This window comes from Varibaculum cambriense DSM 15806 (assembly GCF_000420065.1).
Classification (GTDB): Bacteria; Actinomycetota; Actinomycetes; order Actinomycetales; family Actinomycetaceae; genus Varibaculum; species Varibaculum cambriense.
Genome location: NZ_ATUF01000002.1, coordinates 632,537 through 863,222, shown reverse-complemented (window position 1 = coordinate 863,222; position 230,686 = coordinate 632,537). Strand labels below are relative to the sequence as shown.

Genomic DNA, 230,686 nt, shown 5'->3' with positions numbered 1-230,686 from the left:
GCCCGTGGCCGGCGGGATTCACTCCGCCAGCACCGACCGCTTAAACGTCGATACCGTGTTGCGCGGTTTGCGCCCGGCACTAAAAGAACATGGCTCCCTGGTGCAGGCAGTTGCCAGTTTGCGGGGACTGAAACCGGGTAAACCGGCAGTGCTTGCCCCCGAGGGAGGAATGTTCCGCCTGGTGGAAACCCTTGCGCAGCGCATTGAAGAGGGCGGGGGGCTGATTTTGTCCCATGTGCGCGCCCTCGACCTGGAGCCAGTTGATAAGAAATCTGACGCCGAAGCCGACGGCGCTGCGGAGTCGAATCAGCCCGGCTCAGCAGGCTGGAAGGTCATCGTTTCTAACACCAAATCGGGGGCGACTCCCGGGGCAAGCCCGATTAATATTGGCGAGACCGTCACGGTCACCGTGCCGCAGGTAGTAGTGGCTTTACCAGGTTATTTAGCTGCGCCGATGCTGCGCAAAGTACCAGGTATTGAAGTCGGTCAGCTCCCGCAGGGCGGGCCGATCGCGCACGTAACCCTATTTGTTGATTGCCCGGCCTTAGATGCCCATCCACGTGGTTCGGGAATGTTAGTCCAGCGCCCGAGCAGTGAAGATATTGAAAATGGCTGCGTGGGAGCAAAAGCTATCACCCACTACACTTCCAAATGGCCCTGGGCGGAGGAAGCTGCTGGTAAAGGCCACCATCTGCTCCGAGTATCTTATGGTTGGGCGAATGGGCCGCAGATTCCGGTATCGGTCGAGGGGGCATTGCAGGATGCTTCCCGGCTGCTGGGGGTGGAGATTTCCCCCGATCAGCTGCTGGGATCGATGATTATTCACTGGGATGGCTCCCTGCCGCCCTTCACTCCCAAGCATCGGAAAATGACCGCCAAGCTGCTGGAAGAGGTGCAGGCTTATCCCGGTCTGGAACTGGCAGGATCCTGGGTTGCCGGTTCCGGGATTGCCGCAGTAGTCCGCCAGGCGCAAACCATTAAATTGCGCGGTACCGGCTGGATTAGCGAAGCGGAGGAAGACGCCTTGGTTTTGGGAACTCGTGCCTCCCGCCTGGCAGTTACCCAATCGGAAACTGTGGCTAGCGCTTTGCGTGACCAGGGACTAAATGTGCAGCTACGGCAAGTGCGCACGGCAGGCGATATTTCTCGCGCCTCTTTACAAAAACTAGGAGGAGTGGGCGTATTTGCCGCGCAACTACGCCTGGCGCTTTTGGAGGGAAACTGCCATTTAGCAGTGCATTCTTTTAAAGATTTACCTACCCAGCCGGTTTCGGGGCTAAAAGTTGCGGCGATTCCGAGCCGCGCGGATGCCCGGGACGCCCTGTGCGCCGCTCCCGGTTTAACTTTGGAAACTTTGCCACCAGGCGCCAGCGTGGGGACAGGCTCTCCGCGCCGCGCCGCCCAGATTTTAGCTTTACGTCCTGACCTGAAGATAGTGGATATTCGCGGAAATGTTCCTACCCGCCTGGGCAGAGTGAAAGGTATTAGCGCTCCACAGGCCGATTTCACTGATGGCCGGGAGACACGCGAGAAAATTTCGCAGGGCGCACACGACCTGGATGCGGTGATTTTAGCGGCGGCCGGTTTGGATCGAATCGGGCTCGGCGCTTACGCCAGTGAGCGTTTCGATCCCGAACAGGTGCTGCCAGCTCCAGCGCAAGGCGCGCTCGCGGTGGAGGTATCGGAGGTGGCGCTTAAAGCCCACCCCGATTTAGCAGCTGCCCTGGAAGAGCTTAATGACCTGGCAACTGCGCTTACTGCTACTGCGGAACGGGCGGTGTTAGCGGAGCTAAACGCCGGGTGTGCCGCGCCGGTGGGGGCGTTTGCACAGATGGAGCGGGGGATACTCACTCTGACTGCCGCGATTATTTCCCTGGATGGTGCCCGCGAGGTGCGCATCAGTGATTCCTTGCAGGCGGATCCGGAGAAAACTTTTGCCGAGATGCTTGACCAGGCGCACCAGCTCGGTGAAAGTGTGGCTCGCGCCCTCTTGGAGGCAGGTGGCGGCGAGCTCGCTGACCTGGGCGCTGCTAAGGCGCGCGGCTAAGAACCGGCAACGGGTAACTATTTTCGGAGGGCGACAATGGCGTTTACAGTGGCACTGACCGCCGCGGCAACGCGCCCACTTACGAAAAAGCTGCAGGTGGAATTGCCTGACTTCCGGGTAGTTGGCGCTCCGGTTACCCGTTCTCTCCCGGTTTCACCCCCGCAACTTCCCGTCTGCCTGCAGCGTTTAAAGCGCGGGGAATATAGCTGGGTGGTTATTACTTCTGCCCGCACTGTCACCTATTTACAAGAACTGTTAGCTACCGAACCGCCTCTAACCACCTTTCCCCAGGTAGCAGCGGTAGGTAAGGCTAGTGCCCAGGCCGCGAGCAAGGCCGGTTGGAATGTCGCCTTGCAGGCGGGCGGCAATGCTACCGATTTAGCACGCCGCTTTGCGGACTTATCCCCCAGCACTTCCTCCCCTGGTCGGATATTTTTACCGGGATCGGCGCTAAGCAAACCCGATTTAACAGCAGCTTTAAGTGAGCAGGGCTACCAGATCGATGTTTGCCCCCTCTACACCATGACGCCGGTTTCCGCGTGTCCGGAAGTATATTTCCAAGCCGATGCGGTGGCGGTTACTTCTGGCTCTAACCTGCGCGCCCTCACTGACTTTGGGGTGTTTAGTTCCGATGCCACTGACCCTGCCCGCGCCCTCCCTCACCTAGTTTGTATCGGGGAGCCTTCTGCCCAGGTGGCCAAGGATTTAGGGCTAGCAGTTACCGCGGTAGCTAAGACTCCGGATGCAGGCGGGCTGGCTGCGGCGCTACGTTCCTGCCTCGAACGATAACTGCGGATTGAAGCAGCTGACAGTTTAGGTGTGAAATTTTGGTTAACGTTTATAAACCGTTGGGTAACGTATGCAGAAAACACCTTAACTAGCGGCATTAGCTAGACCACAACTGTTAAAATAAAGCATGAGTTATACACCCCAGCCTAATAGTGAAAACCCCGTTCCCCAAGGTTCCCCGATACCGCAAAGCCCCCAATTTTCACCGGTAAACCCGCAAATACCCGCCTCACCCCTGCCGCCGGCTGTACCTCCCAAGAAGAACAAGACTGGTTTGATTGTCACCATCGTGATTGTGGCGGTACTAGTTGTCACGTTGGTCGGGTTATTTGTCGCTAATGCGGTAGTTGCCAAAACCCAAGAAGATAATCTCAAATCCAGTTTCACCAGTGAAGGCTTTTCTAAGGTGCAGACGGAGATAGATTCCTCCCCCATGCTGATTAGCTACTTTAAAGACTATTACCGGCACGCGAAGGTTACTGCTGCTGAAGGAGAATTTAAGCAAGGATCTTTCGGTAAGCAGAATGCCGGTAAAAAGGACAAGCTGAAGATAAAAGATTTTAAGCTCGATGCTTACGGTCTCAAGGGTGGGGACGATCCCCTGATTGAGAAGGGGAATATATCTTTTAGTATGCCTGGGGAAGAGCTAGACAAAATGATGACTGACCCCAACTTAACCATGAAACGGGAAGGGAATAAGATCACCGCCGAAGGCACCGAGGATGGACTAAGGTTCCAGGTCGTGATGCGTATGCAGTTTGAACCCGGAAAGTCGGGAGAATCTGGAAAACTTTTCCTAGTCCCCGACAAGTTCATGATCAACGGTAGTGACGAGTTCATGGGGCAAAAGCTAAATCCTGCTGATATGGGAATGAAAAAGGAAGAAATCCCGATGGATTTGAATAAAGCTTTCGTCCTCAAGAACGTAGATTTTTCGGGTAAAGACATCAAGTTCGACATTGATTTCAAGAACGTCAAACTGAAAGATATCGGCAACTAGGTATTGCTGATGACCTGTTCCTGCAGGTAGCGGCTGGTGATTTCTGTAGTTACCTGCAGCTACCTCCTCGGCAACTGCTCCACATAAAAAACGTGCGCACTAGTTTCCGATGAGGGCATGGGTGATTTCTCTTCCGCGCTGCCCTGACGCTATCTTGAATATCGCGGCAGCGGGGATTCGCGTCAGTTCCAGGAAAACTCCGCCGCGCCCTCGGGAAATATTTGCGAAACTGCCCACGGTTTTGGGCGAGAATCTCGCTGCAGCGCCTCGGCGCGGTATGCTTTTTTTAGTTTTCTTATCCGCACGCCGCACGGCTAAGCCAAGGAGGAACGATTGTTTAACTCCCACGAAGAAGCCCTAAAATTTGTTGCCGACCAGGGTATCGAACTGATTGATATCCGTTTTTGCGACCTGATTGGCACCAGTCAGCATTTTACGATCCCCGCCGACCAGTTTGCGGACGCCCTGGAAAACGGGTTGATGTTCGATGGTTCCTCGATTCGCGGTTTCACCTCGATCGATAAGTCGGATATGAAGCTGATAACCGATGTGTCTGATGCCTATGTGGATCCGTTCCGCGCTTGCCCCACTTTGGTGGTGAACTGTTCCATCGTGGATCCTTTCACCGATGCGCCTTTCCCGCGCGATCCTCGTCAGGTGGCTGCTAAAGCGGAAGCCTATCTTCGTTCTACGGGAATCGCCGATACCTGCTTTATTGGGGCTGAAGCCGAGTTTTATCTTTTTGATTCGGTGCGTTACCAAACCCAGCCTTATGACACTTTCGTGAAACTGGATTCTGTTGAAGGCTACTGGAACACCGGCCGGGAGGAAGAGGGCGGAAACCTCGCCTATAAGACTCCTTTGAAGGGCGGCTATTTCCCGGTAGCGCCTTCCGATAAGTTCTGTGACCTGCGCGATTACATGGTGAAGCTACTCAGTGACTCCGGGTTAAAGGTAGAGCGCTCCCACCACGAGGTCGGCTCCGGGGGGCAACACGAGATTAACTATCGTTTCAACTCGCTGATGGCGGCGGGTGACGACATGATGAAGTTCAAGTACCTGATTAAAAACGCTGCGCAGGAGGCGGGAGTTACCGCCACCTTTATGCCCAAGCCGATGGCGGGCGATAACGGCTCCGGGATGCACTCCCATTTTTCGCTTTGGAAAGAGGGCGAGCCGCTGTTCTATGACGAAACCGGTTACGGTTCCCTCTCTGACCTAGCTCGTTACTTTATTGGGGGCTTGCTGCAGCACGCGCCCGCCCTGCTGGCGTTCACTAACCCTTCGGTTAACTCTTATCGGCGGCTGGTTCCCGGTTTTGAGGCTCCAATTAACCTGGTGTATTCGGCGCGTAACCGTTCTGCCTGTATCCGGATTCCGGTGACTGGCACTTCCCCGAAAGCTAAACGGGTGGAATACCGGGTTCCTGACCCCAGCGCGAACCCTTACCTGTCCTTCGCGGCTTGCCTGATGGCGGGGATTGACGGGATTCAAAATCGCCTAGAGCCGCCAGCTCCCATCGATAAGGATCTCTATGAGCTGCCGCCAGCCGAATATCATGACATTCCGAAACTGCCTTGTTCTCTGGATGCAGCTTTAGAGGCACTCCGCGCTGACCAGGACTTCTTGACTGAAGGTGAGGTATTTACCCCGGACTTGATTGACACTTGGATTGCCTACAAGGAACAAAATGAGGTGGCCCCGCTGCGGCAGGTGGTGCATCCTTATGAATTCCAGCTTTACTACGACATTTAGGTCTGTTTGCTAAATAAATCCCGCCCCCGCGGCCTCGGAAAATTGTAGGCAAAAGCCATTATTTTTTCTGAGGCCGCGGGGGCGGATTATTACTATTACAACCTTTACTTTTCGTCGCGATTAGTTTTAGTGATTTCCACTCCCCACAATACGCAGCCAATCACCCCGAAAACTGGGGCGGCCAGCACCATGATTCCGCCGCCAAAGGGGAAACTGCTGTCGGTGTCGATCACATAAAGAATCAGCGCCCCTACAGCCAGCAACACTACACATAGGATAGTGAATATCCAGGCAAAAACTTTCAGCATGCTGTGCCTTCCTTTCTGGTTGCGGCGGTTAACTGTACTAACATACACCTAGCATCATGAGTGGGTTAAAATCATTGCAGATACCTAGGAGAAAAAATGACTGATGATTTTTTGCTGAAACCAACTATTCGTCCTCGCCGCCTGCGGGCTTTCCCCGCAATGCGCAACCTAATCGCGGAAACTCGGGTCAGTCCCTCCCAGCTGATGCTGCCCGCGTTTGTACGAGACGGCATTGAGGAAGCGGTAGAGATACCTTCTCTACCGGGGGTTTTCCAGCATACAGTCGAGTCGATTCGCGAACTGGCCGCCGAGTGCGTACAAGCCGGAGTAGGCGGGATCATGCTGTTTGGGATTCCCAATACCGCCGATAAGGACGCGCAAGGCAGCCCCGCCTGGGATCCGAACGGAATTTTGAATCGCGGTATTCGCGCGGTGCGCGAAGAAGTAGGAAATGACCTGGTGGTGGGGGCAGACACCTGCCTGGATGAGTTCACCAGCCACGGACATTGCGGGGTAGTCACCGCCGACGGTCAAGTCGATAACGATGCCACTTTGCCGCTGTACGCAAAAATGGCGCTCAGTCAGGCACGCGCCGGAGCCCATATGGTGGCACCTTCCGGGATGATGGACGGCCAGATCGCAGTGATTCGCGCGGCTCTTGACGATGCTGGATTCACCGACACCGTAATATTGGCTTACTCCGCGAAATACGCCTCCGCTTTCTTTGGTCCGTTCCGGGATGCGGTTGCCTGCTCTCTAGAGGGCGATCGGCGCTCTTACCAGCAAGATCCCCGTAACCGCCGGGAGGGCGTATTTGAAACCCAGCTAGATTTAACCGAGGGCGCCGATATGGTGATGGTGAAACCTGCCGGTTACTATCTGGATGTACTGGCCGATGTGGCGGAAATGTCCCCGGTTCCAGTCGCGGCCTACCAGGTCAGCGGGGAATATGCCATGTTAGAGGCAGCAGCAGCTAATGGGTGGATTGACCGCGAGCGCGCCATTGACGAATCCTTGCACGCGATTGTGCGTGCCGGAGCCGATATGGTCTTAACCTATTGGGCGCTAGAGTACGCGCAGCGAGACAACTAGCCTAGTCAATGCCTGATTCTTCCCGCCTGCTTGCAGTTTCCGAGGTGGCACACGCCGCCAACTGTCAGTGGCGGCTTTGGTGCTACCTCACCGACAATACTCAGCTGGAATCCCCCGATGTTTTTCACCGCTATATCGGGGATTTAACTAGCGGCGAGGATGAAAAACTAGCGGCGAAATATCGGGCGGCCGGGAGAGTTTTCCAAACTGACTTGGAATTAACCGCCGAAGATCTGAACGGAACGCTCCCTTTCTTGGTTTACGAGGACGATTCCTGGGTGCTGCAGATGGCGCGCTTTTCTGCCCATGCCCGGCAAGACTCGGTGAACCTCTTAGCTGGTTATGCGCATCTAGCTCGGCATAATCAGGAGTTATTAAACGCAGATTTTCCCGCTTTAGCGGCAAAACTTGCCCCTTACGCCCAGATCTTACTGGCTGATGGCAAGACCGTAGATTTTCCTCTGGATGAACTGGAAGAGCTGTGGGAACCCATCGCTGACCAGGCACGGGAATTAGCAGGTGACCAGGTTTTATTGTCTGCTACCCCCGAGGAGGCTTGGCGCGCCCTCGCCACGGTTTGCGGTAGCTGTACGCACTGCCGTTGGGCACTGGAGCGTTATGATGATCCCCTGCTGATCAGCGGGGTAGGTCCGGGCCTGCGCCGGGAGCTGCGTCACGAAAATATTTTTACTGCCAGCGCTTTCGCCGCCAATCCCCCTAGTGGATATAGCCCGGAACTAATCCGACAAGCCCAGTTGCAGGTGGCGCAGCATCCAGGAGAACTACTGCTAGAAACTAACCCCCTGTCCCCAGCGCTAATGGCTCTTCCTGAGCCTCACCCGGGGGATGTGTATTTAGATTTTGAGAACGACTCCCTGTGGGGCTGGACCCTAAAAGATCACACCGGGCTGATTTACCTGGGCGGGCTGGTCTGCTGCGATCAAGATTCTTGGGGCGAACAAAAAACTTTAACCCCGGCGCTACCGATTCGCGGCCAAGAATCGCTACCGGCAGCAGACACCCTAAACATGGCGGAGGAAGTGGGGGAACTGTCAACGCGCATCGGCGGAAAATATCGAAGGTTTTGGGCGCATAACCGCGCTCAGGAACGCCAGCTGCTGATTGACCTACTGGATTTCTTGCGCCAACGTTTCCAGCGCTTCCCGCAGATGCATATCTACCATTATTCTCCACAAGAACGTCTCTACCTGCAGCGTTTATCCTCCCGGCACGGATTACTACAAGGCGAGGTGCGTGATCTACTGGCCGGAGACGGCCCCCTGCGGGACCTGCAGCAAGTGGTACAGTCAGCTATTCGCACTGGTCAAGGCGGCTATTCCCTTAAAGAGATGGAACCGTTCTATATGGGGTCTTGGATGCGTTCAGAGGATCTGGATAACGGCGCGGATTCGGTAATTGTCTATGACGGACTGTCGCGAGCAGGCGCCCTCGATCCGGGAGCCGAGCTTAGCGTTGATGCTGCCGAGCAGCTGCGCCTTCTCGCCCTCTATAACGAGTACGACTGCTGTTCAACGGCACTTTTGCACCACTGGTTAATCGCTCAACGCCGCCGCCCCCGCCTGAGGGCAAAGCTGGATCCCGCCGCCCTAACCACCAAATAAACTACGCTCTGGCTCCACCCGCTCCGCTTTAAGCTGTGCTTTTCGCTGAAGAAAAATTACAGCTAGCACTACTTCCGTCGAACCTATCCCCATGGGAAAATAGAGGTATGAGTGATAATCAACCCCAATCCGGTAACTTCGAAAATCAGCAGCTTCCCGGGATCCAGACTGGATCCCCCAACCCCTCTTACCCGCAATCTGCTTCCCAAGAGAGCTTCCCGTCCTCTTCCGCCCCACTGCCTACCCCACCCCGGTCTAATAATGGCGGCGGGAACATCAGTGCCGATGAACGTACGGTGGCGATTCTGGCTCATTTAGCAGCACTAATCGCCATGGTTGTTTCTGCCGGTTGGCTTACCTTTGTAGGCCCCCTCATCGTTTGGTTTATTTATAAAGATAAAAGTCCTTTCGTGCGTAACGCGGCGGCCGGTGCCTTTAACTTTAACTTGGCGATGACCATCGCCACCGTGGTGGCTTGGGTACTCTGCTTCACCATCATTTTGATACCCCTGTCCATCATCGCGTTTATCGTTATTTTCGTGATGACCCTGGTGTGCTCGATTAAAGGCGCCGTTAAAGCCTCCGATAAAGAGTTTTACCACTACCCCTTCGGGATTAACCTGCTGGACTAACCTTTTCTGAGTCGCCAACATTTTGTGACCCAAGGCACTTTCAAGACTATTCCCTGGTGAAAGGTTTTTTCCTTTTCCCAGTTCTAGAATTTCCAGATTCTTACTGTCCTAGACCCAGGCTTCTTTCAGCCCGGATAGAAAAGCTAACATTTGTTTATTTGGGTTACCTAAGTTGTGCTTGGGTTGTTTTGAAAGGATCTGGATTTGTCCTTTGCAGGAAGAGCTTGGCGATACGTCGTCAGAAAACCAGTTAGAACTATTGTTGTCTTCGCAGTGCTCACTTTAGTGGCCACCGTTTTGATGTCGGCGGATGCCATCGAGAGGGCGAGTGCGCGCGAGGGCGCGAAGGTAGAGGCCAAGGCGGGAGCCGGCTTCGTCCTCGGGAATAACCCCCAGTTCAACCAGGGAACCCCGCGGGGAGCCGGAACCGTTAAACCTGCAGATATCGCCCAAATCGCGAAGCTACCTGAGGTTAAAAACTATGTAGCCCGGCAAAACGTGACCGCTGATTTAGTTGGGGCTCAAACCCAAAAACTGGGAACCAATGACTATGACGAAAAGAAGGAAGCCCAGTTTGGTAATGCGGTGAACGTGTGGGGAGTCAACCGCACCGATATCGACAATAACTTTCGTTCCGGGGCGTTAACCCTGGTGGCGGGAAGGCATTTGCGACCTGGTGATCACCATAAGGCGATTATCCATGAAGATTTAGCGAAAGCTAATGGCCTGAAACTCGGTAGCAAGCTGAAACTTAAAGGCAACCCCTATGACGTCGATAATATGCGACAATCTACTGCGGAAACCGAAATGGAGATCGTAGGGCTAGTGCGGGGCTCCAACACCCGACAGGCAGCTCAGCGCAGCGAACTGTTTGCAAATACCGTTTACACGGATTTGGACACCACCCGCGCCCTCTACCAGATGAACAAGGATAATGAGATTTATCAGGATGCCAACTTCTTCGTGGCTTCCGAAAAAGACTTAGAGCAGGTAGAAAAGAAGGCCGGCTCCCTCAAGATTGATTGGCGTAACTACCAACTATCGCCCGCCACCCAGTATTTAGCAGGAATCACCGGGGCGCTGAGCGGGATAAATTCCCTGATGAGCACCACTAAGATGGTGGCCTTCGGGTTTGCGTTACTGATTTTAACCTTGGTGTTGTTCCTGTGGATGAATGAACGCAAGAAGGAAACCGGGGTGCTGCTCTCGGTCGGTACCTCCAAGGCCAGTATTTTCGCGCAATACCTGTGTGAACTGATGATTACCGCGATCCCTGCGTTTGTGCTGGCGTTCTTTATTTCTGGAGCAGTCGCGCAATGGCTGGGCAATTCCGCATTGGCCTCGGTCAATAGTTCACTAATGCAAGAATTGGCTCAGGCCGGGCAGGCAGGCGCCGATATGGAATCTTCGGCGGCGACTAAAACCCTGGATGCTCTAGCGGTGTCCCTATCTACGCCCTCGGTGGTTACTGCCGTGTTACTAACTTTGCTGGTAGGCGTACTTTGTCTATTGGCGGCATCGTTCCCGATGCTGCGCCGCCCGCCGCGTGCCCTCTTGGTGGATATCAAATGAAATCTCTTAGCATTTGGCGACGCGCCTGGTATTCGCTGAGCCGCCGCCCCCGCCGCGCCTTGCTGCTCACCCTAATCATGGCTGTAGTTTTTACCGCGCTGATTTCCCAGTCAGGAGTGCGCGCGCAGGTGGCCGGGATTTCCGGGGCGCTTAACTCCGGGGTGAACGCGGGATTCACTGCTCACAGCAATAGTGGCAATGTCTCTCTAGCGCAAGCCGAAAAGCTGAACCGCTTACCACAGGTAAAACGCTCGGCTTTCGAAAAAGAAACTTTAGCTAAACCCGAGGGCGCGCAGCTGGTAACTACCGCTTCCGGGGTGCAACTTGACGCCGAGTTTGCCGGGGATGCCGGGATTATCGGGACAACTAATAGTCATTTGCATCCGTCTTTTATGGGTAGGCTGTACCGGCTAGAAAGTGGCACACATTTGACAGCCAGCAAACGAGGCGCCCTGATTCACCGCGAGTTCGCCCAGCGTAATGGTTTACGTGTTGGCAGCCATCTACGCCTGAACGCCAAGGGAAATGCAGTAAAAGTGCCGGTAGTAGGGGTTTTCAGCGGAAAAACTGAGAATCCGGGAGGACTACCCGCCGGGGCTTCCGAGAATCAGATTTTTACGGACCTAAAAAGCAGTCAGCGCCTGGGCGGAAAAGAACTGACCACCGCTAGGTACTTTACCGGGGACGCCACCGAGTTACCGGCGGCTTTGCGCGGGGCTAAACAGACGGATTCGGAGCTGAATTTCGAATCTAATGCCGCCCAATTTGCGGGGGTGCTGGCTACCCTTTCGGGGGTAAATAAGCTGCTCACCGGGCTGGCTGTGGGAGTCGGTGGAGCCGGGCTCGCCGCCCTCGCCCTGATAATGATCTTTTGGATCCGCGGACGCACCCGCGAGATCGGGGTGCTACTGGCTGTAGGAAAAACCAAAGCGAATATCTTGGGGCAACTCGCCGTAGAGGCCGCTTTCTTGGCGCTAATAGGCAGCGCTATCGGAGCGGTCCTGGGATTTCTGCTGTCAGGGAAGGTATCTGCCCTGGTCTTTGCCAAGTCCGCCAGCCCGTCTTTATCCGCCCTGTCAGCTAGCGGGAGCGCCGGGAGTATCCTGGCCGCCCTCGTCCTCGGATATGTGATTACTTTTGTGGCGCTACTTTTAGCGACCGTTCCCCTGCTTCGTCAAACCCCGCGAGCTATTCTCGCCAAAATTAGTTAGGAAAGATTATGAGTATTTTGCAGTTAGACCACCTTGAATATGTGTATCCGGGAACCAGCACCCAGATCCTGTCGGACGTGTGCACCGACTTCGAAATCGGGAAGTTTTATGCGATTGTAGGCGCCTCGGGAGCTGGAAAATCCACCCTGCTGAACCTGCTGGCTGGATTGGATAAACCCACCTCCGGGGCAGTGCGCTTTGATGGTACCGATATTGCGGAAACTGGCTATGCCCAGCACCGCAAAAAGCAGATTTCGCTGGTTTTCCAAAACTATAACCTGATTGATTATTTGACGCCGCTGGAGAATCTGCGGCTGGTGAACGGGAAAGCCGGGATCAATACTTTGACCCAGCTGGGGCTGTCTGAAAAGGAGACACGGCGCAGCGTAATGGCGCTTTCTGGAGGTCAGCAGCAGCGGGTAGCGATTGGGAGAGCGCTAGTGTCGGGGGCTCCGATTATTTTGGCGGATGAACCTACCGGGAATCTGGATGAGGATACCGCCCGCGAAGTAATCGAGATTTTGCAGCGGGCCGCACATGAACAAGATAAATGCGTGATCGTGGTGACTCATTCGCGCCAACTTGCCCGCAGCGCCGACGTTACGTTACGCCTAAATCGCCGCAAGCTAGTGGTGGCGTGACCTGCCAGTAGTCAAGTGTTTACGTTCAGAGCAATGTAAAGAAATTCTCACTAGCACCTTGCTGCGACTATAGGCAGACCTTGATAAATGCTAACTACTAGCTCGCCTATTTACTGATTTATGCGGTAACTAAGCTATCTGTTGCCCTAAAAGCGTTCTATAAATCGGCTGATCTTTAAGCTCCTGATGAGTCCCTTCCGCGACCACGCGCCCACCATCAAGAACTACGATATGGTCCGCGATACGAATAGAAGCCAACCGATGGGCAATGACGATAGTAGTACGGTCAGCCCTCGCGCTACGAATATTTTTGGCAATGGAGGCTTCGAGGAACGGATCAATATTAGCGAGCGGCTCATCGAGGATAAGCATGTCGGGACGCCGAAGAAAAGCACGAGCAATCCCGATACGTTGACGTTCCCCACCCGAGAGCGTGGTTCCCCGATCCCCGACTTTCGCGTCTAATCCTCCTAAAGAAGTAATCAGCTCACTGATATCAGCTTCGGCAAGAGCTGCCCAAATATCATCATCACAGGCCTGCCGATTAGCTAAAACAAGATTGTCTCGCACAGTTCCGGCAAAAATATGGCAGTCCTGGGGAACAAGAGCCAGTCTTTCGCGATATTGGTTTGGTTGATAGGAGCGAAGATTTCTCCCATCGAAACGCAGTTCGCCTTCCTGAGGATCAAGATAACGCATAGCCAGATTGGCTAGGGTAGTTTTCCCCGCCCCTGATTTTCCGACAATAGCGATTGAGCGTTTAGGAGTTGCGGTTAAGTTAACTTGGTTAATAACTGGCGTACCTGCCTGATAGGAAAAAACCGTATTGTCGCTAACTAAATGATTTGTTTCTGCCTCGTATTCTACATGATTGGTTTCCGGGATGGAGGGGATGGGATCCTTAGCGTTAAGAATGGTATTAATCCGGTGTGCGCATGCCCCAATTTCTCCTACTCTTCCCAGCATGCCCACTAGCGTTGTCGCGGGGGTTGGTACGAGACCCGCTAGCACCACCGCAACTGGTAACAAAGCTGAATCCAAATGTCCGGTCAGTACCCATCCAGTTAGAATGACTAGCAAAATCGTGGATCCGACTGTGGTTGCAATCGTAGAAAAAGCTGATTCCCAGGCTTTTCTTATCGTTTGCGAATTCTTAGTTACCTGCACTTTTCGTGTTAGATCCAAGATCTGCGCATTTTGTTTATCCACCATCCCCAAGGATCGCAGTTCCCTTTGCCCTTGAATAGAATCCAGAACTGCAATACGCAACTGGGCTAGTTGATAACGTAATTTTTTACCTTGCCGGCGTTGTATGGACATAAGGGCGAAAGGGAATGCAATCATAGCTGCAGTTGGTAGCAGCATTATCAGTCCAATCGGACCAATAAAACTCACCAGCACCCCGGTGAATAAAGTTGGAGTGAGAATGGCGCAGATGGCAGTGGAGGCCGTATGCGCATAAAACCATTCCAGCTGTTCCGCATCATTCATGGCAGCCGATGCCACATCACCGGTACGTTTCCCTTGCAACCCTAAGGGCGCGATTCGTTCGATAGCGTTATAAATATGCACCCGTAAGGTGTGTAGAATCCGGTAAGCAACTTCATGTGACCACCAAACCTCAAAGAGGGTACTCACGGCATGCACGACCACCAGGGTAAACATCATAACGAACAGCAGGTTCAGATTATTCGTACGGTTTAATATGAATTGCGTAGATATCCATACTGAACTGACCGCAACCCCAACAACACTAATTTGGGCAAGTGCAGTCACAATAGTGGCGGCTACGAAAAGGGGAACACATTCGCGTAGCCGCTTCATCAGTGCAAGGAAATTACTGAAAACTAAGGTCATAGTCGACTAGGCTCCTATCTGTGCACTAATCAATCTTGACCAGGCATTATCTTCCTGGCTTAACGTACAGGGATTCCCGCTACAAAGCACTTTCCCATGTCCCATTACCACTACATGATCTGTTTGCTCAGCAGCGTCAATACGGTGGGTAACCAGCAATAAAGTGAGATTCGGGTACGCTTTGCGAATATTCGTCAGAACCGTTGTTTCTGTTTGGGTGTCCAGACCAGAAGTAGATTCATCGAGTACGAGGAGCGGGCATTTGCGAACCAGAGCCCGAGCAATCGCCAGCCGCTGTTTTTGTCCTCCCGAAAGGTTCTGAGCATGTTCTTCAATTTCTAAATCAAGAATATTGTCACCAGAATCAGGATTGTTATCGGGATGCAGGTTTGTAGCACAGGCTAGCTTGAGAGCCGTCATCATCTCTGCTTCATCCGCCTTGGGATTAGCTTCGGCCAAAATTGACCTTACTGTTCCTGGAAAAATAATCGGGTCTTGCGGAACCAGGGTGACGGTACGCGCAATCTCCAAACTATCCGCTGAAACCCCTCCCACTGTGATACTTCCACTATCAGGGTGATCGAAACCCATTAATAACCCGAGCGCAGTGGATTTTCCGGAACCTGACAGCCCCACCAAAGCGGTTGTTTTACCTGCAGGTGCAACGAAAGTGACTTGCTCAAGAGCCGGCTCGGCAGCTCCCGGATAAGTGTAGGAGATATCCACGAAAGATACTTCGTTACTGCGAGGCATGTTTTGCGGAGATTTGCGGGTAGTGGCAGAAGTTTGCTCCTGTTCAAATAACTCGCTCATAGCTGGCAGCGCGGAAATACCGAAAAACGCTTCATGCCAACATGCCGATAAGGCAGTAAACGGGCGGAAAAGTTCGATAGCTAGCAGCGTAACCACAAATAGCGAGCTAATCGGCATCGACTTGGAAGTAATCAAAGAAATTGCGATCACGAGCCCGAGAGCAGGACCGAGCACTTTCATCATTCCTGATAGGCCCGTTTCTCCCAAGGAAAGCCGTAGCTGCCCCATAGTAGTGTTCAGCAGCTGGCTGGACTGTTTTTCTAATTGGCTGCCATGATCTTTAGCCGCCTCAAAAGATTTCAAAGTGGACATTCCCATCATAGAATCCACGAAATCGGCATTGAGATTTTCGTACGCCACCCAATGCGATTGTCCGCGATCAGCAAGAGCTCTATCCCATAATCGGGGAATAGCAATAATCGCGACTCCACAGACTAAAAGAACTCCCGCAATCAGGGGAGAAATGCTGGCAATAGCAATTGTTAAACCAATCGCGGTTAGAGCAGTGACCGCCAGTTGGGTGAAATACTTGACGAAATAGGGTTCGATCGCCTCAACCCCATCAGTGAGAACCGACTGTATTTGTCCAGAACGCCCCAGTCCTCCCCGCATCGGTCCGCGCGCATCTAGTTGCTCTAGAAGTGCCTGCCGTAAGCGGCTTTTCACCACTAGTCCCGCTCGATTTTGTAGAAGCTGTCCCCTGACCTCAAGTAACGGACGGATTAAGAGCAAACCGGCTATAGCTATAATTAGTCCCACCACTGTGGAGACCCGGCGAGAGCTCAATAGCTCATTGAAAAGCATGGCGTTGCACACCGCGGTTGCAATATATAAGCAAGACACCAGGACACCCAACATCATGGCGGGGGCCAGTAGCCACACGGAGACTCCGGCGGCGCGCATAACTAAACGCTGCTTTGCGAACACAATCGCCTTTCCTTTCTCAACAACGGTATCGGTTCTACGCGTGCGGCATTGGGAAGGGGTTCATGCTACCTTCAGGTCTTGGCGAATCCACCCATCCTAACCGTACTGCTTCCTCTGCCACCATATTGCGCCCCAGGTAGGGAAATGCGGCAGGAGTATTGCCGATCGTGCCGGGAATTAATGTGCGGATCACATGCAGTCCGCAAGAAGCGACATCGCGAGAGGTGATATCAACGGTAATTACCCGCATACCCCGGGCGTGGATACGCTCTATATAACTAGCTAGTTGGCTATCTTTCAGCTGTGGCACAGATGAAATACTGCGGGTTGCTGGTATGTCCAGCAGTGGTTTCACCCTGTCTACCGCGCGAGGATCTAGAAAGACTTCTTGCTGAATTAGGAGGTCATCTACATCTTTGAGATCCTCACGGAAGTCATCCAGATAGCGGCGGTCACGGCGCCATTTCTTATATGAACGTCCAGGAAGTAGACCTTTACGGATTGCTGTCCAATGTGCCCCTTCGGGGTTTGCGAGGTCGTGAGCTCCCTCTTGTAAGGTTAGCGCTTCGCTCCAGGCTTTTAAGGCGCCTTGTTCAACGCTCGAGCGACAAGAAAAACCAACGTGGACCAGTTTAGAGACATCATTGTGAACTACCCCGGCTAGCACCGGAATATTGAATGTGTTGTCTAGATTGATCAAAGCGGGGCGGAGTGGCTCTTTCGTCCCGCTAAAAAGATCTAAATATTTCTGTGGTAATTTCAGGTGCGGAAGCGGCTGGGTATTCAACCACCACACCATGGTGGCATGCCGTTCAATAATTTCACTGATACCCGATAATATTGCCTGTTCACTGCTGGTTCCTGCAGCTACTCCAGCAAACGCTGGAAAGTTAACTTTCGGTTCTTGCCGATACTGGTTGGTATACCAGTTGACATACACCAAGGAGGCGGGAACGAAAACTGGCTCTTCATTCTCATAATAGGTACCTTCCACCCACCCTACGGGCAGGTCAGGGGTCAAAGGAACAAAAGGAAATCCGGGGTGCTGGTATTGGTTTGCAGAGAATAGCACCAGTTCTTCCGGATGAAGAAGCGGGTATCCTTTTCTCGTTAATTCCCGATAAGAACCATGCAATACCGGTTTGAGATCGATTAGGTTAGAGCAATAACGCTCGACCGATTCACCAATAGCCGCTAGTTCAGTGTCGTGGATCTGCGCTTCTTTTTCTGCTTCTCCAAGCTCATTGGGGATTAACGTTGAGCCTTGGCAAAATACAGTGTTGATATAAGTTGATGTTCTGCGTAAATCACATGTTCGCGCCTGGGTAGTATGCAATGTAGGCGGCATATAGGCACTGTGATGTACCCGAGTGAGCTCTTTTACGATTCCATAGCATTTATCAACCACAAAGGTGGGAGGGTGAATCGGGGATTTAGGCTGAGGGCCCATCATAAAATTCGTGGGAAGCACCGCGTGAACTTCGAGCTCCCCGTCCAAGGAAATTGCCCAAATAGTGTCAAGGGGGGTTGATTTCTGGTTATCGATTTCATTGCGAGTAATAGCTTTAATTAATTCCGCTGCTTTGTGCCCCATATTTGTGGCTGCACCTAAGCGCGGTAAGAAACTTCCCCATACGGGGCTACCCATTTTTGCTTGAAATACTGCACTATTGACTGCATTTCCGGCGAGACGAGCAAGACTGTCGCTATAAGTTGCACCTTGCCCTTTAAGTACTGCTGGGCCAACCAATAGTTGGTCGGGGGTGTGATCCACCGTGATCACTGAAATATTTAGTCCGAGATTGTCTTCAATAGTTTGCGCAAATACGGGAGCAGGCTCATCTCCGCGGCACACCACCAGGGCGCCGCGATTGAAGACTTGGTATGCACATTCGCGAACTGACTGGGAAGACAGGCGCGCCGTGACATCAATCTTTTGGAGCTCTGAAGTTATTAAACGCGCAATTGTGGGGTCACCGCAGACAATTACCTCTGCATTGGCCTTAGATTGAGGATCAGGGGTCTGGGAGACTAGGTCATGCGTGTTGATAAAACAACTGTGTTTTTCTAATGCTTTTTTCAACGGAGTGCCCAAAGGGTGAGTGGACTGGACATCCTGCGCCGCATCTAAGACGCGCACGATGCTATTGACATCCGTTGAGAGCACCAGATCACGACCATCTGCACATGTAAGAACGCATCTATTCGTATCCAAAGGCCTTACTTGCGCACAAATCTTCCACATAACCCCTGATCCTCTTACCTATATGAAATATTGGGTAAAGTGCGTCTTAGCACTATCTTTTACCCGATGCCTATCTACTTACCTCCATGCAAAGCTCTGCTGGGTGGCACCGTGATGGCAGTGAGGAACAGTGATTTGATCGGTGTTCACTTCCTCAATCTCTACGATTTCGAGTGTGTTCATTTCCCCTCCTTTCAAGCGATAGAAACTTCAGAGGCTAGCCTTTAACTTATTACTTAGGTTATGCTAACCTAAGCACAGTTTACATGGTTTCTTCTTTTACACAAGAGGGAAATAAAACTACGGAACAAATGAAGGAGGTTAGGTGAAACAGATATCGCAACTATCCCCGCCTAAGTGCGAAAACATCATCAAAGTGCGCGGTGAGATCCGGTTACCCGAAGGCAGTGTCTTCTACCCACAGTGGAAAACCTCTGGATCTAACCCGGTATATGGCGGTTACCAAGATGCTTGCGAAACTCTGGTTTATGACACCAAAACTTTTGATGTCATCACCCATAAATCTGGAAAATCATTCCCCTTAGGACAGCACATTAAACCGATAAAAGTGCTCGACCAGGAGCTCTATTTACAAGGCTCCTCCTTTATTAACGCTCCCCGCCTTTACCGACTTGACCGGAAAACTGGAGAACTAACTTTCGCCACGAATGACATCTCCCAAAATGACAACGCATTTACCTGCAGACAGATTTGGGCCCCTAGTGAGGACGGAACCCGAATCCCTATAGACTGCTTCGGAACGTTAACGGAGAAACAACCGACAATCGTATTTATTTACGGAGGATTCGGAAGAAACAATCACAGTTTTTATAGTCCAGACATTTACTCAAAATGGTTAACCCGTGGTTACAGCATTGCCGTTATTCACTCCCGAGGAGGCGCTGAATATGGGAAAGCTTGGCACCAAGCCGGGGTTAAAGCAGGAAGACGCAAAGTCAGGGAGGATATAGCCTCCTCTATTCGTGAATTGCATCGTCAAGATATTTGTACCCCCGAGACTACATTTGTACACGGTATGTCTCATGGAGCATTGCTGGCAGCGATTACCACTATCTCCCACCCAGAACTCGTATCCCAAGTAATATGCCGCGTCCCGATCAGCAGCACTAAAGACCTGCCGAAAACAACCTTAGGCCGTCAATGGTTAGACGAGTACGGGGATCCTCAAACCTCTGATTGGGATAACTTTATGAAAGAAGAAGATCCCTTAGCCTGTGATGCCACACCCCAAAGTTTAAGCAACACATCTTGGCTGATTATTGGCTACTGTCACGATGCAGTCACCGCTATTTCTCACGCAGATTCCCTAGTCGAACGGGTAAATAATTTGGGAGGAAAAGTAACATACTGGCGTTATTCCAGCAAAGGCGGCCATGAAGGGGCATGTGATCCCAGCGAGCGGATAGCCCATGAACGCAAACTGTGGAGCTATCTCAGCCAAAAAGCATCTGAAACAAAAATGAAAGCAACGCATTCACCATGTTGACGAATAGAAAGCAACGCCTGGTTCTCGGAATTATCTTAGCGTTAGCACTAGTCTGCTCAATAATAGTGGCTGTAATTGTGGGTGCTACGGATATTTCATTATCGGCAGCACTTGAAGGCATCGCTGCCGCGCTGAGAAGAACTACTGACACTAACGTTGACACTCAGATTATCGGGGAGGTCAGATTTCCCCGCGCTGTTCTGGGAGCAATCGTTGGTGCGGGACTGGGAACATGCGGCCTCATAACCCAATCGTTACTGCGAAACCCCTTGGGCGATCCCTATATTCTAGGTATTTCCTCCGGGGCTTCCACCGGCGCCGCAGCAGTCATAGTTTTCGGAACAACTAGCAATATTTTATCTGCATTGGGAATCACCTTCGGTGCCTTCCTGGGAGCAGTAGCCTCCATCCTGCTCGTTACCCTGCTAGCTTCTGCCGGAGGAAAAATCACTCCCACACGCATCATTTTTGCAGGTATGGCGGTAACTTACTTTTTCTCAGCAGTAACCAGCCTGATAACTCTCATGGCTAAAAACGCGGCCGGAACCAAATCGGTAATGTTTTGGATGCTCGGGTCAATATCTAACGCCACCTGGCATGACACTATTATCGCCGGCAGCGTGGTAACTATTGCAATAATCTGCTTCACCATCTGGGGAAGAAGGGTTGACATCCTTAACCTGGGAGACGATGCCGCAATCTCACTGGGTACCAGTCCCCGCCTCTATCGAAACCTCCTATTCCTCATAGTGGCGCTCACTATAGCGGTGCTTGTCTCCCTTACCGGCGCCATCGGATTCGTGGGTCTAGTCGTTCCTCATGCTGCGAAGCAACTAGTCGGTTCCACCACCCGAGCTGCGTTACCTATCTCTGCCCTGGGTGGCGCACTGCTTGTCGTCATCGCCGACACCTGCACCCGCGTGGCTATCAGGCCAGCGGAACTACCTATCGGCATACTAACAGCCCTGGTAGGAACCCCTATGCTAATGGCTCTCATCAAGAAATATTCCAAATAGAAAGGAAGAAAAGAATGATCAAGAAACGAATTGCGGCTGGCGTACTGGGGGTAAGCCTGGTAGCTGCCGCCCTCACTGGCTGCTCCGGGACAAAAGAATCGTCCAGCGCCGCTGCTGACCAACCTATCACGGTTAAAAACTGTGGGGTGGAAACGAAGTTTACGACTCACCCTAAGAAAGTAGTCTCGATGGGAGTCACCGGTCTGGCATACCTCTTTGCTGCCGGAGCGGAAAAATCCATTGTTGGCCGCGCTAACGAATGGGGTGAAGAACCGCCAGCTTGGATAGGTAAAAAAGCAGACGGCATCAAAGTATTATCAACGGAATCCATTTCTATGGAAGCCCTCATGAAGCTGAAGCCTGATCTTGCTTATGGAGGTGGATTCAGTTCCGAAACCACCGCTCCGAAAGCGGTAGCAGAAAAAGGAATCCCTGCCGTTGTGGATGCTACCGAGTGTAACTACTTCTATCCGGATCAAAAATCCGATGAATCGTTCAATACTACTTTGGCGGAGATTACTCAGCTAGGCAAAATCATGGGCACCTCCGAAAAAGCGGATGCCACAGTCAAGGATCTTAAAGAGAAACTCGAGCAAGTTAGTAATCAGAAAATCGGTAAAGACCGCAAAGTTTCCTACGCCTACTACTACGGAGAAGATCCTGAACTATTTAGTTACGGAAACAAAGGCGTGATGGGGGAAATAAATAAGACCCTTAATCTCGTTAGTGCTATTGACCCGAACTATCATCCGCACCAAGGCCCTATTGCACCAGAAGCATTTGTTAAGTCAGACCCTGATGTAATCATTTTGCTCACTGGAATGGGCGGAGCCACCAAAGAAAGTTCAATGCAACGACTTGAAAAGATTCCTGGCTTCAAGGACATGAAAGCGGTTAAAAATGGCAACATTATCTATGCGGAATCCGCAGTAGCCTATGCCTCCCCCACCGCGATTTATGGAACATTTGAACTGGCTGATCAGCTCAAGAAACTAGGAAAGTAAACGGATGAATGATTCTCCCCTCACGATAGACAAAGCTAGCGTCCATTTCGGTGACACCAAAGTTCTTGACGGGGTCTCCTTCGAGGTACCTCAAGGCAAAATTTTAGGTATCGCCGGCCCTAATGGTTCCGGGAAAACTACCCTCATGAGGGCTATGTTCGCTGCGCAAAAACTATCGGAGGGGAGAATCCTCCTCAGCGGGCAGCCTTTAGAACAAATGCGTCCCGGTCAAGTTGCCCGGCGTATCGCAGTAGTTTCCCAATTCGAGCATGACATGGAAAGAACCCGCGTAATCGACATTGTTCTTCTGGGACGATCCCCGCATCGTAAGGATATTCAAGGATATAGCGAAGCTGATCATAAAATCTGTCAAGAGGCTCTCGACGCTGTTGGAATGAGCTACGCACAAGACCGCTATGTGGATACGCTTTCCGGTGGGGAACGTCAACGGGTTCTTATTGCCCGCGCCCTCGCCCAACAATGTAAATGTATCCTGCTAGATGAACCCACAAATCATCTAGATATCAAGTACCAACATCAAATTCTTAGTATCATCAAGAAAGTTAGCGACACAGCTGTCATAATCTTGCATGATCTTAACCTGGTAACCCGTTACTGCGACCAGGCAATTATCCTTAAAAACGGCCGGGTACACACTCAAGGTATCCCGGACACGATTCTCACTTCTGAACTCATCCACGATGTTTATGGCGTAAGCGCAAAAGAAGTTCAAGACGGAAACGTCAAACAATTTATTTTCAAACCATTGCCATCCACCACCTGACAGGTGAGCTAATGCCGCAGGCTCTAACGGTGTACTGTAACCAGGGAAACACGCCTGTTAGAGTTACGAAAGGTAAAGATTTTATTGTTGGGCTAAGGGCGATGGCCTGCGATTAAAACGCGCTGTCCGCGAGGAAGTGGTGAAAAGGTGACGAAGGGGTTATTTGTAGGGCTGGCAACCTTAGATGTTATCCAGTTAGTGGAAAAACTCCCGGCTGAAAATGAAAAAATCAGAGCCCTTGATTTCACATTCGCCGCGGGGGGACCTGCCAGCAATGCCGCAGTGGCCTTCGCACACGGATATTCAAAACTAGGTGCGGGACTAGAAGATAGGGGCGATGCAGTTCTGGTAACCCGGATATCCGATGACAGAATCGGCGAGCTGATTCGCGAAGACCTCGAAAAAAATCATGTTCGCCTTAAGGCATCCACTCTGCCTGGAAACACGTCCTCGACCGTGGCCACGATCTTAGTAACCCAATCAACCGGGAACAGAGCGGTAGTTTCTGCTACTGACCAGCGAAAACTTGCCCCTGCCTATAGCGCCCTAGATATCGAGGTCGAAAATTTCGACATTGTGGAAACCGATGGTTACGAAACTGATCTCACTTTAGAGGTGTTGAAGCGGGCTCGCAGTTCGGGAATAACTACGGTTTTAGATGGAGGGAGCGTAAAGAGCTACACCGAGGAACTGTTACCTTACATTGATGTTGCTATCGTCTCGGAATCATTTGCCAGTGGCCACAGCTCCGCAGAACTTTTTGACTATCTGGCGAACTTCGGGGTCAAATATTCAGCGATTACTCGAGGTAGCAAAGAAATCCTATATTCGGCGGATGGAATTACCGGAACCCTAAAAACCTGTAAGACTACCGTGGTAGATACTCTTGGTGCCGGGGATTTCTTCCACGGAGGTTTCGTGAAAGCCCTGGGCAAGCAAGCGCTTACCGCAGAAACTTTCTTAAATGCGCTTGCCAAAGCGAGCCGGATCGCAGCCTTATCAATCCAATCCTTCGGCACTCGGAAGTGGCTGGCAGAAAACTAGCTATTTTCTACCGAAATATCGAAAAGTAATCTGATTAGGGCGTCGGCCTCGAGCTTGGTTTTTTCCACAATATCTTTATTGGGGGAATCAACTTCCTCTACCCATTTAACCGCAAGTTTTCGAGACCGTCCCCCAGCCATTTGCCTTTCAATAAGCCTATCTTTAAGTAAAGAAGTATCAGTATCCAAATACCACAGGATGTCCAGCATTTCCTTAACATGTTCCCAACCGCCGTTATTTGCGGCCAGATAATTCCCTTCAGTGACAATAACCTGAGTGTCTGGCTTGATTTCGATAGCAGCCGCAATCGGCTCGTGTAGCGTGCGCGAATAGTTAGGGACGAAAACAGGGTAATCTACTATTTCCCGCAACCGTTGCAGTACATTAAGGTATCCATTTACATCAAAGGTTTCCGGAGCGCCTTTCCGATCTAGTAGCTGCCTTTGCCGCAATACCGCATTCGAAAAATGAAATCCATCCATTGGCAGGTACGCACTATGAATGTCTAAAACATCAGTTAAATAAGCAACAAGTTTCTGCGCTAACGTAGACTTTCCAGCGCCAGGAGCTCCGGCAAGACCCACAATACTGCGACCAGGGCGCAACTGCCGGCAGAGATCTCGTGCAAGATATTCCAAGCATCCAAATTCATAAATCTTCACTGGCAATCCCCCTAAAGAAACTTTACTTCTTTGATATTACTGGCATCGGAAGGGACACGACCGGTAAGAGCTGTACGAACGACTGTAAGAGAGCGCGAGGGCTAGGTTTTATCCGAGCAGGTGCGGTGGGCATAAGAATTTGGGAAACGTCGCTACGTTTCCCAAATTCTTGGGCAGGAGGAAAAACCTAGCCCCCGCGCCAGCCCTCCCGGGTTCGAGTCCCTAAGCTCATAAAATGTTGAAGCCCCAGGATAAACCTGGGGCTTCAATATTTTAGTGGAGCTAGCGGGACTCGAACCCGCGACCCTCTGCTTGCAAAGCAGATGCGCTACCAGCTGCGCCATAGCCCCTTCGAGCTGGAAAACCGTTTACAGGTACTTCCAAACTCCAGAATCATTGCGAAGATCATTTGCTGCATTTAGCAACCAGGCGAAAAACACCCCGATAAACAACAGTTTTAAGGTCTTTTTCAAATCTACCTACCTGGTCGATTACTAGAAACAAACTTCCCTCGCAGTGGGCCTAGCTGGGCTCGAACCAGCGACCTCAGTCTTATCAGGACTGCGCTCTAACCAACTGAGCTATAGGCCCATCGTGTCCATCCGTGAACACCATTGCAGATTACAACATTCCTAACCCGGCTTTCAAACCCGTCCCGGGTGCGTTCCGTCACGCCGCCCTCGAGCCTTAGCACCCGGCAAGGAATGCGGTAATACTACTCGTCAGTCAACGCTAGCCGGATCCCGCCAACCAGCGAAGTTACCAAGTTATATATAAATGCTCCCACGGTAGAGAACGCAGTCGTTAAAATCACGTTTGAAACTGCCACAATAGTGCTCATCGCCATTACTCGCGGCAGCCGCAAGTAATCAATAATCGAAGCAATCGAACCGGTGGGATCAATATCGTTAATAAAGCTCTCCACCGAACTAAACACGCTCATCGAATTTAGCAGCAACCAGACCAGCAACCCCGCCAGCACCATGGCGATCCCGAGCGCCACTGAGAGCAGGAAGGAAACTTTCATTACCGACCAGGGGTCAATCCGGGAAACCACCAACGAGATTTGGCGCGGCTGATACTCGGCAATCTTCTTTGCCGAGGACGCACCCGCGGCCTCGGTCTCTCCCTTCTTCTGAACAGAGGAGGATACTTCCGGAACCTGTGGAATCGCAGAGCTGTTACCACCCTTAGAACCAGACTTAACGGCAGCTTTCTTTCCCGCGGCCTGAGGTGATTTTTCGTTCTTTTTCACTTGGCTGTCCCCATCCTTATTTTGTATTTCCTCAGTTTGCGGGGTTTCATCCCACAATGACTGGGGGGCGCGATTATCTTCACTCAGACTAGGCGATTCGTTCTCGCGGGAAACATTATCCGCTGTTTGCTCTGAGCGAGCCTTATCTTGATCTTTGCCATCAGTTGTCATTGGTCAGCCTCTCACTAGAGCTCAGTTTTTTCGGTTTCTAACGCGGCCACTTCTTGGTCGAGATCCTCATCCGTAGCCTCCGACGATTCATCATCATCTGATTTCTCATTATTTAACGCTACCGCCAAAACCGCATCCCCCGGAGCCGGACGAGTGAAAATCACTCCCTGCGTGTTGCGTCCCGTGCGGGGAACCTCGTCCACCCGCGAGCGCTGCACTTTACCAGAGTGCATAATCACCATGACTTCATCATCGTCATTAACAATCAAGGCGCCCACCAGGCCGCCGCGCTCAGCCACCAGGTTTGCAACCTTAATCCCCAGGCCGCCGCGACCTTGTACCCGGTATTCCTCAACCGAAGTCCGTTTCGCGTATCCGCCCTCGGTCACTACCAAAAGGTCACTATCAGGACGGATTACCGTCATCGCCAACAGATGATCCCCTTCGCGGAACTTCATGCCTCGCACCCCGGAGGTGGCGCGACCAGTAGGACGCAAGGCTTCGTCAGAAGCTAAGAAGCGCAGCGACTGTCCCTTGTGGGAAACCAATAGCAGTTCATCATCGCCATTTACCAGTTCCGCAGACACCACTTCATCAGCGGCACCATCAGGCATTTCTCGCAGGTTAATCGCGATTAGCCCGCCGGTACGATTGGAATCATATTCAGTAAAGCGAGTCTTTTTCACCAGTCCCGAGCGGGTAGCTAGTGCCAAATACTCGGCCTCATCGTAAGAACTGAACGCCAACACTTGCGCGATTTTTTCTTCCGGTTGGAACGCCAAGAGGTTAGCTACGTGCTGCCCTTTAGAGTCACGTCCTCCCTCGGGCAGCTCATAGGCTTTCGCTCGGTAAACTCGACCCTTATTAGTAAAGAACGCCAACCAGTGATGGGTGGTGGTAGTAAAGAAGTGATCCACCACGTCATCTTCACGCAGCTGCGCTCCTTTAATGCCTTTACCACCGCGTTTTTGACTGCGGTATTGATCCAGACGGGTGCGTTTTACGTACCCTGAACGGGTAATGGTGACCACCACATCCTGTTCTTCAATGAGGTCTTCCATCGACATTTCTCCGGCGAAGGGCATTATCTTAGTGCGCCGTTCATCGCCATATTTGTCGACAATCTCGCCCAGCTCGGTGGAAATAATTCCCCGCTGCCGCTCCGGACGAGCCAAGATATCTTGTAAATCCTTTACCCGCGCCTCTAACTCAGTGTGCTCATCGAGGATCTTTTGCCGCTCGAGGGCGGCTAGGCGGCGCAGCTGCAAAGCCAAAATCGCATCCGCTTGGACTTCATCTACCCCGAGCAGCTCCATCAGGGCGCTGCGCGCCTCATCAACTGTGGGAGATTTACGGATAGTAGCAATCACCGCATCCAAGGCATCCAGCGCCATCAGGTAGCCTTGCAAAATATGGAGGCGATCTTGTGCCCTCTTCAGGCGGAAATTGGTGCGGCGCACGATTACTTCTAACTGGTGATTGATCCAGTTAGAGATAAACCCGTCGATAGACAGCGTCCGCGGAACCCCATCTACCAGCGCCAACATATTGGCAGGGAAAGAATCCTGCAGCTGGGTGCGCTTATAGAGGTTGTTCAAAACCACCTTGGGAACCGCGTCCCGCTTGAGCACAATCACGAGACGCTGCCCGGAGCGGTCCGAGGATTCGTCGCGAATATCTGCGATTCCCTCGATCTGCCCATCTTTCACCAGTCCGGCGATTTTTGCCGCCAGATTATCCGGATTGACCTGGTAGGGAAGTTCGGTAACCACCAGGCAGACCCGGGAGTTGATTTCCTCTACGTTGACTATGGCTCGCTGCACAATGGAACCGCGACCGGTGCGGTATGCCTGTTCAATCCCTTTGCGCCCCAAAATAGTGGCGCCCGTGGGGAAATCCGGTCCCTTAATCCGTTCGATCAGGGCTTCCATTAATTCTTCGCGCGAAGCCTCGGGATGCGCTAGAGCCCACTGCACCCCGTCGGCAACTTCCCGCATATTGTGGGGAGGAATCCGGGTAGCCATCCCCACTGCGATTCCCTCTGAGCCGTTAAGCAGCAGGTAGGGGAGTCGCGCAGGCAAAACCGTGGGTTCTTGGGTGCGCCCATCATAGTTGTCCATAAAATCGACAGTGTCTTCATCGATATCGCGCACCATTTCCATCGACAAAGGCGCCATTTTACATTCCGTATAACGCGGAGCTGCCGGCCCCAAGTTCCCCGGAGACCCAAAGTTACCTTGACCAGCCACCATCGGGTAACGCATCGACCAGGGCTGCACTAGGCGCGCCAAGGCATCATAAACCGCGGCGTCACCATGAGGGTGGAAATGGCCCATCACGTCGCCGACTACGCGCATACATTTGGAGAACCCGGCATTGGGGCGGTAACCACCGTCATACATGGCATACAGAATCCGCCGGTGTACCGGCTTCAAACCATCCCGCACTTCAGGCAGGGCACGCCCTACGATCACACTCATCGCATAATCCAGGTAGGAGCGTTGCATCTCGGTTTCTAGGTCAACCTGATTAATATGTCCCTTTGCCTGGAAAAGACCGGAATTATTTTCGAGGGCGTCTGCCGAAGCGGTGTCCCCGCCCCCGAAAGCCGCGCCGGAGTGCTGGGGGGTTTCCGGGGAATCCGCTTGCTGATTTTGATCCTGGTTGTCTATTTCACTCATTTTTCCCGTCCCTTAAATATCCAAGAACCGCACGTCAGTGGCATTGCGCTGAATGAAAGCGCGCCGCGACTCCACGTCCTCACCCATTAGCATGGAGAAAACTTCATCCGCGCTGGCCGCCTCGGATAAGGTCACTTGTTTGAGCATCCGATCTTCGGGGTTCATAGTGGTTTCCCACAGTTCCTGGGGATTCATTTCCCCGAGCCCCTTATAACGCTGCACCCCGCCCTCTTTTGGCAGGCGCTTACCATCGGTTTTGCCGTCCTCTAAATATTCGTCGCGTTGGCGATCCGAGAACACGAACTGGTGGGGCGCGTTCGACCATTTCAGCCGGTAAAGCGGGGGGCAGGCGATAAATACGTGCCCTTTTTCAATCAGGGGACGCATATAGCGGAACAGCAAAGTCAGTAGCAAAGTCGCGATATGCTGGCCGTCCACATCGGCGTCCGCCATAATCACGATGGCGTTATAGCGCAGCTTGGAGATATCAAAGTCTTCGCCAATACCGGTACCAAAGGCGGTAATCAAAGACTGGATTTCTTGACTGGATAGGGCGCGGTCTAGCCGCGCTTTCTCTACGTTTAGGATCTTGCCGCGAATCGGCAAGATTGCCTGGTGAGCCGGGTCGCGCCCCTGCACCGCCGAGCCACCTGCCGAGTCGCCCTCTACGATATAGATTTCGCATTGGGAGGCATCGCGGGAAGAGCAATCCCGCAATTTGCCGGGCATAGACACGGACTCGAGGGCGGATTTGCGCCGGGTAGCTTCCCGAGCTTTGCGCGCAGCCACCCGCGCGGTTGCCGCCTGCTGTGCCTTTACCAGAATCGCTTTCGCGTCCATGGGGTGGGCATCTAACCAGTCACCCAGTTTGGAGTAAACCTGCTGTTGGACAAAGGTGCGCGCCTCGGTATTGCCCAGTTTGGTTTTGGTTTGCCCCTCGAACTGCGGCTCGGTGAGTTTAACCGAGATCACGGCGGTTAAACCTTCCCGAATATCGTCACCGGTCAGGTTATGATCCTTGTCTTTCAGGATCCCTTTGTCCCGGGCGTATTTATTCATCAAGCTGGTCAAGGCCGAGCGGAAACCTTCCTCGTGGGTACCGCCCTCGGTGGTGTTAATCGTGTTCGCGTAGGTATGAACCGACTCGGAGTAAGCGGTGGTCCACTGCAAGGCGATTTCGAGGCTGATGGAGGCATCCTCGTTAACTGACTCAAAATCGATAATCTCCGGGTTGATGACCTCGGATTTCTTGGAGTGGTTAATGAACTCTACATAGTCGCGCAGACCGTTTTCGTACATGAACGATACTTGCCGGAAACCGGGAACCGGATCATCGGCGGTGCCTTGCGCATCGCCAGTAACCAGATCGCCGGCATCGGTGGCCTCCGGGCGTTCATCGGTTAGAGTGATGCGCAGCCCCTTGTTCAGAAAAGCCATCTGCTGGAAACGCTGCCGCAAAATTTCGAAACTAAAAGTAGTGGTCTCGAAGATTTCCGGATCCGGGTAAAAGGTCTGCTGAGTACCGGTTTCTTCGGTTTCTTCTCCGCGCTCCAGTTCGGTGAGGGGATGCCCGCCGTTACCGAAGGATTGCCGCCATACGTAACCCTGCCGTTTTACCACGGTGTCCATCCGCACCGAGAGGGCATTTACTACCGAAACGCCAACCCCGTGCAAGCCGCCGGAAACCGCGTAACCGCCAGACCCGAATTTGCCGCCCGCATGCAAGATGGTCATTACTACTTCGACCGTGGGGCGTTTTTCGGTGGGATGCATATCTACCGGGATTCCGCGGCCGTTATCGCTGACCCGCAGACCCCCATCTGCCTGGATGGCAACTTCGATATGGTCGCAATAGCCGGCCAGAGCCTCGTCGACGGAGTTGTCGACTACCTCGTATACCAGGTGGTGCAGACCGCGCTCCCCGGTAGAACCGATATACATACCGGGGCGTTTGCGTACTGCCTCTAGCCCCTCTAAAACTGTGATGTCGCCCGCGCCGTATTCGTGCTGGACTTGTTGGTCACCCAGATCAGCCACCTGCTGGATCTCCTTGATCTAGTTCGTTGACCCCGAGCCGGATATTCCCAGCCACTGAGCACTGTACGCCCCGGGGCATTCACGCCGAAAATCCGGCGCTCACTAGCTCTATTCTACCGTGAAAGCCTCAAAAACCCACATTTTACGGCCTCACCCCACTTTTCGGGGGAAAGTCACTTTTTTTCTTCCGGCGCGTCAGACGCAAATTTTTTCCGAGGACGCGCGCGGACTTAGAAAAGATAGGTACCGTCACGAAAGGATCTGGGATAGCTTTGCTACAGCCGAGGGTGACTTGGCACCAATACCGGCTAGCTTTACCGGAAAGGCAGGTGCTATTTAGGATCCATAATCCGGTAGCCCAGCCCGCGCACGGTCACGATAATCTTCGGTGAGTGCGGGTCGTCCTCAATCTTGGAACGCAGCCGTTTGACGTGCACGTCTAGGGTCTTAGGATCCCCGAACCAGTTTTCGCCCCACACCCGATCCATAACCTGTCCGCGAGTAAGTACCCGTTCGGGGTTACGTAAGAAGTACTCCAGCAGTTCAAACTCCCGCAGCGGCAACTCTTTAAGTTCCCCGTGTACCCGCACTTCGTGGCGGTCAACATCCATCGTTACCGGGCCGACCTCCAAGACGTTTCCAATTTCAGGTAGCTCTTGGGTACGGCGCAAAACCGCAGTAATTCGGGCTAAAAGTTCGCGGAACCGATAGGGCTTAGTAACGTAATCGTCGGCGCCCAGTTCCAAACCGATTACCACATCCACCACGTCATCTTTAGCGGTAACCATGATGATGGGAGTATCGAAATTCTCGCGCACCTGACGGCAAACCTCGGTACCGGGGATCCCCGGGAGCATCAAATCTAGCAAAATCAGGTCGATACGGTTGGATTTAACCGCTGAAAGTGCCCGGTCACCGTCTTCTACCCCAATGACTTCGTAACCCTCACGTTTTAGGGAGTATTCGAGAGGCTTGCGGTAGGCTTCCTCGTCCTCCACTACTAATATGGTGGTCATTATTTTTCCTTTGTCAGCGCTATTTGGTCAGTTTGCTTAGTGTTTGGGATGTGGCGCGGCAAAATAATGGTGAAAGTTGCGCCCTCCCCCGGTTTCGAGTTCACGTGGATGGAGCCATTAAGATCCGAGACCACGTGTTTTACAATCGAGAGCCCCAACCCGGTTCCGCCAGTGGAGCGGGAACGAGCTGGATCAACCCGATAAAAGCGTTCAAAAATTCGTTTTTGGTCTTCCTCAGAAATGCCGATCCCATTATCAGCAACTTCGATAACCACATTGTCGTTTTCTCGCAAGGTGATATCTACCTGCCCCCCGGAATCAGAATAACGAATCGCGTTTTCCAATAGGTTCTGCAGGGCGGAAGTCAGCAGTTCCAAATCGGCATGCACCAGAACATCTTCACCCTGTGGGAAATGGGTATTTATCGTAATATTTGCGTCTTCAGCAGCGGTAGCCACCTGGTCGAGCGCATCATTAATAGCTTCGATTACCAACATCGAACGCGGCTTGGCTGGCAAGCGCCCATCTTGCAGACGCGCTAAGGAAATAATTTCGTAAACCAGTTTGGTTAGTCGCCGCGATTCTTTAACTAGCTGAGTGGAAAAACTTTCCACCGCCTGCACATCATCAGCATTATCGTGGATAGTTTCTGCCAGCAAAGAAATTGCTCCCACCGGGGTTTTCAGTTCATGGGAGGCGTTAACCACAAATTCCCGCCGGGTGGCATCGGCCTGGAGGACGCGGGTACGATCCTCCAGTAACACCAGGGTGTGCCGCGAGGAGATGGGAGCAACCCGCACCCTAACCGACCAGGGAACGGCAGCATCGGGATGCACCAAATCGTATTCTTCCTCTACGATTCGCCCCGTACTGCGTGCCTTTTCAATCTGCTCTAAAACTTGTGGGTACTCAATTTTCCCGTTATGGAATAGGGGAACTAGCCGCGCCATCTGCGAAACGTAGGCAAAGGAGTTATCCGGCTCCAGCACTACTGAGGCTTCGGGTAGGGCATCGAGGATTGTAGAAAGATCCTCTACCTGCCAGCCTGAACCATCCCAACTCACCTGGTCGCTTGTGCCCTCCATACCTCATATTTTAGAGGTGTAAATATCTGAGAAACTAATTAGATTGACTCCGTTAACCAAACGTTTACCGTAGGTAACAGTTTTTTTATTTGTCACTGTGGGCTCCGAACCCCTGCCGATTGCCGCCGCGCGGGCGCCCTATCCAAAACGCCCCGCAATGTAGTTTTCGGTGACCTTTTCGTGGGGGGTGAGGAAGACGGATTCGGTAGGACCAATCTCAACTAGTTTCCCGGGTTTACGCGGCCCAGCAATGTTAAAGAATGCGGTCTGATCCGAGATTCGCGCCGCCTGCTGCATATTGTGGGTGACGATCACAATCGTGTAGGTCTCTTTTAACTGGGCAATCAGATCTTCAATCGCCAAGGTAGAGATGGGGTCAAGCGCGGAGCACGGCTCATCCATCAGCAGCACCTCGGGCTTTACTGCTATCGCGCGCGCAATACACAGACGTTGCTGCTGGCCACCTGAGAGGGAAGCGCCCGGTTTATCTAGCCGGTCTTTAACTTCTTCCCATAGGTTCGCGCCTTTGAGGGATTCTTCTACGATCTGCTCGCCCTCGGATTTGCTGATTTTGACCCGATTCAGATGCAAGCCCGCCAATACATTGTTCTTAATCGACATGGTGGGGAAGGGATTCGGACGCTGGAATACCATCCCAATCATCCGCCGCACCTCCACCGGATCAACATCTTTGCCGTAAAGGTTATCCCCGTTGAGCAGAACTTCTCCCCCAATGCGCCCTCCGGGAGTAACTTCATGCATCCGGTTCAAAGTACGCAGCACCGTGGATTTTCCACACCCCGACGGCCCAATCAGGGAAGTTACCGTTTGGGTTTCAATCGTCATATTTACGTCCTCTACGGCTTTGAAATCTCCGTAGTAAACGTCTAAGTGTTTAGTTTCTAAACAGATTGCCATTTTCTTTTCCTATCTGCTTTGCTTCTTGGAGCCCTACTCGCGGCGAGGGCGAGTTATTTATTTACCAATCGAGAGTTTCTTGGCTACGAACCTGGCTCCCAGATTCAAAACCAAAACCGCGAATACCAGCACTAAGGCCGCGCCCCAGGCGCGATCCACATTGATAGTGGGGTTACAGTTCACCGCGTGGGCGGCACAGGAAACCGTGGACGTGTACTGCTGATAGATATAGACCGGCAGGGTTTCCATGCGACCAGAAAACACATTGTTGTTAATCGCGTCGAACATGCCGGCCGTGATCAACAAAGGCGCGGTTTCACCCACGATACGGGCGATCGCTACCACCACCGAGGTCACTAGACCAGCCGCCGAGGTGCGCAGCACAACCGAGACTACGGTGCGCCATTTAGGAACCCCCAAGGCGTAGGAGGCTTCCCGTAAATCGTTAGGTACTAGCCGTAACATTTCGGCAGATGAGCGCACTACCAGGGGAATCATTAATACCGAAAGGGCAACTGCTCCCATCAGACCGGAGCGGTAGGCTGGGCCAATCACTATGGTGAATAGCGCCGCCGCGAACAGGCCGGCAACTATGGAAGGAATACCGGTCATCACATCTACCAAGGTGGTAGTGAGTTTGGCGAACTTAGTGTTACCCGCGTATTCGGTTAAGTAGATGGCTACCGCAAGCCCTAGGGGAACAGAAATAACCGCTGCTACCAGAGTAATCAGCAAGGTGCCCACCATCGCGTGATAGATCCCACCAGCTTGCATCCCCCCATAAACGCCTTTCATAGACACGCTGAGGAAGTAGGGGGAAATAATCCCCATGCCCCGGCTGATCAGTTCGTATCCGATAGAGATTAAAATCGCTAGCACCAGCAGACCGCACAGCCACATAGAAGCCCCGATCGCGTTATTGGTGAACCGGCGGCGAAAACTCAGCTTTTTATCTCCACCCAGCCGGGCGTGCTTTACCTCGGTTTTTGGCTCTGCATTTTCTGGTTTATCCTGATACTTCAGCTTTCTCTCTAGGATTACCGCCTGCAAAGCAGAGGTATTATCCGAGGAAGATAAAGCCGCAAGCTTTTCGCTTTTACCGCGGCTAACTGCTCCGGTGCTGGCGGAATCTTTGCCGATGCCTATAGATTGTTGCTTTAACTTCAGGTCGCCCTGATTCTGATTTTCTTCCCTCATTTATTTCCCCGCACTTTCTTTACGGGCTACCAACCAACGTGCACCCGAATTGACCAGTAATGTCAGCACGAACAGCACTAGACCGGTGAAGATTAGCGCTGCCGCCATATTGGAATCAGCCTCTGGGAACTGCAGGGCGATATTGGAGGCAATCGTAGAGTGCGCTCCCGCCCGGAACAACGACCATACGTAGGAGGCACCGGGAGAAAGTACCATCGCCACTGCCATAGTTTCTCCCAGAGCCCGGCCGAGTCCGATCATCGCCGCCGATACCGTACCGGAACGTCCGAACGGTAAGACCACGGTTTTTATCATTTCCCACTTGGTGGCGCCCAACGCCAGCGCCGCCTCCATTTCCAGGCTGGGGGCGCGCGCATAAACCTCTCGGCACAGCGCGGTAATAATCGGAATCACCATAATCGCCAACACTACCGAGGCCGAGAAAATTACCCGTCCAATCGGAGAAACCGGTCCAGAAAACAACGGGAACCAGCCGAAATAGGTGGCGAGAAACTCCATAATCGGCTGCAAGATTGGTAATAACACCAACCCGCCCCACAGGCCGTAAACAACCGAAGGAATCGCTACCATTACGTCAATCAATCCCGCGATGATTGCCGAGATTTTCTTAGGAGCATAGAAGTTAATAAATACTGCCAGCGCCATAGATAACGGCAAGGCAATCGCCAGGGCGACCGTCGCTGCCAGCACGGTTCCAAATAGCTGCGGCGCTACATACTCCCAGATGCTAACCATTTCGGTACGTCCCCGCATCCGCAGCCGCAGATCCGGGTTAGAGATTGCCGGCCAGGCCTGCAAAGTTAGGAACATTGCTACCAGGGCTAACACGGCGGCAATGACTACCGCTGAACCTTTAGTAGCTAGGTAAAACAGTCCATCCCAATTGAAAATTCCCTTTCGGGAGGGAGTTTGCAGGGATTGTCGTTTATCGGGGAGGGTTTTGGTACTCACATTTCCTCCAGGTGGTTAAGGCCAGGGGTACCGGTTATAGCCGGTACCCCTGGCCACCATTGCCCAAATTTGGGGGATCTTACTTGATTGCGTCGAGCGCAGTAGTGATCTTCTTGGTGATTTCGCCACCCAAGGGAGCAGATCCGGCTGCCTCGGCAGCTTTCTGCTGTCCGTCAGCGGATACCACGTAGTTAACCCAGGCTTTCACCAGTTTGGCAGTATTGGCATCTTTGTACTGCGGGCAAACCGCGTAGTAAGAAACCAGTACCAGCGGGTAGGCTTCGGGATCATCCGGGGTGCGGTTCAGGTTCAACGCCAGGTCGTTCTTTTCCCGGCCGTCCTCAACTTTGGCACTTTCAACGATCTTGGCAGCTGCCTCGGCTGAGTATTCCACGAAACCGTCTCCGGCCTGGAGTGCGGCAGTTCCAAAGTCACCGGCTTGCGAGGCATCGATATAACCGATCGCACCTTGAGTCTTCTTCAGATTGTCTACTACCCCAGCGGTTTTGTCTCCGGATTCGCCCCCAGCTACCGGCCAATCCTTAGAAGGATCATCCGGCCAGGCGGTTGGCGCTGCCGAGTGCAGGTAATCGGTAAAGTTCTCAGTGGTACCAGACTGGTCAGCGCGGTGAATAGCCACAATCTTGGAGTCAGGCAGTTTCGCATCCTTGTTATCGGCGACGATAGCCGGATCATTCCATTTGGTGATTTCCCCGCGGAAAATCTTGGCGATGGTTTCCGGTTTCATATTCAGCGTCTTGATTCCCTCCAGGTTGAAAGCAACCACCACTGGAGATACATAAACCGGCAGGTTAATTGCCTTGGAGTCTTTACAAACCGCAGCAGATTTATCGATTTCTTCACTGGAAAGCGCCTCGTCAGTACCCGCGAAGGCTACGCCTCCCTGTAAAAAGGTAGTAACCCCCGCCCCGGAACCAGTCGGGTCATAGGTAACTTCCACATTTTTAGCTACATCCGCAAATCCGGCTTTCCAAGCCTCAACTGCACTCTTTTGGGAGGATGCGCCCGCGCCTGCAAGTTTGCCAGAAATATCGGTGGTCTCAACTTTCTTGGTGTTTTCAGCTGTCCCCGTGGCGTTATCGGAGCCACAGGCGGCCAAGCTGGTTGCCGAAAGGGCAAGACCAGCGATAACAGCTAAAGATTTAATGCTCTTGCGCATGTCTTTCCTTCAATTCTTTTAGATCTTTCATTGACACTTGCAAGCTAAGACAAGAAGTTAACGCTTCCCTGACGCCAGCGTTAATTCTTGGTGAACATTATTTCCAAGCCCCGAAACTAGTCAGCTAAAGTGTATCTACCTGCGATAAAGCAGGTATCTAGTTAGCCACCGGGGCGATCCATACCAGAGTGTAATAAGGCAAAGTTACGCTTTGCTCAGGGTTTAAACCCAAATCATCGCATAAATAAGATCGCAGATTAGTCTGCAAATGCCGCTTTCCGCTGGCACTGGCTCGCAGATACGATGACCGGGTTTTCGCCAAGGTAAAAAGCGCAGCTACCGGCAACGATATTCCCCATTGGAAAAGGCTTAGCTCCGGCTTTGCGAATCCCTTTCCCAACTGGGGTATGCGGTCAGGATGGTGTACATCCCCCGAACGCATCACCCGCGAAAGCCGCTTTACCCAGGGGAAAGACACATTCATCTGGTTATAGATAATCACTAGCCGCCCACCGGGCTGCAATACCTTAAGAGCCGCTGCGCAGGCCGCCTCCTTATCAACCCAATGCCAGGATTGCGCAAAACAGAGCGCATCAAAGGTTTTAGGCGCAAATAACTCGGCCACGTCCTCGGCTTTGCCCTCATATAGAGGGATTTGAGGAAGGGATTCGCGGAACATTTCCCGCATCGCTGCCGCGGGCTCCAGGGCGCTAACCGTTACTCCCCGCGCCGCTAACGCCCGAGTAAATTTGCCGCTACCAGCCCCAACATCTAGTGTTTTCGGGTTTTTTAGCCCAGAAAGCGCCGCGTCTACTGCCAACGGCGGATAGGTGGGACGGTAGCGTTCATAATCGGTTCCGGCCAAAGTGTAGGGGTTCCCCCCGCTCGCTGTGCCCCCTACCTGCTGCCGATCGGTAATACTGCCGGGAGGTGGACCTAAATCAACCATAGGTATCGCGCGGACCGCGCCCTTTCACCGAACGCGGCCCGTATTTCCACGAGGGCGCCTTCGGACCCAACACAATCAAGCGTTTGATCACTACTGTCCCCGCATGCTCTTCGATTAGCCCCATTAGTTGGGGAATCAGGTTGCGCAACTCGCTGGCCCAGCGGGTAGAGTCACAACGCAAAATCACATCTCCATCTTTAATGGATTCAATCTGGGCGTGTTGGGCTACTTGACTGCCCACTATTTGCTCCCAATTGGCCTTTAGTTTGCCTTCATCAAGGAGTTTTCCGAGCCCAAAATTTCGCACATATTTTTTCCAAACCGCCCCTAAACTGCGCGGTTCCCGGCGTGACCATCTGCCGCCATTCCCCGCCCCCGCAAGTCCGGGAGAGGGCTGCAATTGAGCTAATCCTGGCACCTGATCACGAGCATAGTTATCATTGATGCCTTTGACTTTCCCTAAAGAAATTTCCCCAAACTCGCTGGCAGATGCGTCCTCGGCAATAGCGGGAGCCGCCACCCCATCCCAGTTTCGTCTTCCCCGAAAACGCCGCAGCTCACTAGCAGACATGCGGATTAGACCCTGCGAAAAAGCGTGCTCTTGGGCGGCGCGCAGCATCCGCTGGGTATAGGTGGGGGTTTGCTCTGGCTGCTCACTCACGAAGCTTCCCCCCGGTCATTTTCCGAGGCCGCGTTTCCGGCCTCCTGCTCAAGCCGGCTGGCGGGTTGAATCCGAGTTCCCTGCGCTCCGCGTAGGACTTCAAAGAATTGTCCTGTGATTTCGGCAGGCAAGTCTTTACGGTTGGTAGCGGTAATTAGTACCTGATCAGCGCGATCCATGAAATCCAGGAGGGCGGCGCGCCGGGAAGGGTCTAGCTCCGCGAACACGTCATCTAAAATCAGAATTGGAGTTTCCCCCACCTGCCTTAACAGCTCGAACTGTCCCAGGCGTAAAGCCAGGGCAGCGCTCCAGGTTTCCCCGTGAGAAGCAAACCCTTTTACCGGGAGGGCATCCAGCATCACCGCCATATCGTCCCGGTGTGCGCCCGCCAAATTAACTCCGCGAGTAAGTTCTTCTTCGCGTCGCGCCGCGAAAGTCTCCCGCAAGGCACCAGCTACCGCCTGGGGATCTGCCAGGTCAGCGGGAGGATTAAAAGATGGCAGGTAGGACAGTCCCAAAGTTTGCGAGGAGTTCGCCAAGTGTTCTTCCCCTAGCACCAGCAAATAGGCCTGCGCCGCATGCGAGGTAAGCGCTTGCAAAGCCCTCACTCTCCCCGCGATCAGGCGTGCCCCCACCTGGGATAACTGATTATTCCAAACATCAAGGGTCGACAGCTCTAAAGACAGATCTGCCCCGCGGCGCTTCTTTCTCGCCGCCTGTTTTAACAGGGCGCCGCGCTGGCGCAAAATCTTTTGATGCTGAGTGATCGTACCGGCCTCTACCGGCCAGAGTTGCACTAGCAAATCATCCAGGAAACGGCGCCTAGCTGCGGGGTCACCCTGCAAAATATCTAAATCTTCCGGAGCGAACATGGTAGTAGGTACCAGGCCGCGTACCTGTTTTAGAGGTACCGGGCTACGCGCTAGGCGCGCGCGATTTGCCCTCCCAGAACCTATCTCCAGGTCAAGCTGCACTTCGCGCTCTCGAAAATGCGCTTTCACCCGAATCACTGCCGCGGCGGAAGCCCCACTATCAGCAGTATTACCCGCCGCAGTCTCCGGGACTTCTAAATCTTCCTCCTGACCGGCCGCAGGTTCTAACCTTTCGCGCTGCGCCAACGCCGCCGACTGCGGCGCAAACCGTACCAACGCGCTGTCTGTGCTCGCGCGATGGGAATGGAAGTTTGTTAAATATCCTATGGCCTCTACAAAATTGGTTTTACCTTGGCCGTTTGGGCCAACCAGGATATTTACCCCCGGCGATAACTGCACCACACACTGATGAAAACTGCGGTAATCATCAAGGGCAATACTGGAAATATACATAGCCGGGGGTACGTTCTACCCTGCCCTTTAAGATGAGTAGCGAATCGGCATCAACAGGTACCGGAAGTCTTGGGAGTCATCCCCGTCTAGTTCTTCCTGCCCCGTGATGACCGCCGGTTTGGTGGGATGGGTAAAGGACATGCGTACATAGTCGGAATCTAAAGCCCCTAATCCATCCAATAGATACTGGGAGTCGAATACGATCATCATCGGTTCATCAGCAATAAAGGTGCAGGTCATCTCTTCATGAGCCTGTGCGTCATTCCCCTGACCGGCCTCTAAGGTGAGGGTGCCTTCCGCAAAATTCATGCGGATCTGGGCGCTGCGATCGGTAACCAAAGAAACGCGTTTAATAGCCTGTTCTAGTTCTTCGCGGCGAATAACTGCTTTAATCGGTGCTTCCTTAGGGAAGAGGCTGGTCACTGGGGGATAATCGCCTTCGGTTAGCTGGGAGGTAATCTTGCGTCCTCCGGCCTCGAGAGCAATAATCGCGCCCCCTTCGGAAGAATTTTCCAAACCGAGGTGAATCTCCCCGGAACCGGAGAGCGCCTTGGCCATTTCGGAAAGAATCCGCGACTTCACCAGGGCATCGGCAGAAAAATCAGTTTGTTTCGGTTGCCAATCCATCTGCCGTACTGCCAAGCGATAACGGTCAGTCGCCATCAAGGTCAGGTGGGAATCTGATAGTTCCATCCGGACGGTTGCTAGCAAAGGTAGCGCTTCATCGGAAGAGGCCGCGCGAGAGACCTGCGCAACCGCCCGCGCGAACTCGCCGGATTCAATCTCTCCGACCGCTTCGGGGACTTGCGGCAGCGCCGGATAGTCATCTAGCGGCATTACTGCCAGCTGGAAACTGGAGGCGCCGCAAGAAATACTGACTTTGCCGCCCTCCATCTCTACTGTTACTGGTTTTTTGGGGAGCTGCTTACAAATATTGGCAACCATTTTTCCAGAAACCAGCACTTCGCCCTCTGATTCGACCTCGGCTTCAAATTGGTTTCGGGAAGAAACTTCATAGTCGAAACTGGACAAGGTGACAATCCCGGCCTTGGCGCTCATCCACACCCCACCTAATACGGCCACTGCGGGACGTGCCGGCAAAGTGCGGGCGGTCCAACTGATCGCGTCCTCGAAAATGTCACGCTCGACTACGAACTTCATGCGCTGCCCCTTTTATCGTCTTTACCATGGTTTATGGCGCGGAATCTGCAAAATTCAGCCGGAAAAATTAGGCTGAATCATTTGTTCAGTCTCCCATTATAAGGTTTCGTATCCCGATTAGCACCAAAGTGCTCAAAACTGGGGATAACGCGCCGATTCTAGCTGCAGATCAAAATTTTTTATAAGTCTTCCGCGCTGCCTAGCGGAACGGTTTCACGGTAACTGGGGGGAAGCCGCAATGAGTTCGCGAGTGTAGTCCTGCTGCGGATCAGAAAATACCTGCGCAACCGGGCCGGTCTCCACGATTTTCCCTTTTCGCATTACCACTACCCGCTGACACAGGTGGCGCACCACCGCCAGGTCATGGCTAACAAACAATAAGGTCAAGTTATCTCGCTGCGCCACCTGCATAATCAGATTCAAAACTTGGGCACGCACCGAAACATCCAAGGCAGAAACCGCTTCATCAGCTATTAGCACGTCAGGACGGGCAGAAAGAGCACGAGCCAGGGCGATCCGTTGCCGCTGTCCCCCCGAGAATTGATGCGGATATTTATCGGCGTCCTCGCTGCTTAAACCTACTTCTGCCAGCACTTCTTCTAGGCGCGCCGGGATATCGGTAGGTACCCCTTCTCGCCCGCGCACCCAGGGCGAACGCAGCGGTTCCGTAATAATCTTTCCCGCCCGCATCCTAGGATCTAGGGAACTGAGCGGGTCTTGGAACACGATTTGTACCCGGGAACGCAGATTTCCCAACTGTTTTTCTTTTAGTCCGGTAATCTTTTGCCCCGCAAACCTGATTTCCCCACTGGTAGGGCGAGATAGGCCGCAAAGCATCCGCACCAGGGTGGATTTTCCAGAGCCGGATTCGCCTACGATTCCCAGGCGCTCCCCGGCGTTAATCTCCAGGTTTACTCCCGCTACCGCCCGCACCTGTCCGCTAGAGCGGGGATAAATTTTCACTAAATCTTGGGCGCGAAAAATCGGTGGCTCACTCATCGCTCCCCCTAAAGAAATCACTGAGGACGGGTAGAGGCTGTCCGGGTGCTACTGCCGTGATATTAGCGGTTGCCAGCAGCCCGCGAGTATACGGGTGCTGAGGCTGATCCAAGACTTGCCGGAGGGGACCGCGTTCAACAATCTGTCCCTGATACATAACTAATAGGTATTCACAGATTTGGTTGACTACCGCTAAATCATGGCTGATAAACAGGCAGGCCGAACCACCCTGCGCCAGTTCTTTATCTAAAAGCCGCAGCACTTTCGCCTGCACCGTAACGTCCAAGGCGGTAGTGGGCTCATCGCAAATCAACAGCTGGGGGGCATTTATTAGCGCCATCGCCATCATCACTCGTTGACGCTGTCCTCCAGACAGCTGATGGGGGAAAGCACTCGCACTTTGCTCCGGATCAGGCAGCCCCACCCTCTCCAGCATTTTTATTACTTCCTCGTGTTTGCCCCGCTTGCCGCGTTGGTGCAGCCCTAACACCTCGGCTACCTGTTTTCCTACCCGCATTGTGGGGTCGAGGGCGGTCATGGGTTCTTGAAAAATCATCCCAATTTTCGCGCCCCGCAACTGCGCCAGCTGCCGATCTGCCAGTGATAATAGTTCTTGCCCGTCAAGAGAGATGGATCCGGAGACCTGCGCGCCCTCATCGAGTAAACCCATCAGAGATAGCGCAGTTACGGATTTACCGGAACCGGATTCGCCGATCAGTCCCACGCGTGCCCCGGGCGGAATTTCGAAACTTATTCCTTTAACTACTGCGCGCCCTCCGAAGGAAACCTGCAGTTCATCTACTTTTAATCCTTTCATGGCCGCTCCCGAAGTTTCGGATCGAGCACCTCGCGCAGTCCATCCCCTAATAGGTTGAACCCGAGAACGGTCAGGGCGATCCCCAGTGCTGGCCACAGCGCCAGCTGCGGACTGACCAACAGCGATTTTTGGGCTTCAAATAGCATCAACCCCCAGGTGGGAGTGTCTGGGCGGGTTCCTAATCCCAGATAGGATAGGGCGGCCTCCGCCAAAATCGCGAGGGCGAAACTCACCGAGGCCTGCACGATTATTGTCGGCATAATATTGGGTAAGACGTGGGTAAAGGTTGAGCGGTAGCGGGGAGTTCCTGCTGCCCTGGCCGCCACCATATAGTCCTGCGACATTACCCCCAAAGTAGCGGCGCGAATATTGCGGGCAAATGCGGGCACCGAAGCAATCCCAATCGCCACCATAGCGGTCCAAGTAGACCCAGATCCGCGCGCTGCCGCCAGTAAAATCGCCAGGAGTAGGGCGGGGAAAGCATAGAGAATATCCAGGCCGCGTTCAATAATCTTTGCTGGCCAACCTCCACGCTGAGCAGCATAAATACCCAGGGGAACCCCGATAAGAGCGCCGATACTCACCGACACTATCCCCACCAACAGACAGATTCCCGCTCCCGAGAGCATCCGAGAAAATACGTCGCGGCCAAAATCATCAGTACCGAAAATATGGATTGCGGAGGGCGCGCTTAAACGCTGCTCACTAACTTCGGTCGGATCGAACGGCAAGTAAAAGAAAGAAACTATTCCCATCAGCACTATTAGGCTGACCAGCGCGATCCCCATCCACAGGCTGGGGTGGCGTCGTAGCGATATTTTCTGATCGGTCTTCACCGTTCCACCCCCTGCCGAATTCTAGGATCCAATAGCTGATAAACCACGTCCACCAGGGCATTAATCACCAATACTGCCGCCACTAGCAGCATTACCACCGCTTGCACCACGGTTAAGTCTCGCTGTCCAACCGCGGCGATTAGGTAGGTACCCAAACCGGGAATCGCAAACACCTGTTCTACCACGATTGCTCCCACCAGCAGGGTGGAAAGTTGCAGCCCCAAAACCGTGATTACTTGTAAGGAAGCATTCCGTACTCCGTGATGCACTAGCGCCGCGGGAAACCGCCAACCAATCGCCCTCGCCGTGCGGAAATAATCCTGTTTAATCACTTCAATAAAAGCGGAACGGGTATAGCGGGTCAGCACCGATCCTTGCACGATCGCTATCGACAGCACCGGCAGGAATAGGTAGCGTGCCCACTGGAGCGGATCTTCCTGGAAAGAAACATAGCCGTTGGCCGGCAAAACCTGCAGTTTCACCGCAAAAATTATGGTTAGTAGCATTCCCGCTAAGAATGCGGGGATGGCCATTCCCAGCTGACTGAGGGCGGAAACCACGATCCCGCGCTTACGGTTACGCCACAGCGCCCCCGCCATTCCCAGAGGAATCGCCAGCAATAAAGCCAGAATCATCCCTCCGAAGACCAGCGAAAATGTGGCTTCTAACCGGTGCGGAAGTTGCTCGGCGATTGCTTGCCCGGTGAAAATCGAATTACCGGGATCCAGGCGAATCATCCCTGATAGCCAGCTAAAATAGCGCAAAATTAGGGGCTGATCTAGTCCCATAGTTGCCCGGAGCTGCGCCACCGCCTCCGGGTCGGCATTCGCCCCTAAAATTACCCCGGTAACATCCCCCGGTAGCAGATTTATCAGCAAAAACACCACCAGGGAGGCCACTATCAGGCTAACTAATAGGGTGGCAATCCGTTTAAGGATGGCTTTTGCTGGCGCTTTCATTTCAGCTTTGATAGCTAATCGAGGACAAATCGAAGGATAGTCCGGTTACGTTCGCGGCCAAACCGCTAATATCCGCCTTGGTTACGATCAGGTTCGGCAGCAGCCACAAGAACCCGGCGGCGGCATCATCGGAAAGCACCTTCGCCGCCTGCTTCATGTATTTAACTTGGTCCTCCGGGGTGCCCTCATCGGCTTTTTGATACAAATCCCGGAACTGCTGCGAATCGTAATGCCAGTAATAGTCGGTGTTGGTGAAGCGGGAAATATCGCGCGGCTCCATATGGGCAACAATCGTGAGGTCATAGTTAGATTTGACCATCACTTCGTCTATCCAGCGCGCCGGGAACTCTAACTGTTCAATCTCTAAGGTAATCCCCACTTTAGAAAGCTGACTCTTGATATGGGTAGCGGCTCCCGCCGCATAGGGCAAAGTAGGAATCCGCATTTTTAGGGTCAACCCGTCGCCGTATCCCGCCTCTGCCAGCAGTTTCTTGGCTTTTTCCCGATCCAAGGGATAGGCAGTCGACAAATCCTCATACCAGGGATCAGTGGGAGGCACCATCGATCCGATCATCAGGCCTTTGCCTGCCCAAACCGCGTCCCGCACCGCTTTACGGTCCAGAGCATAATTTATGGCTTGACGCACCCGTTTGTCTTTGAGGGCTGCGCGCTGCTGGTTCATCCCCATCACTACTTCGCCGTTAGTGTGGCCTTCCAGTACTTTAAACCGGGAATCATCACTGAACTTATCGAGTGCCTGCGGGGCTGCCAGGTTAGAAATAATATCCAGCGAGCCGGACAGCATCGCAGTATTCATCGCATTTGGGTCAGAGAAGTAGCGGAAAGTCGCTCCCTTAACCTTGGGTTTTTCTCCCCAATATTTTTGGTTAGTGGCTAACTGAATTTCTTCGCCCTGCCGCCACTCTTTCAGGGTGTAAGGGCCAGAACCAGCCGGTTTAGTCGCCAAATCGCCCTTATCGAGTGCCTGCGGGTCGTAGATAATCCCGGCAGTGGAACTCAGGTAATACAGCCAAGCATTAGAGGGATGAGACAGCTCAAATTGGACTTTGTTACCCCCGAGATCTTTCACCGCTTTCAGGGCTTCCATTTCTTGTTTACGGGTAGGGCTCACGGTCTTATCGTTGAGCAGATAGTTAAAAGATTTCGCGACTGCCGCCCCATTAACCGGCGCACCCGAAGCGAACTTCGCGTCCCGCAAAGTAAAGGTGTAGGTCTTGCGATCAGCAGACACCTGGTAATCCTTTGCCAGTAGCGGCACCAGCTTGCCTTTGCCGTCCACTCGCAGCAGGGTTTCATACACGTTATAGAGCAGCGCATAGGTGATCGCCGCCGCATCGTTATGCGACGGATCCAAAGTCGAGGGCGTAGCATGCACCCCAATTGTGAGCACGCGCTCCGATTTATTACTAGAAGAGTTAGTGCTGGAACAGCCAGCTAACACCAAACCGGCTACCGCCAGTACGGCCAAAAGACGCTTACGCAAGGATCTCCCCTTTATCGGCAATGGGTCATGATCGCTTCAATCATAGTCGCTAACCCGCCTTGCTATAATTTTCCGCCAGATAGCAGCCCTCACGGGTTCGACCCCGGGGCTCAAAATTGGTGGAGCCCGGCGCGAGGCCGGGCTCACAAATTAGTGTTAGTAATCCCTGGCGGGCTCCTCGCTGTGTTAGTAATCCCTTTCGGGATTACACACAACTTCGTCCTCCTCACTAATGAAAAAAGCCCGAAGGCTTTTTTCACCGTTCGGACTCCTCGTTGTACGCCCGCAGGGGATCGAACCCTGGACCCACGGATTAAAAGTCCGTTGCTCTACCAACTGAGCTACAGGCGCCTGCCTTAAAGGCACGTTTTATTGTACAAGGGCATAGGGCATTTCCCCAACTTACTTTTTGGTTGCTTCCATCACTAAAGAACCCGTAAAGTAGTATTCAAATCCCTACATACCAGGCGGAATTTATATTAGGAAAGGCTTTTTATGCTAACGCCAACTACCTTCGGAACTCCCCTATCAAAATCTTCACTCCGGGTTCTCCTGCTTGGTTCCGGAGAATTAGGTAAAGAATTGGCGATTGCATTTACCCGCCTGGGAGTAGAAGTCCACGCCGCTGACCGCTATCAAAACGCGCCGGCACAGCAGGTAGCGCACTATTCCTACGTCCTAGATATGACCGATGGTAAACAGGTTGATTTCCTGGTGAAAAAGGTACGCCCTCATTTCATTATTCCGGAAATAGAGGCGATCGCGACCGATACTTTAGAAGAAATCGCCGCTTCTCGTCAGGTGACGGTAATCCCCACTGCCCACGCCACTCGCCTGACGATGGATCGCGAGGGGATCCGCCGCCTCGCCGCCGAAGAATTAAATATTCCTACCTCTCGTTACGTATTTGCCTCAGGGGAAGCAGAAATGCGCCAAGCGGTAGACCAAATCGGGCTACCCTGCATCGTAAAACCAGTAATGTCTTCTTCCGGCAAAGGACAGTCTCTGCTGAAAACCGCGGAGGATATCGCGCCTGCCTGGCACTATGCCCTGGAAGGAGGGCGCGGCGCCAGTCAGGGACGAGTAATCGTCGAGGGGCTGGTGGATTTCGATTATGAAATCACCCTCTTGACGGTGCGTTCGCGTGATCCCCAAACGGGAGAAACCATCACCAGTTTTTGCGAACCGATTGGCCACCTGCAGGTAAATGGGGACTACCACGAGTCCTGGCAACCAGCTCCGATGGACAGCGCGGTGCTAGAAAAGGCGCAAGCTATTGCCGCCAAAGTTACTTCCGCACTGGGCGGACGCGGCCTATTCGGGGTGGAACTGTTTATTTGCGGGGACGAGGTCCTCTTTTCTGAGGTGTCGCCGCGTCCTCACGACACCGGGATGGTGACTATGGCTTCTGGTTACCTGTCCGAGTTTGAGCTCCATGCCCGCGCTATTTTAGGTTTGCCGGTCGATACCCGCCTGCGCACCCCGGCGGCCTCGGCAGTTATTTGCGCGAACTTGCAAAGCGAAGGCCCGGTATATCGGGGTTTGGCGGAGGCCTTAGCGGTGCCAGAAGTGGATTTACGGCTTTTTGGTAAACCTGATTCCCGGGTAGGACGGCGAATGGGGGTAGCGCTCGCGCGCGGAAATAATAGCGACCAGGCGCGACAGCGGGCAAAGAAAGCCGCGGCATTAATTACGGTAGCGGACGCCTAAATCGGCCGCGAAAAAAGCTAATCTCTTAAAGAACCGGAGTTTCTCTCTGGATTTTATAAACTGAATTTACCCACTACTCGCAGGTAGCCGCGATATTTGTGCGCTAAAAAGCTATATTTATTGCCGATATTGCACCACCAAGTATTTATTGAGTTGGCGTTTAACTATATATAGAAATGTCTCTTTAATAGCGTTAATATAAAAAGTAGAATTAACTTTTTAAAAGTGGAAAGGCAAAATAATGGCCAGGAAAACCAGAATTGTTCTTATTGACGATATTAATGGCGAACTCGGGGATGAAACCATTAAGTTTGGCCTTGACGGTATTGATTACGAAATTGATTTATCTGCGGAAAATGCCGCTAAGTTACGCGAGGTCATCGATCCGTGGATTCAGGCGGGACGCCGGGTAGGAGGACGCCGGGTGGCCGGCACTGACACCCGCAGGGTTTCCGATGCTTCCAAGATTCGCGCCTGGGCTCGGGAACAGAATATGCAGGTATCGGAGAAAGGACGTATCTCCGCGAAAATACGTTCTGCCTATTACCGCACCCATTTGAAGTAATTTCGGGACTTATACCCCGTGCAGCTACGACTAGAAAATGAGACACTTAAACCATGACTTACAAACTTATATTGCTCCGTCACGGGCAAAGCGAATGGAATGCTAAGAATCTTTTCACCGGTTGGGTGGATGTTCCGCTCTCCGATCAGGGTCGCCAGGAGGCCACCCACGGCGGTGAACTAATGAAGCAAGAGAACATCTTGCCGGATATTGTTTTCACTTCTCTGCTACGCCGGGCGATTATGACCGCTAATCTGTCTTTGGATGCGGCTGATCGCCACTGGATTCCGGTTAAGCGCAGTTGGCGCCTGAATGAACGCCATTACGGCGCTTTGCAGGGCAAAGACAAGAAAGCTATCCGCGACGAGTACGGCGATGAACAGTTCATGTTGTGGCGCCGTTCTTACAGCACTCCTCCCCCAGAAATTGAATTGGGTTCCGAGTTCTCGCAGGATACCGATCCGCGTTATAGCGGGGAGCCGATTCCACGCACCGAATGCCTAGAGCAGGTGCTAGAGCGGCTGCTGCCCTATTGGGATCAGGAAATCGTCCCCGAACTCAAGAGCGGCAAGACGGTTATGGTGGCAGCGCACGGTAACTCTTTGCGCGCGATTGTAAAGCACCTTGACCAGATCAGTGACGAGGATATTTCCGGTTTGAATATTCCTACCGGTGTTCCCTTGTACTACGAGCTGGATGAAAATCTACAGCCGGTCAAGAAGGGCGGAACCTACCTGGATCCGGATGCTGAAGCCAAGATTGCGGCAGTAGCCAACCAGGGTAAGTAGTTTCTTTTCCTAGGGAAGTCCCCGAGGTTTTCCTCGGGGACTTCCGCAATTCTCCCTAGCATTTTGCTAGGAGCTCCCCCGGAAACCTAAAAATCCCGAGTGAGGACGAGCTAGCGCTCCCGGATCCCGCCTCTGAAGAAACAATTTTTAGTGGAATTGACGGCACTATGAGGGATTACACTTCCTAGGAGGCTATAAATATGGCAAACTGAGTTTAGGCGCTAACTGCGCCTGTGTCGCAGGTGACACGTGGGGAAGGGATTTCCCGCAGTTACAAAAAGACACTCCACTCGGATCGTCGGGCACGTACCTGCCCGTGGAGGAGATATATAAATATGGGAAAAGTTGTATTTGATTCGGTAACTCGAATCTATCCGGGTTCAGATCACCCGGCTGTTGATAAGTTGAATCTGGAAATCGAAGATGGCGAGTTCCTGGTTTTGGTGGGGCCTTCGGGCTGCGGTAAAACTACTTCGCTGCGGATGCTAGCCGGTCTGGAAGACATTAACTCCGGCAAGATTTTCATTGGGGATAAAGATGTCACCAATGTGCAGCCGAAAGACCGCGATATCGCGATGGTTTTCCAGAACTATGCGCTTTACCCGCACATGACGGTGCGGCAGAACATGGGCTTCGCCCTCAAGATCGCGAAGGTTCCGCAAGAGGAAATCGACAAGCGGGTTGAGCAGGCTGCCGAAACTTTGGATCTGACCGAATATTTGGATCGTAAGCCGAAGGCTCTGTCTGGTGGTCAGCGTCAGCGTGTGGCTATGGGGCGCGCGATTGTGCGTAAACCCCAGGTGTTCTTGATGGACGAGCCGCTGTCGAACTTGGATGCGAAGCTGCGGGTGCAGACCCGTACCCAGATCGCCCAGTTGCAGCGCACTTTGGGGGTCACTACTTTGTACGTGACTCACGACCAGACAGAGGCGCTAACCATGGGCGACCGCATCGCGGTGATCGCGGGCGGTATTTTGCAGCAGGTGGGCACCCCACGGGAGCTTTATGATCGCCCCGCAAATGCGTTCGTGGCTGCCTTCATTGGTTCGCCGGCGATGAACATCGGTACCTTCAAGGTACAGGATGGTTCCGCGGTACTTGGCGGAGCCAAGATACCTTTGGCTAAGGCTACTTTGGATGCGCTCAAGCCCGAGGATAACGGGGAAGTCATTATTGGTTTCCGTCCGGAGGCACTCGAGGTTCAAGAGGACGCGGTGGATCCGGAACACACCATTCCGATCAAAGTGACCCATGTAGAGGAACTGGGCTCTGACGCCTATGTTTACGGCACTTTGGATGGTCATGAGGCCAAAGAACATCGCAAAGATGGTCGTCCTTCTTTGAACCAGGTAACTATCCGGGTGGCTCCGCATTCTGCGCCGCCAGCAGGATCGGTGATGCCGGTACGGATTAAAGAGGGCGGACGGCATATTTTTGCGGCCGCTACCCAAGAACGGCTACCGGAATAAGCTAATCGAATAGCAACCATTATTGTGGGGGCAGGCGAAACGCCTGCCCCCACTGCTATATAAAAATAATCTGGCTCCTAGACTGGGAACGTCCTAGGAGCCAGATTTTTCTTTTCACTTATTGAAGCCAATCAGCCAGGTAACGACTGGATTCTTTTATTTTTCGAGGAGCCGCGTCCTCGTCCCTAAGGACGCGACCCTCTTTGGGACCGTCAGGTTTAGAAAACGCAAGTTACCCAACGGAGTATGCGGGCAGCTTCAGCTCGTAGAGAGAAGCTGACATGAACGAGGTAAGCCAGAACTGCACGGTGGGGCGGATCTGCTTGCCCTTCATATCGGGGGTCAGAGTCAAAGTGTCACCGGTTCCGACCTGCTTACCGTTTTGGTCTTTCCAGATCACGTCGCTGAAACGCTCCACCGAATCGGAGTTACCCTGCAAGGTAACCTTCGCGATCAGCTTGTCGCCCTGGCGAACTACCTTGTCCTGATCGAATCCGTAGTATTCCAGTTTCATCGGTTCCGAGATCGAGGTACCCACCGGGTTGGTGACCTTCAAGCGGAAGCGCAAGGACTCGGCCTCGGCGCGGCTAGCGATCGGAGCCGACCGCAGCAGACCCCATTTATCTTCGGTGCGAGCACCGGGGGCGTAGTCCAGATCGTTCGCGGTTCCGTAGAAGCTGTGATCAGCGGGAATCCGGAACTTGTCTTTGACGTCCTCCCAAGTCTTACCAGCATCCTTGGAGCGCTGCCACTGGTATTTCATCCCGGTGGAGCCCTGCACGGTCAGCTTGGCAGGTTCGGCGTATCCGCCCTGGGCTACGCGAGGAGCAGCATTCACCTTGATCTGGGGAGCCATCTGGCTGGAGGAGATCATGGGATCGAACAGTTTCACGGTGTAGGTGTAGGAGGAACGAGCCGCACCCTTAATCCCGGAAACGCTAACCGTGTAGTCACGGGAGCCATCGGTGCCCACCGGAAGATCGGTAATCTTCGGCATCTTGATTAACAGGGTGCTGTAGTAGTTCCAGGTTCCCGGACCTTTGCCATTGAGCTTGTTGTTCAAAATAGTGGTGGGAACTTCCGCGCCAGTCGGGCCGGTCACGCGTACCTTGGCACCTGAGAGGTCGGGACGCTGCGACTTGCTGTCTCCCCGGAAGGAGATGCTCCAGCGTTCTACATCGTCGCGGTCATCGCGGTTGGCGGTTAGCAGCTGGTAGGGGAAGTAGCCAGCCGAAGGCCAGGTCATAACTTCCGGCTTGTAAGCCGCCTCATTGGTAATCTGCTTGTTGTTGAAATCCGGGGTGCTGACTAGCTGGTCTCCGGTGACCGCAATCGCGTTGTAGCCATTTACGTTTCCGTAAGAAGTGGTGGACAAGGTGGGATCCATCAATGCGATCCGGTGTCCCAAGCGGTCATTAGCACCCACCTTGGTCATGGTGGAAGCACCCAGGCTGGAAGGATCGATGAAGTACCACAGAATCTGTTCTGCTGGAGTCTGCCCCGCGCTATCAGAAAGGTTGGAGATGGCTGCTCCCTGCTGAGCTTTAAAGCTAAAGCATTTGGAGCCTTTTTCAATCGTGTGGGAAAGGCGGCCATTGGCAGCCATATTGAGGGCGGCCTGTTGCGTGTAATCTTGCAGCGGAGAAGTGGTGTCCATTTTTACCGCTTCAGCTCCGTTGAGGCCGCGGAAGTAGTTAAGCGCCCGAGCCACCGAGTTAGCAGTGGTGGGGTTGACCACGCCGGCGCGGCAGTTCTTATGATCCGCACCGTTGTTAGGGCTTTCGGGGTAACCAGTATCGGCAATATCGCTCAGGTAACGGGTACGAACCTCTTCACGGTTATCAGTGTTGATCGCGTTTGCAGTCACTGCGCTCGAACCAGCGGAGGAGGTGCTGGTGAAAAAGGTAGCTGCGTCGGCCAGGTTCACCCCTGCGGCGACAACACCGGCTACTAGAACACCTACAGCCAGAGTCTTGGCGTGTTCTTTCCACGTTTTCATCGTAGTTCCCGTTCCTTGCGTTTTCTTCTGGTGGAAACCAAATCCTTTGATTCCCGTGAACTTCACGATCCTTCGCTCCGTTCATTAACTATTATCCACTAAACCGAACATGAAGAAAGCGGATAATGTTTGAAAATGAAAGTTTTACACCTGGTAGGTCACTTTTGCGAATACTTACCAACCATAAAGTAGTACTGACCTGGGCTATTAGAATGTTTTCAGAATTTTTTAACGATAGTAGCACCCTGAATCTAAATTATGACTTCCCTCACTCCTAATTTTGACCATTTAAATGATTTAATGTTTACTTTCATCTAGAAACTGTACGTACCTGCGTAGATAGTCTTAAATAGTCGGTTTTCTCATAAAAACTTAGAAAAATACCGGGATTCGGTAGCAGGTAATTTTTGCGCCTAAGTTTCCACTCAGTTGATGCCAAATTTTTACTGGGCCAGAAAACTAACACGCACCATGAGCCACATTTGAGTTCACTCATGTTCAAGCAATCATTAAGCAAGGTTTCTAAGTCTCGTATTGGTTTTTCCTAACTGTTGGTATCTCAAAACAGTTACGCCTGAGAGTTGCTCCGCATGACCTGGCCAACAAACCTCATTTGTTAGCCTTCCAAGTTTGCAAGGTATATATAAGGTATAAAGGTAGATCATTAACCCAAGGGAAGAGGACGTCTTGAGTGCTAAGAAACTGGTAATCGTCGAATCTCCAGCTAAGGCTCGCACAATCAGCGGGTACCTGGGCGCTGACTTCCAGGTAGAAGCCTCGGTAGGGCATATCCGGGATTTGCCGCAACCATCTGCCTTACCTGACAAGCTCAAACAGTCCGGATATAAGAAGTTCGCGGTAGATGTGGACAATAACTTTAAGCCCTACTATGTAGTTAACCCCGATAAGAAAAAAACTGTAGCGGGACTGCGTAAGGATTTGGCACAAGCCGAAGAGCTCTACCTCGCCACTGATGAGGACCGCGAGGGCGAGGCGATTGCTTGGCACCTGCTGGAAGTACTAAAACCCAAGGTTCCCGTAAAACGGATGGTATTCCACGAGATTACCCGGGAAGCCATCGATCGCGCCCTGGAAAATACCCGCGATATTGACACTGATCTGGTAGAAGCCCAGGAAACCCGGCGGATTCTCGATCGCCTCTACGGGTACGAAGTTTCCCCGATTTTATGGCGCAAGGTAGCTCGCCACCTGTCAGCTGGGCGGGTACAGTCGGTGGCCACTCGCCTGGTGGTGCAGCGCGAGCGGGAGCGGATCGCTTTCATTCCCGCCAGCTACTTTGATTTGAACGCCACCTTTAGCGCTGATGGCGAGGATTTTAATGCCCGCGCCCTAGAAATGGATGGGGTGCGTTTTGCCGTTGGCCGGGACTTTGATGACCACGGTCAATTAAAACGCCAAGCCACGGTGATGGATGAAAAGCTGTGGGAAAAACTGGCGGCAGCCTTAGAGAACCAGCCCCGCTGCCAGGTGACTTCGGTAGAATCCAAACCCTATACTCGCCGTCCTGCCCCGCCTTTTACTACCTCTACCCTGCAGCAAGAGGCAGGAAGAAAACTACGCATGTCTTCGCGGCAAACTATGGCGCTCGCGCAGTATTTGTACGAAAACGGCTACATCACCTATATGCGTACCGACTCGACTGCGCTTTCTAGTCAGGCGATCTCGGCGGCGCGGCGTCAAGCTACGGATTTATATGGGGCAGATGCTGTCCCCGAAAAACCCCGTTTTTATGCGAAGAAAGCCAAAGGGGCACAAGAAGCCCACGAAGCTATCCGCCCCGCAGGAGACAACTTCCGCACCCCCAATCAGGTACGCTCCGCCCTCAGCGCGCAACAGGCCGCTCTTTATGAACTGATTTGGAAACGCACCCTGGCCTCACAAATGAATGATGCCCGCGGAACCACCGACACCGTGCGGGTAAGCGCTCAAATCAAGACCGAGGGCGAGGCTCACGAACTGGTATTCACCGCCTCGGGAACCGTGATCACCTTCCGCGGCTTCCTGGCCGCCTACGAAGAAGGGAAAGACAAATCTCGGTACGCTAGCACCGACAGTTCCACAGCCTTACCCAAGCTAAGCGAAGGACAAACAGTCGCGTTTAGCGAGGTAGACCGGGAAAAAGCAGCGCATGTAACCAGCCCGCCTCCGCGTTATACCGAGGCCTCGCTGGTGAAAACCTTAGAAGAAAAGGGAGTCGGGCGCCCCTCTACCTATGCCTCCACTATCGGAGTGATTATTGAGCGCGGCTACGTCCATCGCGCCGGGCAAGCGCTAGTGCCCTCCTGGCAGGCTTTTTCCGTGGTTCGGCTACTGGAAGAAAATCTCGCCTCCCTGGTGGACTATGATTTCACCGCCACCATGGAAGGTGACCTAGACCAGATCGCCGCCGGGGAACGGGACGGCAAAGAACTTTTGGCGCACTTTTATTTTGGGGGCGGGACTGGCGGAGAGTTTTGGGCTCGCGGCCTCAAAGATACGGTGGAAGGTCTGGGGGATATTGATGCCCGCGCCCTGAACTCCATCGAGGTGCTACCGGGAGTAAACGTGCGGGTAGGACGGTATGGCCCCTATCTAGAGGACGCAGAAGGAAAACGCGCCTCGGTACCCGAGGAGCTAGCGCCCGATGAACTAGACGCTGAAAAGGTAAAAGAACTGTTCACCATTTCGGCCGATACTGGTCGCGAACTGGGTAAAGACCCCGATAATGGGAATGTAATTTTAGTAAAGAACGGCCGTTATGGCCCCTACTTTACCGAGGTACTACCCGAGGACGCCCCTAAGGGTACCAAGCCGCGCACGGCCTCCCTGTTTAAGACTATGTCGATCGAAACCGCCAGCCTCGATGATGCCTTGAAACTGCTTTCTCTGCCGCGAGTAGTGGGTAAGGATCCCGAGTCCGGTACCGAGATAACCGCGCAAAACGGCAGGTACGGTCCATATTTGAAGAAAGGGACAGATTCGCGCTCCCTAGAAACGGAAGACCAGATTTTCTCCATCACTTTGGAGCAGGCCTTAGCGATTTACGCCCAACCGAAAACCCGGCGCGGGCGCACCGCGAAACCGCCGCTGAAGGAACTGGGAACCGATCCTAACTCCGGGAAACCGGTAGTCATTAAGGACGGGCGTTTTGGCCCCTATATTACCGATGGCACTACCAATGTGACGGTACCCCGTGCTAGCACTATAGAGGATATTGACGCTGATCAAGCCTATACTTTACTGGCGGAGAAGCGAGCGAAAGGACCGGCGAAGAAACGCGGAACCCGTAAAACTGCTAAGAAGACCACCACGAAGAAGACTACGAAGAAAACTGCAGCCAAGAAGACTACCACCAAGCGGACAATCGCCAAGAAAACCACTGCTAAAACCCCTAAGCAGTCCGCAGCGAAAAAGTAGGTAATATCCTTGCTGCTAGTGCAGTACCTCTCTGGTTGCTAGTTAGGCCTTTGCGCAGGGCGCAATCCGACCGGAGACTGGTTCACCACCGGGATCGCTAGCCGTTCCCAGGCTTTAAATAGCCACCGGGGTATGCGTGCAGGAGGATGCGAAGATCCTCCCCAAAAGGGGCTTACTGAAGTCTAGTAGGTGGTGTGATCGGCCTGGCGCATCGTAAAGCCGCGACCCGTCTTAGAGTTCCAACAATTCACGCCGGTGTATTGCCCCACTTCACAGGCATAGTCACCGTTGTAGTAGACAGTGTCATAGGTGGCTTGGGTCTGGGGGTCAGCGGCACCGTCATAATCGCAATTTTCCGTTACTCCAGATGAGTCAAGCTGTACTCCCCATAAGCCGTCACAACCCCGTTCCCATTGCCGCTGATCAATCTGGCAAATTACTTGGCCTGAGGACATCAAGCAAGCAATATTACCGGTGGGGGTATAAAATCCACGCTCAAGATAGACCGCTCCGGCCGGAATCGGCTTTGCTGCTTGGGTGGGAGCTTGAGTACTGGTCACCGTGGTTTCCATTACCGTAGCCGTCCGGGTGGTGTCGCTTGCGGACTCACTGGCGCTAGCTTGCCCTTTATTGTTTCCGCGCGAGGAAACAATCCAGGTTCCCACAATTGCCAATCCGATTAACGCCACTACCAGCAGTACCGTCAGCACAATAATTCCCCAGCTGCGCCGGGATTTTTCCGGTTGGGGGACACTCTCCCCTGCCGGATTTTGGTAACCCGTGAAAGGAGAATAGGCCGCCGGTGGCGGACTCATTATTGGTTGCCGGGATGGCTCCGGACAAGCGGGCTCCGCATATACCGGAGATGCATATGCCGGAGGCATGGCCGCGGGGGCCGCCATCGGACTCGCCATCACTGTCGGATAATCCTCAACCGTTTGCGCAGAAGACCCAGGATTTGCTACCGGCAGGCTTCCCAGGCGAGTAGCATCATCATCATCACTTTGCTGATCGCTACCCGCGGCTTCCGCGTCTGCCACCGGATTTTCCTTTAGCTCTTCGGTTTTGGCTTCTGCGCCCTCAGCAGTCGGATCTGTTTCCGCTAGCTGCGCTGTTTCCTCTGCTTGGCCGGTAGTTTCGATTTTCTCGGTAGCTGCCGCTTCGCTTTCGGGATGGGTGGGGGGCGCAAAAGCTAGGGGTGACGAGTCAGCGGAGCCGGCTTCCTGCTCTGCCTGGTCACCTTCGGAAGCGCTAGCTTTTTCTGCGGAAGTAGCCTCCGGAGCCTCCTGGCTGCCTTTTTCTAAGGCTTCGTTGCCAGAAAGACCGTCTCTCCGCGCGGCTACCACCGCTTTTACCTGGTCATCGCCCACATTTTCCAACCAATCAAGCAGGTCTGGATAGGCATTCGGGTTCGCCGCGACCTCTGCATACACTTCCGGATGGTGCGCAGATATTTCGAACAGCTGATTTGCATCTGTCTCCGGCGCCAACGCGCGCTCGCGCAATTTCTTTAAATCATCACTATCAGTCATGGCTTACCTTTAGGTTGGGAAAATACTGCTCCTATTCTAACCGGCAGGGCGCGGGAGCGATGTAGATTGCTAACCCAACTTTGACGGGGAAACTCCGGCTCTCAATATTTTCTGCTGATGGCAGCATGGCAAACCGCAGCCAAATCCCCAGACACTTAGGCGGGCCGGAAAGAAAACTTTTCCCACCCCGACTCCTCGATTTCCTGAGCCCAGGCTTTTACTTGGCTATCCCAACCTTGAGCCTCGGCCTTAAAATCTGGGGACGCTCCCAGATCGCGTGCCTGCTGCAGGGCGAAGTTTTTCACTCCTCGCGCCTTCAGATCCCGCGCCAACTCCACTATTTTTCCGGGGTGACCTGGGTAAACAGTTAACCTTATCTCGTAATCGACACCACTGGCCAACACGGCATCTAGGCAGGCGAAAGCCTTATCCGCGCCGGCTACTCCGGTGACTTGCCGGTAGTCGGCGGGCAAGGCTTTAATATCTAGCCCCACCCAATCGAGCAAACCATCCGCCAACATTTCTTGCAGCCGCGAGGGATAGGCGCCCGCCGCATGCAGCCCCACCTGGAAACCCTGAGCCTTCACCCAACGCGCCGCCGGAATTAGTGCCGCTTGCGCCAGCACCTCCCCGCCGGAGAACACCACCCCGTCAAGCAGTCCTTTTCGGCGTCCTAGTAACTCTTCTAGCTCCGCAAACGGGACTGCGCCGGGCACTTTGAAATCTAAGATTTCATAGTTTTGGCAATAGGCGCAGCGCCAGGGACACCCCTGGCAAAACACGCTGGCCACGATCTTCCCTGGCCAGTCCACGGTGGAAAACGGGACTAGCCCCGCGATGTTAAGCTGCCTCGCCTGCCCGAGCAGGCTCGGTTCCCCGTTAGCTGCCGAAAAATCAGACACCGGCTAACTCTTGCGAGAAAGTAGTGCGCTCGGCGTACTCGCTCTGCTTACCGGTATTGAAAGAGGTAACCGGACGGAAGTAGCCCATTACCCGCGTCCAGACTTCACAGGGCTGCTCGTGGTTACCTTCGGCGGCACACTTGGGACAATCGAAATGTTCACCCGATAAATACCCGTGGACTGGGCAGATGGAGAAGGTGGGGGTGATTGTAATATAGGGCAGCTTGAAGTTCGCGAGCGCCCGGTGCACCAGGGTCTTGCAGGACTCCGCAGAGTTCATCGCCTCCCCCATATACAGGTGCAATACGGTACCACCAGTGTATTTACCTTGCAGTTCTACCTGTTCTTCTAAGGCCTGGAAAGCGTCTTGGGTGTAACCTACCGGCAGCTGCGAAGAGTTGGTGTAGTAGGGGGCGTCCGCGGTTCCCGCCTGAATAATCCCGGGGAAGCGTTTAGCGTCCTCTTTCGCAAAACGGTAGGTGGTACCTTCGGCAGGGGTGGCCTCTAGGTTATAGAGGTGACCAGTTTCTTCCTGCAGCTGCACCATCCGTTCCCGAATATGATCTAGCAGGTCGGCACACAGCTTATGCCCCATTTCGCCGGTAATATCTTCCGCGTCATCGGTAAAGTTACGCACCATCTCGTTCATCCCGTTAACTCCGATAGTGGAGAAATGGTTATCGAGAGTGCCCAGGTAACGGCGAGTATAGGGGAAGAGCCCAGAATCCATATGCCAGGAAATAACTTCCCGTTTCTTCTCTAGGGACTGGCTGGCCAGGTCAATCAGGTGATCCAGCTGGCGGGTGAGCCCGTCCAGATCACCCTTGTAGAGATAGCCAAGGCGCGCCATGTTAATGGTTACTACCCCCAGAGAGCCAGTTTGTTCTGCCGAACCGAACAGACCGTTGCCTCGTTTTAGCAGTTCCCGCAGGTCTAGCTGCAAGCGGCAGCACATGGAGCGAATCATATGAGGATCCAGATCCGAGTTCAGGAAGTTCTGGAAGTAGGGAAGACCGTATTTCGCGGTCATCGCAAATAGGCGTTCGGTGTTGGGGGAATCCCAATCGAAGTCGGGAGTGATGTTGTAGGTGGGGATGGGGAAGGTGAAAACCCGGCCATCAGCATCCCCGGCGGTCATCACTTCGATGAACGCCCGGTTAATCATCTCCATTTCTTCGGTCAGATCCCCGTAGGTGAAGTCCATCAGTTCATCCCCAATCAAGGGGTATTCATCCACCAGGTCATCGGGGCAGGTCCAATCGAACGTGAGGTTAGTGAAGGGACACTGGCTACCCCAACGGCTGGGCACGTTCAGGTTGTAAATCAGTTCTTGCATGCACTGGTGAACCTGCTCGTAATCCAGGTTATCTTTACGAATAAACGGCGCCATATAGGTGTCGAAACTAGAAAAAGCTTGCGCCCCTGCCCACTCGTTTTGCAAGGTTCCCAGGAAGTTCACGATTTGCCCGCAGGCAGAGGAAAAATGGCGCGGCGGATTGGAGGCAATCGCACCCGGAACCCCATTAAAACCTTCCTGCAACAGCTGCTTTAGGGACCAGCCGGCGCAGTAACCGGCAAACATATCCAAGTCGTGAATATGATAGTCACCCTCGCGGTGCGCCTGCCCGATTTCGGGAGTGTAGACCTCGTTTAGCCAATAGTTGGCAATCAGCTTGCCCGAAGCGTTAAGGATCAGTCCCCCCAGCGAATACCCCTGGTTTGCATTAGCGTTTACCCGCCAATCAGCCTTGGATAGATACTCATTTACGGTCTGAGCGGGATCAACCAAATGCTTCATTTTCGTTTGGGGTGCCATTTTTATCCTCTTCTAGTTCCTTCAAGTTCTTCTTGTTTGTCTACGGCTGTGTAGCCACCGCTATCGACTATAGGCATACCCGCGTAGAAAAAGGTAAAGACACACGAGATATAGTAGGTTTCCCAAATGTTAACCACTAGATATTGTGTTTGCGCTGATTCTTCTCATATTTGCTGGCGAGGGCGGAAATACCCCCAGCGTAAGCTGTCGAGAGCGCGCGAAACCCCAAAAACCTTTTGGGGCAAAGGGCCTAGGCGGGAACAGAGGAAAATTTTCGAGTACGCATTCCGGCTCGCGCTACCTCGAAAACGAAAATCCAACAAGCTCCGGCGAGGGTAAGGACAGTTCCTCCTGCCAGCAAGAGGGCGAGTCGGTGACGCGAAGCCGCGAGCTGCCGCAAGTCACTACTGGCGCTACCGACAGAAAAATAAGGGGTGCCGGCACCTAGTTGAAAATAGCCGTAGGAGACCATCATTATTCCTACCAGAACCATGATCGCCGCCAGGAAGGTGACAATCCGTCCTCGTCTCAAAGCCCGTTGCCCCCGTTCTCCCCCCAGCTCCAGGGGCGAAAGTAACAGGGAGAATACGGCGACTACGCAGATGGCGGCAAATACATCCGAGGGTCGATGCCAACGCGCTACGATTACTGCTAAAGCCACCAACCAGAGCACTAGCGCCGACAGATAGGTGGCTACTTCCCGCCAGCGATCAGCCGCTACCATCACCAGCGCCACCGCGGCCGCTCCGGCGGTAGTAGTGTGACCGGAGGGGAAGGAATTCGTCATATAGTAGGTAATTCCGAGCGCGGGACGAGACAGCAAAAAGTGCTTGAGAAGCTGGGTGGTTACCGTGGCTGCCACCACCATCACCAACATCCGGGCGCCCAGAGCAAAGCGCCGTCTTACCAGAGCAACTATCACTGCCGCCGCGATTAGCGGAACCAAAATGAATAAATACCATTCCCGCAGCAATACTTGATCCCAAGGCGCAAATGCGCCATTGAGTTCCGATAGCGCAAACATGGCCAACGTATCGGTAGCTTGACCCGCACGGGTACCCACAAAAATCAGGTAACAGGATACAAACAACCAGACCGCAAATAGCGCCACCGAAAAACGCCGCACGTAACCGGCAGTCAGTCCCCTTCTCAGCGCGCTAGTCATGCTTTAACCTTATTTTGTCACCCCTGTGGTTTCCACAACCAGAAGGGTTTTGGGCGCAGACTCTAAATTAATAATATTTTCACGTCAACAAGGGAGACCCCGGTGAGTATCGCTGACCTGGCGAACGGATTGCGTTCCTTTAGCAGCGACCAGTTGCTCTACGAAACCGTTTTACCTGCCCGGCGCGCCAGTTTTACGCCCTGGCCAAGCTGGGTAGAAAAAGATTTACAGACAGCACTTAAAGCCGACGGAATTAAACGCCTCTGGGAACATCAAGTTAGCTGTGCAAATGCTTTGCATGGTGGGCGGGACGTGATTCTGACTTCCGGAACCGGATCCGGCAAATCTTTGGCGGCATGGCTGGCGTTCTTGGCACGGCGCCAAAAATCTATGGTGGGTACCCGCCCTACCGCCCTCTACTTAGCGCCTACCAAGGCCTTAGCTCGTGACCAGGCGACAGCTTTAACCCACTGGTCCAACCTGGCCGCATTGGATCTGCAGGTCGCCCCGGTAGATGGCGACAGCCCTACCGAAATTAAAAAATGGGCACGCGCGGGCGCCGACGTAGTGCTGACTAACCCCGATTTCCTACATTTTGCACTGTTGCCTCATAACGAGCTCTGGCGCCCTTTTTTGCGGGGATTGTCGCTGGTGATTGTGGATGAGGCGCACTATTACCGCGGAGTATTGGGGGCAAATGTGGCCTTGATATTACGCCGCCTGCGCCGTCTCGCCCGTAAATACCAAGCTGATCCGGTCTTTGCTTTACTCTCGGCTACTACCGCTAATCCGGCAGCTCACGGCGCTAATCTATTGGGGCGCGGACGGGAACTAGAGGTTATTGACCGCGACACTTCCGCCTGCGGGGCACGCACGGTTTTTGTGTGGCGCCCGCCGCTAATCGAAGCTAGTGATCCCGCTTCCTGGGAAGAAGAAAATCCGTGGGAAACCAGTGAGGAGGGCGCCGGGGAAAGTATCTCTGTAGAGAAGGGGCCAAAAGTAACTGGAAAAGCCGCCGACCACAGTGAGGCTGCGGCGGCAGAGGCGCCGCGCTACCCCGCTATTTGGGAAGGTGGGCGCCTGCTGGCGCAGCTAGTAAATAGCGGAGGGCGAGTTTTGACCTTCGCCCCCTCCCGGCAGGGAGTGGAAACTATTGCCCAGATCGCCCGGGATCAGTTAAGCACCCGTAACCCGCAGTTAATGTCCCGGGTGGCCGCCTATCGCGGCGGTTACCTGCCCGAAGAGCGCCGAAAGTTAGAAAAAGAGCTACGCGCAGGTACGCTGCAAGGCCTGTCAGCGACCTCCGCTTTAGAATTGGGAATCGATATTTCCGGGCTGGATGCCACCATCACCTGTTCTTGGCCGGGAACCCGCGCCAGTTTCTTCCAACAACTTGGTCGTTCTGGTCGCTCTGGGCAAGATGGCTTGGGCATCTTAGTGATTTCCGATAATCCCCTAGATGATTTTCTCGCTCACCACCCAGAAGAGATTTTTCGTTCTGCCGAGCAAATAGTTTTCGACACCGAAAATCCCTTTGTGTTGGCTCCCCAACTGCTGTGTGCCGCAGCAGAACTTCCTTTAACCAGTGAAGATACTGTTTTATTCGGGGAGGCTAGCGCCCAGATCATGTCTCAGCTTCGCCAGCAAGGCTTGCTGGTAGATCGGCCGGGGGGACTATGTTTCGATATCACTAAACGATTTTCGCCCTGGCAGGCAGTAAAACTTCGCGGAGATAGTGCCCAAGTACAAATTATTGAATCGGAAAGCGCCCAGGTAATAGGCACGGTTGATAGTTCCCGGGCGGACAGCGTGCTGCACCCCGATGCGATTTATGTGCATCAAGGCCATGTCTGGCAGGTTTCTCGCCGAGAAGACGACATCGCAGAAGTGGTTCCCGGTCCCAAGAAGCTACGTACCCGCCCCAACACGGATACCAGTATTTCGATTTTGTCAGAAGAAGTAACCCCGCTGACCCCTTCGCCGGGAGTCAGCTGGCATTACGGGCGGATCGAGGTGCAAACCGCGGTTACTTCTTTTGATCTATTACGCCTGCCGGGTCATGTTTATCAAGCTACTTTCCAATTGGATTGCCCCACCCGCACCCTGCAAACTACCGGCACCTGGTTCACGCTTGCAGAAAAGGTAGTTAAACAGTTGCAGCTAAACGAAGAACAACTGTTGGGCGGAGGTTTGCACGCAGCCGAACATGCCCTGATTGGCTTGCTTCCCTTAGTGGCCACCTGTGACCGTTGGGATCTGGGGGGACTATCTTTAACCCAGCATCCGCAAACCGGCCTGCCCACGGTGTTTATTTATGATGGCACCCCCGGAGGTGCCGGTTTTTCGCGGCATGGCTTTCGCCAGCTAGCAACCTGGCTAGAGTTAACCTATCGGCAAGTAAATGAGTGTCCTTGCAAACAGGGCTGTCCGCGCTGTATCCACTCCCCCAAGTGCGGGAATAGAAACGAAATGCTCTCTAAATCTGCAGGACGTGATCTTTTAGAATTTTTACTGAGCAGTTTTGGGCGGGAAGACACTGCCGGTTAATGCGGCCGTTTTAAGGGGGATTAATGGCGGGACCGGCTCGGGCGTGGGCTTTAAGTTGCCAGTTAAAAACCGTTTTTACCCGCACCGATACTTCCGCGTCCCTAGCACGCAAAATACAGGAATCTAAGGACGCCGCATTTTCCTGAGCAACTTGGGACGCTAAGGCACAAGGAGCATTCGCGGTGCCATAAAAATGAGCCTGAGCGGCGGCTAAAGCTGCAAAGTCTGCCCCGTTTTGTGCCCGTGCCTTCGCACTTAAGGCTCCCCCTAATAATCCAATCCCCACCGCCAAAGCCACTAACAAACTAATAAATGCCACCGCCCAAATAGTTGCCGACCCGGCCTCCGGTGCGGTGGGGGATAACTGGGCGTGGCTCCTCCCGGTTTTCACGGCTCTATCCCCATCGCTAACTCTGGTTCTTTCAGCGTGCTAGCTTTGCAGGTCACCGCGGGTAAAAGTTTTGCTTTCCCCACCAGGTTTTTACTGGCCGTGGCGCGCACCCACTGCCCACTGCTGTCTACAGTCACCCCAACAAAGCCGCCGCCTTGCCAAGATTTTCCGATACTTACCGCACGCGCAGCCGTGCGGGCCGCGTCACAGGTTTGCACCTTGGCGGCGCCAGCTGCCCCGGCCCCTAAACCCATCGCCGCTACTGCTACTAGGGCAGGAAGAGTCAGGGCAGTTTCTACAGTGGCGTAACCGTCCTGACTATCTCGACGCATTTGCCACAATCGGCGCAGCCATCTAAAGAACTGCGCCGACTGCGGATGTTTCCCAAATATTATTGTCACTTTAAATCGAAAGTGCTTGTTTAATAATTGCAGTTAAGGCGCTTTTTATCCCTCCTCCCTTAATGACTGCCATCAACAGACCAGCGAAGGCGGCGGCCGCTAAAGTTCCGATTGCGTATTCGGCGGTGGTCATCCCGTCCTCTTCGCTTCTTAACCGCGCAATTGCCTGCCGAGTTTGCACCCAAACCAAGGCGCGCAATCCGAAATCTTTCATCCCTTACCCTTTCCTGTCCCCCCAGCCGGTTCGAACTGAGGTGATATCAGCTTCGCGGAGGCAGAGAAAAATGGAAAAAGCTAAATAATGTTCTGTGTAAAGGCCGCAATTATCGCCTCTTGGGGACTTGTGGGCGATAATGGGCGCATGAGTGAGCAAGCACCCCAATCCGATAAAGAACTATTCGCCCAAGCCAAAAAAGCGATCCCCGGAGGAGTTAACTCGCCGGTTCGCGCCTATGGAAGTGTGGGCGGCACTCCGCACTTTATTAAAGAGGCGTTCGGAGCGTATGTACGTGACGAGGAAGACCACACGTTTGTGGATTTGGTGGGGTCTTGGGGACCGGCGCTACTGGGACACTCTTGCCCCCCGGTAGTACGCGCTGTGCAAGAAACTGCCACAAAAGGACTTTCTTTTGGGGCGCCCACGGTAAACGAAACCAAGTTGGCGCAGGCGATTACTGCCCGCATGCCCGCTTGTGAACAGGTGCGCATGGTTTCTACCGGTACCGAAGCCACCATGACCGCGATTCGTTTGGCACGCGGGGTAACCGGACGTGACCTAATCATTAAGTTTGCCGGTTGCTACCACGGTCACTCCGATGGCCTGCTAGCTGCGGCTGGTTCGGGGGTGGCCACCCAGGGGCTACCGGGCTCTGCCGGCGTAACCGCCGCCGTCGCTGCGGAAACTATCGTGCTTCCCTATAACGACTTTGACGCCCTCACCGAAACCTTCGAGTGCAAAGGGGAACAGATCGCGGCAGTTATTTGTGAATCCTGCCCCGCCAATATGGGGGTCGTGCCTCCCCTCCCCGGTTTTAATCAACATATTCGCGCACTTACCAGCAAGTATGGGGCGTTGATGATTACCGATGAGGTGCTAACTGGTTTCCGGGTCGGTCCTTCCGGATACTGGGGACTGCAAAATAATTACTGGGTAGACCTCCCCGCTAAGCTTCCCGCTTTTTCCGACGAGGACGAGCTAGCTAGCTGGAGGGCAAACGAGCTCGAAAAAGCCGAGTTCGTGCCGGATCTCTTTACTTTCGGCAAGGTTATCGGAGGAGGAATGCCGCTAGCAGCCCTGGGAGGCTCCCGCGAAATTATGGAGCAGCTTTCACCGCTCGGTCCGGTTTACCAGGCAGGTACTCTTTCGGGGAACCCTTTGGCTACTGCTGCCGGGCTAAAAACTTTAGAACTGGCAGATCACACGGTGTATGCCCGCACTACGGCAGTTGCCGATGCTCTCATCGGAGCAATTGAGCACGAGGCCGCAGAAGCGGGGGTTGCCCTGAAAGTAAACCGGGCAGGTAGTTTGTTCTCCGTGTTCTTCGGGCAGGCGCCAGCAGAAAACGGGGTAACCAATTTTGAGGAGGCAAACGCGCAAGAAACTTTCCGTTACCGGGCTTTCTTCCATGCGATGGAAGAGGAAAACATTGCCCTGCCCCCCTCAGGTTTTGAGGCTTGGTTCGTATCTTCGGCTCACGATGATCGGGCAGTCGGACGGATTCTAGAGGCCTTACCTTCCGCGATGCGTGCCGCTGCCGAAGCTGAAAGCAATGATAACTAAGTTAAAATTGTTCACATTGTTGTTCTCATCGAGACCTCATCACCCCAGGACTTTAGTCGCTTTTGATGGAATTCGATTAAAAGTCGATCGCTAAACTTTAATGTTGTGATACACTAGCCGTAAGAATATTGGTTGGGTTGGAAAGTTGCGATCAATTATGAGCATTCTGCGCAAGATCAGCAGTTTTGCTGCCACTACCCTAGTGGCAGCAGCGCCGCTGTGCATTGGCTTTTGCTCTGCTCCTCTAGCCCAAGCCGCTCCTTCCGACACGCCGGCCACCAGCATTTCCACTCCCAACCCAGCTGGCCAGCCCCCGGATCTTACTGATTGGGCAAAGAACAATTGTCCCGGTGGGGAGCAGTTTGTTAATGACGCCGATGAAAATACCCCGATTTATTTAGGGTATGCCGACGGGAAAACCTACCTGGGATATACCAATACCACCTGGCAGTCCCGGGTAGATCCCAGCAATCAGTTTATTGATGCCCGAACCCTTAAAACCGTAAATGAACAGGGTAAAGAAGTCACGACTTACAAGTCCAAATTTGGCACCTGCGTGCGGGTTGCTTCCGATAAAAACGGGCAGGCTGTCGCCCCAGTCTATTACGGAACGATATTTGCCTCAGATGAGTCAGCCCTGTCCTCCTCTGGTTTTAGTGATAAAACTCAGACCGTTTTTCAGGTGACCAAAGTGAAGACTTGGGATCCGGGAACGACAATAGAGTCATGGTCCACGCAGTCTGGGGGCGCCTACCAAGAAATGCCTTATTCCCAGGCTAAGAACAGTTCGGACAGTGGATTTAAAAACCTGCTATTAAGCAAAGAAGACTCGATTAGTCTGCGTTTTAGCCAAGCCGGCTTTTATACCATCTACCTAAAAGCCCTCACTACCGATCCGCAGAATCCCGATAAGTCTTACCAGGCCGAAATGGCCTACACCTTTATCGTCGGTAAAGAAGCCCGTGTTCCTGAAGATTTACAGGACATTGTCGATGGAAAAGACGGGGATGGATCTGATAATCCCCCCACTCCTGATCCGGGAGAGACCACCCCGGTTACTCCTACACCCCACACGGGGGATAAGGACGGAAACTCTCATCCGGGAACCAATCCCCCCTCGAAACCTGCCGCCGGACATACTGGTGCGGCGCTTAACCCCAACCAGTCTTCCTCTTCGCGACTACAAGCAAGTTCGCAGCTAGGCGGGACTAATTCTGCGGGAATTAGAGGCTCGCTAAGTCGTCCGCGGCTAGCCCAACCGCCGGCAAATACCTTCCCCACCCTGCCCGACCCGGCAACTGGTTCTTCCCCGGCAGAAAATCCCGCGGGAACTAACCCGGGTTCTAACGCTGCCACTTCCGACTCTGCCGCCACAAACGGCTCCAATTCCGATAGCCAGGCAGCTAACGGAGATCCCTTAAAGTTCCAGGCAGATAGCACTTCTACCGATCTGGCTTCCAAGCAGTGGGTGCGTTCTTCCTCTTTAGCTGTATTTGCCTTCGGTTTGGGAGCTGCCGGGCTGACCGGTATCGGATTACTTATTTTTTCCCGGCTACACCCCTAAATGAAAAAAGCAATACGTAACCGGGTGCGAGATTTTCGGTTAAAAAGAGAAAAAGATGGGCCCCTGGATCAAGCCATTTATATGACGAGAGCTACCGGCCGACTGGAACCACTGCTGCGCGCCCTCGCGATCTACCCCGTCTATAGCAGCGGTGAACTCTGCTCCCAGGGAGACTCCCAATTTTTAATTGCCTACGCTACCCGCCTGCGCTCCCCTGCATCTGGAAAGGTTAACGCCGCCCTCCTAACTGAACATCTCGAGGCGATCCGCGAGGACGCCGAACACCCCCAGCCGATAGGTGCCCTCCTTAACCCGGGGGGACAGTTTGAAATCACGGTGGAAGCCCATAATCTGCCGCGTTTAACACCCCTGGTAGCGGGGATTCCTACCGCAGACGCCCTGACTCCGATTGCTTCGGAATCCTTAGAGGTCACCCCAGCAAGTAATGAACACACCGAGCTACTGGTTTCTTTAGCGCCCGACCTCCCGATACCAACCGGACAAACACTGCGGGCTTTAACCGCCAGCTTTCAAGGATTTAAACCCGGAACTTGGCCCGTAGTTTTTCTACTTGATAGTGCCGGTACTCCCCAGGCGATGCCGGTGGACCTTAGCGAACAGCTCACCCAGCAGCTCCCCTCAGCGATACCAGTAGATCCGGCCGTGGCCGATTGGCGGCGCGACCTATTTTGGGGCTACCGCGATTTACTGGTTTAAAAAATTATCGGGCCCATACCCACAAAACAGTGATTTAGCGGGGTTTTATGCTGCTAATAGCCGCCAGGAACTGGTCATTTTCTGCCCGGCTACCGATAGTTACCCGCACGCCCTCGGGCAATCCGCGCGTTTGTACCCCCTGGGAAAGCGCCGCTGCCTGAACTTGCTCCCCTACCGGAGCGCCAAACCAGATAAAGTTGCCTCCTGCTTGCGGGATTGTCCAACCAAGATTACGCAATTCGCTGAGTACTCGCTCTCGCTCTTTACAGATCTGGGACACCTGAGAGAGCATCGCCGCATTATCGGCCAGTGCCTCCAGGGCGCAAGCTTCCGCCACCGCAGACAGTCCAAAAGGAGTAGCTACTTTCCGGATCGCTGCCGCCAGGTAGGAACTGGTCAAACCGTAACCACAACGCAGGCCAGCCAATCCGTAGGCTTTCGAAAAAGTACGCAGCACCAAAAGGTTAGGGAAATCCGCGAGTAAAGTCGCACCGTCAACGTGACCGGGGGAAGTATCAAATTCGAAATAGGCTTCATCCAAAACCGCCAGCACCTGCGAAGGTAAAGCCGCCAAAAATTCGCGAACCTGAGTCTGGGTCAAAGAAGTCCCGGTAGGATTATTCGGGCTACACAGGATAACCGCGGCGGTATTTTGGTCTACCGCGCTTAAAAGCGCATCCAGGTCGTGGCCGCCGTGACTGTTAAGCGGGATCTGCCGGGAAGAGGCGCCGGTGATTCCCACTAGAATCGGGTAAGCCTCAAATGAACGCCAGGCATAGACCACGTTATTTCCCGCCTGCGCCACGGCGCTTAATGCATTCGCTAGTACCTGAATCGATCCCGGGCCGACCACCACTTGCTCGGGGTTTAACCAGTAATGCGCCGCCAATTTCGCTACCAGGGTGCTTCCAATAGCATCCGGGTAGCGGTTGATACTGGCCAGAGCACGCTCGCCGGCCTCGATAATCGGCTTTGCGGGTGGGAAAGGCAGCTCATTACTAGATAGCTTAACTACTTTGCCGGCATCGCCTTTCCCGGCCACATAGGCGGGCAGGTCGGAAAGCACCTGCCGTAATCTAACCTGACTCATAGCTTAAGTTTGCCCTTTTTCTGCTCGCCAAGCTTTCGGGTTTCATAATCTACCACGGATCGCTGCTCTCGCCCTACCCACCAGTTTCTAACTTTTTCCGGACACCCGCTGAAGCTTTGCCGCGCGACCTCGTGCCATAATGGGAGTTATGCAAACCCTTTTTGATGACTGCTTTGATTTCGCCAAGACCGATATTGCTTTAGGCCCCTTGGATGGCCGCTACCGCGCGCAGGTTAGTGCGCTCACCAATTACCTATCAGAACCGGCTTTGAACCGCTCCCGGTTATTAGTCGAGGTAGAGTGGCTAATTTTCTTGGCCGAGAACCGAGTATTGAAAGGGTTAAGCCCCTTTAGCGAGGACGAAAAACGCTATTTGCGCTCCCTGATCACTAATTTTGGCGAAGCTGAAGTGGCGGAGCTAAAAGAAATCGAAGCCGAAACTAAGCATGACGTGAAAGCAGTGGAATATTTCCTGCAGGCCCGGCTACGTGGCGCCTCGGAAGTCCTGGATAAAACTTCCCTGCCTAACTACCTGGCTGCGGTACATATTTTTTGTACCTCTGAGGATATTAATAACCTGGCCTACGGCATTGGGATTAAAGCCGCGGTGCAGCAGGTGTGGCTACCGCAGGCGCGCCAGCTAGTTGACCAGCTAACCGAGTTAGCTAACCAGGCCGCGACAGTTCCTATGCTGGCACATACTCATGGTCAACCCGCCACCCCGGTGACTTTAGGCAAAGAGATGGCAGTGTTTGCTTTCCGTTTGCGCCGCCAACTTTCCCGGATCGAAAAGACCGACTACCTAGGCAAGATCAACGGTGCTACCGGCACTTGGGCAGCACATAAAGTGGCAGTGCCCGGCGCTAACTGGCCGCAGCTATCTAAGTCGTTTGTGGAACATTTGGGTCTTGCTTGGAATCCGCTTACTACCCAGATTGAATCGCATGACTGGCAAAGTGAGCTTTATAGCGACTTGGCGCGTACCAACCGGATCCTGCATAACCTGGCCACCGATTGCTGGAGTTACATTTCGATGGGTTACTTCCACCAGAATCTGGCAGCGCAAGGTTCTACTGGGTCTTCCACTATGCCACATAAGGTGAATCCGATTCGTTTTGAAAATGCGGAGGCTAACCTAGAGATTTCCTGTGCACTGCTAGAAACTTTGGCGCAGACTTTAGTTACTTCGCGTCTGCAGCGTGATTTAACCGATTCTTCTACCCAACGCAATATTGGGGTAGCTGTCGGGCACTCGCTGCTCGCCCTATCCAATCTTCAGGGAGGTTTGCGGGGATTGGATGTGGCGAGCCAGGTAATGGCGCGTGACCTTGACCAGAACTGGGAAGTACTGGGCGAGGCAGTGCAACAGGTGATGCGGGTAGAGGGACTAGCCGGAACCCCGGGTATGGATAACCCATATGAAAGGCTGAAAGAGCTGACTCGGGATAGCAAAGTTGACGAGGCAACGATGAAAGACTTCCTGCTTTCCTTGGGGCTATCTGGGGACGCCGAGTCCCGATTGTTGGCGCTTACCCCCCAAACCTACTTCGGATATGCTGACGAACTCGCCACCGGGGAAGCATTAAAAAACTAATACTTACCGGGTGGTAAGTATTGCAAATAGGATTTCTTCGGGGACTTTCGCAATTTTTATCCCTGAAGGAGGTGCTCTTTAATATGGTCAGAGCAGTTTGTGTCTCATATCATCTAGATTAGATAATTATCAGCTGGCAATTTATTAACCAAGCGGTAAGATTAGAACTGGTACCAGATAAATGGAGCGTTCCCAACAACGGCTCCGCAGTAGATGAGGGATTTGATCATGAGGCTTAAGAACTTCGCCAAGACCCTAGTTTCCGGGGTTTGCGCAACGGCATTGATACCTGCCGGTCTCTTAGCAGTCGCGGCGGCCGGTAACCTGGCAGATGAATCGCCAGCCGGTAACCTAGCGGTATCTACCTCAGTTGCGAACACCCCCAAGTTTTTAGCCGGATGCATCGGCTCGGATCAGTTGGGCTATGAAAAGGTACGGATTAATAAACTCCCTGCCGGTAAAGATTGGTTTCTAACCGTTTCTGACTCTGATCAAAACCCCTTCCCCAGCCGCGACAGCTACACCAACCCCAACGGTGGCGGCTATATGTACAGTTTTGAACCTGGCGCTGAAGAAAGCTCGCGGTGGTTGGAAGGCTCGGTAGGGAACTCGGGTCTTGGACTGGCAGGCAGCTACCACTTTGACAGCTCGGTAAAGGATCTCCATCCCTGGGTGTTTGTCCAGCTAGAGGACGAGATCTACGGCGCTTTGAGAGTAAACACAGGCTGCGAATACGATTTCAGCACGGTTTTGGAAAACAATACTTTTGATAAGTACCTGGAAATCAAAAAGTTCCTAGTGAATCCGCAGGCTGTGAAGCAGGATTGGAATCCCCTATTAACCTTGCACCAGTTCCGCGCCCCGGAAGTGGCCGACTTGAAAGTACTGGATACTCGTCCCGCCCCGCAACCGGAAACTGACCCGGAAACTGAACCCAGCCATCCTGATGTTCCCGAAGTTCCGGATACCCCGGAAGCCCCGACAGTAGAACGCCCGGCACCTACTCTTGACCCTGCAGAAAAGAAAACGACCCCTCGAGCAGCAAATCCCAGCAGTTCGTCCGCAGCAGCATCTAAGGCTGCAACTAGTCAGCGACAGGCTGCCAACCCTGCTCCCGCGCAGCCTGCTCCGGTACGCACCATTATTCAGAATCGGGAAAACACTCGCACCGTGACGGTTCCCGGTCCGGTTCGTTACCGCGAAGCTCCCACCACTTCCTCTAATAACGCAAGTAATAATAATTCTTCTAATACCTCGGACAACTCCGTGAAACCGGCTCAGGAAGGGTCCGGTAATGCGCAGGAAAGCACTGGCAATGGGACCGCCAGTCAAGTTCAGGGTGTAGAAGAACCCAAGGCGGCGCCCTCGGCGCCCGCCGCGGCTAGAGCCGCCAATGCCAACCCCAGTGTGGTTGACCGCATGGGTGGGCTCGGTACCATTGCCGCGATTGCAGTTCTTGGGTTGATTGGCGCAGGTGGCGCCATAGCCCTGACCAGATCGTTGATGAACGGTTAAGTCCACTGGGAACTGGCCTTAACGGTTTCTAGATCGGTCAGGTACGGGACAGGAGATTCCCTCAATCTCCTGTCCCGTCTTGCTATCTCTAGGCTTTATTGACACTTGGCATTGCAAAGCTAGCATAAGAGATTAAACTTTAGGCTAGGTAGAACTATTAGAGAAGAGGATGTATCATGCGGTTTTTCCCAGCAAAACGACCCGGTAAGAAAGCCAATGACCGCACCATAGATATTTCAGTTACCGGGATGACTTGCCAAAAGTGCGTAGAACATATCACTGAAGCTCTGGAAAGTTTAGAAACCGTCAAACGGGTGTCCGTGTTGTTACGCAGTAACGAACCCAGCCAAGTCACTATCCTCACGGATTATGAAATCGAGGATCAGACTATCCGCGACACCATTAAAGAGGCCGGTTACGAAGTAGTAGCTATTAAGCGCGACAACTAATCGCTATCGCAAACCAGGAATTTAATCCGTCCTATTTAGCAGCTTTTTGCTTGCTGGATCGAGTTTTAAAATAGCTAACTACCATCGGTAGTACCGAGATGGCCACGATTGCAATCGCGATTATCTCTACGTTATTAGCTACTACTGGGATATCTCCTAGTAGTACCCCTGCCAGCATGAAAACTCCGATCCAGAGGGCGGCTCCCACCATGTTCCAGATCAGGAATAGGCGGTAATTTTGTTTACCGATGCCGGCAATGATGGGTACAAAAGTACGTACAAAGGGTACAAAACGCGCCAGTACTAGCGCCACCCCACCATAGCGGCGGAAAAAGTCCTCAGATTTGTGCATGTTTTCGATTGATAAATAGCGGGCATCATCTTTGAAAAGCCGCCGCCCGAACTTACGTCCTAACCAGTACCCCACCATATTTCCACAGATAGCGGCCACAAATAGTACTAGAAAAGTTAACCATTCTGGGACTCCCGGTATCCGGTTATGCAAGATACCGAGGGCAAAGATCATAGAGTCACCTGGTAGCACCGGAAATAACACCCCAGACTCGATGAAGACTATCAGGGCGACCGCAGCCACCATCCAGCCCCCAAGTTCTGCCAATAGTGTGTTAAGTAGAAGATTAGGGTCGGTTAGATAATCCAAAGCTCCTGCGGGTACTACAGACGCAAGCATTCGTCCTCCTGATGCTAATTCATGATCCTTTCTCATCCTAGATGAGCATGCCTAGAGACGGACAGGGCACCAGGCCGGCTGGGCGCAAGCTCACATCTAGGTATGCGCCTAGATTGCACATAGAATCAAGACATGAGTTTTTCGGGGGAGACGGCTAGTCCACTGTTAGATAAGCACCTCGCCGAAATTGTTGACGCGAAGAATTCCCGTTTGCGGCGCATTGACGACCTGGCTCGTGCCGGGATGTACCTAGCAGCCATATTTTTGATAGTGCTAATGGCTATCTACGCTCATGCCACGACCCAAGCAGTCGCCCAGGATCTGACCAAAGTATTCGTAAATACCACTTTGGCTCAGATTCTGCTCCTTCCGCTTTCAATGTTGCAAAACCTATTTATTTTGGCAGCTCCGATAGCTTTAATCTCCATGTTAGCGTTGCGCCGCCAATGGGTACGCACCTTTCAAGCTGCTTTCACTGCCGTCGTCGGGGGCATAGTAGCTTTAGGGGCTGCTACTTTAATCTCCGCATTGCCCTACGTATTTTCCAATGCTTTGAAAGTTTGGTCAGTCGAGGGATCAATAGTCGCAATCTCTATTCCCTTCACTTCGGTAGTGGCCATGATGACCATGGCCGGTGAACGCCGGCGCGACCAGTTAGTGCGGGTACTCTGGGCAATAACCTGGGCAATTTTACTCTTAGCGGTCTTACAGGGACGGATGACCTTACCTTCCGCGCTAATCACGGTATTTTTAGGAACTTTAACCGGTTGCCTAGGACGTTACCTCTGGGGGGTACGCAATTACCGGCCGACGGGACGGGCGCTGATTACTGCCCTGATACAAGTGGGAATCACTCCCCGGATGATTTTACGTCTCGATCCTCCTACGGAAGGTGATCTGCTTAGCGTAGAGGAGGTTACCTTCACTACCGAGAGCGGTTCTGTGGCACCAGTCGGGGAAATGGAAAGGAAAAACCTCGATGTAGATCCAGTTTTAGAACTAGCCACCTTTGCCGGTAGCGACCTAAAAGCTTTTACGGAAACAGTAAGACCCGGTGAAAGGGTTTATTGCGTTATTGCTGAGAACAATCGTCGCTATCGCATGATAGCTACCGATGGAGATTCCCGCCTCTCTACCTGGATCACTGGAATCTGGACCAATCTGCGGCTACGTTCTTTTTCAAAATCAACCGCTGCGACCGTGCGGCAAAATGGAGAATACACGGCGCTTATGGGAGCTATGACTACCCGGGCACAGCTTAAAACTCGTCCCTATCATGGTCTGGCTCACTATGGAAGCACCATGCTAAATATCTTCGAAGACGATGTTTCTTTACGTGCTGTTTCTAGCCTCTCTCCTTCTGATATCTCCGATGAACAATTACGTGCTGCCTGGTCCCAGCTAGTAAAAGCCCATCAAAATGGCCTGGCTCACCGTAATATTAATGCCGACAATCTATGTTTAGGAGCAGATGGATCCCTATACTTTCTTAACTGGTCCGATGGGGAAGTCGCCGCCTCCAAAATGTCGATATTAATTGACCAGGTTCAGTTACTGGTCTTAACTAGTCTTTACCTCGGAAAAGACCGGGCAGTTGCGGCCATGAGAGCAGTAGTTCCCGCTTCTCAAATCGAAGCGATGGTGCCAGTACTGCAAACCTTGGCGCTACCTTCCGCAACTAGACAAAAACTCCGTAAGAGCCCGCTGCTAGCGACGCTACGCCAGGAACTCTTCTCTCAAGCCAAGAGTGATCCCAGCCCAGTTCCGCGGGCTCAACTACGCCGCTTCTCCTACTCCTCTTTGCTATTCACTGCCCTGGGAGTTATGGCAGTACTGATTATTTTGGGTTCTTTAAACTTCAAAGAAATCTATGCCACGATTTCTACCGCTAACATCTGGTGGATTCTCATCGGGGCTTTCTTTGCCATAGCTATGAGTAGCGGCCAGGCGCTTTCTCTACAGGCAGTAACCCCCAACCGCTTAGGCTACGGCGAGCTATTCTTACTGCAATTGGCGGGTTCGGTGACCTCATTAGTAGTACCCGCAGGAGTGGGAGTGGGCGCCCTTAACCTGCGGTATTTAACTAAGAAGCAGATGACCGGCGCTCTCGCCCTCGCAACCGTTTCTCTAATGCAACTATTCCAATTTGTTATTACGGTAGCGCTACTAGCCGTCATGGTTATGTTTACCGGAACCTCCATGAACGTGCGTTTACCCTCCTCGACAGTATTGGCGACCGTCTTGTCGATAGTGGCACTACTGGTGGCGGCTATGGCGGTTCCGCAGGTACGTAAATGGATTTGGGCAAAAGTGCAACCCACTTTTCACCAAGTTTGGCCACGCCTAATTTGGATTACTTCCAGTCCCCGCAGAATGGCACTCACCACTGTGGGATGTTTAATGCAAACCGGTCTGCAGGTAGCAGCGTTCTATTGTGCCCTGGCAGCATTTGGTTACCATTTACCAATAGCTACTATTACGGTTACTTTCCTAGTATCAAACACTTTGGGCTCGCTGATTCCCACTCCGGGGGGACTCGGGCCGGTGGAAGCAGCCCTAACTGCTGGTTTGCAAGTAGCGGGGGTACCGGGCGCCATTGCCTTATCCGGAGCCTTGCTGTACCGGTTACTCACTTTTTGGATGCGCGCCCCCATTGGCTGGTTGGCGATGCACTACCTGCAGCGACGTGACGTGCTATAACTAACTAGCTAGCTTCACCTAATCTCCCTTAGGCTAGAAGTGAGGAAAGGTAATAAGTTTATGAGTGACTCCGTTAACCCGGCGCCGATAAAGAAGAAACCAGCAGCCATAGTGATACTGACGCTGCTGGCGATCTCGGTACTAGTGTTAGTTTTTTCCATTGCCTACTATCTGGGATCGGACAAATCTACTGCTAGTAGCAGCACCGATACTCCTGTAGCCAGTCAAAGCGATCGCGGCGCCGATTCGAGTGAGCGCCAAAGCGATCAGCTCCCGCAAGGAGTTACCGCGGTAACCGAAGAACAGGGAAAAAAGGCAATTAAATCTTTTTATCGGAATGATGAAGCGGATCCGCGGGCAATCGGAGACCCCAAAGCCCCGGTAACTATGGTTCAGTTCTCTGATTTTTCCTGTCCCATGTGTTACCAGTATGAATCAGCGGTTTTCCCAAAGCTAAAACCCTATATTGATAATGGGACTTTGCGTATCGAGTTCAATAACCTGTCAATTTTTGCGTCGCAATACCATTCTGACCTAGGAGCGGCCGGCTCGATCGCGGCATCTAAACAAGGAAAGTTTTGGGAGTACCTGCTTAACGCCACCAAACTAGCTGCTCAGGATGGTAATGGTCACATTAGTTGGAATAAAGAGCTAGTTACCCAAGTAGCCCAAGCTAGCGGCGTTAGTGACTTGGCACGTTTTAACCAAGATTTTGCGGCTACCGAAACTGCCGCCACTATTGAAAATGAAAGTTCGCATGCACATGCAGTCGGACTTAGTGGCACTCCCGCATTTTTCATAAACAACTATGTAATTACTGGCGCTCTCCCTGCCGACAGCTTTATTCAAACCATTGAAATAGCAGCTAAAACAGCTAAGACTCGCTAATGTCTATTAACTTTACTATCGCCTACCTAGGGGGATTAGTTACCTTCCTAGCTCCCTGTGGTGCTTTTTTACTACCGGCCTTTTTCGCTTGCGCTTTCGAGGATCGCTCGCGACTACTGCAGCGAATTTTAATATTCCTAGGCGGGCTGGTGATCGCCTTAGTACCCTTAGGTTTTGCCGCCGGAGGGCTGGGGGGCTGGTTGCTTTCCCACTCCCATATGCTGACCCTAATAGTCGGGGTGGTAATCACTCTTTTAGGTATCACCCAAGTTCTTGCGCTTCCGTTACCTAAACTGCCGTTACCTCGAGCTTTGGGAGGTGCGACTCGACCTAGCGTCATTGGTATTTTTCTTTTTGGTATTTCTTATGGGTTAGCTGGATCCGGTTGTACCGGTCCGATCTTGGGTGCGGTGCTTTCAGCCGCTACCTTAACGGGTTCCAGTTTACGCGGCGCCGCGCTGATGTTTTGGTACGCCCTGGGAATGTTCACCCCGGTTGCTTTACTTTCTCTAATCTGGGGTTCCTTAACTGCCCGCCAGCAGCGCCTATTCCACCCGCGTCCGCTAAAGTTTTTAGGGCGGCAAACTACGTGGGGTTCTTTGATATCGGGATTAGTGTTCACGGTCGTGGGCGTGCTGTTAATAATTACGGGGGGTACTAACTTAGGCTCCCTACTTACCCCTGCCCAACAAGTGGCTTTGGAAACCCGGATTACCAGTGCAGCTAGTGTACTTCCGGATTTACTTTTGCCTTTACTTTTAGTGTTATTGGTAGTGTTTTTAGGAACCTTGATCTGGTATCTACGTGCTCGAAAACGTCAGTCCCCTGAGGACAACGCGCCGAAATCAACTCTCCAGTAAAGCCGTTTTACTCCACTTTTGCGCTTTTTATGGCTTCGGCTTTGGTCACCTGGGTTCTTCATGCGAAAATAGCAATTAATCTAGTAAAGGAGACGTAAATGAGCGCGCAAAAGCATGGAACCCATCTCGATCTTTGGCAGGATTCCTACGCCGCGCGAGCTCATAACCTTCGCGAATCTGAAATTCGGGCCTTATTTTCAGTGGTATCCCGTCCCGAAGTAGTATCCCTAGCGGGCGGAATGCCCAATATTCATGACCTTCCGCTCGCAAAATTAGCTAATAGTGCCCAGCAATTGGTGCTCGAGCATGGCGAGCAGGCAATGCAATATGGAGGGGGTCAAGGTTGGGCACCTTTACGCGAATCTATTACCGAAGTCATGGCGGCCGAAGGCATCCATGCCAACCCGGATAACGTGGTGGTAACCACCGGATCCCAGCAGGCATTAGACCTGGTAACACAGCTTTTTATTGAGCCAGGAGACGTAATATTAGCGGAATCGCCCTCTTACGTAGGAGCCTTAGGTGTCTTTAAGGCCTACCAAGCTGATGTCCGTCATATTCCCCTAGATGACGAAGGTTTGATTCCCGAAGAGTTTGCCCGCACCGTAGAGCAGATTCGGGCGGAAGGAAAACGGATTAAATACCTTTACACCATCCCCAATTTCCATAATCCTGCTGGGGTTTCCATGTCTCTTTCTCGGCGCAAAGAGTTAGTTAATCTGTGCCGCAAATATGGGGTTCTGGTTCTAGAGGATAACCCTTATGGCCTGCTCGGCTTTGAAGGACAGACCTTAACTCCCTTAGTAGAACTAGCACCTGATCTGGTAGTTTACTTAGGTTCTTTTTCTAAGATATTCGCGCCGGGCTTCAGGATTGGCTGGGCCTACGCACCGCCAGCGGTACGAGACAAACTAGTGGTGGCTTCGGAATCAGCCATTTTATCGCCCTCTATGGTCGGGCAGATGGCGATTCATGCCTACCTGCGGGATTATGATTGGCGCGGACAGATTGATTCCTACCGGCAAATGTACCGAGGTCGTCGCGATACCATGCTAACTGCTTTACATGATTATCTACCTGAATGCAGCTGGACGGTGCCCGATGGTGGCTTCTATACTTGGCTAACTCTCCCGGAAGGTCTAGATTCCAAAGCTATGCTAAATAGAGCAGTCAGTGAGCTGGTTGCCTATACTCCAGGAACCGCTTTTTATGCCTCTGACCAGGGACATCAAAATATTAGACTCTCATTCTGTTATCCCACCCCAGATGAGATTCGTGAAGGGGTACGCCGTTTAGCGAAGGTGGTGCATCGGGAAATGGAACTGGTTAAGTTATTTGCTTCCCAGCAGAAAGGTAAGAGCAATGAATAGTGACGCTGCCTTAAAAATTGCGATTATTACCGGGGGACAGCTACATGAACGGGAGGTTTCTTTACGTTCTGCGAATCGAGTAGCGACCCAGTTACGCAGATTTGGTCATGAACTCAAAAGTTTAGAACTTGACCGGGATTTACTTAATTCTTTAAGAGATTTTGAACCCGACGTGGTGTGGCCGATTATTCACGGCCGCGAGGGCGAGGATGGCTCCCTACAAGATTTATTAGAGTTGAGCGGATTGCCATATGTAGGTTCCGGTCCTAAGGGCTGCCGGATTTCTCTTTCTAAACCGGTTGCCAAATCAGTGGTGGAAAAAAATTGCTTGCCTACTCCGCAGTCAGTTGCACTTCCCCAGATTCTATTTCGCCAGGTAGGGGCAGATACCCTACTCAAGGAAGTCTCTAGGCATTTGGGATATCCGTTGATGGTGAAACCTTCTCGCGGCGGATCAGCAATGGGGATTACCTACGTTGAGGACGAGGGTGCCTTGCGAACCGCGATGGTAAACGCTTTTGCATATGATGATGAAGTACTGATTGAACGGTTCATCAAGGGTCGTGAAATTTCGGTATCGATTGTGGAAGAACAGGGAACGGCGCGGGCGCTTCCGCCGGTGGAAATCCGTACCGATGTGGGTAGGTACGATTTTGACGCGCGTTATCTAACCGGACGTACCGAATTTTTTGCTCCGGCACCTTTAGCGTCCGAGCTTGATAAATCAGTTAGAACCCTAGCTTTAGAATGTCATCGCGTTTTAGAATTAGAAGATTTTTCACGCATCGATCTCATCGTTGATGGTGACGGTACTCCCTGGTTTATAGATGCAAATGTGGTTCCGGGAATGACAGATACTTCTTTGTGGCCACTAGCAGCTGAGGCTGATACCGGCTTCGGAAAATTAATCGAGATCATCACTCTCCAAGCCGCTGGTAGGGGACAACGCAGCTAGACAAATTAGGAGGGATGCTAGTTGGTACCTTTTAAGGCTACTGCCTAGCTTGTTCTAGTAAGCTGGTCAGACGTTCCAAATCAGCTTCATCAGCATACTCAATGACCAACTTGCTAATTTTTTTTCCGGGCTTAAGTGATACTCGGGTATCAAGAATTTCTGTCCACCGTTCCTGAGTAGCCGTCTGAGTCGGTGAAAGCTGAATTTCGCGCCTTGGCCCATTCTTACGAGTACGAACAGGTGCTCCCCGAACATTTCCCAGCGCCACAATTTCTTCGGTAGAGCGTACCGATAGTCCCTCAGCTATAATGCGCTCCGCCAAGTATTCCTGATCTTGCGGATCACTAACCGCCAGCAAAGCTCGCGCATGCCCCGCCGAAAGCACTCCCGCAGCGACCTTTGGTTGTACGCTGGCGGGCAGGCGTAATAATCGCAAGGCGTTGGTAATGGCGGGACGAGACTTCGCAACCCGCCTAGATAGCTCCTGTTGAGTACACCCAAAATCTTCCATCAATTGCTGGTAGGCGGCAGCTTCCTCTAAAGGATTTAGCTGTACCCGATGCAGGTTTTCAATTAGCGCATCCAACAACATTTTATTGTCGCTAGTTTCGCGAACAATAGCTGGAACCTGCGGTACCTTCGCTAGTTGGCAAGCCCGCAGACGCCGTTCTCCCATTATAAGTTCGTACGCGTTTTTATCAGTCGGATCTGTGCGTACTACGATCGGCTGGAGTAAGCCGACTTCTTTTATCGAGGCAGCGAGCTCAGCAATTTCGTCCTCATCAAAGGTTTGTCGCGGCTGTGACCGGTTCGGATGTACCTTAGCAACCTCAATTAATTCTAGTTTTGCACCTGGCACTGGCACCAGTGATGTTTCACGTGAAACATCATCCGCTGCAGGTTTTTGTTTCGCATCAGATTTGAGATTTTTCTTCGTCAATCCAGACGTGCTAGTTTTTCGATTTACTTTTTTACTAGAAACACTCGATGTTTCACGTGAAACATTTTTTCGGGGTTCCAATAAATCTTTTGCCGAACCACCCTTAGGGGAATGTCCGTGTCCTCCAAAAAAAATATCTGCCGGTCGGGTATTAGCATCTTTCGCAATTTCATTTGTTCTAGTTTCAACCGGCTCGGTAGGGATCAGTGCCGACAGTCCTCTCCCTAAATGACTTTTTCGCGTCATTACGATTTCACCTCACGACTAACTAACTCATATGCAGCATCCAAATAACATTTTGCACCTTTAGAAGCCGGTTGGTAAGTCAAAATTGACTCTTCATGAGAGGGCGCTTCCGCCAAGGCAATGTTACGAGGAATAATAGTTTGCATCACGATGTCACCATAATAAGCTTTTACCTCTTCTAATACTCCTTTGCTGAGCAAGGTATTAGTCGTAACCATCGTGGGTAAAATGGCAGTGAAACGCAGAGTGGGATTAAGCCGAATAACCAACATATCTATGGTTTTCGTCAATTGCGTGAGCCCTTCCAAAGCAAGATATTCCGCCTGCAAGGGTACCAATACTTCCTTTGCAGCCACGAGGGCATTAACCGTCATAATTCCCAACGAAGGGGGTGAATCAATAAAGATGTAATCAAATTGCTCACCGCTAGAAAGTAACTCACCCAGGGCTTCAGCTAGAATTTGTTGAAAATTCGTTCGCTCATTAAGTTCCAGTTCAATCCCGGCCATATTCATAGAGGCCGGTACCACCCACAAATTCGGTAGTTGCTCATTCTGTAACAAGGCTTCCCGCAAGGGAATTCCCTGCGTCATCACCTCATAGAGAGAATTCTGATCTTCCTCTAGATGCCGAAATCCCAGCGAAGAAGAAGCATTACCTTGCTGGTCAGCATCAATTACCAGTACTTTAAGGCCCCCTAAAGCCAGAGCCGCTGCGATATTTACGACGGTGGTGGTTTTACCGACCCCACCTTTTTGATTAGCTACTGCAATTACCCGGGTACTTTGCGGATGCGGTAAAGCGCCCAACTGAAGCTTAGAGCTACCGCGTTCCCTTCTGGAAAACTCTTCATCGGTATCTGCTTGTTCCACCATAGCGGCATCAGCTAAACGATGCTTGCTCATTATGCCTCCAAAAATGCAAAAAATAGGTAGCCACTAGGGGCGTTTGGTTGCCATAATAATCCGAGTAATCGAATCGTCCATTAGAGAAGGAACTTCTTCTATGTGTGCGTTATCAAGCTTAGCTGCCCGCAACTCCGCCTCAGCCGCCGACAATTCTAAAGGAGCACGCTCACCCTTAATTGCTAGCATCCGTCCTCGAGGAGCCACCAACTTCCCGGAGATCCGGATCAGCTTTTTTAAATTCGCCACTGCCCGCGAGGTAACCGCGGAAAATTTCTGCTCGGAAGGGAGATCCTGACTGCGAGATCGTAAAATCTCCACATTATCCAATCCTAACTCTTGTTTTACTTCCTCTAGCCACACTACCCGCCTAGCCAAAGGTTCAATCAAGAAGAATTTAAGATCAGGTCGCATAATTGCCAAAACAATCCCTGGAAGTCCAGCTCCAGAGCCTACATCGGCAATGGTTACGTCACGGCCCAACGGTAAAAACTTTTCTGCCGACGCACAATTTAAGATGTGTCGCGGCCAGATCCGCGGTAATTCCCGCGGACCGATCAGGCCCCGCAGTTCCCCCTGCTCCGCCAACATCTGGGCATAAGCCTGCATCTTTCCATAGGAGGACCCAAAAAACGCCTCCACCTCAGCTCCGGGTTGAGCTACTTCAAGGTGCAGTTCTGGTTGCATAGCCACAATCTATTAGTACCAATCAGACAAAATCCACGAGATATTGTCGACATCGCGAGAACTATTCTTCTTCTGCTTCCGGACCAGAAGCATCCGGATAAATAACCACTGCCCGGTTGGGAGCCTGCCCCTGCGAACCCGAATACACGCCTTCTTCGGCGGCCACGTCGTGACAAACCTTGCGCTCAAACGGATTCATCGGCTCCAACCGCACCGGCTCACCCGTGGTTTTAGCCTTGGTGATGGCCTCTTCCGCAATAGAGCGTAACTCTTGTTTACGTTCTTGCCGATAACCGGCAATATCCAACATCAACCGAGAATGTTCTCCCGTTTTTTGAGAAACTGCCAGGCGAGTTAAATCCTGTAAGGACTCTAAAACTTCGCCCTCTTTGCCCACTAGACGTTGCAGATCATTTAGATCTTGCGCATCAGCCACAATATCGACACTGGCGCGATCATGTTCTACATCAATTTCGAGATCTCCACCTAGATCCGCAATATCGAGCAGCTCTTCTAAATAATCAGCGGCGATATCGCCCTCTTCTTCCAATGCGGCAACTCGTTCCGCAGATGCTTCTTCACTCATGGCACCTATTCCTCTCTTAGCTATCTGCAATGATCCTATCGGTTCTTACCCCGATTTTTATTCGCATTATTCTTCCTGCGTGCCTGCCGGCGTTTCGCTTTTTCTTGCTCACTTAGCTGGCCGGCTTGCCGACGCCGTTTAGCTTGGGCATCACGCTGAGCCCGAGTTAACCTCTTCGGTTGCGCCTGGGCATTACGGGTACTTGGTTTGATGGCAGCTTGCTGCTCTTCAGCTTTCTTCTGTAGTGCTGCCATCATCCGCGATTGTTTTAGGGGCTTCTTTGGTTTTTCTTCTAGCTCGAGATCTTGAGCTTTCTTATGCAGCCGATCCTGGGTTTCCTTGTGGAGCGCCACTCCTTCACGCAGTTGCTCTCCATTTTCTAATCCTGAGAAGGGATCCTCGTCGCCCTTGCGATTGGCTTTAACCTCAAGACGCATTCCTTTAGCTACGTCGTCGCCACTTAGCCCCATTTCGGAAAGCTTCTGATTGTACTCCGCTAGCGTTTCCTCTTTAAACTTGTCATATTTTTCCTGGTGACGTCGCATTTGGGCATCGTGCGCGGGAGAACCAGGGGTGGGCAGATAGTGCATTACGAACAGCTGTTGAATAAAGCTGACCACCATGGTCACTACTAAATAAACCAACACCCCAATCTGCACAATGAAACCAAACCAGGCGGTCATCAGGGGCATTACGTAGACCATCATCTTCATCATCCGCATTTGCTGCGGATTGGAGGCATTCATATTTCGCCGCATATTGATGAACTGTTGGAAGAACATCAATCCGGCATAGAGTACTACCGCCACAATGATCAGAATTTTTGTGGTCGTGGGATTAGAAGCACTGTTGTTGAAAGTGTCCGATAGATAAACTCCGAAAACTGTGGATTTATCCATTTCCGAAGCTAACTGGGAATCAAAACCGCCAATATGGGCTCCCGGATTCTTAGCGATTAACGGCATTTGCCACAGCACCCGATACAGGGCCGCCAAAATCGGCAATTGAATCAGCAAGGGGAAACATGAGGCCATGGGATTAACGCCGTACTCTTTGTACAAGGCCATAGTTTCTTGGCTCATCTGCTGCTTAGAGACCTGGTCATTGCGACCTTTATATTTTTCTTGGATCTTTTTGATCTGCGGTTGGATCGCGCTCATGCCCCGCGTCGACTTAATCTGCTTAATAAACAGCGGAATAATAAGCAGCCGCACAAAGATGGTCAACACCACGATGGATAGTACCCAGGTAACCCCGGGACCTTCCGGTAACCCCAGAACCGTTAAGCCTTTATGAATCCCTACCAGTACCCAGGCGGTGACCCATTTGAAAGGGTATAAAACCGTGTCATACCATCCGCCGGAAGTGGGTTGATTAGCTGCTGCCGCTAACAGCTGCGTACTTAGCATCATCAATATGCTCCTTTACTTATTATCCCCTAGTAGACATGGTGGCGTTATCTATCTTTGCCCAATGTGCTTGGAGTTCACTTAAAGTCATCTGGTGATAGGGCGCGCTCTTCCAGTTACCTTTTTCTGGTGGATAATCCACCCCACCATCGGAAAAAGGATTACAACGCACCAGTCTCCAAGCCGAAAGGAGGCTCCCTTTCAGGGCACCGTGCGTTTTTAAGGCTGTAAGCGCGTAGGTGCTACAAGTGGGATAGTACTTGCAGCGAGCCGGGAACAGGGGAGAGATATAGCGCCGATAAAGGCGAACTAAAAAAACTAAACTCGCCTGCCCCAGATTTTTGCTCACTTTTTCCCTTTCGCCTGCGCCCGAGCCAAAGCTTGATCCAAAGCTGCCCCTAGTTGCGGGTAGGAAGCATTTTTAGCTTTCCCGAGGGCGCGCACCACCGTGATACTACCGCTACCAAACTTCTGTATCCGCCCAGCACTTAGAGCACGCAATTGCCGCTTGATGCGATTTCTATCTACTGCCCGCGGTAGGTTTCTTTTTGGTACAACGAAACCGACCAGCGGCTCCGCAGTGCCTAACTGGTCGGGTAGGTGGTGCACCACCATTAGTTGGTTTCCAGCGCTATTGCCACGCCGAAAAACTTGGGAAAAATCGGCTGATTTCTTCAGGCGATTGGCCTGGGGCAACATGTTTTAGGCCGAAAGATCCTTGCGCCCCTTACGCCGGCGATTAGCGATAATAGCGCGGCCTGCGCGGGTACGCATTCTTGCCCGGAATCCGTGTTTCTTGGCTCGGCGACGGTTATTCGGCTGAAAAGTCCGCTTTGTCACTTTAGTTCTCCTGAATGTTATGCACTCACCGGATAAGACTCCGGCATCTTAGTTTCATTTAGCCTAGATTAGACAACATATGCAAGCCTACGCATAGCGCTTTGCCAGGTCAAATAGTTATTGAGTGGTTATGAACACTATTTTTTTCTCAATAGATTCTAAGCTGTGGAACTTAGAAAAACTACAAAGCTGTAAGATGTTAATTTTTTATTTTTAAAAATTTCAATTTCTCTAGTTTTTGCACGCGGGAAGGGATTCGGAGTTAAAACTACAACCACGTAAGTTATCCACAATCTTTTCCCCAGATTGGGGATAACCTGTTTTTATCCTAGAATCATTACTATCCCCATCGTGGGGGTGGCCTGTCACATTGATGTTTAGAAATTTTGGAGAAACTGATGTCAAGTTCGCTACAGTCAGTCTGGCAAGACGCGATCCGACAGTTAAAACAAAATCCACAGGTAGGTCAAGCCGATCTGGCCTTCGTAAGAATGTCAAAACCCTTAACTACCTACGAAAACACCATTATTATTGCCACTCCCAATAACTATTCGAAGTCAATTATTGAAACCCGCTTAGCTCCTTTTTTACGAGAATCACTATCGGTTGCTACCTCTCGCGACGTAATTTTGGCGGTCTCGGTAGATCCTTCCCTGGATACTGGACAAAGCATTAATCCTTCCGAGCAACAAACGGTTGCTCCTCTTCCCCAAAAGACTGAAACTACCGTCGCTAAATCTACTCCCGCTTCCTCGGTAAAAAAACCTTTTGAAAGTCGTCTAAACTCGAAATATACTTTTGAGTCCTTCGTAATTGGCGCTTCTAATCGCTTCGCTCATGCCGCTGCGATCGCGGTAGCGGAGGCTCCGGCCAAAGCCTACAATCCCCTGTTTGTTTACGGTGGTTCCGGGCTGGGTAAAACTCATTTACTCCACGCCATCGGTAACTATGCACTTAACCTTTATCCCCATATCAAGGTGCGTTATGTAAACTCTGAGGAATTCACTAACGACTTCATCAATTCCGTCTCCGAAGGCAGCGCCCACGAATTCCAAAGGCGCTATCGCAATATCGATATTTTGATGATTGACGATATTCAGTTCCTGCAGGGAAAAGAACAAACTATTGAGGAGTTTTTCCATACTTTTAACTCCTTACATAATGACAACAAGCAGGTAGTTATTACTTCCGATGTTCCTCCCAAAAAATTAGAAGGATTCGAGGAGCGACTACGTTCTCGTTTTGAGTGGGGTCTTTTAACCGATGTGCAGCCTCCTGATTTAGAAACTCGCATCGCTATTTTGCGTAACAAAATTCGTCAGGAAAAAGTGGAAGCTCCCTCGGAAGTCTTGGCCTATATCGCCTCGCGTTTTACTATCAATATCCGCGAACTAGAGGGCGCCCTCCTTAGGGTTACTGCTTTCGCTTCCCTTACTAAACAACCCTTGACGCTACAGCTAGCAGAAATGGTGCTTAAAGATATTGTTTCTGATCCCAATGATCAAGAAATCACCCCTGCTCTGATTAAGGCACAAACAGCTGGATATTTTGAAACCACCGTTAACGATTTATGCTCTCCTTCGCGTTCACGTTCTCTAACCGAGGCGCGCCAGATCGCCATGTACTTATGCCGGGAACTTACCGAGCTATCATTACCGCAGATCGGTAAGGAATTCGGAGGACGCGACCACACTACGGTAATGCACGCCAATAAGAAGATCACCCAACTTATGAAGTCCAAACCCCAAATTTTTGATCACGTTAATGAATTAACCAACCAAATTCGCCAAGCCGCCCGCCACTCAAAGTGATTTAGTCAATAGATTTACTCAACCACCCCATTACCTAAGGAAACTTTTGAGTGATTTTTTACCTTTATTTTTAAATACATCTACCAGCAAAACTACAAAAATGTAGTTCTCATGACTACAGGTTAGAGCTGGTTTCTCCACACCTGTGAATAACCCTGTGTATATCTGGGGATCGTGACTACAAAATTGTTCATAAACCGGGAATAACTTGCTAGATATTTCTCTGTCCCCAAAACCATCCCCAGAAATCTAACTACCAATTCACAAGTTCAAAACCTTTATATGCTGCATCTTTAGATAATAATCCCGAGAATTCTAGGTAGTGATGACTGCTAGAAAAATAAAAAATAAAAATTTTTAAATAATTCACCATGGCCGGGAAGCAACCTCAAATAAAAGTTGCTATTACCTATGAAATTTGAGTAGCGCAACCCTTTTACTAAGCTAACCTGTACTTATGACCGAAAAGCACTCATCGCGTGGCAACAAAGCCGGAGAGCAGAAGTTTTCCTCTCGAGCTGAGCGCCGCAAACATGAAAAAGAGCAACTCCAGGCACGGGCACAAGCAGGGGATCAACGTATTTTCGCGCCTATAAACCCGGATCAATATCGGCACCCTACTAAACCAGGTGCCAGTGCTGCCCGTAAAGTGCCAAGTATCCCGCAGAGTGCTGGAAAGCCCCGTTCCACTTCCGCAAAAAATGCAAAATCTCCGGTAAAGTCTCCTCAGACTAAAAATAGGGTTAAAAGTCAGGCGGCTGTCAAAGGAATAAACAATAAAAAGACTAAGCCAGCTACCAGCAATAAAACTTCAAGACAAAAGCACCCTAAGGTTAAAAACAATCCCGTTCGCAGCAGAGTTGGTCTGTGGGTAAAGAGAATCCTGGGCCTAGTAACCGGGCTAATTTTGGTGGCGATTATTGCCGGATGTATTACCTTTTTGATTGCCTACTATCGCCTGGAAGTACCCGAGGCTCAAAAATTTGCTAATGCCCAGGTCACCACCGTCTACTGGGGAGATAGTAATAAGATGATGGGAAAGTTTGCGGAACGCAACCGTACCATCGTAGATACTAAGTCTTTTGAAAAAACCTATATTCGTGATGCCGTAGTAGCCAGCGAAGACCGCACTTTCTATGAAAATAGTGGGATTGATATTAAAGGTATTGCCCGCGCCCTCTGGAATAACGTGCGAGGACGGCCCACCCAGGGAGCTTCTACCCTCACCCAACAATATGTAGAGAACTATTACACCGGGAAAAATACGGGATATACCGGAAAATTTAAAGAGACCATATTGGCATTGAAGATAAATAGGCAGGTACCTAAAGAAAAAATTCTTAATGATTACCTGAATACCATCTATTTTGGTAGGGGTGCCTACGGGATAGAGGCAGCAGCTAATGCCTATTTTGGTAAAAGTGCTAAAGATCTGAATCTATCAGAATCAGCGCTACTTGCCGGGATTATTCCCGCCCCTAATGCTTGGGATCCGCTAGTTAGTCCGGAAAAAGCCCAGCAACGTTGGCAGCGGGTATTAAATCTCATGGCTACTGACCATATGATCAAAAAGAGCGACAAGGACGCCGCTGTATTCCCGCAAGTGCAGGAAAAGAAACAAGAAGGTAGCTATTTTAAGGGAACTACCGGGTATCTTTTGCAGCATGTAAGACAGGAATTGGTAAAACAAATCGGCTATAACGAAGATGAGATTGATCGGGCGGGGATCAAAATTTATACCACTATTGATCCCGAGAAACAGAAAATGTTGGAGGAGGCAATAAATACCCTCCCGGAACAAAAACCCGCAGGATTAAGAGTGGCCGCAACCTCTATAGATACCGCTACTGGGGCGGTAATAGCCGAATATGGGGGAGAAGATTATCAAAAAGTTCAGCGGAATGCGGCAACTCAGGATGTAGCTCAAGCCGGGTCAACCTTTAAACCATTTGCGCTGTTAGCTGCCTTAGAACATGGGCACAAATTATCTGAGCGTATCAATGGTTCGGGACCAATGAAAGTAGAGGATGCCTGGGTAGGTAACTACGGAGGCGCCTCCTATGGGGAAGTAGACCTTTTGAAGGCTACTAAATATTCGATTAACACTGCCTATGTCCGGTTAAATAGCGAAATCGGAATGGACACTACCCGGCAGGTGGCGATTGCCGCTGGTTATTCCAAGGACACTGTGGGTTTGGATAAAAACTCGATTTTGGGAGTGTTGGGAACTAGTTCTCCCCATAATATAGAGATTGCAGAGGCCTATACTACTTTCGCTACCGGGGGGATCCGACGAACAGCTCATATTATTGAAAAAGTTACTGATTCGTCAGGCAATATTCTTTACGAAGCTGATACTGCTGGTAATAGGCAGTTTGAGGAAGAAAATATTTCCGAGTTAACCAAGGCCCTCGCGGCAGTAACTGAAAGTGGGGGGACCGGCGATACCGCCGGAAGGCTAGGTAGGCCCGTAGCAGCGAAAACTGGATCTTCAAATGATAACCGCTCCGCCCAGTTCGTAGGTTATGTACCGCAGATGGTCACCGCAGTGTCCATGTATCAGGTAGGGAAAAATGGAGCAGAAGAATCGATTACCCCCTTCGGTGGGGTGAGAGAAGTAACCGGTAGTACTTGGCCAGCAAAGTTATGGTTGGCTTATATGAAGAAGGCAGTAAAAGATTTGGCGCCGGAACCCTTATTTTCCGCCGAAAACAGTAAATATCAGGTGAAACCGAGCGAAAAGAATACGCCCTATAAAACTGCGGAAGTCCCTTCAGCTCCCCCTCCAGAAACCGTAGGTAACCCGCTTACAGTTCCAAGTACTTCTCGGAGTGCAAGTTCCCCTCCGCCGGTTTCACCGTCTCCTTCCCAGCCGGTTCCTAGCCCGTAGGGTAGCGGGGTGCTGGGAATAATCGTAAAGTCACCATAAACGGTTAATTTCACCGCTGGTGGCTTAAAACGAGCGTTTCCTAACAATGTTAGATAACGGCTAGAAATAGCACTTCGAACTAAGTTATCCTGTAGTGCGACCTTCGGGTCGTATGCATAAGCCCTCCTGCCACGGAAGGACCGTGGCCGTTAGACCAAAGGAGGTGGGTTGAGATGCGTAAATATGAGATGATGGTGATCCTGAATCCCGAAATCGATGAGCGCACCGTAGCCCCGGCATTAGAGAAACTACTAAACGTGATTTCTGCTAATGGGGGAAGCGTAGACGCGACCGATATTTGGGGCAAACGTCGCCTCGCATATCCGATTGAAAAATACTCTGAAGGGATCTATGCGGTTATTGAAATGACCACTACCCCGCAGATTGCTGAAGAGCTAACCCGGCAGCTGTCGCTAAACGAATCAGTTTTGCGTACCAAGTTGTTGCGGCGCGATTAAGGTCGCGGAGAGGAAAAAAGATGGCTGGAGAAACCCAGATAACGGTTATTGGGAATCTGACTGCAGATCCCGAGCTGCGCTACACCGCGCAATCGGTACCAGTGGCTTCGTTTACCGTGGCCTCCACTCCCAGAACCTATAATCGCGCATCTGGACAGTGGGAAGATGGCACTGCCATGTTCTTGCGCTGTTCTGCGTGGCGGGAAATGGCCGAAAATATCGCTGAATCTTTAACCAAAGGGATGCGAGTGATTGTTCACGGTCGCTTGCAGCAACGCAATTGGGAACGGGATGGACAGAATCGTTCCTCAATAGAGATTCAAGTCGATGAAATTGGTCCTTCCTTGCGTTATGCGCAAGCCCAGGTTACCCGGATTCCGCGCTCAGGTGGAGGCGGATTCAATCAGGGTGGACAGGGCGGATTTGGCGCAGGCGCTCCAGCCGGCAATTTCAATCAAGGTGGCGGATTCAATCAGGGCGCTGCCCAGAACCTGGGAACAGGTTCTATGGCGACGGCGCAACCAGCTGCGGATGATAATCCCTGGGCTGCTCCTGCCACCAGCGATGACGACGGCGACAACGAGCCGCCGTTCTAAAGTTTCAGGATAAGACCTTAGGGTCACACCATTAAGGAGAAAATATGGCGAAGAAAGTTCTTCGCGCGAAGCCAATAAAGAAAAAGGCTAATCCGCTACGTAATATGCCGGTTGAAAAAATCGACTATAAAGACACCCCGTTCTTGCGGAAGTTTATTTCCGATCGCGGAAAGATTCGTTCGCGCCGGGTTACCGGAGTTAGCGTACAGCAACAGCGCGCCATCGCTAAAGCAGTTAAGAATGCCCGGGAAATGGCGTTGCTTCCCTACACAAGTTCTGGTCGCTGATAGGAGGGTCTAGTCATGGCAACAGCCAAAATTATTTTGAATATGGATGTACCGGGGCTGGGATCTTCCGGTGACGTAGTAACCGTAGCTCGCGGATATGCTCGCAACTACCTGGTACCGCGGAAAATGGCGCACCCTTGGACTAAGGGCGCCCAAAAGCAGATCGACGAAATGATTCGGGCGCGCCGGCGCCGGGAAATCTCTAACGTAGAGGACGCCCGGGCAGTACGGGATGCGATTGAAGCCCACAATACTGTGGTAATTTCTAAGCGAGCTGGGCATTCCGGCCGGCTCTTCGGAGCAGTCTCCACCCAGGACGTGGTGGATGCGGTGAAAGAACAGATTGGGCAAACCATTGACCGGCGCAAAGTTATTATTGAAAAGCCGATCAAAGCGGTTGGAAAATATCAGATTCAAATCAATTTGCATGATGATGTTAGCGCCAAACTGTTTGTAAACGTTGAGGGCGGCAAGTAGGTAAATTCCTACTAGGCAGCGCTTAGCTAATAAGAAGTCGGGTGGGCGAGGTATTAATCTCGCCCACCCGACTTCTTATTTTTATCGGCTATTAAACTAGATAGCTGCCAGCAGTAAAGGCAATTATTTAATAGCTGCTAGAGCCAAGCGTCGGTGCGGATGCGCAGCCAAAGTGAGAGGGCTCTCCCACCGATGAAAACCACCCCGTAGATAGCCCATAGTCCGGCTAAAGCTATGGCTCCTGTCGGTAGCAAGTTAGCTAGTAAAACTGCTGGTAGATAGGCAATAAATACTATTGCCATCGCTTTTGCCAGGTATTTAGTATCATCAGCACCGATCAAGTAACCATCGTAAATGTAAGTTAAGGCGGCAACCGGTTGCATAACACCCACCACGATGATGGCGGGGACAATAACTGCTAATACCTGGGGATCGCTGGTAAAAAGATGCGGCGATAACCCAGAGGTGGCCGCAAATACCAGACCAATCAAGGTGCCAGATACTAGCGCCCAACGGTTTAATTGGGCGATTAAAACCCGGATTTTTTGCTGGTCGCCCTCACCAAGGGCATTGGCAAGAAGCGCCTGAGCGGCGATCGCTAAAGCATCTAAGCCGAATGCTGCGAGGGTCCATAGGGTTTTTAGAATCTGATAGCCCGCCAACGTTACTGCCCCTAGGCGAGCCGCCTGCCAAGTGGTGACTACGATGGCAGCCTGCAAGAAGAGTGAGCGGAGAACTAACGGTAATCCGTGCAGCCCGGAACGGAAAATTAGTTTTAGATCAGGGCGCGGCGATACTCCCTCGGCGCGCAGTTTCTTAATCACCACTATCCACAGCCAAATAGCCATAAAGAACTGACAAATGGCGGTGCCCGCGCCGGCGCCTGCTACCCCGAAAGAGCAGCCGAAAATTAAGAAGGCAGATACCGGTACGTTAAGGATTGCTGCGCTGGTGGTAACCAGGAGGGGAGTGCGGGTATCTAATAGTCCCCGCAATACCCCGTTAGCAGCTAAAACGGATAACATGGCGATGAGTCCGGGAGCCGATACCGTCAAATAGCTCCGTGCCAAACTCGCTACTTGCGGCTCAGCTTCGAAAAAGCCAATGACTTGGGGGGAGAAAACTATCAACACTACCGCCAGTGTCGCCCCGACAAGCGCTCCTAACCACATTCCCTGAATACCTAGGCGAAGACCTTCCGCGCGTTTACCAGCCCCCATGGCTCTGCCCGTCACCGCAGTAGTGGTGTAGGCGAGGAATACGCAGATTCCCACAACCAGGGTAAGTACGGTGGAACCGATAGCTAACCCCGCTAAATCAGGGGTTCCTACGTGCCCAACCAGGATGGAGTCAGCCATGGTTAAAAGCGGTTCGGCGATTAGGGATCCGAGAGCGGGCAAAGCCAGAGCCAAAATCTTGCGGTTTAGGCTAGTTTTTTTAGGCTTTTCCACGAATCTTCCCCTATTTTCTATACACAATCTGTGAATAACTCTGTTAGTAGTTTCCCAGTTTGTAACTGGTTTATAAACTTGGCGTTACTCGCTACCCACATTTTCCGTTATATTTCCACAGGTTATTAACACCGTCTGCACGAAATTTAGCGAGTTTTCCACAGGGGTTTTCGGGGTCTGTCGCCAAAATATGGCACAATCGAAGAGTTTGAAATTGTTTCTAGGAGGTTGTGATGGCAGATTTTGATCGGACACCTCCACAAGATATTGCCGCTGAACAATCCGTATTGGGAGCGATGATGCTCTCCAAAGATGCGATTGCGGATGTCACTATGACGATCAGGGGAGAAGATTACTATCGGCCGGTGCATCAGACCATCCACGAAGTGGTTTTGGATCTATTTGGGCGCGGTGAACCGGTAGATGCGGTGACCGTAGCCGGCCAATTAAAACGCCGCGGTGACTTGGAAAGAATTGGGGGCGCCCCCTATTTACACCAACTAATCTCCGGAGTTCCTACTGCCGCAAACGCGGGATATTATGCCCGAATCGTGCGCGAGCGGGCGCAGCTGCGTTCCCTGGTGCAAGCGGGTACTCGGGTGGTGCAACTGGGTTACGCTGATGATGGCGGCGACGTAGATGAACTTATCAACCAGGCGCAAAGTGAAATCTATGCAGTCAGTGAACGTGGCGATAGCGAAGACTACCGGCCCATCACCGAATTTTTAGATGAAACCGTAACCGAACTGCAAGAACTGCAAAAAAATGGAGGAATGTCTTCCGGAGTTCCTACCGGTTTTTATCAGTTAGATAACCTCACCCATGGCCTACACCCCGGTCAATTGGTGATTGTGGCCGCTCGCCCGGCAATGGGTAAATCTACCTTGGCGCTGGATTTTTGTAGAAACGCGGCTATCCATCACGAACTTACTTCCGTTATTTTTAGTCTAGAAATGGACGGAACCGAGATTTCGCGGCGCATGATTTCCGCAGAATCCGGGGTGTCTATGTCTCGGCTCAGCGCGGGAGATTTAGAGGATGCGGATTGGACAAAAATAGCGCAGGTATTGTCCCGCTGTTCCCAGGCTCCGCTGTATATCGATGATTCTCCGAATATGACTATGCCGGAGATACGTTCAAAATGCCGACGGCTCAAGCAGCAATATGATTTGAAATTGGTAGTGGTGGACTACCTCCAGTTGATGAGTTCCGGTAAGCGGGTAGAGTCGCGGCAACAGGAAGTGGCGGAATTTTCTCGTTCTTTAAAATTGCTAGCTAAAGAATTAGAAATCCCGGTGGTGGCAGTCGCCCAGCTAAACCGCGGTCCCGAACAACGAATTGAACATAAGCCAATGCTTGCTGACCTGCGAGAATCTGGTTCGTTGGAACAGGATGCGGATGTGGTAATGCTGCTGAACCGCCCGGAAGTTTATGATCAGGAAGATCGTCCCGGGGAGGCAGATGTGATTGTGGCTAAACACCGCAACGGTCCCACCGCAACCATTCCTCTTACTTTCCTTGGGCGTTTGTCTAAGTTCGGTAATCCCGCCCGTGAGTAAGTTTCTGCTAGCGTCGCCTGTTCGTCCTTGACCCGTCCTAGTGCCCAGGAAGAGGTAGGCGAGAATGGAAAGAACGCAGCCATTTGGGAGCCCACCAATTAGCTTTTCCGCAGATAGCCATAATCGCCGGTACTAGTCCCATGCGTACCAAAGTAGCGTCTAGGGCGACTGCCACCGCCAAAGTAAATCCGATCTGTTTTATGGCTTGGATACCTCCGGTGGTAAAACCGAGAAAAACCACTAGCAGAATTAGAGCTGCGGAAGTAATAGTTGAGGCCGAATGGGTGAGCCCGTCGCGAACTGCCCGCTTATTATCTGCGGTTTCATCCCAGATTTCTTTCACCCTCGAGACTAGGAACATTTCATAATCCATTGACAGGCCAAAACCGAAACAAAACACGATCGCCACTACATAAGATTCCACTGCGCCCAAGGAAGTGAATCCAAGTAATTTCTCTCCGTGACCATATTGGAAAACCCATACGGCTACCCCTAAGGAAGACATTAGGGAAACCATGTTTAATATCAAGGCTTGCAGTGGTAGCAACAACGCTCCGGTCATCAGGAACAACATTAAGTAAGTAGTGATGGCAACTACCGCAAACACGTAAGAAGCGTATTCGTAAAGGGTATCTTGGAAATCGGTTTGTAGTGCAGCTTCACCGGTGACCCAAATTTTAAAGGGGGCAGGTAACTGGCGTACCTCTTGCATTTCCTGTTTCACTTGCGCGGCAAAGGCATCTTTTTCCTTTGTGTACACATCCAGAGCCGCGTATTGTTGGCCATCGATTTTCAGGTCTTCGGCGGGCCGAATTCGTTTCACGTGGGATAGTGGTTCTACTTTTTCTTCTGCCCAAGTTTGCAATTTTTGCGGGGTGGTTTTGGCTACCAGACGGATTTGCGGGTTAGTCGAATCGGGGAAGCGTTCCCACATATCCCATAATGCCCCGATTTGCGGGATTGACCGCGGCATCGATTCTACCGCGGAGGAACGCATTTGCATCTGGTAGAGCGGAAGGGACATCACCACTAACACTAGGGTTACCACTACTAGCACCGGCCAGGGACGGCGAGTAACGAAAGTTGATACGGCGCGAAAAACGGGAGAGGGATCGTCTTCGGAGCGCTCACGGGAACGACGCAGTAAATGGCGGCGTATCCAGTTCATCCAATGGGAAAACCTGGAGGGAGAAGCCAGGCTCGGTCCGAACAGCATCATGAGGGCAGGCAAAAAAGTCATATTAGAAATCATCGCCAGCATGGTTACTAACACCCCGCCGATGCCCATCAGACGCAGTAATGGTAGCGGGAAGATGCATAGCCCCAGGATCGCGAGGGAGACAATAAGAGCCGAAAAGAAAACCGTGGCGCCGGCAGTGTCCATAGTTTTATCTAGGGCCTCAAGATAGGGTTTGCGGGCACGCAGGAGTTGGGTGCGGTAATCCTTACGAGTGGCGACACCAATTTTTCTGTCACCTTCGCGCCGTGAAGCAACCAATAATTGCAGGAAGCGAGGGTAAAAAATTAAGGTATCTTCCTGGCCATGAATACCACGTTTATGCAGTTCATGACGGTAACGGGACACGATTAGTAATCCGTAGTCAATCGATAGCCCCAGCCCGAGGAAAGAAACAATATTTACTACGAATGATTCCACAGTGATCAGATAAGTCAGTGCCAGGATCAGCATTAAGGTGATTCCAATGGCAGCCCCGGCTCCCATTAACGGCAGCAAGGCAGCTAACATTCCCCCGAAAACTATGGTCATGATCAGCAGAGAAATTGGAATTGAAATTCCTTCTCCACGTAACATATCGGCTTTGACTTGCCCATTGGCAGCATTTTGTAAACCGATGTTATCTACTACATTAACGGTGGCAGTAACGTTAGAACCTGAAAAATAATCAGGTATTTCCTCTAAAATCCGGGCTACCTGGTCGCGGGCATCTGGGTCAACCTGGTCATAGCCACTGGCAGTTAACTGTACGTTGATCAGGAAAGTTTTTCCGTCCTCGGCAATCAGCTGCTGGAGTTCACTGGACTGGATAGTTTTCCAAGCGGGGGGTAGCTGACTGCTGAAAGCTTTTTTAACCTCCCTTTCGGCGCGCTGTTTTGCTTTCTCTAATTGCTGGCCGCTAGCTCCCTTAGCTCTAGCGACATGCTCTGCCTGGGTTTTGCCCTGCGCTAATGCCTGCATTAATGCTTGGTCGATTTGTTCTTGAGCTTTTTTCCCGGCGGGTAGCTGGGGGTCAAAGGCGATAAAGGGATCTGCAATCTGTTTTACCTTACTTACCTGCAACAGATCCGCGTGTACTGGGCGGAGCATTTTTGCAATCTGATCGGCATGTTTTTCTAAATCTGGTATTTCAACTACTGCCGTTACCGGATAGGTATCGCCGTGGGCTTGTTCATACAGCTTCTTGCCCATGGTTGATTCCGAAGCGGGGCTGGCTGGCTGGGGGGTAATTAGCCTTTCAAATAGCGGTTTTCCCCCCAGACCCGAAAATACCGCGACGATGGCGAGAGTTACGGTTAGCAACCAGATGGTCACGATGAAGCCCGGGTGTTTTCCCCACCAAAAGTGCTTCATCCGTTTCATGCTTTCAATTGTGCTGGTTCTGGCGTCCGAGTGCAGCCAAATCAGGTAAAGATTTTAGAGCGGACCCAATTTAACTCTGTTACTGCAGGTGAGGTACTGGTTCATCTGGATAATTGATACTTTGATAGCTGGGAAAAGTAACAATCTAGGTGGCATTATTGGTAGCAAGCTGTGGGAACTGGGGATAAAGCGAGGCTTTTAGGAAGTAAAATCTTCAAGCCAGGAAGCGGAAGGCATCCGAAAATCGCTACCTCCCTGTTTTTTAATCTGCTCTATTAGGGAATCACTATCTTTTGCTACCCGCTTCAAACTGGCAGAAACCTTACTAGTAGCGGGAGTACCTCTCTCCAGTTTCCAGTATTTTTGGCGAGTTTTCAGAGCCTCGTGATTGCAGTAAACCAGTAGTTGAGCAGCCTGGACTAAGACATCGGTGGATTCGGGTTCCGCACTGGTTTTTAACATCACTGCAGCTAGGTTGTAGTTCACTTGGCAGCCAGCCAATACGGCTTGGGGTTCGGTCATCTTGGTTTCTAGAACGAATGGCATTTTCTTACTAGCACGGGAAAGATACTTGTTAGCATTTTGCAGGTCCCCGGCATTTAGATAGGTGGTTCCCAAGTTGTAGTTAACTAGCCACCGATCGGCTAGCAGGCGGGAGTCGGCTTGGCGTAGACGCAGATCTTGCGCCAAGGAAGGATCCCCCTGGCGGTCTGCATATACCGCCTGTTGTTCTAGTAGCCAACTTTGGGTTTGCAGCCCGGAAATAACTAGCAGGCAGAGCACAGTTAACGTTACGGGTACTATCCAAAATCGGGATCTACGAGGAGGCTTGATAATCAGGTTCTGGCGAGTATTTAAAGCGTGGACGTGGAGCTCACTGCGGTAGCTAATCTGGGAGAGCGCGGCCGTTAGCGCGGCAGTGTCGCTGGGGGAGGCCGGGGTGCGCCCTTGCCTAGGAGTTTGTCCTAGGAATTGTCCGGGATGGGATAACGCCGAAATCAGGGCAGCCAGTTCTGGCCAGTCTGTAGCTAGCAGCTGTTGCGGGTGATAGTTTCCCCAACCGGCGGTTCGGTAATACTGTTCGCTTAGATTTTTTAAAATTTTGCCGAGGACGACTTGGCGAGCGGTAGCATCTAGAGCCACGTATCGAGGATCAGCTCCCAGACCAACCAGCCGCTGACGGTAAGCAGCCAGTAGCCGGTATAAATTCTCGTGGCGACGCGCACTAAAAGTCAGGATGGGGGAGCGGGAGGAACCTTGGTAAAAAACCATGGTCCATACCACCAGCAGCGTGGCCACCACTATCAAGGCGGCCGCACCTACCAGTGCCATAAAGGAATGCTCCATTAGGGGCTGAATAGGGAAGTTGGCGGTTGAATATGGGAGCATAGACCCCTTCCAATACCTTATTGATTTAGTGGTGGCTGCGGATTTGGCTGCGGTAGATTGCTGGGCGGATAGGGATAATTTGGGGACGACATTTTTCTCCCTACTCTCTTAGCAAATAGTTAAGTAAACTTCTAATATAAAGCTACCAGTGCCTTCAAGTTTAGAGTCGCGCCCTGGTTCAGGCAATAATAGTCAATGGCTGGCACTGAAAACACGCCCTAAAATTCCTGTTTATTAATACCAGCATCTTTAGGTCGGTTTCTAGAGACTTATTACTAGTAAGCATCGGGGGAAGAAACCTGATTTTATGGTTTCCAATAAACCCCGATGTCTAGCTTTTAGAACAGTTCTTCTCCACAGTTAGCGGGCTTAATCTACAATTACAACCGAGAATAAATAACAGGAGGTAGCGTCATGACCTATCGGGAGCAGCCGGTGCCCAGTGACCACGAGCTGGAAGCTCTGCTGGCTGATACCCGCGCTCTGCTTGCCGAAAAAGCCCGCTGGGAAAACGACCAGATAAATCGCGACTTAGACGTGTTATTGCATCGGGTACGCGGGGCAAAGCGGGTCTCGTACTCCCAGGTACTGCGTCAGCGGGGTCAAAGATGGCAACAAAATCTGGAAAATACTGCTGCGCTCTCGGAACACGAAAAGTCCCCTCATTTAGACTCGGGGCCGGCCTCTTGGATAGATAAAGACGAAGATCCAGATAAGCTGGCTAATCAGTTAGCTCGCTCAGAGGCAGCGATCAGAGAACAATCCCTCGTCGGGGAAAACGAAGATTTAGATAGCCCAGAAGATATCCTGGAATCTGTTGACGGGGAGATTCTTCCAGATTCCGATAATAATTTTTAATCACTATCTAGGAGGCAGGCAAGGATGCTAGTACTAACCCGCAGACGCGGAGAAGAGATCGTGATCGGGGATCAGGTCGTGATTAAAGTGGTGGAGTCGCATAAGGACTCGGTGAGACTGGGAATTAGTGCCCCCAAGGATTTAACTATTCGCCGCGGCGAGTTGCTAGAACAACCGGATCGGGAACGCCTGGGATTAGAAGGACCGGGACCTGGATCTAAGCCGGCCACGCCGGAAAAATAGGTTTTTATCTTCTCCGCTGCCAGGTACCATTCCTATTAGCTGGACTTAGAGTGCGCGCGGAACCGCCGCCGAGTACGCTAAAAATAAGTTATCCACTAGTAAAATAAGTGGATAAATATTGGTCTTTCAAAAGCCAAAACTATAAGGAGTAACTGTGCGAATTGGAGTTCCCAAAGAGCCCACGCCAGGCCAAACCTTGGTCGCCGCCACTCCGGATACGGTAAAGAAACTCATCAAACTGGGCTATCAAGTCCTAGTCGAGAGAGGGGCGGGAGAAAAAGCCGCCTATCTTGATGAGCAGTATTCGCAGGCCGGAGCGGAGATCGTGGATACCCAGGCCGCCTGGCAGGCCGATATCGTAACCGTCCTGGATACACCCCCCACCGACTACCTGAATTTGGTCAAACCCGGCGCGCTCTTAATAGCCCGGATGGCACCAGGCCGCCACCCTGAGACAGTAGATGCACTGGTAGAGCGGGGTATTACTGGGTTCGCGATGGATACGGTTCCGCGAATTTCGCGGGCACAATCTATGGATGTGCTCTCTTCCATGTCCAACGTTTCCGGATATCGCGCGGTTATCGAGGCGGCAGAAAGTTTCGGTCGCCTCTTTACCGGTCAGGTAACCGCCGCCGGAAAAATCCCGCCTGCCAAGGTCTATGTGATCGGCGTGGGAGTAGCCGGCCTCGCTGCTATTGGTACCGCCAACTCGATGGGAGCCCAGGTCAGCGCCACGGACGTGCGCAGTGAAACTGCCGAGCAAGCAGAATCGGTAGGGGCGACTTTTGTGCCCATTCCGATTGCGCAAGAAAAATCCGATGATGGTTACGCCAAAGAAATGAGCGCGGATCAAGCCGATGCGGCCACCAAGCTTTACACCGAGCAGGCCGCCGCGAATGACATCGTAATCACCACCGCGAATATTCCCGGTCGCCGCTCGCCACTGCTGATTACTAAAGAGGCAGTAGCGGCCATGGCTCCCGGTTCAGTCATCGTGGATATGGCGGCAGCTGGCGGCGGTAACTGCGAATTGACCCGTCCCGGCGAAAAAGTGGTTACCGAAAACGGGGTGACCATAATTGGTTACACCGACCTGGCCGGCAGGCTACCGGGACAGTCATCACAGCTGTATGGACAAAATATTGTTAACCTGCTTAAGCTGATCACTCCGGAAAAAGACGGCAACTACGTCCTCGATATGAAAGACGAAGTAGTCCGGGGAATTACGATCGCCAAGGACGGGGAAAATATGTTCCCCCCGCCTCCAATCAAGGTGCATGCCGCTCCCGCCCCGGAGAAAACCGAGTCGGTTGCTGACGCCGCCGAGACTGCCCGTAAAAAGGCTGAAGAAGAGGCCTCTAAGAAGCGTAAACGTCTCTTGTGGGCAACGGTAGGGATAGTTTTGGGGCTGGCTCTGATTGCCGCCACCCCCAAGCCGCTGATCCCCTACTACTTCATTTTGATGCTGGCGATTGTAGTGGGCTTCTATGTGATTACCTCCGTTACTCACTCGCTGCACACTCCGCTAATGAGTGAAACTAACGCCATTTCCGGAATTATTTTGGTGGGCGCCATATTGCAGGTAGGCAGCGCTAACCCACTGGTGTCCGCGCTGAGCTTCCTGGCAATTCTGGTGGCCTCGATTAATATTTTCGGCGGTTTCTCGGTCACGCACCGGATGCTGACCATGTTCCGGGGGGAGGAGAAGTAAGAAATGAGTAACGTGCTATTTGCGGTAACCCCCACCCTGGTTGCCAGTGCTTCTAAAGGCGAATTTTTGATTAGCAGAGGGCAAAGCATTGCCTACCTGATTGCGGCGCTGCTGTTCATTTTGGCGCTCGCGGGTCTGTCAAAAAATGAGACCGCCCTGCGCGGAAACCGTTTCGGGGCAATCGGAATGTTGGTGGCAGTGGTCGCTACTATCGCGGTGGCGCTACATAACGCGGGAGCCCCCGGCTATCAATCAACCTTGGTAACTGCGCTTTTAATAGCGGTCGCGATGATTGCGGGCGCGATTATCGGGCTGTGGCGTGCCAAAACTATTCCTATGACCGGCATGCCGGAGCTGGTAGCCATGCTGCACTCCTTTGTAGGTTTAGCAGCGGTGCTGGTGGGCTATAACACCTTCATTCACATGCCCTCCGAATTTAAAAAAGCTGGCGCTGATGCGGCCACCGCGATTAATCCCGCCACGGTAGGGTTCCATCTAGGGGAAGTAGGAGTAGGGATATTTATTGGTGCGGTTACCCTCACCGGTTCTATCGTCGCCTACCTGAAACTATCGGGAAAGATTAAGGGTGCGCCCCTGACTTTGCCGGGACGCAATTGGCTGAACGCCATCGCCATTATCGTGTCTATCATGCTCATTGTAGTGATGGTGCGCGGCTCGCACCTGAGCGCTACCACCATGACCTTGACTTGGATGCAGTGGGTAGCCATTATCGTGATGACCATCATCGCCCTAGTACTGGGACTACACCTGGTGGCCGCGATCGGAGGCGGCGATATGCCGGTAGTGGTTTCCATGCTTAACTCTTACTCCGGTTGGGCAGCGGCTGCCGCGGGCTTCATGTTGGGTAACAATATGCTGATCATCGCGGGTGCCCTGGTGGGCTCTTCTGGTGCTTATCTGTCCTACATCATGTGCAAAGCCATGAACCGCTCGTTTGTCTCCGTGATTTTGGGAGGCTTCGGTTCTGACGGGGGACCGGCGAAGGGGGCAGACACCGATTACGGCGACTACACCGAAACCAGTGCGGCCGAGGTCGCGCAGGTGCTCAAGGACGCTTCCAGCGTGATTATCACCCCCGGTTACGGGATGGCGCAGGCACAAGCCCAGTTCCCGGTAGCGGATCTAACTGCCAAACTGCGTGAAGCGGGAGTAAATGTGCGTTTCGGGATCCACCCGGTAGCGGGCCGGATGCCCGGACATATGAACGTACTGCTGGCAGAGGCCAAAGTACCCTATGACGTGGTGCTAGAGATGGATGAGATTAACGACGACTTCCCTGATACTGACGTGGTGTTGGTGATCGGGGCAAACGATACCGTTAATCCCGACGCCACCAAGCCGGGTAGCCCGATTGCGGGAATGCCGGTGCTGGAAGTGTGGAAGGCACGCCAAGTAGTGGTGTTTAAGCGGTCGATGAATCCGGGTTATGCCGGGGTACAAAATCCGCTGTTCTTTAACGACAACACCGATATGCTCTTTGGCGATGCGAAAGCCTCGGTAGAAGAGATCGTGCGTAACCTCTAGCGCGCTTCCTAAAATAGGGTTTCCGTACCGAAAGTCAGGGGCGGGGTCGAAGTAGGCTCTTTCTATTTCGACCCCGCCCCGTGTTCACATTTGCAGGTGTTAGCGGGTTAATCCCCCCTAGGATTAACCGGCAAACCCCAAAATTAGGAGACAGAATTCTTTTGCAGGGGGATGTTCTTCCCGGTTAGCTTAAATTTGAGGTGATCGTCTTTAATTTCCACTGCGCTCAGCTGCAGATTGGCGGGCAACCCCGTTATCGGGATATTGATCGAGGGTAAAAAATCCGGCAGCTTCAACCTTGCCTGCAGGTAGCGTGGCAATTCAGTTTGCAGAGCAGTGGGTTTGATTACCAGGGTGGGGGTTAAACCATCTGCCCCGCCATCAAGGGCAAGCTGTCCCGTAGCTAGGATCTCTTGCCCCCACTTTTGGGCAGCAAAACTTAGCTTCCCGCCTTCCAGTTTTACTTTTACCCCCGGAGCCTTCGCCGCCACTAGCTGAGTGAAGGTTTCTTGGCTGAGCTTGCCCTCGGCGTTTAACTGCCCGATTTTTTCGATATTTAGCCGTCCGGCGGTCAGATCCAGCTGATTGAGCTGGGCACGGACGTCAGTTATCGGGATGGCACCGCCCTCAGCGGCAATATCTAGGCGGGGAATGTTAACCTCCACCTGATTGATATCACCGGCCACCAGGGAAGTTAGAAAGGGCAGGTCATTAACTTTAACGTTGGCATTTTCGGCGCCCCGTTTCTCGAGCGCCTGAGTCCCCTCGTTTTCTGCCCACCAGCAAGTCACCCGATCCAGCACTCCGAGGAGGAGCGCGAGGACGGCTACTACTATTAAAAATCGCTTCAGACTTCGCACTCGTTCAGTATAGGGTGCGCAGCATAATTCCTACGCACCCCCGCTAAAACCCCTAAGCAGACAGTCTGGCTGCCGCGCGGAGAGACGAAAAACTACTTGTCGATTTCTTGCTGCAGCGGTCCCAGGAGTTCCCGCTTGGGGTTAGCTCCTAGAATGCCGCGAGTAATCTCGCCCTGGTTGAACACCATAAACATGGGGATGGAGTTAATCCCGTATTTGGCGGCCAGCTGGGGGTTCTCGTCAATATTTACTTTGACGACTTTAGCTTTCCCGGCCACCTCGGCGGCCACCTCGTCTACTATCGGACCCATTTGGCGGCAAGGGCCACACCAGGGCGCCCAAAAATCTACCAAAACCGGGGTTTCTGCTTTCAATACTTCCTGGTCAAAATTATTTTCAGTTACTTCTAAAGGTTTAGTCATCTCGTATTTTCCTCTCTATATATGGTAAAAAGCAGTTCTTAGTCGGCTAGGGAACGCTCGGCATCCAGGGCAGCTCGGCATCCCGAACCCGCGGCAGTAATCGCTTGGCGATAAGTGTGATCCACTAGGTCCCCGCAGGCGAAAACTCCTTTCAGATTAGTGGCGGTTTCCGGTTCATTAACCCGCACGTATCCGGCCTCATCCAAATCCACTTGGCCGGTTACTAGCTGCGAGCGCGGTTCGTGACCGATCGCTACGAACACTCCGGTGGCATCCAAAGTGCTTTCTTTACCGTCTACCGTTGACTGTAAAGTAAGCGATTCCACTTTACTTTCCCCATTAATTTGGGCAACAGTACTGTTCCAAGCAAAATCAATCTTGGGGTTCGCCTCAGCGCGTTCGGCCATAATCTGGGAGGCACGCAACTGGTCGCGGCGGTGAATCACCGTCACTTTCTTGGCGAACTTGGTTAAGAACAGCGCCTCTTCCATGGCGGAGTCCCCGCCCCCCACTACTGCCAAGTGCTGGTCTTTGAAGAAGAAACCATCACAGGTGGCGCAATAGGAAACGCCGCGTCCGGACAGTTCCGCTTCTCCAGGCACGTTTAGTTTGCGGTATTCCGAACCCATCGCCAAAATGACGCGGCGAGCCCGGTACTGTCCCTCCGAGGTGACCACCTGTTTTTCTTCCCCAGTTAAGGAAAGCTCCAGGGCGTCCTCGTAAAGAATTTCGCACCCGAAACGCTCGGCTTGCGCAAGCATATTTGCCATTAGATCCGGGCCTTGAATCCCCTCGGGAAACCCAGGGAAATTTTCCACCTCGGTGGTGTTCATCAGGGCACCACCGGCAGTTACTTCCCCGGCGATTAATAGGGGGTTAAGCCCCGCGCGGGCAGTGTAGATCGCTGCCGTATAGCCGGCTGGTCCGGAACCGATAATGATAATGTCGCGTACCGACATGGAGCCTCCTAGATTAGGGTCTTAGCGCCGCTATTACTTAACTTATTTTCCCAGCTAAAAAGCATGTCATGCAACCAGTTAATGCGGTGAGCGAAACCGGGCAGGCAAGGCTCGCTAGGAAACCGAGATCTCAGAAATGGTTGCCCGGTTATTTCCCGTGTTATCAAGCGGAAGTTCGGGGAACCATAAGATCAGAGCCTGGGCATTAGCTTTCGGGTTAAGTTTGAGGTTAACGGTAGCGGAAAAAGTCCCATTGGCCAGGACTTTTCCATCACGGGGGAGTCCGGATTCCGGTAGAGAACGCACCTCGATTTTTCCGCCTTGCGCATTAGTTTTTAGCTTAATCTCAGAAACATTAGCCTGTTCCTTGAAAGTTATTACTACCCCAAAACCGCTACGGTCTCCTAGTTTCGGGTTGCGGAAGAATCGCGAGCGCCACCAGGTGTTCTCGTTGCCATCTATCATCCGGTCAGCTAGTTCAGGATGCTCGGTGTCATTGCCTTCCGCATCGATAGAAGCCACCCCGGCGATTTCCGCCGGTTTGGTCACCGGCGCTGGTTCCGAAGACGGCTTTTGGGTTTGGGTTTGCGAGGCGGACGGTTTGGCTACTGGTGGAGTGTGCCGTGGCCAAAGCGCTAAGACCATCACCGAAAGAACTAGCACTATCGCCATTCCGACCAGGCTAGAAACAATCAACCGGCGGCTAACGTTTACCGGCTCTAAATCTTTAGGGGATAGCTGGGAAATTCGGTCTTTCCGGCGCTGTTCCCGCTGCCGTTGCCGCTCAGCTTTGCGCGCAGATTTTTGTGCGTCCCTACTGATTTTTTCTGCTAATTTCGCTTTCTGTTTAGCTGCCTTTTTCGGATTCTTAGAAAACTTCGGTTTCTGGAGTGAAGATTGAATAGCAGTTTCCTCCGCATTCAGTCCCAGCTCTTCGGGTGTTTTCATTTTTGAATCTAGGGTAGCTAGCGTAGGTATTTGTCCCGCCGAGTCCCCCGGTTTACCTGATCCGAGGCGACCTAAGAAGTTTGGTGGTTGTGGGTGAGATCCTTGCCGAGCTTGCTGGGAACTCACCGCTTCGGGCACCCAGGCGCCATCCCCTGCTTTTTCCTCCTGGGGGTTAAGATCCATTTCTTGCATTTCGGTTAAGGGAATCGCTTGGGTCTTTTCCGATTCTTTATAGGGCTGCTTGCGATGTCCCGCGATTTTAGCTGCCGGAGGCAATACCGGTTTTATGGCGCGGGAAGAAGCAACAGCTTCCATAGCTAAAGTATTGTCCCGCGGCTTTTCTTCTAAATCCTTTTCTTCTGCATTATCGCTTTTATCATCCCGGGTGGCTAACCAGTTGGCTACCGGATCCAGTTCGCCCGTTCCCAGTTGCTCCCAGATGGCTTGGCAGAGACGAGGAGAAGGCATCGCCGCTCCCGCCAGGGCTACCGCATCTAAATCTACATCGTTGCCCTGATGGAAATCAGAGGGAGGGAGCAGTTTTTCTCCCGTATTTGCTTTCTGGAACTGGTCACGATCACCGCTAGTTAAGAAGTAGAGCAGTTCCAAAACTCGCTGTCCATCGCGGGTTTGCGCCGCGGTTAAATCAGCGGACGCATTTTGATCTGCTACGTCAAGGCGGATAATTACTTTTCCGGTAGGCGAGACCAAAATATGGGCGGGATCGATAGCCCCGTGCGCTAAACCTGCCTCATGAAGTTGCGACAATCCCGCGCTCACCTGCGAAATCAGAGAACGGATTATCGGTGCCGGCATCCCGGATCCTGCGACCTCGCTGAGCGATAGATCCGGGGTGGCCTGCAATAACACCGCATCGGCCGGATCAGAGCAAATCCAAATAATTTTCTGGAAACCTGGAGCCTCAACTTGCTGCAGACGGGCATAATATTCGCGGGTTTTCTCCCGTTTACCTTGCAGCACCAGCAGCTCGGCAGGTTTATTGGTTTGATCATTAACCGCCCAGGCATCCTTTTCGGGTAAAAAGTCGCCCGCTAGACGCTGGCTGAGAGTCAGCAAAGAAAAATTTTCCTGACCGGGGAAACGCAAGGTCATACCGGATTGCAGGTTAACGTATCCGTCGGCGTTATAGCTGATAGCTGTCACCTCGGGTTCAGGATGTTCACTGGCCACTTGATCCTCATCTTCCTTGCTTAGTTCATTTTGAGGCTGCAAATAGGTATCTTTTCCGGTTTCGCGGGTCTGCAATTGTGCTGCAACCTGGGTTTGTGTGTGTTCGCCCTCCCCCATGGTTGCGATACTAGGTTCATCTTCCCTAGAGTTTATCGCCTCTGGCGCGCTAATGCCCTCCTGGGACTGCGAGTTAGAGCTGTGCTGAGTTTCGCTGGGAACGTAAGTTAGTATTTGCGGTAAAGGACGCCCTTTGCGCAACCTGGCCCAGATGGGAGCTGCCAAAAGGGCAAGCGCGGGACAGCGCCAAACTAATAGCAGCCCCAGGTACACCAGGGTCATAACGACGGTTACTATCAATACTCGCGCCAAGGCCCCGGTCATATGTACCAGCGCTGGATCACTTTCGGCACCAGCTAGCGGCCCCCAGTAATGCATAATCAACCAACCCGCACAGCCGGATCCCAGAGTCGCGAGAGAAATAGTCAGCAGTGAACGCCCTAGTTCAGCAGTAAATTTCAAAGGCAGATGCTTGGTGTGTAAATGCCAAATCGTAAGTGCCGATCCCACCAGATAAGATAACTGCATACCGGCGGAGGCTCCCATTACCCAATATTTTACCGGTAGCAGCAGGACCGTTAACCCACAAACAATCAGGGTACAAATAGTCATGGGGATTTGTACCAGGAAAGTACTGCGAGCATCCGCAAAAGCCAAAATTAGTCGCTGCGAAAGGTTAAAGAATCCCAGGAAAGGAATCCCTAAAGCCATTACCGCCAACACTTGTGCAAATGCCTGCACCGAGGCGATAGGGGTAGTAGGCATGATGAACTGCATAATTGGCAGCGCTAAAACCACGATTAGTACCGCACAAAGGCAAGTGATTAAAGAAACCCCCTGCTGGGTGTTAAGGAACTGGGTACGCAGGCGAGAGAGCTGTCCGACGGCCACCATGGCGCTCATCGAGGTAAACATGGCGGTAACTACCGAGGTCACAATCATTGATTGCGGAATCATGTATACCGTGAAGGCGGTGTTATAGGCAGTGGTGGTGGCGATAGTTACCTGATGTTTGGAGGCGTAGCCGTTAGCGGCTGCCGCAATATTAGAAATCGCCAAAAAGCCCAGTTGGGCTACACATAAAGCCGAAAAAGCCCAGATGGCAGTGCGAGATACTTCCCCCAGGCCATAGCCACGGATACCCCAAACCGGACGCATTTTAAAACCGGTACGTCGCAAGGGAATCAGCAGAATTAATGCTTGCACCACGATTCCTAACGTGGAAATACCGGCCAATAAAACAACCGGTTCTCCGGTCCACACGCTGGGGTCTTTAGCCCAATCTGTTTCAGTGCCCAATACCTGCCAGAAAACAAAGATTCCCGCAATCCCTACCACGTTGTTTACTACTGGTGCCCACATATAAGGGCCGAAAGAACCTTTAGCGTTTAGGAATTGTCCCCACAGGGAATAAAGCCCATAGAAGAAAACCTGGGGCAAAGACCAATAAGAAAAAGTAATCGCGAGCTGTTTCCAGCCTGGATCCAGTTTCGCCGCAAATAAAGTAACGAACACCGGGGCGAGGGCTACGCACACCAAAGTGAGAATCAACAGCCCGGTAGTAAATAGGGTAAGCAAGCGATTAATAAACTCATCAGAGTTTTTTCGTTGCAGCGCCCGCACAATCTGGGGAACCAGTACCGCGGAAAGAATAGAGGAAGCTAGCAGATTGTAAATGATATTAGGAAGGCTATTAGCGGCCTGGAAGGCATCATTAGCCCCGATCGAACCAATGAGCGCAATTAGCAATGCCGCCCGCACAAAACCCAGCAGTCGGGAGACCATAGTTCCCGCTAGCATGATTCCCGAGGCACGAGCTACATTAATTTTCTTGATGCCCTTGATTTCCCGATCGGTTTTTTCTTCTTCGCTGCTCACTGCCTCCTCCTTCGCTTTATTCCTGTTCCATCCGAGTGCCCCGGCGGAAATTAACAATCAAACCAACTATAAAGATCGCTGCCGCAGTAAAGATAAAACCAAGAAAAATTCTATCCTCCCATCCGGTACGAATCCGCAGGTCAATTTGCTGTTGCTGATCAAGAACTAGATTACCGGTCTGCGGCAAGATCGCCACGTTGACGCGAACGTTGCCATTGCGCACCGCAGTAATCGGAATCTTTACAGTTTTTGATCCCTTGGGAGCTAAGCTCACTGCTACCGTTGAGTCGGCGCGCAGGCGCGAATCAGTAGGCTGTAGCTTTAAGCGCACATTCACCTCAACTGGGAGTCGATTCAGCACCTTAATCGGTATTTGAGAACTGCTGGCAATCAAATTTATTTGGGAAGAAGTCTGAATTTGTACCGCCCGAGCCAGCAGGTCAAGCTGACTACCCGCATTAGTGATCGCCCGGTTACGTTCCGCGCTAGTCATTCCCCGCGAAGTAGAAAGCAAAAGTTGCTGCTCTAAGGGGATAGTAATGCGCTGGTGATCCTTAGTTATTTGCTCCAATGACGGCACTACGCGCTCGTGGACAGTATGTAGCGATTTGGTGGCGCTCCGGAAAGAACTTCCGGCGACCCCTAAAGATCCTGGTGCATCCGGCGCCAGATTCTGGATTTTGGGATCGGTACCTAAAGTTACGGGGGTAGGGTCGGCGCCGAGTGCCTGCGGTAATGCGGTACCCGTTACCCACGAATCGCCAAGTACCTTGCGTAAACGCTGTTGGGTCAGCGGAGAATTTATGGCTCCATTAGGTAAAACCGCATTAATAAGTCTTGGCTGTGAAGGACGTTCGCTGGCGATTGCAGCCAGCATGGCTCTGGCAACCTGGGTATTAGTGAAGGCGTCCTCGGTAGAGGTAGCGGCCAAAAGTGCTGATAAAGTACCGTGATCTGCCAGGAAACTGCGGGTTTTATCACCTGTTTGCGCTCGACCAAGCAAATCCGGTTGATAGTTGTAACTTTGAGTTAGCGGCAACTGGTCCCCGCCAGTAACTAGCGCACAGCCTCCGCTCAACCGGGTTTCGGGATGCTCACAGATAGCATCTGTACGGCTGGCCCAGTGGGGATTGGCCAAAAAAATGGTACTGGGAGCTAGGGTCACTTGCTTTTCCAGCAATGCTCCCAGTTGGCGGTTCCCGTCTGCGGCTTTATACAGCGCATTTTTATCCAATTGCACCAAGTCGGGGGCGCCCCACAAATCAAGTGACACACTAGCGCCTTTAGCTTGTGCAGCTTTGAGGGCGTCAAGCATCACCGGATCCAGACTTAAGGGCGCAGGTTTTTCCGGTAAAGGAGCAAAACTACCGGTCAGGAGGGGAGAATTAGCGTGCAAAAGGGCGGGGTCAACCACCCAAGTAATCCCGGCTGTTGACAGGTTGCTCAAAAGTTTTGCATTCTCGCCTACGCTTTTTAAAGGTGCGTTGACTCTAGTGGAGCTCTGGGCACTGGCAGTAGCCGCACTGCCTGTCCCGCCCCTGGCCAACCATTTAGCCATTTCGGGTGAAGCGGCCGAAAGGGGAGCTATTATCGCCAGGGAACTTTTTGCCGGTGATTCTGCTTCCGGTGCGTACAACAGCAGGGAGCGATCAGTCTCGGTATCTTTTCTTTTCACCTTACTGGCAGAAACGCTAGCTTGAATCCCCAGACTTCCTAAACTGTTTTTATTTAGGGCAGGCAGGGTGTTTGTGGGAATTTCTATTGCAAACTTAACGGTTTTTTTCGCTGGCACCTGCCGGAAGGTTTTACTTTCCCGCAGGCGTAAAACCCCCATCCCCCTATCGGATTCCCCTCTAACCCAGGAGCGAATAGTCTCGGCGTCCCCTCCCAACCTGGAAGTAGTAGACACCTGCACTGTTACGTTATGTAAAGTGGCGTCAGTGCGGTTGCTGACGGTGCCGGTCACTGTAACTTTTTCTGCGCGCGAGCCCGGATCCTCTTTATAGGAGAGGGTATCGGGGCTAATAGCAGTAATGGCAGCGGTTAGCTCCGAGGCCGGCGCAGATGGGGCAGCTTTAGCCACCGGCAAGTAGCCGGGATTAAGGGTACAGGTAAGAGCGAGTAAAAAGGTAACCAATACCCCGAAAACCCTGCTTTTCAGCCGCGAGATAGCCACCCTAGTCCTCTATTTCTAATAGTTCCAGGGCAGTGGCGACCACTTTGCGTTCATTAGGGTAAACCAACACTTTGGAGACCATATCTAGGGGAACCCAAGCGGCGGCCTCTGCTTCATGGTCAGGATCATTATCGACGGTAATCGTGCCGCCTGTAGCCTCTAAAAGATAGTGGTGCACCACTTTATGGATGCGCCTGCCTGCCCCAGCGAACCAGTAGTCGATCGAGATCAAAGGGGCAATCACTTTTCCTTTGATCCCGGTTTCTTCAAAAATTTCTCTCCGCGCGGCTTCTTGCGCAGTTTCGCCCGGTTCCAAATGTCCTTTGGGCAGGCACCATTCAATATTGCCATTGCGGTTACGACGAGCGATTAAAGCTACGAAAGCCTGGTGGTCTTCAACTTTTATTACCAAACCACCAGCAGAAGTCTCGTCCACAATTGGTAGGGAGGCGGCGCGGCGCGACTTGGCGCGGCGACGGCGACGATACGAATTGCGAGCGGACATATCTTTAATGCTACCTTGCTCGCTTGTCGGCGAGCTAACAACTTGCCACTTGGAAGACGGGTCGGCTTTCTGGCAATCTGGAAACAATGAATAAAAATTTGAAGTTAGCTACTGATCCTGCTGGCCTGAACGCTACCGGGGTGCAGCTGCCAGAAAATGCGGCCACCGCCCTCGGAAATATGTTGCAGGCACTTTCAAAGCTGCCGGCGGTTATTTTAGAACTTGCGGAACTGTTTACCGCCAAAGGCGAAGAGCTTTCCCTGGTAGGCGGACCGGTACGGGACGCCATGTGCGGGCGTAAGCCGCACGATTGGGATCTGGCGACTTCGGCGCGCCCAGATACCACCGAACAGATTTTGAAAGAGTGGGCGGGCAATGTGTGGACGATGGGTAAAGAGTTTGGCACTATCGGTGCCCATAAAGCGGGTTTAACCGTAGAAGTAACTACCTATCGCAGCGATAAATATCAAAAGGATTCCCGCAAACCCTCAGTTCAGTTTGGGGATACTTTAGAGGGCGACCTGACCCGTCGGGATTTTACCGTCAACGCGATGGCGTTGCGGCTGCCAGATTTGACTCTGGTGGATCCCCATCAGGGGATAGCTGATTTAGTGGCCGGCCAGCTACGCACCCCGGTGTCTCCGGAGCAATCTTTTGATGATGATCCGCTGCGAATGATGCGAGCTGCCCGGTTCGCCTCCCAGCTTGACCTGGACGTAACTATGCCGGTGATGGCGGCAATGGAAAATATGGCTAGCCGCCTGGAGATTGTTTCCCCCGAGCGAGTGCGCGCCGAACTGGAAGCTTTGATGGTGGGTAAGAATCCCCGTAAAGGTCTAGAACTAATGGTTTATACCGGGCTGGCGGCGATGGTACTACCGGAAGTGGCGAATTTGCGCGCCACCGTTGACGAACACGGTCGTCACAAGGATGTTTACGAACATACCTTGACCGTGGTGGATCAGGCAATAGCTTTGGAGACCGGCCCGGAGGGGGAGGTGCCGTGTCCCGATTTCATTTTGCGTTTCGCCGCCCTCATGCATGATGTGGGCAAACCCGCTACCCGCCGTTTCGAAAAAGATGGGACGGTATCTTTCCATCATCACGAGATCGTGGGAGCGAAACTTACCCGTAAACGGATGCACGCCCTCCACTTCGATAAACAAACCATTAAAGACGTAACCCAGTTAGTTGCTTTGCACCTGCGGTTTCACGGCTATGGGGAGCAGGCTTGGAGTGATTCGGCGGTGCGTCGTTACGTGACCGATGCCGGAAATATGCTGACCCGTCTGCATCGCTTGACTCGCGCCGATTGCACTACCCGGAATCGCCGCCGCGCTGCGCGCCTGGAACACGCCTATGATGACCTAGAGAAACGAATCGCCCAGCTGGCAGAAAAAGAGGAACTTTCGCGGATTCGCCCCGAACTAGATGGGGAAGAAATTATGCAGATCCTGCAGTTAAAACCGGGTCCGCAGGTGGGGAAAGCCTATAAATATCTGCTGAATTTGCGGCTAGAAGAGGGTGAGATTGGCAAAGAGGCGGCGCGGCAGCGGCTTCTGGCATGGTGGGAAAGTGAGTCTGCCTAAGGAACCTAGAGCTTGCCGGCAGCTTAGATAGGTTTTGTCGCCGGAGGTAGAGCGCTATGCTCGCCAAGTTCGGTAAGCTAAACACATGAATGCCGCTGCACCCTACCCAGGTTTCTTCATCTCCTTCGAGGGAGGGGACTATACCGGGAAATCTACCCAGGTGAAACTGCTCATGCAGGCCTTAGCGGCACGCGGGGCGGCCGCGATCGCTACTTTTGAACCTGGCGGCACCTCCTTGGGACAAAGGTTGCGTCGGGAGGTCATGCATGGCGAAGACCTAGATCCTTACACCGAAGCGTTGCTTTACGCCGCTGATCGGGCCTGGCACGCGCAGACGATAATCAAACCGCATCTGCAGGCAGGCGAAGTGGTAGTTTCTGACCGATATTTAGATTCTTCTTTGGCCTATCAGGGAATAGGACGCGGCCTAGGGTTAGAAAAAATTGAGGAGATTTCTCTGTGGGCAACCAGAAATCTGCTCCCGGATCTGACTATATTGCTGGACGGCGATCCGGAAGTGCTAGTGGCGCGGCGTACCGAGACTCCTGACCGGATGGAGTCGGCTGGACTGGCTTTTCACCAGGCGGTGCGACAGGCGTTCTTGCAGATTGCCGAGCGCGATTGGCAGCGGATAAAGATACTAGATGCTACCTGTGGGGTAGAAGAGCTCCATCAACAAGTGTTATCACTAGTGAGTACGGCATTTGCGACGAGGGCGAAGGCGCAAGCAGGACAATATCGGGACGGGACCTGGCCTCAAATATCGGAATTAGGTACTGCCGTAACGGGTACCGCGGACGGTGATAGCCAACAGGCTGGGCTGCAGCAGTTATGAGCGTCTGGGATCAGATTGTCGGGCAAAAAGCGGCGGTAAAGATTTTTGAGACTGCCGCGCATTCCGCGCGCGCCCTCCGGCAGGCAAATGAGGACCGGACAGAAGATTCAGCTTTAACCAGGCAAATGTCGCATGCCTGGTTGGTTACCGGCCCGCCCGGAGCAGGGCGGTCGGTAGCTGCCCTAGCTTTTGCGGCGGCTTTACAATGTGAAGATCCGCAAACCCCGGGATGCGGACAGTGTCCCGAGTGTAAACGCGTGCTTAAAGGCACCCATCCGGACGTGAAAGTGGTGACCACCGAACGCCTCATTATCAAAATTGAGGAGATATCGTCCCTGGTGACGCTGGCACAGCAGGCGCCCGCCGGAGGAAAATGGCGAGTGATTTTAATGGAGGACGCCGATCGGATGGTCGAGCGCACCTCTAATCTGCTGCTCAAAGCGATTGAGGAACCACCCCCGCGCACCGTGTGGCTACTTTGCACCACTCAACCTGGCGATGTGTTACCCACGATTCGTTCCCGCTGTCGCCACGTCAGCTTGGTTACTCCCAGCGTGGAGGAAGTGGCGCAGTTGCTGATTGAAAGACAAGGGATCGCTCCCGAAACTGCTCGCCAGGCGGCGGCGCTGTCGCAATCCCATATTGGGGTGGCGAAATCTTTAGCTCGCGATCCGGAAGAACTGGAGCGCCGGCGAAAAATTTTACTTTCGGCCACCACTACCTCCAGCGTGGGGGAGGCCGCGTTGCTGGCGCAAAAATTGGTGGAGGCAGCGAAAGCGGATGCTAGTAAACGGGCGGAAGAAAAAGACCAGCAGGAACTGGCGCAGTTACGACGCTCCCTAGGATATGACCAGGAAGGGTCGCGACTACCCCCAGCCTTAAAAGCCCAGGAAACTGCGCTCAAGGCGGATCAAAAAAGGCGCGCTACTCGCTATCTGCGAGACAGTCTCGACCGGGTACTGCTTAATCTTTTAGGGTTTTATCGCGATGTTTATCTGTTGCAAAGCGGGGCGCAGGTGCCGCTAATTAACCTTGACTTGCAGGACACGATTACTCAGTTGGCGCAAGGCTCTTCACCAGAGCGCACCGTGCAGCGCCTAGATGCGATTCGTGCCGCTAGGCGGCGCCTAGCGGCAAATGTGACCCCCTTGCTTACTATGGAAGCAATGATGATGGATTTGAGGCAGTAGTTTATGGTTAAACACAAACTGTCAATACTGTTGGCAATGGTTTTTGCCGGTTGCTTGGCGCTATCAGCCTGTAGCGTCGGGGGGAAAGCTGATACCCGAGTGCCTCCTTCCGCTGCCTCCAAAACTAATTCTTTAACCGGGCAAGCTACGGCCATTCCTGCTGGACTGGAAAGCTACTATCAGCAAAAAGTTTCCTGGGCGCCCTGCGAGGAAAGCGACTTGAAGGATTATCAATGCGCGCGGGTGAAAGTACCTCTGGATTATGGCGACACCCAGAAGGAAGATATTGAGTTGGCGTTGGCGCGTAGCCGGGCGAGCGAAAAACGCTTAGGGAGCCTGCTGATCAACCCAGGCGGACCGGGAGGATCTGGGGTTGACCTGCTAAAAAACTCGGAAGATATGTTTTCGGAGCAGGTGTTTTCCACCTTTGATGTGGTGGGATTCGATCCGCGGGGAGTCTCCCGCTCGCATCCCATAGAGTGCACCACGGATGCGCAAAAAGATGAGTCCCTTGCCGAAAGCCTGGATCTGGGCACTGCCGCGGGACGGGAACGTTCCATAGCCGATATGAAAGAGTTCGCCCAGCGCTGTCAGGGAAAGAGCGCCGACTTGGCGCGGTATCTTGATACCGTTTCTGCCGCGCGAGATTTAGATATTTTGCGAGCCGTCCTCGGGGATAAAAAACTTTCTTACCTGGGGTATTCCTATGGGTCTTTCCTGGGGGTTACCTATGCGCAACTATTTCCGAAGAATGTGGGACGCCTGGTATTAGACGGGATTTTGGATGGTGCTTACTCCTATGGGGAAGTATCTTTGGCGCAAGCCAAAGGTTTCGAGGCGGCGTTTACTAACTTTGCGGCCTGGTGCGCCCGAGAGGGTAAGGATTGCCCCTGGGACACTACCGCAGCCGGTATGAAACGGTTGCAACGGTTTTTTAAAGCCGCCGATGCCTCTCCGATTCCTACTAAAGATTCTGCCCGCCCGCTAAATGGGGCTTTAGCCTTTGGGGCAGCGGTGGGGATGCTCTATTACGAAACTCTGTATCCTTCCCTGCTCGAGGGGCTGCAAGCGGCGTTGAAAGGCGATGGCGCTCCCCTATTAAAAATCTCGGATCTGCTTAATCAGCGGGGTGCTGACGGCAGGTTTGAGAACAATGCTTTAGATGCGTTTATTGCGATTAACGGTGCCGATTATCCGGTGGAAGGTACTCAAAAAGAGTGGGATCAGCGCGGACAAAAACTAGTGCGGGACTTCCCCTTGATGGGATCTTCGATGGCCTATGGAGAGTATGCGCTCGCGGCCTGGCCTTGGAAGGCTACCGCGAAACGGGAAAAAGTGAAGATTGTGGGGACGCAACCCATTTTGCTAGTGGGAAATACCAACGACCCGGCCACGCCCTATGAAATGGCACAATCGGTACACCGGCAAATCCCTGCCTCGCGGCTGCTGACTTGGAAATCCTATTCCCATACTGCTTACGGTTTAGGCTCGGATTGTGTGCAAGAAACCGTAGATAATTACCTGGTAGGGGGAGTTTTACCGGATAGTGATGTTACCTGTGACGATTAAGGTAAAGGGGATAAGCGATGAATAAATCCCATGATTCCGCTCAGTATCCTGCCCGGCGGATAGGGGCTGATGCTGTCGCTATTTTCCTAGGTGGCATGGCGGGAACTTTGGCACGCTGGGGGCTAGATACTTTGACTTTGCCGATTTCAGAAAGTTATTTTACCTGGTCGGCATTAACTTTTGGGGTGATTGTCGCTAATTTGTTGGGGGCTTTCCTGCTGGGATATTTCAAAACCCGGGCTAATCGGAAAGGAACTGGCCTGCACCGTTTGGGAACTCCGGTAAAACTGGGGATCACCACCGGGTTTTTAGGAGCTTTCACCACTTTTTCGGCTTTCGGAATCTCCGCGGTTAGTGGCGGGGTTCCAGGTCTAGATCGTGGCTTTTGGGCACTAAACGGCCAGTTTTATCCTGCCGCTACATTAGCGATAATTCTTCTGGTAATCGGGGTGGTGCTTGCCGGTGTTGGGTACCGGCTGGCGACTAAAGATGCTCCAGGAGGACGTGCCAAGAGCGGCCGAGGGCAGGATCGCTCATGAACGGGTTGGGGTTTGCGCTCACGTTAGGTACGTGCGGTGGAGTGGGGGCGCTTTGCCGTTGGGGAATCGACGTGACTTGGTTAAAGCTAGAAAAACGCCATCCTGCTGGTGGGATCGCCCTAGTGAACGTGCTGGCCTGTCTGCTGGGCGGGATGCTGATTGCTGCGGTGGCCAGTGGTGATCTGCGCTCTGATAGCCGGGTCTATGCCCTGCTAGCTACCGGATTTTTGGGGGGATTTTCTACTTTCTCAACTTTCGTGCTCGATATTTTTTCGGTTATGGAACGGGGAAATTGGCGCCGCGCCTGGGGGGCGTTGCTGCTGGTATGGTCGCTCTCGCTACTGGCAGCGGTCGTCGGGCTCGCCCTCGGTAGTTTCCTATTCTGATTTCTACTTCCAGATGGGATTTTCTGGTTTCAGGTCTGATTTTTGTGTGACATCCGCCGAAATCTAGGCAGGTGATTTTTAGATTTACCGAGGGTCTGCCTACAATATGGGAGTTACGCGGGGTGTGGCGCAGCTTGGTAGCGCGCTTCGTTCGGGACGAAGAGGTCGCAGGTTCAAATCCTGTCACCCCGACGAGCGAGACCGAAAGGGAGAGAAACGAAAGTTTTTCTCCCTTTTGTGTTGAGTGAGGAAGGGGTCGTAGGCGAGTGGCCGAATACCCCGAGGAAGAATACACGGCGATGATTTCTGACCTCCGTCGGTGGCATGAAATCTCAGGTAAGCCCGTGGTAATCGCCGATATCGGAAACTGGGTTCCCACTGATATGAACCCGCACCGCACGAGTGACATGCAAACGCATGCTGAGCGGGGTGAGGACTATGCACAAGGACTTGCCAGAGTCATGGCCGAACCTTGGATCATCGGTTGGCACTGGTGTGGGTACATTGAGAACCTTGGTAGAGGCTGGGGTATTAAGGATCCCTACGATGAGTTCTACTCCGACCTGACTGATCGTATCCGGGAAGCTAATGCAGCATCCCAGGTCGCGATTGGTACGCGAATGGAATAAAGATCCAGTTAGCGAAGGTCAGGTTAAGTCTGATCGCTAATTTCCATTGCTGCAGTCAGCTAGCGCAAGCTAGCTGACTGCAGCAATGCTTGTTTAGCGCTGACATCGACGATAAAAAGCTCTAAATGATGTATAGACCCGCATTGTCCTTAGCTGACACGACCGCCTCATTGAGTGCTTGCAACGATAGGGCTTTTGTAGGCAACCCAACAAAAAGCTTGGCGAAAACACGTAATCAACGAACGTTGTATACATAATACTTGTGGAAATCGAAGTGGGTAGCGTAGTGGATTTTTCATGGTTTATTCCAAGCGTCATAACCCCTGATCAAATCCCAAAAAATAAAAAATTTATACACGTAATTTAGGTATTAATCCAAAAATGTTTTAAAAAAGGTCTTGACATCTTAAGTGTGAACGTTCACAATGGGGATAACAGGTTCCGCCTTCACGGATCGGAACTTGAGAAGTCTCACAGTTCAAAGGAGAACTATTATGAAGAAAAGGGCATTGCTTATCGCTGCTGCTTTGGCAATTGTCGGCAGCACAACGGCCTGCACAGTCGAGTCTGGAAGCAGCGAAAAAGCTGACACTCAGGTCGCAAGTAAGGCAGATGCCGCCCTTAAGGAAGTAGAGGGCAAAGTGTTCAGTAAGGGGCCGAACGGAGAGAATCCCGTCACGGCTAAGGCTGTTGAACTCACCGATGAAGAAATAGAACAAGTTAAAGCAAAGAAGGCCACTGCTGCCCTCGTGATGCACTATGCTGGCAACGATTGGGCTAATGCCCAGATCGCGGGGCTTAAAGCCGAGTTCGCTCGGTTAGGCATCGACGTTATCGCGGTCACCGACGCGAACTTCAACCCGGGTCAGCAAGTCTCCAACATCGAGACAGTACTCGCCAAGAACCCCGATATTGTGGTATCTATTCCCACCGACCCGGTAGCTACGGCTGGCGCATACCGTAAGGTCGCGGAAAGCGGCGCGAAGCTCGTCTTCATGGACAACGTTCCCAAGGGATTGAAAGCTGGCGTGGACTACGAATCGATCGTGAGCGCTGACAACTTTGGTAATGGCGTTGTTTCTGCTCACTTGCTAGCCAAGGCGCTAGGCGGCAAGGGAGAGATCGGAGTCATTTACCACTCCGCGGACTTCTTCGTTACCCGTCAACGTTACGAAGGTTTCACCAAGGTTATCGAAGAGGAATACCCGGACATTAAGATCGTTAAGAAGCAAGGGATTGCCGGCCCCGACTTCGCTGGAGACGCGCAAAAAGTAGCAGACGCGATGATCAGCCAGAACCCTAAGTTAGCGGGTATCTGGGCAGTATGGGATGTCCCCGCTGAAGGCGTGATGGCTGCTGCCCGTTCTGCCGGCCGCACTGACCTCAAGATCGCTACCGAGGATCTCGGAACAAACGTGGCAATCGCCTTGGCTCAAGACCAACTAGTTGTCGGTCTTGGTGCCCAGCAGCCGTACCAGCAGGGTGTTGCTGAGGCTCGTATCGGCGCCGGGGCGCTGATTGGCAAGAAGGCTCCCTCCTATGTAGCGCTAAATGCTTTGCCGGTATCACACGAGAACGTGCTTAAGGCGTGGAAGCAGGTCTATAACTCTGAGCCTCCAGCTGATCTGAAGAAAGCGATGAAGAAGTGAGTGCCGCGGCTGACACCAAACGGGATATAAGCAACCCGCAACCCTTGGTGGCCATGAGAGGGATCCAGAAATCCTTCTCTGGTGTGAAAGTTCTCGACGACGTTGACTTTGAAATCGTCGCGGGGGAAGTTCACGCCCTGGCAGGGGGTAATGGCGCTGGCAAATCGACGTTGATGAAGATCCTCCAGGGAGTCTACTCCCTGGACAAGGGGACAATCGAGGTTGCTGGTAAGCAGTGCCACTTTGGGAATATCCATGATGCGAAGCGAGCCGGTCTGGGTATGGTATTCCAAGAGTTCAGCTTGGTGCCCACCCTGACCGTAGCGCAAAACATCTTCCTTAATGATGAGCCTCGCAGCGGGGGCATGATCGACGACAAACAAATGATCAGTCGTTCTCAGGAAATCTTCGAGCGCATGCAGGTCGAGGTAGACCCCACAGCGAAAATGTCCTCGTTATCCACGGCCTACTGGCAGCTGACCGAGATCGCGAAAGCTCTGGCCGAGGATGCGCGGGTACTGATAATGGATGAACCTACGGCAGCTCTTGCGCGACACGAAACAAAGTCGCTGTTCGAACTGATCGAACGCCTTACCGCCGAAGGTATCTCCATCGTCTATATCTCCCACCGGATGGAGGAGGTCTATCAAATCGCAGATCGCATCACGATCCTGCGCAATGGTAAACACCTGCTCACATCCCCACTGTCGGAAATCACACCAGAGGAAATCGTCGAAGGCATCGTTGGTCGTAATGTAGCCATGGCAGCTGCTCCCAACCGGGACTGTGCTGAACGTCCGGTTGTACTCTCAGTAAAGGGTCTGGCCGCTAACAATGGGCTACATGATGTGTGCTTCGAAGTCCATGAGGGTGAGGTTCTCGGGCTGGCTGGCCTTATGGGCTCCGGCCGCACTGAATTGGCTCGTACCCTGTTTGGCATCGACCAGATGACTGCTGGAACTGTGCGCATAGATGGGAGCGAGGTAAAGATCAGTAAACCCGGGGAGGCGCTGTCGCAAGGATTGGTACTGGTTCCCGAGGATCGCCGACGCCAAGGTCTGGTACTAGGGCACTCGGTCAACAGTAACCTCCAATTGCCTCACTTGGCGGAAAACTCTCGCCTTGGATGGGTGAATGATCGCGCCCTGGGCGGCCTGGCTGGCAAACTGATCGAGGAGTTCCGCATTAAGGTGGCGCGCCCAGAGGCACGTGCTTCGTTACTGTCCGGCGGCAACCAGCAGAAGATCGTGCTCGCCAAGTGGATTAGCCGTAACCCGCGAGTCCTGGTGATGGACGAACCCACTGCCGGTGTCGACATCGGAACCAAATCAGAGATCATCGAGACTATTCGTAACTTTGCGGCCGAAGGCCACGCGGTGATCGTTATTTCCTCCGAATATCCCGAACTACTCGCCATGAGCGATCGCCTGCTCCTGATGCGCGAGTCCACTGTTGAGCGCGAACTCACCGCGTCCGAAACTATCGACGAGCAGGCACTAGAACTAGCAGTTCAAGGAGTGAACCATGAGTGATTCAACAGTCCCCGCCAAGGTGGCCAGAAAGCGCTTCAGCTTCGACTGGCGTCGGGATATCATCTATGTCGGTTTCGTAGCCGTTTTGATCATCTTCTCGGTGCTGCTGCGCGATCAGGGCTTCCTGTCCACAGCCAGCTTCTGGAACATCCTCCGTCAAGCGGCCATCGTCTCGGTGATCGCCGTCGGGATGACACTGGTGATCGCGGCCGCAGAAATTGACTTATCCGTCGGCTCGGTCGCGGGTCTCGCCTCCGTGGTGACAGCCATGGCACTGTCTCAATATGGGTTAGTGCCCGGCATCCTTGCAGGACTGGCTCTAGGGGCGGTCGTCGGCAGTATCAACGGCGCCCTCGTGGCCTTTGTCCGAATCCCGTCCTTCTTGGTGACGCTCGCCATGATGGGCATAACCTTCGGTATCGCCCAATGGATTACCGACTCCGCGCCGGTACCTATTTTAGACATGAACTACATCGCTAACTTCGGTGGCGGGAATATCGGCCCCATCCCCGGGTTGATCATCTGGATGCTGCTCTTTGTCGTGGGTGGCGCCATAGTGCTCAAGAAAATGCGCTTCGGACGCCAAATTCTGGCGACTGGCGCCAATCCTGTAGCCGCAGAGTACTCCGGTATCAGTACTTCTTGGGTACGTTTCCGGGTAATGCTGATCTGCTCGATGGGAGCAGCCGTGGCCGGTATGCTCTACGCTGGTCGCCTCATGTCTGGTCGTTTCCAGTGGGGTGCCGGTGACGAAATGAACGCTATCGCCGCAGTAATCCTGGGCGGTACCGCACTTGCTGGTGGTCGTGGCTCCGTTGTCGGCACCTTCTTCGGTGCATTGCTCATGGCGACGATTAACTATGGCCTCATTTTGGCCGGACTCGATACCTCTCAACAGCAAATCATCCGGGGCATAATCATCATCCTGGCAGTCGCCCTGGCACGCAAAGACTAGCCGCCTAACAAGCAGGAATACAGGACTCTCCGCAGTAACAGAAGAAAGGAAGAACTATGGAGAAGCAAACAGACAACCGGCCTGTGTCGGTTGGCAAGAGCGCCTTCAAGGTTGATGGCGAGACCGTCTCGCTGTACGGCGGTGCCGTACACTACTGGAGGCTTGACCGGGACAAGTGGGATCAAATCCTGGAATCCGTCAAAGGTATGGGATTCAACATGATCTCGATCTACATCCCGTGGGAAATTCACGAAGTAGAAAAGGGAGTCTTCGACTTCTCAGGAAACAAGGATATTGACGCCTTCCTGACCCTATGTGAAGAAAAAGAGTTCCGGGTAATCGTACGTCCCGGACCGCAGATCAACTCCGAGCTAACCTGGTTCGGATACCCCAAACGTATACTCGAGAACGAGCGGTTGCAGATGCGCAACGCCAAGGGAGGACGGACCGTCCTGACCCAGGTGCCTAAGCCCATCCCCGCTGTCAACTACGCGGCCGATGAATTCTACGAAGAGACCGCACTCTGGTACGACGCAATCTGTGAGATCCTGGCTCGTCACTGTTACCCCAAGGGCGGTATTGTTGCAGCTCAGGTTGATAACGAGATGGCGTACTTCTTCTGCATCAACGCGTACGCTGCCGACTACTCCGAAGAGTCCTTGGCGCAGTACCGCACCTTCTTGCTTGACAAGTACGGTGACCTGGCAAGCATCAACAAGGCCTACGGCACCTCCTATAGCAGCGAGGGCGAGATTGACCCGCCGCGGCGTTTCGAAGGTAAGAGCAAGCATGACATTCCGGTCTTAGCTGACTGGATTGAATACCGTGAGCAGTACCTGATCATTTCGATGGATCGCCTTGCCGACATGATGCGTGAGCGTGGCCTAGATCAGATCGCGCTATTCCACAACTACCCGCACCCGCTCGGTCCGGGTGGCGCCGCTTCTGGCTTCACCACTCCTTTCAACATCGCCAAGCTGGAAGAGAAGCTTGATTTTGTCGGCTTCGACATTTACTCCCGCAAGGAACTCTACAGCCACGTCAAGACCGTTGGTTCGTATGTGGTGGGAACCAGCCGCTTCCCCTACATCCCGGAGTTCATCGCCGGTGTGTGGCCCTGGTACCTGAACCCAGGCGAGATTTACGACGAGGAGTTCGTTACCAAGGCTGCACTGATGCAGGGCATCAAGGGCTTCAGCCGCTACATGCTGGTGGAGCGCGACCGCTGGCTAGACTCTCCTATCCGTCGTGATGGTCGGGTTCGCGAAGACCACGAGAAGATGTTCAGCAATGCCAACCGAATGCAGTCCGAGAACAGCTTTACCTCCTTGCGTCGTGATGCGAAGGTACTGCTCCTGGCAAACCGCGAATACGATCGGCTCGAGGCGGCCTCCGTGTTGGTCTCCTTCCCCGGTGACTTCTTGGAGACCCCCTCAGGCTTCAGCGAGTACGCTAACCCGCTGACCATCAGTGAGGACAATCTGGGCTTCGATGCGCCAGTACAGTTGGAGAAGAGTAAGGCCTTCGGCGCTTGCTTCGAGGCTCTATCGGCCGGTGGTCACGACTTCGTGATCTCCGATACGGATCTCGATCCCTCGCGTTGGGGCGAACGCAGCATCGTCGTGCTGCCAACCCTCGACTACCTGGATGCGAAGATTCAGCAGGCTCTGGTGGACTTCGTAGCCGGTGGCGGCTGCGCGGTCGTTGGTCCGAAGCTACCCGAGCTGGACTCCCTGATGAACCCCTGCACTATCCTCAAGGATGCCGTTGAATCCGGTAAGGGCAATTGGTTCGTCGTTAAGAGTGGAGATGACGCCGCCAGCGTCCTCGATCAGGCTTGCGCCGCGGCTAAAGTTTCCGCCGTAAACAAGAGCGACGCCCGTCTCGACGTGGTGGTTCACCTGGATAAAGACGATCCCAAGCGTCGCGTGGTGTTTATCGCCAACCCGACAGCCGAGGCCATTGAGGCCCGTGTCGAACTACCCTTCGAGGTCGAAAAGGCCACCGAACTGTGGTCCGGCCAGCCGGGTACTACCCAGGGCAGCCAGTTGTCGGCTTCTATGCCCGCCTACTCAATTAATGTCTACGACTGCTCGCTATAGAGCTGAAAGGAACTACAATGCTTCACGGTGATGTTTTAATGGCCGATCTGGACGTGGACCAGTGGCGCAATGCGCAGCACCTGCTGCTGCGTTCCGCCAAGGGAGCCCGCAGGATCGTGTGTCTTTTGGAAAAGGGAAAGGTGGTTAAGTGCCGCCACACCCAAGGCGCGGAAGTAGCGCAAGCTCCTACGCAGGTCGATGATCTGCAGGCTGCTGCTGACGCTCTGTACGCTGCCAACCGCGACCAGGTCGATTTCGTCATGGTGGCGGAGCGAGATGCTATGGACGAGTACTTTGCCGAGTACCAAAACGCCTGGGACGCGGACGAGGACCTCGATGTCTACGTTTGCCGCTCCTGGAGCTTGCTGCGTGATCGCTACAAGTCAACGATCGTGACTGCTCCCGAACCTGCTGATCAGACCCTGGGTCTGCAGTGGAAGCTAGGCGCTTCTCATGACGCAGTGGTGGCGGCCGCGAATGCGTTCGTGAGCCCGAACAGCACTTTGGTGCTGGCTGTGCATGACGACAACTCCTTGTGGACTAGCCTCATCCTGCGGTTTGATCAGGACCGGAAGGTTATCTCGATCGGTACCGCCGATCCGAGTTTGGTTGACATCAAGGGTGATCGGGCTGGCGTGACGCAGCGTCTGGTTTCCTTCGCCAATGGTCGCGAGGGCGATGTTAAGCTGGTAGTCAGCTGTACCCGCGAGGCTGCTGAGCGATTCTTGGCCGCTGAGGACAAGGCTGCGGTCGTAAGTGAGCTGGGTGACGACTTCCAGGTGGAACGCGTCGGCTAATCTCATAGGATAGGAATTTGGCCGGGATCTCTTCGAGGTCCCGGCCATTTCACATTGTGGCACCAAGTCTCGGTCTGCTGGACTCTCACCCATATGGGGGGGGCAGCTGCATCCTCGGGGTTAATGGCGCCTATTGGCCTCCTGCCCACATATCTTCATACGATCTTGAGGCTGGAAGGTGGAGCAGTGCTTGTCCTAACGATGAGGTTGGGTGAGATGGTGCTCCGGGGATAACATTCCGGATCCTGGAGGCTGCGCACGCATAGCCGCCCCAGAGCCACGAAGTCCTGTCGCACGGTGGTGAGCGGAGGGTCGAATTGGGACGCGAACTCATGATCGTCGAAACCAATGATGCTGATGTCTTGCGGTACGCGGAGGCCGTGCTCATTAAGTGCCCGGAGCAAACCGAGCGCCATCAGGTCGGAAGCTACGAATACGGCTGTGGGGCGAGGATTCAAGTCTGCGATGCGGCATCCAGCCTGATATCCACTTTCTCCCGACCAATCACCGATAATGGCTTCGGGTACGGATAGATCGTGGGCCACCAGGGTGTCTCGCCAGCCTTTGAGGCGAACCTGGCCATCCAGCCATTCCTGAGCGCCAGCCACATGGGCGATGTTTTGGTGACCGAGACTAATTAGATGTTCCACGGCTCGCACGGAGCCCTCATATTGGTCTTCCGAGACCACGATGGCGTGTGGAATAGGGGCGGGGTCAGCAGCGAGGACAACAATGGGGAGTACGCTGGCCCACCCGGTGTTCCCGATGGAGGCCAAGGCGAGTTCGGCTTCTCGCACGAGCGGAGCGATGACGATAAGACCGTCAACGTAGGCATCACGGAAAGTGTCGAGAGTTGACTCGAGTGATCCGAAGGAGTCTTCGTCGTTGACGGATAGGATGATATGTTTCCCAACTTCTCTTGCGGCGTTTTCGATACCTCGCAAAGCTCCCATGGGGCCGTAGTGCCAGGATGAGTCAGTAACCACCCCAATACTACCGGGTCGGTCAGTCTTCAGAGCCGCAGCGGCGACATTACGCCTATAGCCTACCTCAGCGATTGCGGCAAGTACTCGCTCGCGAGTATCCGGATGCACGGCTCCCTGATCATTAACCACACGCGAGACGGTCTGATAGGAGCACCCAGCTAGACGGGCAACATCATGGAGAGTTGGACGTCGCTTGCTAGGTGGAGAAGACATATAAGTAACTCTACTACTAAGCGGTTGTCCGCCACTTTCGTAGGTTGTCCCGTTTTCCATCTTGATATCGGTAAATCTTTGGGGTTATGAACCTGGTATTTTAGCCTAGAGATACCACCAGGCATCATTTTTAAGATGCTGAGCAGACACAATACGGGATGGATAGTTTCCTATGAGCCAATCTTTAGGCGAAACCGCGAATGAACCGGAAGCCCCTCTGTCGGAAGCTATCTGGCCAGATGCGAAAGTGAATTTCCCGGTCTTTTTAGGGTCCTCAGCGGGAATTCTAGCTATAGCTCTGTGGGCACTGATTTCACCCACTAGCGCCGCTGAAGTACTGGGAGTTGCGGTCGGGGCGATCTCGAAATGGTTCGGCTGGTTTTATATTGCCCTAGCTGCCATCATTCTAGTTTTCGTATTTTTCTTGGGGTTTTCCCGCTATGGGGAAACCCGCCTGGGACCGCCTAACTCCCGTCCCGAATTTTCGACCTTCTCCTGGGCATCCATGCTCTTTGCTGCCGGTATCGGCACCGATATCTTATTTTTTTCCGTAGCTGGCCCGGTCAGCCAATATATGCAGCCTCCCGTGGGGAAGGGGGAAACTATCGAGGCCGCCCGAGAGGCCACAGTTTGGACTCTTTTCCACTACGGCATCACCGGTTGGGGGATGTATGCCCTGATGGGGATGGCTTTAGGGTATTTCGCTTATCGCCGTAAGCAACCGCTCTCAGTACGCTCCGCTCTCTACCCGATTTTTGGAGACAAACTCAACGGCCCGCTGGGGCACACCGTTGACGGAGCCGCCATCCTGGGAACTATCTTCGGGGTGGCCACCACCCTGGGAATCGGGGTAGTACAGCTTAATGTGGGGCTGGAAATCCTGTTCGGGATTGACCAGGGGATTCCCGCGCAGGTGGGACTGGTGATCCTTGCGGTAGCCATAGCTACCGTCTCGGCCACCACTGGTATCCATAAAGGAATCCGTTTCCTTAGCCAACTCAACGTGGTATTAGCGCTGTTTCTGGCATCCTGGGTTTTCATCACCGGGAGAACAGATTTCCTGCTTAACGCTATTGTGATGAATATCGGGGACTTTGTATGGTCATTCCCGCGCCGCGCCCTCGAAACCTTTGCCTATTCAGACGTAAGCGCCTGGATGTCGGCGTGGACGCTGTTTTTCTGGGCGTGGTGGGTGGCCTGGGCGTCCTTTGTAGGAATGTTCTTGGCGCGGATTTCCCGAGGGCGTACCCTGCGAGAATTTGTAGTGGGCACCATGCTGATTCCCTTCTCCTACGTCCTCATGTGGGTGGCCATCTTTGGTAACGCCGCCATTGACCTGATTCGCAGCGGAGATAAATCCTTTGCGCAGGCCACCCTAAAAGCCCCCGAAATGGGGTTTTATCTGCTTTTGCAACAATGCCCGGCGGCGGTATTCATTATGGGGCTAGCTACCTTCGTAGGTCTGCTATTTTACGTAACCTCTGCGGACTCGGGCGCCCTCATTATGGCGAACCTGTCCTCATTCCTCCCGACGGTACGTTCCGATGCTCCCGGTTGGCTGCGAATTTTTTGGGCGGGGGTAACCGGGCTGTTAACTATCGGGATGTTGATAGTAGGGGGTATCCCGGCGCTACAAAACGCCACCATCATCATGGGCCTTCCCTTCTCAATAGTGATGATTCTAGTGATGATTGGTCTGGCACGAGCGCTAAAACAAGATCGCCGTGCCCGGCAGCTGCGCGCCCACTCTGCCCGCAATATCCTGGCGGGAACCGGTTCTATCGCCGGCAGGTTGGAGAGCAATTGGCATGACCGAATTTCGCGAACTTTCGGACAGGTAACCCCTCTAGAAGCCCAGGCTTACCTGGACAAAGTGGCGGAACCGGCTCTGCGTGACTTTGCTGCAGAACTTAATAAAGAGGGGATTCCCGCCGAGGTTGTTCGTTCAGATGATGATCCTCTGGAACAGGTCGACCCCCAAACCCGTATCTATGACCGCCTAAAGTTAACGGCTTTCAAAGGCCCTGACCAGTTTGTATACCGGATTTTGGCGGTAGATACCGCGAATACTATTTTTGCCGGCTCTGCCCCCAGTACTCCGCGCTCTACCCGCCTAGAAGTGCATTTGCCCGATAATGATCAAGACTATGACGTGATGGGGTATTCACGTAGCGCCATTATTCATGATGCTTTTGACCATTTCGATCGTTACCAGGACTATTGGCGTATTAACGACGTCTAAAACGGGGAAAGCGGTGTCGAGGCTTTGGCATTTCCTATCGTCTGACGGGGTTTTCCGGTAAACTGCAAGTACAGACAGGATTTGAGACGCTATTGTTACCTTGGTAGGCAGTAACGCTCGCGGATCGGGCGATCCGTTAACTAGGGTCAAAGTTGACGCTATCGCCAGTAGCTTAGAGAGGAAAATAGATGACAATCCCGGTGCCCCTGTACAGATTACCGGAGGCTATGGCCTGTTTTAATTCGGCGTCTTTGATTACTTTGCCCTATGGTGCCCACGTAAAAGTTCATACCGTGGATCCGATATTAGAGGACGGGCGACTGGTAATCAGGAATGCCCGGGATTCGGCCTTGCGTAACGGCGCCGCTAACCCGAATGTTACTTTGATTTGGCAAAGCCCCTATCCCCACGGCTGGAGTCTGGTAGTTGATGGCCAGGCCTGGGCAAACGGCCCCAATCTAATGATTGAGTACGAATCGGGGATTTTGCATCGCCCTCGCTACCACAATGACGGCCCCCAGTGGGTGTGGCAAGACGGGGAACGTCCGCCCCAGTAGGAATCGCTGTTAGGTATTTATTGCCCGGTCGAGGGCAACTAATGGGCCTCTACCGGTTGAAACGAGCGTAGCCGCAGACTATTTCCTACTACAAACGTCGAGGAACACGCCATAGCAGCTCCGGCGAGCATCGGGTTAAGTAACCCGAGTGCGGCCAGTGGGATGGCGGCGACATTGTAGGCGAATGCCCAAAACAGGTTACCTTTGATTATTTTTAGGGTACGCCGGGAAAGCCGAATCGCATCCACTGCTGCCAAAAGATCGGGGCGCATCAAAGTAATATCGGCAGCTTGAATCGCCACATCGGTTCCACTACCCATGGCGATCCCTAAATCTGCTTGTGTGAGGGCGGCAGCATCGTTCACGCCATCGCCGATCATGGCCACGGTAGCGCCCCGTCCCTGTTTGCGAAAAACCGCCACCACTTTATCTTCCGGCTTGACCTCGGCGATTACCTCGGTAATCCCCACTTGCTTGGCGACTTGGCGAGCTACTTTTTCCCCGTCTCCCGTCAGGAGCACCGGGGTGAGCCCTAATTCCTTAAACAGCGAGATCGCCTGGGGGCTAGTTTCTTTTATGCGGTCAGCAACCCCCAGCACCCCCTTCACTTCGCCCGCAATCGCTACCAGCACAGTGGTTTCCCCGCGGCTTCTGCTCTGGTTAAGTGCTGTGAGCATCTCTTCGGGGATCTTCGCGCCGGCAGCGGTAATAAACTGCTGGTTTCCCGCCAAAACAAGCTGCCCTTCAACGGTGCCGCTTACCCCTCCACCCGCGGAGTTTGTAAAATCTGCCGGCACCGCGCTGCTAGGGGAGGTAAGTCCTTGCTCGCGGGCGGCGCGGGTAATTGCTTTGGCGATGGGATGTTCGCTGCCGCCCTCTAAGGTGGCGGCGGTTTGTAAAATCCGGAAGTTATCGCGGGGATAAACGCTAACTAGCTCCATATTGCCACTGGTTACCGTCCCGGTTTTATCGAGGATGACGGTGTCGATTTGCCGGGTAGATTCCAAAATTTCGGCGCCCTTAATCAAAATCCCCAGGTTCGCTCCCCGACCAGTTCCCACCAGTAAGGCAGTGGGGGTGGCAAGCCCCAACGCGCAGGGGCAAGCAATGATTAACACCGCGACCGCGCAAGTAAAAGCGGTAACCGGGGTTCCAATAATTAACCGAATAGCTAAAGTGAGCAGCGAAATTGCGATCACTATCGGTACGAAAACTGCGGAAATTCTATCAGCCAGACGCTGAATTGGAGCCTTACCGGCCTGAGCCTGTTCCACTAGTCGAGTAATCTGGGCGAGTTGAGTTTGCCCGCCCACCCGAGTGGCGCGAACAATTAGGCGACCATAGGTGTTGATAGTCGCTCCCGTAACCGAGTCTCCGGGAGCTACCTCGACCGGCACTGATTCTCCAGTAAGTAGCGAGTTATCAACCGCGCTATTACCGGAAACGACCTCTCCGTCAGTAGCTATTTTTTCACCCGGCAGGGCAATAAATTCTTCGCCCGCGGTGAGCTGCTCAATCGGGACTTTAACCTCTTGGCCCCCGCGGAGCACGGTTACCTCTTTTGCGCCCAATTCTGCGAGAGCGCGAAGAGCGTCCCCCGCCCGGACCTTGGCACGCTTCTCAAAATAGCGTCCGCCCAGAATAAAAACCGTTACCCCAGAACAAACTTCCAGATAGATGTGACTGGCGGCATCCCCCGGTTGGGCAAGTAGCTGGAAATCGTGGGTCATCCCCACCCGGCCGGCATCCCCTAAGAACAGGGCATATAGCGACCAAATAAAGGCAGCTAGGGTACCTAGAGAAATTAGGGTGTCCATAGTGGTAGTGGCGCGGCGAGCATTTACGAACGCCGCGCGGTGGAAGGGGTAAGCTCCCCACAGCACCACCGGAATCGTCAGCACCAGGGACACCCACTGCCAGTAAGGGAACTGCAGGGGCGGAACCATTGCCAGCACAATCACAGGAGTAGCTAAAATTGCGCAAATAATAAGGCGCCGCCTCAGTCCCGCCAGCTCTGCTGCACCTACCGCCGCGTTTTCCTGCCCGTCCTCGTTTACTAAATCTTCTTCCGTAAACGCGCTATAACCAGCATTTTCCACGGTTTTTATAAAATCTTTAGCGTCAAAATCACCGGTTTGAGAAATAGTGGCTTTCTCGGTCGCATAGTTAACGGTCGCGTTCACCCCTGGCATCTTATTGAGGTCTTTTTCAATATGTGCCGCACATGCCGCACAACTCATGCCCCCGATTTTTAGTTCCAGGTTCTGGGGATTATCGATACTGCTAGCCAAGTGATACCTCCTGCACCCTAGCCTAACTGCATCCTCATCACCCAGAAAGCAATTTTTTCCAGGGCGAAAAGTAAGCTGGCAGCAGCATTAGCGCGGGTGTGCGCCGAAAACCAGGCAAGAGGGCGCAGAAATAGTGAAGTAGAAAAGGAAACTACCAGAGCCGCTAATCGGACTTGAACCGATGACCTACGCTTTACGAGAGCGTTGCTCTACCAACTGAGCTATAGCGGCAAAATGCCATAGGCACCGTGTAAGTCTATCTAGCCTGCCGCTGGCTTTCCAAACTTTTCGACCAGGCAGAACGGTTATTTTCGCCACGCTCGCGACCGCAACCGTTGAAACGGTACAGTTTAGCGCGCCCTCCCCTAGCCACCTGCGTAAAGTAACCATCCAGCGGCACGTGGTAAAAACCTGGCCAAGAGTAAGAACGGGGAACTCCCATGTATCTGCTGTTAGGACGGGCATAGAAATGGGTGACTTTCAGTCTCTCTAGGGACAGGCAAACCTGCCGGTCTCGTCCGATATTATTCAGGTGATAAAAGAGGCGGGTACTGTCGGGATCTTTTTCGCTTTTACCCAGGGAAGGGAAAACTACTTTCCGATTAGCGATAGCCTCAAAATAGATGGTGCCAATAGAAGGATCCCCGACAATCACGGCGTCTGCAGGCAAGAAATGGGCGGCGCGCTTAATCAACCTTAATTCCCCACTATTGGCGAGTCCCCCGCTTCCGGTTCGCTCCGGATTGAAAACTGTTTCTAAGGCCCACACTCGGCTATCGGCGCCGGCGATCCCGACTGCAAGACAAGCAGCAGCCAGAGTTGCAACTACGCCTTTACAAAGACGCCGAGGGGCGCCGGAAGCGGCAAGAAAACTAGCAGTAAGCACTAGTAGAAAATCTAAGCCCACTCCCATCAACAGATTTAAGGGGAGTTGCAGGATTGCCATTAGGCGCCGGGGATCCGAATACCACGGGCCGGTTACCACTTTGAGGGGCGAAGCCGGCAGGAAAGAAATCATCACTAGCCCCGCGCATAGGGCCCAGGAGGCCAGCAGCCATTTTGGTGCCCGGCCATAAAAGACCGCGATTATCCCCATAATCAGTAAGGCAGCCATTAACGCCATGAAAAAGATGAAAGCTGAGGACGGGAAAAAGAAAGGGGTAGGCAGCAGCGGACGCAAGAAAGCTAAATATTGATCTCCCTTGCGCTCGAACAGCGCGGTCGCCAAGCTGGAGGGATTAAGAAAACCGATTTCCAAGACCACTAGCACCCCGAGACCCGCCCCCAGCCAGCCGGCGATACTCGAAAGCTCTCTTTTCCGAATCCCTCGATATAGATGAGTAACAATCAATGCTGCTAAAAGCGGGAATAGTAGCGCTAACAGGTTAAAAAAGATGGCGGGATGAACCCAGACGGATCCAATCCCTAAGAATAGGGAGGTGAACAAAGTGGCCAGCACGGCAGGCAAAGTAAGTGGCAAATCTATGGAATCGGGTTTGGCAGGCTGGATGTCAGCGGTAAAAGATCCCCATATTTTGCGCGCGTAGGTTAGCACCTGCCGGCCCAAAACCAGCATTAATGCGGCGGCGCCCGGAAATAATGCGATCCCGGTGCCATTTGGCCACTGAGCGTAGCGCGCTAAGGAATCAGCGGGGAAAGACAGGGTAAACCCAGAAAGCACAATGGTTATTAGCTGGGCCCGCCGCGACATTCCCACTAAAGCGACCAGGCCGCTCACTCCTAAAATCCACCAGCAAACCAACAGCAGAAACGTCAGGTTAGCGGCAGGAACTACCGACTTAGAACCGGTGAATAATACGGTGAAAATGTGCCAACCACTCGGGTAATAGACCCGGGCGCTTTGCGAATACAGCCCAGAAAGGGCGTAAAGAGGGTGCGCATCCTGGGTGTGATGCAGTAAAACTAGGCCGTTGTAGTGAAAGCTAGGATCCCAACGCTGGGCGGGGTTAGCAAAATCAATAGTGCGAACCATGGGGGCGATGCCGGCAGTGATTCCCGCTAGCACCGCCGCCAGTAACGGAAAATCCCGGGAACTGCGGTTAGTGAGTTGGCGGCACCGAAAGAGGGCACCGACGGCAAAGATAATCGTTAGCAGCCCCACTATTGGGAATACTACTATCGGTTTCCAACGCCAAAAGCTCCCGCAAAAAACTAGTTTTCCCAGCCAGAGGCCGCTAGTGGGAGATAGGAGACTTGCCAGCACTAAGAGGATAAAAAAGGTCAGTGCCGGAGCTACCGCTAACGTCACTCGCTGAGGAAGAGCCGGGATGAGGCAGCGTGCCAAGGTATATCCGGGAAACAAGGAAAAGAGGGTCATCGCGCAAAAAATGGCGATAAGCTCCATGATTTTCCCCTTCCCGAAAATGCGTTATTCCTGAGAATGACTTTACCGCCTGTCCGGGGAGTAAAGCATACGAGGTGACAAGATAGTACCGGCAGCCCCGCGAAGAAGAATCTGCAGCTACGCTTAGGGGCGAGATTTGCTATACCAACTTTGCACCCGGCCCGCAGGATTGGAGGCTACGCCAAGAGGAGCTGCTAGAAGTTTCCGGTAGCTAGAAACCTCCCCCTATAACTGGCGGATAGTTTGTTTTATCATCGCAATCATCCCGGGCCGCACTGAAAGCGAATCCACGCCGGCCGCAACTAACTTGCCTGCCCAAGCCGGATCGGAGGCCATATCTCCACATACGCAAACTTCAATGGGAGCGGCGGCGTGATGGCAGACCTCAGCAATTTGACGCACCATTTCCACCACTGTTTCCCGCACCTCATCAGCTAGGTCAGCTACCTGAGAGTTTCCCCGATCCGCGGCGGCAACATATTGGCACAGATCATTGGTGCCTATCGATACAAAATCCACGGCTTCACAAAACTCTTTCATGCGTAATGCAGCGGAGGGAGTTTCCACCATTATTCCCAGTGGTAACGGCATTTGAGCTGGCCGAGCAGCTTCATCAATCCCGTAAGTGTCGGCGGTGATTTCTTCTAGGAGGGAACGCACCCAATCAACTTGATGCACGTGATTGACCATGGGAATCATCACCCGTAAAAGTTTGCCTAACCCTTCAGACTCTAAAGTTTGGTTGGCGTCGAGCACTGCCCCTAATTGGTCGCGTAACAGATGTGGGAACTTACGCAGTAAGCGGACTCCTCGTACCCCCAGGAAAGGATTATTTTCCGGTGGCTGTTTGGCAAAAGGTAAAGGTTTGTCTGCTCCTATATCCCACAGGCGAATCGTGGTTGGCCCCACGTTGCGCGCCAGCTCGGCATACACTTCTGCCTGTTGCTTGCGGGAAGGAGCCGCCTGGTAGCCCGCAAATAGGGTTTCGGTCCGCACCAGGCCACATCCTTCGGCGCCTTTAACTGTTCCGGTAGGCCCCGAAACATTAACCTGGATGGGGATTTGCTTACCACTGGCGGTAATTGCCGGGCTTTCTAACTGCTCTAAGGCTTTGGTGGCAGTAGCTACCCGCTCGCGGGCTAGTTCAATCCAGTGGGCAAATACTCTAGCTTTGGGATTAACTTCTAAATGTTTAGTGCGCGGATCGAAAACAATGGTGTCCCCATCATGCACTCCCCACTTGAGGCCGGCATAAACGGGGATTCCCCTTGAGGCTGCCACAATCGCGCCATGACCGGTAGTCCCGCCACTACGGGTAACCACCCCTTCGATTTCTGGAGGCAAACTGGCGGCTAGCGGGGCATCAAGTTCTTCAACTACCAGCACTGCCGGGGTGGAATGCTTCTTAATCAGTTCCTCTAGGTTATCGAGTTCGGTACCAATCAAAGCCTTTTTTAGCAGGCGAGATACCGCATGTAAATCGGTAGCCCGCTCCGCCAAATAAGGATCATCCAGCTTTTCCATCTTGGCAGCGGCGGCACTATAGGCATTGTCTACCGCAGTAAAAGCGTTGGTTCCCCCCGCAATTTCATCGGCGATTTCTGCGCGTAACTCGGGATCGTCCACCAGCGCGATCTGCATTTGGATAATCGAATCCGAACCCAAAGACCCCAGGTAGGATCTAACGGCTTTGCGGGCTTCTGCTAACGTCTGCCCTTCATTGGGACTGACCCGATAAAACTCGGCGTCCTCGTGCCCCTCCAGCACCAGCGCGTATCCGATAACGATCTGGTCGCCGTTACGTGCCGGGTCGCTGGGAGTAGACACTTCTTTAGCTAGCTGCTCGGCAATCGCATTAACCGAACTGCCCGCTGTTGCCTCGGAGCCGCCTGCAATCGTAGAGGGATCGGTCTTAGTCAAGGCCTCCCTGATAGCAGCAAAAATTTCTGGAGCTGCCGGATCGGTAGTACCTAGCTCCAGAGTGTCACCTTTGGCGATTCCCAAAGAACTCACCTGAGTGAGGGAAGCGGCGTTTACTACCCGGAAAGTGCCGGCTTTACGGGCAAAAACCGGTATTTTTCTCGCCCCGATAGCAGCGGCGAGGGCAGCGGCGGGACGAGCATGCATCCCGTGCGGATCAATAATTTCTAAAGCCAGGGTCGCGGCCTCGGGGGAAGAAAAGGAATCTTCTCCCGAGGCCGGGTCGGCAGCATTCTCGGTAAACTCTCCCTCGCCCTCGGGATGAGGCTCCTGCGAGTCGCTAAGCTGGTCGATCTTGCCCGCCAAAGCTGCTTGTGCCTGGGTAGCTACCTCTTGCAAGCTCGCGCCCCCGGCGGCGCTAACTACCGCCGCAACCAGTCCTTCCACCAGGGGGCCGGCAGAAATTAGGCAACGATCAGCCAGGTCGGGGTCAACGAACTCCAATGCCATTTGCGAACTGAGCAGTGCGGAGCCCAAATCTACCAAAATCAGCACCCCATCGGGACTATCAGCTGCTTCGATAGCTTCACTGATTTGCTGAGCATCGGTACCTAGTTCTACCTGCTCGCCATCGCTAATCCCCGCTGCCACCAACACTTTGGGGGCGCTGCCGGCGACGGTCATTTGCATCGCCAGTTCTTTAGCGGCAGTAGCTAAGGGCAGTGAATGAGATACTACTACCAGGGAGATCATGCCTACTCCTTATGACCGGGTTTATGCCAAAGCCGCGGCGGCAGCTTTGAACAGTAATGCAGAGGAAGTTGCGCCGGGATCAGGGGTGCCCTGAGAGCGTTCCCCGAGATAGGAGGCGCGACCTTTCTTCGCGATCATCGGTTCGGTATCGCTGGCAGCTTTATCAGCGCGTTCGCTGGCGGCCTGCAGTGCGGCCTGCAGTCCTCCGGCGGCGGCCTCGTCAAAAGCATCCAGAGCCGGATAGAGACAGTCAAGCATGGTCTTATCACCCAGGTTGGCTTTACCCCGTGCTTTTACCCCATCGGCTCCGGCTCGCAGCGCTTTCCCAATAGCGGCAGTATCCGCATCGGAGCCTAGCGCTGCTCCCATGCGCATGAAGAAGGTGCCGTACAGCGGGCCAGAAGCGCCCCCCACCTTAGAAACTAAGGTCATACCGGCTTTCTTTAGCAGGGCGCCGGCGTCAGCGAAACTGGTGGGATCCAGCTGCGCCACCGCGGTCATGCCGCGAGCCATATTGGCGCCATGATCGGCGTCCCCGATGCGTCGGTCAAGGTCAGTTAGGTAGTCGGCGTTTTCGACTATTAACTCTTTGTAGGCGGTGAGCCAGGCGAAAAAATCTTTTGTTTCCGCCACTACTAACACCCCCAACGCAAACCGGTAGTGTTCACCGGAGCATCCCAGAGTTTGAGAAGTTCTTCGCTGCCCTGGGTTAGGGTCAGGGAACAGCCCGCCATATCTAGGGAGGTAATGTAGTTACCTACCAGGCACCGAGCTACTTTAATCCCTTTAGCTTCTAGGATCTTAGCTACCTCTCCGTACGCGAGGTAGAGCTCAATCATCGGGGTGGCACCCATGCCGTTGAGCATCGCAAATACGGGTTCCCCGCTAAAATCTAGGTCTGCCAAGATTGGTTCTACCAGTTCTGCAGCTAGTTCATCGGCGGTAACTAAGGGGCGACGTTCGCGTCCGGGTTCCCCGTGGATACCGATACCTACCTCAATTTCGTCCTCTCCGAGGTCGAAAGTGGGTTTCCCGGCTGAGGGAACCGTGCAGGAAGTCAGGGCAATCCCGTAGGAGCGGGAACGGTCATTTACTTCCTTGGCGATGCGTTCTACCTCGTCCAAGCTAGCTTTGGCTTCGGCGGCGGCTCCTGCCAGTTTTTCTACAAATACGGTGGCGCCTACTCCGCGACGCCCTGCAGTGTAGAGCGAGTCTTGCACCGCCACATCATCGTTTACGACCACGGAACGCACTTCCACCCCGGTTTCAGCGTTTGCCATTTCCGCGGCCATCTCGAAGTTCATTACATCGCCGGTATAGTTCTTGACGATATGGAGCACCCCGGCGCCCCCGTCTACTTCGCTGGTGGCGGCCATCATCTGGTCGGGCACCGGAGAAGTGAAGACCTCTCCGCAGCAGGCGGCATCCAGCATTCCGGGGCCTACAAAACCGGAATGTAGCGGCTCATGCCCGCTGCCTCCTCCGGAAACCAAGCCCACTTTGCCTTTAACAGCCCCACGGCGAGCGTAAACTACTTTGTTTTCGTGATCGATACGTAGGGTATCTGAATGAGCTAGTTCTAAACCTTTTAACGAATCCGCGACTACATTGTCGGGGGAATTAATTATTTTTTTCATGCCTTTATTGTGTCACGTACCACTTCGGGGCGCTACCGTTTTTTGCAAAGCAACGCTAGACGCTAGCTACTTACGCCTGTTACCGAACTTTGAGAATAAGAAAAATGAAAGGAGGAAAATATTTAACGATGCTCCGGAGCTTTAAGGGGTATCAGCAGCGCGAACCCTACCCCCAGAAGCAGGGTGATCCCTAAGACTCCGAAATGCTGGGAGCTAGCGCCGGTTGGCACAAAAAGTTTCCCAATCCACACGAATAGGGCAAATAAGGTGGGGGACATAAAGGAAACCGCGCGCCCGGTAGTAGCGTAAAGACCGAAGAGTTCGCCCTCGCGCCCTTTGGGAATAATCCGAGCCAGAAAGGAACGGGAGGCCGACTGGACGGGACCGACGAAGATGCACAGCAATAACCCGAAGGACCAGAAGATCTTGGCCCCGCCATTGTGGGCAAAAAAGAGGATTAGCCCCAGGGTGGTCATACACCCGAGGGAAAAAATCATGACTTTTTTGGGGCCGAAGAAATCATCAGCCACCCCGCAGGCGATGGTAGCGATTCCTGCCACTACGTTAGCGACGATGGCGAAAATCATGACTTGCCCGCCGCTGAGACCGAACACGGTAGAGGCCAAGATGGCGCCATAGGTAAATACTCCGGCGAGGCCGTCTCGGAAAATCGCAGAAGCAATTAGGAAACGCAGAATTTCGGGGGCGGTTTTCGCTAGACGTTTAATGGTTTCCCATAGCTCTTTATAGGCAGCTTTAACCCCCGCTAGCCCCCCGACCAGTTCTTGGTCTTGGGAATCAACCCCTGCCATGGTCACGGGATGGAGTTTCCCATCCGCACCGCGGCGGCGCCCTGGCAGCGCCACAATTACCGGAATTGAAAACACCGCGAACCAGATGGTGGCAAATACCATGGCGATCCGGATATTTAGGAAGTTTTCACCGGTTACCCCGAACCAGCCTACTTCGGGGGAGATGAAACCAACATAGAGTACTCCCAGCAAAATAATGCCGCCCAAATACCCCATACCCCAGCCGATACCGGAGACTTTACCCATGTTCTCTTTAGTGGAAACCCGCGCCAACATGGCGTTATAGTTCACGGAGGCAAATTCAAAGAAAATATTTCCAAACGATAGCAGCGCTACCCCTAGCCACAGTGCCCCGGTTTTTCCGAGGGGAGAGGTGGGGTAGACCGCGAACATTAGCGCCATACAGACGGTGACTAGGGCAGAAAATAGTGCCAACATCCGGGTGCCGCGTCCCTTATGGTCAGCGCGCTGCCCGGAAACTGGCGCTACCAGGGCAATCACCAGTCCCGCGAAAGCTAGACCAATTGATAAATCAGTAGTGGCTTGGTTTCCGGGGGCAAATAAATCTTTGGTAGTCAGGTAGACGGTAAAAACAAAGGTGGTGGCCACCGCATTGAAGGCAGCGGAACCCCAATCCCACAGCGACCAGGCTAAAATTTTGCCTTTGGTGCGGTCATGGTTTTCTGCTGGTAAATGTTTCTGATGGTCACCGGTGTTAGCCATGTTTTTCCTGCCCTTATGCTTGCTCGGGATTTTCCGCCAGCCAGGTAGCTAGTTTCAGATCCAAGGGGTACGTAATTTTCAAGGCTCGCATTGATCCTGCCACAAAGTATTGTTGGTATCCGAGCCTAGCTGCAAGTAGCGCATCGTCTAGGGCTCCGCCCTCGGAAATATTTTCCGCCCGTGCCTGCTCGTGAGCCGCAAAAATAACATCCCCGGCAAACCCTTGCGGGGTTTGTACGCAGCGCAGTCGCGAACGGTCAGGGGTAGCGCCCGAGGGAGTAATCTCCACCCCTTCTCGGCAAAAAGATTCACCGGCGATTTCTCGTACGGTGTCAACCAAAGCGGTAGCGGGTACTACCGCCGGGCAACCAGAAGAGACTGCACTGCAAACGCGTTGAAACTGATCGAGAGGAGTTAGAGCCCGAGCCGCATCATGAATTAAGACGATTGCTTCCGGGTCATTGGCCGGCAGTACTCCCTCGGCAGTATCGAGAGTTAATAGCCCCTGCAGGCCCTGGTAGACGGAAATTTGCCGGTTTGCCCCCCCGGCGACAACTTTCCAGGGATAGGACAGAGCCGCAGCGTGAGCAATCTCGGTGAAAACATCTAGGTAATCGCTAGGCGCAGTGATCACTACCCCGACCAAGTCATCCAGCGGCGCCAGGGAGCGCAGGGCGTGGTGTAATAAAGTGTGACCAGCTAACTTTACCAGCGCTTTGGGTCCGGGATTGCCGAGGCGTGATCCGGAACCAGCGGCGGTCACGACGCAGTAAACGCTGCGCCCCATAACCCGTCCTTTAATCCTTATTTATTGTTAACCCGGTTGTATTCTACCTGGGCTTCTTCCATGATTTTATCGAGACGATCCGAAGCCGCCTCCTCGTCCTCGTCCTTAGCTAGGGCAAGTTCAGAAACCAGGATGGCTCTCGCTTTGGCGAGCATCCGTTTTTCCCCTGCAGACAGTCCCCGTTCGTTGTCGCGGAAAGTTAGATCCCGCACCACTTCGGAAACTTTTAAAATGTCTCCGGTGGCGATTTTTTCGCCATTGGCCTTATAGCGACGAGACCAGTTGGTGGGTTCCTCGATATGGGGTTCTTGCAGCACCGCGAGTACCTCTTTGAGGCCCTCTTCGTCGACCACGTCGCGAACTCCCACCATATCCACATTTGCTGCCGGCACCTGGATAGTCATATCGCCATTGGTAACCCGCAACATCAAGTAGGTGGTGTCTTCTCCCTTGAGTTTACGAGTAGTAATATTCTCGATCACCGCGGCGCCATGATGGGGATAAACAACGGTCTGGCCGATTTCAAATGTCATAACTTACAGGCTCCCAAATACAAATTTTCCGGACACTATTCTACCGTAAATCGGCTTTACCTGCTAAAGAGGGCTTGCAGGTCACATTTTAGGGAAGAAACCGTTTCTTCAGGGTTTGGTCAGGTACTAGAAGATAAAGCCGAAACCCGGATCGATTTTGGCATATTCTGCCGTGATCTGGCTTTTTCTTTAGCTGCGGCCAGTGATGGTGATGATTGCTGCCTCGGGTGGGCAAGCCAGACGCACCGGGGTGAACTTGGACGTGCCCAGTCCTCGCGAAATATGTACCCGGGTTTTCCCGCCCGGCGTCCCATCGGAGATTTCTGCTTCGCTAGCTAGTGCCTTAAGGTTTGGCAGGGGGTAGGTTTTCCCTTTGTGCACCCGAGGAGCTGGATTAGCTACGGTGCCTACCTGCCACCAGTGCATGCCCCCTGAGTAGGACAGTGGCAAGTCCGTGTTGTTTACCAGGGCACCAAATTTCGGCAGACACACCTGACCTCCGTGGGTATGTCCCGCCAGTACCAGGTCGGCTCGGCAAGCGGCATATTGGTCGAGGACGCGCGCATAGGGGGCATGGGTGAGGGCGAGGCGCAAATCAGCTTTCCCCCAGGTATCCGGTACCTGTACCGGCTCATCGCGCCCGATATGGGGGTCGTCGGTTCCCGAAAACGCTACCGTTAACTTTTCGGTGCTGCGTCCTTGCCGCGCCGGAGAAGTAAGAGTACAGGTTGCCACCTGATTATTAAGGTCTCTCCAGCCTCCCGTAGTTAAAAAGTCCCGGAACTCCTCAGTTGGCAGGTCGGGAACGTTTCGTAGTTTAGGTTTCTTATTAGGGAAAAAATAGTGCAACGGCAGCTTGGGGATGCCCGAATAATAATCGTTGGAACCGAACACAAAAGCCCCCGGAAGCTTAAGCAAAGGGTTGAGGGCGCGATAGAGCATCTCTAAGCCGGAAGCATCCGCAAAATTATCCCCGGTTAGTACCACCAAATCTATGTCCGGGAATTCGGCAAGCGAAGCTACCCAGTGGGCAAGCCAGCTGCTTCCTGACCATAGATGCAGGTCAGACAGGTGTAGTATTCGCAGCTGCCAGGCAGAATTATCGGCGGAAATACTAGGAGAACTGCTGTCTGCTCTGCGGTTTTTTCCGGTGCTCTCTACGTTTATAACCCTGCTAGGGAGATAATCCTCGCAGGTGGCTGCCGGTACTTGCCCCGGATTCTTCCCCAGTTGATAGCGGCGCAGGCGTGGTAGCCGAGCCTCTAAAAAAGGGTAAGCTACTGCCCCTGCCGCCAAAGTTAAAAGGGTGCGATTTCGCCGCAATAGCTAATCTTCCTGGTAATAAAAAGTTTGAGTAATCTGGGTAGTTTCCGGGCTGGGGGCGGCGGGTCCTTCGCTAGGTTGCTGTGTGGGCGTAGGTCGCGCCCTGCCTTGGGAAATAGTTTTACCCTCTCCAATATTGGCGTCAGGGAAACTTGCTGCGGGCAGGTACTGTACCGCGGCGGACATATATTCCCTAAACGCCATGGCGGGAACGGTATTACCCCAAACAATTCCATAGTAAGCACCGTTAATTCTCATTCTCACCAGGTCACGTTGACTTCCCTGGGAGTAGCCAACCCAAACCGCAGTTGCCAGATTCGGGGTTGCCCCCAAGGTCCAGGCGGCGTTCGGGCCGTTAGTAGTACCGGTTTTCGCCATTACTTGCCGGCCGATATTAACCCGGCCCCCATAGCTATTCGCGGTAGAGACTAATACTTGCGCAGTTTTGTTAGCCACGCTGGCTTCCACGGTGCGTTTACAGTTACCAGAAGCAACCTTAAAAGTCTTTCCGTCGGCATCCACCACTTTTTCCAGGGCAACTGGAGAGCAACGCATGCCTCCCGAAGCAATAGTGCCAAAGGCGTTCGCCATATTTAGGGGGGGTACTGAAGCTGCACCGATAATGAAGGAGGGCCCTAAAGATTCCTTTTGACTGGGATCTCCACTAACCGCGCCCAGCCTTTCGCTCATTTTGTAGATATCGCAAAGGTCAAGGTTAGAAGCCATTCCGGCGTAGGTGGTATTTAAAGATTTTTGAGTACCTTCTAAAACCGAGGTGGCATAGTTATTACCGCCGGTGGCGTTCTTTAAATCCCAAGAACCGGCATGTACCGGGCAGTTACCAGAGACTTTCCAATCTCGCGCGGAATAGTGGTTGCGTCCGCCCACTACCGAATAGGCTGAGTAACCATTATCAAACCAGGTAGCCAAGGTTACCGGTTTATAGGAAGATCCGGGCTGGAAGCCCGCGCCGCCGCCATGAGCCTTATCTACTCCGAATGAGTTCTGGGTGGCACGGGGGTGCTCTTTATCGGGATTACCGTAAGGAGTATTTTGCGCCAGCGCTCGGATCTTTCCAGTGCCGGGTTCGATGGAACTAATAGCGATCGAGAGTCCGGAACTATCCCCTTCTGGAATCCGATTAAACGCGGTGTCGGTAGCCAAGTTTTGCAAATTGGAATCCATGGTGGTGTAGATCTTCAGACCTCCCCGCAGCAACAGGCGACGCCGGTCGTTGAGGGACTTGCCGAATACTGGATTATTGTAAATTTCATTGACTGCATAGGCGCAAAAGTAGGAGGCCTTTCCGGCAGCAGCACATCCTTGTTGACCAGGAGAAACCTTCAATAAATCGGGAACCGGGATGGCTTTAGCTTCCTTATATTGATCGTAAGTGATCATTTGTTCGCGCAGCATCGCCTTTAATACCTGGTCACGACGATTTTGGCTATTTTCGGGGTGGAGAGTGGGGTCAAATTTCGCGGGGGATTGGGTAATGCCAGACAGCAGGGCACCTTCACTGAGGGTCAGGTCTTTCGCGCTCTTTGAAAAATAGAACCGACTGGCGGATTCCACCCCGTAAACCGAAGTTCCATAGGGGGCAATATTCAAGTACCCCTCTAAGATTTGGTCTTTAGAAAGTTGCTTTTCGATAGCGAGGGCGTCTTTGGCTTCGCGCAGTTTACGGGTAATGCTCTGCTCGCGAGCCTTGCGAACCTGGTTCATATCGCCGGCGCGCAGACCCTTGTCAATCAGAGTGTTTTTTACCAATTGCTGAGTAAGGGTGGAAGCGCCCTGGGTGTCTCTACCGGCTAGGTTATTTGCGATAGCGCGGGCGATTCCCTCGAGATCAACCCCGCGGTGCTGGTAAAAACGGTGATCCTCAATAGCCATGGTTCCTTTTTGTACCCAGGGGGACATGTCTTTGAGCTTGACCACGATGCGGTTCTCCGCATAAAAACGGGCGATTTCTTTACCGTCACGCGAGTAAATCACCGATTGCTGAGAAGGCTGCGTGGGCTTGAATTCGCTAGGGATTTCGGTCATGGCGCTCATTCCGGCGCGAGCAGCTAGCCCTGTGGCTCCCACGACCGGCAGGGATAGGCCAGCGAGGAGCACTGCCGCCAGTGCGATTAAAGCCGCCAGTGCTGCGAGGGTGCGGCGAAGCTGGCGACGTGGCATATAACGAGCGTTGCCTTTTTGCATATTCCTAGCCTACTTGGCTTCGGGGGCATTGGGCATCTTCGTTGGCAGTTGAGAGCAGATTGTGGGCAATAACCATCTATTGGTTTAGGTAAAATTTTTCTCTGATTTTCGTTTTGTGTTTTTAGCAAAATGTAGGTACGGTCACATATATAGGCAATGTCGCCGCGAGAACTCAAGGAGTGAATGATGAGTTTTAGCCAGGATGAGACGTGGGCCGCACGTGCTCTGTGTGCTGGTCAGGAACCGGATGCTCTATTTGTACAGGGAGCGGCGCAAAGACAAGTTCGCACCCGTTGTTTCGCGTGTCCAGTCCGTCTGGAATGCTTGGCCGATGCTTTGCAATCGGAAGCTAACTACGGGGTGTGGGGTGGCCTCACTGAAAGGGAACGTCGCGCGATGTTGCGTCACTACGAGGACGTAACTGACTGGTGGCAATGGCTAAATGAGTCTCATGACGAACTGGCGGCCGAGCTACGTCAACCAACCACCCCCAATGTTTTAGCGCGGGTGCGTTAGACGCCTCGCTGCCATTAGACTTGAGCCATGACTAAATGGGAATATGCGACGATTCCGTTACTGTCGCACAATACGAAAGCGATTCTGGATAACTGGGGCGAGGACGGCTGGGAACTGGTCAGTGTTATTGCTGGCCCCAATGGTTGGGAAAACCCGGTCGCCTATCTAAAACGTCCGCGTGGTGAATAAGATGTCCGAGGTGTCTAAGCGCCTGGAGCAGGCAGGTATGCTACTGCCAGCGGTCGCGACCCCGGTGGCGGCCTACACTCCCGCCATTGCTTTGGAGGGCGCAGGCGGATTGGTGGTGCGCACCTCCGGGCAGATTCCGGTTGTGGACGGGGAACTGGTGGCCACCGGTCTAGTAGGAGCGGAAGTTAGTCCTCAGGATGCCTACCGGGCTGCCCAAGTTTGCGCCCTTAACGCCCTAGCTGCTGGCGCGGAGGTCGCCGGTGGGGTAGATCAGTTAGAGCGGGTACTAAAAGTAACCGTGTTCGTAGCCTCCAGCCCCACTTTTACCGGGCAGGCGAGCGTGGCTAACGGTGCCTCGGATACTTTTGGGAAGCTCTTTGACCAGCCCCATATTCGCTCCGCAGTGGGGGTGGCTGCCCTCCCTCTAGGAGCCCCTTGCGAGGTAGAGGTAGAGTTTCTGGCTCGCTCTTAGAGGCAGGGTTTCTAGCGATATTTCTTAGCACTGGCAGTGGCGACCCGGCGCGCCGACCAGTAAACGATCCCGGTAAAAATTGCGGCACCTAAGGCGCAAATAAGCTGCACTGATACGGCATGGTCGGCGGTGAGAGCAGCGATGGCAAAGCCGTTAATCACACAAAGCACGGCGGTAGCCCCCACTAGGGGAGCTGCCGCTCGGTGAGCCTGGATCCAGGCGTTATCACTGGCAGTGGTAGCGGCATTGACGATCCCCCACCGGGAGCCGCGGGGCAAATGCTGGCGATGAAATAAAATCAGTCCTACCCCCAGGCAGGCTGCTAACAGGAGGTAGCAGATGCCAATTACCAAAGCCATTATTTATTCATTCTCTTTCTCCGGCGGATTCACTTCTAACTTTAACGGATTTTCCCGGCGCTTCAGCGCATCAGCCAGTGCAAATAGGAACGCGATGATGATGAAAGCTACTACCGCGGCCATTCCGTAACTAAATGCCCCGGTGTAGGCTTGCCTTGCTGGCTCGCTCCCGGGAGGAGCGTCGACGGCCCCTAGCCGCAGGTAAAAAGCTAAAGTGGCCCCCGCCAGCCCAATTGCTCCTCCTACCCGTTGCGCAGTTTGAGAAATCCCCCCGGCCGCACCAGCTCTACCTGGAGGTATCGTAAGCAGCGAGAGTGCTTGGGCAGGAGAAAAGAAAATTCCCGATCCTAAACCTGAACAGAACATGGAGACTATTAGCAGGTAGGGGATGCTCCCGGGAGAGGCAGTCCGAGTTATTAACACGGTAACAGTCAAAGAAATGATTACGAGGGCGCAGGCGATTACTAAAATCCAGCGACCCCACTTCATGGTCAGACGCGACGATTGGGCGGAAGCAATCGCGGAACCTAGTGCCAAGGGGATCTGTAAAAGTCCAGCTACTAGGGGACTTATTCCTAATCCTTGTTGCAGATAAAGAGTGTAAATAATAAATAGCGCCGTCCAGCCCGCGCAAAATGCAGTGAGTACTATCGTGCCCACCATGTAGGAGGGATCTAGGAGTAGTGAGCGGGGCATGACTACCGGGATTTGGCGTCTTTCTCGGAAGTTTTCCAGCGCCCAAAACCCGAGGAACCCCAAGGCTCCGCCCGGCAGTAACAGCCAGCGCCAGTTTCCCAGTCCTCCACTGGGCATAGTGGCATCGATAAAGGGATACATCACCGCCAAAAAGGCTGCCGCCAGCAGCAATATCCCCGGCAAATCAAGGCGGGTGTCGCTAGCGGTGCGAGTAGGGTCAGGGGAAATAGTGCGGTAGGTGACGAAAATAATTACTAGGCAAATGAGGATATTGAATAAAAACCCGGCTCGCCACCCCAGATCGGTACCCAGCAGCGCGATTAGTACCCCGCCCATAGTGGGACCGATGGCGGTGGCAATCCCGATAACCATTCCGAAGGATCCGTAAGCGCGGGTGCGTTCTTCTCCGTGAAAAAGTATCTGGATCAGCCCTAATACTTGGGGACTGATGATGGCGGCTCCGATTCCGGTCAAGAGGCGCATCAAAATTAAAATCAGCGGGGTCGTAGCTAGACCCGCTCCTAATGAGGAAATCCCGAACACCACCACCCCGATTACAAACAGGCGGCGATGCCCCCAGATATCCCCCATTCTGCCAGCCGGGATTAGCGCAATTCCAAAAATCAGGGTGTAGCCTGCCATAATCCATTGCACATCGTTGCTGGTTAGACCCAGTGCCTTGGTCATGGAAGGGATAGACACGTTAAGCATCGACACTGCCAGTAAGGTCAGGGCGGCCGCCGAGAGCAAGGTATAAAGTGCGCCGTAGCGTTGACGCCGGTCTGGCTGTGGATTGTGCATCGGTTATAGCCTAAGGGGTGGCGGCTTAAAAGCGGTAGTAAAGCCAGCCAGGGTGCGCTCAGTGCCGCCCAGTTAGTAACTTAGGAGGCCGGTTTTGGGACGAAAAATTTCTGCGGAGGACGGGCAGGCGGCTTTGGCAGCTTGGAGTAGGGGAAATGCTAGCCGGGCAGATCAAGGCACGGCGGTACGTTACAGCCTGCAAGTTTTAGCCCAGCGTCATCCGGGGCAGGCGGTAGAGGTGCGAGTGCCACCTTTTGGGGCAGTACAGATCGGCACGGGAACCGTACATCGGCGCGGAACTCCGCCAGCGGTGGTGGAAATGAAAACTGACACTTGGCTCTCCCTAGCCACCGGTAGCTTGACCTGGGGAAAAGCCGTTAATGGCCAGGAAATTAATGCCACTGGCGTGGGCTCAGATTTAACTACCTATTTGCCGGTATTTTCCTTGCCGTGCCCGCGTAGCAAGTAGGTAGCAGGCGGTTAGTAGCGGATCGCGGGAGCCGGATTCGCTAAGGGGGAAACTCTGCTCAACTCTAGAAACTGGCCATAGCTTAGAATATGGTTACTACAAGGAACAGCTCTCAGCAATGGATAGGAGCGATTTGAAAATGTCAGATTCACAGCGGCCGATACCGCCTACTCCCGGATATCATTCGGCACCCGGCACTCCGCCGGAACATCGGGCAACTCCGGGGGTTCCGGCAACTCCCGGTTACCACTCCCCGCAAAATGGAGTATCTCCGCAGGGATTTGCTGCTCCTCAGGCGGCAGCGAATAAGGTTCCCGATACGGGTAGCAAAGGGATTCCCTGCTATGTATCTCCAGAGCCGGCTGCGCGGGAAAATGCCAGCCAGGAAGGAGCTGCCAGCAAACCGGCTGCTTCTGCGGGGGTAGAAACTGGATCTGCCCGTCCTAACCTGGGAAATCTGGTTTCGAAACTATCTGACCAGGTGCAGGCTCTGGTAAAAGGGGAGATTGAGCTAGCGAAGGTTAAGGCCACGAATATGGCCAAACGTTCCGGGCTGGGAATTGCCCTCCTGGTGGTAGCGGGGGTGCTCGCCCTCTATATGTTGGGGTTTCTATTTGGGGCAGTAGCAGCGGCACTGGCACTGGTAGTACCAGAATGGGCGGCGAAACTGATTGTTGCCGGCATCCTCTTGGTGTTGCTGTTGATCCTAGCGTTGGTAGGCAAGGCTTCTTTGCAAAAAGGAATTTCTGAAAAACCAGATCCTCAAGAAGGTATAAAAGAAGGTATTGCGGCGGTAAAGAAAGGCTTGGAATAAAATGGCAGCACGCAGCGAAAGTCAGATTAAGGCAGATCTTGAAGCTGCCCGGGCAGATTTAAGTGGCACCGTAGAGGAACTTTCCGATTATTTTTCTCCCAAAGCGAATGTGGAGCGGGCAAAAGCCGATGCTCAAAAGAAGGCGCGCGCCTTGGCGGATAAGGCTCAAGATACCGTGCAGCAGGCCAGTACCGGTAAGCCAGAAGCCTTGGGAAAGGTGGCATTAGCTGCGGGGGGAGCTTTAGCGCTAGGTGCGCTGCTGGTGCGGCGGATTCTAAAGTAACCCTAAATTCTACCTATTTACGAAGTAAGACTATTGTCATCGCCAGCTGGTGTCATTAACCTCACCTGACGATTCAAATGGTCTTGGCGCCCGTAATGGGGTATCTTTTTATACAGAACATTTTAGAAGTTTTAGGGTGCGTTTAACGTACCCGTGATTATTGTGGAGGGGGTCACGCCATGGGGCGCGGCCGTCAAAAGGCTAAACAGACAAAAGTAGCGCGTAAGTTAAAGTACTACAGTCCCGAGACGGACTATGAAGCACTGCAGCGCGAGCTGCAGGCTAAGCAACGCGATCAAGCCGAAGAAGATAACGGCGATGATTACGACGATTGGCGTAAGCATATTCCGTCCGCAACCGACGACGATTGGTTTAATTGATAAGCTGCACCGTTGCTAGTAACCGGTAATCTTGCAGGCGCTGCGCCAGTGGCGGGGGTTTCGGCTTGGCCATTAGGCTCTAATCGCTAGCGGAGATCGCCTCTAAGACCGGCATCCTCCGAGCGCGACGTGCCGGCAGTAGCGCGGCAATCGTTCCCACCAGTACCGCCAGCAAACAAATTAACCCTAGCGAGCCCCAGGGTATCTCGATAATGCTGATCCCTCGGTCGGCTAGGTAACGGCAAAGGAACACTGCCAGGCAGACCCCGCCACCTATCCCCAGGAGGGTACCTGCCAGCGTAATCAGCACTGATTCGACGGTAATCATCAGGGAGAGCCCCCGGGAAGAAAGTCCCACGGTGCGGATTAGCCCCAGTTCTCTAAAGCGTTGCTGTACTGAAAGCGATAGCGTATTCATAATCCCTAAAGCGGCGATTACCAGTGATAATGCAAGCAGGGCGTACAGGACTGACAAAACCTGATCTACCGTAGCTGCCACTCTATCTGCCGCTTCCTTATGGGTTTGTACCACCATAAAGGGGTTTTTGGTAACTACTTTTTGTACCTCGCGTTGTACTTGATCCAGGTCAGCCCCATCTTTAATCTCGATGGCGGCGCTGGTAGTAATATCGGCTGCTTCTGGACCTAGTTTGTTGGCCAGGGAGTGAGGTACCATCACATCCAGGAATATGAATCCGGTATCGACAGTGGCGGCGATGGTAACGGTTTCTTGCCCGTGAATCCCGCCTATCTGAATCTTGTCCCCCGGGGCGAGCCCTTGAGATTGAGCCCAAGAGCTAGCAACCAGCGCCTGAGGACCATCCGCTGACTGCGAGAAATAGTCTGCGGTTGATCCGGTAATGGCGTCCATCTTTATGTAGCGCTGGAACTGCGGATAGGTTACTTGCACCATGGTTTGCTCCGGGTTTTTCCCCGGAACTGTCATCCTAAACAGACCGATTCCGGTCATCAGATCAACCTGTTCTACCCCAGAGACTTGGGCGGCTTTATTTAAAAGGCTAGGAGAAAGTGAAACAACAGTGGGATCCGTACTGACCACTAAATCGGCGTTTATCTGCTGATCTATTACCGATTTGGTGGAGGCTTTAGTAGAGGCAGCCAAAGTCGCTCCCACTGCTACCAGAGCCACCCCGATCATCAGGGCGGCGGCCGTATTGGCAGTTTGTCGCAGGTTGGCAGTCAAGGTGCGCATCGCTAGGCGGGCATGAGGACGCAACCACCAAATAAGTCCCGCTAATGCTTTAACTATTACTGCCGATAGCGGAGCAACTAAAATCAGCATAGCCAGCAAGAATAGTGCGGCGCCGATCCCTAGCCACCGGCCAGTTTTCCCGCTATCAGAACAGGCCCACGCCAGCAGTCCTACCGCGAACGCCAGTACCACCGCTCCCATAATCGCGCGGGGCCAAACTGGCTTTTGAGTCTGCGTGTTCTGCCGCATCGCCTCAACCGGAGGAGTTAGCGCTGCTGACCTGGCGGGCCAGAGGGAACCGATTACCGTCACCAGAATGCCTACTGTTAAAGCCAGGAGGGTAATCGACCATGACCAGCCGATTTGTAATGCCTCGAATCCGGCTTTCGCCAAACCCCAGGAAACCAAGCGGGTGAGTAGATATCCGGCTCCTACCCCGATCAGGGAACCTAGGGTGCCCACTAGCAAACCTTGCAGTGCCACAATCGAAAAGACTTGTCTTCCGCCAGCACCGATTGCTCGCAGCATCGCAAATTGTGGTTGCTGGGCGCGCACCATCATTTGGAAAGTGTTGCTAATAATAAACGCCCCTACAAATAGGGCGATTGCCGCGAATACCAGCAGGAATACGTTGATAAAATCTAGGGAGCTATTAGCTGCCGCGTTTATTTCATCGTTGTATTCGGCTTGGCTCATTACTTGCGCAGTATCCGAAAACTCGTTATTGAGGGAGGCGCGCAGCTTCTGGGAAGACATCCCCTTTTCAGCGGTGATACCAACGGCGTTGGTGGCCAGCGGCGCAGGCTTTTGGGTGAGGGGCACGAACCCGTCAGCATCGACAAAAACATAGTTGGTGAAGCTAACCGGGGTGGGGAAGCGATAAATCCCGCTGACTTTGGCAGTTTTACCTTCGCTAGAAACGTAAACCTTCAGCTTTTGGCCAGTAGTTATGCCTAGGCGTTTAGCTGCAGATTCCTCTAGAGCAACTTCTTGTTCACCGTGGGGAGCGTGCCCTTTTAGCAAGCGAGGCTGGGGAGCGTGCCCCGGATAAATTACCTGTAAAAGGGAGACTTGTCCGCCTTTACCTAGGCGCTTATTGTCCTGGTCAGCCAGCATGCAGATATCCACCAAATAAGGGTCGGCATACTTGACCCCTGATATCTTTTCTGCTTGATGCACGGTCTTTAGGGGCAGGCTTTTGCGCACGGGAGCCTGTCCCTCCACTTTTTCGCCCTGCGTTTTTCCTACCAGGTAATACTGATAGGTATTGGTGGATGCGACCAAAGAATTATAGGAATCGGCGAGGGTAGCGCGCAGCGCAAAAATTCCCGATAAGAAAGCCACTCCTAGTACCACCGCCAGTAGCGACATTTGGAAACGTCGCAGGTGGGCACGCAAGTTGCGCCAAGCTATCCTAATCATGCCTTATCCTGAGGGGTCTCAAAGGAGTCGATCGCATCTTGCGAGGAATCCAGGAGCGCTTCAGCCTTCTTAATCATGGCGAGCAAACGCTGCTTTTCCTGATTTAAAGTGTCTTCCGGAGTGCGCGGAACCGATTTAGCTGCTTTGACTTCGACTGCGGGCCCCCGATTTTCCGCAGATTCTTTAGTGTCTGCCTGGTTAGCGGCTACCTTTTCCTGGGTGGTATCAGCTGCCTGCTTGCCCGAGATCTCTTCCGCGGCGGCCGCAGCTGCATTCTCCTCGGAATGGTTTATAGCTGCCACTTTGGTTTTTTCAGTGCGCGAACTTTCCCCAGAGGCGGTGCCATCCGCGGCGCCCTCCCAAAATCCGGTAGTTTCTGCCACCGGATTGGAAAACACGGAATATAGTCCTGACCAGCGCTCATTATCAGTTTTCTGGCTGGTATTTTTCCTGGGCGCTTTAGGAGAAACCTTGCTGGCTTCAAAGCTGCGAGGTGAGGTGGCAGGTGGTTTTACCGGGGCGTGGGGGCGCGGCGAGGGCGTAGGCGCTGGTTTAGTTACGGTTTTTGCGGAGTCTCGCCGCTCCGGTTTATCTTCTTTGGTAGTCTTCTGCCCTGGTTTGGGAGTCCACCCCTGCCAGGTAGTGCCGCGTTCATCGCGGGTTTCCCACACGCTTCCACTCAAGCGGGTATTGGGCGTTTTTGAGGCGGCGGGATGGTTTCTCTTAGGGGTGCTTTGGGGTGCTGCCACTTTTACCGGCGGGTTGTTCTTCTTTTCTGGTGCCGCCGGTTCTCGGTTTTTAGCTAGTACCCGCCGCGCGCCCTCCCGGGTACGTAATTCCGCTGGTACTACCGGTTTTCCTGCTCCCATTAGGGCGTGCAATGCTCCAGCATCTATACCCCCGATCTTATTCGCGGCAGTGGGGTTAGGCGGCACTTCCACTTGTGCCCCTCTGGCCAATTGTAAGTTCGCTAGGCGAGCCTGCATTTTTTCCCGATCTGGCCAGGCGCCCGATTTGGCTCCGGCCGGCAAGAAAGAGGGAGATTGCGGGAGATCGCTGACTGATTGAGTAGCGCCATTTTCCGTCTTAAGTAGGGAGTGCGCCGCCACAAACGCCGGTAATTCGGTTTGCGCCGCCAATATCCGTTCGCGTTCCGGATTATCAAGTTCGGCCACAATTTTGCCATCGGATAGAAACAGGACGCGATCAGCATAGGCGGCCGCCGCTGCCTCGTGCGTTACCATCACTACTGATTGCCCAAAATAATTAACTGCTTTACGCAGGTAGCGCAGTACTTGTTCCGAGGAATCAGAATCTAGATTTCCCGTGGGTTCATCCGCAAAAAGTACCACCGCATCTTGTAGGAGGGCGCGAGCGCAGGCTACCCGCTGCTGTTGCCCGCCAGAAAGTTCTGAGGGGCGATGATTTAGACGATCTTGTAGCCCCAAGGCCGCTACTACCTGTTCGAAGCGTTCTGCCGGAAATTTGCGACGCGAAATTTCAAAGGGCAAAACTATATTTTCTTTTGCGCTCAGCGTGGGGATCAAGTTAAATGCCTGAAAAATAAAACCGATATGATCACGGCGGAGACGAGTCAGCCGGCGCTGGTTCATCCCTACGATCTCGGTGCCGTCAATCTTAATAGAGCCGGAAGTAGCGGATTCGAACCCGGCCAAACAGTGCATAAAGGTAGATTTCCCAGACCCAGATGGCCCCATAATCGCGGTGAACTTGCGACGGGCAATCCCGATGGAAACACTATCTAGAGCGCGTACTTTGCCCGCTCCCGAAACATAATCTTTGGTGAGGTGGTTGACCTCAATCACCGGGTCGGCAACTTTAGAAGGCAGTTTGAGACCGGCTTTCAGGCGGCTGTCTTGGGAGTTCACCATGTGTTTTATGTTATCTCATACCGCTAGAGGTGTCGTTAGTGCCACTCGCAGCAATATTGCACAGCCGGAGATAAAACTTGGTTTTCCTAATTTGTTTATTTGTAAATGGCTTCGCGAATTATTGCCCCGTTAGATTAACCAGCAGCTTAGGAAGGGAGAGGATATGGCAAGCGAGGTGACGATTGCGGCCGCTATTAGCATGGATATGCGACAAGCCGCGTTGGTGGCAGACAGTGGCGCTATGCAGTTGGCCGGGATGGATTTGCGGGAACAGTGGACATCAGATGCAGCAGCAGCCGCGCAACTAACTTTGCGACGTAACGAGCAGAACCTGACTGCGCTGGCCAAAGCCGCCGCGGCAGCCGATAGCTTAGCCCAGGAAGCAATCTCGGCGCTGCTAGCCCTACAGCAGGCGGGAAAGTAACTATGTCCACCGATGATCATTCCCTACCAATTAGCGTAGTTGGCGGTCACCAGCTGGGGATTAACACTGCGGTTATTCGGGCTAATGCGCAGAGTTTAAACAGTACCTTAGGAAAAATTTTGCAGGTAAGAAGGATTGCCAGTCGGGCAGCAAGCGCCGCGGCCACCTTGCCCCGGATCGCGGTGACCGAGAAATTGCTTTCAGCTTTACAGCTGCTCGCAGAATCAGCGATAAATCTTTCTCTCCAGATAGGAGTGCTGCAAAATCATTTGCTCCTGGCAGCAACGCGATACGAAAATTGTGAGGCACGGGCGCGACAGTTAGGTTCTTCGTTGGATGCGCTTCCCGGTTTCCTCGCTGTTGGCGGTCTTCCGGGACTGATTTTGTGGAAAGCGTTTGATGATACCTGGGACGATTCTGCGCTATGGGTTTCGAAAAACTCCCAGATCAGCGACAAATCGTTCCGCGCCGCCTTGAATGACCAGGGTGAAAACGCTAAAGGATTCCTTATTCAGTTCTTATCTGCCGAGGTCGCTAGGCAGATTGCGGCATTTCAAGGACCGAGTTCGCTGTGGGTAGCGCACAAAATCGGCAGAAACTCCCAAAAAGTTTCCGCACCCTTAAATATTTCTGGGCTGGTCAGCGAGTTCAATCAGGCAAAAGCGTTTCCCGATCATGGCGAGTTGCGGGTAGTTAAATACCGTACCGGTAATCGAGTTGCTTGGCGGGTAGACATCCGCGGCACCCAGGTTTGGACTGTCAATGGAGCAAATCCTCAAGATATGCGTACCAATTTGCAAACTAACGCTGGAGGTAGGGCAGGAAATTCCGATATGACCATTGCGGTCACTCGTGCCTTAGATCAGGCCGGATATCACCGCGGGCAACCGGTAGAACTGATAGGCCATTCGCAGGGAGGAGCGGTAGCGGCACAGTTAGGTTCGAATCCCGCTTTGGCTAAAAAATATAATGTCAAAAGCGTGGTAACTATGGGTTCTAATATTGGAAATTTTCGTCCCGCGCCAGGAGTCCATATGGTGTCGCTAGAAAACTCTGCCGATATTGTGCCTCGGCTTGATGGACGAAAAAATCCCAATGTTCCCAACCTGACCACGGTGCAGACCTACAAGCACTGCCACAGTGTGGGGGGCAATCATGCTAAAGAACTATATGGCGAGGTCGCGAAGGCGTGGGAGCAGTCAGGGGATGGGGACTATGCGCGTTTTATCGAAACTCGCAACCACAACTTGGGGATTAATCAGGCTACCAAAGCCACGGCGCAATCATTTGTAGTACAACGCATGGAAGGGCCGCGCCCCGCAAATCCCAGAGTCATTAAAAGATCGCTCTCATCCTAGTAATGGCATTACACCAGTAAAGTAATAATGATCAGCATCGCTACTGCTATTTCCGCAAATCCTATCCGCGATATCGTAACCGCCTGCGGGTATTTCTTTTGCAATAGCGGCACTGCAATCGAGCGCGCCAGCAGCAAAACCCAAATCAACAGGTGCCACCAGGTAACCCAACCCAGAATGAAAAACGCCAGGATAATCGCGGTTAGTACCGCATGAGCACCTATGGAAAAGAACCAGAAAGACTGCGAGTTTCGCCGGCGAACCAAAGAACGCACATAGGGGATAGTTGACCAGTAGTAGGAGGTAACCACCCAAGCTACTACCAGCATCCACCCCCAACCCTGTAGATTCCCGGTAGGAGATACGACCCAGGTAACATTACTGGTAGCAGTATGTTCCAACCAAGGAATAGCGGCAAAAGATCGCGAAAACTGGGTGCCGATATCGTAGGAAACTAGGCTCATGATTCCAGTCGCCAAAATGGTGCTGGTTCGAGCCAATAAAGATCGCTCCCGATGGAGTACTGATTCGACCACGGCGATTACTATCAGCGGGAAAAACACTAATGTCCACTCTAAAAGCGCTGGTTCCACCAGCAGGCTAATAACCCCTAAAACTAGCGTGATAGCCCCATAAATTTGTAAGGGCTTGAAGTAGCGGTCTTTACGGTGGGAGCGCAGCCAGATTCCCCCCACATTAAAAGTAAAATAGCCGCAAATCCACAGCGCAAATACCAGCCAGTGCACTGGACGTAGCGACGATTCTATGACTCCAATCCAGTAGGGCAGCAGGGCCATCGCATAGGCACCTTTTTGACCGGGGATCCAACCTTTGCGTTCCCATTTGCCCCAACGGCTGGGCTGGTTACCTTTCCGCTGGCTCTTGTGGACCTGCTCATCGCGGGGGTGTGGCTTTTTAGTGTGTGAGAACTCGTTTTTCGTTACCCGGCGAAATCGGGAAGTATGGGCTTTTACTCCCGGAAGCTGCAGATTTTCCTGGGTCGCAGAAAGCTTTTCCTCTGGCGCGGAAACTTCGGCCGGTTTTGTAAGTTGATCACTATCAGGGATGATAGCGCTGGTTTCCCCCGGTAAAGGAGCGCGGACCTTTTGAATATTGCCCGTGTTAGGAACGGCAGTTACCCCGCCGGTGATAGTGGAGGAAGCGCTGTCCTCGGCACTGAACCCCTGTGGTTTTCTAACCAGTAAAGATCGCCGGACAGGGGTGGTGGAGCTGGCATCGCGAGAATTCCCGCTCTGCTTGTCCTCGTCACCGCTTGAGGTGGCACTCTCACTCGCTAAAGGTTTTGCAGCGGCGCCGCTAGCGGAAGACTGCGGAATAGTGCTGCGTATAGGTTGCCCTTCTGAGGGCGCCCTCTCCGGTTTGACCTCGTCTTTGCCCGGTATATCTTCGGGCTTAACGGCTTCATACGCACTTTGCACATGGGCAACCGTACTATGAACACATGAGATTGTGCTTAATACAGGCTCACGAATCAGTAGCGTTTTAGTCTCGTTTAGCTATAAAAGCACCGATAAAGAGGCCTAATAACACTTAGGTCACATTTTTACTGGTGGCATAAATCTACTTTTTGGTATTTAAGATACATCTGCGTCAGGGAATCCCTAACCAGCATGAATCCCCTATAAAGTTAAATGCGCTGGTAATAGCGGTTAGAAAAATACATGCCTTTCTGCTGGGACTGCAGTCCTAAGGTAAAAGTATGACTGAAGTTCGTATTCATGGCAGAGGTGGCCAGGGGGTCGTAACTGCTGCTGATCTGATTGCTTATGCGGCATTTACCGATGGGCATCATGCGCAGGCGTTCCCTTCTTTCGGTTCGGAGCGTACCGGTGCGCCGGTAGTTTCCTATTGCCGGATTGCTGATAAAGAAATCCGTACCCGCGAACCCGTACAAGAACCTGATCTGGTGGTGGTGCAAGACGCTACCTTACTGGCGATTATGGACGTGTTTTCGGGTTTGAAACCGGACGGTTTCGCCCTGGTTAACTCGGCTAAGTCGGCCGCTGAACTGGGAATTGAAGACGTAATCGCTGCCCACCCGCAAGGGCACGTGGTGATGATCCCGGCTACCGAGATCGCCAAGAAACACCTGGGTCGTCCCCTGCCGAACGCAGTGATGCTGGGGGGAGCAGCTGCCCTGACTGGGCTGGTGCGTCTCTCCTCTGTTACCCAGGCGATTCAAAACCGTTTCCACGGCAAAGTGGGAGAGGGGAACGTGGCCGCCGCAGTCGCCGCCTACGAAATGGTCAGTTCGATGAAAGCAGAGGCCAAGTAACGTGCTAAAACAGATTGAAGGTTCGCAAGCTATTGCGCAGTCGGTTGCCGCCTGCAGCCCGGAAGTTGTCAGTGCTTACCCGATTAGCCCCCAAACTCATATTGTGGAGGCGCTATCGGCGCTGGTGAAGTCAGGTAAGCTGGGGAGCGCTGAATATATTAATGTTGAATCCGAGTTCGCGGCCATGTCAGCCTGTATCGGAGCTTCGGCAGTGGGGGCACGCACCTATACCGCCACCGCCTCCCAGGGACTGCTCTACATGGTAGAGGCAGTCTACAATGCCGCCGGGCTCGGCTTACCGATCGTAATGACGGTGGCTAACCGGGCGATCGGCGGGCCCATCAATATTTGGAATGACCACTCTGACACCATGAGTCAACGTGAATCCGGGTGGCTGCAATTGTTCGCCGAGAACAACCAGGAAGCCTCGGATCTGCACGTACAAGCCTTTCGCATCGCCGAAGAACTGTCGGTTCCGGTAATGGTGTGTATGGATGGCTTTATTTTGACCCACGCGGTCGAGCAGGTAGATGTTCCGGAAAAAGAGCAGGTAGAAAAGTTCCTACCTCCCTATACTCCCCGCGTCGTCCTCGATCCGGCCGACCCCATTACCATTGGGGCGATGGTGGGGCCGGAAGCCTTTACCGAAGTCAAGTACCTTCAGCACGTCAAGCAACTGCAAGCTTTAGAGCTCATCCCCAAGGTACAGGCAGAGTTCCAGGAAGTTTTCGGACGCGATTCCGGCGGGCTGGTTCGTCCCTACCGGATCGAGGATGCCGAAACCGTAATCGTGGCCATGGGGTCGGTGCTGGGAACCATTAAAGATGTAGTTGACCAGCGGCGGGACAAAGGCGAAAAGCTTGGGGTACTGGGGATTTGCTCCTTCCGTCCCTTCCCCTTCGAGCAGGTAGCCAAGTATTTGGGGGGTGCCAAGCGCTTTGTGTGCCTAGAGAAAGCTTTCTCCTTAGGTATCGGCGGAATCGTGGCTTCCCATTGCCGCTCCGCTCTTTCGCGCGCCGGCAAATCAGTTCGGGACTATGAAGTGATCGCCGGTTTGGGTGGGCGCAACATTACCGAGCGTTCCTTAGATCAGATGCTTGATCAGGTAGCCGCCGATCAGCTAGAACACCTCACCTTCTTGGATCTGGATCAGGAACTGGTGGAGGCGGAGCTGGAGCGGGAGAAAGCCACTCGGCGTTCTGGTCCGATCAGTGAAAACATTCAACGTCACGCCACTCAGCGTGCCAATGCGGCGCGCGGAATTTAGGAGGCAGGCCATGTCAGCAACTATGAGTGTTCCGCTTCCGGCACCGCAGTTTCGTGAAAGCGCTGAAACCGCGATTCCGGCACGCGAAAATGTAAAGTTTTACCAGGTAGGCTCCTATGCCGTCGGTAACCGGCTGGCAGAACTGGATTACCGTTCCGTCCAATCTGACCCGAATCGGATTAACTCGCTAACTTCCGGTCACCGTGCCTGTCAGGGCTGCGGGGAAGCCCTAGGGGCACGCTACGCCCTCGACACCGCTATGGATGCTGCCGATCGTGACTTGGTGGCGGTTAACGCCACCGGCTGCCTAGAGGTATTTTCTACTCCTTACCCCGAAACCGCCTGGACGATTCCCTGGGTGCACTCCCTCTTTGGGAATGCTCCCGCAGTCGCTTCGGGGGCGGCGGCTGCTCTGCGCGCCAAAGGTAAGAACACCCGGGTAGTTGCTCAGGGCGGCGATGGCGGCACTGTGGATATCGGCATGGGCTGCCTATCAGGCATGTTCGAACGTAATGATGATGTTCTCTATATTTGCTACGACAATGGCGCCTATATGAATACCGGGGTGCAGCGTAGCGGGGCGACTCCGCCCGCGGCGCGTACCGCCACCACGCAACCGGTAGGCGAACATCCCGGAAATATTTTCGGCCAGGGTAAAGACGTGCCCCGGATTGCGATGGCGCACGAAGTCCCCTACGTGGCAACTGCCACGGTAGCGGATTTGCGCGACTTGGAATATAAGGTACGCAAAGCCATGCAGTTCCGCGGTTCCCGCTATATTCACGTGCTGGTGCCATGTCCGTTGGGTTGGGGGTCGGCCTCTAATTTGACTATTCGCCTGGCACGCCTGGCTACCCAATGTGGGCTTTTCCCGGTGTACGAGGCCGAGAACGGGGAAATCACTTCGGTTACCAAATTGCGTCGCCCGGTACCGGTCACCGAATATATGCGTCCGCAACGCCGTTTTGCCCATGTATTTAAAAAAGGGCAAGAGGAGGTACTAGAACGGATGCAGCAAATCGCGGATCGTAATATCCGCCGCTACGGTCTCATCGATCCAGAACAACTAGACGAGGACGTACTAGAGCGCATCCTGGCGGCGGGTGAAGATCCCGAGGGGCGCTTTACTAAACGCATTATCGAAGAGGCCTCGAAAGCCAAGCGCACCCAAAGCGACGCATTTTCCGCAGATGACCACCCGGTTTCCGGGGCAACCTCTGCTTCCGCGATGCGGCATATTGCCGGAAACTCGGCTCCTAAGGGGGAAAAATAAATGAGTTCCACAGTCCTACCAACTCCGCAGGTACGCAGGGAAGATACCGCTCCTTGGGCGGTGACTTTGAATGTAGGGTCGTCGCTGGCGAATGAAACCGGTTCTTGGCGTACCGAACGCCCGGTCTATGTATCCATGCTGCCTCCTTGTAATAAGGCGTGTCCGGCGGGTGAAAATGTCCAGGCTTGGCTCTATCACGCAGAAGAGGGCGATTATGAGGCCGCCTGGCGCGAAATCATGGTAAATAATCCGCTACCTGCCACTATGGGGCGGGTTTGCTATCATCCTTGTCAAACTGCCTGCAACCGCGGACATATGGATGAGGCCGTAGGGATTAACGCGATTGAACGTTTCCTAGGCGATAAAGCTATTGCAGAGGGCTGGAACGTAAGCGTAGATGCGGCTCCCAGCGGTAAACACGTACTGGTAGTGGGGGCAGGCCCTTCCGGGCTGTCCGCTGCCTACCACCTGCGCCGTCTCGGCCACGAAGTTACTGTGAAAGAGGCCGGTCCCATGGCGGGCGGGATGATGCGTTTTGGGATTCCCAAGTATCGTCTGCCCCGCGAGGTACTCGATGCCGAGATTAAACGGATCGAAGACCTGGGGGTACGTTTCGAGTTCAATGCCAAAGTTGAAAACGTTGACGACGTGGCCGATGACTTCGATGCGGTGTTCTTGGCGGTGGGTGCCCATGTGGGTCGTCACGCCGATATTCCTGCTGGTGCCAGCGCCAAGGTGATGGACGCCGTGGAAATGCTCGCCGAGATGGAGGGCGAAGAAAAACCGATGGTAGGGCGGAAAGTAGTTATTTACGGCGGGGGTAATACCGCTATTGACGCTGCTCGGACTGCCAAACGTCTGGGAGCGGAAGAAGCAGTGATTGTGTATCGTCGTAACCGCGACCGGATGCCCGCCCATGATTCCGAGGTGCGTGAAGCCGAGGAAGAAGGGGTGATGATGCGATGGCTATCCACCATTAAACATATTGATGGCGGCAAGCTCACGGTGGAAAAAATGGAGCTGGACGAGAACGGCTTCCCCCAGCCGACCGGCGAGTATGAAGAACTCGGCGCCGATTCGGTGGTGATGGCGCTAGGTCAGGAATCTGATTTAGGGCTGGTCGAGCGCGCCCGCGATATTGAAATTGAAAAGGGAGTCGTCCAGGTTAACTCGCAGATGATGACCGGGCGTCACGGCGTGTTCGCCGGTGGGGACATGGTTCCTTCCGAGCGCACAGTTACGGTGGCGATTGGTCACGGCAAGAAAGCCGCTCGTTATATTGACGCTTTTCTGCACGGCACCGAATACCACAAGCCGTCGGTCACCGGGGATGCCACTTATGACCGCCTCACTAACTGGTATTATGCCGATGCACCTCACCGGGTACGCGCCAAGATTGAATCTGCCCGCCGGGCTTCTACCTTTGACGAGGTAGTGCAGGGCTTAGATCAAGATTCCGCTCTCTTTGAGGCGCGGCGCTGTATGTCTTGTGGCAATTGTTTCGGTTGCGATAACTGTTTCGGGGTTTGCCCGGATAACGCCATTACCAAGATTAAGCCGGGCGAGTACGAGTTCAAATACGACTACTGTAAGGGCTGCGGGATTTGTGCCGAAGAATGTCCTTGCGGCTCCATCATAATGATTCCAGAGGAAAACTAGCTGCTCTGAGAGCAATATCCCTGCCCAGGTAAAGTACCCTCAGCGGGTGTTTCCGGGGCAGGGATTTTCCGCACCTCGGCGCTCCGCGCCCTCGTTAGTAGGTTTTGTGCTCTATTTGCCGGGGCTAGGGTGCTGGTTGCGTGGTTTAAACTGATTTCTAACTTTGGCTTCAGCCTCTGCCGCAGGTAAGCGGGTCTTTATCCGGTGATTAGGCGCGCTAAAGAATAAATTGGAACCGCAATAAACAAGGTGGGTAGCAGGGCGAGGGTAAGTTGCCGCCAGCGGTAATTTTTACCTGCCGGCACCATAAACAACACGTTTATACAGGCGACTAAAAGTCCAGAAAGAAATCCGAGGCCCACCGTCATAATCCAGATCGCCAAGGCCGGATTGCGGTAGGCAAAAGGAATCGCCAGCGCCAAATCTGAATATTGGTAGAGCACAAAGTACGTCAGTAAGCCCGCCGCGAGAATCCCGGCTAACGAACAGTACAGCCAGCGGATACTGGCGTATTTAGTGGGGAGTGCCAAGGTTAGGCAAGCTAGTCCCATAGCCGGTAGCGCCGCCATCGCCAGCAGATTCATAGTGGGGTAGGCGATGGTCAGTCCCCAGGCAGATCCTGCCGCTACCAGGGCGCATCCGGCGACAGTGCTAGCTAAGGACCAGGTAGTTAAGGGGCGATGTTTTCCCCGGGTCATTTCGGCGATAAAGGCTGCCAGTAAACACCAGGAAAGCACTAGCGGAACCCAGGTGAGATTATTGGTTAAGAACGCGGCCAGCAGGCAGCCGATTCCTGCCAATACCACCACTAGGCCGGTACGACCCGGGCTGGGAGCCTCGGAGAGTCCGCCCCAGGTGAGGGAGACAGCGATAGTCACGCCGGCGGCTGTAAGCACTGCCAAATAGGGGTTCCAATAGAGGAAAAAGAGCATCGCTAGGGGAGGCAGGGCAGCGAGCAGTGCCACCCACCAGCTGCGAGCGGCTATCGGAGAAACCGGCTTGTGGGGAGGTAATTTAGCGGTACCCGGCGAGCTGGGGGCACTTTTTTGGCTGTGGCGACCCACCGGAACCCGAGAATTTACTGCTGCAGACGGGTTCGCGCCGCTCGGAGTTGCCGGCGGTTTGGCTACCGAATCTTCCATATTTCCGATTCTCTCCCAGTTTTGCTCTTCGCCCAATTACTTCACTTTTATAGCTTGTGTCTTACTTACTCTACTAGGCTGTAGCACATGATGGATTTACCTTTGGGATTAGCGAAAGAATTAATCCCCCTAGCGTGGCTACTGGGATCTTGGCGGGGTTGGGGAACCGCGTTTTTGCCTAAAGATCCGGAAACGGAAAGCGGAGAGCGCGAGGAATGCTTTATTTGGCAAGAAACTACTTTTCGCGCCACCGGGACGAGCCTGCAGCAAGCAACGCTAACTTGGCTAGCAGAGCCGGTCGCTGAAAAACCGGATATGCAAGCTGATGCGGCGACCGGCCTAAAGCAGTTGCGCCGCGGCGCTTTGCTGTGGCGGGAGGATACTTCTTGGAGAATAACCGCAGCCGCTGTAGCTGATAGCGAACAGGAAGCACGTTCACGCTGCCGCCTGACTTCTGCTGGCGGCCCCTACACCACTGAGGTTTCCTGGGAGGCGGTTTCTATGGGGCCGCGGATCATGATTTCTTCGCGGCTCACCCCGGCTCCCTTTGAGCAGCTGTCGCGCATGATGGGGCTGGTTTCTTCGGAACTTTTCTGGGCGCAGGACTCGGTTATGCCGGGTAAAGATTCCCAATCTGACTTTTCGGCACGCCTGTTGCGCCTGCCTGCAGGCGAAGAAACCTTAAGTGCCCCCGGGGTAACTTCTTTGCCCGCCGGGGAAGATCCGCGCGGAGAGCTAGATAAAGCGGAGGCCGCGGAGGCGAAAGTAGCAAAAGATACCGGGCAGGCAGCTGCCGGGCAGCGCGAGGAATCCCCCGACAAGAACCGGGAAGAAGGAGCCTAATAGTGACCTTTGTAGACAACCAAGTGGCTTTGCGGGCCGGATACGGGATTGCGGAAACCGGGCTTCAGGTACTTACCGTGTCCGGGCCGGATACGCCCTCCTGGCTAACTACCCTATCTTCACAGATAGTAGCGGATGTGGATGCGGGACAGAGCCGGGAAATGCTCTTCCTAGATGCCAACGGCCGGGTCAAATTTGCGGCCGGAATCGTTTGGGCTGACCAGGTTGCTTGGCTGTTTACGGCGGATGCGCCGGCTCTGGCGCAGTTTTTAGAATCTATGAAATTTATGTCGCGGGTGGAGGTCGCCGTACGCGCAGAGCTTACGGTTTGGGGATTTTTTACCCCCAGCCTAGCCGAGGAAGTACTCGCAGAGTTTGGTCCTACCTGGGCAGATCCGTGGCCAGGGATTAGTGCCGGCGGCACTGCCTATTCTCCGCACTCTCAGGTGCATCCGGGGCAAGATTACCCGGCGTGCCTGGGGGTAATTCCCGTTGCGGATACCGCTAAGGTGCACGCCGAATTGCGTAGCCGCTGGGAACAGCTTACTTGGCCACAAGAAACTGAAGACGGTTACAGCCTGGCTGCTCCGGTATTTGCCGCCGAGACCGATTGGCAGGCATTGCGGATAGCGGCTTGGCGCCCCTATGGCAGCGATATCGATCAGCGCACCCTGCCGCATGAACTCGATTGGCTGCGCACGGCTGTGCATTTAAATAAGGGATGCTACTGCGGACAGGAGACGGTAGCGCGCATCGTTAACCTGGGGCATCCCCCGCGGCGGGCAGTGTTTTTGCACCTGGATGGCACGTCCTCGTTGCTGCCGCCTCCGGGAGCGGAGCTTTATGTTGGGAGTCGTAAAGTAGGTGCCGTCCGGGTGAGTGCCAATCATTTTGAGGACGGCCCCATTGGTCTCGGCTTAATTAAACGGGGTGCTCCTACGGGAAATCTCACGGTCTGCTGGCAAGAGGACGGGGAAGAGCAGTCCCTGGCGGCGGCGGTGACTGTGATTACCGATCCTGCGGGGGTTTCCTGGCAGGGACAGTCTCAGATTGATCGGAAGTCCTTTTCGCGCACCCTGCCACCTGCCGGTTCTGGGCCATTAAATATTGCTGGCTAGGAGGATTTTATGCGTACCTTAATTCAAAGGGCACTGTCTGCTGAGGTGACGGTCGAGGGTAAGGCTGTCGGGAAATTGGAGCGACCCGGCCTGGTGGTTTTCGTGGGGATAACTCCTGGTGACGGTCAGGAGCAGATTGATTGGACGGTGCGCCGTCTGCTTAATCAGCAGGTTTTTGAGGACGGGTCTTCAGTGCTGGAGGCGGGGGCGCCCCTGCTGGTGGTTTCTCAGTTCACCCTCTACGGTTCGGTGCGCAAGGGTCGACATCCTTCTTGGACTTACGCGGCCAAGGGAGAGGTGGCGCGTCCTATTTTTGAGAAACTGGTAGCGGATTTGCGTGCGGGCGGCGCGGAGGTTGAGACCGGAGTCTTCGGCGCGATGATGCAGGTGTCTTTGGTGAATGACGGCCCCTACACTTTGTGGCTGGCCAAGGAACCTCAGTAACTACTTAATTAAGGTTAGCTAAGGTTTTTACTTTGGCTCTACTAAGTGATTTTTCGTACGGTTTCGCCTGGTTAGAATAGTTATTTTAATAATTCAAGATTTATTTTCTCGTCGGCAAGGCAACAGTTTAATGAGACTGTAATGTTTTGCCGGTATTTGATGCAGGCCTTTTGTCCTGTGAATCTTTGCACGTTTCCTAGTCGTGCATCGTGACGATGAGCTTTAAAATGCCTGTTAGAAGCGGAATGACAACCGCAACTTACTGCCTTACCCTGCGAAAACCCCGATTAATCTGTTGCGTTGTTCTATGAAAATCTTGTAAGCTGGTAGGTGCATTAGAATGTATTAACTACACAACGACAAGTTAATAGTGTTCCTGTCGGCATTGACAACAGGCCAGGTCCCTCCAGACGGGGTGTTTGGGCGTGACATAACCCAGATGGACGCCTCGTCAGGATCTGTTGATGGAGATGCCGATCCCTCCTTCTAGTAGACACAGGATAAATGATGATTAACAGTCAAACTGCGAAGTTGTTGCGGCGTTGGATCGTCGCTGGATTAGCTGCCGCATTAGCCCTGGCATGGACTATTACCACCTTGGTAGCCCCCTCCCAGGCCTCCACAGGTGAAAACGTCAAGGTAAGTTCGGTATCGGGAGTACCCACCTCGCTGAACTTGCAGTATTCAGACGTCGATAATGCTGGGCGTTTCCCGTACCCCGGCGATCACGGTGCTAACCAAACTTGGTACAACAATAACCGCGCTGTTTTTAATGAGTGGCAGCAACGAGTGCGGGAGCAAGCTGGCGGATCAGCGGAGTCTCCGATAAGTCAGCGATACTATGTCGCAGAACCTATCTATACCGATGAATATGGCCAAGAGTGGCAACGGTGGGCAGAACCGCTGGGATATTTCTTACCAAATGCAGGTCCCAATAAAGATCAGAAGATCACCGAGACTGCCTGCATTGACCCCAATGTGGGGCAAGCTGCTGCTTACACTGTATACGTCCCGAATTTGCCGAAGAACGCGATACAGACACAGATTACTTTAGATCCCCAAAAAGCAATCGAGTATCAAAAAAAGAGCGGCAAAAATTACTCCCGTGAACAGCAGGGAATGTATAAGGCTCTTTCCTATGTCAATAACGGAGGCGATCCCCGCCTCAATGACTTCGTCAATTACGATCAAGCAACTCTGAAGCAGAAGATTGCAGAGTATCCCGCTATTGGAGATTTCTATAAAGCCAATATGGCTCTGATCGAGGCGCAGCGGGATGCGGTAGGAAAGATCAAGTCGCTGAAGCCCAATCAGAAATATCACGTTTTGCAGGGTCTTGCCTGGGCAATCAATAGAAATAGCGCAGATCAGCTGACCATTGGGTACAACTGTCGAATCTGGAACGCCAACGATGGATCGGTAGACTGCCAGGTAAACCAGGAGCTGACCGCCCTAGCGCGAGCTGTCTATGCTGACCTGAAGGTTATGGCTTCCTCTGAACTGAAGATGTACGAGGCCTACGCCAAGTACAAGGAGCAGTTTAAGAATAAGAGGGACGAGTACGAAAAAGCTCTTAAGAAATGGCAGGAAGAGACCCAGCGTCAGGTAGAAGCCAATGAAAAGCTATACCAGACTAATAAAGAACTTCTCTCCTCTATCAAGATCTATGTTGACAAAACCGATGACGGTAAAAAACTAGCTATAAAGCTACATGGTTCCTCCGAAGCTTTGGCGTTGCTGCAACAGAGCAAGACCAACATCGACGTTAACCTCACCGTGAACGGTAAGACTGTTCCGGTAAACGGAGTGTCAGTGGCTGCTGCAGCCTCACCAGAGGGTATTCCGGTTCCGGTTGATTCCACAGGACTCGGTTGTGACCAGAAGCTAGCCGGTACCGTTACCGCATCCTTCAGTGGGGAAATAGAGATTTCCGGTACCTATATTTTTGATGGTCGGAGCAAACTGCAGCGCCAGATAGTTTTACAGAAATACAAGGTAGCTGTCAGCGGTAACACTAGCCATGATTTCAGTTTTGCAGGTACTTGCCCGGTGGCTCCGGAGCCTAAGATCGGCACCACGCTAGAGGGCGCTGATGGTGCTAAAGAAATCGACACCGCCGGAATGCAGCCCACTGAAAAAGTCACCTTGGTTGACAAGGTTAAGTTCGAGAACCTTAAGGGCGGACAAAACTACGTCATTAAAGGTGAATTGGTAGACGGTAACGGCAACGGTGTTGGCGTGACCGGTACCAGCGAAACCTTTGATCCGAAGGCCTCTGGTGCTACCAATAATGGCAACGGATACTATTCTGGCACCATAAATATGACCTTCCAGGTTCCGGTACAAACGATTCGTGACAACCAGAAACTCGTAGCGTTTGAGACCCTCTACCAGGGAGATAGGCCAGAAACTGGCACCAAAGTTACCGAGCATAAAGACAAGAATGACGAGAATCAGACCGTAACTGAAAAGCCACGTATTGGTACTAGCGCCGAGGCACTGGGTGACTCCACCAACAAAGGTAAGGTAGCTATACCTGAAGAAGGTAAAGACGTCCTCATCAAGGACACGGTCACCTGGAACAAGCTGAAGCCCGGAACCTATACCCTTAGCGGACAGCTAATGAAGAAGGTTGGCAACCAGGTAGTGCCGGTAGAAGGCACCAAAGCCGCCAAGAACTTCACGGTAAATGCTGGCCAGCTAGAAGGCACCCAGGAACTGACATTCACCCTACCTTCGAAGCAAATCGAAGCTGGCGCGTCCTATGTGGTGTACGAAAAAGTATTCAAAGGTGCTAACAACACTGCTGGAATCCTCGTGGCATCCCACGAAGATCCCAACGATGACGGACAAACCGTAACCGTCAACCCCAAGCAGCACAAGCTACCCACCATTAAGACTGTGGCCTGGGTACGTGACGACGGAAGCAAGTTGGTTAGCACGGTAGAAGCCGATGGCAAAGACTTCAAGGTCAAAGACAAGATTATTTACAATGATCTGAAGCCCGGCACCTACACCGCGTTCGCCTCCCTGGTAGATGCCAGCAACCCGAAGAACGTGATTGCGACTGGTAGCAAGGTGTTTACCAACGGCACCGAAAATGGCGACATTTTGGTGGAGCTAGCGGTTGCTGGCTCCAAGATTAAGGCCGATGGCAAATACGTAGTGTTTGAACGCATTTACCAAGGCGAGCAAACCAGTGAGCCCAGCGGCGAACCCTACGCCAAGCACCAAGAAATTGGCGATAAATCGCAGACGATCACGGTAGCCCCCAAGAATCCGGTGCCTGCCGAGTTCAAGATCGTGAAGAAGACCGTAGGCGATAACGCCAACACCGATCGGGTATTCGACTTCGATGTAGCCTGTGATGGGTACAAGGACACCGTTTCCGTGGTAGTGCGTAAAGGTCAAACCCAGGGTGAAACCAAGGTCTCTGACCCCGCGCTGACCAGTGGCATGAGCTGCCAGGTAAGTGAACGGGCGGTACAAGATGACCTGAACACGGTAAAAGTTAAGTTCTCGGGTACCGACACCAACAGCGACGCTACCGTTGCCAAGTTCAACCTCACCGAGAACAACGCCAAGACCGTAGTGGTCACTGCGACCAACACCTTCACTCCCAAGCAAGCGAAGTTCACCGTTCGTAAGAACGTAGAAGCAGCCGGAGTAACCCACTTCAGCGTGCCGAACTCCTTCAACTTCTCCTACAAGTGTGGTGGCGATTCCTACTGGAAAGCTATACCGACTTTGAAAGCCGGAGAAACCTCTGCGCCAATCACCGTAAAGCCCGGTGTGGAATGCCAGGTGAAAGAAAATAGCGGCACCCCTGAGAGCCTCAACCGCGCCCTGGAATGGCTTGGTGCACAGAGCCAGGCAGGTGGCACCGCTACTTTCCGTACCGATGCTAATAACACGGTGGCGCTGGTAGCTACCAATACCTACACCGAGAAGACCGGGCAACTGGAAATCTCCAAGCAGGTAGTGGATCAGACCGCCGGAGCTGGCAAGATTCCCGGTACTTTCGAGATGAAATACCTGTGCGGCACCGGTAATAAAGTGACCGTACCGCTCAAGTCGGTAAGCGTAAACAAGAACTCCACGGTAACCATCACTGGTATCCCCGTAGGTTCCTGGTGCGCGGTAGCCGAAGACACCACCGGCATTAACGTGCCCAACACCACTTTGACCACTACTTTCAATGGTCAAGGCCCGAAGATGGTAACCATCGGGGGACAAACCCTGCACAACGCGGCAGTGTCCAACCCGATTAAGGCCGGGGAAAACCAGAAGGCAACCATCAAAGTTGAGAACAAATACGTCAATGAAAAAGTTGGCGGATTTGAAGTTGAGAAACAGGTTGCCGATGTAGTCTCCCCCGAAACCGTCCTCAAAGACGTAGCATTCGACTTTGGTTACTCCTGCACCGTCCCGGGGAGCACTCACCCGGTAGCGGGCAACTTCAAGCTCCAGCATGGACAGAAGTTCTCCAGCGCCGATCCTACCCGCCCGCAGCTTAATAACCTGCCGGTCGGCACCGAATGTAAAGTTTGGGAAGAAACTCCGAAATCGGTAGAAAACGCCGATTACGTGGGTTCCGGGATGCAGGTACTTGGAAATGAGGGAGTAGAGGCTTCTGCCAGCAAGGAAAAGCTGGAAGTAACTTTCAAACTCAAGAACTCTACAGCAAAAGCCAAAATCCTGGCGGCTAACCATTACACCCAGGAACTAGGCGCCTTCACCTTGCAGAAGGTTGTTAAAGGAAACGCGGATGAAGCGCAAAATATTAGCGCCTACCGCTTCCAGCTAACCTATAAGGAAGGAAACAATACCCACGAACAAGAGGTAACTCTGTTCCCGGGTGCCTCCAAGTCGTACTGGGGACTGCCACTGGGCAGCCAGGTGCAGGTGAAAGAACTAGGAGCTATTGACAGCAAGGGTAAGTTCATTCCGGTAAACGAGCTGTCCACTGCTAAAGTGAAGCACTCGATTAGCTGGAGTGGTAGCTTGAACGATGCTTCGACTGCCGCTAGCAACACCTTCGCCATTAGTAAGCCGATGACTCACGCGCAGTGGCTCAATAATGGTAAGCAAGGCAATGTGGTGGTAACCGCTACCAACAGCTACCAGCAGATTGAGCAAAAGGGTACCTTCTCGGTACAGAAGACCGCGGTGAAAGTAGCCGGCGAAAGCAAGGACAAGGTTAAGAACCTGCCTACCAGCTACAACTTCACCTATGAGTGCTCTGATGGCACCCACGGTAATATCTCCAACGTCAAACCGGGCGGCACCCCGGTAGTGGCGCCCGCCCAGTTCCGCGCCGGCACTGTCTGCACCGTGACTGAGCAGCAAGTCCTACCAGAAGGCACCAACGCCCAGACCGTAAGCTGGACAGTTGACGGTAAAGGCGCAGGAGTTGGCCCGGCCTCCGGAAAGAGCGCAAAGGTAACCATTGGTTCCGACGCGCAGCATCCGGTAGCCGTGCAGGCTGCCAACGAATACCAGACCCCCGATGAGCCGAAGATTGCTACCGAGCTGAAAGGCGAGGGACGCAATGGCAATATCGACCTGGTTGAGGGCGCAGATCACACCTACACCCTGACCGACAAGGTCAGCTACTGGAACCTGGAGGTCGGCAAGACCTACAAGTTCTCCGGGGAACTGGTGATGCCCAATGCGGCTAAGACCGATGCCACTCGCACCGGAATCAAAGCCGAGAAGGAAGTAACCATTACCACGCCGAACGGGGTAATAGAACTACCGTTCACCCTTACCCAGGAACAGGTAGCTAAGTACTCGACGCTAGTAGCGTTCGAACAGCTAGATCTGAAAGTTGATGGCGGGTTCGAGCCGGTTACTAAGCACGAAGATCCCAAGGACGAGAACCAGACCAAACAGGTTAACCCCTGGATTGCGACGGTACTCACCGACGAGGGCGGCAACAAGCAGATCGATACCACCGGTAAGGCCGATAGCGATCTGGTAACCCTGGTTGACACCGTGAAATACCGGAACCTGGAAGCGGGTAAGACCTACCACTTGACCGGGAAACTGGTTGATGGTGCCGGCAACGCCATTGGGGTCAACTCCACCTCTAAGGCGTTCACGGTTCCCGGTGAAGCCGGAACCCTGCAGTCGGGTGAAACCAAGATGACTTTCCAGGTCACCGTGGGGCAGATCCGCCAGAACGCGAAACTGGTAGCCTTCGAATACCTCCATCCGGGACAGCCGAACACCCCCGGTGACGAAACGGTAATCACCAAGCACGAAGACCCGAATGATGAAAATCAGACGGTAAACGAAGGGCCGCGGGCGGCAACTACCGCTCAGAGTGCTACTGGAACCAAGGTATTTGACGCCAAGACCCCCGCTAAGGTGCTAGACCGCGTAACTTGGTCGAAACTGCCGGCCGGAAACTACGTGCTGGTGGGAACCCTAATGGATAAGGGAACCAAGCAGGCGGTAACGAACGTAAATGCGGAAATCGTGAAGTTCACCGTGAGCAACGGCGAGCTAAAGGGTATCCAAGAAATGACGTTCAGCGTGCCCGCGGAGCAGGTCAAATCCAACGCCCAATTCGTAGCGTTCGAGAAGATTTACCGTCAGGGCGATGTCGATGAAAACGGCAACGTTGAGGACGGAAAGAAACCAGTCGTTGAACACTCTGATCTCAATGACAAGGCACAAACCGTAACTACCGGTGAAGAACCGCAAAGCCCGGTAACTCCCACGCTAACTTTGCAGAAAGTTGTTAAGAGCGAAGGACTAGAGGTTCCCTCCACCAAGGAGTTCGCCTTCACCTTGAAGTGCTCCAACCCTGCTAAGCAGCAGACCTACCGGGTTACTGCCGGATCCAAGATCTCGCTGCCCTACGTCAAGGGAGCTAACTGCACCCTGACCGAGGATCGCGAAGCTGCCAAGGTAGCGGGCATTGCCCCCTCCCAGGTAACCTTCAGCGCAGATTCCGAAAAGATCGGTTTGATCACTTCTGATAACTCGGCCTCGTTCAAGATGCCGGCTGAAGAGCTGACCGAAGTAAACGTGGTCTTCACTGCGACCAACACCTACCCGGCACCGGAAAAGCCCACCGTGGCGACCTCCGCTAAGGATGCCAACGGCACCAAGGGTATGTACGGTCAAAGCAAGCAGGCTAACCAGGTTTACGCCGGAACCTCCGCCACTATCGTGGACGAAGTATCCTGGGCGAACCTGTTGCCTGGTGACTACGTTCTCATCGGCAAACTGATGGACAAAGAAACCGGTAAAGCGGTAACTTCCTACACTTCCACCCCGGCACCCTTCACGGTGAAAGCGGGAGAGAAGAACGGGAAGCTGGATAACACCTTCACCGTCAGCGGTGACTCTCTCAAGGCTGCTAGCCACTACGTGGTTTACGAATACATCTACCGCGCAGGTGATGTAAACGGAGTAACCCCGAACAATGGCGCCAAGCCGGTCGTGGAACACGCCGTAATCACTGACGCAGACCAGACGGTAGAGGCCATCACGCCTCCGACCCCGCCGGCTGCCAAAGTGAAGATTATGAAGAAGGTAGTGACCTCGGGTATGGAGGTATCCAACAACCGCGCCTACTACTTCACCTTGAGCTGCCGCGATAAGGACGGCAACGCCGCAGGCGATAAGACGCTGCTGGTACGTCCGGACAAGGCTACCGAGGTAACCGGTTTGCGCAGCGGCTACGTGTGCTCCATTAACGAGGATCTGGATGCCGCTATTGAACAGCAGGTAACTCCCTCGATCTCGCTGACCAGCGGAACCAATGGGTTCAGCGTGCAGCAAGACTCCACGGCGGGTGCGGCGCACTTCACCGTACCGGCGGCCACCGACCAGGTGCCGGAAGTACAGGTGAACGTGACCAACACCTACAACAAGATAGGCAAGCCGGAACTGCAGACCAACGCGGTAACCGATAACGGTAGCTCCAGCGTGCAGGCAGGAACTGCCACCACGGTAACCGACAAGGTCACCTGGAAGAACCTGCCGGAAGGTAAATACCTGCTCACCGGTAAACTAATGCACATCACGGATAACAACGCTGCTCCGGTAGCGGGAGTTACCAATGAACCTGTGGTAGTGGAAATCACCAAGGATAACTCCTTGGCGGGTAGCACCACCATGAAGTTCAATGTGCCAGCCGGGGCAATCAGCCAGGCCGGAAAGTACGTAGTGTACGAATACCTCTACAACTACGAAGACACTGACGGACACAACCCCAAGCCGAACACCTCCACCGTGGTTTCCCACAACGACCCCAGTGATGATGCGCAGACCGTGACCGTTACCGAAGCACCCTCGGTAAGCACTACTGCCACCACCGATGGTGCCAATGACAAGGAAATCCAAAAAGGTAAGGCAGCAGTAGTAACCGATACTGTTAACTGGAAGAACCTGCCTGCTGGTAACTACCAGGCGCTGAGCGAACTGGTGGACGCTAAGGGTAATCCGGTTGCCGGAGCCACCACTAAGGCGGTTCCCTTCACGGTTAACAATGGTGAAACAGCTGGCAGCGTGACTACCAAGATCCAGCTACCGGCCACGGCTACCTCGACTGCAGGCGCAAAGTTCGTAGTGTTCGAGCGGATCTACCGTGCCAGTGATGTTGACTCCCAGACGGGACGTCCCGCGCAAAATGCGGAGCCGGTAGTATCCGAACTGGATCTGAATGCCATTAACCAGACCGTGCGGGTAGTTGAAAGTCCGAAGGCACCGCCCAAGATCAGCTTCACCAAGGTAACTGAGAAGGCGCTCGACGGACAGCTTCCGGATAAGGATCGTAAGTTCCAGTTCACTATCAGCTGTGACAAGGACTTCGGAGGCGCATATACCTTCGAAATGCCTGCCGGAGTCTCCGCTGTATTGCCTGCAGACAAACCGCTACAAGCGGGAACGGTATGTACTTTGACGGAGATGCTGACCGATGAGGCTAACGCGGACGGAATTTTCCCGGACGCCATTAGCTTCGGCTCCTCGCATGACGCGATGGCAGTATCGAAGATCAACAACCAAACCGCGCAGTTCACGGTGCCGGATGTAGATACCAAGGTGGTTCCGGAAATCCAGGTGACCATTAAGAACATCTACAGTAAGGACTTCCCGGAACTAGGCACTATCGCTCGCGACAACGCCGATCAGGACAAAGTCCTAGATCTTAAGAAAGGCGAAAACGCGCAGGTGCAAGATGTTGCCACCTGGAAGAACCTAGCTCCCGGCAAGTACACCATGATCGGTACTCTGATGGACAAACTGACCGGTAAGCCAGTCGTAGGGGCCAACACCCCGGCGGTTGACTTCGAAGTCAAGAAGGGTGAAAAGACCGGAACCATCTATGCACTGTTCACGGTGCCGGGTGATAAGGTCTCGACCAAGGCCAGCTGGGTAGTCTTCGAAAAAGTCTACAAAGCCTCCGATGTGAAAGATGGCAAGGTCGTGCGTAAAGCTACTCCGGTAGTGGATCACTCCAACCTTGAGGATGCTGACCAGACGGTTCAGGTAACGCCTCCGCCGGCCTCACCGGAACAAAAGACCCCGGAGATCGCCACGGTTGCTAAGAACGGTACTACCTTCAACGACGGAACCAAGGATGCAAACTTCGGTAAGAAAATCTTGACCCCCGGTCAAGACTCGGTAATCGAAGACACGGTCATGTGGAAGAACCTGGAGCCTGGTGAATACACCATCACCGGAACCCTGATGGATAAATCCACCAATGCCCCGCTGACCTACCTGGATAAGGATGGAAAGCAGCAGGACGGAGCTAAAGCCACTGCAGGTTCCTTCCACGTAGCGGAAGGTCAAACCAGCGGAGAGGCGAAGGTCTTCTTCACGGTCAAGGGTGAAGCTATCCAGGCTAATCGTCAGTACGTAGTATTCGAAGATCTGTACAAGACCGCGGATATTAAGGACGGGCAGCCCAGCCCCGGTGCTCAGAAGGTTGCCTTCCACCGTGACATCAACGATGCGGCTCAAACCACCAGTGGCGACAAGCCGAAGCCGGGCACTCCTCCGGAAACTCCGAAGACCCCGAATACTCCGGGAACAACGCCTCCGACTCCGGTAACTCCACCCGAGTTCCCGAAAGTGGTGCGCACGATCTTAGCTAAGACCGGCTCCACTACCGGAATCATGGCGATGACCGGTGTTCTAGCAATGGTTGCAGGAATCGGATTGGTAATGATCCGCCGCTACCAGCGCGAAGAACTAGAAGACTAGGAAAGCACATAACTAAATAGCTAGAAGGACCTCGGGGCCGGAAGTAAAACTTCCGGCCCCGAGTGCTATGTAGCCGTGCTCCCTTTCGGATCTATACACCCGCGCTCAAAGTTGGGTCTGGCGCGGTAAAAGCATCAAATCTGAGGGGCGGGGGAATAGCTTTTTCCTCCTGCCCAGAGTTCGGGAAATACCTGTGGTACTTCCCGAACTCTATGCCCACCGCGCCTACTCGGATAAAAGCTAGCCCCCCGCCTTCCCTTAGTGGTTTTCATTCTTTTATCAGCCGTGACCCTTATGCTTCGCCAGAATTACGTTTTCATGTTCACGTTTCCTCGGCCTCATCCCACCCGAAAGGGAGCGCAGTGAGGGTAATAAAATGCCCTCCCTGCTTTTTGCAGGGAGGGCATTGTTTATAAGACTTCAGAAACTATTTATCTAGTTTGTCTTTCACGGCGTCAACGGCCTCATCGGCTTTTTCGGCTACTTTATTCGCAACCTCTTCAGCCTTGTCCTGAGCTTTCTCGGCAGCTTCCTGCGGATCGAACTCGCTTACTTCTACATCCTCCCAATATTCTTCTGCCCACGGATCATCAACCGGTTGCGAACGCCGGTACAGGAGGTAGCCAACACCGCCGGCTACCGCCGCTAGCACCAAGAATAGTAGGGTCTTACGCCCCCGCTTGGGTTCCGGTTTACCGAATGTTTCTACTGATTGTTTCTTCACTTGCTTAGCAGCCTCCTTCAAAGACTTCTCGGAATGCTTCTTTACCTCATGGAACTGGTCACGCATATTATCTACCGCGTGTTCGACACTCGGCACTAGTTCACTGCTAACTTTATCCTGCAGATCTTGAGCGCCCTCAATAACCATATCTTTGCCTTGATCTGCCAAACTCTGTGCTTGTTTGAACAGCTTATGCGGGCAGCACGTCTTCATGTTAGCTCCTTTGTCTTAGGCATACCGAGGCACTCCGCTTCGGCAGCGACAACTTGTACCCTTATTAGTCTAAACGTTAACACCCAGCTTGTGGGAAGAATAGCTCCCAGATTTAGCTACTGTTAGATAAGGTTGAGTGTCGGTAATTTGGCTTTCATGAAAGGATAAGAACTATGGAAGCAACAATTCACACCTCAAAAGGCGATATCAAAGTCGAACTATTCCCGGATAAAACTCCGATTACAGTCAACAACTTCAAAGGTTTAGCCACTGGCGAACGCGAATGGCAAAATCCGGCCACCGGACTCAAATCTAATGAACCTCTCTATGACGGGGTCATTTTCCACCGCGTCATCCAGGGATTTATGATTCAGACCGGCGATCCCCTAGGCACCGGCACCGGCGGCCCCGGTTACCGTTTCGGGGACGAGATCGTACCGGAACTGAACTTCAATGAACCCTATGTGCTGGGCATGGCGAATGCCGGTCCGGGAACCAACGGATCCCAGTTCTTCATCACCCAGGTACCCACCGAATGGCTAAACGGTAAACACACCGTGTTCGGAAAAGTAACTGACCAGGCCTCCCGCGACGTGGTTGATGCGATCGCGGCGGTGAGCACTGATGGACGTGACCGTCCGCTAGATGACATCACCATCGAATCCATAGAAATCACCGAATAAACTGCGGTTTCCGCCAGTTTAGCGGCGGGTAAAACCTAGCATCGGGACAAATGGTGAACTCTAACCAGCGCGTCAATGTAATCAACGTCCTCATCATTGCCTGCGGGATTGTCTATGTGGCTTCGTGGCTGGCTCCGGGTCTGGTAGAGCAGTTCCTGTTCTATCCCGCCTTGGGATTCACTGAGCCTTGGCGCTTCTTGACCGCGGCCTTCTTACATGGTGGGATCGTGCATTTAGCCTCTAATATGGCGTTCTTGTACATCCTGGGCGAGCTCGCCCGCCGGGTAATGAGCAACTATCAGATCTTGCTGATCTATTTGCTCTCGGCCTGGGGAGGATCGCTTGGCACTTTAGTGTGGACGCTAATTACCGGGCAGCAGCAGGCGGTAGTAGGTGCTTCCGGGGCGGTCCTGGGGCTGTGCGCGGGCGTATTCGTCTACACCCGTAACCTGCATGCCTCTTCCAGTGCTTTGGGAGGCCTGCTGATAATCAACCTGCTGATCGGCTTCGTGATCCCCAATGTGTCTTGGCAAGGACACCTCGGGGGCGCCTTGATCGGCGCGATTATCGGATGGGCGTTGCACCTGGTGGCCGTGATCTCCGGCAGGAGAGGACGCAAAAAACTGGGGCAAGCCCTCCCAGACGTGGTGGATCGCCAGCGCGCCACCACCACCGTTAAGCGCACCCAAATAATTGGAAACCTGCTGGTAACCGTGCTGTCAGTGGTGCTATTGCTGGCAGCAACCCTGGGTTGCTATATCTAGGAGAACCGCAGATAAACCCGGGCAAACTCTAAAGCGCAGATAGCGGAGGTTATATCTGCCCACAGGAGCAAATCCTTTGCTAGCCCGCCGCCCTCGTCCTCGGAAAAAATAGCCTTAGCCGGTAGTGAAACCAGGTGAGGGCGAGGGCAAAAAGCTAATAATGTACATAGTGGAGTTAATTCCCTAACCGAAAGAATCCTCTCCAAAGGTCAAGGAGTAAAATGTTCGAACGCTTTACAGATCGGGCGCGCCGGGTAGTGGTGCTGGCGCAAGACGAGGCGCGCAGCCTGGAGCATAACTATATCGGTACCGAACATATACTGTTGGGGCTGATTCGCGAGGGCGAAGGCGTGGCCGCGAAAGCCCTAGAAATGGCGAACATTTCCCTTGAAGGGGTGCGCGATCAGGTCATTGAGATTATCGGCAAGGGCGAGAACGATTCGAAAGACCACATCCCCTTTACTCCGCGCGCCAAGAAAGTCCTGGAACTGTCGATGCGAGAAGCGCTGCAGCTGGGGCACAACTATATTGGCACCGAACATATCCTCTTAGGACTGATCCGTGAGGGCGAAGGCGTAGCCAACCAGGTGCTCACCAACCTAGGCGCCGACCTGGGAAGCATCCGCCAAAACGTGATTCATCTACTCTCCGGTTACCCGGGAGCGGGGCAAAATGAAGCGGGCGGAGAAACCGTAGGGGTGGGCACCGGCACCCAGAAGCCGCAAAAGTCAGGTTCAGCCATTCTTGACCAATTTGGCCGAAACCTGTCGGAGGCGGCGCGGGAAAACAAACTAGATCCGGTAATTGGGCGCGTCAACGAGATGGAACGGGTCATGCAGATCCTCTCGCGGCGCACCAAGAACAACCCGGTCTTGATCGGGGAACCCGGGGTCGGCAAGACCGCGGTAGTAGAGGGACTCGCGCAGGCGATTGTGCGCGGAGACGTCCCCGAAACCCTTAAAGACAAGCATATTTACTCCCTGGATATGGGATCGTTGATCGCCGGATCACGTTACCGCGGCGACTTCGAGGAGCGCCTGAAGAAAGTTTTGAAAGAAATCCGCACCCGCGGCGACATTATTTTGTTCATCGACGAGATCCACACCCTGGTGGGGGCGGGCGCCGCCGAAGGTGCGATTGACGCGGCCTCGATCCTCAAGCCCATGTTGGCGCGGGGGGAACTGCAGACCATTGGCGCCACCACCACTGAGGAATACCGTAAATATATTGAAAAAGATGCGGCCTTGGAGCGGCGTTTCCAGCCGGTACAGGTAGAACAACCCAGCGTAGAAGACACCGTGAAGATCTTGACCGGTTTGCGTGACCGTTACGAGGCACACCACCGAGTGATAATTACCGATGATGCAATTCGCGCGGCCGCCTCTTTATCCGACCGCTATATTTCGGATCGCTATCTGCCCGATAAGGCCATCGATTTGATTGACGAGGCCGGGGCGCGTCTGCGGATTCACCGCATGACTGCCCCTCCCGAGATTCGGGAAATGGACGAAAAAATCAATGAGACGCGTCGGGATAAAGAGGCCGCGATTGATGCCCAAGACTTCGAGAAGGCCGCGCGCCTGCGTGATGAAGAAAAGCAACTGGGCGAAAAACGCGCCCAATTGGAGGTCGACTGGAAGTCCGGGGAGGGCGACCGGATTGGCACCGTTGATGAAGATGCCATTGCGGAAATCTTGGCGATGTCTACCGGTATCCCGGTGTTTAAGCTGACTGAAAAGGAAAGCGCGAAACTGCTACATATGGAAGATGAGCTGCACAAGCGGGTTATCGGCCAAAACCAAGCGGTCAGCGCCCTATCAAAATCTATTCGCAGGACGCGCGCCGGGCTCAAAGACCCGAATCGGCCTGGTGGTTCCTTTATCTTTGCCGGCCCCACCGGGGTGGGTAAAACCGAGTTGGCGAAGACTTTGGCCGAGTTCCTGTTCGGTGACGAGTCGGCGCTAATCCAGCTGGATATGTCGGAGTTCGGAGAAAAGCATACTTCTTCGCGTCTGTTTGGGGCGCCTCCCGGATATGTCGGTTATGACGAGGGCGGTCAGCTCACCGAAAAGGTACGCCGCAAGCCCTTCTCAGTGGTGCTTTTTGACGAGATTGAAAAAGCGCATGCCGATATTTTTAACACTCTCTTGCAGGTGTTAGAGGACGGGAGGCTGACTGACTCTCAAGGACGGATGGTTGATTTCAAGAACACCGTAATCATCATGACCACCAACCTGGGCACCCGCGAAATCAATAAAGGGGTGCAAACCGGTTTCCAGGTCGACAACGACCAGGTCGGTTCCTATCAGCGGATGAAGAATCGGGTACAGGAAGAACTCAAGCAGCAGTTCCGTCCGGAGTTCCTCAACCGGGTAGATGAGGTAATCGTGTTCCCGCAACTGGGGATGGAAGAAATCCGCCAGATCGTGGACTTGATGATCACGAAACTGCAAGAACGCACCCAAGAGCAAGATATGACCTTAAAGCTCACCGATGCGGCTCGCGAAGAACTAGCTACTCGCGGTTTCGATCCGGTGCTGGGGGCGCGTCCTTTGCGGCGTACTATCCAGCGCGATATCGAGGACGCCCTCAGCGAAAAGATCCTCTTCGGAGATATCGAGCCTGGGCAAGAAATCTTGGTCGATGTGCGCGAAACCGAGGATGGGGAAAAGGAATTCACCTTCAACGGCAAGTAGTCCGCGCCTTATTGCCCACCTGTAATCTTTTCCTCCAGCACCTCCCTTGCTTATCATCTCGCTATAATGTGGAGTTAGGAGTTTAAGGAGGGTGCGTGAGTGCGGTAGCAGCGAAAAAGGCCGGGTCGCCAGCCGAGATGGCCAATGCTGCTGGTTACACCGCCTCTTCGCAAATTAAATCTACGGAACCAACGGCTGCCAAAAGCAGCGGAGAAAAAGAAGCAGCTCGCGAGCAGCCGATCCTGTTCCTGGATGTAGATGGTCCTTTAAATCTGTGGGGGAGAGCCGGTCGGCGCATCCTCAATCCGCTGCTCCGCGCCCACTTGGTACATCTACAACCAGATGATTCCTTTAACGTTAACGTGGTGCTTTCCCGCCTGCTAGGGCCGCGCCTGCGGGAACTTGGTAAATATTTCGAAGTGCACTGGGCGACCTCCTGGAATGAGTGGGCGAATCAGCATCTTTCCCCACTGCTGGGGATTTCCAAGAATCTTCCCTGGGTGCGCTGTCCCAACGGTGATCCGCGGGCAAAGTTTCCCGAAGTTATGGCTGCTGCCGGAAATACCAGTTTCGCCTGGGTAGACGATTATTTAACCGAGGAAGTAGCCCGCCAAACTCGCAAGAAATTGCGCTCTCCGCAGTGCGCTCTTTTGGTTTCTCCCCATATTATGTGCGGGATAGATCGCGAAGTTACCCACCTGCTAAAATGGTTTTCGCAGATACCCCAAGCGGAGCGGGAACCAGGCAGACGCGAGGCTCGAAAAGCAGCTCGTCTAGTAGATTCAGGGCGAGTTGCCGCTTGGCTGGTTACCCCCTCAATGGTGATGTGTTTAAGTTTGCGAAAGGGGGCAAAGCGTCATGGCTAAACTACCGGTAGCGAAAGTGGCGAAGCGTTGCCTGGAAATATCGGAACAGCTAAACCGCCAACTTGCCGATCCCCGTCTACAGGATCTGAGAGTCAGTATCGAGCAGGCACGCAGCGCGCTCGCGGCAGGACAGCTACCGCGCTGGCAGGTGAAGCGACTGGTAGATACGGTGGCTTTGGCAGCAATGCTTGCTGGCAAAGCTAAACTTGCGGAACAGGTTTTTGGGCTGTGGATGAAAGCTGGACAGTCAATTTCGCAAAACCCGGCTTCTCTGGTCTTAGAAGCAATCCCCGATTTAGGAAACAATTCCGTGGGTGAAGGAAAGAGGAAGACGCGGCCAGCACCAGCGCCACCAACGGAAACGTCCGCTCCGGCAGACACGTCGCCAGTGTCTCCCGCTGCCTCTCACTCGGTGATACCGCAAACCCCGGCACCCGCGCCAGCGCCCGCTGTCGATCACAATCAAAGCTTAGGAATGGGACTTGCCGCTATGGTTTCGGCGGCCTACGCGGCCGAAAATGGTATTGCCGAAAACCCTCCGGCTACTGCCGAGGTTATAGAGGCGCAAAACATAAACCCGGCGCCGCAGCCCAGGGAAGCGGAGCCGCCTTCTGCCCAAAGCGCTCCCGTGGAAACAACTGTCGCCTCGGACCCCGCTAATTCTGTTAACGCTGACTGGAGCGCACCCCGTGGGCAAATACCTTGGCTGCCTGTCCAGCGCCCGGCTCCCGCACCGGCGCAGCAAGAAGAAGCAGCACCGGATCCTGCTGCCAATATTGCTACCGCGGCCTCTTCCCCAGTAAAACCGGAAACCAGCCCAGCTAATGTTTTGGCTTCTAAGAGAGAGTTTCCCCCTCGCCGCTCCCTGGTCTGCCGGGATCGTTCCCCGCAGCTTCCAGGACCGGCCAGTAAGCAGATGCGAATGGCTCCTGCTCCGCCCTTAGAGCAGTCCTTGGCAAGTGCAGCGGCCCCTGAGCCAGCGGCACCGTCGCAGCCGGCAGTTGTTATGCCGGGGAATTCTCCCATTTCGCTGGTACCGAATCCCACTGCCCCCATAGAAACATCGGCGGCGCAACCGCTGTCTGCACCAGCTCCGCTGGCCGAGGAAACTACCCCGCAGCCACAAACTCCTTATCATGCCGCTAACCCCACTATGACACCGCCCGCGGCTGCCCTACCACCGGGAAGTATTCCCGCTGCGGCTCCACCGGCAGCCCCCTCGGCCAGCTCTTCGCCTGCACCGCTACTAGAAGCAATGCCGGCAGCTGCCGTACCCGAACCTACCCCAGTCGAGCCAGCTCCCCTGGATGATGCTGCTATCTGGGAATACTTCCAAAAAATGGGTTTTGATTCCAAACTAAATATGACTTTCGAAGAGTTCGTGACGCGCAAACATCACACTGTGACCAGTAGCAATGGAACCGAGGGTATCTTAGCTGCGCAACCAAAGGCACCTCGTTCGGCTTTTGCGGAAGTAGCGGATGAGATGCCGGCTAGCCTACTAGTTTCCCAGTCGGAAGCGTCGGAATCCGCTCAATCGCCCGCAGAATCCGCCCTGCGGAGAGCTGCCCAAAGTCCGCTGGCACCCTCCCGGGTACCGCCCGCCGCGCCCCATAAGCCTCGGGAAATTTTGGCTGATGCCGACCGGCAGCCTTCAACCCGGCTAATTACTATTCGGGTGCGCGGATATTTTGACTATCAACCCCGTTTTACTCGCCCGAAACAGCGCCTTGATGAACCAGCGGTGGCTGGCTCTACCACCTCTTTTGCCAAAAGCATTATTGGTGCGGAAGGCCCCATGCCGCTGGAATTTTTAGCGCGCAGACTGTGTCAGAAGTACCGGATTGAATATCATGATCAGCGACCCGAGGAAATTAGACGTTGCCTCGGCCCCGCATTGCGCTTGGTATCAGAACCCGGAATGCGTACTGTCTGGCCAGCTGGGGTCGATCCCCTCAACTGGAATACTGCCCTGCAATCCCCGATCGGATTGCCCCGTAAATTGGAATCGTTGACTTTAATAGAGGTAACTAATGCCTTGCGGTGGCAGATTTCTCGTACCAACAGTATTGGGCGAAGCGAGATCATCAGGGAGGCTTTTAAACTGCTTTACGGAATCTCTTCGGTAACCCCGCAGGTGGTAGAGCTTGCTGACCGAGCTATTTCCTATGCGATAGCCAATAACCTGTTGGCAGCCGGCGATGGCACCCTGTGGCTGCCCTGATATTTGCGAGCAAAGTCTTTAAAATCTATTGTCCACCTGATAGTGCTCTCTATCTAAACTCATCTGAAGATAACTAAATGACTAGCTAAAAATGCGGGGGTTGGGAAATATTTCCCAACCCCCGCAAGGTATTTATTTAGTTATGGAACTAACGCCGCGCCTAGATTTTCACCTGCTCCGAAAGTGGAGTGTGATTACCGAAACGGTGGTTAGTGAAGGCTACCGCCTGCTCGCGCACAAATGGGATCATTTCTACGCGTCCACAAGCGGTCACCGGGTGCGACCAGACGGCCACATTCACATTGCCATTGACAGCTTCATTGACTGTCTTTGCATCTCCACCTATGAGGCGGATACGTGCGTCCAGCCCAGCACCGGCAGCCCAGGCGGGTAGCCGGTCACGGAAGGCTTGATCGGATTCGACCTCGTAATCGATGTGCTGGACTCGCAGATACTGCAAGAGCGCGGAGTCAGGTTCTTGGGGCATCGATACCGACACCTGAGAACCAGCGGCGCGACCCGCAGCTGCCAGCATTAACACCTGAGAGGCCTCCTCGCCCTCGGAGAGCCGGATGAGTACCGGCAGCGGACGGTAACGCAACACGTTGCGTTCAACCCGCAGATCTGAGGGGTCATGTCCGATAGCGAACTCGGTGTCCAGAGCCTGCTGGGAGGAGCGCAGCGAGGCCATTACGAACTCTTTATTTCCGTTCAAAGAACGTGCCACCTTCGCGGCCTCCACCAAAGCCCGGTTACGCAGCTCTACGCCCTCGTTCTCCGGAATACCGTCGGCCTCCCACTCGCCTAAACCAAACAGGTAGGACGGGCCGCCGGCTTTCGTCCCCGCGCCAATCGCGGAGTTCTTCCAACCGCCGAAGGGCTGACGGCGCACAATCGCGCCGGTGATACCGCGGTTAACATAGACGTTACCCGCCTGTACCCGATCTAGCCACAGGTTGATTTCATCGGCATCCAAGGAGTGTAACCCAGCGGTCAAACCGTAATCGGTCGCGTTTTGAATCTCTATAGCTTCTTCTAAGGTGTCGCAGCGGATAATGCCCAGAATCGGACCAAAGTACTCGGTCAGATGGTATTCACTGCCCGGCTGAACCCCGGCGCGAATACCCGGAGTCCACAGCTTCCCAGATTCATCAAGCTGCTTAGGCTTGAGTGCCCAATGCTCGCCCGGCCCCAAAGTGGTGAGGCCGCGCAGCAGCTTCCCCTTAGCCGGAGCGCATAGTGAACCGGTCTGGCTGGAGGGGTTGGAGGGGTAGTCCACCACCAGGGAGCGTACGCCGTCAAGTAGCTGGCGATGTACCCTCTCGGAGTATCCTACCGAACCGACCAGGATGGCCAGCGAAGAAGCGGAGCACTTTTGCCCACAGTGGCTAAACGCCGAGTTAATAATGTCTTTGACCGCCAGGTCTAGATCCGCCGAGGGGGTGACAATAATAGCGTTCTTACCGGAGGTTTCCGCCAAGAGCCCCATATTGTTGTCCCAGGAACGGAACATCTTGGCGGTGTCGATCGAACCCGTCAAGATCACGCGATCTACCCGTTCATCAGCCATCAGGTTCTTGCCCAGATCCCGGTTGCCTAGTTGAACAAACTGCAGCACCTCACGCGGAACCCCTGCTTCCCACATAATCTGGGCTAGCAACGCGCCGGTGCGGGCAGATTCCTTGGCCGGCTTGAAGATCACTGCCGAACCTGCTGCCAATGCCGAAACGGTAGAACCAGTGGGAATAGCGATCGGGAAGTTCCAGGGAGGGGTAGAAACCGTTACCCGTGCCGGCTTAAACTTCGCGCCCGTTTGCTGCTCTAGCTCCAGGCACTGCTGAGCGTAGTAGTGGCAGAAGTCCACAGCCTCGGATACCTCGATATCGCCGCCATCTAGGGCTTTACCGCATTCGGCGGCTGCGATTTCCATCAGTTTCGCCCGGTTTTGGCTCATCAAGACACCAACCCGGTGAATAATTTCAGAGCGTTCCTTGGCGGGACGAGCTGCCCAAACTTCGGCCGCTGCGGCTGCGCCCGCCAGCATTTGATCCAGCACATTAGCGTCGGAAACAGTGGCTTCCTCGACCTCTTTAATTCCAATCTGGCAATCGGGAATCGCCTTAACGATCTGGCGTGACCATTCGATATTTTCCGGTAGCGAAGGATCGGAATCCGGGGTGTTCGCGAAAGTCCACTCCCCGTCCTCTTGCACGAAAGATTTAATATCTTCAGCCGTTTCGGTGAGACGATTCTGCTGGCGAACCGGGCCGACCTCAACGTCGTAGACCCGCTCCAAGGCGCGGCGGAAACGCTGCTCTTCCTTGTGCAGCACATCGGCATCATCCAGATCGAAAATATCCGACATGAAGTTTTGATCCAGGGAGTTTTCTTCTAGCCGCCGTACCAGGTAGGCAATCGCCACATCGTACTCTTCCGGGTTTACTACCGGCACATAGAACAGGAGGTGACCGGTGTCCTCGGCTACTGCCTTGGACTGGGGAGAAGCCATCCCGGTTAGCATCTCGAACTCTACGCCCCCGGACTCTAGTACCCCGCGCTCATGGGCCAGCTCGTAGGCAAAGCCCACGGTGAACAGGTTCATCCCGGCCACGCCGATCTTAATATTACGAGTGTGCTCTTTAGTGAGGGCGTAGTCCAGCACCTTCATGTAGTTAGAGTCAGTGTCTTGCTTGCACTTTTGGGTGGTGAGTTCCCAGCCGCGTTCGCGAGAATCAACCGTTTCCATCGACAGGTTCGCGCCCTTGACTACGCGAACTTTGATTCGTCCGCCCCCATTGGCTACCCGCTTAGCTGCCCATTCTTGCAGGTTCTGCATAGCGGGGAGGGCGTCAGGCAGGTAAGCCTGCAACACGATGCCAGCTTCCAGCTTTTCTAGACCCGGGGTTTCCAGAATCTTCTTGAATACATCAATAGTCATATGGAGGTCCTTGTATTCCTCCATATCCAGGTTGATGAACTTCTTGGGTTCATAGGAGTTAGCGCGCCGATATAGCGGCAGGAGGGCATTTACTGCCCGATCTACTACGTGATCGTATGCCCAGGGATTGTGGGGTCCGGTCACTGCCGATACCTTCAAAGATACGTACTCTACATCGGGACGTTCCAGTAGCGCCATGGTGTCAGTGAGCCGCTTATTGGCTTCCTCGTCCCCAAGAATCGCTTCGCCCAGCAGGTTCATATTGAGCCGCATTCCGCCTTGCTTTAACCGCTCAATCGCCGGCCCCAATTTGGCGTCAGATACGTCCAGAACCAGATCCCCGACTAGTTTCGCGAATACCGTGCGGGTAATGGGAATAACCATTTTAGGTAGCAGCGGAGCCATTGCGCCGCCCACCTTAAAGGGTAAACGCAGGTACCAGGGTAGGAAGCTCACGGACGAGGACGAGAGACGGTTTAGCTCCTCCGCGGCGACCTTAATGTCCTCGGGGCGGATAACCCCGTCAACAAAGGCAACGGTGAAGTCGAGACCGGCTTGATCTTCGAGCACCTGGGACAAGAGTTTGGCTGCCCGATCTTCGGGGTATTTCTCAGACTCCCGTACCCATTTTTGGGCACGAGCAACCGCCAAATCCGCTAGATGACGGCAGTCGCCGGTTTCCCCACCAGCTTTGGGGGGAGCCACGCTTTCTGACATTTGTTTGCGTCCTTTCTTAGGAAACTGTTAATAGGTATCGATCGCACCTAAGGCGTAGAGAGCCGAGCTGTTTGGTAGCTCGACCCTCTAGCGCTTATATGTTCAAGGTAACACTAGATGCGGGTAAGTGTACCCTGATTTAAGGGACTTTTTTCCTAGAGTCCACGTTTACTTGCTGGGCTTGTATGTGGTCAGCGATTCCTCCCCCTCTACCTCGGCAAACGGAACGGTAGTAACGGGAGTGACGGCGCGACCTTTCAGAGCCGAATTGATTTCATCTTGCGAAGCGTGAGCGAGCTTGACCGACAGGTCGAACTCTTCCTCAATCTCTGCATTCGGCTGGTAGGTGGCGCGGGAAACCAGCCACGACACCAGCAGGTTCAACAAGAACCCGGGAAGGATCTCGTAAACCTGGAAGATCATAGGTAAGGTGTCGGGCAGGTTGCCCCAGATACCCACGGTGATAGCTCCCACGGCCATACCGGCTGCTGCGCCCTGCCAGGTGTATTTGCGCCAGTAGAGGCTGAGTACAATTACCGGACCAAAGGCGGCGCCGAAACCTGCCCAGGCGAAAGCTACCAGTCCCAAGATCGAGTCGGTGCGGAACCAGGCGAAGAAAGCGGCGATTACCGAAATCGCTAGTACCACCATCCGGCCAGCGTTGATACCCTTGGCGCCCAGCAAGCGGCGCTTCTTGATACCGCGGTAGATGTCTTCTACTACTGCCGAGGAGGTTACCAGCAGCTGTGACGAAACGGTAGACATGATGGCGGCCAAAATAGCAGCCAGCATGAACCCGGCGAGTACTGCGGGGAAGAGCTGTTGCCCCATCACCAGGTAGATACTTTCTTGCGGGTTTTGCTTCACCATTGCCAAAGCTTCTTTGATTCCGGCGAGGCCGTTTTCAGCCAAGGCGCGACCGATCAAAGCGGTTAAAGTTGCGCCCAGCACGCACAGGAACATCCAGCCGATGCCCAGGCGGCGGGCTGCAGTTGCTTCCTTGGGCGAGCGCAGCGCCATATAGCGCACGATTACGTGAGGCATACCTACGTAGCCGAGTCCCCAGGCCAAGCCGTTAAGCATCGACAACTTGCCGGCAGCCCCATCACCTACGATGGAGAACATGTGACCTTCTAGGCCGTTTAGCGTATTGGTCATTACCCCAAAGCCGCCCAGGGCAACCACACCGAAGATCGGTACTAGCAGCAGGGCGATTAGCATCATGATGCCCTGTACCATATCGGTCCAAGAGACAGCGAGGAACCCGCCTACCAAGGTGTAGAGAATAACTACCCCAGCTACCAGAACCATGCCTACGTGGTAGTTAACATGGAAAATAGACTCGAAGAAGACACCCCCGGAAACCATGCCGCTGGCTACGTAGATGGTGAAGAAGAAAAGAATAATAATTCCGGCTACCAGCTGGAGAATGTACTTATCGTCCTTTAAGCGCGCTGACATAAATGACGGGACAGTAATCGAGTCTCCGGCTATTTGCGAATAGGAACGCAGACGGGGAGCTACCCATTTCCAAGCGCACCAGGAGCCAATCAGCAATCCGATCGCAATCCAGGATTCCACTAGACCGGTTAGGTAGAGCGCCCCGGGCAGCCCCATCATTAACCAACCTGACATATCTGCGGCGCCCGCCGAGAGGGCAGCAACCAGGGGAGGTAGGGAACGTCCACCCACCATGAAGTCGTCCATGGTTTGAGTGCGGGTATAACCATAGATACCGATCAGAACCATGGCTACGAAATAGATAACCATTGCAATGGCGATACCACTGGTGCTTCCGCTACTAATAAAATCTGCCGCACCGACGGTGGGCATCAGTAATGTTGAGAATGTAGTTATCATTTGCTCTCCCTTCGGGGGATTAGCGCCGAGACTTTCGACTGCGAAACATAATATCTGGTTGTCAAGCTAATCACAATAAGCCACGGGACTTTAGGTATATGAGAGCCAGGGATCCTTTTTGCTAAATTCGGATAAAACCCCAGAAAAACCTAGGTTTACAGGAGGTGTTTGTTGAGTATTTTTTTCTTAAAAAATCTAGGCCTAAAGGCCTGTTTTGCTGCGATTTGAGTCGCTGAAAACGCAAAAAGCTACCTCGAGAAAGCTGGGGATGGCAATTTTACTTAAGCATATTTTTTACAAAATACGCGTTTTCTTTACATCTGGAAAAGAGTTATCTTTACCTTGCTAGGACCGCAGGAACTAGCTATTGGCTTCACCAGAGGGGAGGAGTATCTATTCGCTCCCCGCGCTTAGTGCGGGTTGTCTAGCGGGTAAACCAGCGCGGTAGCTATGGCGGCCGCGCCCTCTCCGCGGCCAGTAAACCCCAGCCTGTCCGAGGTAGTAGCAGAAATCGATACTGGTGCCCCTACTGCTTCCTCAAGTACGGCACGCGCCTGTTGATAGCGCTTCCCCATCCGTGGCCGGTTGGCGATCACCTGAACCGCGGCGTTTCCTAGCCCCCAGCCAGCCTGATGAATAATCTCCATAGTGGCTACCAGTAGCTGGGTGCCGGAGGCGCCTTTCCATTCGGGACGATCAGTACCAAAATGGGTGCCCAGATCCCCTTGCCCAGCAGCCGATAAAATCGCGTCGCATAGGGCATGAGCAGCTACGTCGGCATCCGAATGTCCCTTAAGTGGGGTTTCTCCCGGCCAAGAAAGCCCGGCTACCATACAAGGACGAGCAGCGGAGCTGGGATCCTTAGGGTCAGCAAAAGCATGAACGTCACTACCTATCCCTACCCGTGGGAGTAGGTAAGAAGCGGAAATAGGCTTGGCGTTTTGGGGGTCGCTATCCGAAAATGCGGAGCAGTCCGAGGTATGGGAATTATTCATGTCCCCAGTTTAGCGATCCTGACTCTCGCACAAGTTGAGTCTCCCAGGTACCTAAAGTCCACAATTGCCCCTACAAGGCTTAGGGGGGCAGAGAAATACTCCACCGGCAAAACCCTAGGGATCTAGACGAAATACTTCCAGGTCAACGACACGCGGCTCCGGGTAATCGGCTATATGTACCAGTAGCATGCCTGCGGTTTTTAAATAGGGGTCAGCCTGGGGCAGCAACCTGCCCAGATGGTTAGGAGTAAGCGGGGCAAGTTCCCCGATAATCCCCGGAATGGTGGGTCGATGTACACAAATCGCCAGGGGAGCGGCCGGCGCATCTAGCTGACTTTTCGAAAGTATTCCCCTGATTACCGCGCGCATCTGCACGGGATCTTCCCGATAGGCGTCCTCGGTAAAGGAAGCCTCCGTTTTTAAGGGAGTGCCCGAAAGTGTGGCATAAGGGGCGACGGTGGCCACGCAGCGGCGCCAAGGAGAAGTGATTATCTGATTAATACCCAAAGCTGAAAGCGCTGGAATCAACCGTAACACTTGCGCGGAGCCACGCCGCGAAAGTGGGCGAGTCATCTCGCCACCTTCCCAATGGGAACGTTTAGTGGCTTTAGCGTGTCGCAGCACCGCTACCGTTCGGGTAACTAAAGTGTGATCTGCTAGCCGAGTAAGGAGTTCTTCTAACAGACGACGATCCCCGCGGCGAGTCAGCAGCCGCATAGCTTTGCGCGCTCCCACCCATTGGCATTTATCAATTTCCTTGCTGGGAGCTGGGGGAGCTAAGGGGCGTGCCCGCAAGGTTTCCGCGGGAACATCTGGGAATCCTACCCAGTAATAAACTTCCTTGGTTACTCCCGATCCCAGTCGATATCGCTGTACGGTAAGCGGCGCTCCCAGACGAATGGGAACTCCGGTTTCCTCTTCTACCTCTCGTACTGCCGTTGCCGGGATGGCTTCCCCAGGTTCGCGTTTACCCTTTGGCCAAGACCAATCGTCATAGCGCGGCCTGTGCACAATCAATACCTCAATATCTTGGCGCTGCGCGGGGAGGGAGGTACCAGCAATTGGGTTGGCTTCTGGCCGCAGACGCCAAACTAATGCGCCTGCGGATCTTACTATCCGCATATGCGGTGGCTTAGGTCGAGCCGTCATTATAGCCACTTGCCTTTCTCGTAATCTGTTCCCATTGTCTAACAAATTACTTATAAGGTCATTCTCCCAGGTGACAGGGGTAAAACTGTATTAACGTGAAGAGTTAGCCGGAAAACTCGTCGCTTAGCGTCCTTTCATCCGCGAGTTCGCCTTATTAATTAGGTACTCTTGAATGTCCATCAGGGGCGAGCCATCCTTAGCTTCGATGTGACGCCGCCAAGTTCCATCCCGACGCAAATGCCAAGAAGATACCTCTGGGGAGGCCTCAAGTTTCACCAAATCCATGAGTGTCGCGGTCATGTCGGGATCCTTAATTCGGATCAGCGCCTCGACCCGGCGATCCAGGTTGCGGTGCATCAGGTCAGCAGAACCGATCCAAACTTCCGGCTGTCCGGCATTTTCAAAAGCGTAGATACGGGAGTGCTCCAGAAAACGCCCCAAAATGGAACGTACTCGGATATTTTCCGATAGCCCGCGCACCCCGGATCGAATAGTACAAATTCCGCGCACCACAATATCGATCGGTACCCCTGCCTGGCTAGCGCGGTAGAGAGCATCAGTTACTGCCTCGTCTACCAGGGAGTTTACTTTAATCCCGATATAGGCGGGCAGGCCTTGGCGGTGATTTTCTACCTCGCGCTCAATGCGCTCGATAATCCCGGGACGGATTGAGCGCGGAGCCACCAACAGGCGTTGGAAGGAAGTCCGCGGTGCATACCCCGAAAGCTGATTAAATAGGCGAGTGAGATCCTGAGCTACCTCGCGATCGCAGGTCAGCAAGCCCAGATCCTCGTATCCGCGTGCGGTTTTGGGGTGATAGTTACCGGTACCAACGTGACAGTAACGGCGCAGACCATCGGATTCTTCGCGAACCACCATCGACAGTTTGCAGTGAGTTTTCAGCCCCACCATGCCATAAACCACGTGCACCCCAGCGCGCTCTAGTTTGCGTGCCCAAGAGATATTGGCGTCCTCGTCGAAACGAGCTTTAATCTCTACGATGGCGAGCACCTGTTTTCCGTTTTGCGCCGCCTCTATCAGGGCAGACACAATCGGAGAATCCGAGGAAGTACGGTACAAGGTTTGCTTGAGGGAACGCACTTTGGGATCTCTAGCGGCATAGGTGACGAAATGTTGCACCGAGGTAGAGAAGGAATCATAGGGGTGATGTAGCAACACATCGTGGCTGCGAATCATCGCAAAAATATCGGTGGGGGTAGCCGATTCCACTTCCGCTAACCCGGCAGCAGTAGCCGGAACAAACTTCTGGTACTTCAGTTCCGGCAAATCTAGTTCATGGAGCTCATTCAGGCAGCGCAAGTCAATCGGTTCCGGAAGCGAAAAAACGTCCTCCATGCCGATCTCCAGTTTGGCCACCAAAAAGTCTAATACCGGGCGGGAAATCCCTTTGGCAACCTCTAGACGTACTGCCGGGCCGAAACGGCGCCGCAATAGTTCCTGTTCCATCGCGGTCAGCAGGTTCTCGGCGTCGTCCTCTTCGACTTCCAGATCCTCGTTGCGGGTCAGGCGGAACACGTGATGTTCCAAGATTTCCATTCCCGGGAAGAGGTGGTCGAGGTGGGGGCCGATAACATCCTCCAAGGTAATGAAGGTGGCTTCCCCGTTAGTATCAATCGCGTCCTCCGGACTGACCTGGTCTATTGCCTGTTCCACGCAGATTAATCGGGGTAGGCTCTCCGGGATCTTTACCCGGGCGAAATGCTGCTTCCCAGTTAGAGGATTGCGTACCACTACCGCCAAGTTAACTGACAGCCCCGAAATATAGGGGAAGGGGTGCGAGGGGTCGACTGCCAAGGGAGTGAGGATGGGGAAAATCAGGCGGCGGAAATATCCATGTAGGAAATCTTGTTGCTCCGGGGCAAGATCATCCCAACGCCGCAGTTTGATCCCCACCTCTTCCAGTTCGCCTAGCAATGTGTTCTGCACGAAACCGGCCTGCCGGGCACACAGAACCTGGGCGCGCTCAGTCACCAGGTCCAGTACCTGCCGGGGTGTGAGACCGGAGGCGGCGGTGCGAGCAATTCCGGCGGCAATCCGACGTTTTAGTCCGGCTACCCGCACCATATAGAACTCGTCAAGGTTGGAAGAGAAAATCGTGGTAAACCAGGCGCGCTCTAAGATCGGGAGCCTCTCGTCCTCTGCCTGCTCTAATACTCGTTGGTTGAACTGCATCCAAGATAATTCGCGATCCCCAAAGCGTCCCTTGGGTAGAGGCTTATCTTGACCGAGGGGGCCGGCTTGCGCCAGTTTGTCAATGCCGGGAGCCTCCCGCAAAGTGGAAGGACTGATCTTGGACAGATCTTCGGGGCCATCGGTTTGGGCGTGACCGGCGCTGACCGCTGCGGACTGCGCGTTAGCCTTTTTCTTTGCAGGTGCCTCTTTATCGCTGTTAGTACTGGGCTTTGTAGAAGCCGTCTTGGCCTGGGCACCACCGGTTTCTTTTGAGCTTTCCTTAGCGCCTGTTTTATCGTTAGCGTCCCTAGTTGCAGTTTTGCTGTCTTTACTAACTGCTTGCGGCTTATCGTTTTGATCTGAACCCGCCGGTACAGTTATTTTCGGTCGTGGTAACAGCTCCTCATCAATATTTATTTTCCTGCCGTCAACAAAAGGTGAAGCTCCGGTGGGCAGGTCATAGTCGGCATCCTCATAATCGGTACCTGGGAACTGTTCCGGGGAAGTCTTAGAAGAGATCAGCTCGTCAGCAGTGGCGGTTTCAAAATTAGATTGGGCTGCCACCCGATCTACCTGCGCTACTGCTTCAGTTTGCGGGTTTTCTTTATAAAACCGGGCAATATCGGCAGGCGAAGGCACCACATGAGAGTCACCTTGCGCGTCCTCCTTAATTTTAGCTTTACCTACTTTCGGTTCTGGCCTGTTGTCAGCTTCCGGTTTGCTGTCCATGCCGATCCCTTCTCATAAAAAATTTGGTGACGGTACCTGAACTACTCTGGGTCGATTTATTTCTAGTTTAGGCGATTTACCTGGGCTGCACCCGCTGAAAGCTTTAGGTCGCGCGCGGTTTGCAATAGCGCTTCGGGACGCAAAGTAACTGGATCAGCTAGTTCATCTCGAGCGTCTTTAATCCAGTCGGCACTGACCCCACTGGCCAGTACTTTCAGGAAATCACTAGTGCGCTCTAGCAGGGGAGCCAGCTGAGCAATAGAGGTTTCGGCACGCCAAAGCTCCGCTAGTTTATCCATGAGGGCGGCCACCGACTTTTCGCAGTGGTCGCGGGAAAAAACTTCCCCAATTTTCTGGGTCGCCAGACCCTGCTGAAACCGCTTATTTACCAGCTGTGGATCCCGTAAATACCACTGATATACCAGGTACAGGCGCCAGAGTGTGCCGGGTAAAGTGCCCGCCGGCGAGTTAGACCAGAGTTCACTGACCGTATCTACCCCGCCAGATTCCAACAGCTGGCGTAAACGCTGAACCTTATCGTCGCTTTCTTTTTCTATCCCCAGCAGAGTTTGCGCTACCAAGTGAGCAACTTCCGAGGAGATCGCCCCGTCCTCGGCACCGGGGATATTTTCTGCTTGCTCGGCATCCAACATCGCTGGCCTGCGCGGAGTTTGCCGTGTAGTCATTTGTTTCCTCCTTTAATATTTCTATTGTCTCTCAAGCGTCATTACTTGGGGCAGTTTTACCTTTCTCTTGTCGTCCCTGTTTACCAAAGGCGGTTAAGCCATTGTGTGAGACCGCTCAACAAAATGCGGGATAGCCGTTATTCACGGCTACAATAATTTGAGGTTTGAGGTGCTAATAGTAGGTGCCGCCAGATTGATAACGCAAAAGGAAGGGTTATAGTGTCTGACCGTCCGCTCAGTGTCGCCGTAATTGGAGCCGGCCCTGCCGGTATCTATGCCTCCGATATTTTGTCCAAATCTGGTCTTGACGTAGAGATTGACCTATTTGAACGCCTGCCTGCGCCCTATGGCTTGGTGCGTTATGGGGTGGCGCCGGATCATCCCCGGATTCGGGCAATTATTACTGCCCTTTACAAGGTTTTGCAGCGCGGAGATATCCGTCTGTTGGCAAACGTGAATGTGGGCGGCGAGGATGCGGATATCACCGTTGAGGATCTGCACGCTCACTATGATGCGATTATTTTTGCTACTGGCTCTGACCGGGATAAACCGATTGATTTGCCCGGTAAAGACCTTCCGGAATGCTATGGTGCCTCCGATTTTGTGTCCTGGTATGACGGAAATCCGGACTATCCCCGGTTCTGGCCCCTAGAGGCTAAAGAGGTCGCGGTTATCGGGGTCGGTAACGTCGCCCTGGATATTGCCCGGGTAATGGCGAAGCACCCGGCAGATATGCTAAAAACCGAGATTCCGGAAAACGTAGCGAAAGAGCTCTATAAATCCCCGATTACGGATGTGCATATTTTCGGGCGGCGCGGGCCTGCCCAGGTGAAGTTCACCCCCTTAGAGCTGCGCGAACTCGGGCAACAGCCCGGGGTAAAAGTAATTGTTTCCGAGGAAGATTTCGAGTTCGATGAGGGCTCCGAGCAGGCGATTGCCGCCTCGAAACAAACCAAAATGGTGGTTGATACTTTAATTAACTACGCGATGGATGAGGACGATAGCGAGGCTGACCGCCGCATCCACCTGCATCTATTCTCAGCTCCCAAAGAAATCTTGGCCGATGAGGACGGGCATGTGCTTGCCCTGGTTACCGAACGTACCCAGCTGAACGGGGACGGCACCGTTTCCGGTACCGGTGAGCTGCGGGAAACCCCGGTACAGGCGGTTTATCGCGCGGTGGGGTATTTCTCCTCTCCGATTGAGGGGCTGCCTTTCGATGAGCAGCGCGGAGTAATCCCTAATCAGGAAGGGCGGGTTACCGACCTGGAGGGAACCCCCTTGAACGGTATTTACGCTACCGGTTGGGTAAAACGTGGTCCGGTAGGGTTGATTGGGTCTACTAAGTCCGATGCGCAGCAAACTATCGCTCACCTGGTAGAGGACGCGGAAGCGGGCAAGCTAGTGGCTACCGGGAAAGCGGTGGGGCACGACGCCATGATTGAGCTACTTGAACAGCGGGGCGTCCCCTTCTCCACCTGGCATGGCTGGGAGCTACTGGACGAATACGAAAAGCAACTGGGTGCCGACTTTGGCGAGGTCGAGGGCGGCCGTGGGGCGCGCGAACGCGTCAAAGTAGTATCCCGTAAAGCTATGAGCGCAATTTCCCGTGGCGAGGACGTACCGGAAGATTTAATCGGCCAGGACGGCGAATAGTCGTACTACCGCGCCGGGTGCAGTAGGGGCAACTGCTGGTGCTGCAGGTAGCGATTAGCTGCGGCAAATATTGCTATGGCCTCAGCCAGGCAGGTTGTCTAACTACCCGGAGCTATTCCTGGAGCTAGTACCCCGCCATTTCCTCTAGGCGGCGAATCCGCTGATCCATTGGGGGGTGAGTTGAAAATAGTTGCTGCACTCCGCCCGCCTTAAAGGGGTTCGCGATCATCATGAACCCGACTTTCTCGGTTTGTGGGTTTTTCGCCAGAGGACGGGCAGTAGTTCCTGCCTCAAGTTTCTTCAACGCGCTGGCTAGCGCTAAGGGGTCGCGGGAGAGTTCCGCGCCGGTTTGATCCGCATCAAACTCGCGGGTGCGAGAAATCGCTAGCTGGGTTAAAGAAGCAGCAAGCGGGGCGAGCAATAGCATCAGCAAAGCCCCGATAGCTCCCAGGGGTCCCGAGCTTTCCTCGTCGCGGCGTCCTCCTCCAAAAAAGAACATCATTTGGGCGGCGGAAGTAATCAAGCCTCCGATAGCAGCCGCAACTGAGGAGGTTAAAATATCGCGGTTGTATACGTGCATTAATTCGTGGGAGAGTACTCCGCGCAGTTCCCGTTCATTTAGCAACTGCAAGATTCCTTCGGTGCAGCAAACGGCAGCGTGGGAGGGATTCCGGCCGGTGGCAAAAGCGTTCGGGGTGGCGGTGGGGGCAATATAGAGGCGGGGCATCGGTTGCCCGGCAGTCTCGGATAGCTCGGTGACAATCTTGACAATCTGGGGATATTGCCCCGGATCTAGCGGATAGGCACCCATAGCCCGGATCGCTAACTTGTCCGAGTTCCAATAACTATAAAAGGTGGAGGCCAGTCCAATCGCCGCGAAAATCCATAGGAACGCAGAATTGTTAGTGCCATAGGCAATCAAGTATCCAATCCCCAGCAGAATCGCCCACATGATTCCCAGTAGCAGTGCGGTTTTCACACCATTTCCAAAACGTTTTCCAGCCATATTTCCTCCTATTAGCTCAAATCTAGCAGCTCAAGCTGAGGGCGCGCTGGCAGGGGGCTTGGCGTTGTCTAGTAACGTTAGGGCGTAAGGTTTCCCAGCTGCCAGGAGGGCGCAGGAGAAGATGCGAGCCTTCTTTGCTCAGAGCTGCACCTACTCCCGCGCCCCAACTTTGCTACCAGCTCAGTATCGGTACGGTACCTTTAACTAAAATCTACTGGTCAGCGGTATTTAAGGCCTCGATAGGGCTGGCCTTGGCGGCACGCCTACCGGGTAGCACCGATGCTAAGAAACAGAAGAGCTCGGTTACCAGCACCACTAGCCCCACCCACAGCCAAGGGATTTCTAATTCGATATTCTTTTGCGAGATTAGACCGGCAAACGGCATACATTGCATCACGAACCACGAGAACAGCGCCGACAACGCCACGCCTACCACCAGGGCTCCCAGTCCGATCAGGGTGCCCTCGATAATCAGCATCCGCCTTATTTGGGTGCGAGTGGCGCCAACTGCGCGCAGCAGCGCATTCTCCTGGGCGCGATCAACTACCGACAAGCTGAGAGTGTTGGCTACCCCTACCAAGGCGACGATCGCAGAAATCCCCAGTAGGCACAGCAGGATCGACATCATCACTCGTAAAACCATGGTGACGATGGATGAGACCATCGCGGCGCTTTCAAAGCTTGCCGATTCTAACTCCCAAAACTGGTTAGTGAAGTCTTGAACTGTCTGGATCGTGCCGCTGGCGCCCCGCGACAAATCGAACTTTGCGATTACCCCGTGGCTTTGAGATTTTGCTCCGGAGGCGACCGCCTCCGCAAAGTCTGCTCGGGAAAGTACCCCGTAGATGACGCTGTAATCAACCGGGAAACCGCTGGCAGTTTCCGGCAGGGCTTTCGCCTTGACGGTCAGTTTCTTGCCCGTTTTGAAATTGAGATTAACTGGCTCTGATACCGGAGCTTCTACCTCTCCTACCAGCCACATTTCTCCGCGCCGGGGTTCTTTAATTTTTTGGCGAGTTAGGGAATCTGCGTTCTTGGGCAGGGTAACTACTACGATTGACGAGGCCGGTGGGGCCGGGTCTGCCGCATTCTTATCGTTGCCGGGAGCAGGCTCAATGGATGCCTCGATAGTGACTTCACCAGTGGCTTCGCTGTCTTCTGGCGAGGGAGTAGCGTTCGGGTTGCGCTCGGAGGTAACGCCCGTTAGCTTTTCCAGGGTGATTGCCTCTCCGTGCAGGTCGGTAAGGGATTGGGTAACTATTCCGGGGATTTCTCCGATATCGCTAACTCCCTCAACCTGGGAAGCTTTCTTTATTTCGTTCTCGGGCAAAGGGATGTTCGGGTTGGCAGATACCAGGGAAAAATCAACCGAGAAACGCCGGTTAATCTCGTCATCCACTGTCTTTTGTACCGAGGCAGTACCAATCAAGATGGTGGCCATTAAAGTGACCCCCAGTACCAGGGCGGTAGCGGTGGCTCCCGTGCGATGCGGATCCCTTTTCACGTTTTCACCAGCGAGTTTAGCGGTCGCGGAGCGGCGAGAAAACGGGCGGGTAAATAGGGCGGTGAATGACGGTAGTAAGAAACGACAAATCATTAAGGCTGCGCACATGATGATTAGCGCGCCCGCAATGGAGGCTCCCAGCGCCATCGCCTGTTCCGGCCCGTCCTCGCTACCGCGATTCTTCCAGGCCAAAACCCACATTCCGCCCCCGGCCACAGCCAGGAATGCGGTTAGAATCCAGTGGAAAATATGCTGCTTGGGTTTGCCCTTCTTATTCAGCTCCTGGGTATTAAGAGCGGCGATCGGGCGGATCTTCCCGAGTCCAAAGGTGGGGCGTAAAGCCCCAATTAGCGGCACCAGGATCCCAGTGAACAGAGATAATATCACCGGGAAAATCCCGGTTACCTCTAGGGTTTGCGAGAGAGAACCGATCATGCCGGTGCCGTAGACCAGGGCGATTGACCCCAGCCACCCGATCAGAGTCCCGATTGCCGCGGAAATTATCCCTACCAGTAGGCATTCTAAGAACGCCGCTCGCCGAACCTGCGCGACGGTAGCGCCTACGCAACGCAGCAGTGCGGTTTCTCGCCGCCTCCTAGCTAGCACCACCTGGAAAGTAACAGAAACAATCCCGATACAAACCAGCACCGCTAGTAGCGGGAAAAATAAGGCGACCGCCTGTAAGGCGATTTGTTCTGCCTTGCCGGCAGTGGTTTCGCTTTGTTTTTGGGTTACGGTAACTACCGCTAAATCTTTGCTGAGCAGCTGTTTATCATTTAGATATTGCCCCAATTTTCGGGTGAGCGCCGCCGGATCCTGCTGAGTATGCACCAAAATCTGGCTAACTCCCGTCCCGGTGGCTTTCGCTAAACGTTTACCCAGTTCAGGGGAGAGGTACACGTCGGGAACCTGACCGATATACATGGAAGCATCCCGGCGTACAATCCCGCTGACCGTAGCTTTTTGGGTGGTGGGCTGCGCATCCTCTTCATCGTCAGGGGGAGGAACCTGAATTTCGATTGTGTCTCCCACCCAGACTCCGGTTTTCTCTAAATAGCTCGCGGCTAGGGCAATCTGATTTTTGCCGGTAGGTGCTTTACCTTCGCTAAGGGGAGGACGGTAGAACTGGGGCGAAAACAGTCCTATCCCTTGTACCTGTATGGACTTTTTCCCGATGGTAGCTCCGACCCGGGTCTGATAAACCGGCTGTAATTCCAGGTCGGTGCCATTTGCTTGGCGAATCCCGGCACGGTCAGCGATGATTCCCGCTAGCGGATCCGCTTTGAACTTTTCAACAGCGACGGTCCCGTTTACGGCCGCTTGAGAGTTTTCGTCAAACTCCCCGTAGGTAACTACCACCTGGGTGTTTTTCATCAATTGGGTTTCGCCCGCCCCCATAGTCCATGCCATGACGGAGCCGAAGGAGCTGGCGATGCATATAAAAATACAGCAGATGATAATAGCGCAGGCAGTAGCAATATATTGCCGGGCATGGGCTTTCAGATTGGCTTTAGTTAGGAAACGCATTTAGATCACCTGAGAAAGTTGCCCGCGAGTGGGGTGAGAAAGTTCTTGAGTGATTTTGCCGTCTTTGACGATCAATACCCGATCAGCAACCGCCGCCGCATCCGGATCGTGGGTAACCATCACCACCGACTGACCTAGTTCACTGGCGGCGTTGCGTAGCAGCTTCAGGACTTCCTTAGAGGAGGCCGAATCCAGGTTTCCAGTGGGTTCATCCGCTACTAGCAGGGCAGGTTTAGTAATCAGGGCGCGGGCGACCGCCACCCGTTGCTGCTGCCCCCCAGAGAGTTCGGAAGGCTTATGGGTTAGTCGATCTTTGAGATCCAAGATTTCAATAATCTGGTTTTCCCAGTTGGGAGAGGTTTTTTTGCCCGCTAGCAATTGGGGCAGCCGGATATTTTCCAAGGCAGTCAGGGTGGGCATCAGATTGAAGGATTGGAAAACGAACCCAATGTGGTCACGGCGGAACTGAGTGAGGGTTTTGTCGTTCATTTTCGCGAGGTCTTTGCCGGCGACCGTCACCGTTCCTTGGGTGACACTGTCTAGGCCGGCTAGGCAATGCAGCAGCGTAGATTTACCGGATCCCGAAGGCCCCACAATCGCAGTAAACTGTCCGAAATAGATTTGCAGATCAATGCCATCGAGGGCGCGCACCTCGGTTTCGCCCTGCCGATAGATTTTATAAACATTATTGAGGCTAACTACCGGGGATCCTTGCGTGGTGCTGGAACTGCTAGGAGCAGCGCTAGTTTGCGGCTGCGGGACTGCAGTGCTGGGTTTTTCAGGTAAAGCCGAGGTATCGGCGCGGCCGCGTTGCGACTGCGTGGGATCTGTTCGGGAATTAGTTATCGGGGTTGCTGGTAGTTGCGTAGCTGCCGAGGGTGCTGATGGCGCCGGCTGCGGCATCTGGGTGGGGGCATTTGGCAGTGGGGAGGTTAGCGGTGGTTGGGGGTTAGCTACCGCCGGTAGTGGCTGCGCACTTGGTTGCGGTTGGGAGAAAACCGGGCTTGCCGCTTGGGGAACACCGGCGTGCCCGGGAAGGAGGTTGCCGGATTGGCGGGCTGGGAAAGCCTTTTCAGGTACCTGCTGATCTTGAGGTTTAACTGCCGGCATTCCCGGAGGGGGACTGGCGGGAGCAGGCGGCATGGCATGGCGCGGCTTTTGGTAGCGATGGAACTCCTCGGGAACTCCGGGCTGATAGAGCTGGTTATTATTCACCGGTTTACCTTTCGTTTTCTGGCAAAAAATTTGCTGCGATTTCGCTAGAGATTTCAGAAGCTCTTGAAGTTTCATTGGATAAAGCAGCCGGATGGTAGTGCCGTACCTGCTGCTTAGACTTTAACTGCTGGCGTTCAAAATGCGGAATTATCTCGGTGTTTTGCACTCGGGTGAGCGTCATAAACACTAGGGCTTGCAGACCCAAAACCCCGATTATCATCCAGGTGAGAGGGGCTATTGCCGAAGCGATTACTTCCCAAATGTTTATCGGAGGCGAAACGGTCGTAGAGCTGGTCGTGATAAGCAGAAGGAATGCGCATCCGGCTAGTAGTAAGAATCCAAACGCGTAAACGATGATGATTTCCCACATCCGCGCCCTCCAGATAACTGCCGGTGGGCATCCGAGCTTTAATAGCAGATTGGTTTGTGCTTGTTCGCGGCGATTGGAAGCCATCACCGTGGTAGCTAGGGAGAAAGCAGTAGTGAGTGCGACTATGGCCGCAGTTAACAGCCACCCGGTTTTTACGTCCTGCTGCACTAGGCGCAGCAATAAGTAATGCAGATGCAAAGTTTCCTGATATTCACCATCTATGCCGGTAGAGTCGGTTTCAAGTCGCAAAGAATCCGTGTAGCTATCGGCTACCGCCAGGAAGAATAGCGACAACAGGTAGGTGGCGACCAGAGAAAGCACCGGTGCCAATGCTGTCCAAATTCGGGAGGCATGCGCGCGGATCGCGCGGGCAGCCAAAAGTACTGCGGGGTAGCGACTAAAAGTTAAGGGCCAACAAATCAAGGTCAGCACTTTGGCAGGCAGCCAAAACACCAGCACCCAAAGAAAAGCCAACATCATGATGGGCGCTAAGGCTAGTGCCGATAATCCGGCGATCACCATTCCAACTAGCAGAATCGGTATTGCCAGCACGATTAACCAGAAAATAGCGCTGTTACGGGTAGAACCTTTAAACCAGGAGGAAATAAAAGAAATATTGAAGCGGCGGCGGGCTTCCGCGGGAATTCCCTGCTGTTGGCGCAGCAGCAAAGTGATTTTCCAGATTGGGATTAGCAAGAGCACCACCAGGGACAGGAGCAGAATCCACCAAGGGGGGAGCAGGTCTTTGGCGGTGGGATTAATACCGAGAATCTGGATATTTTCAAGGAGTGGCAAAGAGAGCGCGTAAACTGCAGCACCCAGCACAAACCCCGCAAAAATATAGCTATAAATCGAGTAGCAGGTAAAGAAAAAACGAGTTATGGTGCTCGCTCCCAAGCGATACAAACTGATCAGCGCATCCCCTAAACGCTGCTCATCTAGCTCCAGACGGTTCCACCACAGGGCAATCAGGGGAAAGGTGATCAGCAGAGTGGCGAAAACAAATAACGAAATATAGATGACAGACACGGCCTCGTGCTCATAGCTACGGGCATGGCTGGGTAGGGCGGCGAGGGCGCGCCCCAAAGTATCTGCCCCCTGAGGTAATATCCATAAACGCCTGACCAGAAAAGCGTTAATTCCGCCTAGTACGGCTAGCAAGCAGTAGCAGGTGAGGGCGGCCGATAATATCGAGGCCGCTTGCGCGGGGCGATCCTTAAAGTCTCGCCCTCGCCAGCAGATAATAATTCGTCCCAGAGTCATTTATGCGTCCTCGACCTGGAATACGGTTTCTGAGGCAGATTCGCGCCGAGTGTCTTGGGCAATCAATCCGTCTCGCAGGGTGATAGTTCGCTGGCACCACGCCGCTACCTGCGGATTTACGGTAGAAACCAAAAGGGTGGCGTGGGTGCGCGCTGCTGCCAGCGATAACGCCTGCATCGCTTCTTGGCCAGAGACAGGATCTAGTAGCGCCGTCGGCTGATCAGCAAAAATCACCCGGGGGCGGGTCGCTAAAGCCCGGGCGATCGCTATCCGCGCGGCCAAAGCTGGGCTGAGTCCGGCAGTCATTTGCCGACTAATATCTTCGAGCCCCAGTCGTTGTAGCTCTTTTAAGGCGCGCTGTTTTGCTTCTACGCGTCCGAATCCTTGTAACAGTAGTGGTAAAGCCACATTTTCTAGTACTTGCAGTTCGGGAAGGAGCTGTTCGGATTGGAAAATAAAACCGAAACGTTCGCGGCGCAGTGCCTGCAACTGACGGCGCGACATTTCTGATAAATCCCGGCCATCTAAGATCACCGTCCCGGAAGAGGGCCGTACAATCCCGCTGAGTAGATACAGGAGGGTAGTTTTTCCCGCTTGAGTCGGGCCGGTAATCGCCACCTGCTCACCCTCGCCAATAGTTAAATCAATATCGGCCAGCACCGTGTGCGAGCCGTAAATCTTGGTGAGCCCCTGGGTTTGAATCAACATACTCCTATCTTGACGCCTTTCCCGCTGTGCTAACAGCGGGTACAAACTACTTTTAAGGTAGAGCTGGCACTACCCTAAAGGTAGTTAGCGGGCGGTGTTCTTTACCGGGAGCGTCCTCCTAAAATATAGGTATGCAGCGAACTGATCCCTATTTTCGCGGGGTAACTTACCACCGAAGCTCCCTGGTACGTTCCAGCCTCCGGCTGGGGATTCCCTTCCTAGCGATTGAGCTATTTTCACTGGTGGTACACGTGGGGGCAATGCTGGTGCTGTTCCGACGCTCGCGGGCGGTACTTTCCCACTACACGGCAGCGGTGCGTTACCGCGCTAGCGCCATGCTGGGGCGGCAAGATGCTGCTATCTGGCATTTTTGGCAGGTTCCCGGCGGGGAAGCGATTCTAGAAAGAGATGATCGAAGTACTACGGAATACATAAATTCCCGTTCCATCCCGATTTTCCTGTTTTGCCTATTAGCAAATCTGATTGCCTCTTTGCCGTTACTCAATTTATTGATTATGGCACTTACCTATCTCCTGGGTTTGAGAAGCTTTAGTGACCAGCGGATATATCTGGTGTTGATCCTGCTATGGCTGCTGTTTGCATTAGCCGGTGGAATCTATGCGCGGTTAATTTTTACTATTGCCACTACCGGTCCGTTAAGTGCGGAGGAAATTGTCCAGTTGCATCGCTCTCGCCGGGAAATAGTTGATGCCTTCGAGATTGAACGTCGCCGTATTGAACGGGATCTGCATGATGGTGCCCAACAATACCTGGTGGCAGCCTCGATGAAAGTGGGCGAGGCGGAACTAAACCTGGAAATGCTGGCCTCCTCGGAATCTTTTAAGGACTGCCCGGAGGGGGAAAGTAACGGCGAGTCCGATACCTGCGCGCAGATACCACAGATTTTAGGTCTTCTGCGGGAAGCGCAAGACGCCAATGACCAAGCTTTAGCGGCGCTGCGGCGAACGGTAGCCGGGGTACACCCGAAAGTGCTTTCCGATAAGGGACTGGCCGAGGCAGTACGCGACGTTTGCGCTGAATCCCCTGTGAAAGTGGATGTCCGGATGCCCTTTGAGCTGCCCAAGCTGCCGCCCGGAGCTGCCGCTGCTGCCTACTACCTGGTATGTGAGTCCCTCACGAACGTGGCAAAATATGCACCCCAAGCCGAGGTTTCAGTATTGGTGGTGGCAGGTTCTTCCCTGGTGGTTTCAATTACCGATAATGGAGCCGGCGGGGCAAGTATTAACCCGGGGCATGGCTTGGCCGGTTTGCAGGCGCGACTGGAAGCCTTCGGAGGAACTTTGCGGGTGATTTCCCCGACCGGCGGGCCAACTACAGTGCGCGGGGAAATTCCGATTATAGTATCCGCGAAGGAGACAGCATGAAAATCATTTTGGCTGATGACGCAACTTTGATCCGGGAAGGCTTAGCTGGGTTGCTTGAGCGCCTAGGACATCAAGTAATCGCGCAAGCCGAGGACGCGCCCGGGCTAATTGCGGCGGTGAAACAGGCAGGTCAGGCTGGTCAACTACCGGACGTGCTGGTAACGGATGTGCGGATGCCGCCAGGAATGAGCGATGATGGATTACGCGCGGCGGTCAAGATTCGCGAAGAGTACCCCGACCTGGGGATTATGGTGCTCAGTCAATACGTGGCACCTGCCTACGCGGCGCAACTTTTTAGCGCTGACCAGCTGCCCCCACCAGGACAGCACGCGGCCGGTACCGGATACCTATTAAAAGAGCGGGTGTCTAGGGTTGCCGATTTCTTAAACGCTTTGCAGACCGTAGCCGATGGTGGGGTAGTAGTAGACCCGGAAGTAGCAGTGAAACTGGTACGAGAGCGGGGCTCCGCCCTCGCCAGCCTTACTGCCCGGGAAAGCGAAGTCTTAGGGCTAATGGCGCAAGGTTTATCCAATGAGGAAATCGCAAAGAAACTATTCCTCTCGGGTGCCTCGGTGGCAAAACATATCGCCAATGTATTTATGAAGCTGGGACTGACTCCCGATGAACCTAATCGCCGGGTGCGCGCCGTCCTCGCCTATCTAACTGCCACTGGTTTGCAGTCTTAAAATTTCTTCGTGTCCTATCCCGGTTAACGCGGTGTTAAACCAGTTTTACTTAAGTAGAGTCATTGATAGCTCGTCTAGATAAACCAGAAAGTGATACCAAAATGGATATGGATAATCGCGTCTTTGCGCATCGCGGCTTAAATACTTTAGCCCCGGAAAATACGATGGCCGCTTTTCGGAAAGTGGTGGAGCATGGTCTGAACTGGATTGAAACTGATGTTGATATTTTGGGGGATGGAACCGTAATCATCTGCCATGACACCACTTTGGATCGCACTACCAATAAATCCGGCGGTTACTATGGACTCACTGCCACCGATCTGGAATCGATTGATGCCGGCAGCTGGTTTAGCCCCGAGTTTGCGGGAGAAAAGCTTCCTACCCTGCATCAACTTGTGGACTTTATGAACGAAACGGGTCTAAACGCCAATATCGAGATCAAATCCAATGAAGCGGGTGCGGCCATGACCCGCCAGCTGATTAAAGCAGTAATCAAAGAACTAGGTCGGCTAAACGGACCGGAAGTGATTGTTTCCTGCTTTAACCACGTGTTACTGTCGGAGTTCCATGCCTTGGCACCAGAAATTCCCCTGGGTTGTCTCTATGAAACCTGCGCGCTTTATGATGATTGGCGCTCGGTATTAGAGCTGGTGGGCGCCAGTTATATCCATCCTGAAGACACTGGGTTGACCCGTGAAAAAGTACGGGCATTCCGGGACGCGGGATTTGGGGTCAACGTGTGGACAGTTAACTCTCTTGCCCGCGCTAACGAACTATTTAATTGGGGAGCAACCGGTATTTTCACCGATGTAGCGCATTTAATTCCCCGCCGCTAGTTAGCGTCGGTCCCTACCCACACCGGCTCAGGTTCTAGATGCACGTTGAACTTGGCTTTTACTTTTTCCTGTACCGCGCGTGCTAACTCCACGATGTCATAAGAAGTAGCGTGATCGCGGTTGGTAAGCGCCAAGACGTGTTTAGAAGAAAGCGCCGCTCGCGGCGCGCCCTCGTCTGGGGTAGAGCGGGAGAGGGCGAATCCTTTTTCCAATCCGGCATGTGAAATCAGCCAGGCGGCAGAGGTTTTTACTTGTCCCTCCACTTGGGGAGCCTTACCAGTAACCGCATTGCGCAACTGCAGGTTATAAACCGGGAAACGCGGCGCTTCAGGCGGAAACTGCTCCGCGTCCTCACAAGAAATAATGGGATTAGTAAAGAAAGAACCGCACGAGCGGGTATCGGGGTCGGCCGGATCTAGCACCATCCCTTTAGAGCGCCGCAGCTGCAAAACCGCCTGACGCACCTCGCGCATATCGGCGCGTTCTCCCAGTTTTACCCCCAATTTCGTGGCCAGCTGCTCATATTCGATAGGTGCCGATAGGGAGGCGTGAGCCAATTGGAAATCAGCCGACAGTACTACGTAACGTCCGGTATAACCCCAGGTGCGTCCGCCTCCGGCTCCCTCATCTTGTAAAGAGCGTTTAATAATCGAGGTGCGGTAGCCCAGCTGCAAATCCCCAACTGGCAGTACCCGGATCCCGTCTTTCAAACGGTCAAAAACCCGTACCGTAGACAGGGTTTCTGCTACTTCGTGCCCGTAGGCGCCAATATTTTGTACCGGAGCGGCTCCTACGGTTCCGGGGATCCCCGAAAGGGCTTCTAAACCCATTTGATCTTCATCAATGCAGGCACATACGAACTCATCCCAGGATTGACCGGCAGGGGCGCTCACCAGGGCGCCTCCGCAAGCGGTATCTTCGGTTACCGTTACCCCGCTGCGCCGATCTTGCACCACCACCAGGTCAGATAAGTCCTCCCCGCATAGCAGATTAGAACCTCCACCCAGCACCAGGAGTTGCTCTCCCGCGCGGTCTGCCTCTCGTACCGCCGCGACCAGATCTTCCTCCGTGTCTACCGGGTAAAACGCTTTCGGTTTCCCCCCGGTACCGATAGTGGTCAGGTGCTTTAATGCCGGGATTTCACCGCCCTCAGCAGCATTCTCTTGGTCTGCGGCTGTCCGATACCAAGCGGGAACTGGTTTCGTGGGTTGGTGATCAGTTCGAGGGGCAACCCACTCGCAAACATCGGTGAAATCGGTTTTTACCATGTCTCTATTCTAGGACTTTGCTAGTGCCCAAACCTTTTCCGCTATCGCTTTATCGCAAACCAAATCGGTAGCTACCCCAGCGTTAAGCGCACCCAGGAGAGATTGGGCTTTATTCTTGCCCGCAACTACGCAAAAACGCCGAGGAATACGACGCAGCTGATCGGGAGTAGGGCCGGTGGCGCGTCTATTTAAGGAAATATCTCTCCAAGATCCATCAGGGCGGATGAGTACGGTGCAAACATCCCCCACCACTTTATCTAGTGCCAATTTGTTTAGTTCACTGCGTGAGAGATAACCGGCTGCATAAACATGGGAGGGAATTTCAGCCCGTAATGCCCCTACGCTAAATACCGCTAAAGTACATTTTTCTTGCCAGTTAAGGACGCGCCGCACTGCCCCTTCCCGCCAAAGTGCCTCTTTGGTATCGGGATTGTCAAAAAAGGCCGGCACCGGAAACTGTACGATATTAGCCTTCCACTGATAGGCCATGCGCGCTAGGATCCCGCCGACGTGCGCGATTCCGGAAGTTTCGGTGGAGGCCGCGCCATTTAGCTGCACCAAGGTGACGTTATCGACGTCCTTTTGAGTTATATGACCGGCCATCTCGGTGGTGGTGTTCCCCCAGGCAATCCCTACTACTTCACCGTCATTGACCATCTGCCCTAGCATTTGGGCAGCGGTTTTGGTGACATTTTCGAGGACGCGGTTTTGGGTAGTATCGGGAGGCATCTCCACGATATGCACATTTACTCCAAATCGTTCCTGTAATTGTCGCTCCAAACGGGTGTGGGGGGCATTGGTGGTTTGCACTGAGATGGTGACGATTCCGCGCTTGCGGGCATATGACAACAGTCGCGACACCGTAGAGCGGGATACTCCCATGCGGCGACGGATTGCCTCCATGGTTTGTCCCTGTACGTAGTAGGCTAGGGCAGCAGAGCGAGCTAGCTCATCTCTTTTGGTGTTTTCTTCAGCAAAGTGCTCTTCGCCCGGTTTTGCGTCCTTTGACAAAAATCTCACCTCCGCGCACGCGCGCGCACGTTTGTTCTACTATGTTGAACATTAGTGTCCGAAAGCAAAAAATGGAAGCAGACTGTTGGGAAAAAGTGAGAAGCGTCGCAAAAGATCGCTCATTTTTGACCATGTCCTAACAAAACTGAATAAAAAATAATCCAATAACCTAGCGCAAAGGAGCGCATATGTTTGCGACATTGAATGATCTCCTGGTACCGATGGCAGCGGCCACCCCGGGTAGTGGCGAGATCTTCGCATCAGAATTCTTTGGCACCGCCATTTTGTTGATGTTCGGTGTTGGCACCTGCTGTACCAATAACCTTTTGAAATCGAAAGGTAACGGCGGCGGCTGGTTAATGATCAACTTTGGGTGGGGTTTGGCAGTGTACATGGGTGTGTATGCTGCCTATAAGACTGGCGGTCACCTCAACCCAGCAGTTACTATCATGAAAGCTGTATGGCACGGACTGGACAGCAACGTAACTCTTAATGGACCCAGCGTTGCCGAGGGCGGCATTCCGGTTACCGGCATGAACGTGTGTATTTATATTGTGGCCCAGATGCTGGGGGCAATGGTAGGTGCGCTAATCGCCTACTTGGCTTACAAGAAGCATTTCGATCTGCAGATGGATGATCCGCGCCCCAAGTTGTGGTGCTTCTCTACTGCTCCCGAGGTACGCTCCTACGGATGGAACACTCTCACCGAGATCATCGGCACCTTCGGCCTGTTGGCCTTCGTGATGGTATCTGGTGGTACCCCGACTCAGGTCGGTCCCTTGGCGGTGGCTCTGTGTATCGTAGTCATCGGTATTGGTTTGGGTGGTCCTACCGGATACGCCATCAACCAGGCTCGTGACCTGGGACCACGTATTATGTTCAGCCTGCTCCCGATGAAGGGTGGCAAGCCGGACGCTGACTGGGCTTACGCATGGGTTCCGATTCTTGGACCCACGATTGGTGCCATCATCACTCCGCTGATCGTAGTCGGCGTGGGTATGGCTGCCTAGGAAGACTGTATTAAAGACAAAAAGAAAAACCCTAAAGGAAGAAAGAGATATGACCGAAAAAAGATTTGTAATGGCCATTGACCAGGGGACAACCTCTTCGCGAGCAATTCTGTTCGACCATGCCGGACAGATCGTGTCAGTAGGACAAAAAGAACATGAGCAGATTTTCCCGAAGGCCGGTTGGGTCGAGCACAATCCCATTGAGATCTGGGACAACATTCGTGAATGTGTCGCCGATGCCCTGCAGAAGGCAGAGGTAAACCGGCACGAGGTTGCCGCAGTGGGGATTACCAACCAGCGCGAAACTGTCGTGGTTTGGGACAAGAATACGGGCCAACCGATCTACAACGCGATTGTTTGGCAGGATACTCGTACTTCCCAAATTATCCGGGAACTCGCGGGAGATGACGGCCCCTCCAAGTATCGCGACATTTGCGGACTCGACCTATCCACCTACTATTCCGGGCCGGAAATCAAGTGGATCCTGGACAATGTCGAGGGCGCTCGGGAAAAGGCAGAAGCCGGTGACCTGCTGTTCGGTAACACCGACTGCTGGGTACTGTGGAATATGACTGGTGGCGTAAACGGCGGGGTGCACAAGACCGATGTCACCAACGCTTCACGTACTATGCTGATGGATATTCGTACCCTGCAGTGGCGTGAAGACATCTGCAAAGACTTCGGGATTCCGATGTCGATGCTGCCCGAGATCTGCTCCTCTTCCGAGGTATACGGCTATGGCCGTAAGAATGGTCTGCTGATTGACACCCCGATTTCGGGTATTTTGGGTGACCAGCAAGCTGCCACCTTCGGACAGGCTTGCTTCGAAAAGGGCATGGCCAAGAATACCTACGGTACTGGCTGCTTCGTGCTGATGAATACTGGTGAAGAACCAGTATTCTCCAACAACGGTCTGTTGACTACCGTGGCTTACAAGATCGGTGACAACAAGCCGGTTTACGCCCTGGAGGGCTCGATCGCGGTTGCCGGTTCGCTGGTGCAGTGGCTACGTGACAACCTGGGAATGATCAAGAGCTCGGAAGAGATCGAGAAGCTGGCCAGCACGGTAGACGACAACGGCGGTGTCTACTTTGTGCCCGCGTTCTCTGGTCTATTCGCTCCTTACTGGAAGGACGATGCCCGGGGTGCGATTGTCGGTCTAACCCGCTACAACAACAAGGGACACATTGCGCGTGCGGTACAGGAAGCTACCCCCTACCAGAGCCGCGAGGTCTTTGATGCGATGGTGGCGGACTCGGGCGTGGAGCTCAAAGAGCTGCGCGTTGATGGCGGCATGACCAAGGACGAAATGGTTATGCAGTTCCAGGCCGACCAGTTGGGCGTGCCGCTGGTACGGCCGCAGGTACTAGAAACCACCGCGCTAGGTGCGGCTTACGCCGCCGGTATCGCCGTGGGATTCTGGGATGGCGAGCAAGACGTGATCGATAACTGGGCAGAAGGCAAGCGCTGGGAGCCTGGTAAAGATCGCGAAGAATACGACCGCAACTACCGTCTGTGGAAGAAAGCGGTCACCCGTACCTTCGAGTGGGTAGACGCCGACGTAGAAAACGCCTAAATCGCGTCACGATCATAACTAAATAGCAATAGCAATCCCGGGAGGCTGGATTAATATCCAGCCTCCCGGGATGCTTTTATCTCTATAGATGATGCAGGGAGATGCGATTAAAGAACCAAAAGAAGTTCTACATCACTACCAGGCGGTATCCCATGCCACGTACGGTTACGATGCGTTCTGAACCAATCTTACGGCGCAGGTAACGCACATATACGTCCACCACATTCGAGCCGGGATCGAAATCATACCCCCACACCATATCCAACAATTGGGAGCGGGAAAGTACCTGGTCGGGATGTTCCATAAATGCCTGTAGCATAGTGAACTCGCGGGCGGAGAGTTCTACCGGTTCCCCATCAATGGTCGCGCAGCGAGTACGCAAATCCAGGTGGAGACCCCCCACATTGATTTGCACCATATTGGAGGGATCGTCAGAACTAGCGTTCTTTAAACGTAGCCGGATCCGGGCTAAAAGCTCCTCGAAACGGAAAGGCTTCGACATATAGTCATCGGCGCCTTGCTCCAGACCGCTAACGGTGTCCTCGACTGAAGAACGTGCCGTGAGCACAATAATCGGTAGGGTAGCTCCCTGTCCGCGAATCTGCTCTAATACTTCAAAACCGTCCATATCGGGCAGGCCGATATCGAGGACGATCAGCGAATAGTCACCGCCAAGAGCCCCGGAGATCGCGTCTGCGCCCTTGTCGACTACCGTCACGTTATATCCGGCGGAAGTTAGTCCTTTAGCGACAAAAGAGGAGATGCCGGGCTCGTCCTCTACCACCAAAATACTGGTCATGTTTTATTCTCCTTGTAATTCATCTTTGCAATCATCATTTGATATCGGCAGGCTGATATTGAAGACCGAACCCACTGACAGTGCGGATCGGACTTGCAGGGTACCCCCATGGGCTTGGGCAATGGCGTTTACGATGGACAGTCCCAAGCCGGAACCGGCGTAGGAGTGGTTTACGCGCATGAAACGACTAAAGACTTGCTCCTGATCCTTCGGGTCAATGCCGATTCCCTGGTCACGAACCCACAGGTTAAGACGGTGGGTGCCTTCCACCGGGGGAACTTGCGCTTGCATCTGCAGGCTGGGAGCGGTGATCGTGTCCGCGGGTACGGGATTACCTTGCTGATCCAATAGGGGTTGTTGATAATCAATCCCTGCCCCCAGAGCAATTACGCTTCCGGGGGTAGCGAACTTAGAAGCATTTTGAGCGAGGGCGAGCAACGCCTGCTGCAGACGCTGGGGATCCGCGGTAGTGGGGACAATAGTGAGGTTGTCGATTCGCCAGTTGAAATCGCCCAACTGGGTAGCGTTTTCAAAGACATCCATCAATAGATCTCCGATATCTACCCGCTCGGGACGGATGAAGTCCGGGCGGTCACTCTTAGCGACGGTAATCAGATCTTCGGTGAGCCGATGCATCCGTGAAAGTTCTTCTAAAGCCAGTTCCCGAGTGCGGGCAGTTTCTTGGGGGTCATTGGGATTTAACAGTTCTAGGTGTCCGCGAACCACCGTTATGGGGGTGCGTAGCTCGTGCCCCACATCATTTAACAGGTCGCGCTGTTCGTCAAAACTGGATTGCAGGCGCGCAATCATCGAGTTCATCTGGCGGGTAACGTCTGCTAGGTCATCATCACCCTCTACCGGCAAACGCTTAGTTAGATCCTGCTCGCTGGTAATAGAAGCCATCAGATTCCGCAACCTGCCAATAGGGGCGAGTAATGGTTGGGAAGCGCGCACATTTACCAGGCCTACTAGGGCTAATACCAGGAAGGAAATGCCGGCGAATAACAATAGTTGGGTTTGAGTGGGGGTAGTATCGGCCGAAAAATTAGATACGATCGCCAACAGGGCGTCATCGGTATCGGCGGCGCTGATCGGTACTATTCCCACCGCATAGGTGGCCTGATCGGTGCGGATCATAAACATTCTGGCCGAGTCGATGTCCGAATAGCTGGCTAAATCTGCCACAAGTTGGGCATCTTGATGCGCAGCGGAATCCCGCGCGCCCTTTTGCTCGATTAGCTGCCCGGCCGAAAATCCCAGCAAGCTACCGTTGTAAGGGGCGTCTTCGGCAGCAATGAATCTTTTCAAGACGTCTTTGGCTGAAGCTAGCCCTCCGTTAGATTTGCTGTTCTCGACTTTCACGAAACTGCGTAGATCATTGGTGATTAGCTCGGTCTGGGAACGTTCGGCGTGGGTAATTTGAAATATGCCACTGACCAACAAAATTAGCCCCACGATGGTGAGTGCGAATCCGGAAATCAATACCGAATGCACCAGCATCCGGTTACGCAGGTTGGTAATCCGCAACTTGGGGGTATTGCTTTGCGGCTTGATAGTTTTTTCCACTACCCGCCGCGGACGACTTTGATAGGCAGCGCGCTCCGGGGCAGGTGGAGGGGTAGTTACTGTGGGCGGCAAGGACGGGGGAAGGACACTAGCCGGGTCGGCATCGGCAGGGTTAAGAATCTGCGGCAGGGTCTTTTCTCCCGGTAACTGCACTGCGGGAAGGGAGTTACTAGCGGGGAGAGTACCCGGAGCCGGAACCGGAGACAAATTGGGTTCACCGGGAAAAACGCTGCCAGGGTAACTAGGATTTTCACTCATGGCTGTCCCACCTGATCGGTGGCGGGCACGCTGGGGGACAGCTGCGGAGACGGCTGGGTAGTCACCGCAACTTGGGGATTGAAGTTAACTGCCGGCCCCAAGTCATGAACCCCGTTCAACACGATCGCCCGCGTCCCGATTAGAACTGCAAGGCAAAGGGCAGCACTGACTATGGCTACTGCTGCAAACTTGCGCACTATGCCGCCCTCCCCCGTGGCTCCCCGTACAGTGGGACGCCCACGCGCCCCTCTCTAATGATTATAGATTATAGAGAGGGTAGGAAGGACAACCTATTTTACTTGATTAAGAAAATCGACTATTCGGCCGACCCCTTCTTCTAAGTCCTCATCGCTTAACGCATAGGAAAGCCGGAAGAAACCGGAAGGGCCGAACGCCTCGCCCGGAACCACCGCCACTTCGATTTTGCGGAGCATTAGATCAGCTAACTCAGCCGAAGTCTGTGGAGTTTCGCCGGCGATTTCCCGTCCCAAAATCCGCTCTACACTGGGGTAACAGTAGAAAGCGCCATGAGGCATGGGAACTTCGAGATCAGGAACCTGGCGTAGCAACTCGACCATCCGCTGGCGTCGCCGGTCGAACACTTGGCGCATCTGCTCGACTTTATCGAGCGGGCCGCTAACGGCAGCTAGTGCTGCCCGCTGCGCGATATTGGAGACATTTCCGGTGGTGTGGGACTGGAAAGCGGCACAGGCTTTGATGACATCTGCCGGAGCGATCATCCAACCTACTCGCCAACCGGTCATCGCATAGGTTTTAGCTACCCCGTTTAATACCAAAGTTTGCTTCGCCAGTTCCGGAACCAGTTTCACAATATGTTCGGCATGGATTCCGTCATAGATTAGGTGTTCATAGATCTCATCCGTGATCACCCAAATCCCGTTATCTAGTGCCCACTGTCCGATAGCTTTTAACTCATTCGCGTCATAGACCGCGCCCGTAGGGTTGGAGGGACTGACCACTAACAGAGCTTTGGTTTTCTCAGTTTTCGCGGCGTCTAGCTGTTCGACCGTGACTTTATAATGCTGATCTGCACCCGCCATTACCGGAACCGGAACCCCGCCGGCAATCTTGATAACTTCCGGGTAAGTCGTCCAATAGGGCGTGGGCATAATAACTTCATCGCCCACCTCTACTATTGCCGAGAAAGCCTCGAAAACTGCCTGTTTACCGCCGTTAGTAACAATAATTTCGGTATTGGGGTCTACCTCGTAGCCAGAATCCCGCAGGGTCTTTTGGGCGATCGCTTCCCGCAACTGGGGTAAGCCTTTCCCTGGGCTGTAGTGGTGCATAGCAGGATCCGCGCAGGCAGCCTGCGCCGCTTCCACAATATAGTCAGGGGTAGAAAAGTTGGGCTCCCCGGCGCCAAATCCGATTACCGGATGTCCTTGAGCTTTGAGTTCTTTCGCGGCCGCATCCACTGCCAAAGTTGCGGAGGGGGATATTTGCGCGAGACGATTCGAAATTCTGTGTTCTTGCGGTTTGTGCATAGTCTCATTTTGCCACGCCTAGCTCGTGTTTAACGGTTGTGATCAAAAATTGGGGTGAATTGTGGTCATTTTGGGTATCGAGTAGGTGCCGTTAGCTTCCCCAGAGAGTCTAAATATGCGTTTTTCCCCACTATGTGCCCGTAGGTTGGACGTGATCAGTAAAACCCCATAAACTTATCTAGCACCGTATTAGGTCAGCCATCTGGCTGGAAGGGCAGTGGCGCAATTGGTAGCGCAACGGTCTCCAAAACCGTAGGTTGTGGGTTCGAGTCCCGCCTGCCCTGCAAATCTGAAACCTGTGCCGGGCCCGGTACAGGACGAAATAGGGGCTTCGACGGGAGCTCCAAGACAGCAAGTGAGGAAACGATCTTGGCACCTAACGAGGGCGCAGCCTCCGTAGAGGCAGACGCCAAAACGACGAAAAATGGTTTTTGGAGTCGCATCGTGCAGTTCGTGCGACAGGTCATTGCCGAGTTAAAAAAGGTTGTTTGGCCCACCCGCGATGAACTCACTACCTTTTTTGTGGTTGTGATTGTGTTTGTGCTGGCAATGATGGTCTTTTCTGGAGTTGTCGACGTCATCACCGCCTGGTTAGTAACCAAGGTATTTGGCGGTTAAATAAGGAGCAAGAATTGCAAACAGGCAATAAGGAGCAGGAAGAAACTACTGTGAGCAACGATCCCGTATTCTCCTCAGAGGCAGGTACCTCCGCTGACCCGAGTGCGCAGACTGAAGGCAGCGACCAGCAGCTGGCAGCGGAAGCAACAGAAAACAGGGTAGAAAACACCCCGGAAGAGCCGGCAGTGCCTACTGAGGAAACTTCTCCCGAACCAGCAGCTGCCCCGGCAGAGCTGGAGCTAACTGACACTGCTCAAGACCAAGAACTTGCGCCCTCAGCTACCGCGGAAGAACTTTCTAAGGCCGAACAGGACAAGTTGCGCGAAGAACTAGAGTTTTTGCCTGGCTACTGGTACGTCCTCCATACCTATTCCGGGTATGAGCGGCGAGTAAAGGCCAATCTGGAACAGCGGATCGTTACCTTCAACATGGAGGATCAGATCTACCAGATCGAAGTGCCGATGGAAAAAGTCGTCCAGGTAAAATCCACTGAACGCAAAGTGGTGGATCGGGTACGAATTCCCGGTTACGCCCTGGTACGGATGGAAGCGGTCGAGGACGCCCCCGACGCGTGGCGGGTAGTTAAGGACACGCCTGCGGTCACCGGATTCGTGGGGGATTCGCAACACCCGATGCCGCTGACCGAGGACGAAGTGGTATCCATGTTGGCACCCACCCCTGCCTCCATTAAGGCTGCGGAACTGCAGGATGAGCGTGCCAGCCAGGCGAAACAGCCGGAACAGCCGGTTATTGAGGTTGATTTCGAGGTAGGCGAGAACGTCACCGTTACCGATGGTCCGTTCGCAACTATGCCGGCTACCATCTCGGAGATCATGCCTGACCAGCAGAAACTTAAAGTGCTGGTGGTTATCTTCGATCGAGAAACTCCGGTAGAGCTTGGATTTAACCAGGTAGCAAAGATTTAATTGCTCACAGTGAGCAGTCCTAATTGGTTGTAAGGGCGGGTGCGCCCGTACAATGGACGACTGTGCTGGTAGTTTTTCAGCGAAAAATTGCCAGACCGCAAAGAGTTTCCGGCAACCGTCGGGAAAGTAAAATCAAGAAATTATATTGAGAAGGACCCTATATGCCTGCCAAGAATAAAAAGGTAATCGGCCTGATCAAGTTACAGATCGAGGCCGGTGCTGCTAACCCGGCGCCCCCGGTGGGGCCCGCGCTTTCGCAGCACCAGGTAAATATCATGGAGTTCTGCAAGGCCTACAATGCGGCTACGCAGGATCAACGCGGGAACGTGATTCCGGTAGAAATCAGTGTCTACGAGGATCACTCCTTTGACTTTGTGCTCAAGTCCCCGCCGGCTGCCCAGTTGATTAAGAAAGCTGCTGGGATTGCCAAGGGATCTGGTACTCCGAACACCAATAAGGTGGCGAAGTTGACCATGGATCAGGTTAAGGAGATTGCCGAGCAAAAGAAGAATGACCTGAACGCGAACGATATCGATGCGGCCGCAAAGATTATCGCGGGAACGGCTCGTTCAATGGGTGTTGTCGTCGAGGGTTAACCCGGCGAACAGCCAAAATAAGACTATAAACCGTGGAGGGGAATGTGCGCCCTCACCACAACCTGCAAGGAGAAAAGCAGATGAAAAAGCACTCGAAAGCCTTTAACCAGGCTGCTGAAAAAGTTCATAAGGATCGTCTCTACCAACCGTTAGAGGCTTTCCGTTTGGCCAAGGAAATTTCTTCCACCAAGTTTGATGCCACCGTGGATGCGGTTTTCCGTCTCACGGTAGATCCGCGGAAATCGGATCAGATGATTCGTGGCACCGTTTCTTTGCCTAATGGCACTGGTAAGACCGTTAGGGTCCTGGTTTTTGCCAATAGCCCCAAGGACAAGGAAGCGCTAGATGCTGGAGCTGACGAGGCCGGCGGCGACGAGCTGATCGAGAAAGTTCAGGGTGGATACCTGGACTTTGATGTAGCGGTAGCCACCCCGGACATGATGGGCAAAGTAGGGCGCCTGGGTCGCGTCCTGGGGCCGCGTGGCCTCATGCCTAACCCGCGTACCGGCACCGTCACCATGGACGTAGAAAAAGCGGTTAAAGAGATTAAGGGCGGACGGATTGACTTCCGGGTTGATAAGCACGCCAACCTGCACGTAGTGCTGGGTAAGAGCTCTTTCGATGCGGAGAAGCTGGCAGAGAATTACCAGGCAGTTCTGGATGAAATCCTGCGTCTGCGTCCGGTAGCTCTAAAGGGTCTGTACATCAAGAAGGTCGCGATCTCTACCTCTATGGGGCCGTCCATCCCCTTGGACAGCTCCCTAACGAAAGATCTAGCGACTGACGATCCTCGCTAAGGATTGCCGTGCCCACCTTAGGGCAAAGGCACAATAGCTGAAAATCAAGGGGATCCCGCCGGTGGAAAAAATCCACCGGCGGGATCCCCTTTTTACTTTCTGCGGATTGGCACCAGAAATGGGGGCTGGCTCGGTAAAAGCACTCCGGGGACCCCATGACCTGCTTCGCAGGTCAAGCCCCTGTCGTATCTTTTACCGGCCGCGCCCCCAGGTGGGAAAATCAGCCGAAGTAACAGCTATCAAATGGGCTCCGCCGGGGCCCTAGATCATAATGGCTTCGGCAATTTGATTATCGATACTGTACCGGCTGTCTTTGATCACTACGATGCACATTTTACGTTTACGAGAAATAACCGTGATTTCCTGACCGCTATAGCACCCTAAACGAAACAGGAAACTGTCCATCTCGGGGTCATCAGTAGCTATATCTTTTACGATATAGGTTTGCCCCTCGGTGGCTTCCAGAAGACTCATTTTCTCCTTTGTCTCGCAAACTAGTGACAGTGACACTTCGGCTCACCTGTCTGGTTAGTAATACCTACTATTTGCAGATTATGACGGTTTTCACGGTTGGTCGCAACCTCGGGATTAATACTGCAGGAGGAGGAAACGGGGCAACCGATACATTTGGTACCTTTGCGCTTCTCTTTGACGATATAGGTGATGGCGCCACTTACAATCGCCACCAGCGCCAGGCTGGCAATAACAGTACTCAAATCTAGTCCTCTTTCTTAAGCAGCCTTTTCAACCTGTTGGTGCAGGTTGTACTGGGCAGCGAAATTGGCGTGAATGCGGTGAGAAATCACCGCAATCGTTAGCGCCATCAGCCCGACGGCAATTAAGCCGGGGAAGAATCCGGCTGCCAGGTGCCCGTACATCACCAGTGTGCCCACTTGATTGACTAGGAAGGCAATGGTGTAACCGGTGCAGAATTGCAATCCGATGGCGCTCCACAGCCAGCGACGATCACGCATCTCGGAGTTCATCGCGCCAATAGCGGCGAAGCAGGGCGGGGTGTACAGGTTAAAGAACAGGTAGGCGAGGGCGCTTACCGAAGTCAGTCCCATAGTGGCGGCAACAGTGTTAGCTCCACTGGTCATCGCGAGCTCATCGGTATCAATAAAGCGGGTCAGGCCGTATACCACCGCCAGGGTGCCAACTACGTTTTCTTTGGCGATAAACCCGGTGACCGCCGCCGCTGCCAGTTGCCAGGTCCCAAAGCCTAACGGGATCAGCAAGAAGGAGAAGGGGGTAGCAACCGAAGCCAGGATCGAAGTGTTTTCTGCGCCCTCTTCGACTACTTGGAAACTCCAATTGAAAGTTTGCATGAGCTGCACTACCAGGTTGCAAACCAAAATAATGGTGGCAGCCTTAATGATGTAGGCTTTGGCGCGCTCTAGCATCGACAAGGTGGCGTTCCACAGGGAAGGAACCCGGTAGCGGGGCAGTTCCATGATGAAGAAAGTTTTCCGGAATTTGTGTCCGGTTACCATTTTCACCAGCAGAGCTCCCAGGAAAATCAGACACAGGCCTACGAAATAGCTGACCCAACTCACCCAAGCAGACCCGGCAAAGAAGGCTCCACAAAATAGTGCGATGACCGGGATTTTTGCTCCACAGGGAATGAAAGAAGCCAGCATCGCGGTGGCCCGCCGTTCGCGTTCATCGCGGATAGTCCGGCAACTCATAATCCCGGGGATGGCGCAACCGGTGCTGATTACGATGGGGATGACAGATTTACCGGACAGACCCACCCGCTTGAAGATGGGATCGAGCACGGCGCTTACCCGCGCCATATAACCAGACTCCTCTAATAGTGCCAGCAGGAAGTACATCACCATCACTAGCGGGAGGAATCCAATTACCGCACCTACGCCTCCAATGAGCCCATCGGCGATGACGGTGCGTAACAAGGCAGGAGAATCTGCCATTTGTTCACTGGTCCAGTCTTGGAAGGCTTCGATCCAGCCAACTAACCAATCAGCGATGAGCGGGCCGACATAAGTTTGAGAAATCACGAATACCGCCCACATAATCGCCGCGAAGATCGCTATCCCCGCAAATTTGTTGGTTAGTACCGCGTCCAGGGTGTCTTGACGAGTGTGAGCGGCAACTTTAACTTTCCGGGTTTCTACCGCATCCACTACGGAGTCTACGAACTGGTAGCGGCGCCGGTCTTCTTCATCAACTGCTTGCTTGTTGGTGAGATCAATATCTTCTTGTAGGTAAGGGGCTTTTTGTCCCTTACCCTCCTGACTAAATACTGCGTGCAGGACCTGATCCAAGCCGTTGTTCTCTTTTGCGGTAGAAACCGTAGGTACCACTGGGCATCCCAGTTCGCGTTGCAGCTTTTGGGCATCGATCTGGGTGTTTTCCTTCTCGTTAATATCGCTTTTATTGAGGGCGACTACCACCGGTACCCCTAACTCCAGCAGCTGGGTGGTAAAGAATAAAGAGCGTCGCAGGTTGGTGGCATCAACAATATTGACAATAGCGTCCGGATTGGCATCATGAACGTATTTACTGGTGATGGTTTCTTCTGGGGTAAAAGGGGACATAGAGTAAGCACCGGGCAAATCCACGGCCGTGGCCTCACGATTACCGCTGAGCTCATTTCTTAGTTTAGCCTCAGCTTGTCCGACGGTAACCCCGCCCCAGTTGCCCACCTTGGCCTTTTTTCCGGTTAAAGCGTTAAACATAGTGGTTTTGCCGCTATTAGGATTACCGGCGAAGGCGATTCTTATTGCCCAGTCCTCTCGTGAGTTCGTAATACTAATTCGGGAACTTAAGTTCACCTAACTAAATACGACCATAACCATTGTAAGGTAAACCTTATTAGGACGTAAAGCCTGGGTGGCGACCTGAAGTGACAAACCGAGTTGGTGGTAGGGGATAATATTAAGAAACTACTTTCCTGAATCCTTTAAAGAACTTTTTTGCCCGGGCAAGCTCAAAGCCACGCAGGTAAGTTTGCGTTCGCCCTCATCCTGCCAAGTGGTTTCGGTAGGGGACAGCGGATACAAATCCCACTTGGAATCGCGATAGCTGGTTCCCACAAAACTTTCGAACTCTTGGGCACATTCTTTAAGCGCCAGGTCATAAAGCTGTTTTTCTCCCGGGTAGTTATTCCCAGAGAGTTTCTTTATACCCACCACTTGGGAGTTATGGGAGTGTTCGCAATCTACTCGTTCCACTTGCCCAGCAGGTTGGGTACCGGTGAGTACTTCCTCGGACATATTGAAACAATCGCCTATTTTAAGATCAGAGGTCGCAACGGGTTGCGAGGTGCAGCCGCTCAAGAAGCCGCAGCATGCCATGGTGAGGACACACAAAACGGTAAGACGCGGCTTGAAATGCGGAAACGAAAAAGCATTCATCACTTACAGATTAGCCCCTAATAGGGGAAAATCGCGTGAACTAGGAAATAACTGAGCGCCCCAATTAGACCCGCACCCGGCAAAGTTAACACCCAGGCAATGGCGATGTTTCCGGCTACTCCCCAGCGAACCGCAGAAAGCCGCTTGGTGGCACCCACCCCCATAATTGCGGAGGATACCGACTGGGTGGTGGAAATCGGAGCCTGCCAAACAAATGCAGTCAAATAGAGAATAGTAGCGGAAGTAGTTTCCGCCACGAAGCCGTGGGCGGGAGTAACGTCAATAACCTTCGACCCCAGGGTGTGCATGATGCGTCCGCCACCAAAATAGGTACCCAGGGAAATCGCCCCGGCGGCAGCTAGTTTCACCCACAAAGGAATCTGCATGGAACCGTCAGCGTCAGTAGCATGATAGCCGGCTGCCAGTAGCGCCATGGTAATAATCCCCATGGTTTTTTGGGCGTCTTGCAGACCGTGACCCAGCGCCATCGCCGCTGCCGAAAAGCGCTGCATAAAGCGGAAGTTGTTCATAGTGCGGTGATAGGACGCGTTTTGCAAAGCAGAAAGCAGGAAACGCATCACGAAGTAAGCGGTAAAGAATCCCAGCAACGGAGAAATCACCATGGGGATGAGCACGTGACTAACAATTCCCATCCATTGCACCGTTATGGCAGCTGCCAACCCTACACCCGCCATACCGCCAATCAAGGCGTGAGAGGAAGAAGACGGCAAGCCAAAATACCAGGTAATAATGTTCCAGATAATCGCCCCCACCAGGGCAGCTAAAATGATTACCAGCCCGTGTTGACGATCCGCCTCTAAGGTCGAATCAGTGAAATGAGAAATATCAATGATTCCGTTACCGATGGTTTGGGCTACGCCGGTTCCCAGCATCGCTCCGATAATGTTCATTATCGCTGCCATTAACAGAGCGGATTTCGGGCGCATAGAGCGGGTAGAAACACAGGTAGCTATGGCATTGGCGGCATCATGAAAGCCATTGGTGAAATCGAAAATCAAAGCAATGGCAACGACTGCTATCACCAAGGCCAAGGTGGTATCCACGAGTTATGACTCCTTGATATAGATAGCCTCAACCGCGTTGGCTAAGGTTTCAAAGGAATCACACGCGGTTTCTAGCGACTCGATTACGTCCTTTATCTTGATTACGTAGATAGGGTCAGTTTCGGAGGCAAATATTTCTGCCAGCATCTTCCGGTACTGTTTATCTCCCTTGTTTTCCAGGCTATTAATATGCACCGTGAAATCTTTAAGGTCACGCCCTCCCCGCAGCTTAGGGATAGCGAGCGCAGTTTCCTTAGCGCACTCTCGCAAGATGGTTGCCTGTTTTTCCAGCCGTCGCGGAATGTCATCGATCTCGTAGAGAACAATTAAGTCCCCGGCCTCGTCAATCCCATCCATGCAATCATCTAAGGCGCCAGTCAGCAGGGAGATATCCTCTCGATCCATGGGGGTCACGAAAGTGGCATTGAGCATGCTCATCGTACGGTGAGTAATCACGTCCGAGTCGTGCTCTAACTCATGGAGTTGGGAGCGCATTTCTTTGCGCTCTTCAACCGAGTCTGCCTGCGTTATTTTTAGTAATAGTTCGGATGCGGCATCTAAGTTTTGTGCCGCTTTGGTGAATAAGTCGAAGAAATCTTCTTCTTTCCGCTTCTTCTTGAACAGCATCCGTGCCTCCTTGACGAAGAACCATCCATCTTTAGAGTATCCAACTTTTGTTCGTAATCTAAAATTCTTTTTCTGTTAACTTTTTAGGGAAAGGTGTCTGTCTCTATCTGCAAAATCATTAGGAAGAGTTAGCAGGGTACGTGGGACTTTGGTACTGAGGTTACAGAGATAATTTGGGGCTTTTTAGGCTGGGTAACCGACACTGTTGGCGTGGAGGCTGTCGCTAGAGATGCGAGGGCGGACTAACGGCCTAAAAAGGTGCTAACTGCCCGAAATTTGCTTGCTAAGGGGAACGGGGAAAATATTTACCGGGGAAATCGGACAATAAGCTTTAGCGTACCTCCCACTGTCTTGGAGGTGACTAGCGGTGGGTAGCCAAAGTAGTGAAGACACTGGGGAAGAACATGTGAGAAAGTAAAAACGCCGGATCGAGAAGCGCCAGTCGGCGCTGAGGCCGCTCGTAGCGGCAATTTTTGGAGCCCGGGGCTAAACGATCCGACGCGTCTTCATCCTATCGAAAGCCTCTTCTAGTCGCATCTGTGCAAGTTGTCGCCATAATAGTGGGGATATCTTTGCTCTGAGCGTTCAGATCCAACGATAATAGGGGAGTGATTAGAACTGCCCGTAAATATCGCCGTCGTCGTCTGGTTGCGCTAGCGATACTGTTGACAGTGATTGCCCTGGTAGTAAGCGTTATTTACGTGTTGGTACGCGAAGACCCCGTCGCTAAGGAAATTCCGGAGCCGTCGATGCCTCCAGTCAATTCCGAGGGCTACCAGGAAGCTAACTTAATCAGTGAGGACGAGTTTACTCACTGGGATTCTCTGTCTGCTTCCCAAATTCAAGCATTTATTGCCGATTGGGGGTACGGATGTCGGAACGGAAAAGCTAAGGCAATGCCCGAAAGTACCGGAGTTTCGAGGGCGGTTGCTGGCAGTAATAGCCAAAAGGTGGAAGTTCCCTGTTTGAAAGATTTTCGCGCTAGCTTGCGTCCTCATGACCCAGACCGTTTTTGCCCACAGCCGGTAGCGGGGGGAGAGGATCTTACTGCCGGTGAAGTTATTGCCCAGGTTTCTCAGGCATGTCGAATTAACCCGAAAGCGATTCTGACGACCCTGCAAAAAGAGCAGGGCTTGATCACGGTGTCTTCTTCCCGCCTCACTCCGCGTCGTTACGAAATAGCGATGGGGTATGGATGTCCCGATCACACCAATTGTGATCCCCAGTTCTTCGGGCTTGGCACCCAGGTGTACTATGCGGCGCGTCAGTGGCGACGCTACCAGGCTGATCCGGCTCTATATGATGTGCAAGCTGGCAAACCGGTCACTTTAGGCTTTGGCCCGAACGCGCGTTGCGGCAGTAAGGAAATAATTCCCCAAAACTGGCCCACCGCCGCCCTTTATAACTACACCCCCTATTTGGCTTCTGCCGATGCGCTGGCTGGACTGAGCGATGAGTGCGCGCAACCGGGGAACCTGAATTTCTATCAGTTCTATAAAGCCTGGTTTGGGGATCCTCGCCAGGGCGGGGGAGAAGTCTTGACTCGTAAAGCTCTGGCACAGCGACAGGCGCAGCAAAAAACCGGGAATTAAAGAAATCCCGATTGCAAATAAATCTTCGTTGTTTACGCAGGAAAATGCTAAAATTATGGCGAGCGTTTGCAAGTTGACGCTCTGGCGAAGGACGTTATGGGAGGTGTCCTGCGCCTAGGGGAGGATGCCAGGTATTTTCCCCTTACTCGAGTCCCTAGCGAGCTGTTCTAGGGACTTGGGGGCTCAGGCAGGAAGCCTGAGCCCCCAAGCAATTCCCCTCGTGCATAGCGGTAGCGATTAGAGCCTCGGAGATCCTCGCTTAGGTGCAGTCAGTCGGTGGGGTCGGGATTTCTGAGGGCGCTTAGGGGTGAGTCTAAAATTAGTGCTTGCAGGTAGAGAAGAAAACCGCAGCCGAAAAGCGGCATCACGATTAGCGCACTCCAGAAAAGACTGGGACGTAGGTAAAGAGCAGCTAGCGGCAAAATCGCGAAAACTAGGGCGCTGAGGGTGCGCGGCAGGCGTCCGATGGCCAGCAGCGCGGCATTGCGCAGAGTTTGCTTAAATGAGGCCGAGAACTGGGAAGTATAGGCAAAGAACCAGATGCCAATGGCAGTTATAATCGCCATGCCGAGTAATACCCCGGCGCGCATTACCAGATGCCAGGTAGGGGAGGCCGGTAAATATTTAATTAGTTGTAGTTGGTAGGCTCCCACCAATAGCAGGGCAACCAGCAATATTCCCCCGCCAAAGGCCGAGAGGAAATCAGCGCGAAAACGACGCCAAAAAGTAAATCCGGGTCGCGCGCCCTCTTCTCGTACTATCTGTAATAAAACATAGAAACCTGCACTAAGAGCAGGGCCGATGGTGACCACTGGCAGTGAAGCTATGCAGACGAATACGCTAATCATCGCGACATCAGCGATTAGGGTGAGCAGTGAGGCCAAGGGACCGTAGTGAGAAAAAAATCGGTTCATAATACCTCAGTCATATCGTTAGCAGATCGGGATGGCTAATCCGTAGGTGCCGGACCGGTAGAGTCACCTACTAGCAGACTGCCTTGCAATAGTCTTTGCGGTCTTGCTATTGGTTCCTTATTCATCTGGGCAAATAGTAACCGACAGGAAGTTTCTGCCAGCTGATGAATAGGCTGTTCAATGGTGGTTAGCGCGGGGTTGGTGTAGCGCGCAAATTCGATGCCATCAAAACCGGTAATGGATACTTCTTCCGGTATTTTCAATCCGGCATCGATCAAAGCCTTTTGTGCACCGAGAGCAATCACGTCACTGATAGCCACTACTGCCGTAAAAGGAATCTTACGGGCAAGTAGCCGCGTGGCCATTTGGTATCCGTAACTAAAAGAGTAGGGATCATCGCCGTCTCCCCCTCTTACAATCAACTTTTCCTCAGCCGTGACTCCCTGTGCGCTTAATGCAGAAACAAAAGCCTTCTCGCGGATTGCCCCTACAGAGCGTTCGCCTTGATCCGGGCCGAGAAAGGCAATCCGACGATGCCCGAGATTAGTCAGGTGAGAAACGATCAGGGAGATTCCGTGCGCTTCATCAACGCTAACTGCAGCCACGGAATTGTCCCAATCAGGTGCGGGGGGCACAGTGCAAAGGGTGAAAGGGAGGGGAAAGCTATTAAACACCGCAGTTGATTTACGGGCTTCCCCGCCTAAGAAAAGCACTCCCGCGGCTTCGGAATCTTGGTAGGCGCCCCGCCCGATATTAACTTCATCCTCTTCGTGGGGAACTCGCAATAACGACATTTGGTAGCCGTGAGCGCGGATTTCTTGTTCTAAGGGGTCAATTAGCGAAAGGAAGAAAGGGTTGGAGGGACCTTTCATTACTACCGCAATGTTGTTGATATTTTGGGATCTTAGATTCTGCGCATGCCGATTGGGTTGGTAGTGAAGCTCTTCTGCAACCTGGAGGATTCGCGCACGAGTAGCGGGAGATATTCCACTCTGATTGTTGAGGGCGCGAGAGACCGTAGTAATCCCCACCTGTGCGGCAGCAGCAACCTCTCGGATGGTCACGGCAGGTGGATGTGACATTGTAGAAAATCCTTACTATATCCAAACTTGCATTGAAATTAACGGTATCAAGGGTTGGAGTGGAAACCCTTAGAGGTTTCCACTCCAACCCTTGCGGGGAAATTCTTATCCCTTGACGGCTCCGGCGGCCACACCCTGAATAATGTATTTCTGCATGAAAATGTAGAAGATAACAATCGG

The 230,686-nt window shown here is 53.3% G+C and carries 184 protein-coding genes and 6 tRNA genes (2 of these 190 cut by a window edge); 92 read left to right on the top strand and 98 right to left on the bottom strand.

The window, feature by feature from the left end; genetic code table 11:
• The 4 genes from F605_RS11575 to glnA all read left to right on the top strand — a co-directional run.
• Positions 1-2,047, top strand: the 3' portion of a protein-coding gene (locus tag F605_RS11575; protein ID WP_336433109.1) for an FAD-dependent oxidoreductase. It extends 509 nt beyond the left edge of the window; only the last 2,047 of its 2,556 coding nucleotides appear in the window; its start codon lies beyond the left edge, outside the window; it ends in the stop codon at positions 2,045-2,047.
• A 36-nt stretch (positions 2,048-2,083) separates the two neighbouring features.
• On the top strand, positions 2,084-2,836 hold the full coding sequence (locus tag F605_RS0103820) for a uroporphyrinogen-III synthase (protein WP_022864588.1): 753 nt from the start codon (positions 2,084-2,086) through the stop codon (positions 2,834-2,836).
• Positions 2,837-2,963: 127 nt separating this feature from the next.
• On the top strand, positions 2,964-3,836 hold the full coding sequence (locus F605_RS0103815) for a hypothetical protein (RefSeq protein ID WP_156005247.1): 873 nt from the start codon (positions 2,964-2,966) through the stop codon (positions 3,834-3,836).
• 333 nt (positions 3,837-4,169) lie between these two features.
• Positions 4,170-5,591, top strand: coding sequence for a type I glutamate--ammonia ligase (glnA, locus tag F605_RS0103810; protein WP_022864586.1), 1,422 nt, complete (start codon positions 4,170-4,172; stop codon positions 5,589-5,591).
• Between the two features lie 104 nt (positions 5,592-5,695).
• Here glnA and F605_RS0103805 read toward each other — a convergent pair whose 3' ends face one another.
• A complete protein-coding gene (locus tag F605_RS0103805) occupies positions 5,696-5,899 on the bottom strand; it encodes a hypothetical protein (RefSeq protein WP_022864585.1) in 204 nt (67 codons plus the stop codon).
• Between the two features lie 96 nt (positions 5,900-5,995).
• Here F605_RS0103805 and hemB point away from each other — a divergent pair, with 96 nt between their 5' ends.
• From hemB to F605_RS0103775, 6 genes are all read left to right on the top strand, one after another.
• Positions 5,996-6,991, top strand: a complete 996-nt coding sequence (hemB, locus tag F605_RS0103800; RefSeq protein ID WP_022864584.1) for a porphobilinogen synthase — start codon at positions 5,996-5,998, stop codon at positions 6,989-6,991.
• Positions 6,992-6,999: 8 nt separating this feature from the next.
• The gene (locus F605_RS0103795; RefSeq protein ID WP_022864583.1) at positions 7,000-8,613 is read left to right on the top strand and encodes a ribonuclease H-like domain-containing protein; all 1,614 of its coding nucleotides are present in this window, start codon (positions 7,000-7,002) and stop codon (positions 8,611-8,613) included.
• Between the two features lie 107 nt (positions 8,614-8,720).
• Positions 8,721-9,245, top strand: coding sequence for a DUF4870 domain-containing protein (locus tag F605_RS0103790; protein WP_022864582.1), 525 nt, complete (start codon positions 8,721-8,723; stop codon positions 9,243-9,245).
• A gap of 285 nt (positions 9,246-9,530) precedes the next feature.
• A complete protein-coding gene (locus tag F605_RS0103785; RefSeq protein WP_244865157.1) occupies positions 9,531-10,817 on the top strand; it encodes an FtsX-like permease family protein in 1,287 nt (428 codons plus the stop codon).
• Positions 10,814-12,028 carry an ABC transporter permease gene (locus F605_RS0103780; protein ID WP_022864580.1) on the top strand — a complete coding sequence of 405 codons (1,215 nt, stop codon included), beginning with the start codon at positions 10,814-10,816 and terminating at the stop codon, positions 12,026-12,028. The genes F605_RS0103785 and F605_RS0103780 overlap by 4 nt, the downstream gene beginning before the upstream one ends.
• An 8-nt stretch (positions 12,029-12,036) precedes the next feature.
• On the top strand, positions 12,037-12,669 hold the full coding sequence (locus tag F605_RS0103775) for an ABC transporter ATP-binding protein (protein ID WP_022864579.1): 633 nt from the start codon (positions 12,037-12,039) through the stop codon (positions 12,667-12,669).
• 129 nt (positions 12,670-12,798) lie between these two features.
• On the opposite strand, the gene F605_RS0103770 is transcribed toward F605_RS0103775, so the two are convergent.
• The 3 genes from F605_RS0103770 to F605_RS0103760 are packed head-to-tail and all read right to left on the bottom strand — an operon-like array spanning position 12,799 to position 18,433.
• Entirely contained in the window at positions 12,799-14,526 is a 1,728-nt protein-coding gene (locus tag F605_RS0103770; RefSeq protein ID WP_022864578.1) for an ABC transporter ATP-binding protein, read from the bottom strand.
• A gap of 6 nt (positions 14,527-14,532) precedes the next feature.
• On the bottom strand, positions 14,533-16,266 hold the full coding sequence (locus F605_RS0103765; protein ID WP_022864577.1) for an ABC transporter ATP-binding protein/permease: 1,734 nt from the start codon (positions 16,264-16,266) through the stop codon (positions 14,533-14,535).
• A 34-nt stretch (positions 16,267-16,300) separates the two neighbouring features.
• Positions 16,301-18,433, bottom strand: coding sequence for a YcaO-like family protein (locus F605_RS0103760; RefSeq protein WP_244865156.1), 2,133 nt, complete (start codon positions 18,431-18,433; stop codon positions 16,301-16,303).
• A 403-nt stretch (positions 18,434-18,836) separates the two neighbouring features.
• Here F605_RS0103760 and F605_RS11525 point away from each other — a divergent pair, with 403 nt between their 5' ends.
• The 5 genes from F605_RS11525 to F605_RS0103730 all read left to right on the top strand — a co-directional run bounded on the left by F605_RS11525 (position 18,837) and on the right by F605_RS0103730 (position 23,866).
• Positions 18,837-20,018, top strand: coding sequence for a prolyl oligopeptidase family serine peptidase (locus tag F605_RS11525; protein ID WP_022864574.1), 1,182 nt, complete (start codon positions 18,837-18,839; stop codon positions 20,016-20,018).
• The gene (locus F605_RS0103745; RefSeq protein WP_022864573.1) at positions 20,012-21,034 is read left to right on the top strand and encodes a FecCD family ABC transporter permease; all 1,023 of its coding nucleotides are present in this window, start codon (positions 20,012-20,014) and stop codon (positions 21,032-21,034) included. The genes F605_RS11525 and F605_RS0103745 overlap by 7 nt, the downstream gene beginning before the upstream one ends.
• A gap of 14 nt (positions 21,035-21,048) precedes the next feature.
• A complete protein-coding gene (locus F605_RS0103740) occupies positions 21,049-22,038 on the top strand; it encodes an ABC transporter substrate-binding protein (RefSeq protein ID WP_022864572.1) in 990 nt (329 codons plus the stop codon).
• A gap of 4 nt (positions 22,039-22,042) precedes the next feature.
• Positions 22,043-22,822 carry an ABC transporter ATP-binding protein gene (locus F605_RS0103735; RefSeq protein WP_022864571.1) on the top strand — a complete coding sequence of 260 codons (780 nt, stop codon included), beginning with the start codon at positions 22,043-22,045 and terminating at the stop codon, positions 22,820-22,822.
• 147 nt (positions 22,823-22,969) lie between these two features.
• Positions 22,970-23,866, top strand: coding sequence for a PfkB family carbohydrate kinase (locus F605_RS0103730; RefSeq protein WP_022864570.1), 897 nt, complete (start codon positions 22,970-22,972; stop codon positions 23,864-23,866).
• On the opposite strand, the gene F605_RS0103725 is transcribed toward F605_RS0103730, so the two are convergent.
• From F605_RS0103725 to F605_RS0103615, 22 genes are all read right to left on the bottom strand, one after another.
• Positions 23,863-24,528: a nucleoside/nucleotide kinase family protein gene (locus F605_RS0103725; protein WP_022864569.1), complete on the bottom strand. Its 666-nt coding sequence runs from the start codon at positions 24,526-24,528 to the stop codon at positions 23,863-23,865. The genes F605_RS0103730 and F605_RS0103725 overlap by 4 nt on opposite strands.
• Before the next feature lie 277 nt (positions 24,529-24,805).
• Positions 24,806-24,878: transfer RNA gene (locus F605_RS0103720), tRNA-Ala, on the bottom strand.
• A 167-nt stretch (positions 24,879-25,045) separates the two neighbouring features.
• A tRNA-Ile gene (locus tag F605_RS0103710) sits at positions 25,046-25,119 on the bottom strand.
• Positions 25,120-25,243: 124 nt separating this feature from the next.
• A complete protein-coding gene (locus F605_RS11570) occupies positions 25,244-25,954 on the bottom strand; it encodes a DUF3566 domain-containing protein (protein ID WP_022864567.1) in 711 nt (236 codons plus the stop codon).
• A gap of 14 nt (positions 25,955-25,968) precedes the next feature.
• Positions 25,969-28,635, bottom strand: a complete 2,667-nt coding sequence (gene gyrA / locus F605_RS09745; protein WP_022864566.1) for a DNA gyrase subunit A — start codon at positions 28,633-28,635, stop codon at positions 25,969-25,971.
• 12 nt (positions 28,636-28,647) lie between these two features.
• Complete coding sequence (gene gyrB, locus F605_RS0103695) at positions 28,648-30,672, bottom strand: DNA topoisomerase (ATP-hydrolyzing) subunit B (RefSeq protein WP_022864565.1); 2,025 nt, start codon at positions 30,670-30,672, stop codon at positions 28,648-28,650.
• A 332-nt stretch (positions 30,673-31,004) separates the two neighbouring features.
• A complete protein-coding gene (locus F605_RS0103690; RefSeq protein WP_022864564.1) occupies positions 31,005-31,688 on the bottom strand; it encodes a response regulator transcription factor in 684 nt (227 codons plus the stop codon).
• Positions 31,688-32,773 (bottom strand): sensor histidine kinase, encoded by a 1,086-nt coding sequence (locus tag F605_RS09740; protein ID WP_081639106.1) that lies wholly within the window; start codon positions 32,771-32,773, stop codon positions 31,688-31,690. Before F605_RS09740 ends, F605_RS0103690 begins: the two co-directional genes overlap by 1 nt.
• Before the next feature lie 138 nt (positions 32,774-32,911).
• On the bottom strand, positions 32,912-33,691 hold the full coding sequence (pstB, locus tag F605_RS0103680; RefSeq protein ID WP_022864562.1) for a phosphate ABC transporter ATP-binding protein PstB: 780 nt from the start codon (positions 33,689-33,691) through the stop codon (positions 32,912-32,914).
• A 57-nt stretch (positions 33,692-33,748) separates the two neighbouring features.
• Positions 33,749-34,888, bottom strand: coding sequence for a phosphate ABC transporter permease PstA (gene pstA, locus F605_RS09735; RefSeq protein WP_022864561.1), 1,140 nt, complete (start codon positions 34,886-34,888; stop codon positions 33,749-33,751).
• Entirely contained in the window at positions 34,889-35,860 is a 972-nt protein-coding gene (gene pstC / locus F605_RS0103670) for a phosphate ABC transporter permease subunit PstC (RefSeq protein WP_022864560.1), read from the bottom strand. It abuts the gene before it with no gap.
• Between the two features lie 79 nt (positions 35,861-35,939).
• Complete coding sequence (gene pstS, locus F605_RS0103665) at positions 35,940-37,040, bottom strand: phosphate ABC transporter substrate-binding protein PstS (RefSeq protein ID WP_022864559.1); 1,101 nt, start codon at positions 37,038-37,040, stop codon at positions 35,940-35,942.
• A gap of 157 nt (positions 37,041-37,197) precedes the next feature.
• Positions 37,198-37,905: a class I SAM-dependent methyltransferase gene (locus F605_RS09730; protein WP_040765272.1), complete on the bottom strand. Its 708-nt coding sequence runs from the start codon at positions 37,903-37,905 to the stop codon at positions 37,198-37,200.
• 76 nt (positions 37,906-37,981) lie between these two features.
• Complete coding sequence (locus F605_RS10975) at positions 37,982-38,650, bottom strand: DciA family protein (RefSeq protein ID WP_022864557.1); 669 nt, start codon at positions 38,648-38,650, stop codon at positions 37,982-37,984.
• Positions 38,647-39,975 (bottom strand): DNA replication/repair protein RecF, encoded by a 1,329-nt coding sequence (gene recF, locus F605_RS09720; protein ID WP_022864556.1) that lies wholly within the window; start codon positions 39,973-39,975, stop codon positions 38,647-38,649. The genes F605_RS10975 and recF overlap by 4 nt, the downstream gene beginning before the upstream one ends.
• Before the next feature lie 27 nt (positions 39,976-40,002).
• Positions 40,003-41,136, bottom strand: coding sequence for a DNA polymerase III subunit beta (gene dnaN, locus F605_RS0103645; protein ID WP_022864555.1), 1,134 nt, complete (start codon positions 41,134-41,136; stop codon positions 40,003-40,005).
• A gap of 213 nt (positions 41,137-41,349) precedes the next feature.
• Positions 41,350-42,135 carry an ABC transporter ATP-binding protein gene (locus tag F605_RS0103640; protein WP_022864554.1) on the bottom strand — a complete coding sequence of 262 codons (786 nt, stop codon included), beginning with the start codon at positions 42,133-42,135 and terminating at the stop codon, positions 41,350-41,352.
• A complete protein-coding gene (locus F605_RS0103635) occupies positions 42,128-42,952 on the bottom strand; it encodes an ABC transporter ATP-binding protein (RefSeq protein ID WP_022864553.1) in 825 nt (274 codons plus the stop codon). The genes F605_RS0103640 and F605_RS0103635 overlap by 8 nt, the downstream gene beginning before the upstream one ends.
• Positions 42,949-43,788 (bottom strand): ABC transporter permease, encoded by an 840-nt coding sequence (locus F605_RS0103630; protein WP_022864552.1) that lies wholly within the window; start codon positions 43,786-43,788, stop codon positions 42,949-42,951. Before F605_RS0103630 ends, F605_RS0103635 begins: the two co-directional genes overlap by 4 nt.
• The gene (locus F605_RS0103625) at positions 43,785-44,747 is read right to left on the bottom strand and encodes an ABC transporter permease (protein WP_022864551.1); all 963 of its coding nucleotides are present in this window, start codon (positions 44,745-44,747) and stop codon (positions 43,785-43,787) included. The genes F605_RS0103630 and F605_RS0103625 overlap by 4 nt, the downstream gene beginning before the upstream one ends.
• Before the next feature lies 1 nt (position 44,748).
• Positions 44,749-46,251 carry an ABC transporter substrate-binding protein gene (locus tag F605_RS0103620; protein ID WP_022864550.1) on the bottom strand — a complete coding sequence of 501 codons (1,503 nt, stop codon included), beginning with the start codon at positions 46,249-46,251 and terminating at the stop codon, positions 44,749-44,751.
• Between the two features lie 278 nt (positions 46,252-46,529).
• Positions 46,530-46,602: transfer RNA gene (locus F605_RS0103615), tRNA-Lys, on the bottom strand.
• Between the two features lie 144 nt (positions 46,603-46,746).
• Between F605_RS0103615 and purT the strand changes: the two genes are divergently transcribed.
• The 4 genes from purT to F605_RS0103590 all read left to right on the top strand — a co-directional run bounded on the left by purT (position 46,747) and on the right by F605_RS0103590 (position 50,783).
• A complete protein-coding gene (gene purT, locus F605_RS0103610; protein ID WP_022864549.1) occupies positions 46,747-47,961 on the top strand; it encodes a formate-dependent phosphoribosylglycinamide formyltransferase in 1,215 nt (404 codons plus the stop codon).
• A 241-nt stretch (positions 47,962-48,202) separates the two neighbouring features.
• Positions 48,203-48,526: a histone-like nucleoid-structuring protein Lsr2 gene (locus F605_RS0103605; RefSeq protein ID WP_022864548.1), complete on the top strand. Its 324-nt coding sequence runs from the start codon at positions 48,203-48,205 to the stop codon at positions 48,524-48,526.
• A 53-nt stretch (positions 48,527-48,579) separates the two neighbouring features.
• A complete protein-coding gene (locus F605_RS0103600) occupies positions 48,580-49,314 on the top strand; it encodes a phosphoglyceromutase (protein WP_022864547.1) in 735 nt (244 codons plus the stop codon).
• 335 nt (positions 49,315-49,649) lie between these two features.
• Positions 49,650-50,783: an ABC transporter ATP-binding protein gene (locus F605_RS0103590; protein WP_022864546.1), complete on the top strand. Its 1,134-nt coding sequence runs from the start codon at positions 49,650-49,652 to the stop codon at positions 50,781-50,783.
• 232 nt (positions 50,784-51,015) lie between these two features.
• On the opposite strand, the gene F605_RS0103585 is transcribed toward F605_RS0103590, so the two are convergent.
• A complete protein-coding gene (locus F605_RS0103585; protein WP_022864545.1) occupies positions 51,016-52,782 on the bottom strand; it encodes a CAP domain-containing protein in 1,767 nt (588 codons plus the stop codon).
• A gap of 687 nt (positions 52,783-53,469) precedes the next feature.
• On the opposite strand from F605_RS0103585, the gene topA reads away from it, so the two are divergent.
• The gene (topA, locus tag F605_RS0103580) at positions 53,470-56,199 is read left to right on the top strand and encodes a type I DNA topoisomerase (RefSeq protein WP_022864544.1); all 2,730 of its coding nucleotides are present in this window, start codon (positions 53,470-53,472) and stop codon (positions 56,197-56,199) included.
• 182 nt (positions 56,200-56,381) lie between these two features.
• On the opposite strand, the gene F605_RS0103575 is transcribed toward topA, so the two are convergent.
• The 4 genes from F605_RS0103575 to F605_RS10970 all read right to left on the bottom strand — a co-directional run bounded on the left by F605_RS0103575 (position 56,382) and on the right by F605_RS10970 (position 61,614).
• Positions 56,382-57,731, bottom strand: coding sequence for a variant leucine-rich repeat-containing protein (locus F605_RS0103575; RefSeq protein WP_022864543.1), 1,350 nt, complete (start codon positions 57,729-57,731; stop codon positions 56,382-56,384).
• 155 nt (positions 57,732-57,886) lie between these two features.
• Entirely contained in the window at positions 57,887-58,633 is a 747-nt protein-coding gene (locus F605_RS0103570; protein WP_022864542.1) for an anaerobic ribonucleoside-triphosphate reductase activating protein, read from the bottom strand.
• A complete protein-coding gene (locus F605_RS09715) occupies positions 58,626-60,449 on the bottom strand; it encodes a ribonucleoside triphosphate reductase (protein WP_022864541.1) in 1,824 nt (607 codons plus the stop codon). Before F605_RS09715 ends, F605_RS0103570 begins: the two co-directional genes overlap by 8 nt.
• 250 nt (positions 60,450-60,699) lie before the next feature.
• Positions 60,700-61,614 carry a phosphatase PAP2 family protein gene (locus tag F605_RS10970; RefSeq protein WP_022864540.1) on the bottom strand — a complete coding sequence of 305 codons (915 nt, stop codon included), beginning with the start codon at positions 61,612-61,614 and terminating at the stop codon, positions 60,700-60,702.
• Between the two features lie 102 nt (positions 61,615-61,716).
• Here F605_RS10970 and F605_RS0103555 point away from each other — a divergent pair, with 102 nt between their 5' ends.
• The gene (locus F605_RS0103555; RefSeq protein WP_022864539.1) at positions 61,717-64,161 is read left to right on the top strand and encodes a DEAD/DEAH box helicase; all 2,445 of its coding nucleotides are present in this window, start codon (positions 61,717-61,719) and stop codon (positions 64,159-64,161) included.
• Between the two features lie 10 nt (positions 64,162-64,171).
• On the opposite strand, the gene F605_RS0103550 is transcribed toward F605_RS0103555, so the two are convergent.
• From F605_RS0103550 to F605_RS0103540, 3 genes are all read right to left on the bottom strand, one after another.
• Entirely contained in the window at positions 64,172-64,552 is a 381-nt protein-coding gene (locus F605_RS0103550; protein WP_022864538.1) for an Rv3654c family TadE-like protein, read from the bottom strand.
• Entirely contained in the window at positions 64,549-64,884 is a 336-nt protein-coding gene (locus F605_RS09705) for a TadE/TadG family type IV pilus assembly protein (protein ID WP_022864537.1), read from the bottom strand. Before F605_RS09705 ends, F605_RS0103550 begins: the two co-directional genes overlap by 4 nt.
• A gap of 70 nt (positions 64,885-64,954) precedes the next feature.
• Positions 64,955-65,167, bottom strand: a complete 213-nt coding sequence (locus tag F605_RS0103540; RefSeq protein ID WP_022864536.1) for a DUF4244 domain-containing protein — start codon at positions 65,165-65,167, stop codon at positions 64,955-64,957.
• Positions 65,168-65,314: 147 nt separating this feature from the next.
• Between F605_RS0103540 and hemL the strand changes: the two genes are divergently transcribed.
• The 3 genes from hemL to F605_RS0103525 all read left to right on the top strand — a co-directional run bounded on the left by hemL (position 65,315) and on the right by F605_RS0103525 (position 69,014).
• Positions 65,315-66,733 carry a glutamate-1-semialdehyde 2,1-aminomutase gene (hemL, locus tag F605_RS0103535; RefSeq protein WP_027723558.1) on the top strand — a complete coding sequence of 473 codons (1,419 nt, stop codon included), beginning with the start codon at positions 65,315-65,317 and terminating at the stop codon, positions 66,731-66,733.
• Between the two features lie 157 nt (positions 66,734-66,890).
• On the top strand, positions 66,891-68,297 hold the full coding sequence (locus F605_RS0103530) for a hypothetical protein (RefSeq protein WP_022864534.1): 1,407 nt from the start codon (positions 66,891-66,893) through the stop codon (positions 68,295-68,297).
• Positions 68,298-69,014 carry a hypothetical protein gene (locus F605_RS0103525; protein WP_022864533.1) on the top strand — a complete coding sequence of 239 codons (717 nt, stop codon included), beginning with the start codon at positions 68,298-68,300 and terminating at the stop codon, positions 69,012-69,014. It begins immediately after the preceding gene.
• Positions 69,015-69,048: 34 nt separating this feature from the next.
• Here the strand turns inward: F605_RS0103525 and hisC are convergent, their stop codons facing one another.
• The gene (hisC, locus tag F605_RS0103520) at positions 69,049-70,104 is read right to left on the bottom strand and encodes a histidinol-phosphate transaminase (RefSeq protein ID WP_022864532.1); all 1,056 of its coding nucleotides are present in this window, start codon (positions 70,102-70,104) and stop codon (positions 69,049-69,051) included.
• 148 nt (positions 70,105-70,252) lie between these two features.
• On the opposite strand from hisC, the gene purB reads away from it, so the two are divergent.
• The 3 genes from purB to F605_RS0103505 all read left to right on the top strand — a co-directional run bounded on the left by purB (position 70,253) and on the right by F605_RS0103505 (position 73,662).
• Positions 70,253-71,698, top strand: coding sequence for an adenylosuccinate lyase (gene purB, locus F605_RS09700; protein ID WP_022864531.1), 1,446 nt, complete (start codon positions 70,253-70,255; stop codon positions 71,696-71,698).
• A 228-nt stretch (positions 71,699-71,926) separates the two neighbouring features.
• Positions 71,927-73,213, top strand: a complete 1,287-nt coding sequence (locus F605_RS0103510) for a hypothetical protein (protein ID WP_022864530.1) — start codon at positions 71,927-71,929, stop codon at positions 73,211-73,213.
• A 176-nt stretch (positions 73,214-73,389) separates the two neighbouring features.
• A complete protein-coding gene (locus F605_RS0103505; RefSeq protein ID WP_022864529.1) occupies positions 73,390-73,662 on the top strand; it encodes a heavy-metal-associated domain-containing protein in 273 nt (90 codons plus the stop codon).
• Positions 73,663-73,693: 31 nt separating this feature from the next.
• On the opposite strand, the gene F605_RS09695 is transcribed toward F605_RS0103505, so the two are convergent.
• Positions 73,694-74,353, bottom strand: coding sequence for a DedA family protein (locus F605_RS09695; RefSeq protein ID WP_022864528.1), 660 nt, complete (start codon positions 74,351-74,353; stop codon positions 73,694-73,696).
• Positions 74,354-74,485: 132 nt separating this feature from the next.
• Between F605_RS09695 and F605_RS0103495 the strand changes: the two genes are divergently transcribed.
• The 5 genes from F605_RS0103495 (at position 74,486) to F605_RS09685 (ending at position 81,126) form a co-directional block, all read left to right on the top strand.
• Positions 74,486-77,053, top strand: coding sequence for a lysylphosphatidylglycerol synthase transmembrane domain-containing protein (locus F605_RS0103495; protein WP_022864527.1), 2,568 nt, complete (start codon positions 74,486-74,488; stop codon positions 77,051-77,053).
• A 60-nt stretch (positions 77,054-77,113) separates the two neighbouring features.
• Positions 77,114-77,941, top strand: coding sequence for a DsbA family protein (locus tag F605_RS0103490; RefSeq protein ID WP_022864526.1), 828 nt, complete (start codon positions 77,114-77,116; stop codon positions 77,939-77,941).
• Positions 77,941-78,801, top strand: coding sequence for a cytochrome c biogenesis CcdA family protein (locus F605_RS09690; protein WP_022864525.1), 861 nt, complete (start codon positions 77,941-77,943; stop codon positions 78,799-78,801). Before F605_RS0103490 ends, F605_RS09690 begins: the two co-directional genes overlap by 1 nt.
• A gap of 98 nt (positions 78,802-78,899) precedes the next feature.
• Positions 78,900-80,171: an aminotransferase-like domain-containing protein gene (locus F605_RS0103480; protein WP_022864524.1), complete on the top strand. Its 1,272-nt coding sequence runs from the start codon at positions 78,900-78,902 to the stop codon at positions 80,169-80,171.
• Positions 80,164-81,126: a D-alanine--D-alanine ligase family protein gene (locus F605_RS09685; RefSeq protein WP_040765056.1), complete on the top strand. Its 963-nt coding sequence runs from the start codon at positions 80,164-80,166 to the stop codon at positions 81,124-81,126. The genes F605_RS0103480 and F605_RS09685 overlap by 8 nt, the downstream gene beginning before the upstream one ends.
• Positions 81,127-81,163: 37 nt before the next feature.
• On the opposite strand, the gene F605_RS0103470 is transcribed toward F605_RS09685, so the two are convergent.
• The 8 genes from F605_RS0103470 to rpmH form a co-directional block, all read right to left on the bottom strand.
• Positions 81,164-82,312 (bottom strand): ParB/RepB/Spo0J family partition protein, encoded by a 1,149-nt coding sequence (locus tag F605_RS0103470; protein ID WP_022864523.1) that lies wholly within the window; start codon positions 82,310-82,312, stop codon positions 81,164-81,166.
• Positions 82,312-83,217, bottom strand: a complete 906-nt coding sequence (locus tag F605_RS0103465) for a ParA family protein (RefSeq protein ID WP_022864522.1) — start codon at positions 83,215-83,217, stop codon at positions 82,312-82,314. The genes F605_RS0103470 and F605_RS0103465 overlap by 1 nt, the downstream gene beginning before the upstream one ends.
• A gap of 33 nt (positions 83,218-83,250) precedes the next feature.
• Positions 83,251-83,904, bottom strand: a complete 654-nt coding sequence (rsmG, locus tag F605_RS0103460; RefSeq protein WP_022864521.1) for a 16S rRNA (guanine(527)-N(7))-methyltransferase RsmG — start codon at positions 83,902-83,904, stop codon at positions 83,251-83,253.
• Positions 83,905-83,965: 61 nt separating this feature from the next.
• Positions 83,966-84,490 (bottom strand): Jag family protein, encoded by a 525-nt coding sequence (locus F605_RS0103455; protein ID WP_022864520.1) that lies wholly within the window; start codon positions 84,488-84,490, stop codon positions 83,966-83,968.
• 35 nt (positions 84,491-84,525) lie between these two features.
• Positions 84,526-85,902 (bottom strand): membrane protein insertase YidC, encoded by a 1,377-nt coding sequence (yidC, locus tag F605_RS10965; RefSeq protein WP_022864519.1) that lies wholly within the window; start codon positions 85,900-85,902, stop codon positions 84,526-84,528.
• 19 nt (positions 85,903-85,921) lie between these two features.
• On the bottom strand, positions 85,922-86,248 hold the full coding sequence (yidD, locus tag F605_RS09675) for a membrane protein insertion efficiency factor YidD (protein ID WP_022864518.1): 327 nt from the start codon (positions 86,246-86,248) through the stop codon (positions 85,922-85,924).
• Complete coding sequence (rnpA, locus tag F605_RS0103440; protein WP_022864517.1) at positions 86,245-86,598, bottom strand: ribonuclease P protein component; 354 nt, start codon at positions 86,596-86,598, stop codon at positions 86,245-86,247. Before rnpA ends, yidD begins: the two co-directional genes overlap by 4 nt.
• Before the next feature lie 3 nt (positions 86,599-86,601).
• The gene (rpmH, locus tag F605_RS11275; protein WP_081639105.1) at positions 86,602-86,739 is read right to left on the bottom strand and encodes a 50S ribosomal protein L34; all 138 of its coding nucleotides are present in this window, start codon (positions 86,737-86,739) and stop codon (positions 86,602-86,604) included.
• Between the two features lie 398 nt (positions 86,740-87,137).
• Here rpmH and dnaA point away from each other — a divergent pair, with 398 nt between their 5' ends.
• The 6 genes from dnaA (at position 87,138) to rplI (ending at position 93,297) form a co-directional block, all read left to right on the top strand.
• Complete coding sequence (dnaA, locus tag F605_RS09670) at positions 87,138-88,550, top strand: chromosomal replication initiator protein DnaA (protein WP_022864516.1); 1,413 nt, start codon at positions 87,138-87,140, stop codon at positions 88,548-88,550.
• A gap of 457 nt (positions 88,551-89,007) precedes the next feature.
• Entirely contained in the window at positions 89,008-91,440 is a 2,433-nt protein-coding gene (locus tag F605_RS09665) for a transglycosylase domain-containing protein (protein WP_022864514.1), read from the top strand.
• A gap of 212 nt (positions 91,441-91,652) precedes the next feature.
• Positions 91,653-91,937: a 30S ribosomal protein S6 gene (rpsF, locus tag F605_RS0103420; RefSeq protein WP_022864513.1), complete on the top strand. Its 285-nt coding sequence runs from the start codon at positions 91,653-91,655 to the stop codon at positions 91,935-91,937.
• Positions 91,938-91,957: 20 nt separating this feature from the next.
• Positions 91,958-92,533 (top strand): single-stranded DNA-binding protein, encoded by a 576-nt coding sequence (locus tag F605_RS0103415; protein WP_022864512.1) that lies wholly within the window; start codon positions 91,958-91,960, stop codon positions 92,531-92,533.
• A gap of 44 nt (positions 92,534-92,577) precedes the next feature.
• The gene (gene rpsR / locus F605_RS0103410) at positions 92,578-92,820 is read left to right on the top strand and encodes a 30S ribosomal protein S18 (protein WP_022864511.1); all 243 of its coding nucleotides are present in this window, start codon (positions 92,578-92,580) and stop codon (positions 92,818-92,820) included.
• A 15-nt stretch (positions 92,821-92,835) separates the two neighbouring features.
• On the top strand, positions 92,836-93,297 hold the full coding sequence (gene rplI / locus F605_RS0103405; protein WP_022864510.1) for a 50S ribosomal protein L9: 462 nt from the start codon (positions 92,836-92,838) through the stop codon (positions 93,295-93,297).
• A gap of 137 nt (positions 93,298-93,434) precedes the next feature.
• On the opposite strand, the gene F605_RS0103400 is transcribed toward rplI, so the two are convergent.
• On the bottom strand, positions 93,435-94,748 hold the full coding sequence (locus F605_RS0103400; protein ID WP_022864509.1) for an MATE family efflux transporter: 1,314 nt from the start codon (positions 94,746-94,748) through the stop codon (positions 93,435-93,437).
• A gap of 233 nt (positions 94,749-94,981) precedes the next feature.
• On the opposite strand from F605_RS0103400, the gene dnaB reads away from it, so the two are divergent.
• Entirely contained in the window at positions 94,982-96,307 is a 1,326-nt protein-coding gene (gene dnaB, locus F605_RS0103395; protein ID WP_022864508.1) for a replicative DNA helicase, read from the top strand.
• A gap of 37 nt (positions 96,308-96,344) precedes the next feature.
• Here the strand turns inward: dnaB and F605_RS09660 are convergent, their stop codons facing one another.
• Both F605_RS09660 and F605_RS0103385 read right to left on the bottom strand, forming a co-directional pair.
• Complete coding sequence (locus F605_RS09660) at positions 96,345-98,897, bottom strand: MMPL family transporter (RefSeq protein ID WP_162138269.1); 2,553 nt, start codon at positions 98,895-98,897, stop codon at positions 96,345-96,347.
• 207 nt (positions 98,898-99,104) lie between these two features.
• The gene (locus F605_RS0103385) at positions 99,105-100,295 is read right to left on the bottom strand and encodes a hypothetical protein (protein ID WP_022864506.1); all 1,191 of its coding nucleotides are present in this window, start codon (positions 100,293-100,295) and stop codon (positions 99,105-99,107) included.
• Between the two features lie 414 nt (positions 100,296-100,709).
• On the opposite strand from F605_RS0103385, the gene F605_RS0103380 reads away from it, so the two are divergent.
• From F605_RS0103380 to pntB, 4 genes are all read left to right on the top strand, one after another.
• Positions 100,710-101,153: a hypothetical protein gene (locus F605_RS0103380; RefSeq protein WP_022864505.1), complete on the top strand. Its 444-nt coding sequence runs from the start codon at positions 100,710-100,712 to the stop codon at positions 101,151-101,153.
• Between the two features lie 24 nt (positions 101,154-101,177).
• A complete protein-coding gene (locus F605_RS09655) occupies positions 101,178-101,396 on the top strand; it encodes a carbon storage regulator (RefSeq protein ID WP_022864504.1) in 219 nt (72 codons plus the stop codon).
• Between the two features lie 154 nt (positions 101,397-101,550).
• Entirely contained in the window at positions 101,551-103,107 is a 1,557-nt protein-coding gene (locus F605_RS0103370; RefSeq protein WP_022864503.1) for a Re/Si-specific NAD(P)(+) transhydrogenase subunit alpha, read from the top strand.
• Positions 103,108-103,110: 3 nt separating this feature from the next.
• Positions 103,111-104,652 (top strand): Re/Si-specific NAD(P)(+) transhydrogenase subunit beta, encoded by a 1,542-nt coding sequence (gene pntB / locus F605_RS0103365; protein WP_022864502.1) that lies wholly within the window; start codon positions 103,111-103,113, stop codon positions 104,650-104,652.
• Between the two features lie 143 nt (positions 104,653-104,795).
• Here the strand turns inward: pntB and F605_RS0103360 are convergent, their stop codons facing one another.
• The 6 genes from F605_RS0103360 to F605_RS0103335 all read right to left on the bottom strand — a co-directional run bounded on the left by F605_RS0103360 (position 104,796) and on the right by F605_RS0103335 (position 113,648).
• Positions 104,796-105,512, bottom strand: a complete 717-nt coding sequence (locus tag F605_RS0103360; protein ID WP_022864501.1) for an LmeA family phospholipid-binding protein — start codon at positions 105,510-105,512, stop codon at positions 104,796-104,798.
• Between the two features lie 92 nt (positions 105,513-105,604).
• On the bottom strand, positions 105,605-105,934 hold the full coding sequence (trxA, locus tag F605_RS0103355) for a thioredoxin (protein WP_022864500.1): 330 nt from the start codon (positions 105,932-105,934) through the stop codon (positions 105,605-105,607).
• Between the two features lie 38 nt (positions 105,935-105,972).
• Entirely contained in the window at positions 105,973-106,893 is a 921-nt protein-coding gene (trxB, locus tag F605_RS0103350) for a thioredoxin-disulfide reductase (protein ID WP_022864499.1), read from the bottom strand.
• Positions 106,894-107,007: 114 nt separating this feature from the next.
• Positions 107,008-110,967 carry a murein biosynthesis integral membrane protein MurJ gene (locus F605_RS10960; protein ID WP_022864498.1) on the bottom strand — a complete coding sequence of 1,320 codons (3,960 nt, stop codon included), beginning with the start codon at positions 110,965-110,967 and terminating at the stop codon, positions 107,008-107,010.
• Positions 110,968-110,983: 16 nt separating this feature from the next.
• Entirely contained in the window at positions 110,984-113,143 is a 2,160-nt protein-coding gene (locus F605_RS0103340; RefSeq protein WP_022864497.1) for a DUF6049 family protein, read from the bottom strand.
• Position 113,144: 1 nt separating this feature from the next.
• Positions 113,145-113,648 carry an NUDIX hydrolase gene (locus F605_RS0103335; RefSeq protein WP_022864496.1) on the bottom strand — a complete coding sequence of 168 codons (504 nt, stop codon included), beginning with the start codon at positions 113,646-113,648 and terminating at the stop codon, positions 113,145-113,147.
• Positions 113,649-113,827: 179 nt separating this feature from the next.
• Here F605_RS0103335 and F605_RS09645 point away from each other — a divergent pair, with 179 nt between their 5' ends.
• The 13 genes from F605_RS09645 (at position 113,828) to F605_RS0103270 (ending at position 127,420) form a co-directional block, all read left to right on the top strand.
• Complete coding sequence (locus F605_RS09645; protein ID WP_102184236.1) at positions 113,828-115,237, top strand: CCA tRNA nucleotidyltransferase; 1,410 nt, start codon at positions 113,828-113,830, stop codon at positions 115,235-115,237.
• Positions 115,238-115,322: 85 nt separating this feature from the next.
• On the top strand, positions 115,323-116,072 hold the full coding sequence (gene tmk, locus F605_RS09640) for a dTMP kinase (RefSeq protein ID WP_022864494.1): 750 nt from the start codon (positions 115,323-115,325) through the stop codon (positions 116,070-116,072).
• Positions 116,069-117,262, top strand: a complete 1,194-nt coding sequence (locus tag F605_RS0103320) for a DNA polymerase III subunit delta' (RefSeq protein WP_022864493.1) — start codon at positions 116,069-116,071, stop codon at positions 117,260-117,262. The genes tmk and F605_RS0103320 overlap by 4 nt, the downstream gene beginning before the upstream one ends.
• Positions 117,263-117,265: 3 nt before the next feature.
• The gene (locus tag F605_RS0103315; protein WP_022864492.1) at positions 117,266-118,831 is read left to right on the top strand and encodes an alpha/beta hydrolase; all 1,566 of its coding nucleotides are present in this window, start codon (positions 117,266-117,268) and stop codon (positions 118,829-118,831) included.
• 17 nt (positions 118,832-118,848) lie between these two features.
• A complete protein-coding gene (locus tag F605_RS10955; RefSeq protein WP_022864491.1) occupies positions 118,849-119,370 on the top strand; it encodes a fluoride efflux transporter FluC in 522 nt (173 codons plus the stop codon).
• Positions 119,367-119,756 carry a fluoride efflux transporter FluC gene (locus tag F605_RS09630; protein ID WP_022864490.1) on the top strand — a complete coding sequence of 130 codons (390 nt, stop codon included), beginning with the start codon at positions 119,367-119,369 and terminating at the stop codon, positions 119,754-119,756. Before F605_RS10955 ends, F605_RS09630 begins: the two co-directional genes overlap by 4 nt.
• 118 nt (positions 119,757-119,874) lie before the next feature.
• Positions 119,875-119,948 (top strand) — tRNA-Pro (locus tag F605_RS0103300).
• A gap of 74 nt (positions 119,949-120,022) precedes the next feature.
• Positions 120,023-120,385 (top strand): hypothetical protein, encoded by a 363-nt coding sequence (locus tag F605_RS0103295; protein ID WP_022864489.1) that lies wholly within the window; start codon positions 120,023-120,025, stop codon positions 120,383-120,385.
• Between the two features lie 494 nt (positions 120,386-120,879).
• Complete coding sequence (locus F605_RS0103290; RefSeq protein WP_022864488.1) at positions 120,880-122,034, top strand: substrate-binding domain-containing protein; 1,155 nt, start codon at positions 120,880-120,882, stop codon at positions 122,032-122,034.
• Positions 122,031-123,566, top strand: a complete 1,536-nt coding sequence (locus F605_RS0103285) for a sugar ABC transporter ATP-binding protein (RefSeq protein WP_022864487.1) — start codon at positions 122,031-122,033, stop codon at positions 123,564-123,566. Before F605_RS0103290 ends, F605_RS0103285 begins: the two co-directional genes overlap by 4 nt.
• Positions 123,559-124,521, top strand: coding sequence for an ABC transporter permease (locus F605_RS0103280; protein ID WP_022864486.1), 963 nt, complete (start codon positions 123,559-123,561; stop codon positions 124,519-124,521). Before F605_RS0103285 ends, F605_RS0103280 begins: the two co-directional genes overlap by 8 nt.
• A 56-nt stretch (positions 124,522-124,577) precedes the next feature.
• Positions 124,578-126,623 (top strand): alpha-amylase family protein, encoded by a 2,046-nt coding sequence (locus tag F605_RS0103275; protein ID WP_022864485.1) that lies wholly within the window; start codon positions 124,578-124,580, stop codon positions 126,621-126,623.
• Between the two features lie 17 nt (positions 126,624-126,640).
• Entirely contained in the window at positions 126,641-127,420 is a 780-nt protein-coding gene (locus tag F605_RS0103270; protein ID WP_022864484.1) for a hypothetical protein, read from the top strand.
• 155 nt (positions 127,421-127,575) lie between these two features.
• Here the strand turns inward: F605_RS0103270 and F605_RS0103265 are convergent, their stop codons facing one another.
• Complete coding sequence (locus tag F605_RS0103265) at positions 127,576-128,619, bottom strand: LacI family DNA-binding transcriptional regulator (protein ID WP_022864483.1); 1,044 nt, start codon at positions 128,617-128,619, stop codon at positions 127,576-127,578.
• A gap of 172 nt (positions 128,620-128,791) precedes the next feature.
• Here F605_RS0103265 and betT point away from each other — a divergent pair, with 172 nt between their 5' ends.
• Together betT and F605_RS09620 are read left to right on the top strand one after the other, a co-directional pair.
• Positions 128,792-130,861 (top strand): choline BCCT transporter BetT, encoded by a 2,070-nt coding sequence (gene betT / locus F605_RS09625; protein WP_022864482.1) that lies wholly within the window; start codon positions 128,792-128,794, stop codon positions 130,859-130,861.
• Positions 130,862-131,049: 188 nt separating this feature from the next.
• The gene (locus tag F605_RS09620) at positions 131,050-131,418 is read left to right on the top strand and encodes a hypothetical protein (protein ID WP_022864481.1); all 369 of its coding nucleotides are present in this window, start codon (positions 131,050-131,052) and stop codon (positions 131,416-131,418) included.
• A gap of 38 nt (positions 131,419-131,456) precedes the next feature.
• On the opposite strand, the gene F605_RS0103250 is transcribed toward F605_RS09620, so the two are convergent.
• The 11 genes from F605_RS0103250 to F605_RS09610 form a co-directional block, all read right to left on the bottom strand.
• A complete protein-coding gene (locus tag F605_RS0103250) occupies positions 131,457-133,709 on the bottom strand; it encodes a heavy metal translocating P-type ATPase (RefSeq protein WP_022864480.1) in 2,253 nt (750 codons plus the stop codon).
• Positions 133,710-133,867: 158 nt separating this feature from the next.
• A tRNA-Thr gene (locus F605_RS0103245) sits at positions 133,868-133,940 on the bottom strand.
• Between the two features lie 25 nt (positions 133,941-133,965).
• A complete protein-coding gene (locus F605_RS0103240; RefSeq protein WP_022864479.1) occupies positions 133,966-136,074 on the bottom strand; it encodes a DUF6541 family protein in 2,109 nt (702 codons plus the stop codon).
• A gap of 225 nt (positions 136,075-136,299) precedes the next feature.
• Positions 136,300-138,747, bottom strand: a complete 2,448-nt coding sequence (gene dhaM / locus F605_RS0103235) for a dihydroxyacetone kinase phosphoryl donor subunit DhaM (protein ID WP_022864478.1) — start codon at positions 138,745-138,747, stop codon at positions 136,300-136,302.
• A 21-nt stretch (positions 138,748-138,768) separates the two neighbouring features.
• Positions 138,769-139,380, bottom strand: coding sequence for a dihydroxyacetone kinase subunit DhaL (dhaL, locus tag F605_RS0103230; protein ID WP_027723550.1), 612 nt, complete (start codon positions 139,378-139,380; stop codon positions 138,769-138,771).
• A gap of 2 nt (positions 139,381-139,382) precedes the next feature.
• Positions 139,383-140,384, bottom strand: coding sequence for a dihydroxyacetone kinase subunit DhaK (gene dhaK / locus F605_RS0103225; RefSeq protein WP_022864476.1), 1,002 nt, complete (start codon positions 140,382-140,384; stop codon positions 139,383-139,385).
• 122 nt (positions 140,385-140,506) lie between these two features.
• Complete coding sequence (locus F605_RS0103220) at positions 140,507-141,919, bottom strand: MFS transporter (protein ID WP_022864475.1); 1,413 nt, start codon at positions 141,917-141,919, stop codon at positions 140,507-140,509.
• 13 nt (positions 141,920-141,932) lie between these two features.
• Positions 141,933-142,706, bottom strand: a complete 774-nt coding sequence (locus tag F605_RS0103215; protein ID WP_022864474.1) for an IspD/TarI family cytidylyltransferase — start codon at positions 142,704-142,706, stop codon at positions 141,933-141,935.
• A 17-nt stretch (positions 142,707-142,723) separates the two neighbouring features.
• Positions 142,724-143,239, bottom strand: coding sequence for a CarD family transcriptional regulator (locus F605_RS0103210; protein WP_022864473.1), 516 nt, complete (start codon positions 143,237-143,239; stop codon positions 142,724-142,726).
• 189 nt (positions 143,240-143,428) lie between these two features.
• A complete protein-coding gene (locus F605_RS10950) occupies positions 143,429-144,562 on the bottom strand; it encodes a metallophosphoesterase (protein ID WP_022864472.1) in 1,134 nt (377 codons plus the stop codon).
• A gap of 3 nt (positions 144,563-144,565) precedes the next feature.
• Positions 144,566-146,767 (bottom strand): transglycosylase domain-containing protein, encoded by a 2,202-nt coding sequence (locus tag F605_RS09610; protein WP_022864471.1) that lies wholly within the window; start codon positions 146,765-146,767, stop codon positions 144,566-144,568.
• Positions 146,768-146,950: 183 nt separating this feature from the next.
• On the opposite strand from F605_RS09610, the gene F605_RS0103195 reads away from it, so the two are divergent.
• Genes F605_RS0103195 through F605_RS0103185 form a run of 3 tightly spaced genes read left to right on the top strand, consistent with a single transcriptional unit; the run spans position 146,951 to position 147,944 of the window.
• Positions 146,951-147,283 (top strand): WhiB family transcriptional regulator, encoded by a 333-nt coding sequence (locus tag F605_RS0103195; protein WP_022864470.1) that lies wholly within the window; start codon positions 146,951-146,953, stop codon positions 147,281-147,283.
• Positions 147,284-147,310: 27 nt separating this feature from the next.
• Positions 147,311-147,472, top strand: a complete 162-nt coding sequence (locus F605_RS11405; protein ID WP_022864469.1) for a Sp36 family protein — start codon at positions 147,311-147,313, stop codon at positions 147,470-147,472.
• Between the two features lies 1 nt (position 147,473).
• Entirely contained in the window at positions 147,474-147,944 is a 471-nt protein-coding gene (locus F605_RS0103185; protein WP_022864468.1) for a RidA family protein, read from the top strand.
• An 11-nt stretch (positions 147,945-147,955) separates the two neighbouring features.
• Here the strand turns inward: F605_RS0103185 and F605_RS0103180 are convergent, their stop codons facing one another.
• Both F605_RS0103180 and F605_RS09605 read right to left on the bottom strand, forming a co-directional pair.
• Positions 147,956-148,303 (bottom strand): hypothetical protein, encoded by a 348-nt coding sequence (locus tag F605_RS0103180; protein WP_022864467.1) that lies wholly within the window; start codon positions 148,301-148,303, stop codon positions 147,956-147,958.
• A 3-nt stretch (positions 148,304-148,306) separates the two neighbouring features.
• Entirely contained in the window at positions 148,307-149,800 is a 1,494-nt protein-coding gene (locus F605_RS09605; RefSeq protein ID WP_022864466.1) for an MFS transporter, read from the bottom strand.
• Between the two features lie 94 nt (positions 149,801-149,894).
• Between F605_RS09605 and F605_RS0103170 the strand changes: the two genes are divergently transcribed.
• The 4 genes from F605_RS0103170 to F605_RS0103155 all read left to right on the top strand — a co-directional run bounded on the left by F605_RS0103170 (position 149,895) and on the right by F605_RS0103155 (position 151,746).
• Entirely contained in the window at positions 149,895-150,269 is a 375-nt protein-coding gene (locus tag F605_RS0103170) for a sterol carrier family protein (protein ID WP_022864465.1), read from the top strand.
• A gap of 139 nt (positions 150,270-150,408) precedes the next feature.
• Positions 150,409-151,083 (top strand): phage holin family protein, encoded by a 675-nt coding sequence (locus F605_RS0103165; RefSeq protein WP_022864464.1) that lies wholly within the window; start codon positions 150,409-150,411, stop codon positions 151,081-151,083.
• Position 151,084: 1 nt separating this feature from the next.
• Positions 151,085-151,366: a DUF3618 domain-containing protein gene (locus tag F605_RS0103160; RefSeq protein ID WP_022864463.1), complete on the top strand. Its 282-nt coding sequence runs from the start codon at positions 151,085-151,087 to the stop codon at positions 151,364-151,366.
• Positions 151,367-151,545: 179 nt separating this feature from the next.
• Positions 151,546-151,746: a DUF3073 domain-containing protein gene (locus F605_RS0103155; protein ID WP_022864462.1), complete on the top strand. Its 201-nt coding sequence runs from the start codon at positions 151,546-151,548 to the stop codon at positions 151,744-151,746.
• A gap of 79 nt (positions 151,747-151,825) precedes the next feature.
• Here F605_RS0103155 and F605_RS0103150 read toward each other — a convergent pair whose 3' ends face one another.
• Positions 151,826-154,381 carry an ABC transporter permease gene (locus F605_RS0103150; protein WP_022864461.1) on the bottom strand — a complete coding sequence of 852 codons (2,556 nt, stop codon included), beginning with the start codon at positions 154,379-154,381 and terminating at the stop codon, positions 151,826-151,828.
• Positions 154,378-156,273 (bottom strand): ABC transporter ATP-binding protein, encoded by a 1,896-nt coding sequence (locus tag F605_RS11565; protein WP_022864460.1) that lies wholly within the window; start codon positions 156,271-156,273, stop codon positions 154,378-154,380. Before F605_RS11565 ends, F605_RS0103150 begins: the two co-directional genes overlap by 4 nt.
• A gap of 163 nt (positions 156,274-156,436) precedes the next feature.
• Between F605_RS11565 and F605_RS0103140 the strand changes: the two genes are divergently transcribed.
• On the top strand, positions 156,437-156,697 hold the full coding sequence (locus tag F605_RS0103140; RefSeq protein ID WP_022864459.1) for a hypothetical protein: 261 nt from the start codon (positions 156,437-156,439) through the stop codon (positions 156,695-156,697).
• A gap of 2 nt (positions 156,698-156,699) precedes the next feature.
• Positions 156,700-158,055 (top strand): alpha/beta hydrolase family protein, encoded by a 1,356-nt coding sequence (locus tag F605_RS10945; protein ID WP_022864458.1) that lies wholly within the window; start codon positions 156,700-156,702, stop codon positions 158,053-158,055.
• A gap of 8 nt (positions 158,056-158,063) precedes the next feature.
• Here F605_RS10945 and F605_RS0103130 read toward each other — a convergent pair whose 3' ends face one another.
• On the bottom strand, positions 158,064-159,494 hold the full coding sequence (locus F605_RS0103130) for a YwiC-like family protein (protein WP_022864457.1): 1,431 nt from the start codon (positions 159,492-159,494) through the stop codon (positions 158,064-158,066).
• Positions 159,495-159,775: 281 nt separating this feature from the next.
• Here F605_RS0103130 and F605_RS0103125 point away from each other — a divergent pair, with 281 nt between their 5' ends.
• From F605_RS0103125 to F605_RS0103110, 4 genes are read left to right on the top strand one after another with little or no spacing between them, the layout of a single operon-like run.
• The gene (locus tag F605_RS0103125) at positions 159,776-160,351 is read left to right on the top strand and encodes a 2-oxoacid:acceptor oxidoreductase family protein (RefSeq protein WP_022864456.1); all 576 of its coding nucleotides are present in this window, start codon (positions 159,776-159,778) and stop codon (positions 160,349-160,351) included.
• Between the two features lies 1 nt (position 160,352).
• Entirely contained in the window at positions 160,353-161,618 is a 1,266-nt protein-coding gene (porA, locus tag F605_RS09590; protein WP_022864455.1) for a 2-ketoisovalerate ferredoxin oxidoreductase subunit alpha, read from the top strand.
• A gap of 10 nt (positions 161,619-161,628) precedes the next feature.
• Positions 161,629-162,891 (top strand): thiamine pyrophosphate-dependent enzyme, encoded by a 1,263-nt coding sequence (locus F605_RS09585; RefSeq protein WP_022864454.1) that lies wholly within the window; start codon positions 161,629-161,631, stop codon positions 162,889-162,891.
• Positions 162,892-164,550: an NAD(P)-binding protein gene (locus tag F605_RS0103110; RefSeq protein WP_022864453.1), complete on the top strand. Its 1,659-nt coding sequence runs from the start codon at positions 162,892-162,894 to the stop codon at positions 164,548-164,550.
• 197 nt (positions 164,551-164,747) lie between these two features.
• Here F605_RS0103110 and F605_RS0103105 read toward each other — a convergent pair whose 3' ends face one another.
• Entirely contained in the window at positions 164,748-165,728 is a 981-nt protein-coding gene (locus tag F605_RS0103105) for a hypothetical protein (RefSeq protein WP_156005244.1), read from the bottom strand.
• 51 nt (positions 165,729-165,779) lie between these two features.
• Between F605_RS0103105 and F605_RS10940 the strand changes: the two genes are divergently transcribed.
• The 4 genes from F605_RS10940 (at position 165,780) to F605_RS0103080 (ending at position 178,324) form a co-directional block, all read left to right on the top strand.
• A complete protein-coding gene (locus F605_RS10940) occupies positions 165,780-166,535 on the top strand; it encodes a lipocalin/fatty acid-binding family protein (protein WP_022864451.1) in 756 nt (251 codons plus the stop codon).
• A gap of 2 nt (positions 166,536-166,537) precedes the next feature.
• Positions 166,538-167,653 (top strand): CAF17-like 4Fe-4S cluster assembly/insertion protein YgfZ, encoded by a 1,116-nt coding sequence (ygfZ, locus tag F605_RS09575; protein ID WP_022864450.1) that lies wholly within the window; start codon positions 166,538-166,540, stop codon positions 167,651-167,653.
• 9 nt (positions 167,654-167,662) lie between these two features.
• A complete protein-coding gene (gene dtd / locus F605_RS0103085) occupies positions 167,663-168,097 on the top strand; it encodes a D-aminoacyl-tRNA deacylase (protein WP_022864449.1) in 435 nt (144 codons plus the stop codon).
• Between the two features lie 504 nt (positions 168,098-168,601).
• Positions 168,602-178,324 carry a VaFE repeat-containing surface-anchored protein gene (locus F605_RS0103080; protein WP_156005241.1) on the top strand — a complete coding sequence of 3,241 codons (9,723 nt, stop codon included), beginning with the start codon at positions 168,602-168,604 and terminating at the stop codon, positions 178,322-178,324.
• Positions 178,325-178,751: 427 nt separating this feature from the next.
• Here F605_RS0103080 and F605_RS10935 read toward each other — a convergent pair whose 3' ends face one another.
• Positions 178,752-179,261 carry a hypothetical protein gene (locus tag F605_RS10935; protein ID WP_022864447.1) on the bottom strand — a complete coding sequence of 170 codons (510 nt, stop codon included), beginning with the start codon at positions 179,259-179,261 and terminating at the stop codon, positions 178,752-178,754.
• A gap of 173 nt (positions 179,262-179,434) precedes the next feature.
• On the opposite strand from F605_RS10935, the gene F605_RS0103070 reads away from it, so the two are divergent.
• From F605_RS0103070 to F605_RS0103050, 5 genes are all read left to right on the top strand, one after another.
• Entirely contained in the window at positions 179,435-179,944 is a 510-nt protein-coding gene (locus tag F605_RS0103070; RefSeq protein WP_022864446.1) for a peptidylprolyl isomerase, read from the top strand.
• A gap of 50 nt (positions 179,945-179,994) precedes the next feature.
• Entirely contained in the window at positions 179,995-180,708 is a 714-nt protein-coding gene (locus F605_RS09565) for a rhomboid family intramembrane serine protease (RefSeq protein ID WP_022864445.1), read from the top strand.
• Between the two features lie 221 nt (positions 180,709-180,929).
• Positions 180,930-183,404, top strand: a complete 2,475-nt coding sequence (locus F605_RS0103060; RefSeq protein ID WP_022864444.1) for an ATP-dependent Clp protease ATP-binding subunit — start codon at positions 180,930-180,932, stop codon at positions 183,402-183,404.
• A gap of 95 nt (positions 183,405-183,499) precedes the next feature.
• Complete coding sequence (locus F605_RS10930) at positions 183,500-184,270, top strand: hypothetical protein (protein WP_022864443.1); 771 nt, start codon at positions 183,500-183,502, stop codon at positions 184,268-184,270.
• Positions 184,263-186,494 (top strand): hypothetical protein, encoded by a 2,232-nt coding sequence (locus tag F605_RS0103050; RefSeq protein ID WP_022864442.1) that lies wholly within the window; start codon positions 184,263-184,265, stop codon positions 186,492-186,494. The genes F605_RS10930 and F605_RS0103050 overlap by 8 nt, the downstream gene beginning before the upstream one ends.
• A 160-nt stretch (positions 186,495-186,654) precedes the next feature.
• On the opposite strand, the gene F605_RS0103045 is transcribed toward F605_RS0103050, so the two are convergent.
• From F605_RS0103045 to F605_RS0103020, 6 genes are all read right to left on the bottom strand, one after another.
• Complete coding sequence (locus tag F605_RS0103045; RefSeq protein ID WP_022864441.1) at positions 186,655-190,149, bottom strand: proline dehydrogenase family protein; 3,495 nt, start codon at positions 190,147-190,149, stop codon at positions 186,655-186,657.
• 168 nt (positions 190,150-190,317) lie between these two features.
• Positions 190,318-192,009, bottom strand: a complete 1,692-nt coding sequence (gene putP / locus F605_RS09555) for a sodium/proline symporter PutP (RefSeq protein WP_081639103.1) — start codon at positions 192,007-192,009, stop codon at positions 190,318-190,320.
• Between the two features lie 410 nt (positions 192,010-192,419).
• Entirely contained in the window at positions 192,420-193,004 is a 585-nt protein-coding gene (gene ispF / locus F605_RS0103035) for a 2-C-methyl-D-erythritol 2,4-cyclodiphosphate synthase (protein ID WP_022864439.1), read from the bottom strand.
• 114 nt (positions 193,005-193,118) lie between these two features.
• Positions 193,119-194,153, bottom strand: a complete 1,035-nt coding sequence (locus F605_RS0103030) for an NUDIX hydrolase (protein ID WP_027723546.1) — start codon at positions 194,151-194,153, stop codon at positions 193,119-193,121.
• A 123-nt stretch (positions 194,154-194,276) separates the two neighbouring features.
• Positions 194,277-197,075, bottom strand: a complete 2,799-nt coding sequence (locus F605_RS09550) for an RNA degradosome polyphosphate kinase (protein WP_022864437.1) — start codon at positions 197,073-197,075, stop codon at positions 194,277-194,279.
• Between the two features lie 62 nt (positions 197,076-197,137).
• Complete coding sequence (locus F605_RS0103020) at positions 197,138-197,761, bottom strand: hypothetical protein (RefSeq protein WP_022864436.1); 624 nt, start codon at positions 197,759-197,761, stop codon at positions 197,138-197,140.
• A gap of 219 nt (positions 197,762-197,980) precedes the next feature.
• On the opposite strand from F605_RS0103020, the gene F605_RS0103015 reads away from it, so the two are divergent.
• Positions 197,981-199,417 (top strand): FAD-dependent oxidoreductase, encoded by a 1,437-nt coding sequence (locus tag F605_RS0103015; RefSeq protein WP_022864435.1) that lies wholly within the window; start codon positions 197,981-197,983, stop codon positions 199,415-199,417.
• 124 nt (positions 199,418-199,541) lie between these two features.
• Here the strand turns inward: F605_RS0103015 and htpX are convergent, their stop codons facing one another.
• The 5 genes from htpX to F605_RS09535 all read right to left on the bottom strand — a co-directional run bounded on the left by htpX (position 199,542) and on the right by F605_RS09535 (position 207,010).
• A complete protein-coding gene (gene htpX / locus F605_RS0103010) occupies positions 199,542-200,423 on the bottom strand; it encodes a zinc metalloprotease HtpX (protein ID WP_022864434.1) in 882 nt (293 codons plus the stop codon).
• 211 nt (positions 200,424-200,634) lie between these two features.
• A complete protein-coding gene (locus tag F605_RS0103005; RefSeq protein WP_022864433.1) occupies positions 200,635-203,454 on the bottom strand; it encodes an ABC transporter permease in 2,820 nt (939 codons plus the stop codon).
• Entirely contained in the window at positions 203,455-204,669 is a 1,215-nt protein-coding gene (locus F605_RS09540; RefSeq protein ID WP_022864432.1) for an ATP-binding cassette domain-containing protein, read from the bottom strand.
• A gap of 4 nt (positions 204,670-204,673) precedes the next feature.
• Positions 204,674-206,302 carry a hypothetical protein gene (locus F605_RS0102995; RefSeq protein ID WP_022864431.1) on the bottom strand — a complete coding sequence of 543 codons (1,629 nt, stop codon included), beginning with the start codon at positions 206,300-206,302 and terminating at the stop codon, positions 204,674-204,676.
• Positions 206,303-207,010 (bottom strand): ABC transporter ATP-binding protein, encoded by a 708-nt coding sequence (locus tag F605_RS09535; protein WP_022864430.1) that lies wholly within the window; start codon positions 207,008-207,010, stop codon positions 206,303-206,305.
• 131 nt (positions 207,011-207,141) lie between these two features.
• Here F605_RS09535 and F605_RS0102985 point away from each other — a divergent pair, with 131 nt between their 5' ends.
• The 3 genes from F605_RS0102985 to F605_RS0102975 all read left to right on the top strand — a co-directional run bounded on the left by F605_RS0102985 (position 207,142) and on the right by F605_RS0102975 (position 209,917).
• Positions 207,142-208,395, top strand: coding sequence for a sensor histidine kinase (locus tag F605_RS0102985; RefSeq protein ID WP_022864429.1), 1,254 nt, complete (start codon positions 207,142-207,144; stop codon positions 208,393-208,395).
• Entirely contained in the window at positions 208,392-209,081 is a 690-nt protein-coding gene (locus F605_RS0102980; protein ID WP_022864428.1) for a response regulator transcription factor, read from the top strand. Before F605_RS0102985 ends, F605_RS0102980 begins: the two co-directional genes overlap by 4 nt.
• Before the next feature lie 101 nt (positions 209,082-209,182).
• On the top strand, positions 209,183-209,917 hold the full coding sequence (locus tag F605_RS0102975) for a glycerophosphoryl diester phosphodiesterase (protein WP_022864427.1): 735 nt from the start codon (positions 209,183-209,185) through the stop codon (positions 209,915-209,917).
• Here F605_RS0102975 and F605_RS09530 read toward each other — a convergent pair.
• Together F605_RS09530 and F605_RS09525 are read right to left on the bottom strand one after the other, a co-directional pair.
• Positions 209,914-211,185 (bottom strand): UDP-N-acetylmuramate dehydrogenase, encoded by a 1,272-nt coding sequence (locus F605_RS09530; protein ID WP_022864426.1) that lies wholly within the window; start codon positions 211,183-211,185, stop codon positions 209,914-209,916. The two genes, F605_RS0102975 and F605_RS09530, sit on opposite strands and share 4 nt — an antisense overlap.
• 9 nt (positions 211,186-211,194) lie before the next feature.
• On the bottom strand, positions 211,195-212,196 hold the full coding sequence (locus tag F605_RS09525) for a sugar-binding transcriptional regulator (RefSeq protein WP_022864425.1): 1,002 nt from the start codon (positions 212,194-212,196) through the stop codon (positions 211,195-211,197).
• Positions 212,197-212,384: 188 nt separating this feature from the next.
• On the opposite strand from F605_RS09525, the gene F605_RS0102960 reads away from it, so the two are divergent.
• Both F605_RS0102960 and glpK read left to right on the top strand, forming a co-directional pair.
• Positions 212,385-213,206, top strand: coding sequence for an MIP/aquaporin family protein (locus F605_RS0102960; protein ID WP_022864424.1), 822 nt, complete (start codon positions 212,385-212,387; stop codon positions 213,204-213,206).
• 49 nt (positions 213,207-213,255) lie between these two features.
• A complete protein-coding gene (gene glpK, locus F605_RS0102955; RefSeq protein WP_022864423.1) occupies positions 213,256-214,782 on the top strand; it encodes a glycerol kinase GlpK in 1,527 nt (508 codons plus the stop codon).
• 127 nt (positions 214,783-214,909) lie between these two features.
• Here the strand turns inward: glpK and F605_RS0102950 are convergent, their stop codons facing one another.
• The 4 genes from F605_RS0102950 to F605_RS0102935 all read right to left on the bottom strand — a co-directional run bounded on the left by F605_RS0102950 (position 214,910) and on the right by F605_RS0102935 (position 218,913).
• Positions 214,910-215,581, bottom strand: coding sequence for a response regulator transcription factor (locus tag F605_RS0102950; RefSeq protein WP_022864422.1), 672 nt, complete (start codon positions 215,579-215,581; stop codon positions 214,910-214,912).
• A gap of 3 nt (positions 215,582-215,584) precedes the next feature.
• Complete coding sequence (locus F605_RS10925) at positions 215,585-217,405, bottom strand: sensor histidine kinase (protein WP_022864421.1); 1,821 nt, start codon at positions 217,403-217,405, stop codon at positions 215,585-215,587.
• Complete coding sequence (locus F605_RS0102940) at positions 217,402-217,602, bottom strand: hypothetical protein (protein WP_022864420.1); 201 nt, start codon at positions 217,600-217,602, stop codon at positions 217,402-217,404. The genes F605_RS10925 and F605_RS0102940 overlap by 4 nt, the downstream gene beginning before the upstream one ends.
• A 93-nt stretch (positions 217,603-217,695) precedes the next feature.
• Entirely contained in the window at positions 217,696-218,913 is a 1,218-nt protein-coding gene (locus F605_RS0102935; protein ID WP_022864419.1) for a pyridoxal phosphate-dependent aminotransferase, read from the bottom strand.
• 211 nt (positions 218,914-219,124) lie between these two features.
• On the opposite strand from F605_RS0102935, the gene F605_RS0102930 reads away from it, so the two are divergent.
• The 5 genes from F605_RS0102930 to rplA all read left to right on the top strand — a co-directional run bounded on the left by F605_RS0102930 (position 219,125) and on the right by rplA (position 221,850).
• Positions 219,125-219,197, top strand: a tRNA-Trp gene (locus F605_RS0102930).
• Between the two features lie 85 nt (positions 219,198-219,282).
• On the top strand, positions 219,283-219,531 hold the full coding sequence (secE, locus tag F605_RS0102925; protein WP_022864418.1) for a preprotein translocase subunit SecE: 249 nt from the start codon (positions 219,283-219,285) through the stop codon (positions 219,529-219,531).
• A gap of 50 nt (positions 219,532-219,581) precedes the next feature.
• Positions 219,582-220,457: a transcription termination/antitermination protein NusG gene (gene nusG, locus F605_RS0102920; RefSeq protein WP_081639133.1), complete on the top strand. Its 876-nt coding sequence runs from the start codon at positions 219,582-219,584 to the stop codon at positions 220,455-220,457.
• A 161-nt stretch (positions 220,458-220,618) separates the two neighbouring features.
• Entirely contained in the window at positions 220,619-221,053 is a 435-nt protein-coding gene (rplK, locus tag F605_RS0102915) for a 50S ribosomal protein L11 (RefSeq protein ID WP_022864416.1), read from the top strand.
• Positions 221,054-221,133: 80 nt separating this feature from the next.
• On the top strand, positions 221,134-221,850 hold the full coding sequence (rplA, locus tag F605_RS0102910) for a 50S ribosomal protein L1 (protein ID WP_027723541.1): 717 nt from the start codon (positions 221,134-221,136) through the stop codon (positions 221,848-221,850).
• A 261-nt stretch (positions 221,851-222,111) separates the two neighbouring features.
• Here the strand turns inward: rplA and F605_RS0102900 are convergent, their stop codons facing one another.
• From F605_RS0102900 to F605_RS0102875, 6 genes are all read right to left on the bottom strand, one after another.
• Entirely contained in the window at positions 222,112-222,324 is a 213-nt protein-coding gene (locus F605_RS0102900) for a FeoA family protein (protein WP_022864413.1), read from the bottom strand.
• Positions 222,325-222,344: 20 nt separating this feature from the next.
• The gene (locus tag F605_RS09515; protein WP_040765050.1) at positions 222,345-222,566 is read right to left on the bottom strand and encodes a FeoB-associated Cys-rich membrane protein; all 222 of its coding nucleotides are present in this window, start codon (positions 222,564-222,566) and stop codon (positions 222,345-222,347) included.
• Positions 222,567-222,581: 15 nt separating this feature from the next.
• Positions 222,582-224,645, bottom strand: coding sequence for a ferrous iron transporter B (gene feoB, locus F605_RS0102890; protein WP_022864411.1), 2,064 nt, complete (start codon positions 224,643-224,645; stop codon positions 222,582-222,584).
• Positions 224,646-224,756: 111 nt separating this feature from the next.
• Positions 224,757-225,167, bottom strand: coding sequence for a septum formation family protein (locus tag F605_RS0102885; protein ID WP_272867067.1), 411 nt, complete (start codon positions 225,165-225,167; stop codon positions 224,757-224,759).
• A gap of 77 nt (positions 225,168-225,244) precedes the next feature.
• The gene (locus F605_RS0102880; protein WP_022864409.1) at positions 225,245-226,291 is read right to left on the bottom strand and encodes an inorganic phosphate transporter; all 1,047 of its coding nucleotides are present in this window, start codon (positions 226,289-226,291) and stop codon (positions 225,245-225,247) included.
• Positions 226,292-226,294: 3 nt separating this feature from the next.
• Positions 226,295-226,918 (bottom strand): DUF47 domain-containing protein, encoded by a 624-nt coding sequence (locus F605_RS0102875; protein WP_022864408.1) that lies wholly within the window; start codon positions 226,916-226,918, stop codon positions 226,295-226,297.
• A 608-nt stretch (positions 226,919-227,526) separates the two neighbouring features.
• On the opposite strand from F605_RS0102875, the gene F605_RS10920 reads away from it, so the two are divergent.
• Complete coding sequence (locus tag F605_RS10920; protein ID WP_022864407.1) at positions 227,527-228,510, top strand: hemagglutinin; 984 nt, start codon at positions 227,527-227,529, stop codon at positions 228,508-228,510.
• Positions 228,511-228,779: 269 nt separating this feature from the next.
• Here F605_RS10920 and F605_RS0102865 read toward each other — a convergent pair whose 3' ends face one another.
• From F605_RS0102865 to F605_RS0102855, 3 genes are all read right to left on the bottom strand, one after another.
• A complete protein-coding gene (locus F605_RS0102865; RefSeq protein ID WP_022864406.1) occupies positions 228,780-229,424 on the bottom strand; it encodes a MusI family membrane protein in 645 nt (214 codons plus the stop codon).
• 35 nt (positions 229,425-229,459) lie between these two features.
• On the bottom strand, positions 229,460-230,506 hold the full coding sequence (locus F605_RS09505) for a LacI family DNA-binding transcriptional regulator (protein ID WP_081639101.1): 1,047 nt from the start codon (positions 230,504-230,506) through the stop codon (positions 229,460-229,462).
• A 105-nt stretch (positions 230,507-230,611) separates the two neighbouring features.
• A protein-coding gene (locus tag F605_RS0102855; protein WP_022864404.1) for a carbohydrate ABC transporter permease crosses the window boundary here: on the bottom strand, positions 230,612-230,686 show its end. Its footprint extends 837 nt past the window's final position; only the last 75 of its 912 coding nucleotides appear in the window; the start codon falls outside the window, past its right edge; it ends in the stop codon at positions 230,612-230,614.

Coding starts and splice junctions, on each gene's coding strand:
- F605_RS0103820 (WP_022864588.1), top strand. CDS start 2,084: ATGGCGTTTACAGTGGCACTGACCGCCGCGGCAACGCGCCCACTTACG.
- F605_RS0103815 (WP_156005247.1), top strand. CDS start 2,964: ATGAGTTATACACCCCAGCCTAATAGTGAAAACCCCGTTCCCCAAGGT.
- F605_RS0103805 (WP_022864585.1), bottom strand. CDS start 5,899: ATGCTGAAAGTTTTTGCCTGGATATTCACTATCCTATGTGTAGTGTTG.
- hemB (WP_022864584.1), top strand. CDS start 5,996: ATGACTGATGATTTTTTGCTGAAACCAACTATTCGTCCTCGCCGCCTG.
- F605_RS0103795 (WP_022864583.1), top strand. CDS start 7,000: ATGCCTGATTCTTCCCGCCTGCTTGCAGTTTCCGAGGTGGCACACGCC.
- F605_RS0103790 (WP_022864582.1), top strand. CDS start 8,721: ATGAGTGATAATCAACCCCAATCCGGTAACTTCGAAAATCAGCAGCTT.
- F605_RS0103780 (WP_022864580.1), top strand. CDS start 10,814: ATGAAATCTCTTAGCATTTGGCGACGCGCCTGGTATTCGCTGAGCCGC.
- F605_RS0103775 (WP_022864579.1), top strand. CDS start 12,037: ATGAGTATTTTGCAGTTAGACCACCTTGAATATGTGTATCCGGGAACC.
- F605_RS0103770 (WP_022864578.1), bottom strand. CDS start 14,526: ATGACCTTAGTTTTCAGTAATTTCCTTGCACTGATGAAGCGGCTACGC.
- F605_RS0103745 (WP_022864573.1), top strand. CDS start 20,012: ATGTTGACGAATAGAAAGCAACGCCTGGTTCTCGGAATTATCTTAGCG.
- F605_RS0103740 (WP_022864572.1), top strand. CDS start 21,049: ATGATCAAGAAACGAATTGCGGCTGGCGTACTGGGGGTAAGCCTGGTA.
- F605_RS0103735 (WP_022864571.1), top strand. CDS start 22,043: ATGAATGATTCTCCCCTCACGATAGACAAAGCTAGCGTCCATTTCGGT.
- F605_RS11570 (WP_022864567.1), bottom strand. CDS start 25,954: ATGACAACTGATGGCAAAGATCAAGATAAGGCTCGCTCAGAGCAAACA.
- gyrA (WP_022864566.1), bottom strand. CDS start 28,635: ATGAGTGAAATAGACAACCAGGATCAAAATCAGCAAGCGGATTCCCCG.
- F605_RS0103690 (WP_022864564.1), bottom strand. CDS start 31,688: ATGACCACCATATTAGTAGTGGAGGACGAGGAAGCCTACCGCAAGCCT.
- F605_RS09740 (WP_081639106.1), bottom strand. CDS start 32,773: ATGGAGGGCACAAGCGACCAGGTGAGTTGGGATGGTTCAGGCTGGCAG.
- pstB (WP_022864562.1), bottom strand. CDS start 33,691: ATGGCAATCTGTTTAGAAACTAAACACTTAGACGTTTACTACGGAGAT.
- pstA (WP_022864561.1), bottom strand. CDS start 34,888: ATGAGGGAAGAAAATCAGAATCAGGGCGACCTGAAGTTAAAGCAACAA.
- pstS (WP_022864559.1), bottom strand. CDS start 37,040: ATGCGCAAGAGCATTAAATCTTTAGCTGTTATCGCTGGTCTTGCCCTT.
- recF (WP_022864556.1), bottom strand. CDS start 39,975: ATGTATATTTCCAGTATTGCCCTTGATGATTACCGCAGTTTTCATCAG.
- dnaN (WP_022864555.1), bottom strand. CDS start 41,136: ATGAAGTTCGTAGTCGAGCGTGACATTTTCGAGGACGCGATCAGTTGG.
- F605_RS0103640 (WP_022864554.1), bottom strand. CDS start 42,135: ATGAGTGAGCCACCGATTTTTCGCGCCCAAGATTTAGTGAAAATTTAT.
- F605_RS0103635 (WP_022864553.1), bottom strand. CDS start 42,952: ATGAAAGGATTAAAAGTAGATGAACTGCAGGTTTCCTTCGGAGGGCGC.
- F605_RS0103625 (WP_022864551.1), bottom strand. CDS start 44,747: ATGAAAGCGCCAGCAAAAGCCATCCTTAAACGGATTGCCACCCTATTA.
- purT (WP_022864549.1), top strand. CDS start 46,747: ATGCTAACGCCAACTACCTTCGGAACTCCCCTATCAAAATCTTCACTC.
- F605_RS0103605 (WP_022864548.1), top strand. CDS start 48,203: ATGGCCAGGAAAACCAGAATTGTTCTTATTGACGATATTAATGGCGAA.
- F605_RS0103600 (WP_022864547.1), top strand. CDS start 48,580: ATGACTTACAAACTTATATTGCTCCGTCACGGGCAAAGCGAATGGAAT.
- F605_RS0103590 (WP_022864546.1), top strand. CDS start 49,650: ATGGGAAAAGTTGTATTTGATTCGGTAACTCGAATCTATCCGGGTTCA.
- F605_RS0103585 (WP_022864545.1), bottom strand. CDS start 52,782: ATGAAAACGTGGAAAGAACACGCCAAGACTCTGGCTGTAGGTGTTCTA.
- F605_RS0103575 (WP_022864543.1), bottom strand. CDS start 57,731: ATGACTGATAGTGATGATTTAAAGAAATTGCGCGAGCGCGCGTTGGCG.
- F605_RS09715 (WP_022864541.1), bottom strand. CDS start 60,449: ATGGCACCCCAAACGAAAATGAAGCATTTGGTTGATCCCGCTCAGACC.
- F605_RS10970 (WP_022864540.1), bottom strand. CDS start 61,614: ATGACTAGCGCGCTGAGAAGGGGACTGACTGCCGGTTACGTGCGGCGT.
- F605_RS09705 (WP_022864537.1), bottom strand. CDS start 64,884: ATGCGTCGAGATAGTCAGGACGGTTACGCCACTGTAGAAACTGCCCTG.
- F605_RS0103540 (WP_022864536.1), bottom strand. CDS start 65,167: ATGAAAGATTTCGGATTGCGCGCCTTGGTTTGGGTGCAAACTCGGCAG.
- hemL (WP_027723558.1), top strand. CDS start 65,315: ATGAGTGAGCAAGCACCCCAATCCGATAAAGAACTATTCGCCCAAGCC.
- F605_RS0103530 (WP_022864534.1), top strand. CDS start 66,891: ATGAGCATTCTGCGCAAGATCAGCAGTTTTGCTGCCACTACCCTAGTG.
- F605_RS0103525 (WP_022864533.1), top strand. CDS start 68,298: ATGAAAAAAGCAATACGTAACCGGGTGCGAGATTTTCGGTTAAAAAGA.
- hisC (WP_022864532.1), bottom strand. CDS start 70,104: ATGAGTCAGGTTAGATTACGGCAGGTGCTTTCCGACCTGCCCGCCTAT.
- purB (WP_022864531.1), top strand. CDS start 70,253: ATGCAAACCCTTTTTGATGACTGCTTTGATTTCGCCAAGACCGATATT.
- F605_RS0103510 (WP_022864530.1), top strand. CDS start 71,927: ATGAGGCTTAAGAACTTCGCCAAGACCCTAGTTTCCGGGGTTTGCGCA.
- F605_RS0103505 (WP_022864529.1), top strand. CDS start 73,390: ATGCGGTTTTTCCCAGCAAAACGACCCGGTAAGAAAGCCAATGACCGC.
- F605_RS09695 (WP_022864528.1), bottom strand. CDS start 74,353: ATGCTTGCGTCTGTAGTACCCGCAGGAGCTTTGGATTATCTAACCGAC.
- F605_RS0103495 (WP_022864527.1), top strand. CDS start 74,486: ATGAGTTTTTCGGGGGAGACGGCTAGTCCACTGTTAGATAAGCACCTC.
- F605_RS0103490 (WP_022864526.1), top strand. CDS start 77,114: ATGAGTGACTCCGTTAACCCGGCGCCGATAAAGAAGAAACCAGCAGCC.
- F605_RS09690 (WP_022864525.1), top strand. CDS start 77,941: ATGTCTATTAACTTTACTATCGCCTACCTAGGGGGATTAGTTACCTTC.
- F605_RS0103480 (WP_022864524.1), top strand. CDS start 78,900: ATGAGCGCGCAAAAGCATGGAACCCATCTCGATCTTTGGCAGGATTCC.
- F605_RS09685 (WP_040765056.1), top strand. CDS start 80,164: ATGAATAGTGACGCTGCCTTAAAAATTGCGATTATTACCGGGGGACAG.
- F605_RS0103470 (WP_022864523.1), bottom strand. CDS start 82,312: ATGACGCGAAAAAGTCATTTAGGGAGAGGACTGTCGGCACTGATCCCT.
- F605_RS0103465 (WP_022864522.1), bottom strand. CDS start 83,217: ATGAGCAAGCATCGTTTAGCTGATGCCGCTATGGTGGAACAAGCAGAT.
- rsmG (WP_022864521.1), bottom strand. CDS start 83,904: ATGCAACCAGAACTGCACCTTGAAGTAGCTCAACCCGGAGCTGAGGTG.
- F605_RS0103455 (WP_022864520.1), bottom strand. CDS start 84,490: ATGAGTGAAGAAGCATCTGCGGAACGAGTTGCCGCATTGGAAGAAGAG.
- yidC (WP_022864519.1), bottom strand. CDS start 85,902: ATGATGCTAAGTACGCAGCTGTTAGCGGCAGCAGCTAATCAACCCACT.
- rnpA (WP_022864517.1), bottom strand. CDS start 86,598: ATGTTGCCCCAGGCCAATCGCCTGAAGAAATCAGCCGATTTTTCCCAA.
- dnaA (WP_022864516.1), top strand. CDS start 87,138: ATGTCAAGTTCGCTACAGTCAGTCTGGCAAGACGCGATCCGACAGTTA.
- F605_RS09665 (WP_022864514.1), top strand. CDS start 89,008: ATGACCGAAAAGCACTCATCGCGTGGCAACAAAGCCGGAGAGCAGAAG.
- rpsF (WP_022864513.1), top strand. CDS start 91,653: ATGCGTAAATATGAGATGATGGTGATCCTGAATCCCGAAATCGATGAG.
- F605_RS0103415 (WP_022864512.1), top strand. CDS start 91,958: ATGGCTGGAGAAACCCAGATAACGGTTATTGGGAATCTGACTGCAGAT.
- rpsR (WP_022864511.1), top strand. CDS start 92,578: ATGGCGAAGAAAGTTCTTCGCGCGAAGCCAATAAAGAAAAAGGCTAAT.
- rplI (WP_022864510.1), top strand. CDS start 92,836: ATGGCAACAGCCAAAATTATTTTGAATATGGATGTACCGGGGCTGGGA.
- dnaB (WP_022864508.1), top strand. CDS start 94,982: ATGGCAGATTTTGATCGGACACCTCCACAAGATATTGCCGCTGAACAA.
- F605_RS09660 (WP_162138269.1), bottom strand. CDS start 98,897: ATGAAGCACTTTTGGTGGGGAAAACACCCGGGCTTCATCGTGACCATC.
- F605_RS0103385 (WP_022864506.1), bottom strand. CDS start 100,295: ATGCTCCCATATTCAACCGCCAACTTCCCTATTCAGCCCCTAATGGAG.
- F605_RS0103380 (WP_022864505.1), top strand. CDS start 100,710: ATGACCTATCGGGAGCAGCCGGTGCCCAGTGACCACGAGCTGGAAGCT.
- F605_RS09655 (WP_022864504.1), top strand. CDS start 101,178: ATGCTAGTACTAACCCGCAGACGCGGAGAAGAGATCGTGATCGGGGAT.
- pntB (WP_022864502.1), top strand. CDS start 103,111: ATGAGTAACGTGCTATTTGCGGTAACCCCCACCCTGGTTGCCAGTGCT.
- trxA (WP_022864500.1), bottom strand. CDS start 105,934: ATGACTAAACCTTTAGAAGTAACTGAAAATAATTTTGACCAGGAAGTA.
- trxB (WP_022864499.1), bottom strand. CDS start 106,893: ATGTCGGTACGCGACATTATCATTATCGGTTCCGGACCAGCCGGCTAT.
- F605_RS0103335 (WP_022864496.1), bottom strand. CDS start 113,648: ATGTCCGCTCGCAATTCGTATCGTCGCCGTCGCCGCGCCAAGTCGCGC.
- F605_RS09645 (WP_102184236.1), top strand. CDS start 113,828: ATGTTGCAGGCACTTTCAAAGCTGCCGGCGGTTATTTTAGAACTTGCG.
- tmk (WP_022864494.1), top strand. CDS start 115,323: ATGAATGCCGCTGCACCCTACCCAGGTTTCTTCATCTCCTTCGAGGGA.
- F605_RS0103320 (WP_022864493.1), top strand. CDS start 116,069: ATGAGCGTCTGGGATCAGATTGTCGGGCAAAAAGCGGCGGTAAAGATT.
- F605_RS0103315 (WP_022864492.1), top strand. CDS start 117,266: ATGGTTAAACACAAACTGTCAATACTGTTGGCAATGGTTTTTGCCGGT.
- F605_RS10955 (WP_022864491.1), top strand. CDS start 118,849: ATGAATAAATCCCATGATTCCGCTCAGTATCCTGCCCGGCGGATAGGG.
- F605_RS09630 (WP_022864490.1), top strand. CDS start 119,367: ATGAACGGGTTGGGGTTTGCGCTCACGTTAGGTACGTGCGGTGGAGTG.
- F605_RS0103290 (WP_022864488.1), top strand. CDS start 120,880: ATGAAGAAAAGGGCATTGCTTATCGCTGCTGCTTTGGCAATTGTCGGC.
- F605_RS0103280 (WP_022864486.1), top strand. CDS start 123,559: ATGAGTGATTCAACAGTCCCCGCCAAGGTGGCCAGAAAGCGCTTCAGC.
- F605_RS0103275 (WP_022864485.1), top strand. CDS start 124,578: ATGGAGAAGCAAACAGACAACCGGCCTGTGTCGGTTGGCAAGAGCGCC.
- F605_RS0103270 (WP_022864484.1), top strand. CDS start 126,641: ATGCTTCACGGTGATGTTTTAATGGCCGATCTGGACGTGGACCAGTGG.
- F605_RS0103265 (WP_022864483.1), bottom strand. CDS start 128,619: ATGTCTTCTCCACCTAGCAAGCGACGTCCAACTCTCCATGATGTTGCC.
- betT (WP_022864482.1), top strand. CDS start 128,792: ATGAGCCAATCTTTAGGCGAAACCGCGAATGAACCGGAAGCCCCTCTG.
- F605_RS09620 (WP_022864481.1), top strand. CDS start 131,050: ATGACAATCCCGGTGCCCCTGTACAGATTACCGGAGGCTATGGCCTGT.
- F605_RS0103240 (WP_022864479.1), bottom strand. CDS start 136,074: ATGGAGCTTATCGCCATTTTTTGCGCGATGACCCTCTTTTCCTTGTTT.
- dhaM (WP_022864478.1), bottom strand. CDS start 138,747: ATGATCTCCCTGGTAGTAGTATCTCATTCACTGCCCTTAGCTACTGCC.
- dhaK (WP_022864476.1), bottom strand. CDS start 140,384: ATGAAAAAAATAATTAATTCCCCCGACAATGTAGTCGCGGATTCGTTA.
- F605_RS0103220 (WP_022864475.1), bottom strand. CDS start 141,919: ATGGCTAACACCGGTGACCATCAGAAACATTTACCAGCAGAAAACCAT.
- F605_RS0103215 (WP_022864474.1), bottom strand. CDS start 142,706: ATGGGGCGCAGCGTTTACTGCGTCGTGACCGCCGCTGGTTCCGGATCA.
- F605_RS0103210 (WP_022864473.1), bottom strand. CDS start 143,239: ATGACATTTGAAATCGGCCAGACCGTTGTTTATCCCCATCATGGCGCC.
- F605_RS09610 (WP_022864471.1), bottom strand. CDS start 146,767: ATGCAAAAAGGCAACGCTCGTTATATGCCACGTCGCCAGCTTCGCCGC.
- F605_RS0103195 (WP_022864470.1), top strand. CDS start 146,951: ATGATGAGTTTTAGCCAGGATGAGACGTGGGCCGCACGTGCTCTGTGT.
- F605_RS11405 (WP_022864469.1), top strand. CDS start 147,311: ATGACTAAATGGGAATATGCGACGATTCCGTTACTGTCGCACAATACG.
- F605_RS0103185 (WP_022864468.1), top strand. CDS start 147,474: ATGTCCGAGGTGTCTAAGCGCCTGGAGCAGGCAGGTATGCTACTGCCA.
- F605_RS0103180 (WP_022864467.1), bottom strand. CDS start 148,303: ATGGCTTTGGTAATTGGCATCTGCTACCTCCTGTTAGCAGCCTGCCTG.
- F605_RS09605 (WP_022864466.1), bottom strand. CDS start 149,800: ATGCACAATCCACAGCCAGACCGGCGTCAACGCTACGGCGCACTTTAT.
- F605_RS0103165 (WP_022864464.1), top strand. CDS start 150,409: ATGTCAGATTCACAGCGGCCGATACCGCCTACTCCCGGATATCATTCG.
- F605_RS0103160 (WP_022864463.1), top strand. CDS start 151,085: ATGGCAGCACGCAGCGAAAGTCAGATTAAGGCAGATCTTGAAGCTGCC.
- F605_RS0103155 (WP_022864462.1), top strand. CDS start 151,546: ATGGGGCGCGGCCGTCAAAAGGCTAAACAGACAAAAGTAGCGCGTAAG.
- F605_RS0103150 (WP_022864461.1), bottom strand. CDS start 154,381: ATGATTAGGATAGCTTGGCGCAACTTGCGTGCCCACCTGCGACGTTTC.
- F605_RS11565 (WP_022864460.1), bottom strand. CDS start 156,273: ATGGTGAACTCCCAAGACAGCCGCCTGAAAGCCGGTCTCAAACTGCCT.
- F605_RS0103140 (WP_022864459.1), top strand. CDS start 156,437: ATGGCAAGCGAGGTGACGATTGCGGCCGCTATTAGCATGGATATGCGA.
- F605_RS10945 (WP_022864458.1), top strand. CDS start 156,700: ATGTCCACCGATGATCATTCCCTACCAATTAGCGTAGTTGGCGGTCAC.
- F605_RS0103125 (WP_022864456.1), top strand. CDS start 159,776: ATGACTGAAGTTCGTATTCATGGCAGAGGTGGCCAGGGGGTCGTAACT.
- F605_RS09585 (WP_022864454.1), top strand. CDS start 161,629: ATGTCAGCAACTATGAGTGTTCCGCTTCCGGCACCGCAGTTTCGTGAA.
- F605_RS0103110 (WP_022864453.1), top strand. CDS start 162,892: ATGAGTTCCACAGTCCTACCAACTCCGCAGGTACGCAGGGAAGATACC.
- F605_RS10940 (WP_022864451.1), top strand. CDS start 165,780: ATGATGGATTTACCTTTGGGATTAGCGAAAGAATTAATCCCCCTAGCG.
- dtd (WP_022864449.1), top strand. CDS start 167,663: ATGCGTACCTTAATTCAAAGGGCACTGTCTGCTGAGGTGACGGTCGAG.
- F605_RS0103080 (WP_156005241.1), top strand. CDS start 168,602: ATGATGATTAACAGTCAAACTGCGAAGTTGTTGCGGCGTTGGATCGTC.
- F605_RS10935 (WP_022864447.1), bottom strand. CDS start 179,261: ATGAAGACGTGCTGCCCGCATAAGCTGTTCAAACAAGCACAGAGTTTG.
- F605_RS0103070 (WP_022864446.1), top strand. CDS start 179,435: ATGGAAGCAACAATTCACACCTCAAAAGGCGATATCAAAGTCGAACTA.
- F605_RS09565 (WP_022864445.1), top strand. CDS start 179,995: ATGGTGAACTCTAACCAGCGCGTCAATGTAATCAACGTCCTCATCATT.
- F605_RS0103060 (WP_022864444.1), top strand. CDS start 180,930: ATGTTCGAACGCTTTACAGATCGGGCGCGCCGGGTAGTGGTGCTGGCG.
- F605_RS0103050 (WP_022864442.1), top strand. CDS start 184,263: ATGGCTAAACTACCGGTAGCGAAAGTGGCGAAGCGTTGCCTGGAAATA.
- F605_RS0103045 (WP_022864441.1), bottom strand. CDS start 190,149: ATGTCAGAAAGCGTGGCTCCCCCCAAAGCTGGTGGGGAAACCGGCGAC.
- putP (WP_081639103.1), bottom strand. CDS start 192,009: ATGATAACTACATTCTCAACATTACTGATGCCCACCGTCGGTGCGGCA.
- ispF (WP_022864439.1), bottom strand. CDS start 193,004: ATGAATAATTCCCATACCTCGGACTGCTCCGCATTTTCGGATAGCGAC.
- F605_RS0103030 (WP_027723546.1), bottom strand. CDS start 194,153: ATGACGGCTCGACCTAAGCCACCGCATATGCGGATAGTAAGATCCGCA.
- F605_RS09550 (WP_022864437.1), bottom strand. CDS start 197,075: ATGGACAGCAAACCGGAAGCTGACAACAGGCCAGAACCGAAAGTAGGT.
- F605_RS0103020 (WP_022864436.1), bottom strand. CDS start 197,761: ATGACTACACGGCAAACTCCGCGCAGGCCAGCGATGTTGGATGCCGAG.
- htpX (WP_022864434.1), bottom strand. CDS start 200,423: ATGGCTGGAAAACGTTTTGGAAATGGTGTGAAAACCGCACTGCTACTG.
- F605_RS0103005 (WP_022864433.1), bottom strand. CDS start 203,454: ATGCGTTTCCTAACTAAAGCCAATCTGAAAGCCCATGCCCGGCAATAT.
- F605_RS0102995 (WP_022864431.1), bottom strand. CDS start 206,302: ATGACTCTGGGACGAATTATTATCTGCTGGCGAGGGCGAGACTTTAAG.
- F605_RS09535 (WP_022864430.1), bottom strand. CDS start 207,010: ATGTTGATTCAAACCCAGGGGCTCACCAAGATTTACGGCTCGCACACG.
- F605_RS0102985 (WP_022864429.1), top strand. CDS start 207,142: ATGCAGCGAACTGATCCCTATTTTCGCGGGGTAACTTACCACCGAAGC.
- F605_RS0102980 (WP_022864428.1), top strand. CDS start 208,392: ATGAAAATCATTTTGGCTGATGACGCAACTTTGATCCGGGAAGGCTTA.
- F605_RS0102975 (WP_022864427.1), top strand. CDS start 209,183: ATGGATATGGATAATCGCGTCTTTGCGCATCGCGGCTTAAATACTTTA.
- F605_RS09530 (WP_022864426.1), bottom strand. CDS start 211,185: ATGGTAAAAACCGATTTCACCGATGTTTGCGAGTGGGTTGCCCCTCGA.
- F605_RS0102960 (WP_022864424.1), top strand. CDS start 212,385: ATGTTTGCGACATTGAATGATCTCCTGGTACCGATGGCAGCGGCCACC.
- glpK (WP_022864423.1), top strand. CDS start 213,256: ATGACCGAAAAAAGATTTGTAATGGCCATTGACCAGGGGACAACCTCT.
- F605_RS0102950 (WP_022864422.1), bottom strand. CDS start 215,581: ATGACCAGTATTTTGGTGGTAGAGGACGAGCCCGGCATCTCCTCTTTT.
- F605_RS10925 (WP_022864421.1), bottom strand. CDS start 217,405: ATGAGTGAAAATCCTAGTTACCCTGGCAGCGTTTTTCCCGGTGAACCC.
- F605_RS0102935 (WP_022864419.1), bottom strand. CDS start 218,913: ATGCACAAACCGCAAGAACACAGAATTTCGAATCGTCTCGCGCAAATA.
- rplK (WP_022864416.1), top strand. CDS start 220,619: ATGCCTGCCAAGAATAAAAAGGTAATCGGCCTGATCAAGTTACAGATC.
- rplA (WP_027723541.1), top strand. CDS start 221,134: ATGAAAAAGCACTCGAAAGCCTTTAACCAGGCTGCTGAAAAAGTTCAT.
- F605_RS0102900 (WP_022864413.1), bottom strand. CDS start 222,324: ATGAGTCTTCTGGAAGCCACCGAGGGGCAAACCTATATCGTAAAAGAT.
- F605_RS0102885 (WP_272867067.1), bottom strand. CDS start 225,167: ATGGCATGCTGCGGCTTCTTGAGCGGCTGCACCTCGCAACCCGTTGCG.
- F605_RS0102875 (WP_022864408.1), bottom strand. CDS start 226,918: ATGCTGTTCAAGAAGAAGCGGAAAGAAGAAGATTTCTTCGACTTATTC.
- F605_RS0102865 (WP_022864406.1), bottom strand. CDS start 229,424: ATGAACCGATTTTTTTCTCACTACGGTCCCTTGGCCTCACTGCTCACC.
- F605_RS09505 (WP_081639101.1), bottom strand. CDS start 230,506: ATGTCACATCCACCTGCCGTGACCATCCGAGAGGTTGCTGCTGCCGCA.